The sequence below is a fragment of the Pseudomonas sp. 2995-3 genome, assembly GCF_002742565.1.
GTDB classification, from domain to species: domain Bacteria; phylum Pseudomonadota; class Gammaproteobacteria; order Pseudomonadales; family Pseudomonadaceae; genus Aquipseudomonas; species Aquipseudomonas edaphica.
Window position 1 is genome coordinate 1 of the sequence record NZ_LJSB01000194.1, and the last position, 216,510, is coordinate 216,510.

The 216,510-nt window shown below is 61.2% G+C and carries 153 protein-coding genes and 1 pseudogene; 82 read left to right on the plus strand and 72 right to left on the minus strand.

Features of this window, described 5'->3' with window-relative positions; translation table 11 throughout:
- Positions 1–463: 463 nt before the first annotated feature.
- The gene (locus tag AOA62_RS17120; protein WP_017139660.1) at positions 464–1,075 is read right to left on the minus strand and encodes a prepilin-type N-terminal cleavage/methylation domain-containing protein; all 612 of its coding nucleotides are present in this window, start codon (positions 1,073–1,075) and stop codon (positions 464–466) included.
- The gene (gene gspH, locus AOA62_RS17125) at positions 1,072–1,524 is read right to left on the minus strand and encodes a type II secretion system minor pseudopilin GspH (protein WP_026013888.1); all 453 of its coding nucleotides are present in this window, start codon (positions 1,522–1,524) and stop codon (positions 1,072–1,074) included. Before gspH ends, AOA62_RS17120 begins: the two co-directional genes overlap by 4 nt.
- A gap of 93 nt (positions 1,525–1,617) precedes the next feature.
- Here gspH and AOA62_RS17130 point away from each other — a divergent pair, with 93 nt between their 5' ends.
- A complete protein-coding gene (locus tag AOA62_RS17130; protein ID WP_099549243.1) occupies positions 1,618–2,049 on the plus strand; it encodes a type II secretion system protein N in 432 nt (143 codons plus the stop codon).
- On the opposite strand, the gene gspI is transcribed toward AOA62_RS17130, so the two are convergent.
- Complete coding sequence (gspI, locus tag AOA62_RS17135) at positions 2,036–2,401, minus strand: type II secretion system minor pseudopilin GspI (protein WP_099549244.1); 366 nt, start codon at positions 2,399–2,401, stop codon at positions 2,036–2,038. The two genes, AOA62_RS17130 and gspI, sit on opposite strands and share 14 nt — an antisense overlap.
- Before the next feature lie 148 nt (positions 2,402–2,549).
- Here gspI and gspG point away from each other — a divergent pair, with 148 nt between their 5' ends.
- The 22 genes from gspG (at position 2,550) to AOA62_RS17250 (ending at position 38,045) form a co-directional block, all read left to right on the plus strand.
- On the plus strand, positions 2,550–2,999 hold the full coding sequence (gspG, locus tag AOA62_RS17140) for a type II secretion system major pseudopilin GspG (RefSeq protein ID WP_017139656.1): 450 nt from the start codon (positions 2,550–2,552) through the stop codon (positions 2,997–2,999).
- Positions 3,000–3,007: 8 nt separating this feature from the next.
- A complete protein-coding gene (gene gspK / locus AOA62_RS17145) occupies positions 3,008–3,913 on the plus strand; it encodes a type II secretion system minor pseudopilin GspK (protein ID WP_158235129.1) in 906 nt (301 codons plus the stop codon).
- Positions 3,910–4,995 (plus strand): type II secretion system protein GspL, encoded by a 1,086-nt coding sequence (gene gspL / locus AOA62_RS17150; RefSeq protein WP_099549246.1) that lies wholly within the window; start codon positions 3,910–3,912, stop codon positions 4,993–4,995. Before gspK ends, gspL begins: the two co-directional genes overlap by 4 nt.
- Complete coding sequence (gene gspM / locus AOA62_RS17155) at positions 4,988–5,500, plus strand: type II secretion system protein GspM (protein ID WP_099549247.1); 513 nt, start codon at positions 4,988–4,990, stop codon at positions 5,498–5,500. Before gspL ends, gspM begins: the two co-directional genes overlap by 8 nt.
- Complete coding sequence (gspD, locus tag AOA62_RS17160; protein ID WP_099549248.1) at positions 5,497–7,824, plus strand: type II secretion system secretin GspD; 2,328 nt, start codon at positions 5,497–5,499, stop codon at positions 7,822–7,824. Before gspM ends, gspD begins: the two co-directional genes overlap by 4 nt.
- Before the next feature lie 121 nt (positions 7,825–7,945).
- Positions 7,946–9,364 (plus strand): type II secretion system ATPase GspE, encoded by a 1,419-nt coding sequence (gene gspE / locus AOA62_RS17165; RefSeq protein ID WP_099549249.1) that lies wholly within the window; start codon positions 7,946–7,948, stop codon positions 9,362–9,364.
- A complete protein-coding gene (gspF, locus tag AOA62_RS17170; protein ID WP_099549250.1) occupies positions 9,364–10,575 on the plus strand; it encodes a type II secretion system inner membrane protein GspF in 1,212 nt (403 codons plus the stop codon). The genes gspE and gspF overlap by 1 nt, the downstream gene beginning before the upstream one ends.
- Positions 10,576–11,046: 471 nt before the next feature.
- Positions 11,047–12,219, plus strand: coding sequence for a substrate-binding domain-containing protein (locus AOA62_RS17175; protein ID WP_017139649.1), 1,173 nt, complete (start codon positions 11,047–11,049; stop codon positions 12,217–12,219).
- Positions 12,220–12,446: 227 nt separating this feature from the next.
- The gene (locus tag AOA62_RS17180; protein ID WP_099549251.1) at positions 12,447–25,064 is read left to right on the plus strand and encodes a filamentous haemagglutinin family protein; all 12,618 of its coding nucleotides are present in this window, start codon (positions 12,447–12,449) and stop codon (positions 25,062–25,064) included.
- A gap of 725 nt (positions 25,065–25,789) precedes the next feature.
- Entirely contained in the window at positions 25,790–26,383 is a 594-nt protein-coding gene (locus AOA62_RS17190) for a transposase (protein WP_017139647.1), read from the plus strand.
- A 62-nt stretch (positions 26,384–26,445) separates the two neighbouring features.
- The gene (locus AOA62_RS17195) at positions 26,446–28,026 is read left to right on the plus strand and encodes a ShlB/FhaC/HecB family hemolysin secretion/activation protein (RefSeq protein WP_017139646.1); all 1,581 of its coding nucleotides are present in this window, start codon (positions 26,446–26,448) and stop codon (positions 28,024–28,026) included.
- A 23-nt stretch (positions 28,027–28,049) separates the two neighbouring features.
- Positions 28,050–29,849, plus strand: coding sequence for a DUF2341 domain-containing protein (locus AOA62_RS17200; protein WP_099549253.1), 1,800 nt, complete (start codon positions 28,050–28,052; stop codon positions 29,847–29,849).
- Positions 29,850–29,860: 11 nt separating this feature from the next.
- A complete protein-coding gene (locus AOA62_RS17205) occupies positions 29,861–30,286 on the plus strand; it encodes a biopolymer transporter ExbD (protein ID WP_017139644.1) in 426 nt (141 codons plus the stop codon).
- A 3-nt stretch (positions 30,287–30,289) separates the two neighbouring features.
- The gene (locus AOA62_RS17210; RefSeq protein WP_099549254.1) at positions 30,290–30,991 is read left to right on the plus strand and encodes an energy transducer TonB; all 702 of its coding nucleotides are present in this window, start codon (positions 30,290–30,292) and stop codon (positions 30,989–30,991) included.
- 42 nt (positions 30,992–31,033) lie between these two features.
- The gene (locus AOA62_RS17215; RefSeq protein WP_099549255.1) at positions 31,034–32,734 is read left to right on the plus strand and encodes a putative porin; all 1,701 of its coding nucleotides are present in this window, start codon (positions 31,034–31,036) and stop codon (positions 32,732–32,734) included.
- 18 nt (positions 32,735–32,752) lie between these two features.
- On the plus strand, positions 32,753–33,382 hold the full coding sequence (locus AOA62_RS17220; protein WP_017139641.1) for a hypothetical protein: 630 nt from the start codon (positions 32,753–32,755) through the stop codon (positions 33,380–33,382).
- A gap of 19 nt (positions 33,383–33,401) precedes the next feature.
- On the plus strand, positions 33,402–33,881 hold the full coding sequence (locus AOA62_RS17225; RefSeq protein WP_099549256.1) for a YbjN domain-containing protein: 480 nt from the start codon (positions 33,402–33,404) through the stop codon (positions 33,879–33,881).
- The gene (locus tag AOA62_RS17230) at positions 33,878–34,819 is read left to right on the plus strand and encodes a peptidylprolyl isomerase (RefSeq protein WP_017139639.1); all 942 of its coding nucleotides are present in this window, start codon (positions 33,878–33,880) and stop codon (positions 34,817–34,819) included. Before AOA62_RS17225 ends, AOA62_RS17230 begins: the two co-directional genes overlap by 4 nt.
- A 53-nt stretch (positions 34,820–34,872) precedes the next feature.
- Positions 34,873–35,853 carry a LysR family transcriptional regulator gene (locus tag AOA62_RS17235; protein ID WP_017139638.1) on the plus strand — a complete coding sequence of 327 codons (981 nt, stop codon included), beginning with the start codon at positions 34,873–34,875 and terminating at the stop codon, positions 35,851–35,853.
- Between the two features lie 105 nt (positions 35,854–35,958).
- The gene (locus AOA62_RS17240) at positions 35,959–36,549 is read left to right on the plus strand and encodes a histidine phosphatase family protein (protein WP_099549257.1); all 591 of its coding nucleotides are present in this window, start codon (positions 35,959–35,961) and stop codon (positions 36,547–36,549) included.
- Between the two features lie 9 nt (positions 36,550–36,558).
- Positions 36,559–37,314, plus strand: coding sequence for a precorrin-6A synthase (deacetylating) (cobF, locus tag AOA62_RS17245; RefSeq protein WP_099549258.1), 756 nt, complete (start codon positions 36,559–36,561; stop codon positions 37,312–37,314).
- Between the two features lie 11 nt (positions 37,315–37,325).
- Positions 37,326–38,045 (plus strand): alpha/beta hydrolase, encoded by a 720-nt coding sequence (locus AOA62_RS17250; protein WP_099549259.1) that lies wholly within the window; start codon positions 37,326–37,328, stop codon positions 38,043–38,045.
- A 72-nt stretch (positions 38,046–38,117) separates the two neighbouring features.
- Here AOA62_RS17250 and AOA62_RS17255 read toward each other — a convergent pair whose 3' ends face one another.
- Together AOA62_RS17255 and AOA62_RS17260 are read right to left on the minus strand one after the other, a co-directional pair.
- Positions 38,118–38,675, minus strand: coding sequence for a hypothetical protein (locus AOA62_RS17255; RefSeq protein ID WP_017139634.1), 558 nt, complete (start codon positions 38,673–38,675; stop codon positions 38,118–38,120).
- Between the two features lie 72 nt (positions 38,676–38,747).
- Positions 38,748–40,556, minus strand: coding sequence for a monovalent cation:proton antiporter-2 (CPA2) family protein (locus AOA62_RS17260; RefSeq protein WP_099549260.1), 1,809 nt, complete (start codon positions 40,554–40,556; stop codon positions 38,748–38,750).
- A 302-nt stretch (positions 40,557–40,858) separates the two neighbouring features.
- Between AOA62_RS17260 and AOA62_RS17265 the strand changes: the two genes are divergently transcribed.
- From AOA62_RS17265 to AOA62_RS17280, 4 genes are all read left to right on the plus strand, one after another.
- Positions 40,859–52,237 (plus strand): autotransporter-associated beta strand repeat-containing protein, encoded by an 11,379-nt coding sequence (locus AOA62_RS17265; RefSeq protein WP_099549261.1) that lies wholly within the window; start codon positions 40,859–40,861, stop codon positions 52,235–52,237.
- A 215-nt stretch (positions 52,238–52,452) separates the two neighbouring features.
- Positions 52,453–52,818 (plus strand): type II toxin-antitoxin system RelE/ParE family toxin, encoded by a 366-nt coding sequence (locus tag AOA62_RS17270; protein WP_080593813.1) that lies wholly within the window; start codon positions 52,453–52,455, stop codon positions 52,816–52,818.
- Positions 52,811–53,116 carry an XRE family transcriptional regulator gene (locus AOA62_RS17275; RefSeq protein WP_017139630.1) on the plus strand — a complete coding sequence of 102 codons (306 nt, stop codon included), beginning with the start codon at positions 52,811–52,813 and terminating at the stop codon, positions 53,114–53,116. Before AOA62_RS17270 ends, AOA62_RS17275 begins: the two co-directional genes overlap by 8 nt.
- Positions 53,117–53,135: 19 nt before the next feature.
- On the plus strand, positions 53,136–54,032 hold the full coding sequence (locus AOA62_RS17280; RefSeq protein WP_099549262.1) for a LysR family transcriptional regulator: 897 nt from the start codon (positions 53,136–53,138) through the stop codon (positions 54,030–54,032).
- Here AOA62_RS17280 and AOA62_RS17285 read toward each other — a convergent pair.
- The gene (locus AOA62_RS17285; RefSeq protein WP_017139628.1) at positions 54,022–54,423 is read right to left on the minus strand and encodes a RidA family protein; all 402 of its coding nucleotides are present in this window, start codon (positions 54,421–54,423) and stop codon (positions 54,022–54,024) included. The genes AOA62_RS17280 and AOA62_RS17285 overlap by 11 nt on opposite strands.
- An 81-nt stretch (positions 54,424–54,504) precedes the next feature.
- Positions 54,505–55,377, minus strand: coding sequence for an EamA family transporter (locus tag AOA62_RS17290; protein ID WP_099549263.1), 873 nt, complete (start codon positions 55,375–55,377; stop codon positions 54,505–54,507).
- Between the two features lie 99 nt (positions 55,378–55,476).
- Here AOA62_RS17290 and AOA62_RS17295 point away from each other — a divergent pair, with 99 nt between their 5' ends.
- The 3 genes from AOA62_RS17295 (at position 55,477) to AOA62_RS17305 (ending at position 59,261) form a co-directional block, all read left to right on the plus strand.
- Positions 55,477–56,259 carry a helix-turn-helix domain-containing protein gene (locus AOA62_RS17295; RefSeq protein ID WP_099549264.1) on the plus strand — a complete coding sequence of 261 codons (783 nt, stop codon included), beginning with the start codon at positions 55,477–55,479 and terminating at the stop codon, positions 56,257–56,259.
- An 87-nt stretch (positions 56,260–56,346) separates the two neighbouring features.
- Positions 56,347–57,900 carry a DUF726 domain-containing protein gene (locus AOA62_RS17300; RefSeq protein ID WP_099549265.1) on the plus strand — a complete coding sequence of 518 codons (1,554 nt, stop codon included), beginning with the start codon at positions 56,347–56,349 and terminating at the stop codon, positions 57,898–57,900.
- Positions 57,901–57,941: 41 nt separating this feature from the next.
- Positions 57,942–59,261, plus strand: a complete 1,320-nt coding sequence (locus AOA62_RS17305) for an Nramp family divalent metal transporter (protein ID WP_017139624.1) — start codon at positions 57,942–57,944, stop codon at positions 59,259–59,261.
- Between the two features lie 28 nt (positions 59,262–59,289).
- Here AOA62_RS17305 and AOA62_RS17310 read toward each other — a convergent pair whose 3' ends face one another.
- The 3 genes from AOA62_RS17310 to AOA62_RS17320 all read right to left on the minus strand — a co-directional run bounded on the left by AOA62_RS17310 (position 59,290) and on the right by AOA62_RS17320 (position 61,099).
- On the minus strand, positions 59,290–59,667 hold the full coding sequence (locus AOA62_RS17310) for a type II toxin-antitoxin system VapC family toxin (RefSeq protein WP_099549266.1): 378 nt from the start codon (positions 59,665–59,667) through the stop codon (positions 59,290–59,292).
- Complete coding sequence (locus AOA62_RS17315; RefSeq protein ID WP_099549267.1) at positions 59,664–60,023, minus strand: type II toxin-antitoxin system Phd/YefM family antitoxin; 360 nt, start codon at positions 60,021–60,023, stop codon at positions 59,664–59,666. Before AOA62_RS17315 ends, AOA62_RS17310 begins: the two co-directional genes overlap by 4 nt.
- A 143-nt stretch (positions 60,024–60,166) precedes the next feature.
- A complete protein-coding gene (locus tag AOA62_RS17320; protein ID WP_017139621.1) occupies positions 60,167–61,099 on the minus strand; it encodes a LysR family transcriptional regulator in 933 nt (310 codons plus the stop codon).
- A 117-nt stretch (positions 61,100–61,216) separates the two neighbouring features.
- Between AOA62_RS17320 and AOA62_RS17325 the strand changes: the two genes are divergently transcribed.
- The 7 genes from AOA62_RS17325 (at position 61,217) to AOA62_RS17355 (ending at position 65,290) form a co-directional block, all read left to right on the plus strand.
- Positions 61,217–61,705 carry a DMT family transporter gene (locus AOA62_RS17325; protein ID WP_099549268.1) on the plus strand — a complete coding sequence of 163 codons (489 nt, stop codon included), beginning with the start codon at positions 61,217–61,219 and terminating at the stop codon, positions 61,703–61,705.
- A 4-nt stretch (positions 61,706–61,709) separates the two neighbouring features.
- On the plus strand, positions 61,710–62,165 hold the full coding sequence (locus AOA62_RS17330; protein WP_017139619.1) for a DMT family transporter: 456 nt from the start codon (positions 61,710–61,712) through the stop codon (positions 62,163–62,165).
- Positions 62,166–62,254: 89 nt separating this feature from the next.
- Positions 62,255–62,425 carry a metallothionein gene (locus AOA62_RS17335; protein WP_017139618.1) on the plus strand — a complete coding sequence of 57 codons (171 nt, stop codon included), beginning with the start codon at positions 62,255–62,257 and terminating at the stop codon, positions 62,423–62,425.
- Between the two features lie 67 nt (positions 62,426–62,492).
- The gene (locus tag AOA62_RS17340) at positions 62,493–63,257 is read left to right on the plus strand and encodes a helix-turn-helix transcriptional regulator (RefSeq protein ID WP_017139617.1); all 765 of its coding nucleotides are present in this window, start codon (positions 62,493–62,495) and stop codon (positions 63,255–63,257) included.
- Positions 63,258–63,360: 103 nt separating this feature from the next.
- Positions 63,361–63,534, plus strand: a complete 174-nt coding sequence (locus AOA62_RS17345; RefSeq protein WP_099549269.1) for a DUF1427 family protein — start codon at positions 63,361–63,363, stop codon at positions 63,532–63,534.
- 30 nt (positions 63,535–63,564) lie between these two features.
- Complete coding sequence (locus AOA62_RS17350; RefSeq protein WP_099549270.1) at positions 63,565–64,524, plus strand: zinc-binding alcohol dehydrogenase family protein; 960 nt, start codon at positions 63,565–63,567, stop codon at positions 64,522–64,524.
- A 430-nt stretch (positions 64,525–64,954) separates the two neighbouring features.
- Positions 64,955–65,290 (plus strand): DUF6124 family protein, encoded by a 336-nt coding sequence (locus AOA62_RS17355; protein WP_099549271.1) that lies wholly within the window; start codon positions 64,955–64,957, stop codon positions 65,288–65,290.
- Positions 65,291–65,619: 329 nt separating this feature from the next.
- On the opposite strand, the gene AOA62_RS17365 is transcribed toward AOA62_RS17355, so the two are convergent.
- The 3 genes from AOA62_RS17365 to AOA62_RS17375 all read right to left on the minus strand — a co-directional run bounded on the left by AOA62_RS17365 (position 65,620) and on the right by AOA62_RS17375 (position 68,719).
- Positions 65,620–66,648: a purine nucleoside permease gene (locus AOA62_RS17365; protein WP_017139613.1), complete on the minus strand. Its 1,029-nt coding sequence runs from the start codon at positions 66,646–66,648 to the stop codon at positions 65,620–65,622.
- 14 nt (positions 66,649–66,662) lie between these two features.
- Entirely contained in the window at positions 66,663–67,625 is a 963-nt protein-coding gene (locus AOA62_RS17370) for a nucleoside-specific channel-forming protein Tsx (RefSeq protein ID WP_017139612.1), read from the minus strand.
- 155 nt (positions 67,626–67,780) lie between these two features.
- Positions 67,781–68,719 (minus strand): AraC family transcriptional regulator, encoded by a 939-nt coding sequence (locus AOA62_RS17375; protein ID WP_017139611.1) that lies wholly within the window; start codon positions 68,717–68,719, stop codon positions 67,781–67,783.
- Between the two features lie 208 nt (positions 68,720–68,927).
- Here AOA62_RS17375 and AOA62_RS17380 point away from each other — a divergent pair, with 208 nt between their 5' ends.
- From AOA62_RS17380 to AOA62_RS17395, 4 genes are all read left to right on the plus strand, one after another.
- Complete coding sequence (locus AOA62_RS17380) at positions 68,928–70,238, plus strand: sugar ABC transporter substrate-binding protein (protein WP_099549273.1); 1,311 nt, start codon at positions 68,928–68,930, stop codon at positions 70,236–70,238.
- Between the two features lie 13 nt (positions 70,239–70,251).
- Positions 70,252–71,025, plus strand: coding sequence for an L-iditol 2-dehydrogenase (locus AOA62_RS17385; protein ID WP_099549274.1), 774 nt, complete (start codon positions 70,252–70,254; stop codon positions 71,023–71,025).
- Positions 71,026–71,234: 209 nt separating this feature from the next.
- Positions 71,235–71,882: a nicotinamidase gene (locus AOA62_RS17390; protein WP_099549275.1), complete on the plus strand. Its 648-nt coding sequence runs from the start codon at positions 71,235–71,237 to the stop codon at positions 71,880–71,882.
- A 212-nt stretch (positions 71,883–72,094) separates the two neighbouring features.
- Positions 72,095–72,451, plus strand: coding sequence for a hypothetical protein (locus tag AOA62_RS17395; RefSeq protein ID WP_017139607.1), 357 nt, complete (start codon positions 72,095–72,097; stop codon positions 72,449–72,451).
- A 39-nt stretch (positions 72,452–72,490) separates the two neighbouring features.
- On the opposite strand, the gene AOA62_RS17400 is transcribed toward AOA62_RS17395, so the two are convergent.
- The 7 genes from AOA62_RS17400 to AOA62_RS17430 are packed head-to-tail and all read right to left on the minus strand — an operon-like array spanning position 72,491 to position 78,928.
- Positions 72,491–73,522, minus strand: a complete 1,032-nt coding sequence (locus AOA62_RS17400) for an ABC transporter substrate-binding protein (protein ID WP_017139606.1) — start codon at positions 73,520–73,522, stop codon at positions 72,491–72,493.
- Between the two features lie 12 nt (positions 73,523–73,534).
- The gene (locus AOA62_RS17405; RefSeq protein WP_099549276.1) at positions 73,535–74,632 is read right to left on the minus strand and encodes an FAD-binding oxidoreductase; all 1,098 of its coding nucleotides are present in this window, start codon (positions 74,630–74,632) and stop codon (positions 73,535–73,537) included.
- On the minus strand, positions 74,629–75,972 hold the full coding sequence (locus AOA62_RS17410; RefSeq protein ID WP_099549277.1) for an NAD(P)/FAD-dependent oxidoreductase: 1,344 nt from the start codon (positions 75,970–75,972) through the stop codon (positions 74,629–74,631). Before AOA62_RS17410 ends, AOA62_RS17405 begins: the two co-directional genes overlap by 4 nt.
- Positions 75,969–76,259, minus strand: a complete 291-nt coding sequence (locus AOA62_RS17415) for a (2Fe-2S)-binding protein (RefSeq protein WP_017139603.1) — start codon at positions 76,257–76,259, stop codon at positions 75,969–75,971. Before AOA62_RS17415 ends, AOA62_RS17410 begins: the two co-directional genes overlap by 4 nt.
- Positions 76,259–77,053 carry an ABC transporter permease gene (locus AOA62_RS17420; RefSeq protein ID WP_099549278.1) on the minus strand — a complete coding sequence of 265 codons (795 nt, stop codon included), beginning with the start codon at positions 77,051–77,053 and terminating at the stop codon, positions 76,259–76,261. The genes AOA62_RS17415 and AOA62_RS17420 overlap by 1 nt, the downstream gene beginning before the upstream one ends.
- 4 nt (positions 77,054–77,057) lie before the next feature.
- The gene (locus AOA62_RS17425; protein ID WP_099549279.1) at positions 77,058–77,903 is read right to left on the minus strand and encodes an ABC transporter permease; all 846 of its coding nucleotides are present in this window, start codon (positions 77,901–77,903) and stop codon (positions 77,058–77,060) included.
- Positions 77,900–78,928, minus strand: a complete 1,029-nt coding sequence (locus AOA62_RS17430) for an ABC transporter ATP-binding protein (protein WP_017139600.1) — start codon at positions 78,926–78,928, stop codon at positions 77,900–77,902. Before AOA62_RS17430 ends, AOA62_RS17425 begins: the two co-directional genes overlap by 4 nt.
- Positions 78,929–79,170: 242 nt before the next feature.
- Between AOA62_RS17430 and AOA62_RS17435 the strand changes: the two genes are divergently transcribed.
- From AOA62_RS17435 to AOA62_RS17445, 3 genes are all read left to right on the plus strand, one after another.
- Positions 79,171–80,001: an IclR family transcriptional regulator gene (locus AOA62_RS17435; protein ID WP_017139599.1), complete on the plus strand. Its 831-nt coding sequence runs from the start codon at positions 79,171–79,173 to the stop codon at positions 79,999–80,001.
- A gap of 248 nt (positions 80,002–80,249) precedes the next feature.
- Entirely contained in the window at positions 80,250–80,822 is a 573-nt protein-coding gene (locus AOA62_RS17440) for a DUF2239 family protein (RefSeq protein ID WP_099549280.1), read from the plus strand.
- A 25-nt stretch (positions 80,823–80,847) separates the two neighbouring features.
- Entirely contained in the window at positions 80,848–82,203 is a 1,356-nt protein-coding gene (locus tag AOA62_RS17445) for an MATE family efflux transporter (RefSeq protein ID WP_017139597.1), read from the plus strand.
- Here the strand turns inward: AOA62_RS17445 and AOA62_RS17450 are convergent.
- Positions 82,187–82,780: a TetR/AcrR family transcriptional regulator gene (locus AOA62_RS17450; RefSeq protein WP_017139596.1), complete on the minus strand. Its 594-nt coding sequence runs from the start codon at positions 82,778–82,780 to the stop codon at positions 82,187–82,189. The two genes, AOA62_RS17445 and AOA62_RS17450, sit on opposite strands and share 17 nt — an antisense overlap.
- A 141-nt stretch (positions 82,781–82,921) precedes the next feature.
- Here AOA62_RS17450 and AOA62_RS17455 point away from each other — a divergent pair, with 141 nt between their 5' ends.
- Positions 82,922–84,127: an MFS transporter gene (locus AOA62_RS17455; protein ID WP_099549281.1), complete on the plus strand. Its 1,206-nt coding sequence runs from the start codon at positions 82,922–82,924 to the stop codon at positions 84,125–84,127.
- On the opposite strand, the gene AOA62_RS17460 is transcribed toward AOA62_RS17455, so the two are convergent.
- Together AOA62_RS17460 and AOA62_RS17465 are read right to left on the minus strand one after the other, a co-directional pair.
- The gene (locus AOA62_RS17460; protein WP_099549282.1) at positions 84,094–84,459 is read right to left on the minus strand and encodes a type II toxin-antitoxin system HicB family antitoxin; all 366 of its coding nucleotides are present in this window, start codon (positions 84,457–84,459) and stop codon (positions 84,094–84,096) included. The two genes, AOA62_RS17455 and AOA62_RS17460, sit on opposite strands and share 34 nt — an antisense overlap.
- On the minus strand, positions 84,444–84,707 hold the full coding sequence (locus AOA62_RS17465; RefSeq protein ID WP_099549283.1) for a type II toxin-antitoxin system HicA family toxin: 264 nt from the start codon (positions 84,705–84,707) through the stop codon (positions 84,444–84,446). The genes AOA62_RS17460 and AOA62_RS17465 overlap by 16 nt, the downstream gene beginning before the upstream one ends.
- Positions 84,708–84,916: 209 nt before the next feature.
- On the opposite strand from AOA62_RS17465, the gene AOA62_RS17470 reads away from it, so the two are divergent.
- From AOA62_RS17470 to AOA62_RS17480, 3 genes are all read left to right on the plus strand, one after another.
- Positions 84,917–95,932: a non-ribosomal peptide synthetase gene (locus tag AOA62_RS17470; RefSeq protein WP_099549284.1), complete on the plus strand. Its 11,016-nt coding sequence runs from the start codon at positions 84,917–84,919 to the stop codon at positions 95,930–95,932.
- A 3-nt stretch (positions 95,933–95,935) separates the two neighbouring features.
- Positions 95,936–103,717 (plus strand): non-ribosomal peptide synthetase, encoded by a 7,782-nt coding sequence (locus AOA62_RS17475; RefSeq protein WP_099549285.1) that lies wholly within the window; start codon positions 95,936–95,938, stop codon positions 103,715–103,717.
- A gap of 73 nt (positions 103,718–103,790) precedes the next feature.
- On the plus strand, positions 103,791–114,134 hold the full coding sequence (locus AOA62_RS17480; protein ID WP_099549286.1) for a non-ribosomal peptide synthetase: 10,344 nt from the start codon (positions 103,791–103,793) through the stop codon (positions 114,132–114,134).
- Positions 114,135–114,269: 135 nt separating this feature from the next.
- Here the strand turns inward: AOA62_RS17480 and AOA62_RS17485 are convergent, their stop codons facing one another.
- Positions 114,270–116,648 (minus strand): TonB-dependent siderophore receptor, encoded by a 2,379-nt coding sequence (locus AOA62_RS17485; protein ID WP_017138098.1) that lies wholly within the window; start codon positions 116,646–116,648, stop codon positions 114,270–114,272.
- Positions 116,649–116,802: 154 nt separating this feature from the next.
- Entirely contained in the window at positions 116,803–118,455 is a 1,653-nt protein-coding gene (locus AOA62_RS17490) for a cyclic peptide export ABC transporter (RefSeq protein ID WP_099549287.1), read from the minus strand.
- Positions 118,456–118,656: 201 nt separating this feature from the next.
- On the opposite strand from AOA62_RS17490, the gene AOA62_RS17495 reads away from it, so the two are divergent.
- A complete protein-coding gene (locus AOA62_RS17495; protein ID WP_099549288.1) occupies positions 118,657–119,484 on the plus strand; it encodes a formyltransferase family protein in 828 nt (275 codons plus the stop codon).
- 116 nt (positions 119,485–119,600) lie between these two features.
- Here the strand turns inward: AOA62_RS17495 and AOA62_RS17505 are convergent, their stop codons facing one another.
- The 3 genes from AOA62_RS17505 to pvdM are packed head-to-tail and all read right to left on the minus strand — an operon-like array spanning position 119,601 to position 123,155.
- Positions 119,601–120,473, minus strand: a complete 873-nt coding sequence (locus AOA62_RS17505; RefSeq protein ID WP_099549289.1) for a formylglycine-generating enzyme family protein — start codon at positions 120,471–120,473, stop codon at positions 119,601–119,603.
- Between the two features lie 33 nt (positions 120,474–120,506).
- On the minus strand, positions 120,507–121,787 hold the full coding sequence (locus tag AOA62_RS17510) for an aminotransferase class V-fold PLP-dependent enzyme (RefSeq protein WP_099549290.1): 1,281 nt from the start codon (positions 121,785–121,787) through the stop codon (positions 120,507–120,509).
- 18 nt (positions 121,788–121,805) lie between these two features.
- Positions 121,806–123,155 carry a pyoverdine-tailoring dipeptidase-like protein PvdM gene (gene pvdM / locus AOA62_RS17515; RefSeq protein ID WP_099549291.1) on the minus strand — a complete coding sequence of 450 codons (1,350 nt, stop codon included), beginning with the start codon at positions 123,153–123,155 and terminating at the stop codon, positions 121,806–121,808.
- A gap of 142 nt (positions 123,156–123,297) precedes the next feature.
- On the opposite strand from pvdM, the gene AOA62_RS17520 reads away from it, so the two are divergent.
- Positions 123,298–124,911 (plus strand): PvdJ/PvdD/PvdP-like protein, encoded by a 1,614-nt coding sequence (locus AOA62_RS17520; protein ID WP_099549292.1) that lies wholly within the window; start codon positions 123,298–123,300, stop codon positions 124,909–124,911.
- On the opposite strand, the gene AOA62_RS17525 is transcribed toward AOA62_RS17520, so the two are convergent.
- Entirely contained in the window at positions 124,904–125,851 is a 948-nt protein-coding gene (locus tag AOA62_RS17525; protein ID WP_017138105.1) for a DUF1853 family protein, read from the minus strand. The two genes, AOA62_RS17520 and AOA62_RS17525, sit on opposite strands and share 8 nt — an antisense overlap.
- A 144-nt stretch (positions 125,852–125,995) precedes the next feature.
- Between AOA62_RS17525 and AOA62_RS17530 the strand changes: the two genes are divergently transcribed.
- From AOA62_RS17530 to pepN, 8 genes are all read left to right on the plus strand, one after another.
- Positions 125,996–126,886 (plus strand): NAD(+) kinase, encoded by an 891-nt coding sequence (locus AOA62_RS17530; protein WP_010210870.1) that lies wholly within the window; start codon positions 125,996–125,998, stop codon positions 126,884–126,886.
- Positions 126,886–127,857 (plus strand): metallophosphoesterase, encoded by a 972-nt coding sequence (locus tag AOA62_RS17535; protein ID WP_099549293.1) that lies wholly within the window; start codon positions 126,886–126,888, stop codon positions 127,855–127,857. Before AOA62_RS17530 ends, AOA62_RS17535 begins: the two co-directional genes overlap by 1 nt.
- 38 nt (positions 127,858–127,895) lie before the next feature.
- Positions 127,896–129,245 (plus strand): ATP-binding protein, encoded by a 1,350-nt coding sequence (locus AOA62_RS17540; protein WP_099549294.1) that lies wholly within the window; start codon positions 127,896–127,898, stop codon positions 129,243–129,245.
- A complete protein-coding gene (locus AOA62_RS17545) occupies positions 129,245–129,730 on the plus strand; it encodes a hypothetical protein (protein WP_099549295.1) in 486 nt (161 codons plus the stop codon). The genes AOA62_RS17540 and AOA62_RS17545 overlap by 1 nt, the downstream gene beginning before the upstream one ends.
- Positions 129,730–130,653 carry a lipopolysaccharide assembly protein LapB gene (locus AOA62_RS17550; protein ID WP_099549296.1) on the plus strand — a complete coding sequence of 308 codons (924 nt, stop codon included), beginning with the start codon at positions 129,730–129,732 and terminating at the stop codon, positions 130,651–130,653. The genes AOA62_RS17545 and AOA62_RS17550 overlap by 1 nt, the downstream gene beginning before the upstream one ends.
- 80 nt (positions 130,654–130,733) lie before the next feature.
- Positions 130,734–130,994 (plus strand): YeaC family protein, encoded by a 261-nt coding sequence (locus tag AOA62_RS17555; RefSeq protein ID WP_017138108.1) that lies wholly within the window; start codon positions 130,734–130,736, stop codon positions 130,992–130,994.
- Complete coding sequence (locus AOA62_RS17560; protein ID WP_017138109.1) at positions 130,991–131,821, plus strand: DUF2797 domain-containing protein; 831 nt, start codon at positions 130,991–130,993, stop codon at positions 131,819–131,821. Before AOA62_RS17555 ends, AOA62_RS17560 begins: the two co-directional genes overlap by 4 nt.
- 14 nt (positions 131,822–131,835) lie before the next feature.
- Positions 131,836–134,493 carry an aminopeptidase N gene (gene pepN / locus AOA62_RS17565; RefSeq protein ID WP_099549297.1) on the plus strand — a complete coding sequence of 886 codons (2,658 nt, stop codon included), beginning with the start codon at positions 131,836–131,838 and terminating at the stop codon, positions 134,491–134,493.
- 256 nt (positions 134,494–134,749) lie between these two features.
- Here pepN and AOA62_RS17570 read toward each other — a convergent pair.
- Positions 134,750–135,415 (minus strand): annotated as a pseudogene (locus AOA62_RS17570) (aldo/keto reductase); the annotation flags it as partial.
- 92 nt (positions 135,416–135,507) lie between these two features.
- Between AOA62_RS17570 and AOA62_RS17575 the strand changes: the two are divergent.
- The 4 genes from AOA62_RS17575 to AOA62_RS17590 all read left to right on the plus strand — a co-directional run bounded on the left by AOA62_RS17575 (position 135,508) and on the right by AOA62_RS17590 (position 138,382).
- Positions 135,508–136,224 carry a YafY family protein gene (locus AOA62_RS17575; RefSeq protein ID WP_099549298.1) on the plus strand — a complete coding sequence of 239 codons (717 nt, stop codon included), beginning with the start codon at positions 135,508–135,510 and terminating at the stop codon, positions 136,222–136,224.
- Positions 136,225–136,275: 51 nt separating this feature from the next.
- A complete protein-coding gene (locus AOA62_RS17580) occupies positions 136,276–136,611 on the plus strand; it encodes a nuclear transport factor 2 family protein (protein ID WP_017138114.1) in 336 nt (111 codons plus the stop codon).
- Between the two features lie 15 nt (positions 136,612–136,626).
- Positions 136,627–137,733 carry a cell division protein ZapE gene (gene zapE, locus AOA62_RS17585; protein ID WP_099549299.1) on the plus strand — a complete coding sequence of 369 codons (1,107 nt, stop codon included), beginning with the start codon at positions 136,627–136,629 and terminating at the stop codon, positions 137,731–137,733.
- A gap of 157 nt (positions 137,734–137,890) precedes the next feature.
- Positions 137,891–138,382, plus strand: a complete 492-nt coding sequence (locus AOA62_RS17590; RefSeq protein ID WP_017138116.1) for a GNAT family N-acetyltransferase — start codon at positions 137,891–137,893, stop codon at positions 138,380–138,382.
- Between the two features lie 112 nt (positions 138,383–138,494).
- Here the strand turns inward: AOA62_RS17590 and AOA62_RS17595 are convergent, their stop codons facing one another.
- The 4 genes from AOA62_RS17595 to AOA62_RS32040 all read right to left on the minus strand — a co-directional run bounded on the left by AOA62_RS17595 (position 138,495) and on the right by AOA62_RS32040 (position 143,287).
- Entirely contained in the window at positions 138,495–138,707 is a 213-nt protein-coding gene (locus AOA62_RS17595) for a hypothetical protein (protein WP_017138117.1), read from the minus strand.
- Between the two features lie 142 nt (positions 138,708–138,849).
- Positions 138,850–141,087, minus strand: coding sequence for a TonB-dependent siderophore receptor (locus tag AOA62_RS17600; protein WP_099549300.1), 2,238 nt, complete (start codon positions 141,085–141,087; stop codon positions 138,850–138,852).
- Between the two features lie 128 nt (positions 141,088–141,215).
- A complete protein-coding gene (locus tag AOA62_RS17605; protein ID WP_099549301.1) occupies positions 141,216–142,958 on the minus strand; it encodes a phosphoethanolamine transferase CptA in 1,743 nt (580 codons plus the stop codon).
- A 152-nt stretch (positions 142,959–143,110) separates the two neighbouring features.
- The gene (locus tag AOA62_RS32040; protein ID WP_256349299.1) at positions 143,111–143,287 is read right to left on the minus strand and encodes a DUF6026 family protein; all 177 of its coding nucleotides are present in this window, start codon (positions 143,285–143,287) and stop codon (positions 143,111–143,113) included.
- A gap of 269 nt (positions 143,288–143,556) precedes the next feature.
- Here AOA62_RS32040 and gnd point away from each other — a divergent pair, with 269 nt between their 5' ends.
- The 3 genes from gnd to AOA62_RS17620 are packed head-to-tail and all read left to right on the plus strand — an operon-like array spanning position 143,557 to position 146,881.
- On the plus strand, positions 143,557–144,540 hold the full coding sequence (gene gnd / locus AOA62_RS17610; RefSeq protein WP_017138121.1) for a phosphogluconate dehydrogenase (NAD(+)-dependent, decarboxylating): 984 nt from the start codon (positions 143,557–143,559) through the stop codon (positions 144,538–144,540).
- Positions 144,537–146,060 carry a glucose-6-phosphate dehydrogenase gene (zwf, locus tag AOA62_RS17615; RefSeq protein WP_017138122.1) on the plus strand — a complete coding sequence of 508 codons (1,524 nt, stop codon included), beginning with the start codon at positions 144,537–144,539 and terminating at the stop codon, positions 146,058–146,060. The genes gnd and zwf overlap by 4 nt, the downstream gene beginning before the upstream one ends.
- On the plus strand, positions 146,057–146,881 hold the full coding sequence (locus tag AOA62_RS17620) for an HAD family hydrolase (protein WP_099549302.1): 825 nt from the start codon (positions 146,057–146,059) through the stop codon (positions 146,879–146,881). The genes zwf and AOA62_RS17620 overlap by 4 nt, the downstream gene beginning before the upstream one ends.
- 67 nt (positions 146,882–146,948) lie before the next feature.
- Here the strand turns inward: AOA62_RS17620 and AOA62_RS17625 are convergent, their stop codons facing one another.
- Positions 146,949–147,209 carry a hypothetical protein gene (locus AOA62_RS17625; RefSeq protein WP_017138124.1) on the minus strand — a complete coding sequence of 87 codons (261 nt, stop codon included), beginning with the start codon at positions 147,207–147,209 and terminating at the stop codon, positions 146,949–146,951.
- 344 nt (positions 147,210–147,553) lie between these two features.
- Here AOA62_RS17625 and AOA62_RS17630 point away from each other — a divergent pair, with 344 nt between their 5' ends.
- Positions 147,554–148,879: a sigma-54 dependent transcriptional regulator gene (locus AOA62_RS17630; RefSeq protein WP_099549303.1), complete on the plus strand. Its 1,326-nt coding sequence runs from the start codon at positions 147,554–147,556 to the stop codon at positions 148,877–148,879.
- Between the two features lie 86 nt (positions 148,880–148,965).
- On the opposite strand, the gene AOA62_RS17635 is transcribed toward AOA62_RS17630, so the two are convergent.
- The 7 genes from AOA62_RS17635 to AOA62_RS17665 form a co-directional block, all read right to left on the minus strand.
- On the minus strand, positions 148,966–150,264 hold the full coding sequence (locus AOA62_RS17635) for a transporter (RefSeq protein ID WP_099549304.1): 1,299 nt from the start codon (positions 150,262–150,264) through the stop codon (positions 148,966–148,968).
- A 49-nt stretch (positions 150,265–150,313) separates the two neighbouring features.
- Positions 150,314–151,063, minus strand: coding sequence for a hypothetical protein (locus AOA62_RS17640; protein WP_099549305.1), 750 nt, complete (start codon positions 151,061–151,063; stop codon positions 150,314–150,316).
- A 37-nt stretch (positions 151,064–151,100) separates the two neighbouring features.
- Positions 151,101–151,778 carry a C39 family peptidase gene (locus AOA62_RS17645; RefSeq protein WP_017138128.1) on the minus strand — a complete coding sequence of 226 codons (678 nt, stop codon included), beginning with the start codon at positions 151,776–151,778 and terminating at the stop codon, positions 151,101–151,103.
- A gap of 62 nt (positions 151,779–151,840) precedes the next feature.
- Positions 151,841–152,524, minus strand: a complete 684-nt coding sequence (locus tag AOA62_RS17650) for a hypothetical protein (protein WP_017138129.1) — start codon at positions 152,522–152,524, stop codon at positions 151,841–151,843.
- 67 nt (positions 152,525–152,591) lie between these two features.
- Positions 152,592–153,155, minus strand: a complete 564-nt coding sequence (locus AOA62_RS17655) for a hypothetical protein (RefSeq protein ID WP_017138130.1) — start codon at positions 153,153–153,155, stop codon at positions 152,592–152,594.
- Positions 153,152–153,610 carry a hypothetical protein gene (locus AOA62_RS17660; protein WP_017138131.1) on the minus strand — a complete coding sequence of 153 codons (459 nt, stop codon included), beginning with the start codon at positions 153,608–153,610 and terminating at the stop codon, positions 153,152–153,154. Before AOA62_RS17660 ends, AOA62_RS17655 begins: the two co-directional genes overlap by 4 nt.
- 318 nt (positions 153,611–153,928) lie before the next feature.
- Positions 153,929–154,924 (minus strand): FecR family protein, encoded by a 996-nt coding sequence (locus AOA62_RS17665; RefSeq protein WP_017138133.1) that lies wholly within the window; start codon positions 154,922–154,924, stop codon positions 153,929–153,931.
- Positions 154,925–155,076: 152 nt separating this feature from the next.
- Here AOA62_RS17665 and AOA62_RS17670 point away from each other — a divergent pair, with 152 nt between their 5' ends.
- A complete protein-coding gene (locus tag AOA62_RS17670; protein ID WP_017138134.1) occupies positions 155,077–155,346 on the plus strand; it encodes a PepSY domain-containing protein in 270 nt (89 codons plus the stop codon).
- 19 nt (positions 155,347–155,365) lie between these two features.
- Here the strand turns inward: AOA62_RS17670 and AOA62_RS17675 are convergent, their stop codons facing one another.
- The gene (locus AOA62_RS17675) at positions 155,366–160,510 is read right to left on the minus strand and encodes a DUF6543 domain-containing protein (protein WP_099549306.1); all 5,145 of its coding nucleotides are present in this window, start codon (positions 160,508–160,510) and stop codon (positions 155,366–155,368) included.
- 183 nt (positions 160,511–160,693) lie between these two features.
- On the opposite strand from AOA62_RS17675, the gene AOA62_RS17680 reads away from it, so the two are divergent.
- Entirely contained in the window at positions 160,694–161,731 is a 1,038-nt protein-coding gene (locus AOA62_RS17680) for an Ldh family oxidoreductase (protein ID WP_099549307.1), read from the plus strand.
- 33 nt (positions 161,732–161,764) lie between these two features.
- Here AOA62_RS17680 and AOA62_RS17685 read toward each other — a convergent pair whose 3' ends face one another.
- Positions 161,765–162,085 carry a YqjD family protein gene (locus AOA62_RS17685; protein ID WP_017138137.1) on the minus strand — a complete coding sequence of 107 codons (321 nt, stop codon included), beginning with the start codon at positions 162,083–162,085 and terminating at the stop codon, positions 161,765–161,767.
- Positions 162,086–162,248: 163 nt separating this feature from the next.
- On the opposite strand from AOA62_RS17685, the gene AOA62_RS17690 reads away from it, so the two are divergent.
- Complete coding sequence (locus tag AOA62_RS17690; protein WP_003190904.1) at positions 162,249–162,503, plus strand: hypothetical protein; 255 nt, start codon at positions 162,249–162,251, stop codon at positions 162,501–162,503.
- Here the strand turns inward: AOA62_RS17690 and AOA62_RS17695 are convergent.
- On the minus strand, positions 162,496–163,404 hold the full coding sequence (locus AOA62_RS17695) for a LysR family transcriptional regulator (RefSeq protein ID WP_099549308.1): 909 nt from the start codon (positions 163,402–163,404) through the stop codon (positions 162,496–162,498). The genes AOA62_RS17690 and AOA62_RS17695 overlap by 8 nt on opposite strands.
- Positions 163,405–163,485: 81 nt before the next feature.
- Here AOA62_RS17695 and AOA62_RS17700 point away from each other — a divergent pair, with 81 nt between their 5' ends.
- Complete coding sequence (locus tag AOA62_RS17700) at positions 163,486–164,412, plus strand: carbon-nitrogen hydrolase family protein (RefSeq protein WP_099549309.1); 927 nt, start codon at positions 163,486–163,488, stop codon at positions 164,410–164,412.
- 107 nt (positions 164,413–164,519) lie between these two features.
- Here AOA62_RS17700 and AOA62_RS17705 read toward each other — a convergent pair whose 3' ends face one another.
- Genes AOA62_RS17705 through AOA62_RS17715 form a run of 3 tightly spaced genes read right to left on the minus strand, consistent with a single transcriptional unit; the run spans position 164,520 to position 166,979 of the window.
- Complete coding sequence (locus AOA62_RS17705; protein ID WP_017138140.1) at positions 164,520–165,071, minus strand: GNAT family N-acetyltransferase; 552 nt, start codon at positions 165,069–165,071, stop codon at positions 164,520–164,522.
- A 5-nt stretch (positions 165,072–165,076) separates the two neighbouring features.
- The gene (locus AOA62_RS17710) at positions 165,077–165,538 is read right to left on the minus strand and encodes an LEA type 2 family protein (protein ID WP_017138141.1); all 462 of its coding nucleotides are present in this window, start codon (positions 165,536–165,538) and stop codon (positions 165,077–165,079) included.
- 13 nt (positions 165,539–165,551) lie between these two features.
- Positions 165,552–166,979, minus strand: a complete 1,428-nt coding sequence (locus AOA62_RS17715) for a nucleobase:cation symporter-2 family protein (RefSeq protein ID WP_017138142.1) — start codon at positions 166,977–166,979, stop codon at positions 165,552–165,554.
- A gap of 234 nt (positions 166,980–167,213) precedes the next feature.
- Between AOA62_RS17715 and AOA62_RS17720 the strand changes: the two genes are divergently transcribed.
- Positions 167,214–168,839 carry a methyl-accepting chemotaxis protein gene (locus AOA62_RS17720; RefSeq protein ID WP_099549310.1) on the plus strand — a complete coding sequence of 542 codons (1,626 nt, stop codon included), beginning with the start codon at positions 167,214–167,216 and terminating at the stop codon, positions 168,837–168,839.
- 35 nt (positions 168,840–168,874) lie between these two features.
- On the opposite strand, the gene AOA62_RS17725 is transcribed toward AOA62_RS17720, so the two are convergent.
- The gene (locus tag AOA62_RS17725; protein ID WP_099549311.1) at positions 168,875–169,990 is read right to left on the minus strand and encodes a Gfo/Idh/MocA family protein; all 1,116 of its coding nucleotides are present in this window, start codon (positions 169,988–169,990) and stop codon (positions 168,875–168,877) included.
- Positions 169,991–170,290: 300 nt separating this feature from the next.
- On the opposite strand from AOA62_RS17725, the gene AOA62_RS17730 reads away from it, so the two are divergent.
- Positions 170,291–171,328, plus strand: a complete 1,038-nt coding sequence (locus AOA62_RS17730; RefSeq protein WP_178075643.1) for a YCF48-related protein — start codon at positions 170,291–170,293, stop codon at positions 171,326–171,328.
- 15 nt (positions 171,329–171,343) lie between these two features.
- Positions 171,344–173,719: an RND family transporter gene (locus AOA62_RS17735; RefSeq protein WP_099549313.1), complete on the plus strand. Its 2,376-nt coding sequence runs from the start codon at positions 171,344–171,346 to the stop codon at positions 173,717–173,719.
- Between the two features lie 102 nt (positions 173,720–173,821).
- Here the strand turns inward: AOA62_RS17735 and AOA62_RS17740 are convergent, their stop codons facing one another.
- Positions 173,822–176,788 (minus strand): DUF6543 domain-containing protein, encoded by a 2,967-nt coding sequence (locus AOA62_RS17740; protein WP_099549314.1) that lies wholly within the window; start codon positions 176,786–176,788, stop codon positions 173,822–173,824.
- 186 nt (positions 176,789–176,974) lie between these two features.
- On the opposite strand from AOA62_RS17740, the gene AOA62_RS17745 reads away from it, so the two are divergent.
- The 3 genes from AOA62_RS17745 (at position 176,975) to AOA62_RS17755 (ending at position 178,769) form a co-directional block, all read left to right on the plus strand.
- Positions 176,975–177,271 (plus strand): DUF5629 family protein, encoded by a 297-nt coding sequence (locus AOA62_RS17745; RefSeq protein WP_099549315.1) that lies wholly within the window; start codon positions 176,975–176,977, stop codon positions 177,269–177,271.
- On the plus strand, positions 177,258–178,433 hold the full coding sequence (locus AOA62_RS17750; RefSeq protein WP_099549316.1) for a lactonase family protein: 1,176 nt from the start codon (positions 177,258–177,260) through the stop codon (positions 178,431–178,433). Before AOA62_RS17745 ends, AOA62_RS17750 begins: the two co-directional genes overlap by 14 nt.
- Before the next feature lie 156 nt (positions 178,434–178,589).
- Entirely contained in the window at positions 178,590–178,769 is a 180-nt protein-coding gene (locus AOA62_RS17755) for a hypothetical protein (protein ID WP_017138150.1), read from the plus strand.
- 126 nt (positions 178,770–178,895) lie between these two features.
- Here the strand turns inward: AOA62_RS17755 and AOA62_RS17760 are convergent, their stop codons facing one another.
- Genes AOA62_RS17760 through AOA62_RS17770 form a run of 3 tightly spaced genes read right to left on the minus strand, consistent with a single transcriptional unit; the run spans position 178,896 to position 184,362 of the window.
- Positions 178,896–179,489 carry a glutathione S-transferase gene (locus tag AOA62_RS17760; protein WP_099549317.1) on the minus strand — a complete coding sequence of 198 codons (594 nt, stop codon included), beginning with the start codon at positions 179,487–179,489 and terminating at the stop codon, positions 178,896–178,898.
- Entirely contained in the window at positions 179,486–183,124 is a 3,639-nt protein-coding gene (locus AOA62_RS17765; protein ID WP_099549318.1) for an AAA family ATPase, read from the minus strand. The genes AOA62_RS17760 and AOA62_RS17765 overlap by 4 nt, the downstream gene beginning before the upstream one ends.
- Positions 183,121–184,362, minus strand: coding sequence for an exonuclease SbcCD subunit D C-terminal domain-containing protein (locus AOA62_RS17770; RefSeq protein ID WP_099549319.1), 1,242 nt, complete (start codon positions 184,360–184,362; stop codon positions 183,121–183,123). The genes AOA62_RS17765 and AOA62_RS17770 overlap by 4 nt, the downstream gene beginning before the upstream one ends.
- Positions 184,363–184,633: 271 nt before the next feature.
- Between AOA62_RS17770 and AOA62_RS32045 the strand changes: the two genes are divergently transcribed.
- Positions 184,634–185,554, plus strand: coding sequence for a hypothetical protein (locus tag AOA62_RS32045; protein ID WP_169986332.1), 921 nt, complete (start codon positions 184,634–184,636; stop codon positions 185,552–185,554).
- 71 nt (positions 185,555–185,625) lie between these two features.
- Here AOA62_RS32045 and AOA62_RS17780 read toward each other — a convergent pair whose 3' ends face one another.
- The 9 genes from AOA62_RS17780 to AOA62_RS17820 all read right to left on the minus strand — a co-directional run bounded on the left by AOA62_RS17780 (position 185,626) and on the right by AOA62_RS17820 (position 195,871).
- A complete protein-coding gene (locus tag AOA62_RS17780) occupies positions 185,626–185,925 on the minus strand; it encodes a hypothetical protein (protein ID WP_099549320.1) in 300 nt (99 codons plus the stop codon).
- A 628-nt stretch (positions 185,926–186,553) separates the two neighbouring features.
- Positions 186,554–188,194 (minus strand): BatD family protein, encoded by a 1,641-nt coding sequence (locus AOA62_RS17785; RefSeq protein WP_099549321.1) that lies wholly within the window; start codon positions 188,192–188,194, stop codon positions 186,554–186,556.
- The gene (locus AOA62_RS17790) at positions 188,191–189,930 is read right to left on the minus strand and encodes a tetratricopeptide repeat protein (protein WP_099549322.1); all 1,740 of its coding nucleotides are present in this window, start codon (positions 189,928–189,930) and stop codon (positions 188,191–188,193) included. The genes AOA62_RS17785 and AOA62_RS17790 overlap by 4 nt, the downstream gene beginning before the upstream one ends.
- Complete coding sequence (locus AOA62_RS17795; RefSeq protein WP_017136651.1) at positions 189,927–191,015, minus strand: VWA domain-containing protein; 1,089 nt, start codon at positions 191,013–191,015, stop codon at positions 189,927–189,929. Before AOA62_RS17795 ends, AOA62_RS17790 begins: the two co-directional genes overlap by 4 nt.
- On the minus strand, positions 191,008–191,502 hold the full coding sequence (locus AOA62_RS17800; protein WP_017136650.1) for a DUF4381 domain-containing protein: 495 nt from the start codon (positions 191,500–191,502) through the stop codon (positions 191,008–191,010). The genes AOA62_RS17795 and AOA62_RS17800 overlap by 8 nt, the downstream gene beginning before the upstream one ends.
- Positions 191,499–192,431, minus strand: a complete 933-nt coding sequence (locus AOA62_RS17805; protein ID WP_017136649.1) for a DUF58 domain-containing protein — start codon at positions 192,429–192,431, stop codon at positions 191,499–191,501. The genes AOA62_RS17800 and AOA62_RS17805 overlap by 4 nt, the downstream gene beginning before the upstream one ends.
- 5 nt (positions 192,432–192,436) lie before the next feature.
- Entirely contained in the window at positions 192,437–193,396 is a 960-nt protein-coding gene (locus tag AOA62_RS17810) for a MoxR family ATPase (protein ID WP_003174327.1), read from the minus strand.
- 279 nt (positions 193,397–193,675) lie between these two features.
- Positions 193,676–194,026 carry a hypothetical protein gene (locus AOA62_RS17815; protein ID WP_099549323.1) on the minus strand — a complete coding sequence of 117 codons (351 nt, stop codon included), beginning with the start codon at positions 194,024–194,026 and terminating at the stop codon, positions 193,676–193,678.
- A 126-nt stretch (positions 194,027–194,152) separates the two neighbouring features.
- The gene (locus tag AOA62_RS17820) at positions 194,153–195,871 is read right to left on the minus strand and encodes a DUF6543 domain-containing protein (protein WP_143521850.1); all 1,719 of its coding nucleotides are present in this window, start codon (positions 195,869–195,871) and stop codon (positions 194,153–194,155) included.
- Between the two features lie 470 nt (positions 195,872–196,341).
- Between AOA62_RS17820 and AOA62_RS17825 the strand changes: the two genes are divergently transcribed.
- Complete coding sequence (locus AOA62_RS17825) at positions 196,342–201,210, plus strand: NAD-glutamate dehydrogenase (RefSeq protein ID WP_099549325.1); 4,869 nt, start codon at positions 196,342–196,344, stop codon at positions 201,208–201,210.
- A gap of 195 nt (positions 201,211–201,405) precedes the next feature.
- On the opposite strand, the gene AOA62_RS17830 is transcribed toward AOA62_RS17825, so the two are convergent.
- The 3 genes from AOA62_RS17830 to AOA62_RS17840 all read right to left on the minus strand — a co-directional run bounded on the left by AOA62_RS17830 (position 201,406) and on the right by AOA62_RS17840 (position 204,220).
- Positions 201,406–202,092, minus strand: a complete 687-nt coding sequence (locus AOA62_RS17830) for a GntR family transcriptional regulator (RefSeq protein ID WP_099549326.1) — start codon at positions 202,090–202,092, stop codon at positions 201,406–201,408.
- Positions 202,093–202,109: 17 nt separating this feature from the next.
- Positions 202,110–202,811, minus strand: coding sequence for a FadR/GntR family transcriptional regulator (locus tag AOA62_RS17835; RefSeq protein WP_099549327.1), 702 nt, complete (start codon positions 202,809–202,811; stop codon positions 202,110–202,112).
- 83 nt (positions 202,812–202,894) lie between these two features.
- A complete protein-coding gene (locus AOA62_RS17840) occupies positions 202,895–204,220 on the minus strand; it encodes a C4-dicarboxylate transporter DctA (protein ID WP_169986452.1) in 1,326 nt (441 codons plus the stop codon).
- A gap of 217 nt (positions 204,221–204,437) precedes the next feature.
- On the opposite strand from AOA62_RS17840, the gene AOA62_RS17845 reads away from it, so the two are divergent.
- Positions 204,438–205,067, plus strand: coding sequence for a DNA-3-methyladenine glycosylase I (locus AOA62_RS17845; protein ID WP_099549328.1), 630 nt, complete (start codon positions 204,438–204,440; stop codon positions 205,065–205,067).
- A 143-nt stretch (positions 205,068–205,210) separates the two neighbouring features.
- On the opposite strand, the gene AOA62_RS17850 is transcribed toward AOA62_RS17845, so the two are convergent.
- The 7 genes from AOA62_RS17850 to AOA62_RS17880 form a co-directional block, all read right to left on the minus strand.
- A complete protein-coding gene (locus AOA62_RS17850) occupies positions 205,211–205,978 on the minus strand; it encodes an SDR family oxidoreductase (protein WP_017136641.1) in 768 nt (255 codons plus the stop codon).
- 22 nt (positions 205,979–206,000) lie between these two features.
- Positions 206,001–207,068 (minus strand): phosphotransferase family protein, encoded by a 1,068-nt coding sequence (locus AOA62_RS17855; protein WP_099549329.1) that lies wholly within the window; start codon positions 207,066–207,068, stop codon positions 206,001–206,003.
- Between the two features lie 130 nt (positions 207,069–207,198).
- A complete protein-coding gene (locus AOA62_RS17860) occupies positions 207,199–209,091 on the minus strand; it encodes a pilus assembly protein TadG-related protein (protein WP_099549330.1) in 1,893 nt (630 codons plus the stop codon).
- A 90-nt stretch (positions 209,092–209,181) separates the two neighbouring features.
- The gene (locus AOA62_RS17865; RefSeq protein WP_099549331.1) at positions 209,182–210,132 is read right to left on the minus strand and encodes a 2-hydroxyacid dehydrogenase; all 951 of its coding nucleotides are present in this window, start codon (positions 210,130–210,132) and stop codon (positions 209,182–209,184) included.
- A gap of 96 nt (positions 210,133–210,228) precedes the next feature.
- Complete coding sequence (locus AOA62_RS17870; RefSeq protein WP_017136637.1) at positions 210,229–210,753, minus strand: cysteine hydrolase family protein; 525 nt, start codon at positions 210,751–210,753, stop codon at positions 210,229–210,231.
- Between the two features lie 255 nt (positions 210,754–211,008).
- Positions 211,009–211,455, minus strand: a complete 447-nt coding sequence (locus AOA62_RS17875; RefSeq protein ID WP_017136636.1) for a hypothetical protein — start codon at positions 211,453–211,455, stop codon at positions 211,009–211,011.
- Positions 211,456–211,512: 57 nt separating this feature from the next.
- Positions 211,513–212,013 carry a DUF4822 domain-containing protein gene (locus AOA62_RS17880; protein ID WP_099549332.1) on the minus strand — a complete coding sequence of 167 codons (501 nt, stop codon included), beginning with the start codon at positions 212,011–212,013 and terminating at the stop codon, positions 211,513–211,515.
- 415 nt (positions 212,014–212,428) lie between these two features.
- Here AOA62_RS17880 and AOA62_RS17885 point away from each other — a divergent pair, with 415 nt between their 5' ends.
- From AOA62_RS17885 to AOA62_RS17895, 3 genes are all read left to right on the plus strand, one after another.
- Positions 212,429–213,706 (plus strand): serine/threonine transporter, encoded by a 1,278-nt coding sequence (locus tag AOA62_RS17885; protein WP_017136634.1) that lies wholly within the window; start codon positions 212,429–212,431, stop codon positions 213,704–213,706.
- A gap of 125 nt (positions 213,707–213,831) precedes the next feature.
- The gene (locus AOA62_RS17890; protein WP_017136633.1) at positions 213,832–214,449 is read left to right on the plus strand and encodes a ParB-like protein; all 618 of its coding nucleotides are present in this window, start codon (positions 213,832–213,834) and stop codon (positions 214,447–214,449) included.
- The gene (locus AOA62_RS17895) at positions 214,439–216,085 is read left to right on the plus strand and encodes a SulP family inorganic anion transporter (RefSeq protein ID WP_099549333.1); all 1,647 of its coding nucleotides are present in this window, start codon (positions 214,439–214,441) and stop codon (positions 216,083–216,085) included. Before AOA62_RS17890 ends, AOA62_RS17895 begins: the two co-directional genes overlap by 11 nt.
- Positions 216,086–216,510: the final 425 nt, after the last annotated feature.

Here is a 216,510-nt window from a genome sequence, read left to right on the forward strand (position 1 = left end):
TTGCTGTTGCTGTTGCTGTTGCTGTTGCTGTTGCTGTTGCTGTTGCTGTTGCTGTTGCTGTTGCTGTTGCTGTTGCTGTTGCTCTGGCTCTTACATCCTTTTCGATGACGAAGTCAGCGGTCTTTTGATCTGCGCTTTTGATCTTGATCTGAAATCGCCCCGTTAAACACGATGGCCGGAATCTGACAGGGATTTGGGGGGTAAACCGGCAGGGATGCCGGTTTAGCCGCGCTGGGCCAAGGATGGCCCATCGCGGCGGCCCCCCAAATCACTGTCGGATTGCGGGCATGCCGAGCCTCAGCGAGGCACCGAGTGTTGGGGCGAAGACTTTTTGGTTACTTTTGTGTCTTTACAAAAGTGACCCGCTGTAAGAGCGGAACCATAGGCCGCCGTTACCGCAGCAACGGATATGTACACCGCCCACCGCCCACCGTCCACCGCCCACCGCGCCAAGGCAGTAAAGCTAACGCAACGGCCCCAACACCTGCCGATACCGCTCCACCCCCTGGGGCGTCTGCCTGACCAGGCTGATCTCCATGCCCAACGGATCCTCCCGCCGATTGCCACTCAACTGCCGCCAACCCTTGTCCGCCTCCCACACCCGCACCTGCACATCACTGACCCCACTCAACACCACAACCCCGCCTTTGGCCGCCGGCAACGGAAAGCGCTCCCGCGCAGGCGCCGCCGCACGGTACAGGCTGTCGCCCTTGAGCCACCAGCGCACGCGTTGCAATCCATCTCCGGCCACCGGTGCACTGCGAATCACCTCCAGCGTAAAACCCTTGCTGTCGGAGCTGCGCACCGTCACGGCGGCCAACCCGGCAGGTTTGGCGGTGTCGTCTTCGGTTGGGCCAGGCGCGCTCAGTTCCACGCTGGCGCGCAGGCTGACATCGCGTTGCAGCTGGTTCAACGCCCGCAACAGCGCTTCTGTCTGCTCCGTGCTGGCCTGCAGGTGCTGGTCGGCGCGGGTCACGCTGTCGAGCCCACGCCAGGCGATCAGGCTGACCACCGCCATCAGCATGATCGCCACCATTACTTCGATCAGGGTGAAGCCTTGCTGGGATGGGTTCATGGTTGAGTCACCACACGCATCAGCCCGGCCGCATCGCGCTGCAGGCTGAGGCTGTATTGGCCATCGGACAGCACCACGCGCACCGGCGGGCTGATCCATTCGGCGTCGAGTACGAGCACCCGCCCGGGTTCGATTGAGACCTGCATCGGCGTGTGTTCCCACGGGCGCGGGCGCAGTTGGCTGTCGCCCTTGAAGGTCTCGATACCTGAACCGTCATCACTGCGGCGGTTGAAGCCAAAGCCCTTGGCGTCGGCGCGCCAGGTGATGGGGCGCCCGTCCGCACGGGCTTCAGCCTGGGCCACTTGCAGCAGTTGGCTCAGGCGTTCGGCATCCTTGCGTAGCAGGTGCAGCGGGTCGGGCTTGATGGTCAGGCTGATGGCGGCACTGGCAATGCCGATGATCACCAGCACCACCATCAACTCGATCAGAGTAAAGCCTTGCTGTTTCATCGCCCGACTCCTGAACAACTGGTGAGCTTGTGAAATAAAAACGTGCGAATTGGCCTGTAGGCTGAAAGCACGCACAGACAGGAGGTTCCGCTCATGGCATTTGCTCTTCGATTTTCGCCCGCCCACGGTGTGCAGGCGCTGGCCTTGTTGGCGGCCCTGGCCGGGGTGGCGGTGTGGACGCCGTTGCTGCTGACATCCGCCGAGTCCCACACGCCCCAGGCCGCGCCCCAGACGCTGGCGGCGCGCAGTGACAACCCGGCGTTGCAGTGGTTTGCCAGCGCGCCCTCGGCGTTGCAGGTCAAAGTCTCGGGCGTGCTCGCCGGCGCGCGTGGCGCGGTGGCGATCCTCAGCCTTAACGATGGGCCGCCGCGCAGCTTCCTGCTCGGCGAGCGTTTGGGCCCCGGTGTGCGGCTGACGGCCATTGAAGGTGATGGCGTGGAGATCGAGCGCGGCGGCGAGAAGCTGCGCGTCAACCTCGACAAGTTGCCGGACGCGCCCGCATTACCGTCACTCACTCGGCCATGACCTGGGTCGCCAGACGCGCCAGCGGCGGCGCTTCGCGGCTGGCATCGAGCACCAGCAGGCTGACCTGAAACAGGCGGCCATCGGCGTTGATGGTCTGCTCACAGCGCAGCTTCAGTCGGCCCTGGTCACAGTCGAAGGTCTTTTTGCCGCTGCGTAGCTGTCCGCCCAACCGCAGCTCCGCCAACCGACTTTGTCCGGCCAGCAACGCGATGGATTTGTCGCGCAGCAGGCCGTTGCTCTGGGTCATCAACCCGGCCACGCGCACGGCGGCCGCCATGGCCACAGCAATGATCGCCAGCGCCACCAGCACTTCAATCAGGGTAAAGCCTTGCTCCTTGCGGCGGCTGTACATGGCGCTCTCAAAGCCGGGAAACAGGCCCGCAGACTAGCGCCGGCAGTTGACCGATTAGCGACCAAACCTCCCGAGGATTTTCAATACGACTGACATGTGTTCTTGCAACACTGCGCCACGAAATGCACCCAAGCCAAGGAATGTCGAGATGGAAATCGCGCCCCTAACGTCCCCATTGCCAGGCCCGCGCGGCCAACGTGGCTTCACCTTGATCGAGATCATGGTGGTGGTGGTCATCCTCGGGATTCTGGCGGCGATGGTGGTGCCCAAAGTGCTCGATCGGCCCGACCAGGCACGGGCCACGGCGGCCAAGCAGGATATCGGTGGGTTGATGCAGGCGCTGAAACTCTATCGCCTCGACCACGGCAGCTACCCAAGCATGAACCAGGGCTTGAAAGTGCTGGTAGAACGCCCGGCCGACGCCAAGAACAGTAACTGGCGCGCCTACCTGGAGCGCCTGCCCAACGACCCGTGGGGCAACCCTTATCACTACCTCAACCCCGGCGCCAATGGTGAGGTCGATGTGTTCTCCCTGGGTGCCGACGGCAAACCGGATGGCGACGGCGTGAATGCCGATATCGGCTCCTGGCAGTTGTAAGGCCCGCCATGAACAGGCATTCGCCCGCAGCGGCGAAGCAGCGCGGCATGGCGATTATCAGCGCGCTGCTGATCGCGGCGGTGGTGGCGGTGATCGCCGGCGCCATGCTCACACGCCAGACCGTCTTCACCCGTAGCCTTGAGGCCGAGCAGCAGCGCGTGCAGGGCCAGTGGCTGTTGCTGGGCGCGCTGGAACAGAGCCGCCTGTTGCTGTGGGACGCGCGTAAAAAGGATGTGTTGACCCGCCTCGACCAGCCATGGGCACGCGCCCAGGGCGGTGTGTTTGAAGGGCGGCTGGAGGATGAACAGGGCAAGTTCAACCTGCGCAACCTAGTCAATCGCCAGCAACAAGATGACGAGCAATTGCAGCACTTCGAACGCTTGTGTCGGCTGATCGGCGTCGACCCGGCCGTGAGCCGTCGCATCAGCCAGCGGGTGATCGGCTCCTATGACCAGCGCGTTGTACACAAAGGCGCGTCGGATGAGCGGCTGCCGGCCAAATACCCGATGCTGCGCAGCCTCGATGACCTCAGTGGTATTGAAGGCATCGACCCACAGGTGCTGCGGCGCCTGCACGCTTTTGTCAGCGTGCTGCCCGGCAACACCTGGGTCAACGGCAATACCGCCAGCGCCGAAGTGCTCAGCGCGGTGGTGCCGCTGCTCAGCCTGGCCCAGGCCCAGGCGCTGGTGGCCGAGCGCGACAGCGGGCGCTGGTTTATCAACCGTGGCGACTTTGTTAACCGTCTGCGCATGCCCCAAGTGGCGATGGATTCGGTGCAGGTGGGTATTACCAGCGAGTGGTTCCGTTTGCAGGGCCAGGCCCGTCGCGAGCAACGCCGAGTGACGATCGAGGCGTTGTTGCACCGGCCCGAAGACCGCCAGCCGCAGGTGATCTGGTCGCGGGTGGGTGTATGAAGCGTTTGCGCATTGGCTTGCCGCCACTTGATCAACTGACGGTCGACAGCCCGGTGAACTTTGCCTGGCTGGACGCTGGCAGGGTGATCGCCGAGGGCCGCGAAAGCCTGAAGCAATTGGGCAAGCCCCGCCAGCCAGTGGACTGCTTCCTGCACCCGCGTGACAGCCTGTTGACCAGCCTGGAGTTGCCGCCATTACCCGCCGCCAAAACCGCTGCCGCCGTGGCCTGCGCCGCGCAGGCATTGATTCTTGGGCCAATCGATCAGATGCAGGTGGCTCACGGCCCGCGTGGCAGCGACGGTCTTGTGCAGGTGGCCTGGGTGCCCAAGGCCGGGCTGGCGCAACTGAGCCAGGTACTGGCGCAGGTGCCGCTCAAGCTACGCGGCCTGTACCCGGCGCCGTATGCCTTGCCGGTGGCCACGGCGGCGCTGGACGATGGGCATTTGCTCACGCGACATAGCCTGCAACAAGCCACCGTGCATCCACTGGGGCAACACGCCCTGGATCAAACCCTTGATGTGCAGTTGGTCGAGGCCGCGCAGCGCTGGAGCGGCGCAGTGCCCGCCTGGGGTTTGCAGGGGCAGTTCAATCAACGTGCTACCGGCGGCTGGGGCAGGGCGCTGGCCTGTGCGGCGCTGGCCGTCGTTATCTGGACCGTTGGCCTGAACCTGTACGCCGCCCGCCAGGCCGAAGAAGGCCAGCGGCTGAAGGCGCTGATGAGCCAACAGGTGCGCCAGGCCTTTCCCGAGCTGCCGGTGATCCTCAACCCTCTGCAGCAGGTGCGCCAACAGTTGGCGGCGCGGCAAAGCGGGGCGGCGGCTGATCCCGGCCAACGCTTTACCAGCCTGCTGCAACTGGCGGGCAGCCACTTGCCGTTTATGGTCGGCAGTGTCGACAGCCTGAGCTTTGAGCAGGGCCGTTTGCACCTGGGCCTGTTGGCCGACAGCCATAGCCCGGCGGCGCAAGGCGACTGGCAGGCGGCGTTGGCGGAAGCCGGTTTTGCCGCGACCCGTGATGAGCAAGGTTGGACCCTGGGGCCGGCAGACAACACCGTCACCCCGGAGGAGGACGACGATGAATAAGTGGCAGCAGGTGCGCAGTCAGTCCCATGTGTTCTGGACTGGCCTGGCCGTGCGTGAAAGACGCATGTTGGCCGGTGCCGGGCTGATCCTGGCGAGCCTGCTGACCTGGCTGGTGCTGGTTCAGCCGGCGCTAAAAAAAATCGACTATTGGCAGGTCGAAACCCCGAAGCTGCGTTCCCAGGCCGAAGCCTTGCAGGTGCTGTTGCAGGGCGTCGCGGCGCCGCGTCAGGCGGATGAAACCGCGCTGCGCCAAGCCCTCGACGGCGCCGGCCTGCAAGGTCATTACCAACTGCAGGCGCTGGCTCCTGGTGGCTGGCGGCTGATCTTCGAGAAGGCCCCGGCCGACCTTGTGGTGGACTGGCTGCTGGGTAACCCCCGTTCGTTTTCTTTGGAAGTGTCCGAGGCACGCTTGCAACGCGCCCCGGATACCGTCGACAACTCGGCCGGCACTGTGTCCGGGACCGTTCGCATGGATCAGGCGCTTGGCGCTAAGGAAGCTTCATGAAGTGGTCAGTCCCCAACTCCGCGCCTTTTCGCAAAGTCGCGCCGCTGCTATTGCTGGCCCTGAGCGCGTGCAGTAACCCGCAGTCACCCAAGCCTTTGCTGGTGGACAGCGAGCTGGGCCAGCCATTGGCCGACACGCGGCGCGGCGGCGAAACCGTGCTGGACCGCCAGCGCGAACCCGCGCCGGCCCCCCGCGTGCAGCACCCGGTGACCAACAGCGCCCGTGGCCATGCCCCGGCGGTGCTCAAGGCGCGCAACCCGCTGGGTGACCAGCCGGTACAGCTGAATTTTGTGGACGCCGATATCCAGGCGGTGGTGCGTGCCTTGTCCCGCGCCACCGGCCAGCAATTTCTGGTGGACCCGCGTGTAAAGGGCAACCTCACGTTGGTCAGCGAAGGCCAGGTGCCGGCGCATCAGGCCTACGAGATGTTGCTGGCGGCGCTGCGCATGCAGGGCTTCAGCGTGGTGGATGTGGGCGGCGTCGCCCAGGTGGTGCCCGAGGCCGATGCCAAGTTGCTCGGCGGGCCGATCTACAGCGCCGGCAGCAGCGGCATGCAGACGCGTACCTTTCGGCTGCAATATGAAAATGCGGTCAACCTGATTCCGGTGCTGCGTCCCATTGTGTCGCCGAATAACCCGATCAACGCCTACCCCGGCAACAACAGCATCGTCATCACTGACTATGCTGAAAACCTGGCGCGGGTGGCGCAGATTATCGACGGCATCGACACACCCAGCGCCATCGACACCGATGTGGTGAAGATCCAGAACGGCATCGCCGTCGATATCGCGGCCATGGTCGCTGAATTGCTGGAAACCCAGGGTGCCGACCAGACGCAAAAGATCAACGTGGTGGGCGACCCGCGTTCCAACTCGATCATCATTCGTTCCGGCAGCCCCGAGCGCACAGAGCTGGCGCGTAACCTGATCTACAAACTCGACAATGCCCAGAGCAACCCGAGCAATATGCACGTGGTGTACCTGCGCAACGCCCAGGCGGGCAAGCTGGCGCAGTCGTTGCGCGGGCTGTTGACCGGTGAGAGCGAGTCCGGGGTCAGCGATGAGGCCCGTGGCAAACTCAGCTCGATGGGCGGCGGCTCCCAGAACAACCAGGGCAGTAATACTCAGAACAGCAGCGGCACGCCCACCGGCAGTGGTGTGCAGTCGTCGGGCTACGGCCAGTCGAGCAGTTCGGGCAGCAGCGCCAACAGCAGCACCCCCAGCGATCAGAACACTGCGTTCAGCGCCGGTGGTGTGACGATCCAGGCGGACGCTACCACCAACACCTTGCTGATCTCCGCGCCCGACCCGCTGTACCGCAACCTGCGCGAAGTGATCGACATGCTCGACCAGCGCCGCGCCCAGGTGGTTATCGAAAGCCTGATCGTTGAAGTCAGCGAAGACGACGCCAGTGAGTTCGGCGTGCAATGGCAGGCTGGCAACCTGGGCGGCAAGGGCGGTTTTGGCGGCGTTAACCTGGGCGGCAGTGGGCTGGTCACCACCGGCAAGACCAGCATTGATGTGTTGCCCAAAGGGCTGAATATCGGCTTGGTCAACGGCAGCGTGGATATTCCGGGGATCGGCAAGGTGCTCGACCTCAAGGTGCTGGCCCGCGCCCTCAAGAGCAAAGGCGGCACCAACGTGCTGTCCACGCCGAACCTGCTGACCCTGGACAACGAAGCAGCGAGCATTTTTGTCGGCCAGACCATTCCGTTTGTCACCGGCAGTTATGTCACCGGTGGCGGCGGCACCAGCAACAACCCGTTCCAGACCGTACAGCGCGAAGAGGTGGGGCTGAAGCTGAACGTGCGGCCGCAGATTTCCGAAGGCGGCACGGTGAAGCTGGATATTTACCAGGAGGTCAGCAGCGTCGACACGCGCGCCTCGGTGGAGGCGGGCACGGTGACCCAAAAACGCGCGATCGACACCAGTATTTTGCTGGATGACGGGCAAATCATGGTGCTCGGCGGGTTGCTGCAGGACGGCTATAGCCAGAGCAATGACGCGGTACCGTGGCTGGCGGATATCCCTGGGTTGGGGGCGCTGTTTCGCAATGAAAAGCGCAGCGTCACCAAGACCAATCTGATGGTGTTTTTACGCCCCTACATTATTCGCGACAGTGGCGCTGGGCGCAGTATCACCTTGAACCGCTATGAATTCATGCGCCGCGCCCAGGGCGGGTTGCAGCCGGAGCACAGTTGGGCGCTGCCGGATGTGCAGGCGCCGCAGTTGCCTTCGGTGGAGAAGGCGATTCCCGGGGCGCAGCAGCAGGGGCCAAGGGCGGTGATTCGGGCAGTGCCGGTTTCTGGAAATTCGCAGCCATGAGTTCAGACAAAGATCAAACTGTGGGAGCTGGCTTGCCTGCGATAGCGGTGGGTCAGTTGAACATTTTTCAGCTGAAAGTCCGCTATCGCAGGCAAGCCAGCTCCCACATGTACGGTGGTGTATGAGTTTGCTCCCCTACGTCTGGGCCAAATCCCAGCGCATCCTCCTGCGCCCCACCGACACGGGCACTGTGTTGACCGTCTGCTCCTCAACCCCCGGCTGGTCGATCAGCGAGGTCCAGCGCCAATTCGGCCAATCACGCCTGGAGCATGTGCGCGACGACGAACTCGACGGCCTGCTCACCAGCGCCTACGCCGACACCGGCAGTGCCGCCGCCGTGGTTGGCGCGGCTGAGAACGAAGTCGACCTCGACCGCCTGATGCAGGACATGCCCGAAATCACCGACCTGCTCGACACCCAGGACGGCGCGCCGGTGATCCGCATGATCAACGCCTTGCTCACCCAGGCTGCGCGCGATGAAGCCAGCGATATTCACATCGAACCCTACGAAACCCATTCCGTGGTGCGCTATCGCGTCGATGGCACCCTGCGTGATGTGGTGTCGCCGCGCAAGGCGCTGCATGGCGCGCTGGTGTCGCGGATCAAGATCATGGCCCAGCTCGACATCGCCGAAAAACGCTTGCCCCAGGACGGTCGTATTGCCCTGCGGGTGGCGGGGCGGCCGATTGATATTCGCGTGTCCACCGTGCCGACGGGGCATGGCGAAAGGGTCGTGATGCGCCTGCTGGACAAACAGGCCGGGCGCTTGCAGCTGGAAACCCTGGGCATGCAGCCGCAACTGCTGGCGCGCCTGGATACCTTGATCCGCCAGCCCCACGGCATCGTGCTGGTCACCGGGCCGACCGGCAGCGGCAAGACCACCAGCCTGTACGCTGCCCTGGCGCGGCTGGATGCGAGCACCAGCAATATTCTCACCGTCGAAGACCCGGTGGAATACGACTTACCCGGTATCAGCCAGATTCAGGTCAACGCCAAGATCGACATGACCTTCGGCCTGGCACTGCGGGCGATTCTACGCCAGGACCCGGACATCATCATGATTGGTGAGATCCGCGACCTGGAGACCGCGCAAATCGCCGTGCAGGCTTCGTTGACCGGGCATTTGGTGCTCGCCACCTTGCACACCAATGACGCGGTGTCGGCGGTCAACCGCTTGATCGATATGGGCGTCGAGCCGTTCCTGTTGGCCTCGTCATTGTTGGGCGTATTGGCCCAGCGCCTGGTGCGGCGCCTGTGCCCGCATTGCAAGCAGGAAGACCCGGCGGTGCCTGGCACCTGGCGGCCGGTGGGGTGTGCGCAGTGCAACCAGATCGGTTACAGCGGGCGTACCGGCATCCATGAATTGTTCTGCGTTGATGACGATGTGCGCAGCCTGATCCACCAAGGCGCCGGCGAGCAGGATTTGCGCCTGGCTGCACGTCGCGCCGGCATGTTCAGCATGCGCGAGGATGGCGAGCGCTGGGTACGCAGCGGCGCCACCGCAGTCGAAGAAATCCTGCGCGTGACACGGGACGCCTGATGAATCGCTATCGTTACGAAGCCGCCGATGCCAGCGGCAAAATCGAAGCCGGGCACGTGGAAGCCGACAGCCAGAGCGCGGCGTTTGCCCAGTTGCGCAGCCGTGGCTTGACCGCGTTGCAGGTACAGATTGAGGGTAATCAAGCGGCGGCCGGCGGCGGCAGCCTGTTCACGCCCAAACTGTCAGACAACGATCTGGCCTGGGCCACGCGGCAACTCGCGAGTTTGCTGGGCGCCAGCCTGCCGTTGGAGGCGGCGCTGAGTGCCACGGTGGAGCAGGCCGAGAAAAAACACATCGCCCAGACCCTGGCCGCCGTGCGCGGCGATGTACGCGGCGGCATGCGTTTGGCCGACGCCTTGGCGGCGCGGCCACGGGACTTTCCATCGATTTACCGTGCCTTGATTGCGGCGGGGGAGGAGTCCGGTGACCTGGCCCAGGTGATGGAGCGCCTGGCCGATTACATTGAGGAGCGTAACAACCTGCGCGGCAAGATCATGACGTCGTTCATCTACCCCGGCGTGGTCGGGTTGGTGTCCATTGGCATTGTGATTTTCCTGTTGAGCTATGTGGTGCCGCAGGTGGTCAGCGCGTTTTCCCAGGCGCGCCAGGACCTGCCGGGGCTGACCCTGGCGATGCTCAATGCCAGCGACTTTATCCGCGCCTGGGGCTGGTTGTGTTTTGCCTTGATTGTCGGTGGGTTTTGGGGCTGGCGCCTGTACCTGCGCAACCCGCTGGCGCGGCTCAATTGGCATAGCCGGGTGCTGCGCTTGCCGCTGATCGGGCGGTTTGTGTTGGGGCTCAATACTGCGCGGTTTGCTTCGACCCTGGCGATTCTCGGCGGCGCTGGCGTGCCCCTGTTGCGCGCCCTGGAAGCGGCGCGCCAGACCTTGTCCAATGACCGCCTCAGCCAGTGCGTCAACGATGCCACTGCCAAGGTTCGCGAAGGCGTTAACCTGGCGCCTGCATTGGCGGTGGAAAAGGTCTTCCCGCCGGTGTTGATTCACCTGATTGCCAGCGGCGAAAAAACCGGTTCACTGCCGCCGATGCTGGAGCGTGCGGCGCAGACCTTGTCCCGCGATATCGAACGCCGGGCGATGGGCATGACGGCATTGCTGGAGCCGCTGATGATCGTGGTGATGGGCGCGGTGGTGTTGGTGATTGTGATGGCGGTGTTGTTGCCGATCATCGAGATCAACCAACTGGTGACCTGATTGCACCCGGTCAAATGTGGGAGCTGGCTTGCCTGCGATGGCATCAACTCGGTGTGCCTGATGTACCGAGGTATCTGCATCGCAGGCAAGCCAGCTCCCACATCTGGGTCGGTTTTATTCAGTTGATTCTGCTCGCTCCCTATATGCATCACTGCAACCTCGGGTTCCTCATTCCGTCACATCCAACCCACCGCGACACAGCCCACACCGCATCCAGCAAAACCCCGCTGAAACCCCGCTGTCACTTGCCCCCAAACCGCTCAAAAGCATGACCGAAACACCCGAGAATCTTTCGTAAAATCAAGCGCTTCCTCCCGAGGTTTTTTCCTTTTGCTGTCATCGGATGCTGCGAAATTGCCTACCCATGGCCTCAACCCCAGCCACCCCCGGAACACGGCTTGGGACCGAAGCCATAGCGTCATGCAAGAGCCCTCTACCCAAACGTACAAACACGACGAAAGGAGATTCTTCATGTTTAAGCGCACTATGATCGCAGCCTCTTTGGTAGTTGCAGCACTGGCTTCCGCACAATCCATGGCCGCAGTGGTCGGTGGCGGTGCCACCCTGCCGGAAAAACTCTACGGCAGCACGGCCACTTCGACCACGGCTACCGGCATCCTCTCTGCCACCGTCCCTGGTTTTAACCCTTATATCGGTGTAGGCAGCGGCGACGGCAAAAAGGCCTTCTTCGGTAATGATTCGACCAAGCTGAAACTGGCTGCCGGCATCACCGTTGACTATGCGGGCAGTGACTCGATCGTTAGCGTTGCGGAACTGGCGGCTTATAATGCTGACGCCGTGAACGGCCGTGCCGCCTACGGCCCGTTGATTCAAATCCCGGCCGAGGCCACGTCGGTGACAGTGCCTTACCACATCGACGGCAAGACATCGCTGCAGCTCAGCAGTGGCCAGTTGGCTGATATCTTTGCCGGCAAAATCACTAACTGGAACCAGGTGCTATTCAACGGGGCTGCGGGTCCAAACCTGCAGATCAAAGTGGTCTATCGCCAGGAAACCAGCGGCACTACCGAGATCTTGACCAACCACCTCAAGGCGGTAAAACCTGCTTCGGTGCCGGCTGTCAGCAACAGCTTCGTCACCGCCATCGGTTTTGACCCAGCCACCAGCGCTCCGGCCGGCTCAAGCTACATCGCGGTCACCGGCAGTCAAGGTGTTGCCACTGCCATTACCAACAACAACGGTGCCATCGGTTACGTCAGCCCTGACTATGCACAGTTCAACAGCGCTGCCGCTGTTGCTTCGGTCAACGGTTTCCTGCCGACTGAAGTCAACGTTCAAGCCAGCCTTGACGGTGTTGTACCTCCGGTTCTTGGCAGCGACGAAGCCAAAAATCCTCTGAACTGGGTCCCTACGTTTCCTAACCCTACCGCAGGCTACCCCATTGTGGGCTACACCAACCTGGTCTTCAGCCAGTGCTACAAAGACACCACTGACACCGCGCGTATCCGTGTGTTCTTGAACCGTCACTACACCGGTTTGAACAACGCAACCACCAGCAGCCACTCGTTCATCCCGTTGTCCGCTACTTGGCAGAAAGCTGTCCACGACAACTTCTACGCCACCACCAGCGCCCTGCGCCTGGGCGACACCAACACCTGCAACGGTATTGGCCGTCCGCAGTAAGCCCCGTCTCGACAGGGTTTGCCCCACAACCGGCAATGACTTCGCGTCATTGCCGGTTTTGTCGTTTCCTCGCCCAACCAGCCAGTTGAACCGCACTGCGTGAACATTGTGTGACAACAGTTCGGTCGCGCCCCCCGGCAACTGCCTTAAGCAATAACCCCGACACGTGGCCGCGCAGTGTTTGCGTGCCCGTCGTTCGCCTGACCCGTCAAAAGGACCTGTAAGTGATGCGTTCCCGACTGAAGCTGCCTGCTACCCGTGCCGACAAGGTGCCTGCCACCTCAGGTCAAGTGTTGCTGCTCAAACCCCTGGCCCAGGTCATTGCGCTGCTGGTGTTTGCCGGTGGTGCCCACGCGGCGCAGCCTCAGGCGTTCAGTTCGGGCTGGTTTTCGGCCAAGGGCGCAGCGCAAACGGCCGGCAGCGCACGACCGGGTGTGGTGATGCCGGGAACGCCGCCGCCGTTGTCCCAGCAACAGCGCGGCAACGAGCAGTTGCAGCGCTCCTTGCAGAACCTCAATACCAGCGTCGCCGCGATTGCCGCGCAACAGGCCGTGCAGGCCGCTGCCAGAAGCAGCGCGGGCGCGGCGCCGCAGAGCATCCACAACGGCCTGGGTGGTAATGGCTTGAATGTGGTGATTGGCGCAGATGGCAAGCCGCTGTTCGTCAACGCCGAAGGGCCGGTGCAGACCGATGCCAACGGCAAGACGCTGGTGTCGATCAAGCAGACGGCCGACAAGGCGATCCTCAATTGGCAAACCTTCAACGTGGGCCGCGACACCACCGTGCAGTTCCAGCAGAACAGCGATTGGGCGGTGCTCAACAAGATCAATAACAGCACCGCGCCTAGCCAGATCCAGGGGGCGATCAAGGCCGACGGCACGGTGATGATCGTCAACGGCAACGGCGTGGTGTTCAGCGGCAGCAGCCAGGTCAATGTGCGCAACCTGGTGGCGGCAGCCACCGGGTTCAGCGATGAGCAATTCACCGCCAGGGGCCTGTACAGCGCCAGCAACAGCGCGCCGAGTTTTGCCCAGGCCGCCGGCAATGTGACCGTCGAACGCGGCGCGCAGATCCAGACCCAGGTGCCCGCGACATCGACGGCGGGTGGCGGTTATGTGCTGTTGCTGGGCAAAGAGGTGGCAAACGCCGGGAGCATTTCCACTGCACGCGGCCAGACTGTGCTGGCGGCGGGCGACAGTTTTGTGATTAAGAAGGGCTACAGCACCGACGGCAATGTCACCTCCACTACACGCGGCAACGAAGTCAGCGTCACCGGCAGTGGCAAGGCCAGCAACACGGGGTTGATCCAGGCCTCTACGGGGGACATCACCCTGACCGGCCAGCAGGTGCTGCAAAACGGCGTGGTGCTTTCAAGCTCCTCGGTGGAAGCACGTGGCACCGTGCATTTGAAGGGCACCGGCAGCAACGTCAGCGTAAGCCTGGGCGAGGGCAGCCTCAGCGCCATTGTGCTCGACAGCAGCAACGCCCTCGACAGCCAGCGCGCCGGGTTGATTACCCCGGCGGCTGACCAGGCCGGTAACGTCGTGCCGGCTGACGTGTACCGGCGCGACCAATCCCTGGTGGAAATCACCAGTGACGGCACGGTGGACTTTCGCAGCGGCTCCCTGACGCTGGCAACGGGTGGTCAGGTCGGCGTGAAGGCGGCACAGCGCAGCTTGCTGCGTGACGGCGCAGTGATCGACGTGTCCGGCGCCATCGGCGTCAAGTTGGCGATGGAGTCCAACAGCGTCAAGGTCAATATCCAGGGTAACGAGCAGCGCGATGCGGCGGTCAACCGTGACGGCAAAACGCTGAACAACAACGATGTGTGGGTGGATGTCCGCGACCTGATTTTTGTCCCGGCCGGCACCAATGGCTATGCCACCGACCGCTGGTACACCGCGGGCGGCCTGCTGGAAGTGGGCGGCTATCTGGGCACGCGCAACCACGGCATTGGCGAATGGATGGCCCAGGGTGGCACCGTGACGTTCAGCGGCAAGGACGTGGTGACCCGGCAGGGTTCGCAGATCAACCTGTCGGGCGGCACCCTTGATGTGCAGGCCGGCAAGATCCAGCAAACCTGGCTCAAAGGCCCTGATGGACGCTTGTACGAGCTGTCCAGTGCGCCGGGGGATTTGCTTTATACCGGGATCTACAAGGGTTACGAAGACCACAGCCAGCGCTGGGGCGTGACCGACTATTACTACAACCCGCTGATCGCCCCGCGCGAGCGCAGCGAAGCCGGCTATACCGTCGGGCGCGATGCCGGGCGCCTGGTCGTCAGTACTGCCGGCGCCGTGCTGGAAGGGCAAATTGTCGGCGACACCTACCAGGGTGAGCGCCAGACCCAGGCTGCGCAAAAAGGCCTGGACGGTTACCTGCAATCGCAAAAAGCCGTGGCCCGTGGCGCCGCCCTGGTGGTGGGCAGCTATGTGCCGTACTACGTCAAGGACAGTGCCCAGTTGCAGTATGCCTTGGGCGCGGACGCCAACACGGCGAAGAACGTGGTGCTGGGGCCAAGGGCCGCTGCCGTCGCGGCCGGGTTGGACTTGAACAGCGCACTGCCGGCTGATCGAGTGTCGACGTTGTATCTGGACAGTGAGGCGTTGAGCGCGACGAAACTGGGATCGATCAAGGTCGCCAGCACCGGCTCGATTCTGGTCAATGGCGCACTGGAGGTGGAGCCCGCCGGTGACATCACCTTGTTTGGTCCCAAGATCGAGGTCAATGCCAACCTCACCGCGCATTCCGGCAGCCTGCAGCTGGGCAACGTGCAGGCGCAGATTACGCCGACCGGCAAGAACGACGTGACCCTTGGTGGTCGCGGCAGCTTGGTTGTCAATGCTGGCGTGTCGCTGGATACCAGCGGTCTGTGGAGCAACCAGTTGCTCAGTGTGAGCGACAGCAGCCGGTTGCCTTACCTCAACGGCGGCAACGTGGCCTTGCGCAGCAGTGGCGATGTGAGCCTGGCAGCCGGCAGCCGGGTGGACGTGTCTTCCGGCGCGGCCCTGGATGCCAGGAACCAGCTGATCGGTGGCAAGGGCGGCGACGTCACGCTTGCGGCCAACGCCAACAGTGCAGACAGCCGCGGCAACCTGGCCCTCAACGGCGAGTTGCTCGGCTATGGCGTCAGTGGCGGCGGGCGCTTGAGTGTGCAGGCCGGCAAGGTGCTGATCAGTGATCAGCCGGCCGCGCCCCAGGCGGGCACGCTGCAACTCGACAGCGGGTTCTTCAACAAAGGCTTTGGTGCCTACGACATCACCGGCAACGAAGGTTTGTTAGTGGCCGACGGTACTCAGGTCGACGTGACTGCGCCGGTTTACCGCCTCAATGACACCGCGCAAAACCTGGTGAGCGGCGCCGACCCGCGCAGCGCATTGCAAATCTGGACGCCGCCGCAATACCGCGAAACCCCCACCAAGGGCCAGTTGACCCTGCGCAAAGGCGCGAGCCTGAGCTTGCAAGCAGGTACCGCATTGTCCACTGCGGCGCAGATGGCTGCGGTGCAGGCGCGCATTGGCCAGGGTGCGGTGATCAACGTGGATCCGGGCCAGTCCATCGGCGTGCGCAGCATTGGCCAGTTGACCGTGGACGGCACGTTGAATGCCTGGGGCGGCACTATCACCCTGGGTGGCGTCAGCGTGCAGCCCACGGTGGCCGATGGTGTTGAGGCCAAAGGTCACGACCGTTCGATCTGGGTCGGCGAACACGCCGTGCTGGACGTGGCCGCACGCGCAGCCACGGCCGTCGACAGCCTGGGTCGACGCTACGGTGTGGTGGGCCAGGGCGGCACTATCGTGATTGGTGGGCTGATCGACCCGGCCACCGGAATCGCCAGCGCGGCCAACCTGTTTGTGGTGGTGCGCAAAGGCGCACGCCTGGACGCCTCTGGTAGCCAGGCGCTACTGGACCTGTCCGGTGCTGGCCCCACGGTGGTCGCCAGCCGTGGCGGCAACATCTCCCTGGCTTCCAGCAACGGCCTTTATCTGGACGGCACGTTTAGCGCCAACAGTGGCGGCGCCGGTGCGGCGGGTGGCAGCCTGAACGTGGCCCTAGAAGCGCCGTTGTACCTCGATACCGCCGTTGCCCGTGTGCGCCAGGCGCGTGAATTGATCTTCAGTGCCGCCGATTCAGGCGCGCCTTTACCGATCGGCAGTACGCCCGAAGCTGTGGCGGGCGGCTTGACCTACGGGTACGGACGGCTGACGGCCAACCAGGTCAGCGCCGGCGGTTTCGACAACCTGTCGCTGCTGAGCAACGGCCTGATCAGCTTTGACGGTGATGTGTCCTTGCGTCTGGGGCAGAGCCTGAGCCTGTATTCAGGGGCCATGGCTTTGACCGATAGCGCCGCGAAGCCGTCTCAGGTGTTTTTGACCGCACCCTATGTGCGCCTTGCCGGGGTGGGCAACAACAACAGCGCCACCGACAGCCTGGTGCGCCCGACGGTCCAGGGCGGCGTTTCCACTCAAGGTACGGCTGGCCTGTTGAGCGTCGAAGCGTCGAACGTGCTGGATGTGCGTGATAGCGTCAATTTCGGCGCCCATGCCGAGCGCTCCAAAGCGTTGGCCAACGGTATTGACCGGCGTGCCTTTGACCAGGCTCATTTGGTCAGCCAGGGGGATATGCGCTTTCTGGCCCGAAGCGCCGACAAAACCCAAACCGCCCTGACCACCCAAGCCGACCTGAACCTGATCGCCGCGCAGATTTACCCGGCGACCGGGGCCGTTGCCGAGGTGACGGCAGGTAACACCGGCGGTGAATTTGACCCGGCGCGTACGTTGCGCATTGGCCGGGTGCGCAGTACGGACCCGGCGCTGCCTTACTCAGTGTTCGGCAGCCTATCGCTGAACGCCTCGACCATCGAGCAAGGCGGTGTGCTTCGCGCGCCTATGGGCAGTCTCAGCTTGGGTGTGGACGGTGGTATTACGCGCGCTACCAAAGTGATCAATCTGTTGCCGGGCAGCCTGACCTCTGTCAGCGCAGGTGGCCTGGTGCTGCCTTATGGTGGAACAGTCGACGGCGTGACGTGGCGCTACGACGGCAAGCAGGTAGAGTTGTTGGGCGTTGGCGGCACCCGCAGTACAGGTAATGCGGCGGTGGGTGTGCAACTGGCGGGCGGTTCGCTGAATGTGCAACGGGACGCAGTGCTGGACCTTTCCGGTGGCGGCCAATTGCTTGGCGCGGCATTCGTTTCCGGGCGCGGCGGTTCCACGGATGCGCGCTACAACCCCTTGGTGCAAATCGGAGCGGACGGACGCTTTTCCTTACCGGGCCTGGCCACCAACCCCATCTATGCGATTGTCCCCGGCAGCCAGCCCTGGGTAGCGCCGAGCGGCGGCGAAGCGGGCGCGACCCAGCCTCTGGTCGGCCAGCAAATCAATATCGGTGCGGGTGTGCCTGGCCTGCCACAGGGGACCTACACCTTGCTGCCGTCCACTTACGCCCTGTTGCCAGGGGCGTTTCGGTTGGAGATCAACGGCTTGGCCGCGCCGTTCGCCAGCGGCGCGATGCACAGCGCCGCGGCCATGAATAACGGTTCCTGGTCAACCGAAGGCTTACTGTCGGTTGCCGGTACTCACATTCGTGACAGTTTATCGAGCCAGTTGATTGTCACTCCGGCTGAGGTATTGCGCCGTTATTCCCAGTACAACGAAACCGCTTACGCAGACTTTATTCGCGCGGATGCGGCACGCCTGGGTGTGCCACGTGCTGCGCTTGAAGCCGATGCCAAAACCCTGAGATTGCGACTGGTGGGCGGTCAAAAAGACCTGGGGTTCAGCTTTGATGGTGAGGGGCGCTTCAAACCCGCACAGGGCGGTTTTGGTGCCACTATTGCGGTGCTGTCCAGTGGCGACATAGAAGTGGTTTCTGACACCGCAACGGCCAGTAGCGCTGCATTGATGGCGTCGGTGCGGGCCAGCGACTTGAATGCCTTGGGGGCTGCCCGTTTGGTGGTGGGCGGTGAACTGACGGTGGTGTATGGCCAAGGTGGCAACTTCGTCAGGTCCGACCTGGCAGCCATCACCGCGAGCTCGGTGGTTGTGCGCCAGGACGCGACCCTGGCGGCGCCGGAAGTGTTCCTGGTGTCGGGCAGGTCATCGGGCGCGATTGAAATCGAGCAAGGTGCGTCGATCAATACCTTGGGGCGCGGCAAGGCCGCCTATGACTCCGATGATGGTTTTATCTACCGGCCGGGCACCCGCAGCGTGTTGGCAGTCTCCAATGGACGTTTGCAGATGCTGGCGCCGGTAAACGGTGACGGCCCCAGTGGGCCGGGCAGCATTCTTATCGGCCAATGCAGCCTGAGTGCCTGCAGCGGCGACGCATCACTCTATTCCGAAGGCTCGATAGCCTTTGCCACCACCAACCGGTTTGCCTTGAGTGACAGCGTGCGCTATGGCACCCGCCATCTGGCCCTGGCGGTGGGTGGGATCAACGTCGGCAGTGCCCAAGCGCTGGCCGACGCCGCTGCGCGGGGTGTGCTGCCGTCGGGCCTGACCCTCAACCAGCAGGTGCTGGACCGCCTGCTGCGCGGCGATGCTTCCAGCGGTGCACCGGCCTTGCAAAGCCTGGCGCTGACCGCCGGGCAATCGTTGAATTTTTATGGCAACACCACGCTGAGCACCCTCGACAGTTCGGGCAAGTCGCTGCTCGATGAGTTGCTGCTGACCACGCCTGCGATCTATGGGTACGGCAGCGCCAGTGATGTGGCGCTGATCCAGACCGGCACCCTGGTATGGGGTGGCGCCACCAGCACACCGCCAGCCGTGATCAGCAATGGGGCGGGTACCGGCAGCGGCACCCTGGAGTTGCAGGCCCGGCGCATCGCGTTCGGTTATGGCCGCGATGCCCAGCCCGACAGCCTGGCCAACAATGGCCGCATGACGCTGGGCTTTGCCACGGTCAACCTCAACGCCAGCGAACGTATCACGGCCAACCACAAAGGCAGCCTGACGGTACATCAGGCCCAGGGTGCGTACGAGGCCGGCAAAGGCTTCGCCTACAGTGGCGGCAACCTGAACATCAGCACGCCGTTGTTGACTGGCGAAGCCGGCTCGGTCAATCGCATCACTGTCGGTGGCGCGTTGACTGTGCAGGCCCCGGCCAGCGGCACAGCGCCGGTAGAGGCGGCGGCCATCGACGCCTTGGGCGCCGAGCTGCTGCTGTCCGGTCGCAGCGTGGCGCTGGATACCTCGGTGGTGCTGCCGAGCGGCAAGCTCACCCTCAGCGCCGATGAAGAACTGACCCTTGGCGCAGCTTCACGCCTGGACCTCAGTGGTCGCAAAGTGCAAATCAGCGATGTGAGTAAATACAGCTGGGGCGGTGATGTCAGCCTGGAAAGCCGTCATGGCAACATTCGCCAGGCGACAGGCGCGTTGATCGACGTGTCTGCGCAATTCAATCAGGGCGGCTTGCTCAAGGCTGTGGCGGTGGACGCCGGTGCCGGGCAGGTCGACTTGCAAGGGCAGGTTCGCGCCGGCAGCAGCGGTTATTACGATGCCGGTGGCACCCTGGTGCCGTACAAAGCCGGTGGGGTGGATATCCGCGCGCAGCAGGTAGGGGACTTTGCCGCCTTGAACCAGCGCTTGAACCAGGGCCAGGTCGTTGGCTCGCGCAGCTTCCAGCTCAAGCAGGGCAACCTGGTGATTGGCGATGAACTCAAGGCCAATCAAGTCAATGTCTCGGTGGATAACGGCAGCCTGACGGTGCTGGGCACCATCGATGCCAGCGGCGAGCGGGTCGGCAGTATTCGCCTGGCCGGCAAGCAGGGCTTGACCCTTGCCGGCAGCGCGCTGCTGGATGCGCACGGCAGCGTATTGCGGGTCGACAGCTACGGCAAGATCATCGATGCGCCGAACCGGGCGATGGTGGAACTCAACAGCGGCGATGGTCAATTGACCTTGGCCGATGGCGCGCGTATCGACCTGCGCCACGGCACCGCTGCGGCCCCGGGCAGTGGTCCGGGACACTCTGACGGCGTGGCCCGGGGCACGCTGGAATTGAACGCACCGCGGCTCAATGCCAATGACGTGGCCATCGACGCCAGCGGGCAGGTCAACATCCAGGGCGCCCGCTCCATTGCAGTCAACGCGGTGGCCCGTTACAGCGATGCGCCGGTGGGCACAGAACCGTCGGCCAGTGGCCGACCGTATCAGGTGATTGACCAGAACTACCTCACGCAAAAGCACGCGCTTGCCGAGGCTTTCATCAACAACGCCCTTAACAACGCCGGGCTGATGCAGGGCAAGCTCGCGGGCTTGAATAACAGCCGTTATACCGAGGCGTTCCACTTGCGCCCAGGTGTGGAGATCGTCACCCAGGGCGACCTGGTGGTGAGCGGCGACCTGGACCTTTCCGGCTACCGTTACGCCAGCGTCAACCCCAACACGCCGAAGACTTCGGTGTACGGCTCGGGCGAGGTGGGCAGCCTGGTGGTGCGTGCCGGTGGCAACCTGGATGTCTACGGCAGTATCAACGATGGCTTTGCGCCGCCTCCGAAGACGCCGGACGATAACGGCTGGGTGCTGACGCCGGGGCTGCAAGGGTTCGGTGCCGATGTGATTGTGCCCGGCCCTGGCGTGGTACTCGCCAACGGCAGCGCATTCCCCACGGGCAAGACCCTCAATTACCCGTTACCGATCCAGGCCACTGCATTGGCCCAAGGCACTGTGCTGCCGACCCGAGGCACACTCGACGCGCCACTGACCCTGCCGGCCAACACGGTGTTGAGCGCGACGGTGCGCGACAGTGGCGGCAACCTGTTGTACGCCGCGGGCACCTTATTGCAGCAGCCTGTGGTGCTGGCGGCCGGAACACAACTGGAGGCGGGCACGGTCTTGGCCGGCGCGGCTTCGCTGCGCGCCATGACCTGGCCGGCGGGCGTGCCACTGCCCAGCCGTGGGGGCGTGACGGGCAGTGCAACGGACGGTGTGTTGCTGGCCGGTGACATGGCCCTCAAGGTCGGGGCGCTGATTCCGTATGGTACAGACGTCAAGTTGCCCAATGGTGCGGTGTCGGTACCGTTGCGCACCGTGACCGGCGCCACGGCGCGCCAGAACTGGGCCGTGGCACCGATGCTGGCCGAGGGCTCGCAGTCGTGGTCATTGCGCCTGGTGTCCGGTGCCGATACCCAGGCGGCTGATACCCGTGCGATCCAGCCAGCCTACGCCGGCGACCTGACCCTGGCCGACACGCACTACGGAATCTATGAGACCCACGACAAAATCATCATCCCGGCGCAACCGGCGCGGCCGGGTGGGGCATGGTACTGGAGTGATTTGGCCGCCGAGCTGTTCGGTTACGAGGCAGGGACTCCAGTGTCGCAGTCCGAGTCGGGATTGTGTGATGAACCCGACATGTGTATTCGCGTCAAGTACGTATGGAGCGACCTCGGGGAACTCTTCGGCTTTGTACCGGGCCAGCCGGTATCGCCTCAGGACGAAGGCACCTGCGACCCTGATTTGTGCGTTTCCCTGGGCGAACCGATTCCAGCAATACCTGAGCAGGTCACCATCGGGCCGGTGAAACGGGTCTCACCCGTGAGCCAGCACTTTAGCGTGCTGCGCACCGGCACCGGGGATCTGGACTTGATAGCCGCGGGCAATGTGGCGATGAAGTCGCCCTATGGTATTTATACCGCCGGCGCCTCCAGTGCTTCTCGTGCAGGCAGTGCCGCCGCTGAGTTTGATCGCGCTCGCGCCACCTCAGCGGATGGAACGGTGCTGGGCAGCGCGGCCAAGGCGTATGAAACGCTTGTCGATAAAAGCAGCCCCTATGCCGCTTGGTATCCCGATGGGGGCGGCAATTTGTTGTTGCGCACGGGTGGTAGCCTGACAGGCGATGTTTGGACGCCGCTCACCGACGCGATCATGCCCAATGACGGTCGCACTCAACTCAACAGTGCGAACCTGGGCAATTGGTTGTGGCGCCAAGGTACCGGAAACACTGCGGGTGTGACCCCGACACCTGCCAGTTGGTGGATCAATTTTGGTACTTACGTTAAAAGCGACAGTGGTGCCAACATCGAACTCGAAGACCGCGCACAGATAAACCTGCTTCCACGCCTGGTGGGGTTCACAGGTGTAGGCACCCTGGGCGGTGGCAACCTGACCCTGGACTTGGGCAGCGATGCCGGCATGCTCGTTCGTCGCGGCGATCCCGGTGCAGTCAGAGCACCGCGCAGCGAAGGGTTGGTGCTGGCTGTTGGCAGCACTGGCCGGGTGGTCGACGGGCAATTGCTGCTCACCGGTGGCGGTGATCTGGATGTGCGCATGGGCGGTGATTTGAACCCCGGGCTGGATGCCCGCGCGAGCCGTGATAAATCCGCTACGTTGTCAGCCGATTATAAAGCGCAGGTGCTCAGCCTCAACGGCGTACTGACCAACCTGCGTGGTGCATTGAACCTGCAAGCAGGCAGCCTGGGGGGCATTGCCTTGAACTACGGTGAAGTGCCCGGATCTCAGGATGCCAAGGACAGCCGTGCTTACTCACCGTACACCGCCAGCCTGGGCACGGCCACGGGCGGTATCACGTTGATGTTGGGGGACGCCACGGCCAACCTGTCGACCCGAGGTGACTTGGTGCTGGCGGGGACAGGCGATCCAGGACGTGTTTCTACCGAAAATACCCAGGCATTCAGTTACAACGGCACAGACTATGGCAATGGGACCACCTGGTTCTCGCTGTGGACCGATCGCACGGCCATTGACCTTTTTTCCGCAGGTGGCAGTTTGACGCCTAGCATGCAGAGCATGTCGCTTGCCAGGTCAGGCATCCTTGCGCCTTTGCAAGGGCAGAACTACTCAAGCTCCGATGGGCGTTTTATCTTCCCTTCCAAACTGGGCGTGGTGGCAGCCAATGGCAGCATCTATCTCGGTGCGTCCGCGTTGGGCGTTGGCCCGCTGCCCAATAATCCCGTTTACTCGTTATTGCTGGCGCCATCGAGCCAGGGGCGGCTGGCGATGTTGGCCGGCGATTCCATCTACGCCAGTGGCTATGCAGTCAACCAGTCGGGTGACAGCCTGAGTTCCATAGCGACGCCTTTGGCGCCAGCCTTTGTTGGCAGGAACGGGTTCAATCGCGTCATCGACAACCTGGGCGGTGACGCGATACAGGCTGATCTTTCCTTGTTTGCCTTGCGCAGCCCAACCGATCTTGCGCGCCCGCCAGCCCAGACACAGCCGGCCAGGTTTTATGCCAATCAAGGCGATATCGTCGGCTTGCGCAGTGGTGAAATCATCACGTTCAGCAGCGGTCGGCAAGGGCAGGTCCGCTATGAATCCGCAGGTCCGGTGTGGATGCGAGCGGGGCGCGATATTGTCGGCTCAGGCACGTATCTGGGCACATCCACGGTGTTTCCGGCGTTGCTTGCTGACAACGGCGACTACATAGGCGAAAGCCGCGGCAACCTGTTCGTGCATAACCGTCCCGAGGATGTCTCGGTGGTGTCTGCCGGGCGCGACATTACCTACAGCAGCTTCAACGTCGCCGGCCCCGGCACCCTGGAAGTCAGTGCCGGGCGTAATCTATTGATGGAAGACAAAGCCTCCATCACCAGCCTGGGCCCGGTGGCGGTGGGGGATTCCCGGCCAGGTGCGTCTATCGTGCTGGAAGCCGGGGTAGGGCCTAACGGCCTGGATTACCTGAAGTTCGTCACGCCTTACCTGGACCGCGCCAACCAAGCGCTCGACGGTGTGCCCCTGGCCGGGCAGACGGGCAAGGTGGTGAAAACCTACGAGGCCGAGCTGTTGCAGTGGCTCAAGGAACGCTATGCCTTCAGTGGTGATGCCGAACAGGCGCGGGCGTACTTCGCTGGCCTGGGGCCTGAGCAGCAACGCATTTTTGCGCGCTCGGTGTATTTCGCTGAAGTGCGCGCGGGCGGTCGTGAATTTAACCTGAGCGCAGGCCCGCGTTCCGGCAGCTTTTTGCGCAGCCGCGCGGCTATCGACGGGTTGTTGCCGAGCAAGGACGTGGCGGGCAACCCGATCGTGTATGACGGCGATATCACCCTGTATGGCGGTGCCGGGGTGCATACCCGGTTTGGCGGCGATATCCAGATGCTCAGCCCTGGCGGGCAGCAGGTGTTCGGGATCGAAGGCACAGCGCCGCCGGCGACTGCGGGGGTGCTGACCCAAGGTGCCGGGGATATTCAGTTGTACGCCCAGGGCAGCATCCTGTTGGGCCAGAGCCGCATCATGACCACCTTTGGCGGCTCGATTCTGGCGTGGTCCGATGCCGGTGATATCAACGCCGGTCGGGGTTCGAAAACCACCGTGCTCTATACCCCGCCGAAGCGGGTGTATGACAACTGGGGCAATGTGACCTTGTCGCCGAACGTGCCGAGCGCGGGGGCGGGTATTGCGACGTTGGCGCCGATTGCCGAAGTGCCGGCCGGTGATATCGACCTGTTGGCGCCGGCGGGCACCATTGATGCGGGCGAGGCGGGGGTTCGTGTTTCGGGCAACGTCAACATTGCGGCGTTGCGCGTGGTGAACGCGGCCAATATCCAGACCCAGGGCAAGTCGTCCGGGGTGCCGGTGACGGCGGCGGTCAACACTGGGGCGATGACCTCGGCGAGTGCGGCGGGGGCGGCGGCTTCCCAGGCAGCGGAGGACGCGGCGCGCAGTCAGCAGGCGGCGGCGAAGCAGGGTAGGGCTTCGATCGTGACGGTGGAGGTGTTGGGTTTTGGCGCTGAGCCGGTGGAGCGTGAACCGCAGCCTGCGGGCCAGCAAAAGACCTCGGGGTATAACCCCGGCAGTCCGGTGCAGGTGTTGGGCGCGGGGCCGTTGAGTGAACAGGCGCGGGCGCGGTTGACTGACGAGGAGCGTAGGCAGATTAGTTTGTAAGGGTTTTTGCGGGACCTCTCGTTGTAAGGTTTGGGGCGATCGGTGATTGCCCCTTTTTTTTGCGTGTATATCCGTTATTTGGGTGATGGCGACCTATGGTTCCGCTCTTACAGCGGGTCACTTTTGGCAAACGCCCGGAATGCCGGCCCAGCCAAAAGTAACCAATCTGAATACACTGAAGAACTGCTTTTCTGTGGGAGCTGGCTTGCCTGCGATGCAGACACCTCGGTACATCAGGTTCACAGAGTTGATGCCATCGCAGGCAAGCCAGCTCCCACCTTTGATCGAGTGTGGCTCTGCTGTTGCTGTTGCTCTTACATCCTTTTCGCTGACGAAGTCAGCGGTCTTTTGATCTGCGCTTTTGATCTTGATCTGAAATCGCCCCCCAAATCACTGGCGGATTGCGGGCATGCCGAGCCATAGCGAGGCACCGAGTGTTGGGGCGAGGACCTTTTGGTTACTTTTGACTTGGCCGGCATTCCGGTCCTTGCAAAAGTGACCCGCTGTTAGAGCGCAACCAATAGCCGCCGTTACCTGAATAACGGATATACACCCCTACAATCTCTCAGCAAAAATTGCCCCCGAACCAATCCCAAATGAAGCTTTCATGACAAAAGTTCGGTAGCCCCCACCCACTCCCGTCTTGCCTATGTAACGCGCTGCAGGCGATCAAAAGTCGCCTCCAAAGCCGTCAGCAGGACGCCAGGAGTGGGGCAATGGGAACTATGGAACGTTATTCGAAAGTCGGCATGCAGGAGCTCGATCAGCGCCTGTCGAAGATCGTCGAAGCCGCGCGCAAGAAGCCGGTTTCGGTATACCGCTACGGCGCGCCGTGGGTGTGGATCGTCTCCCAGGACGATTGGCAAGGCGCCTTGAAGGAAGTCTCCAGCTACATTCCGGCGGGCCACTCGCTGGTGTTGTTGCGCCCGCAGATCGACGACGTGCTCGAACAGTACCGCGACTGGCTCCAGCCCGAGCCGGGCATGTTGATCGCGCCGCACACCGTGGTGCACATCCTGTTGCTGCAACTGCTGTATTCGGTGCCCAGCGAACAGCAACTGCACGAGCAGCTCAATTACAACCTGCTGTTTCGCTGGTTTGTCGGCCTCGACCTGACCCAGAAGGTGTGGAGCCTGCACGCCCTGCAGCGTGACATCGCCAGCCTGCTGAACAACCCGCAGGCGGTGCAATTGATCCAGAAAATCATCGGTGAAGTGTTTTGTGGCGCCTTGCTGCACATGCCGGAGTTCTCACTGAACTTCGCCTTGTTGCACACCTGGCTGGCCCGGCACAGCCATCTTTCGACCACCAGCAATTGAGCAGGCCGAACGCCGTGCAATCGGTGAAGGCGCGCCACTTTTTTAGACAACCAGGGGGCAGTGTGGAGCATCTGTTCAAGTCAACGCTGGCGCTGTGCCTGACGCTGGGGGCCTTGGCCCAACCCGCGCTGGCCGAGGAGGAGGGCGCAGCGCGGCGGGTCGACGTCAACGAATATTTCGTGCGCGGCAATACCGTGCTGGATGCGGCGGCCATCGAGGAAGCGGTGTACCCGTTCCTGGGCCCGCAAAAGACCCTCGGTGATATCGAAGGCGCTCGCGATGCGCTGCAAAAGATCTACCAGGCGCGTGGCTATCAGTCGGTGTTTGTGGAGCTGCCGGAGCAGAAGGTCGATGACGGCATCGTCTACCTGCAAGTCAGCGAAACCAAGGTCGGCCGCGTGCGCGTGGTCGGCGCCAAACACTATTCGCCGGTGGAAATTCGCGAAGACGTGCCGGCGCTCAAGGAAGGCGCGGTGCCGGATTTTGCCAGTGTGCAAACCCAGCTCGCCGGGCTTAACCGGGGCGTCGGGCGCCAGGTCACGCCGCTGGTACGCGAAGGCGCGCGGCCAGGCACCATGGACGTGGACCTGCAAGTGGAAGACCAGAACCCCTGGCACGCCAGCATCGGCCTGAACAACGACTACAGCGCCGACACCGAGAAGCTGCGCACGGTGGCGACCCTGGGCTACGACAATCTCTGGCAACTGGGCCACAGCATCTCGCTGACCTACTTCACCGCGCCCCAGGACAGCAGCAATGCCAAGGTCTGGTCGGGTTCCTACAGCGCGCCGCTGGATGAGCGCTGGACCTTGCAGTTCTCCGGCTACCAGTCCGACAGCAACATCGCCACCATCGGCGGCAGCAATGTCTTGGGCAAAGGCCATTCCTACGGTGTGTCGGCGATCTACAACCTGCCGGCCAGTGATAACTGGGCCAATTCGTTCTCCTTCGGCGTGGACTTCAAGGACTTCGACGAGCAGCTCAAATTGGGCAGCAATGCCGACAAGGTGCCGCTCAAATATGCGCCGTTCACCTTCGGCTATAACGGCTATCGCTACAGCGAGCAATCGGCCCTCAGCCTGGGCCTGAACCTGGTGGTCGGCACCCGTGCGTTCTTCGGCTACGGCAGCGATGCCCAGGAATTCGAATACAAGCGCTACAAGGCCAGCCCGAGTTTTGCGGTGCTTAAAGGCGACACGACGTACACCTACACCTTCGCCAGTGATTGGCAATCGGCAACCAAGGGCGGTTTCCAACTGGCCTCCGGGCCGCTGGTGTCCAACGAGCAGTATTCCGCCGGTGGCGCCACTTCGGTGCGCGGCTACCTGGCGGCAGAGCGCACGGGGGACGAGGGCCTCCTGTTCTCCCAGGAAATGCGCACGCCCTCATTGGCCAAGTTTCTTGGCAGCTACGTGCAGGAATGGCGCTTCTACGCGTTCGCCGAAGGCGCGCGCCTGCGCCTGCAAAAGCCGTTGGCCGAGCAAGAAGACGAATACAGCCTGGCCAGTGTCGGCCTCGGCACCCGCGCCAGTTTGAGCAAATGGTTATCCGGCAGCCTGGACTGGGGCTACCCGCTGCTCGATGGACCGAACACCCAGAAGCAGGACTCGCGACTGCACTTCAGTGTGCAGGCGACTTTCTGACCTTTTCTCCCGGAGACTTCACCATGCAACGCCTATTTCTGAGCCTGTTGATCTGCCTGGGCTTCGCGCTTCCGGCCACCGCCCATGCCTGGTGGCAGGACGATTGGCACTACCGCAAACAGATTACCGTGGACACTACCGCCCAAGGCGCGGCCATCAATCAAGCCCTGGGCCGCACCGCGCTGCTGGTGCGTCTGCACACCGGCAACTTCACCTTCGATGGGGTGAAGGAGGATGGCAGTGATCTGCGCTTTGTCAGCGCCGATGACAAGACCGTGTTCAATCACCAGGTCGAAAGCTTCGACCCGCTGATGGGCATGGCGCTGATCTGGGTCGACGTGCCCAAGGTCGAAGGCGGCCAGCGCCAGGAAATCTGGATGTACTACGGCAATCAGAAAGCCCCGGCCATCGCCAACGGCCAACTGACCTTCGACCCGAACTACACCGGCGTCTACCATTTTGACGGGGCCAACGGCACCCCGGCCCGGGACACCACGGCCTACAGCAACACCGCGCTGAACGCCACCGGCGCCAGCATTGATGGCGTGATCGGCCGCGCCCTGCAGTTTGGCGGCCAGCCGCTGATGCTGCCGGCCAGCCCATCCCTGCAACACGCCGCCGGCAGTGCATTGACCTTCAGTGCCTGGCTGCGCCTGGACCAGGCCAGTGGCGAGCAAATCGTCCTGGCCCGTCGCGATGGCCCCCACAGCCTGTTGCTGGGCTTGAACCAAGGCACGCCGTTTGTGGAAATCGACGGCCAGCGCGCGGTCTCCACCCAACCGTTGAACCCGGGCCAGTGGCAACACCTGGCGTTCACCGCCGAGGGCGAAAAAGTCGCGCTGTACGTCAATGGCCGTGAAACCGCGAACCTGGCCGTGGCCGTGCCGGCCTTCACTACACAGACGGCGATCGGTGCCGATGTGCCGGAGGCGGGCAGTACGCACCTGCCGTTTGCTGGCGCCATGGATGAGTTGCGCCTGTCGAAAGTGTCGCGTCCGGCCGCGTTGCTGCTGGCCGATGCGAGCGCCCAGGGCACCGAATCCAAGCTGGTGGCGTATGGCGTGGATGAAGAACAGTCGGGCTTCGGTTTCGGCAGCCTGGGCTTTTTGCTCAAGGCCGTGCCGATTGACGCCTGGGTGATCATCCTGGTGCTGGTGGCGATGATGGTTCAGTCGTGGTTCATCATGCTGCGCAAGAACCGTCAGGTCGGCCGCGTGAGCAGTGCCAACGAGATCTTCCGTGAGCACTTTGCGCAGATCGGCACCCGCCTGGAAATGTATGCCGATGACGCCCAACTGGCCGAGCGCCTGGGCCACTCTTCGCTCTGGCGCCTGTACCTGGTGGCGGTCAAGGAGATCCGCACCCGCCGTGCCCAGGGCGCAGATACCTCATCGGTTTCGGCGGCCACCATCGAAGCAATCCGCTGCTCCATGGACGGCGTGCGTACTCGCGAAAACCAGGCCCTGAGCTCGAAATTGTCGACCCTTTCCAATGCCATCGCCGGCGGCCCTTACATCGGTCTGCTGGGTACGGTGCTGGGGATCATGGTGGTGTTCCTCGGCACGGCCATGGCCGGTGACGTGAACATCAATGCCATCGCCCCCGGCATGGCGGCCGCCTTGCTGGCCACGGCCATGGGCCTGTTCGTGGCGATCCCGGCGCTGTTTGGCTACAACCGCCTGATCACGCGCAACAAGGAAGTCAGCGCCGATATGCGCGTATTTGTCGATGAGTTCATCACCCGCCTGGCGGAAATGCACGGCGAGAGCCAGTTCAGTGAAGCCGCCCACTCGCGCGGCCACCACGCCTCCGTTCCGGCCTGAGGAGAATCAGCATGGCTTCCGTAAATGCCGCCCACGACGATGACGATGACGCCGCCGTCGACACTATTAACATCACGCCCCTGGTGGACGTGCTGATGGTGGTGCTGGTGATGTTTATCCTCACCGCCACCGCCCAGGTGTCGGGTATCCAGATCCACTTGCCCAAGGCGAGTGCTTCGGTGTCGCTGTCCGAGGCCAAGACCAAGGCCATCTCCGTCAACGACGGCGGCCAGGTGTTTCTCGACGCCTACCCGGTGACGCTGGGCGAGCTGGAGGAGCGCCTGCGCATCGAGAAGGCGCAGAACCCGGACTTCCCGGTGATTGTGCGCGGCGACGCCATGGTGCAGTACCAGAAGGTGATCGAGGTGCTCGACTTGCTGCGCCGGCTGGAGCTGTCCCAGGTCGGGCTGGTCACCGGCAAGCCGAGCCAGGGTTGAACCATGACCGCACAGATGCCGATCCCGCCCATGCCCGTGAAGAACAAGCTGCTGCGCCCGCTGAAGTGGGGCGCTGGCCTGCTGCTGGCCGCCCTGGCGGCCTGGTTCCTGTGGCAGTGGGCCAATGACATGAGTGGCGTGCGCCGCGAAGCGCCGAAGGTGCCGACCATTATCCCGTTGCCGCCACCGCCGCCACCACCACCGGAAAAACCCAAGGAGCCCGAGCCCAAGGTTGAAGAAAAAATCCCGGAGCCGGTGCCCACGCCTGAGCCCGAAGAGGTCAAGCCGGCGGAAGAAGCCCCGCCTTCGCCCGCCGATGACTTGGCCAACCCGATGCAGATCGATGGCGATGCGCAGTCCGGCAACGACGCGTTCAACATCGGCGCCGGCAAGGGCGGCGGCATGGCCGGTTCCGGTGGCGGCGGCTTGGGCACCGGCACCTACAAACAGTACCTGGCGGGGCTGTTTCAACGGCTGCTGAGGGATGACCCCGAGTTACGCAAAAAGGCGTATGCGGTGCAGGCCGATTTGTGGCTGAGCGCCGCAGGCGAGGTTGTGCGTGCAGAGCTGGTGAAGTCCAGCGGCGATGCCGAGACCGACGCGCAAGTGCTCGCCGCCTTGCGTGCAACCCATGCCACACAACGCGTTCCAGCAGCCGTGACGATGCCGGTGCGCCTGTCGCTCAAGGGCCGACGCCCGGATTGATCACACCCATTTCTTGCAGGTTTTTACAGGAGTTGCGTATACATGATTTCCCCCGTGAATCGACTGACCCTGGCGGTCGGCATGGTCATCGCGACCCTGGTTGGCCAGGCGACGGCCGCCCCGGTTGCACCGTCGGAAAACGTCACGATCAACCTGATCCGCCTGCTGGTGCAGCAAGGTGTGCTGACCCAGGACGCCGCCAACGGGCTGATCGCCCAGGCCGAACAACAAGCCCAGCAGGCCCGGCAAGCCGCTGCTGCGCCGGTGGTTGCCAGCGGCCCGACGGCGGCGCCTGGTGATGTGCGCGTGCAGTACGTGCCGCAAGCGGTGCGTGACCAGATCCGTGACCAGGTCAAGGCCGAAGTCATGGCCACCGCCAAGCAGGAAAACTGGGCGCAGCCCAATACTTTCCCGGACTGGGTGTCGCGTGTCAGCTTCGACGGCGATATTCGCCTGCGTGACGAGTCGCGCTACTTCTCGGGCAACAACAGCAACGAAATCGTCGACTACGCCAAGCTCAATGAAAGCGGCCCGTATGACGTCAACAAAGACACCAACACCAAGTTGCCGCCATTACTTAACGCCAATAAAGACCGCGAAAACCTGTTTCGCCTGCGCGCTCGCCTGGGCATGAAAGCGCTGATTACGCCGGAGTGGACCGCCGGTATCCGCATCGGCACCGGCTCGGACAATAACCCGGTGTCCACCACCCAGACCCTGGGCGGCGGCTTCGGTAAAAAGGACATCTGGCTCGACCAGGGTTACCTGAGCTGGAAAGCCACCCCGGACGTGACCCTCACCGCCGGGCGTTTCGCCAACCCGTTCTATTCCACCGACATTTTGTACTCGCCGGACCTGAACTTCGATGGTATTGCGGCCAACTTCAACCATGCGCTGAACAGCGAGTGGGGCGTATTCGGCACCCTCGGCGTATTCCCCGTGGAGTACACCTCCGACGCGTCCAGCAGCAACGGTTTCGACAAGGAAGACAGCGACACCAAATGGCTGTTCGGCGGCCAGGTTGGCGCCAACTGGAAGATCAACCGCAGCAACAGCCTCAAGGGTGCGATGGCGTACTACCACTTCGACGATATCGAAGGCCAACGCTCCAGCCCGTGCAGGCCGTGGGCCGGCCAACCCGCCTGCGACAGCGACGGCTCGCGCCTGGCCTTTATGCAAAAGGGCAACAGCGTGTTCCTGCTGCGCGATATCACCCCCAACCCGGCCACACCTGGGTTGACCCCGCAGCCGCAGTTTGTGGGCCTGGCCTCCAAGTTCGACGTGCTCGACCTGAACCTGGCCTGGGACGCCGAGCTGCCCAGCGACTTCAAGTTGCGCACCCAAGGCAACTACATCCACAACCTGGCCTACGACAAGGGCGAGATGCTCAAGCGCAGCGAAGGCCAGATCGTCAACAACATCAACAGCAAGGGCCAGTTTGAAAGCGGCGGCAATGCGGCGATGGTGCAGTTCACCCTCGGCAACGCGTTCGAGATGCGCAAGCGCGGCGACTGGAACCTGTTGGCCGGCTACAAATACATCCAGCCCGACGCCTTGCCGGATGGCTTCAATGATTCCTCGTTTCACCTGGGCGGCACCAACGCCAAGGGCTATTTCGTGGGCGGCAACTACGGCATCGATAAGAACATCTACGCCAGCGCCCGTTGGTTGAGCGCCTCCGAAGTGTATGGCGCGCCGTTTGAAGTGGATGTGATGCAACTGGAACTCAACACGCGCTTTTGATGCGCAGGGAGATGCCACATGAACACGCGAATCTTAGGCGGGCTGTTGCTGGTGCTGGTGGCCACGGGCGCTTCGGCCGAAGGCATGGAGGAGCGCCTGCGCACTCAACTGCGTAGCACCACCCAACAGTTGCAGGCGTTGCAAAGCGAGCAGGCCCAGGCCAGTGCCGCGCGTATCGCCGCCGAAGCACAGGCCAAGCAGGCCCAGGCGCAGATCAAGCAATTGACGGCCGAGCTGGAAAAGGCCCGGGGTGCGGCCGAGCAATTGGCCGGCCAGCAACAGAGCCTGCACAGCCAGGCGCAAGCCCAGGTGACGGCGAGCAATGAACAGATCGGCAAGTTCAAGAAGGCCTATGACGAGCTCCTGGTTTTGGCCAAGGGCAAGGAAACCGAACGTGCCCGCCTGCAGGCGCAACTGAGCGAACGTGACACACAAGTGCAGCAATGTTCAGCCAAGAATCAACAGATGTACGGCGTGGCCCGGCAACTGCTGGCGGCTTACGAAAAAATCGACGTGGCCGAGGTGATGAGCATCCGCCAGCCGTTCGCCAGCAGCGCGCGGGTCAAGTTCGAGGAACTGGCCCAGGGTTTTGGAGATGAGCTATACCTTAATCGGTTTGATGCTCCGCACACCGCCCTTAATCAATGATCAACAAGGAAGAGACACTATGAGCGATGTTCAACTGATCTCCAGCGTCACCCCGCAAAGCCTCACCGAGTTGCTGCAGGAAGCCGGCTACCGGGTCAACCAGACCGAACAGAACGGCATCGTGCAACTGCTCAGCGCCAGCCAGGGCATCGGTTTTGCCGTGCGTTTTGGTAACGCGGCGGCCGAGCAGGGCAGCTACGTGGACTTCACCTACAGCTGCGCGCTGCGAGTACAAGGTGAACTGCCCAAGGGGCTGGCCGAGGTGTGGAACGCCTCGCGGCGCTTTGCCCGCCTGTCGTTGCAGGGTGAATTTTTGCTGATGGAAATGGACGTGGTGGTGGCCGGCGTGGGCGCCGCGCACCTGCGCAGCCAACTGGAATTGTGGGACCGACTGCTGCAGGAGTTTATCGTGTACCTGCGCGATTACAGCCAGCAAGCCGCGCAATTGCAGGCCCAGGCGGCCGCAGCACCGGTGGATGAAGAGGCGCCTGTCCTGTGAAAAAACCAACCCTGCTGGTCGGCGCCGGTGCGCTGACATTGCTGGTCGTGGCGGTAGGGTTGAGTCTGCGACCGGGTGCTGACCCGGTCGCCGCTCAGCAGCCGGCGCCGGGCGTGAACACCGAAGGCGCAGGCCCGGCGGTGGCGCGCCTGGGTAACCAGCAGATCGACCTGCCTGAACTGCAACGCGTATTGGCCGGCTTGCCGGCTGAAACCCGCGAACAACTGCGCGGCAACCGTGGCGCACTGGAAGCCTGGATTCGTTCACGCCTGGCGCAAAAAGCCGTGCTCGAACAGGCGGATGCCCAGGGCTGGCGTCAGCGCCCGGAGGTGGAGCAGCAGACCCGCGCCGCCACTGAGCAGATAGTGTTCCGTGACTACATGCTGTCGGTCAGCCAAGTGCCGGCCGACTACCCCAGCGCAGCTGAATTGCAGCAGGCCTACGACAGCGGCAAGGCCCAATGGATGACGCCGCCGTTGTACCGGGTCAGCCAGATTTTCCTCGCCGTCAATGACCCGCAAAACCTCGACAGCGTGCGCCGCCAGGCCCAGGAACTGAGCCGCAAGGCCCAGGCTGCACCGGCTGAATTTGCCGCCCTGGCCACGCAATATTCCCAGGACCCTGGCACCGCTCAACAAGGCGGTGACTCCGGGTTGCAACCGTTGCAGCAACTGGTGCCGGAAGTACGTGGCGTGGTTTCGCGCCTCAAAGTCGGCGCGGTGTCGGATGCGCTGCAAAGCGCGGCCGGTTTTCATGTGCTCAAACTGACCGGCCAGCAACCGGCACGCACCGCCAGCCTTGATGAGCTGCGCGAACGCCTCACCCAAGCCTTGCGCGCCCAACGCCAGGAACAGATCGCCAAGGCCTACCTGGAAGGCATGCTCAATACCGCGACCTTGAGCATTGACGGTGCCGAGCTGAACAAGGTGCTGGAATAACACCGGCCTGGCTTGGCACTGGATGTATCGACCGACACGACAGGGAGTCTCCCATGGCATATTTAGAACCGTCCGGCCCCCAGGGGGCTGCAGCCTATCGCGCGCCAAACGAGCCGCGCAGCGCCTGGCTGGCCCTGGCAGAGGAGATCGAGCCGGAGGTGGTGCGCTACTTTTTGGTCAGCGCGCGGTGTGGCTGTTTTATGCAAGCCGCGCGCAGTTTGAATATCAAGGCCACGCTGTTGCGCAAGCGCCTGGCGCAGTTGGAAGAGCAACTGCGCCGTTCACTGTTCAGCTATCAAGGCAATGGCTTGGCGCTGAGCCGCGACGGCTTGCAACTGCAAGCGCAACTGGTGAGCCTGGCTCGCGAGCGGCGCCTGCCGGTGATGGTGCAACAGCCGCTGATACGCCTGGCCGTTGCTGAGCCGATCCTGCATGACATCCTCGGCCGCGACCTGATCGCGTTGTTGCGCCGCAATGCCAGTGTGCGTCTGGAGATCATCTCCATCGACAGCCAATTGTCGTTGCAGGCGGTGGATGTGGACGTGGTGTTATGGCTGTCGGATGCCGACGGGCCGGTACCTGGGCCGAGTTTTGCCACCGAGCCGCCGCGGCGCCTGGCGCTTTTGCAGTATTTGCCGCATATCGCCAAGCGCTATTCGCGGTTGACCACGCGCCCGGACAGTGTGGAAGACCTGGATGACTACATGCTGGTGCAGTGGCAGCCGGATGTGCAGGTCGAGGCCTTGCAACCCTGGAACAGCGTGGTCGAACAGCGCTTGGCGGCGGTGGTGAAAGTGCAGGCCTATTCACTGATGCTGGAGATGATTCGTTGCGGCGCGTGCATTGGCCTGCTGCCGCACTACATGGGCAGCTTCGACCGTGGGTTGGTGGCGTTGCCCGGGTTGATGGGCGAGACCATGCAGCGTCAGGTGTGGCTGGCGGTGAATGCCCAGGCGCATGATGCTGAGGCGGTGCGGATGGTGGTGGAGCTGATTGTGGGGACGTTTGAAGGGCGGCGGGAGTGGTTTGATTGACGGGCTGCTGAGTACCGAGAGGCATCCTGTTTCATGTGTGTTGTAATATATCGAGACAACCTCGCCAGTCTCTGCGGACTGCGCCATGAAACAGAGTGAAGAGTGATGCAGGCCACCCGGTTGACCTTGATTTGCCATGCCGTCACGCCGCTGCAAAAGCGCGGGCGTTTTCCCGATGACGAGTCTGTCGCGATGGATTGGCAAGGAGCGGCGTTATCCCTGGCCGGGCGTTTCAAGAAAACCACGCGGTTAGTCAGCGCGCCCGAGGCCAGAAGCCGTCAGACGGCGGGCCTGTTCGGTGCCGACGCGCAGATCGAAAATGCTTTGCGTGATGTTGATTTCGGCGCCTGGAAAGGCCAGGCCATCGATCAATTGGCCCCCGATGCGTTGGCGGCCTGGATGACCGACAGCGCCGCCGCACCCCATGGCGGTGAATCGGTAGAGCAGCTCTGCACGCGGGTTGGGCGCTGGATCAAATCCCTCGAAAGCCACCCCGGCCACGTCGTGGCCGTCACCCACCCCTTCGTGATCCGTGCCGCCCTGCTGTACGTCATGCAATTTCCCCTCTCGAAGTTCTACTTGATCGACGTCGAGCCGCTGTCCGCCACCGAGCTGCGCTTCAACACTGTATGGCGCCTGCGCCTGGAAACTCACGCCGAGTGCCATGAACATGGCAAAATCCACGCCCCGCAATGAGAGCACCCCATGAAACGCATCCTGATCATCGGCATTGGCGCCGGCAACCCTGACTACATCACGATGCAGGCCGTAAAGGCGCTGAACCGCACCGACGTGTTTTTTTTGATGGACAAGGGCCAGAGCAAAGACAAGTTGATCGACCTGCGCCGTGAGATCTGCGAAACCTACATCACCGAGCCCGGTTACCGTTTCGTCGAGGCCGACTGCCCCGAGCGCGTGCGCGGTAATATCGACTACACCACCGCCGTGCAGGACCTGAACCGCGACAAGCAGCTGACCTTCGAGCGCATGATCAACGAGCAAATGGCCGACGGTGAAGTGGGCGCTTTCCTGGCGTGGGGCGACCCTGCGCTGTACGACAGCACCATCCGCATCCTGCAGGCGATTCTGGCCAGCGGCCGTTGTGAGTTTGAGTTCGAAGTGATCCCCGGCATCACCAGCGTGCAGGCCCTGGCGGCTCAGCATAAGGTGGCGCTCAACCGTATCGGCCGCTCCATCGAGATCACCACCGGGCGCCGGCTGGCGGCGGGGCAGGCAAGTGATGCCGATACCTTGGTGGTGATGCTTGATGCCGAGGACTCCTACCGCACTGTGGCCGACCAGGATATGGATATTTACTGGGGAGCCTACCTGGGCACGCCGGATGAAATACTGATCAGCGGCAAAGTCAGTGAAGTGGCCGACGAAATCCAACGGGTGCGCAAGGCTGCGCGCCTGGAGAATGGCTGGATCATGGACACGTATCTGTTGCGCAAACCCTGAGGTTGATGCCCATGTTCAAACTGTTCGCCCTGGCGCTGGCGTTAGTCGCCGGTGCCGCCCACGCCGATGATGCCTTGCACACGGACTTGCCGTTGGCCTACCTGGAGCAGACGCAGAGTGATGCGCGCAACCAACCCCTGGTGATCTTCCTGCACGGGTTTGGCAGCAACGAAGAAGACTTGTTTGGCATCAAGGACGCGTTGCCGTCCACCTGGACCTATTTGTCGGCCCGCGCGCCGATGCCGGTGGATCCCAATGGTTTTCGCTGGTTTGCCAAGAAGCCCGGCGAGGGTGATTACGACGGTGAGACGGCGGATTTGCAGCGCAGCGCCCAGCTGATTGAAAGCTTTGTCAGCAAGGCCACGGCCAAGTACCACACACAAAGCGATCGGGTGTTCCTGGTGGGGTTCAGCCAGGGCGCGATCATGGCGTATGAGGTGGGCTTGCGAAAGCCTGCCATGGTGCGCGGGATTGCGGCGCTGAGTGGCAGCGTGTTGCCGGTGCTCAAGGCTGAGCTCAAGCCTGATGAGTCATTGAATAAGCTGGCGATTTTTATCGGCCATGGCACCTTGGACCAGGCGCTGCCGTATGCGTCGGCCACCCGCGCCAATGAGGTGTTGCTGGGGCTGGGGCTGAAGCCTGAGTTTCATGGGTATATGGGCATGCCGCATACCGTGAGCGCGGCTGAAATACAGGACCTCAAAGCCTGGCTGGAAAATAGTTTGAAGTAAAAACGCGGTTAAACAATGTGGGAGCAGGCAAGCCAGCTCCCACAGTTGATGTGTGTTGTTTGTTAAACCAGGTTACTTGCCGCCGGTAATCTGCTTCACCAGCTCAGCATGCCCCTTCACGTCATCCGCCCGCGAAATCGCCTGGATCACCAGCAGATGGTTGCCCGAACCGCCGAGGAACGTGGAGTTCAGGGTCTTGCCACCGCCTTGGGTCGCCGTACTGTCCACCTGGCGCAGGCCCAGGCCTTTGAAGGTCAGCTTCTTCTCGTTTTGCTTCTTGAAGTCGGGCAGGGCAGCGCTCTGGTCCTTGACGAAGTCCGCCACGGCACCATCGAGAAACTGCGGGTCATTATCCTTGATGGTTGCCCCATCGTTGCGCACGGTTTCGGCGACGATCACGACACTTTTCGTGGTCGAGTTCGCGTACAGCGTGCCTTGGGTATCGGCGGTGCCATCCTCGACCTTGCCAGTCGGCAACGTGTCAGCGACGAAAGCCTTGGGCAGGTTGAAGGTGAACTTGCCGCCCAAGGTCGAGATGGTCTGGGTGGCAGGGGACTTGCTGGCGGCGAACACGCTACCGGCGGTAAGCGCAAGGGCCAGCAGGACGGCGGTCTTGGTGAAAGTGGCCATGAAACGCTCCAGGGATGAACGAAATTGCGGCGTATTCTGTCAGAAATTTCGCAATATCGTTCATCCCTAAGTTCACACCTTGTCGGACTCCTCTTGAAGCCGGTCCATCTCGAACAGCCGCGCCAGTTCCGTGCGGGCTTCCTGGGCCGATTGCAATACTTTGGCCGCGTCGTCATACACCGCGTGTTGAGCGGCGAGTAACTGGTGGTCGTGGTTTTTGAATCGATCAATGCGTGCATCGGCCTGGGCCTGGCTCAAGCCGAGGCCGACCAGGGTGCGACGGCTCATTTCCAGGCTGGAGTAGAAGGTCTCGCGCACCGGCGAGGCGTCCAGGTCGACCAGGCGGTGAACGTGCTGGCGGTTACGTGCGCGGGCGATGATTTTCATGTGCGGATAAAGGCTGCGCACCAGGGCGGCGGTCTTGATATTTATTTCCGGGTCGTCCATGGCGATCACAAAAAACTCGGCTTGGTCGACCTTGGCTGCATGCAGGATTTCCGGGCGCTGCGGGTCGCCGTAGAACACCGGCATGCCGCCGAAGCTGCGGGTCAGCTCGATGGTTTCCACCGAGGTGTCGAGGGCAATGAACGAGATGTTTTGCGCGCGCAGGATCCGCGCGACGATCTGGCCCATACGGCCCATGCCGGCGATCACCACGCGGGGCGCATCGCTTTCGATGGTGCGGTATTCCTCCGGCACCTCCACGGTCTTGGCCTTGTGTTTGAACAGCTTGGGGCACACCAGCAACAGCAGCGGCGTCACCGCCATCGACAAGGTGATGGTCAGCACCAGCACATCGTAAAGGTGCGGCTCGAACAGGCCCTGGTCGCGGCCGATCTTGAACACCACAAAGGCGAACTCACCGCCCGCCGCCAGCACGATACCGAGGCGCAAGGCGCTTTCGCGGTTGAGATCACCCACCAGCCGGCCCACGGTGTACAGCAGCGGCAGTTTCAGGCCGATCAGCAGCAAGGTCAGCCCGATCACCATCAACGGCGTGCTGAGCAGCAGGCTGAGGTTGGCGCCCATGCCCACGCTGATAAAAAACAGGCCCAGCAGCAGGCCCTTGAACGGCTCGATCTGGGATTCCAGCTCGTGGCGATATTCCGAATCGGCCAGCAGCAGCCCGGCGAGGAAGGCACCGAGGGCCATGGACACACCCACCAGTTCCATCAGCCACGCGGTGCCGATAACGACCAGCAGCGCGGTGGCGGTGGACACTTCGCGCAGGCCGGTCTTGGCGACGATGCGAAACACCGGGCGCAACAGGTAGCGCCCACCGATGATCACCACGGCGATGCTGCCCAGAATCTGCAGCACGTGTTGCACGCCCTGGGCTTCGGTCGTCGGGTGATCGCTGCCGGCCAGCAGCGGCACCATGGCGATCAGCGGGATCGCCGCGATGTCCTGGAACAGCAGGATGGCAAAGGCCAGGCGCCCGTGGGGCTGGTTGAGTTCCTTGCGTTCGGCCAGGCTTTGCAGGCCAAAGGCAGTGGAGGACAGCGCCAGGCCCAGGCCCAGCACGATTGCACTGTTCCACGGCTGACCAAATAGCCACAGCGCCGCCACGCCCATCACCACGCCGGTGAGCACCACCTGGGCCAGGCCGACGCCGAACACCGCCTTGCGCATCACCCATAAACGTTTGGGCGACAGCTCCAGGCCGATGATAAACAGCAGCAACACCACGCCCAGTTCAGAAAATTGCGCCACGCTCTGCGGGTTGCCCACCAGGCCCAGCACCGACGGGCCGATGATCACACCCGCAAACAGATAGCCCAGCACGGCGCCCAATTGCAGGCGCTTGGCCAAAGGCACGGTCAACACAGCGGCGAGCAGGAACACCACGGCTGCTTGTAACAGGTTGCCTTCATGGGGCATTGAGATCTCCCAGATCTTTAAAGCGAATCAACAGGGCGTTATTAGCGCCTTTTTTACATTTGGAAACTTGTATTTATGTCGCGACAGTCAATGGATGCTGGCTGTAATCCCATTCTGACAGGGAGTTTACGAAAGTATTAATACCATTTAATTCAATGACTTTTCTGTAGGTCTACTACCGTTTCGACAAATTGGATCAATTGTCACCACGGTCAGGTATCTCGAATTCGATGCGTGTGGGTCAATAAAGTTGAGCTTCTACGCACCCATGGATGAAAGGCTTGGACCACAAGGAGTTAAGCGTGGATAAAAGACTTGCTACTGCCGTTGTACCTCGTATTTCTGCGCTTTCTCTTGCTATTCGCCTCGGCGTAGCGGGGCTGGTGATGGGCCTTGCAAGCCCCGAAGCGATGGCGGCCTGCTCGCCCGCAAGCCCCACGGCGGGTGCCACGGTGACGTGTACGGGGGTGCCGTCGTTACCGCTGTTTCTGAACACCTTCTCGAGTGCGGTGAATGACCTGACGGTCAACGTCAACCCTGGCGCGCAGCTCAACGCAACGTTGGGCGGCATTGCGTTGAACCTGACCGGTAACAACACCACACTGAACAACTCCGGCACCATCGACCCGGCGCTGCTCGGGTTTGTATCCGTGCTCAGTGGCGGTGTGGTGGTGGGTAATACCGCGGCCAGTACGGTGAATATCACCAACACGGCCACCGGGATCATCCGCGGTACCGGCGCACTGCTGGGGCTCAATCTGACTTCGTTGGGTGGTGCGGCGCTGAACGTCACGAATGGCGTCGGTGGCACCACCACCCTCACCAACGCCGGCACCCTCGGCTCCAGTTCGTTGCTGGGTCTTACGTTGTTTGCCTCTGACACGCCAGTGGTCGCCGTGCAAGGTGGCGGCCAGGTCAACATGACCAACAGTGGCACGCTCACCGGGCGGGTTGCCTTCGAGGCGTCCACTTTGGGTAATACCTTCGTCAACAGCGGGACCATTTCCGGCGGCGTGTCGATGGGAGCAAACAGCACCAACACCTTTACGGCGGTGACCGGGTCGAGCGTGTCCTCGGGTGGCGGTATCGGCTTGAGCCTCGGCGGCCTGTTGGGCGTAAACCTGACGTTTGCCCCCACCGGCCAGGTGGATGGCGGCGCAAACGGCAGCAACACCTTGATCCTGCAAAACCCCGGCGCCACCGGCAGCAGCGGCACTGGCACGGCGTCCAGCGCCACCTATGTCAACTTCAACAACCTGACCATCAACGGCGGCACCTGGACGTTGCAGGGGCCGTTGGTCAGCGGCAGCACAACGCTCAATGGTGGCATTTCGCAGTTCGATAACAGTGCGACGTTCGGTACTGGGGCAATCACCGCCAATGGCGGGGTTATCGAGGCAACGGCCAATAACCTGACGCTGGCTAACCTGCTCACGTTGGGCACCGGCGGGTTGACCGTCCAGGGCGCCAATACCGGGCTGACCCTGGGCGGCGTGCTCTCGGGCACCGGCGGCTTGACCAAGACGGGCACGGGTCAACTGATCCTCAATGCCGCTAACACTTACACCGGCGCCACCACGCTGTCCGGCGGTTCGGTGCAGTTGGGCAATGACCTGGCGCTGAGCAGCGGCGCTGTCACCGTCACGGCCGCATCGACTTTGCAGGCGCCTGGCACAGTCAGCCTTGCCAACACGTTCACGCTTAACGACAACCTGACGACCGATGTGGCCGGTACGCTGAGCCTGAACGGCGCCATTACCGGCAACGGCGGGCTTACCCAGAGCGGCGCGGGCAGCCTGACGCTCAATGGCGTCAACACCGGCTTCAGCGGCGCCACCAACCTGGGCGCCGGCACCCTGGTGCTGGGCAATAACAATGCCCTGGGCAGCGGCAACCTGAATGTGACAGGTACTGCCAACCTGGACACCAGTGGCGCCTCATTACTGAACAACAATGTCGTCTTGACCGGCGATCTCAGCCTGCTCAACGCCAACCCACTGACCCTGAGCGGCGTGATGTCCGGCGTCGGCGGCCTGACCAAAACCGGCGCGGGCCTGCTGACCCTGGCCGGTAACAACACCCGCAGCGGTGTAACGTCGCTGAATGCCGGCGGTTTGTTGCTCAGCACCAACACCGCCCTGGGGACGGGCGCGCTGAATACGGCTGCGGGCACTTCGCTGGATGCCACGACGGCGGTGACCCTCGCCAACGCGGTCAACCTGGCCGGCAACCTGGGCATTGGCGGCACCGCCGACCTGACGCTGGCCGGTACGATCAATGGCGCTGGCAGCCTGACCAAAAACGGCGCCGCCAATCTAGTGCTCAACGGCGTCAACAACTTCCTGGGCGGCACCACGCTCAATGCGGGCACCCTGACGGCGGGCTCCAACTCAGCCCTGGGTCTGGGTAACTTGACCGTTGGCGGCGCGTCGACGCTGGACAGCAGCGGGGCATTCAGCCTGGGCAACAACGTTGTGCTCAACGCCGGGTTGACGGCCGGCGGTACCAATAACCTGACCCTGGCGGGTGTGCTCAGTGGGGCAGGGCCGCTGACCAAAAGTGGCCTGGCCAACCTGACCCTCAACGGCAACAACACCTTCAGCGGCGGCACCAACCTCAATGCAGGGACCTTGACCCTGGGCAACGCCAATGGCCTGGGCAGCGGCGCCTTGACCGTCGGCGGTGCGGCGACCCTGGACACCAGCGCGTCCTTTGGCATCGGCAATGCCATTGCGCTGAATGCTGACCTTACGGTCGCCGGCAACAACGACCTGAGCCTGAACGGCGTGGTCAGCGGCGCTGGCAACCTGATCAAAAATGGCTTGTCCGACCTGACCCTGGCCGGCAACAACACCTTCACCGGCGCCGTGAACGTGGTCTCCGGCAGCCTGACGTTGCTCAATGCCAATGCCTTGGGCAGCACTTCCGGGGTTAACGTGAGTGCGGGCGCCGGGGTCAACCTGGCCACTGACGTCAGCCTGGCCGGCTTGAGCGGCAGCGGTAGCGTGCAACTGAGTGGCGCCAACAGCTTGACCGTTGGCGGGGTCAACACCACCAGTACGTTTGATGGTGATTTGAGTGGCGCTGGCGGGCTGATCAAGGTTGGCACCGGCACTCTCAACCTTACCGGCATCAATGGCGTCACTGGCAACACGGCGATCAATGCAGGCACCTTGAACCTCAGTGGTTCCCTGGCCAGCGCCCAGGTCAATGTCAACAACGGCGGTACGCTGACCGGTACCGGTTCGTTATTGGGTGCGCTGAACGTCAATAACGGCGGCCATTTGGCCTTGAGCAGCGGCAATACCTTGTCAGCCGGTGCACTGAACATGGTCGCGGGTGGCAACCTGGATGTTGCCCTCGGTGCGCCATCCCTCACTTCCTTGCTCAATGTCGGCGGTAACGTGGCGCTCGCCGGCAACCTGAACGTCACCGATGCCGGTGGTTTTGGCGCGGGCACTTATCGCCTGATCAACTACACCGGCGGCCTGACCGGTGGCCTGACGGTAGCCGGTGTTCCCGTGGGTTATGGCCTCGGCGATCTGCTGGTACAAACCTCGGTCGGCAACCAGGTCAACCTGGTGGTGTCGGCGCCCAATATCCGCTTCTGGGACGGCAGCCAAGCTATCGCCAACGGCGTGGTGGATGGCGGCACGGGCGCCTGGACCGCCGGTGGTACCAACTGGACGTCCGCCGATGGCTTGACCAACTCTCCTTGGTCCAGTGGCTTTGCGGTGTTCACCGGTGCTGCCGGTACGGTCACCGTGCAAGGCCCGCAAGCCTTTACCGGCCTGCAGTTTGTCACCGACGGCTACAGCCTGGTCAGCGGCGCAGGCGGGCAATTGACTGCGATCAATGGCGGCAGTGGCAATGTATCGATGCGTGTAGATCCGGGCGCAACCGCGACCGTCGGGGTCAATATCGATGGCGCCGGCACCTTGAACAAGCTCGACACCGGCACCCTGGTGCTCAACGGCGCCAACACCTATACCGGTGGCACCTTGCTCAATGGCGGCGCGCTTATCGTCGGTAGCAACACTGCACTGGGCGGCGGCCTGTTGACGACAGCGGCCGGGACGACACTGGACAGCAATGCTGCCATCACCTTGGGCAACACAGTGCTCTTGAACGGCGACACCACTGTCGCGGGCGGCAACGCGCTGACCCTTAATGGCGGGATCAGCGGCGTTGGCGGCCTGATCAAAAACGGCGCGGCCACTTTGACCCTGGGCGCAAGTAACACTTTCCTCGGGCCTGTGGCCTTGAACGCGGGTGGGCTGATCCTGGCCGCCAACAATGCCTTGGGCGCTGGCGCGTTGAATGCGGCTGGCGGCACGACACTGGATGCCAGTGCGGCGGTCACTGCCAATAACGCGATCAACCTGGCAGGCAACCTGGGTATAGGCGGCACGGCTGACCTGACCTTGGGCGGTGCAATCAATGGTGCTGGCAGCCTGACGAAAAATGGCGCAGCCAACCTGATCCTCAATGGTGCTAATACCTACCTCGGCGGCATGACGCTGAACGCGGGCACATTGACCCTGGGCAATAACCTCGCGCTGGGCCTGGGCAACCTGACGGTGGGGGGTGCTTCGACGCTCGATAACAGCAGCGCGCTGAGCATCGGCAATGGTGCTGTGCTGAACGCTGCGTTGACGGTGGCTGGCAACAATGACCTGACCCTGGGTGGCCTGCTCACGGGCACCGGCGCGCTGGTCAAGGATGGCGCGGCCAACCTGACCCTTAATGGCCTCAATGCCTACAGCGGCGGAACGACCCTCAATGCGGGTACCTTGACCCTGGGCACCGCGACAGCCCTCGGGACGGGCGCCTTGACGGTGGGCGGCGCGGCCAACCTAAACAATGGCACGCCACTGGTGCTGGCCAATGCGGTCAACGTCAACGCCAACCTCACGGTGGGCAGCCTGAATAACAACCTGACGCTGGCGGGTGTGGTGGGGGGGAGCGCCAATCTGATCAAAACCGGCACTGGCGACCTGGCCCTGACTGGCAACAACACCTTCTCCGGCCTGTTCGATGTGCAAGCAGGCAGCCTTACCACCGTGGGTAATGGCGCGCTGGGCGCAGGCGCCGGGGTCAACCTGGGGAGTGGTACGCAATTGAACCTGGGTGGCTCGGCCAGCCTGGGTGAACTCACCGGCACCGGCGTGGCCGTTGTTGGCACCGGCAGCACCTTGAGTGTCGGCAGCAATAACCTCGACAGCACGTTCGGCGGCGTACTCGCCGGGTTGGGCGGTCTCAACAAAATCGGCAGCGGTGCCTTGACCCTCGGCGGCCTCAGCGTGTTGACCGGTGACACCCAGGTCAACGCCGGCAGCCTGCTGGTCAACGGCGCGCTGGCCAGTACCAACGTGAACGTGGCTAATGGCGCCACCCTCGGCGGCACCGGCACCCTGGTGGGGGCCGTCAACATTGCCGACGGTGGCCACCTGGCCGTCAACTCGGGCAACACCCTGACAGTCGGCTCGCTGGTGCTCAATACCAACTCCAACCTCGATGCCGGGCTCGGCGCCCCGTCTACCGGCGGCACGGCGCTGATTCATGTGGGCGGTAACCTGACCCTGGACGGCACGCTGAATGTCAGCGATATCGGTGGCTTCGGCCCCGGTATCTACCGGTTGATCGACTACACCGGCGGCCTGACCAATAACGGCCTGCAGCTGGGCAGCTTGCCGGTGAATATCCCGGCCACCGACCTGGACCTGCAAACAGCGATCGGCAACCAGATCAACCTGCTGGTCAACGGCAACACCACCGTGCAGTTCTGGGACGGTAGCCAGACCACCGGTAACGGCAGCATCGAGGGCGGCAGCGGTACCTGGACAAGTGGCGCCACCAACTGGACAGGCGTCAACGGTTCGTTCAACGCTGCCTGGGCGCCAAACAGCTTTGCGGTCTTCCAGGGCGCGGCGGGTACTGTCAGCGTGGACGGCGCCCAAGCGATTACCGGCCTGCAATTTGTCACCGACGGCTACAACGTGGTCGGCGGCACGGCGGGGGCCTTGACCTTGTTCAACGGCACCGGCGGCAACACCGCCGTGCGCGTTGATCCGAATGCCACCGCGACCCTGGGCGTCACCCTCAATGGCGGCGGTACTCTGGCCAAGCTGGATGCGGGCACCTTGGTGCTCAATGGCGCCAACACCTACACCGGCGGCACCGCGCTCAATGGCGGTACGTTGGTGGTCGGCAATAACAGTGCGTTGGGCAGCGGTGCGTTGACCGCGTCCAATGGCACCACCCTGGACAGCAATGCCGCTGTCAGCCTGGCCAATGATGTGAACGTCAACGGCACGCTGACAGTCGGCGGCAGCAACGCGCTGACCCTGGCCGGCAGCGTGGCCGGCACCGGTAGCCTGATCAAAAACGGCATCGCCAGCCTGACCTTGAGTGGCAACAACACCTATGCAGGGCCGACGGCATTGAACGCCGGCGGGTTGATCCTGGCCTCTAACACTGCGCTGGGCACCGGCGCGCTGAATGCGGCGGCAGGCACCACGCTCGATACCAGCAGTGCAGTCACCCTGGCAAATGCCGTGAACCTGGCGGGCAACCTGGGCATTCTCGGCAGCGCCGACCTGACCCTTGATGGGTTGGTCACCGGGGCTGGCAGCCTGGTTAAAAGTGGGGCGGGCAACCTGACACTCAACGGCAACAATGCTTACCTCGGCGGTACGCAGTTGAACGCAGGTGGCTTGGTACTGGGCAATGGTTCGGCACTTGGCACCGGCAGCCTGGCCGTCAACGGCGCAGCGACGCTGGATACCAGTGCCGCAGTGGCGCTGGCCAATAACACCACGCTCAATGCTGCGCTGACCGTGGTTGGCAGCAACGACCTGGCGCTTGGCGGTGTGGTTGATGGCACCGGATCGCTGATCAAGAACGGCACTGCCAACCTGACCCTCAACGGCGCCAATACCTACAGCGGCGGCACCACCCTCGCGGCCGGTACGCTGACTGTCGGCAATGCCACGGGCTTGGGTTCCGGCGCCTTGACCGTCAATGGAGCAAGTACGTTGGATAACAGCGTGCCGCTGGTATTGGCGAACGCCGTCAACTTGAATGCCGACCTCAGTGTGGCCGGTAACAACAACCTGACCCTGGCGGGTGTGTTGGCCGGCAATGCAGCGTTGATCAAAAATGGCGCGGCGGACTTGCTGCTCAGTGGTAACAACACCTTCACCGGTCCACTCAATGTGCTCGGCGGCAGTGTGACCACTACAGGTAACGCGGCCTTGGGCAACACCACCGGCGTCAACGTCGGCAGCGGTGCCAGCCTCAACCTGGGTGGCAATGCCAGCCTCAATACCCTGACCGGTACCGGCGCGATTCAAGTGGCGGGCGGCAGCACGCTGGCGGTGGGTGGCAGCAACCTCGACAACACCTTTGCAGGCACGCTCAACGGTGCCGGTAACCTGGATAAAAACGGCACCGGCGTGCTCAACCTGAGCGGCACCAATGGGATCAGCGGCGCGGCCAACGTCAATGGCGGCACTTTAAATGTGAGCGGCTCACTGGCCAGTGGCACGGTGGTGGTGAACAACGGCGCGACGCTGGCCGGTACTGGCTCATTAGCGGGTGCGGTGACGGTGGCTGATGGCGGGCACATCGGCCTGAACGCCGGCAGCACGCTGTCGGTGGGCTCGTTGGTGCTGGGTAATAACGCCAACCTGGACGTCGGCCTCGGCGTGCCGGTGGTGGGCGGTGGCAGCGGGCTGCTGAATGTCGGCGGCGATCTGACCTTGGGCGGCAAACTCAACGTCACCGATATCGGCGGCTTTGGCAGCGGCGTCTACAACATCATCAACTACGGCGGGGCACTCACCAATAATGGCCTGGCCCTTGGCAGTTTGCCGGACAGTGTGATTCCGGGCGATGTGCAAGTGCAGACGGCCATCAGCAACAAGGTCAACCTGCTGGTGACTGCGCCCAATACCACCGTGCAGTTCTGGGACGGCGCCAACCTGATCGGCAACGGCGCCATCGACGGCGGCAACGGCACCTGGGGCACTGGCACCACCAACTGGACCAACGTTGACGGCACCCTCAACCAGAACTGGAACAACAGCTTTGCAGTGTTCCAGGGCGCGGCGGGTAACGTGACCGTGGAGGGCACGCAAAACCTCACCGGCATGCAGTTCGTCACCGATGGCTACAACCTGGCCTCCGGCACGGCGGGCGTGCTCAACCTGGTGAATGGCGGCACCGGCAACACGGCGATCCGTGTCGACCCGAACGCCACCGCAACGTTGGGCGTCACGCTCGGTGGTGCTGGCACCCTGGCCAAACTCGACACTGGCACCTTGGTGCTTAACGGCACCAATACCTACACCGGCGGCACTGCGCTCAATGGCGGCACGCTGGTGGTCGGCAATAACAGCGCGCTGGGCAGTGGCGCACTGACGGCGGCCGACGGCACCACCTTGGACAGCAACGCGGCCGTCACACTCGGCAACGCTGCGGTACTCAATGGTGCACTGGCCATCGGCGGCAGCAATGCGCTGACGCTTAACGGCAGTATCAGCGGCAATGGCAGCCTGCTGAAAAAAGGCGCGGCAACCCTGACGCTCAACGGCGCCAACACCTACAGTGGCGGCACCGGCCTGAACGCCGGGCAACTGACCCTGGGCAATAACGCCGCATTGGGCAGCGGCGCGCTCACCGTCGGCGGCGCTGCGGCGCTGGATGGCAGCACCGACCTGCAACTGGCCAACGCCATCAGCCTGAGTGGGCCGCTGACCCTGGTCGGCAGCAATGCACTAGCGCTTAACGGCGTGGTCAGCGGCACCGGCAGCCTGGTGAAAAACGGCAACGGTGCGCTGCTGTTGACCGGCGCCAACACCTACAGCGGCGGCACCACCCTTAACGGTGGCACCACCACCGGCAACACCAACAGCTTGCAAGGCGCGATTGCCAACAATGCGGCCCTGACCTTCGAGCAAGGCACCGATGGCACCTACACCGGCAACCTTACCGGCGCAGGCGTGCTGAATAAAACCGGCACCGGCGCGTTGCTGTTGACTGGCAACAACACCTTGACCGGCAACACCAACGTCAACGCCGGCAGCTTGCTGGTCAACGGCACCTTGAACAGCGCAGCGGTGCAGGTAGCCAGCGGCGCGACCCTTGGCGGCAGCGGCAGCCTGGGTGGTGCTGTGACGATGGCCGATGGCTCGACCCTCAAGGCCGGGGCGGCGACGCCGCTGTCGGTGGGTTCGCTGGCGTTGTCGTCGGGCACTGCCCTGGACTTCGCCCTCGGCGCGCCTGGCGCATCCACCACGGCGGTGAATGTGGCGGGCAACCTGACCCTTGATGGCACGCTCAACGTTACCGATGCCGGGGGCTTCGGCCTCGGCGTTTATCAACTGTTCCGCTACGGCGGCGCGTTGACCGACAACGGCCTGACCCTCGGCTCGCTGCCGGTCGGCGTGGGTAATCTGAGCCTGCAAACGGCGCTGGCCAACCAACTGAACCTGCTGGTGCAAACCACGCCGGGGCAAATCCAGTTCTGGAACGGCGGCACCACCAACCCTGACGGCACTATCACCGGCGGCAGTGGTACCTGGGGCCCAGGCACCAACTGGACCGATCCAACCGGTACCCAGGGCCAGGCGTCAAATAACCAGTTTGCCGTGTTCGGCGGGCAGGGCGGTACTGTCACTGTGGTCGGCAACCAAGGCTTCACTGGCCTGCAATTCCTTGACCCTGGTTACACGCTGACGGCAGGCGCAGGTGGGACCTTGTCGCCAACCGGTGCCGCAGTGGTGCGTGTCAATTCGGGCGTCACTACCGAAGTGGCTGCGCCAATCGTGGGGGCCGGGTCGATCAACAAACTTGACGCCGGCACCTTGCTGTTGACCGGCGCCAACACCTATTCCGGTGGCACGACCGTCAGTGGCGGTACGCTGGCCGGTAACACGCTGGGCTTGCAGGGTCGCATCCTCAACAATGCGCAACTGTTGTTTGTCCAACCCACTAACGGCACCTTTAATGGTGTATTGAGCGGAACCGGCAGCATTACCAAACAAGGCGCCGGCGCGCTGTTGCTGACCGGCAACCAGCCATTCAGCGGCACGGTGGCGGTGGACCAGGGCGTACTGCAAGTCGGCAACGCGGCCAACCCAGGCGCGGTGTTTGGTGGGCAGGTGATCGTCGCCAACGGTGCAGGCCTGACCGGCAACGGCAGCGTCGGCGCGTTGGTCAACAACGGCAGCGTCACACCTGATAACGGTAAGCTGACGGTGGCCGGTAACTTCACTAATGGCAGTACCGGCGCGTTGAACCTGCTCATCACCCCATCGTCGACCGGCTCCCTGGCCGTTGGGGGTACTGCGAACCTGGGCGGCACGTTGAATGTGGTCAACCTGGCGCCGTACGCCGGCCCGGCCACCTACACGCTGCTCACGGCGGGTGCAGTGAACGGCACCTTCGGCACCACCAATCTGGAGAACCTGGCATTCCTCAATACCGCGTTGAACTACAGCCCTACTCAGGTGGCGCTGGCGGTTAGCCGCAACAACGTCAGCTACGCCAGCGTGGCAGCCACTGGTAACCAACGTGGCGTGGCCGCCGCGTTGGACAGCGGTGCCGCGGTGGGTGGCGCAACGGTGCAGAACGCGCTGCTCAACTCCAATGTTGCCGGGGCGCGCGCCGCGTTCGACAGCTTGTCCGGGGAGATTCATGCCAGCACCGCCAGCGCCATGCTCGAAGATTCGCGTTACGTGCGTGACGCAGTCAACGAGCGCCTGCGTCAGCCCGGCTGCTACCGCGAAGATGACCCACGCAACAGCCTGGCACCCAGCGAAAACCGCCTGAGCAGCGCCGGTTGCCACGGCGAGATGGTCGGCTGGATGCGTGTGTTGGGCACCTGGGGCCACATGGGCGGCGACAGCAACACCGCCAAGCTGGACCGCAACCTCGGCGGCTTCCTGCTCGGCACCGACAAACAAGTGGATGACGCCTGGCGCGTCGGTGTGGCCGCCGGCTACACCCGCAGCGACCTGGACGCCAAGCGCCGCAGCTCCAGCGCCGACGTCGACAGCTACCACTTGATGGCCTACACCGCGTACCAGCAGGAAGCCTTCGCCGCTCGCATGGGCGTGGCATACAGCTGGCACGACATCGAAAGCAAACGCGATGTGGCCGTAGGCGGCGTGGGGCAACGCCTCAAAGCCGACTACAAAGCGCGCAGCGCGCAAGTGTTCGGTGAAGTGGGCTACACCATTGAAACCGGCAAAGTGGTAGTAGAACCGTTCGCCGGCCTGGCTTACGTCAACTACGACAGCGACACGATCAAGGAGAAAGGCGGTTCGGCGGCCCTGCGCGGTGATGCCGATCAGGACGTGACCTTCTCGACCCTGGGCGTGCGCATCGGCCAGACCATCACCTTGGGTAACGGCTCGAAAATCACCCCACGGGGCAGCATCGGCTGGCGTCATGCCTTTGGCGACACCAAGCCGGATGCCGACCTGAGCTTTATCAACGGCGGTGCATCGTTCAGCACCCAAGGTGTGCCGATCGCCAAGGACAGCGCGGTGGTGGAGGCGGGCGTGGACTACCAGATCAGTCAGAATGGCAAGTTGGGCCTGGGCTATTCCGGCCAACTGTCGCGCAACGATAAAGACCATGCGATGACGATCAGCTTCTCCCTCGGTTTCTGATCAAAGCCGAGTATTTTTAACCGCCCGAAAGGGCGGTTTTTTTTTGGAAATATTTCTTAACGCTATTCGATGGTTTGCCAATAGGGCAGGGTTGTTGCTCAGCGTCTGGTCAGAAGGATGTACAAACAATTTCCCCTGGAACCCGGCTGGTAATGCAGTCTTTTCTGAATCTAAAGTATGCTCTTGAGTTTATATTCCTTAGGTGGCATATTCGCATGGATTGGGACGTTGAATACACGGATGAATTCGCAGAATGGTGGGATGAACTGGGCGCAAAGGAGCAAGTCTCCGTGTCCGCCAGCGTAGATCTGCTGGGGCTTTTCGGGCCTGGCCTGGGCTTCCCCCATACCAGTGATATCAAGGGTTCCCGGCATGGCAACCTGCGGGAACTGCGGGTCCGGCACGCCGGCCGGCCCTATCGAGTGCTGTATGCATTTGATCCCCGGCGCTGCGCTGTCCTGCTGATCGGCGGCGATAAAGCCGCACACCCCAGGTGGTACGAGGTGCATGTGCCCTTGGCCGAAAATGTGTACGACATCCATTTGCAAACATTGCGTAAAGAGGCCCGTCACCATGGCTAAAAAATTCGCTGAACTTCAAGCGCGCATGACCCCGCAGTCGCGTGCCGAAGCCGAGCAGCTGTTCCGCCAGCACCTCAAGGAAATGCCCCTGCATGAGCTGCGCAAGGCCCAGCAACTGAGCCAGGAAAGCCTGGCCAAGGCGTTGAATATCAACCAGGCAGCGGTTTCCAAGATGGAGCGGCGTACCGACATGTACATCAGCACGCTGCGTGACTACATCCGGGCAATGGGCGGCGAGTTGGAAATCATCGCGACCTTCCCGGATGGCCAGGTCAAGATCGACAACTTCGCTCACTAAGTCACAGTGGACCACCCCGATGAATCAGCTCCTGGCCATGCGCGCCTTCGTCCGTGTTGTCGATACCGGTTCATTCAGCCGTGCATCCGACCAGTTGGCGCTGCCACGCTCTACCGTCAGCAAACTCATCACTGACCTGGAAAGACACCTGGGTACCCAGCTGATGCACCGAACCACCCGCGCCCTGGCGCCCACGCTTGAAGGGCTGGAGTATTACCGCCATGCGCGACGGCTGGTGGCTGAGCTGGATGAAGTGGACAGCGCCGCACGCGGGCAGATCCTCAAGCCCGGCGGGCACCTGCGCGTGGATGCACCGGCCTCGTTTGCCAATTGCCTGTTGATTCCGGCGTTGGTGGACTTTCATCGTGAGTACCCCGATATCACCATCGCCTTGGGCATCAGCGACCGTGCGGTGAATATTGTCGGGGAGGGCGCCGATTGCGTGATCCGTGCTGGCAAGCTGGAAGACATGGCGATGATCGGGCGCAAGGTGGCGGACCTTGAATACCTGACCTGTGCGGCACCCAGTTACGTGGCGCGCCGGGGTTTGCCGGTTTCGCCCGAAGACCTTTTAAACAACCACCTCAGGGCCGGGTATTTTTTTGCTGGGTCGGGCAAGCCGGAGCCGCTGATTTTTGAGCAGGGCCAGCAACGTATCGAGGTCAACGACTGCGCTTTTTCGACTAACGAAGGCAACGGCCTCAAGGAAATGCTGCTCGCGGGCCTTGGTGTGGGGCAGCACTTCAAGTCGATCGTGCAGCACTACCTCGATACCGGCCAGTTGGTTGAGGTGCTGCCGGGTTGGTCGCGCCCGGCCACGCCATTGCATATCCTCTACCCACCTAACCGTCATCAGAGTGCGCGGCTCAAGGTCTTTACCGAGTGGGTGATCCGCACGTTTGGGGTCAGGGAATAATCGCGGTTACGCGTATCTCCACGCGCATGGTTGGCAGTCCCAGGGCCTCGACGCCGACTTGCGTCCAGATCGGCGCATGGTGGGGCATGTAGCGCCGGTATTGCTGGACCATCGCTTCGTTGACCTCAGGTGCAAACCCACCGACGTGGTAGGAGTTTATGTGAATCACATGCTCCCAACCCGCGCCGGCGGTGGCCAGGGTTCGGTCCAGGTTGTGAAACGCCTGGGCGATTTCTTCACTGAGGTCGGCGGGGATCTGGAACTCATCGTCCCAGCCGCCCTGGCCTGACGTTTCCACGCGGTTACCGATTTTCACTGCTTGGGAATAGTGCAGGTGTTCGCGCATGGTATCGCCATAGCCTGGGGTGACAAAAAATTCGGGCATGCTCATGGTATTTCCTCGGTTGAATACACGACCCGACGAATGCTAATAGAGCGAATGCGCGAACAATATCCCAAGTTTCTGTCATGACTATCTACTGGTATGCACAATCGGTTTGCGATAAAGCCCGACTGCCAAGCCGCTGATAATCACTGCGATAAAGACCAGATTGGCTGTGGAAACACTCTCGCCCAGTATCAACATCGAACTGGCAATCCCGAACACCGGGATCAATAGCGACAGCGGCGCTACCGTGGACACGGGGTACGCCTTGAGCAACGTGTTCCAGCCCCAGTAAGCAAAGTGCGTGGCCAGGTAAACCTGAAACAGCAGCGACCACACGGCGGTGAGGTCTAGGTTGGCGGGGAGGCTTACGAACGCACCGTCGCCGTGCACCCACCAGGCCATCAGGAACAGCGGGATTGGCGGAAACAGGCTGGCCCAGACCATGAACGAAAAGATTTCTTTAACCCCCGACGTCTTGATGATGACGTTGCCGATGCTCCACGCCAGTGCGCTGAACACGATCATCAGCACGCCGAGCGCAGCGTGTTCGCCTTGCTGGTTGGCGATGATCCCGGTTAATCCGATCAAGGCCAGAAAAGCCCCGGCCCACTGCGCGCCGCGAATTTTCTCCTTGAATAGCACGCAGCCCCAACCCAGGGTGAAAAACACGCTGAGCTGGATGAGCAATGAGGCAATCCCCGGGCTCACCCCAAGCTGGATGCCATAGTTGATCACACCCCACATGCCCAGCCCGAAGATCACGCCATAGGCCGCTACATAACCGAATGGCACGGCGGGGCGCTTGATGACGAACACCAGGGGCAAGGCGGCGAGGGCGAAGCGCAGGCCGGTGAGTAAAAAAGGGTCGATGGCCCGCAGGCCCAGTTTGGTGATGGGGAAATTCAGCCCCCAGGCCAGCGTGACCAACAGGGCAAGTGCCAGGTGTTTCTTGTGCATGGACGTTCCTTCGAACCGGTTGCTTCAAAGGGTTGAAGGTTAGAGCTCGGGCGTATGGCCCGCTTGCCATGTCAGGTCATACTTTGACAAGATCGGGCCATGATTCCGACCTTTAACGACAACGACCCCGAAGCGCTTGTGACCCTGCGTGAATACCCATGCGGCAGTGTGTTTGCCCGGCATACGCACCCGCGCGGCCAGTTTGCCTATGCTTCCACCGGTGCCTTAAGAATGTTCACCGACCTGGGCAACTGGGTGGTGCCGCCGCAGCGGGCCGTCTGGGTGCCCGGTGGCATTGCCCATGAAATGCACATGCGCGGCGATGTGGTGATGCTCAATACCTACCTCGATGCTCAAGCCGCCGAGCGCGCAGGGCTGCAGGGGTACTGCCAGGTTTTCGAGGTGTCGCCGCTGCTCAGGCATCTTTTGGAAGCTGCGTTGGCGGTGGGTTCATCGGCAACGTCCAAGGTGCGGCGGCACTGTGTATTGACGCTGCTGATCGACGAAATCAGTACGCTATCGGCCTTGCCCCTCAGTGCGCCGCTGCCCTCTGAACCGCGTTTGGCGAGGGCTTGCCAGCGCTTTCTGGACGCGCCTGCGCAAACCGTGTCCCTCGATCAAATGGCGAGTTGGTCGAGCATGAGCCGGCGGACCTTTACTCGTCACTTCCTGGAAAGCACCGGCATGACCTTCGTGGCGTGGCGCCAGCAAGTCTGCCTGCTGGAGGCCACCGCGCAACTCAGCCACGGCGCCTCGATCACCGAGGTCGCATTTGCATTGGGCTTCAGCAGCCCCAGCGCCTTCACCGCGCTGTTCCGCCGTCACCTGGGCGATTCCCCGGCGCGCTACCTGGCCAAGTCCAAGGCCGTGTCGTTGTTCTAAAAAGCTCACACGCTGGTCAGGATTCACCTTGCAGGCGGTCCTGCTTTGTTACTATCGCCGCCCACCGTCATCAGGAGTCACCGGCCCATGCAACACCAGTGGGATGAAATGCACCGCACCCGCAAGCCCACGTTTCTGTTGTGTGGCGAGCCTCAGGGGGATGTGCTCAATCTCTATGTTCACGGTTATTCGGCGTTCTTCAACCGCCAGCAACTGGGCAATTTCACGCAACAACTGGCAAGCATCGAAGGCTCGACCAACCTGATGCTGTTCTGGCCGGCGGGTCACTTTCTGGAAAACCTTTTTGCTCCCTTTAAAGATGTGATTACCGCAATGCTTGGCGGTGGCGGCCTGGGCGCGGCAACCGTGGGTGTGGGCCGTGCGATTGCCTACTTTCTTGACCATTACAAAAGTGTCGAGGCGCGTGTCGATGAAGTGGCCAAGACGCTATTGCCTGAGCTTGCCCATTACCTGCACGGCGAAGCGCTGCCCGTGCGGCGCATCAACCTGATCGGGCATTCCCTGGGCGCGCGTATCCTGGTCAAGAGTCTGCTGGCCAGCCCCGAGGTCGCCCGCCAGTTGCCGCTTAACAATGTGTTGCTGATGGGTGGCGCGATCAGTACGTCCAGCCCCTGGGATGAAGTGTCGGCGCCGCTCAAAGGGCGCGTGATCAACTGCTACTCCAGCAAGGACTGGGCGCTTGCCATCAAGCCGGACACCGAGCGCTGCATAGGCCGGTATGCGATCGACGTCACGCCCTCGCTCAAGGCCAAGGTCACCAATGTTCACCTGGCCACCTTCGACCATGCTGCCTACTGGCCGCAGCTGAAAACGGTGGTGCAGTACACCGACCTGCTGCAGGAACGGCGTGGCCTGATCCGCGCTGACCTGCGCAGCAGCGAAGTGCGTTTTGCCGAGGAGGACGTGGAACTGTTCCCCGCGCTGGTGCAGGCGCGGCCGGAGGAGCTTAAGTTTCTGGCTGAGTTGATGGCACAAAAACGCAGTGCCTCGATCGATGCCGATGTACGTGAACCGCTGAAACTGGCCATCGAGCTGCAACGCATGGGCGGTGACAGCTTTATGAACATCGCCCGTGGCCATGGCGTGAGTTATCGCCAGATCGCCGAAGATGTCGCACAGCGGCTGGGCATCAAGTTCGATGGGCCGCTTGAAACCGTGGTGCTGGCAGATATCGAGGCACAGGTCGCGGAAAAACTCATCGAGCAGTACAAGGACAAACTCAGTCGCGCCGACCGCCAGGCCTTCGACGCCGAGCTTAAGGCGGCCGCGCAAAAAGAGCAGGGCCTGTTCAATCGTATCGATATCGGCCGCTCGGCCACCACCGCCCTGAGCGGCACGGCGTTGGCGGGGCTCACCGGGTTTATCTTGCGGCGCGGCGCGGCCACCGCAATTCCGGTGGTGGGCCAGGCGCTGGCGGCGGCGATGTTGTTGGTAACGGGCGTGCGAGCGCTTTCCGGCCCGGCCTATTCGATCACCACCTTGGCGGTCTTGGTGATTGGCGTGATTCGCCAGCGCATGGAGCGCGAAGCGTTGAACCAGGAGATGGACCTGGTGGTGCAAGTCGTCGAAGCGTTCGACTTGCCCCGGGAGACGGTGATGCGCACGGTCGCGTCGGACTGATAAGCTGCGGCCCTGACTTGTGTGTTTGCCTGGGATACCGCGTGAAATTCAGCCTGCCGAAAATCGCCACTGCTCCGTTCTGCCCGCCGGAAGTGGCCGGCTCCGTTATCGTCGACCCCAAGGCCTCGTTTTTCAAACGGGCGCTGATGTTTGCCGGCCCCGGCCTGCTGATCTCCATCGGCTACATGGACCCCGGCAATTGGGCTACCGCCATCGAAGCCGGTTCTCGTTACGGCTACAGCCTGCTATTCGTGGTGCTGCTGGCCAGCCTGGCCGGGATGGCGGTGCAGTGCCTGTGTTCGCGCCTGGGCATCGCCACCGGCAAAGACCTCGCGCAACTGTGCCGTGAGCGCTACAGCAAACGCTCCGCGCGCACGCAATGGGTGTTGGCGGAAATCTCCATTATCGCTACCGACCTGGCTGAAGTCCTCGGTTGCGCCTTGGCGTTTCACTTGTTGCTCGGCGTATCGCTGACGACCGGTATCGTGATCACCGCGTTCGACACACTATTGATCCTGGCCCTGCAAAATCGCGGTTTCCGCCGCCTGGAAGCGATCATGCTGGCGCTGGTTGCAACCATTGGCGTGTGTTTCTTTATCGAACTGGTGCTGATCAAACCTTACTGGCCGGACGTACTCAGTGGCTTTACCCCGTCACTGGCGGCCATCAGCGATGCAGCGCCGTTGTATTTGGCTATCGGTATCCTTGGCGCCACGGTGATGCCGCATAACCTCTATTTGCACACCTCGATTGTGCAGACCCGCCTGATTGGCAAAGACCTCGCCAGCAAACAGGACGCGGTCAAGCTGGCGCGTATCGACACCATCGGCTCCCTGGCCCTGGCGTTGCTGGTCAACGCCGCGATCCTGGTGTTGGCCGCCGCCGCGTTTTACAAGACCGGCCACACCGAAGTGGTCGAGATCCAGGACGCCTATCACCTGCTTGACCCATTGGTGGGAGGCGCCTTCGCCAGCATCCTGTTCGGCATCGCCTTGTTGGCTTCGGGGCAGAGTTCGACCTTTACCGGCACCATCGCCGGGCAAGTGATCATGGAGGGTTACCTCAACCTGCGCATCCCGTGCTGGCAGCGGCGCCTGATCACGCGCGGGCTGGCGCTGATCCCAGCGTTCCTGGGGGTGTGGCTGATGGGCGACGATGCCATCGGCAAACTGCTGATTCTGAGCCAGGTGGTGCTCAGCCTGCAGCTGCCTTTCGCGTTGTACCCGCTGATCCGCATGACTGACGACAAGCAACTGATGGGGCCCTTCGTTAACCGCTTGCCCACGCGGTTACTGGCGTGGTTTCTGTTTGCGCTGATCAGTGGGGCGAATGCGTGGTTGATTGGGCAGTGGTTGTTTTGACTTAAACGTGTGATCGCTCCAACGCGGTCTACACCAGAATTGCCAAGGATGTGTACTGGGCAACCTGCGGATCGGCCGTCAGCAGTTTCATCGGCTCGCTCATGGCTGCCGCAATGATAAGCCGGTCGAACGGGTCTTTATGGTGGTGCTCAAGATCCTTCACTGCAATCGCGTGTTCTGGGGTGATCGGCAATTCGGTGAAACCGCTCTCCAGGCAGTATTCACGAATTTCATCCAGCTGCACCTCGAGCTTTCCCAAGCCTACCTTGATCGCCATTTCCCAGAAGGTTGCAGCGCTGACGTAAATCTCAGCAGCGTCTTCAATCAATTTTTTGGCTTTATTGGATAGCCTGGGGTCATCACTCAGTGTCCACAGCAGAATATGGGTATCCAATAGCACCCTCATAAAGGGTTGACCTCAAACGCATCCAGCAGGTCATCGGGTAAAGGCGCATCAAAGTCTTCGGGGATAATGAGCTTGCCTTTCATTGCGCCAATCCGGCGGCCTTTGGCCTTTCCTACGGGGACGAGCTGTGCCATCGCACGCCCATGCTTGGCGATGGTGATCACTTTGCCAGCAGCAGCCTCATCGACCAGCTTTGACAGATTATTTTTTGCTTCACCCAGCGGTACGGTAATCATGTGGCGATCTCCATATTTTGGCCAAATATAGCCAAAATCAGCTGAGCTATCAAAGACGGCATGACGACCGGCTTTAGCCGCGCGTTCAGATCGCGATTGTTTTTGATAAACGAAACCCATGGCACCTCTCCAAAAAAAGATTGAGCCAAAGTCTGCCTGCCATATGCCGTGTCTGAAATAGTGGCCCGAAAAATCAGAACGAGCCTACTTTTCCCACGAGGAATTTTTACCTTCCAATGCTTTTCCAGTGAGAGGGAGGAGCCTCACCGATCCCAATACGGCACCGCTCCAAAACACTCCACAAAATAATCAATCACCGTGCGCACCTTCAGCGACAGCCGCCGGCTGCCTGGCCACAGCGCGGCAATCTGTTGCGGTTCAAGGGTGGTGGCCACGTCGTACTCCGTGAGTACCGCCTGCAAGGTGCCGGCGCGCAAGCCTTCGCCGATCAGCCAGGACGGAAACACCACCAGCCCAAGGCCTTGTTCCGCCGCGTGGGTGAGGGTGTCGGCGTGGTTGCCGGTGATCGGGCCTTTGACGCTGTAAGGCGTCCAGTCGCCCTGGCCGCGGCGGAAGAACCAGCGCTGCTGGCCGGTGATGCCTTTGTAGGCCAGGCATTGATGGTTGGCCAGTTCTTCGGGGTGGCGCGGAGTGCCATGCCGGGCCAGGTAGGCGGGGCTGGCGGCGAGGCGAAAACGCTGGGGCGCGAAGATGCGCGCCTGCATGCTGGAGTCGTTCAGCACGCCGATGCGAAACAGCAGGTCGGTGCCGTCTTGCAGCGGGTCGACGTAGGTGTCGGTTTGCTGGATATCCAACTGTAGCTTGGGGTAGCGACGGCACAACTCGCCCAGCCACGGTGACAGGTGGCGTTGGCCGAATACCATCGGCGCGTTGATGCGCACCAGCCCGCTGGGTTCGCTTTCCTGCTCTTGCAGGGCCTGGCCGGCGGCCTCCAACTGTTCCAGCATCAGGCGCGCATGACGCCCCAGTAGCCGCCCGGCTTCGGTGGGGCTGACCGCACGCGTATGGCGGTAGAGCAATTGCTGGCCGAGCGCCTGTTCCATCAATTGGATTTGCCGTGAGATGGAGGAGGGCGCCAGCCCTTCGCGACGTGCCACTTCGGAAAAGCTGCCGTGATCCAGCACGGCTACAAACAGGCGCAATGCCTTGAAACTCAGTTCATTCAAACCCTGCATCGTGGCTCCGTGCTGTGCGTAATGCGCAAAGGTGTTATTTGCATGCTCCTATTTATCGCACAAGACGGCCACCGGATAATGCGCGCCATGTTTCCTTTTTTGATACGCAGGTGATGTATGCAGGCAAGTTCCATCGAAGGCGTGGCGCAGGCCAGGCCGAAAAAAAACCTATTGCGATTGCTGCTGTTGCCGCTGGTGATTCTGGCGGGCATGGGCCTGTCGGTTGAGGCCGGCTTGCTCGGGCCATTGGGTGTACAGGTCGGGCATTTGTGGGCGACGTTGAGCATCTTTGGCGTCGGTACGGCGATTCTGTTTTTGCTGCTGCTGTTCAGCGGCCCGCAAAAAGGCCCGGCACTCACCGACCTGCCGCGCTGGCAGTTGATCGGCGGCTTTTTGGGGCCGATGTACGTGGTGGTGCTGACTTTGGCTACGCCGCATATCGGCATCGCCATGACCATGGTCGCGATCCTCTCGGGCCAGGTCGGCAAGAGCGTGCTGATCGACCATTTCGGCTGGTTCGGCACCGCGCGTAAACGGGTCAATGGCGAACGCTGGATTGCCCTGGCGTTGATTGTGGCGGCACTTGTTCTGATTGCACGGGGTTAAAGCGATGAATCTGATTCTGTTGTTGGTACTGGTGATTGCCGCCGGTGCGGTGCTGAGTGTGCAAGCCGCGATCAACGGCCGGCTGGGCCAGACGGTCGGCGTGTTGCGCAGCAGTTTATTGACCTTTGCGGTGGGCGCAATCAGCACGGCGTTGTTGATTTTCTTCTTCGAACCCGCACAGGCCGTGAGCTTGCTGGACGTGCCCAAATGGCAGTTGACCGGCGCGTTGTTTGGCGTGGTGTACATGATGGTCATGGTCGGCGCAGTGCCCGTGGTGGGGACGGCAGTGGCCACGGTGGCGGTGATCGTCGGGCAGTTGGGCATGGGCATGCTGATCGATAACTTCGGCTGGCTGGGCAACCCGGCCATCGAGCTGTCGGGCAGCCGTATCGTGGCAATGCTGCTGTTGGCAGTGGCGCTGGTGTTCATGTACCGCAGCAACAGCCGACTGGCCGATTAACGGCGGTGAACCTTGAAACCTTGCCGGTAGTCACTGCTTAAGGTGCAGCGCCCGTTGCACCTGGACGACCATGCAAAAGGAGTCTGAACATGGCTGATAAAACCTGTGCCTGCCCACACTGCAAATGCGTACTGGGCACCAACGCGGTGATGAAAGACGGCAAGGGCTACTGCTGCCAAGGCTGCGCCGAGCACCATGCGCATGGCGAACCGTGTGCCTCGTCGACCGGTTGCGAGTGCGCCAAGTCTGCCCACGGCTAAAAATCCGCTCGGCTTATCGGGTGGCGGTCATTACCATGGCCGCTCACCCTTGATTGATGTGTGCTTCATGGCCCTGGCCGCGCCTCCCGACCTCACTGATCATGCCGTCCCCGTGCAACCACTGGCGCGCACCTACCCCCGTGGGTTGTATGTGGAGCCACACAGCCACGACTGGGGCCAGTTGCTCTACGCCATGAGCGGGGTGATGTGGGTTGAAACACCGCGCGAAGCCCTGGTAGTACCGCCGCAGCGCGCCGTGTGGTTGCCACCGGGTGTGGAGCACGGGATTCGCGTGGTCTCGGACTTGCAGATGCGCAATATCTACCTGCGCCCAGCCTTGGCGGCGACGCTGGACAGCCAGGTGCAGGTGATTGAAGTCGGCGGGCTGCTGCGTGAGCTGATCGTCACGCTGGTTGATCAAGGCGATTACGGTGATACAGCCTATTACGACGCCGTAGTCGGTCTGGCGCTGTTAGAGTTGCAACGCGCGCGGCGCTCGCAGATCCGCATTGCCATGCCACTGGGGGCGGACCGCCGTTTGATAAATGCCTGCCAGGCAGTGATGGCGGCGCCCTCGCTGGAAATCCCCTTTGAGCAACATGCCGAAGCGGCGGGTGCCAGCGTGCGTACCCTGGCGCGGTTGTTCCAGAACAACCTCGGTATGGGCTTTGCCGAATGGCGCCGTCAGGTGCAGCTAGCCACGGCGGTGGCGGAACTGATCCAGGGCCAGTCGGTGAGCGGCATTGCCCGCTCTTTGGGCTATTCGCCGAGCAGCTTCAGCGACATGTTCCGCCGTGAACTGGGTGTGGCACCGTCGCAATACGTCGGTTGAGGCTTTGGCCGAAATCCTGAAGCACTTGGCCGATGCTTCGGGGGTGTGCTCACTACACTGAGCGCATCAACCCACCCGGCGTAAACCCTATGAACTATCCCCTATGAACTATCTCATTTCCCTCGCCATCGGCCTGTTTGTCGGCGTGATCTATGGTGCCCTGGACTTTCGCTCACCCGCGCCGCCTGCCATTGCCCTGGTGGGGCTGATGGGGATGTTGATCGGCGAGAAGCTCTGGCCCATGCGCCGTGAGCTGGTCAGCGGTTGGTTGTCCTGATTTCTTTTTTCACTTCGATGGATATTGGCCATGAAAGCACTGCAATTTTCCGCCACCGGCGACCTCGCCGCCCTCAGTTTCGTTGAAGTCGACAAGCCGCTGCCGGCTGCCGGTGAAGTGTTGGTCCAGGTTAAAGCGGCGGGTTTGAACCCCAGCGACGTTAAAAACGTACTTGGCCGGTTTCCCTACACGACGTTGCCGCGTATTCCCGGCCGGGACTTTGCCGGTGTGGTGGTGGAAGGCCCGCAGCAATTGGTTGGCCAGGCAGTGTGGGGCACCGGCCGTGACCTCGGTTTTTTTGCCGACGGCTCCCACGCGCAGTACCTCACGGTGTCGGCGAAAGGCGTGGCGCATAAACCGACGCATCTAAGCTTTGCCCAAGCCGCCAGCCTCGGCGTGCCGTACACCACCGCCTGGGATGCGCTGGAGCGCAGCGGTGTCGGCAAAGGCACGCGGCTGCTGGTGATTGGCGCCAATGGTGCTGTAGGCAGCGCGGCGTTGGCGCTGGCGAAAATTCGCGGTGCGCAGGTGCTGGCGGCGGTGCGCAAAGCGGATCAGGTCGAGGCGTTGCAGGCGCAGGGCTTCGACGCGATTGCCCTGGGCCAACCGGACGCATTGGGCGGGCAGGTGAATGCGGTGTTCAAGGGCGGCGCCGATGTGATCTTCGACACCACCGGTTTCTGGCTGCCGGCGGCTGTCGCCGGTTTGGCCCCGTTCGGTCGCATAGCGATCATCGCGGCGCCGGTTGATGGGCATGTGCAGCTGCCGGCGCTGGCGTTGTACCGCAAGGGCGGCTCGGTGGTGGGCATCAATTCATTGCTCTACAACTGCGAGCAATGTGCGGTGATGCTGGAGCAGTTTGGGCGGTTTTTTGATGAGGGTTCGCTGCCGTTGCCGACAGGGTTGCGTGAGGTGGCGTTGGCAGATGGGGTGCAGTGCTACGAGGAAGTCAACAAAGGCAGCGCGGACAAGGTCATCTTCCTGCCTTAATGCGGTTAAAAAGTGTGGGAGCTGGCTTGCCTGCGATGGCGGTCTGTCAGTCAGAGAGTTATTGACTGATCCACCGCTATCGCAGGCAAGCCAGCTCCCACATTTTGATCTTCACCAGGCTTGAGGGTGTGTTCTCGATCGGATGTTTCCCACAAAGGTTTCAGGTTGTCGCTCGGAAGCGGGCTGACTAACCTCACTGGCGTCGCTGACAATTCAGCGATCGGATTTGACCGTCTGCCCCCCAAATGTATGTACCGCATCGAATCAGGCGTTTTTTTTACGTCTGCTGTATCGTGTCGCGGCAGCTGTACGCGGGATACCTTAGGGTATGCCGGGCTACTTTGGGACCGGTCGGTCAACCCGCGTATAGCTGCCACCCTATTTCGCTTGACCGCGAAACGTGGCGGCTCCACTCCCGAAGGATTCCACCATGATCAAAGACAGCCCCAACCCCCCAGTCCATCAAGACTACGACACCAGCACCCTGCACGAAGTCGCCTACCGCGCGATCAATCACTATCTCAACCCCGGCAAACCCATTCCTGAATCCAGCGAAGGCATCTTCACCGTGCGCGCAGACTTGGGTACGGAAACCTTGCTGGTCAATGCTTCCCAGGATCTGGCTTCCATCAGTGATATCGCCAACCACCTGGCGTTTGAAATCGAGGGTTCGCAACGCAATGTCGCGTTGGGTATCTGCCGAATGCTGGAAGGTGTGCAACTGCTGGTCGACAAGGCGCTGAATGTAGCCCACCCCGTAGCTTGAATGGGGGGCTAAGATCGTTCCCACGCTCTGCGTGGGAATGCATCCAGTGACGCTCCGCGTCACCTTGCATCCTCTATGGCGGGACGCGGAGCGTCCGGGGCGGCATTCCCACGCGGAGCGTGGGAACGATCTCAACATAAGGTCGCGCTGGGTATCTGTCGGATGCTGGAAGGTTTGCAACTGCTGGTCGACAAGGCGCTGAATGTAGCCCACCCCGTGACTTAAAAGTGTGGGAGCTGGCTTGCCTGCGATGGCGGTCTGTCAGTCAGAGAATGATTGACTGATCCACTGCTATCGCAGGCAAGCCAGCTCCCACATTTTGATTTTTACTAGGCTTCAGGGACGCCTTTTTCCCAGGCCGACCAGTTCTTCAGGATCGCCTGTACCAGCGGATTGCCCGTGCGGTACAGGTTCTCCAACGCCGGTACAAACCCACCCTGGTCGGCATACTTCAGCAAGTTGTCCACCTCGCTGTAGCCCGGATACGGCCGGTCGAAATCGGAACCGGCACGCACCACCGCCAAGCGCTGAATATCCACCAACCCTTCACGGCTGGCGCGCAGCAAGGCTTCATAGGTGGAGTTATCTTCCTGCTGGGTGGTGCAGTACTCGCCTTTATTGTCGGTGAGCAACTTGGTCCAGACCTCGGCGCGTTCGCTCAGGCGTGTGCCGGAGAACCAGGTGTTGCCCGCCAAAGTGTCGCAGCGCGTGACTTGCGGCGGCTGGTTGGCCGGTGCGGCCGGGTAGTGTTTACGCCAGGCGCTGGATTCCTTGCTTTCGCTCAGCTCTACCTTTTGCGACAGGGCAAACGCCTTGGCCTGCAACTTCGGGTTCAGCTCGAATACTTCGGTCTTGTAGTCCAACGGTGGTTTTTCGTTGGGGCCTTTGGTGTTGATGCCGATGTAACCGGTTGGCCAGTCTTTAGGCGCATCGCGCGAATCCAGCTCCCATTGGGTGCCGAACTCCACCAGGTAATGCGCCCAGGCGGCGGTGCCGATGGTTCCGTGTTTAGGGCTGATGCCGGCGATCCCGGCAATCAGGAAGTAGCTCTGGCGCAGGTCGAACTTGGGCGACAACGCCAGGGCCAGTGTGGACGCGGCGGCGTTGGTCTGGCCCATGCCGGTCACCAGCAGGCACACGTCCTGGGTGTTGCAGCGGATCACCGGGTATTCGGCCGACAGGCCTGGCACACGGACTTCCTGCTTGAGTTCCAGGCGGTCGATCCAGGTTTGCGCCTCGGGGGCGAACATGGTGATCAGCATCACTTTGGGTTTGATCGGCGCCGCAGCATCGGCCAGCACCACGTGGGGCAAAAAGGCCAGGCCGATGGCCATCGAGAGACGGGTAAGCATGTTCATCTATAGCTCCTTGATCAGAATTGGTAACCGACACCGGCGTAGTAGCCCCAGCCATCCGAGCGGGCGCGGAAGTTGCCTTCGCCAAAATTCAGCTCGCTGCCATCCTCCCAGTTGCCGCCGTTGTGGAAGTAACGACCGACCAGGGTGAAGCGCAGGTGGGTGAACGAATACAACAGCACGTTGGTGGCCACCAATGAATTGGCGGTGCGCGCCGGGTTGTCCTTGTGCAAGTCCGAGCCGAAATCGTAGTTGGTAAAGCCGATGTAGGTCAGCGAGGCACCGTTATCGAAGCTGCTGATGGGCACGATGTATTTCATTTGCGCACGATAGCCGTCCCACGAGTATTCGTTGCTCGCGCCATAGTTTTCCCACTGGTAGCGCCCATAGAAGTTGGCCGACAGGTTGACCCGCGAATGGGTGTCGATGTCGGTGCCCAGGCCGCTGTACAAGGTGTTGGCGCGGTTGGACTTGTTACTGCCGTGGTCGTAGATCCAGTCAAAGGCTACATACCATTCCTTGAACGGACCGATGGCCAAACTGCGGCCGGCCAGGTAGTCGATGGAGATACGCGGCTCATGTTCCATGAACACCGGCGAGCCATGGTCCCACGCGCCTTTGTCATTACTGTTACCGATGCCGAGGATTTTCGGCACGTCGATATAGCCATACAGCTCGAACGGGCCTTTGCGGCCGAAATACTCGTATTCCAGGTACACATCATCCTGCGGCTTGGGGCCGAAGCTGATGTCTTTGCTGCCGATCAGGGTCAGGTCCTGGTTGAACCAGTCCGACATGTACACGCCTTTTTTTACCGGGCTGGCTTCCGGGCTTTTGGTTTCAGGGCTGAGGGTTTCGCCCTGTGCTGAGTCATCGGTGGGTTTTTGCTGCGCCAAAATGGGTGCGCTGAGTACTCCCGTAACGGCGGCCAGTAGCAAGGAAACACCAAAACAAGCGGGACGCCTTGAGGTGAGGTGCATTGAAAATCCCTATTCTTACGCGGTTGGAACCCGTTTCTGCGGGTAGTGGTGAACTTGGCGGCCAAGTTCGTTCCGCAAACGTTTGCACGTGGCGTACCAACTTTGCTCAAAGGGTTGAGCAGTATGGAAAAAACAGGGATTAGTCGACCTTTTGGTCAAAATTGGCTGGGTGTCAATTTCTCGATTCGGTTGAATAAATGCATCGCGGTTTCGCGTCGATACTCGCTCGGCGTCTGGTGCATCTCGATGCGAAAGTGCCGGTTGAAGTTGGACAGGTTGGCGTAGCCCACTTCAAAGCAGATGTCCGCCACTGACATGTCGCTTTGCAGCAACAGGCGGCAGGCGCGTTGCACGCGGAACTTGCGCATCAGGTCTATAAACCCGTGACCGGTGTTGCGTTTGAAGAAGCGTGAGAAGCCGGGCTCGCTCATCTGCAGTTGCTGGGCGATGACCGAGAGGCGCAAGTCGCCGGTCAGCTCGCGCATCAGGTAATCGAAGGCTTTGTTGATGCGTTCGGCGCTGCGCGCATCCAGGGTTGGCGCGTAGCAGGGGCTGGCCAGCGCCTTTACCTGCGGCTGGGGTGCATTCTTTAGCGTGTCGAGCAGTTGCAGGAACAGGATCAACCGTTGCAGGCCTTGGGCGTTGCCGATGGCTTCCATCAACCCGGCTGCCTGTACAGCGGTCTCGCCAGTAAATTCAAGGCCGCGCCGGGCCTGTTCGAACAGCGGTTGCAAGTCGCCGAGTTCCGGCAGGGTTTTGCGCAGCGCGAGCAGGGCGGCGCCGTCGAATTGCAGCACCACGTCGCGGCCAGTCAGGTATTCGCCAGGGGCCAGGTCGCCGATCCAGTCGTGGGGCAGGTCGGGGCCGATCAGCGCCACATGCCCGGCGCTGAACGCACCGATATAGTCGCCCGCTACCAACTTGCCACTGCCTTGGCGGATCAGGTGGATCTCAAACTCGGGGTGGTGGTTCCAGCGCGCCAGGTCATACGGGTAGTCATGTTCGAACCAGCGAAAACAGTGGTCCGGCTCGGGCAGGATCACTTCGAGTTCGGCGGGGCGATGTTCGAATAGTTTGTCGCGGCTGACGGGCACGGTAATGCCTCTTATACATTGGATAACGCCAAAATACGCGTACCGGCAATCAGTACGCTACCCCAGGTTTTGCCCGGCACTGATACTTTTTTGACTTTCAAGTGCGGGTTAAAAAAGTATCAGCAGCGCATTCGCCATTCGTTTGTGAGGCCTTGACCAAGCTGCTGTAATCGCAACTCAACAACAAAAACAACAGGTGGATACCGCCATGCTCAAGCTTCCACACGCACTGTTCCTGCTGACTGGCCTGGCGCTGGCCATGCCCAGCTACGCCGCCGACACCGTGACCATCGCCACAGTCAACAACAGTGACATGATCCGCATGCAGCGCCTGTCCAAGGTGTTCGAGCAGCAGCACCCGGACATCAAGCTCAATTGGGTGGTGCTCGAAGAAAACGTGCTGCGCCAACGCCTCACCACCGATATCGCCACCCAGGGCGGGCAATTCGATGTGCTGACCATCGGCACCTACGAGACGCCATTGTGGGGCGCCAAACACTGGCTGGAACCGCTGACCGAACTGCCTGCCAACTATGACGCCGAGGATATTTTCCCTTCGGTGCGCCAAGGCTTGTCGGTCAACAACACCCTGTATGCGTTGCCGTTTTATGGCGAAAGCACCGTTACCTACTACCGCACCGACTTGTTCAAGCAAGCGGGGCTGAGCATGCCTGCGCACCCGACCTGGACTCAGCTCGGTGAGTTTGCCGCCAAACTCACGGTAAAAGATAAAGACCAATACGGCATGTGCCTGCGTGGCAAAGCGGGTTGGGGCGAGAACATCGCCTTGTTGAGCACCATGGCCAACGCTTTTGGCGCACGCTGGTTCGACGAACAGTGGAAGCCGCAGCTGACCAGCCCTGAATGGACGGCCGCCGCCAACTATTACGTAAACACCCTGAAAAACTACGGCCCGCCAGGCGTCTCCAGCAACGGCTTCAACGAAACCCTGGCGCTGTTCAACAGCGGCAAGTGCGCGATCTGGGTGGATGCCAGCGTCGCCGGCTCGTTCACCACCGACAAAACCCAGAGCAAAGTGGCCGACAGTGTAGGGTTTGCCGCCGCGCCGACCGAAGTCACCGACAAAGGCTCTTCCTGGCTCTATGCCTGGTCCCTGGCCATCCCGGCCACGTCCAAACACAAGGACGCCGCCAAGGCCTTTATTGCCTGGGCCACCTCCAAGGACTACATCCAACTGGTCGCCGACAAAGAAGGCATCACCAACGTACCACCGGGCACTCGCCAGTCCACCTACAGCGAGGCTTACCTGAAGGCCGCGCCGTTTGCCCAGGTGACGCTGGAAATGATGAAACACGCCGACCCTGCGCACCCGTCGGCCCAGCCGGTGCCGTATGTGGGCGTTCAGTACGTGACCATCCCGGAGTTCCAGGCCATCGGCACCTCGGTGGGCAAGCTGTTCTCGGCGGCGCTTACCGGCGGCATGACGGTTGACCAGGCGCTGCTTGAGGCTCAGTCCACCACCGAACGCGAAATGAAACGCGCCGGTTACCCTAAGTAAACAGGACTTCCTTATGAAACGACTCGAAGGTAAAAGCGCGCTGATCACCGGATCGGCGCGCGGTATTGGCCGCGTCTTTGCCCAGGCTTATATCGCTGAAGGCGCAACGGTTGCCATTGCCGATATCAACCTGCAACGCGCGCAGGCCACAGCCGCCGAACTGGGGCCACTGGCTTACGCGGTCGCGATGGACGTCACGGATCAAGCCTCCATCGACGGCGCGATTGCCACCGTGGTGGCCCATGCCGGCAAACTCGATATCCTGATCAACAACGCCGCACTGTTCGACTTGGCGCCCATCGTCGATATCACTCGCGACAGCTTTGACCGGCTGTTTTCGATCAACGTCGCCGGCACGTTGTTCACCTTGCAGGCCGCGGCCCGCCAGATGATCAGCCAGGGCCACGGCGGCAAGATCATCAACATGGCCAGCCAGGCGGGGCGGCGCGGCGAGGCATTGGTGGCGGTGTATTGTGCGACCAAGGCGGCGGTGATCAGCCTCACGCAGTCGGCGGGTTTGAACCTGATCAAGCAGGGTATCAACGTCAATGCCATCGCGCCGGGCGTGGTGGATGGCGAGCACTGGGATGGCGTGGATGCGCTGTTTGCCAGGCATGAAGGGCTGGCGCCTGGCGAGAAGAAACAACGGGTTGGGGCCGACGTGCCGTTCGGGCGCATGGGCACGGCTGAGGATTTGACCGGCATGGCGATCTTCCTGGCCTCCAAAGATGCCGATTACATCGTGGCCCAGACCTACAACGTCGACGGCGGTAACTGGATGAACTAGGTCAAGTGTGGGCCTGGCTTGCCTGCGATGGCGGTCTATCAGTTGCAGTCTTGCTGCCTGACCCACCGCTTTCACAGGCAAGCCAGCTCCCACCTTTGATCTTTGAGCTTCTTGGACGGCAACACTGTGCTCAAAAAAGTAAACAAAGTGTTTGTGGAGGCAGCCGTCCCTCATGTCTACTTTTACCTGCACCTCACAGGAGTGCCGCCATGCCCCTTGCGATAACTGCCATTGCCTCATTCGACGTCGACCCTCAAAAGAGTTTCACGCCGCTGTGCCCCAATGAACTGCCGGTGGCCGGTGGCGACCAGATCGGTGCCGAACTCAACTACATGGCCAGTCTTGCCGGTTACCGTGTCGGCAGCAAAGACGCCCATACCCCGCAAGCACCGTGGGTGGTCACGCAACCTGGCGACATGCTCAAACCCACCGGCCTTGAGCATGCCGACCTTACCTGGCTCAGTCATTGTGTGCCGGGCACTGAAGGCTTCACCTTGCTCGACGAATTACCCACCCCGTATGACTACGACTACTTCATCTGGAAGGGCGTTGAACCCGACCTGCATCCCTATGGCGCCTGTTACCACGACCTGCACGACAAGCTGTCCACGGGGGTTATCGAGTACCTCAAGGCCCAGGGCGTGCGTCGCGTGATCGTGGGTGGCCTGGCCCTGGACTTCTGCGTCAAGACCACCGCCTTGCAACTGCTCAAGGCTGGCTTGGAAGTGGTTCTGCACCTGCCGGCGTGCCGAGGCATCAGCGAGGCGGGTGGTGCGGCGGCGGTAGAGGAGTTGCTCAATGCCGGTGCAGTCATCAGCCGTAGTCGCGAAGAGCTGAGCGCGATGGCCACGCGCTAACTGCAGGCCCGGTAACGTGCTGTGCCGGTGTTTCGCGGCTAGAGCGGTAGTTCTGCGCGTTAAAAAATGAGACGCGTCCTACATCACTCGCTGGGAGTTACTGATTACCCTCTACGCTTTTGCACAAGCGGCCTTGTCTGGCCGGGGGGCGCTATCGCGTGAGGGAGTCAACTGCAAACCGTGTTGCCCGGTTCCTGCCGGAATTTATGCTTATGGTCGTTGTAAGCCTGCTTTCAGGCGGGGCCGCTACCTTTCTGGCGAGCACCACCTATTTGCGCCGCCTTGGCCCGGCGATGCAAACCGGATGTACCGTTGCGCTGTTGCTGGGCTTGATGATTTTATCTGGCCTTGGCCATTGGATGCTGGCACGCGGGCGCGTTGCTTCCACTGGATGGCATACCGGCTATTTTGTCCTCTGCTTGATAGTGGTGACCCCGACCATTCAATACCGGCCCCACGCGCTGGCTTATCTGTTGGGGGTTGTGTTTCCACTGCTGGGAATACTTCTGCTAAACACTTACCGCTATCACGACATGCGACTGAAACTGGCAAACATTCGCTGCCCGTAGCTCCCGCGCAGTCACGCGGGAGCACACCAGGCCTGCCCGCTACCGCTCGATCGAGCGGCTCCACCGCGCATTCCACTCCGGCCGCGCCTGGTTCACCTGGTCCCAATCAATCGAAATCGCTGTCTGCAAGTAACCTTGCATGGCCTCCACCCGCGCGCGGGTTTTGTCGGTGGTTGGCGTAGTCGGATTCGACGGGATCTGGTCACCTTCTTCCAGCGCCGGCGCCTGGGCTTGGGCGGTCAGCAAGAAGGCCGCAAGTTTCTGTGCCAGTTCCGGCTGGTCATTACGCGCAATGACACACTCGGCCACGTTGAGCACCACTGCGCCTTCCTTGGGCTGGGCGTATTCCATCGGGATGCCGAGCAATTGCTGCGTGGTGACCTGGGTTGGGGTGAGCGGGAAGATCGCCGCTTCGTCGGTCTGTACCATCTCGGAAATCTTCGCGGAACTGGCGATGTATTCCAGCACGTTGGGGCCGATGGTTTTTGGCCAGGCCTTGAAACCTGGCTCCACGTTGGTTTCGGAGCCGCCCTGGATGCGGTTGAACATCAAGAAACCGTGCAGGCCGAAGGTGGAGGAGGCCAGCGATTGGAACACCACTTTGTCCTTGAATCGCGGATCGGCCAGGTCCATCCATGAGGTGGGCGCGGCCCAGCCTTTTTCCTTGAACATCTTGGCGTTGTAGCCCAGGCCCGTGACGCCCAGGGTCACGGCAACCGCTTCATCCTTGATTTTGGCCTTGGCCGGGATCTGGTCCAGGGTCGGGTTGGGTGTGAGTTTGTCGCACAGGCCCATGGAAATGGCGCGGTACATGATGCCGTCGTCGAGGAACATCACGTGCATCTGCGGGTTGTCTTTGTTGGCCTGGACCTTGGCGAGGATGTCCGACGAGGTGCCGGGCACAATCACCACCTTGACGTTATTGGCCTTCTCGAACGCGGGCAGCACCTTGTCGGCGTACACCCGTTCCATGGTGCCGCCGTTCATGCCCAGGTATAGCGTTGGCGCGGCATGGGCGGTGGCGGTGAGCAAGGCGAGGGGCAAGCAGGACAGCGCGATACGTGGGTTCATGGGTTTTTCCTCTCAGGCTTGGAAACGACGAATGGAAAACGCTTCGATGGGTTGGCGGCTGGCGCCTGTGCAGACGATCTCTGCCAGGGCTTCACCGACGGCGGGGCCGAGCTGGAACCCGGCGCCGGCAAAGCCGAAACCGTGGAGCAGGCCAGGTTGGGTGCTGCTGGGGCCGATCACCGGTTCATGATCGGGTAAGTAACCTTCGGTGCCGCTCCAGGTACGAATCGCCTGGGCACCCTTGAGAAACGGGTACAGTTCGCCGGCATTGCGCAGAATCTCCAAAACTGCCGCTTGCCCAGGGCGCGCCGTCAGCGGGCCAAGGGCAAAACCACGGCCGCCGCCGAGGATGCAATTGCCACGGGCGACCTGCCGTGCATAAATCCCGCCGCCTTCAACGCCGGTGCTCACGTTCATCACCACTGGCAGCGGCTCGGTCACCAGCATCGCCGGGTGTGCCGAGGTAATCGGCACCGGCTCGCCAAATTGCGCGGCAACCGTACCGGCCCAGGCGCCCGCGCAGTTCAGCAACCACGGCGCGTGCAGGTGCAGGCCATTGGCGCAGCGCACCTGGAAGCACTGGCCGTCATGTTCGATCTGAGTCACTTCGGCCTGCTCGTGCACCGCCGCGCCAAGGCGCTGCGCCGCACGGGCGAAAGCGGGCGACACCAGGCGCGGGTTGGCATGCCCGTCTTCAGGGCACAGCGAGGCGCCCACCGCGATATCCCCGACCCAAGGGAAGCGAGCGCGCAGTTCGGTGTAATCCAACAACTGCAAGCCCAGGCCAAAGCCACGGGTCTGTTCGGCATAGGCTTGCAGCGCGGCGAAATCCCCATGGCTGCGCGCCAGTTTCAAATGCCCGGACCGCACATACTCGCCGTCGATGCCGATCAACCCCGGCAGGTCGGCCCACAGTTCATGGGCGCGTTGTGACAGTGGCAGTTGATGCAAGGGGCGGCCCTGGCGGCGCACACCGCCGTAATTCACGCCGCTGGAGTGCGAGCCACAAAAGTCTCGCTCCACCAAGGCCACACGCTGGCCTTTTTGCGCGAGCATCAACGCCGCCGAGGCGCCGACGATGCCGCCACCCAACACGATCACGTCGATCATGGCTGCACCTGCACACCAAACGGCAGCGGCTTGATCGGCGCCTGACCGCGCAGGCGGCCAACGTCTTGTATGGCGCGACCGCTGCGTTCGGCCACAACCTCTGCTGCCGCCAGCCCACACATGCGGCCCTGGCAGCGGCCCATGCCGACCCGGCAATGGGCTTTGACCCGGTTGATTTCCCAGTGGCCTTCATCGACGACGGCGCGTACGTCGCCGACGCTGACTTCTTCGCAGCGGCACAGGATTAACTCATCCGGCGCCTGTGCAGCCCATTGCTCGGGGAAAGGGAACGCGGTTTCCAGCCCACGGCGAAAGCGCTGGATACCCGCCAGTTGCTGCTCAAGCAGCGTTGGGCGAAGCGGATCGATGGCAATGCCTGAATCTTCCAGGACCGCCAACGCCGCACGTTCACCGGCCATCTGCGCGGCATCGGCGCCCATGATCCCGGCCCCGTCACCGGCCAGGTACACGCTGCTGACGCTGCTGCGCCCGGCACTGTCGCGCTGTGGCAGCCAGGCGCGATTCAAGCTGTTCCAGGCAAATTCACAGCCGAGCAAATCCGCCAGTTGCGTCTCGCTGCGCAGCGCATGGGCGAACGCCACGGCATCGCATTCCACTACGTGCTTATCCCAGCGGATGCCACGCACCCGTTGCTCGCCGTCGATTTGCTGGAGCGTCGCGCCCTGATACACGGGAACCCCATGGGCAGTGAGCCAGGCACGGTAATAAATGCCTTTGGCCAGGGTCGCCGGTTGCCCCAGCAGCGCCGGCAAAGCACGGCACTGGGCACTGAACGGCGCGCTGTCGAGCACCGCCACCACCTTGGTCCCGGCCTTGGCGTATTGGTACGCGACCAGATACAGCAACGGCCCGCTGCCACACAAGGCCACGCGTTCTCCGATGGCGCAGCCCTGGTATTTCAACGCGATTTGCGCAGCGCCAAGGCTGTAGACACCAGGCAAGGTCCAGCCGGGCACCGGCAGAATGCGGTCGGTGGCGCCGGTGGCGACGATAATCTGCGCGTACTCCACGCTTTCGGCGTAGCCGTTAGTCAACATATCCAGGCGACCGTCCTCGGCATTCCACACCAGGGTTTCGGGCCGGTAGTCGATCAGCGGCGCCAACTCATCCAGTGTGCGGTGTACGGCCGTAGCCTTGCCCGCCTCAAAGCCATACAGTTGCTTGGCCGAGCGCTGAAAATTAGCCGGTTGGCGCCGGTAAATCTGCCCGCCGCCGCGCAGGCTTTCATCCACCAGGCAAGGCTTGACGCCATGGTCGAGTAAGGTGCGCGCCGCGCTGATGCCCGCCGGGCCTGCGCCGACAATCACGATCGGTTTCATGCCTGACGCCCCGGATCGCGGCTGATCGCCTGGCCCTCTTGCAGCAGCGTCGAGCAAGCCCGCACACGGCGCCCATCCTCCAGCCGCACCCAGCAGTCCTGGCACGCGCCCATCAGGCAGAAACCGGCGCGGCGTTCGGCGCTGAAATCGCTGCCGCGCAGGTGCTCGGCGCAGGTCAATATGGCGGTGAGCAACGTGTCGCCCAGCAAACCGGTGGCCGGTTGCCCGTCGAGGGTGAAGGCCAGGGCAGGGCGCCGGGTTTCGGCCAAGCGTTTGAACAAGGCCATCAATGTTTCCCCACCAGTACGCGGTCCAGGCCATACACCCGGTCGAGCAGGACCATGGTGGCTGCGGTGAGTGCAATGACCAGCGCCGAGACCGCCGCCATCATCGGGTCGATGGACTCGGTGGCGTACACGTACATGCGCACCGGCAGGGTTTGCGTGGCTGGCGAGCTGACAAAAATAGACAGCGTCACTTCATCGAAACTGTTGATGAACGCCAGCAACCAGCCGCCGGCCACGCCCGGCAGAATCATCGGTAAGGTGATTTGACGGAACAGCGTGAAGCGCCCGGCACCCAGCGATTCGGCGGCTTGCTCGGCACTGCGATCAATCCCGATGGCCGCCGCCAGCACCAGGCGCAGCACATACGGCGTGATGATCACCACGTGCGCCAGCATTAGCCAGGTGAAGCTGCCATTGACGCCCATCAGCGCAAAAAGACGCAGCATCGCCACGCCCAGCACCAGGTGCGGGATGATGATCGGCGAGAGGAACAACGCGCTGAAAAAGTTGCGCCCCGGGAACTGATAGCGGCTGATCGCCAAGGCGGCGGGCACTGCAATCAACGTGGCCAATGTGGCGGCGGTAAACGCCAGGATCAGGCTGTTGTAGAACGCCTGGATAAAGTCGGCACGCTCGAACACCGCGCGAAACCAGCGCAGCGAAAAGCCCGAGGTGGGCAGGCTCAAGGTGTTTTCCGGGGTGAAGGCCACCAGGCACACCACCACCAGCGGCGCCATCATGAACAGCACCACCACACCATGAAAACCGAGGGCCAAAGGACCGTTTCTGGACATGCGCTTAAACCCCCAGGGACTTTTTGTAGCGGCCTTCGACCATGCGGTTCCAGCTCAGCATGATCAGCAAATTGACCAGCAGCAGCACCACCGCAATGGTCGCGCCCATGGGCCAGTTGAGTTCCGAGAGGTACTGGTCGTACACCACGGTGGCGACCATTTTCAGGCGGCGTCCGCCGAGCAGGCCGGGGATCGCAAACGAACTGGCGGCCAAGCCGAACACGATCAAGGTGCCGGACAGCACGCCCGGCATCACTTGCGGCAATACGATCTTGCGCATCACCGTGGCCTGGCTTGCGCCCAGCGACAACGCCGCCTGTTCCGCCGACGGGTCGAGCTTTTGCAGCGAGGTCCATACCGGGATGATCATGAACGGCAGCATCACGTGCACCAAGGCGATCACCACGGCGAACGGCGTGTACAGCAGCTTCACCGGGCGCCCGCCGAGGAATTGGATGACTTGGTTGACCAGCCCATCGGCGCCGAGCAACAAGCTCCAGCCGAAGGCGCGCACCACCACCGAAATCAGCAGCGGCGTGAGGATCAAAATCAAAAAGATTGAGCGCCACGGCGTGCCCATACGGCTGAGGATGTAGGCTTCGGGTACGCCGATCACCACGCACAGCAGGGTCACCAGGGCGCTGATCCAGAAGGTGCGCCAGAAGATCTCGTAGAAGTACGCATCGCTGAACAGCGACAGGTAGTGGGCAAAGGTCCACTCACCAGCCTTCACGCCCACCTGGTAGTCGAACACGTTGAACGACAGCACCAGGGTCATGAGCAGCGGCAGGATCAGCAGGCCGCTGAACAGCAGCAGCGCCGGCAGCGATAACAGATAACCGCGGCTCATGCGCGCACCTCATCGGCCGCCAGCACACGCAGCAATTCGGCGTGCCAGTCCAGGCCCACCGGCGCGCCGCAGCCGAGCGGCGCGCTGCCGTCATTGCTGCGTACCACGGTAATTTCGCCCAGAGACGTTTGGATGCGGTAGAGCCACTGGCTGCCGAAGAAATAACTGTCGAGAACCTTGCCCTGCAGGCGGCCTGCGCCGGCATCCACCAGCTGGATTTTTTCCGGGCGCAGGCTCAGTACCAGTTCGCCTTTGCCGCCGACAAGACGCACTTGCGCAGTGCCGAATTCGTCATAGTCACCGGCCAGCAGGTTGGCCTTGCCGACAAAGTCCGAGATAAACCGCGTACGTGGGTGTTCGTAGAGCTTGTAGGGCGCGTCGATCTGGGTCACGCGCCCAGCCTGCATCACCACCACGCGGTCGCTGATCGACAGCGCTTCGGCCTGATCGTGGGTGACCATCAAGGTGGTGATGCCCACGGCGCACTGGATGCGGCGGATTTCAAACTGCATTTCTTCGCGCAGGTTGGCATCGAGGTTGGACAGTGGCTCATCGAGCAGCAGCACGGGCGGCTCGATCACCAGCGCACGCGCCAGGGCCACACGTTGGCGCTGGCCGCCGGACAATTCACGCGGGTAGCGCTCGGCGTGCGGGGCCAGGCGTACCAGTTCCAACACGGTTTTGACTTTGCTGGCGATTTCGGCGGCCGGCACTTTGCGCATCTTCAGGCCGAAGGCCACGTTGTCACGCACGCTCATGTGCGGGAACAACGCATAGCTCTGGAATACCACGCCCAAGCCACGGCTGGCGGGTTTGGCGTGGGTGATGTCGCGGCCGTCGAGCAGGATCTGCCCGCCGCTCACGTCCACAAAACCGGCGATCATTTGCAGCGTGGTGGTTTTGCCGCAGCCCGAAGGGCCGAGCAGGGAAACGAACTCGCCTTTTTCCACCGCAAGGTCGGTTGCGACCACAGCGTCGACGGCGCCGTAGCGTTTGCTCAAGGCGTTGAGTTGGAGAAAAGCCATGTCTGCGTTCCACCTTTTTTGAGACGCGTCGAAACGCGCTTTTTTGTTTTGGGCAGATGCGAAAAGAGTGTTGCGGGTGCGTTGGCGCTCGATCTCACGTCGGCTGCTCGTTGTTGTTCATTTCGCCCCTGTGGACGCAGATTAGGACGAAGACTAGGATGGGCGGAAGATGGAATTTCACTGAACGGACTATTATTTTCAATTTTATTCATTCACCAGAATGTATACCGAGATTAAGTGTTATGAATTCCACTGAGCGGAATGAAAACGGTAAGGAAGTCGGCGCTGGGAGCGTCTCTCGGCTGTTTGCGTTATTGCGCACGTTGGGCGAAGTGCCCGAAGGCGGTGAGCGCGTGACTCAGCTCGCGCAGCAAGTCGGGCTGTCGCAACCCACCACGCACCGGCTGCTACGCAGCCTGATGGAGGAGGGCATGGTTGAGCAGGATGCGCGCAGTAAGCGCTATCGCCTGAGCCTGGAGTTCTTCGCCCTGGCGGCCAACGCGGGTAAGACCGGTAATTTGCGCGATCTGGTGCGCCCGAGCATGTTGCGCCTGAGTGCTTCATTGGGCGATTCGCTGTTTTTGCTGGCGCGCAGCGGCTTTGATGCGATCTGCCTGGACCGCAGCGAAGGGCCGTATCCGATTCGCACCTTCACTGGCGATATCGGCGGGCGCGTGGCGCTCGGCGTGGGGCAGGGCAGCCTGGCGATTCTGGCGTTCTTGCCGGAGGAGGAGCGTGAGACGGTGATTCGCTACAACCTGCCACGCCTCAAGGATTTTCACCTGTATGACGAGGTGTTGTTGCGCTCCGAGGTCGAGAATGTGCGGCGTCTGGGTTATGCGGCGCGTAACACCGGCGTGCTCGAAGGCATGGCCGGGTTGGCGGTGCCGATTCTGAATCGCGACGGGCACGCGGTGGCGGCGCTGAGTGTGGCGACCATCAGTGACCGCTTGGGGCCGAGCCGGTTGCCGATGGTGGTGGAGTTGCTCAAGCGCGAAGCGGCGGCGATCGGGCCACGGATCAACCCGTTTGATCCGACGTTGCGTCGGCCGTCGCAGACCTTTGGTGGCTAGCTCATCTCAACGCAATGAAGATCCGCTTTTGTGTGGGAGCTGGCTTGCCTGCGATAGCGGTAAACCAGTCGCCTAAGATGCAAGCTGCCAAATCGCAATCGCAGGCAAGCCAGCTCCCACAGGTTCAGGTTGCAGCTAACGCGACAAGTGTGTGGCCGCGCCGACGGTTTTTACCGCATCGGTTTGCGGATTATTGAAATATAGTTAATATAATCCGGGTAAAATAAATATCGCCCGGGTAATAATCAATGCCTATTCAAAATACAGCAGTCTGCACTGCCTTTGTCCGTCACCAACGCGTGGCAGCCGGCGCCTATTCCCAGGTGGCCGAAGCGCTGGCGGGCCTTGACCTGCCCACCGGCAGTTTCCTGGTCTTCGACGATGCCACCGGCACCCAGGTCGATTATCCGTGGCCTGCGGATTATGCGCCTGTCCAAGCGGCACCGGCCCAAGTCGATGAAGCCCCTCCCGCGACGCCTTCGGTCGGGCGTCCCAAGCTGGGCGTGGTTGCGCGGGAAGTCACTCTGCTGCCGCGCCACTGGGAATGGCTGGGCCAACAACGTGGCGGCGCGTCGGCAGCGTTACGCCGGTTGGTGGATGAAGCGCGCACTGTTCACGCAGCCCATGATCAAATGCGCCAGGCTAAAGAAGCCAGCTATCGTTTCATGAGCGCCCTCGGCGGTGACCTGCCAGGGTTTGAAGACGCGTCACGGGCGCTGTTTGCCCATGATGGTGCTGACTTTTCCCATAAGATCGCGCATTGGCCGGTAGACGTGCAGACGTACCTGGCCTGGCTATCACGCAATGCCTTTACCGCATAACAATAATTCAAGGATTCAAACCAGCATGGACGTCACCCCAAAGCGGCCGTTGTGGCAGATCTACCTGATGTTTTTGGCACCCATGGTGCTGTCCAACTTCCTGCAAAGCTTTTCCGGCACCCTCAACGGCATCTATGTCGGGCAGATGCTCGGCACCCAGGCGCTGGCGGCGGTGTCGGGGATGTTCCCCATCGTATTTTTCTTTATTGCGTTGGTGATCGGCCTGGGGGCGGGCGCTTCAGTGTTGATAGGGCAAGCCTGGGGCGCCCAGGAAACTGCGATGGTCAAGGTGATTACCGGCGCCACCCTGACACTTGGCGCGCTGGTGGGCTTGATCGCGGCAGTGCTGGGCAGCCTGTTCGCGCGCCCGGCGTTGCAGGCGTTGGGTACGCCAATCGATGTGCTCGACGACGCAGTGGGTTATGCCCAGATGATGATGTTGATCATGCCGCTGCTGCTGGTGTTTATCCTCTACACCCAGCTGTTACGGGGTGTGAGCGATACGGTTTCGCCGTTGCTGGCGTTGATGGTCTCGACCCTGGTCGGCCTGCTGCTGACCCCGGCGCTGATCCGTGGCTGGATCGGCTTGCCACCCATGGGGATTCAGAGTGCGGTGTATGCAGGCTTGGTGGGCAACGCGGCGGCCATGCTGTTTCTGATTTTGCGCCTGCGGCATAAAAACCATGTGATGGCGCCGGACCGTGAACTGCTCGCGGCCTTGCGCCTGGACCGGGCCATCCTCGGCAAGGTCCTGCGCATCGGCTTGCCAACCGGCTTGCAGATGGTGGTGTTGTCGCTGTCGGAGCTGGTGATTCTGGCGCTGGTCAACGGTCACGGCTCACAAGCTACGGCGGCCTATGGCGCGGTGACGCAGATCGTCAACTATGTGCAGTTCCCGGCGCTGTCGATTGCGATCACGGCCTCGATCCTCGGTGCCCAGGCAATTGGTGCCGGGCGCCTGGAGCGTATCGGGCCGATCCTGCGCACCGGGCTTGTGATCAATCTGTGTCTCACCGGTGGCTTGATCCTGTTGGGTTACTTGTTGTCCCACTGGTTGCTGGGTTTGTTCATCACGGACGACGCGGCGCGGCTCAATGCCGAGCACCTGCTGCATATCATGCTGTGGAGCATCCTGGTGTTCGGGTTCCAGGCGGTGATCGGCGGGATCATGCGCGCCAGCGGCGTGGTGTTGATGCCGGTGGCGATTTCGATCTTCTGTGTGCTGTGTGTCGAGTTGCCAATGGCGTATCTGTTCAACGCGCACTTCGGCCTGGAAGGCGTGTGGATGGCGTTTCCGGTGACCTACCTGGCGATGCTGGTGTTGCAGACCGCCTATTACCGCTTGGTGTGGCGCCACAAGCAGATCAAACGGCTGGTGTGACAGGTTGCTTCAGGCCTTGCAGTAACAGCTCTAGGCCCTGCAAACCTTCTTGCAGGCGCACGTGTGGGTGTTCGTCACGGGCGATCCACAGGGCCGTGTTGACCAGGCTGCCATTGATCAACTGGGCCAGCGCGACGCTGGAGGCTTGCGCGATGACACCGGCCTGCATCATCGCCTCCAGCAACTGGCGCAGGGATTCCACGCATTGTTGCTGGGAGCCGGTATCACCGAGTACGGCAGGCGCATCCTGCAACACGATGCGTTGGATCTCGCCATCCTGGGCCATGCGCAAATAGGCGCGGCAGCGCTCACAAAAGCCGCTCCAGGGCTCCTGCGCCTGGTCGCTGATGCCTTGCAGGCGCGCGTCCATCTCCGCGTCGATCTCGGCGACCACCGCCGCCAATAAACCTTTCTTGTCGCCGAAGTGATGGTACAACGCACCGCGTGTGAGGCCGGCGCGCGCGGTAAAATCATCCATCGAAGTGTTGGCGTAGCCTTGGGTAGCGAAGGCTTGGCGAGCGCTGGCGATCAGCCGGGCACGGGTGGCGTCGATCATTTCGGTACGGACTCGGCTCATGGGTAAGGCTCGCGTTATCTCAGTGAGTGATTGACATACGCTGCGTATGTTACGCATGATTTGTCACATACGCACCGTATGTATTTTGCCTTGCTACCTGCAAATCGCAAGTTTCAAAGGTTGAGGAAGAGGTTAAGCAGGATGGCAAATCCCTACGCCGAGTTATTCCAGGCCCCAGGCAGCCGGGCGTTTGTACTGGCGGGCATGCTGGCGCGTATGCCGATTTCGATGACCGGCATCGGCCTGATCACCATGCTCTCGCAAGTGAATGGCGGCTATGGCCTGGCAGGCTCGGTGGCGGCAGTGTTTGCCCTGGCGACGGCATTCTGCGCGCCGCAGGTGTCCCGCCTGGTGGACCGCTATGGCCAGGGTCGGGTGCTGCCGGTTGCGGCGCTGATCGGCGGCGGAGCGTTGTTGCTGCTGTTGCTGTGCACACGCTTGCAGGCGCCAGCCTGGACGCTGTTTGTGTTCGCCGCACTGGCTGGTTGCATGCCGAACATGTCGGCCATGGTACGGGCGCGCTGGACCGAGCTGTACCGCGGCCAGCCCAGGCTGAAAACCGCGTTTGCCCTGGAATCAGTGCTTGATGAGGTGTGTTTTATTATTGGCCCGCCGATTTCTGTGGGGCTGTGCGTGGTGCTGTTCCCGGAAGCGGGTCCATTGGTGGCAGCGGTGCTGTTGGCGGTTGGCGTCACCACGTTTGTGCTGCAGCGCGCGACAGAACCGCCGGTGCACGCGCAACAAGACCACCACGGCCGCTGGTTGATCGCCTCACCGTCGGTATTGATCCTGATGATCCTGCTGCTCGCCATGGGCGTGATCGTGGGTGTGGTGGACGTGGTCAGCGTAGCCTTTGCCCAACACCAGGGCCAACCGGCGGCGGCCAGTATCGTGCTGTCGGTGTATGCCATCGGCTCGTGCCTGGCGGGCTTGGCCTTTGGCATGCTCAAGCTCAAGGCGCCGTTGCCTCGGCAGTTCCTGTTTTGCGGCGTGGCCACGGCATTGACCACGTTACCTTTATTGTTGGTGACTGATATTCCCGGTCTGGCGGCGGCGATTTTTATCTCCGGGCTGTTCTTTGCCCCAACGTTGATCGTCTCCATGGCCCTGGTGGAGCAGGTGGTGCCGCCCGGCCGCCTGACTGAAGGCATGACCTGGCTGATCACCGGCCTGAGCATCGGCGTGGCCATTGGTGCAGCCAGCTCCGGTTGGATGATCGACCACTTTGGCGCTGCCAGCGGGTTCTGGGTGGCATTGGCGGCGGGGGCGGTGGTGTTGGGTTCGGCCGCGTTTGGGTATCGGCGGTTGGGGCGTCAGCCTAACGCCGGGAGTGGTTCTACGCAGTGATGTTGCAGAAACTCATTCAGCGCCTGCCGCGTCAGGTCATTGAGCGTCACTTTCTTGCGGGTCGCTGCCAGGGCCGCCGCCAAATGCAGGTCGTGGCCGACGCGTACGTTGAATGAACCCTTGCAAGGTTTCTCCGGGGTTTGCCCCAGCGCCTGGCAGGTTACGAGGTAGTCATCCACGGCCTCACGGAACGCCGCGTCCAGCTCGGCGACGGTTTTGCCTTCGTAGCTCACCAGTGCCTTGATGAACAGCACTTTGCCGAACAGGCAGTTGTCTTCGAGGCTGGCTTCGATAGAGCCGATGTAGCCTTGGTGTTTCAGTTGGTTGTCCACTGAATCAGTTCTCCTGATTTCAATTGTTCGATGATCTGGCGCCGAATGTAGTGTTTCAGTTCGTTGCCAGGGTGAGGCCTGTGCAAGGTGATCATTGCACTGGGGTCGCCGATGTCGAACTTGACGCGGCTTCCAGCCCCTTCAATTTGTCTGTAGCCAAGCTGACGCATCAGCGTTACCAGCTCAGGCCAGGTAAATGCCATGTGCTCATTGAGCAGTTTGGCGAGCAGCTTTTCATTTTTGGACACGGCGTTCCCTGCGTGTAACTAAATGTAGTTGCAAAAAGTGGTGTTCGTCAATGCTAGCCTGAGTTTGCGAGCCTTGGCTGAGATTGATGTAACCCTTGATGACACCGCGCTTCACGCCGCTTACGCCCCGCTAATTTTTCCTTGTCCGGTTCGTTTTATAGGGACGACGTGCCTTTGTGCTTCCTGCCTATTGTTCCGGACTCCAAGAAATGAATGCTGAAGACTCCTTGAAACTTGCTCGCCGGTTTATCGGGTTGCCCCTGGAAAAGCGCCAGGTATTCCTGCAAGCCCTGCAGAAAGAAGGCGTGGATTTTTCCCGGTTTCCGATTCCGGCGGGCGTGGACGTGGAGGATCGCCAGGCGCTGTCCTACGCGCAGCAGCGCATGTGGTTTCTGTGGCAACTGGACCCGGCCAGTGGTGCCTATAACCTACCCGGCGCGGTGCGGTTAAAAGGCGCCCTCAGCCTGCGCGCACTGGAGCAGGCATTCGCAAGCCTGGTGGCACGTCATGAAACCCTGCGCACGGTGTTCCGGCGCCAGTCCGACGATCGTTTGCTGCAAGTTGCCATCGAGCCGTCGGTTGCCGTCGAGCCTCTGGACTTCAGTGCGCTGGGCTTTGACGAACGCGAGCAGGCCGTCAATCAGGCGGCGACCCGTCAATCACTGCTGCCGTTCGATCTGGAAAACGGCCCACTGCTGCGCGTGCAATTGCTCAAGCTCGATGCGCAAGAGCATGTGCTGCTGCTGACCCTGCACCACATCGTCTCCGATGGCTGGTCGATGAATGTGCTGATCGACGAGTTCATTCGCTGCTACGACGCCCACGAACGCCACGAGACGCCGCAATTGCCGGCGCTGCCGATCCAGTACAGCGACTACGCCCTGTGGCAGCGCCGTTGGCTGGAAGCGGGGGAGCAGGCACGCCAGCTTGAATACTGGCAGGCACGTCTGGGTGATGAGCATCCGGTGCTGGAACTGCCCACCGATCGCCCGCGTCCGGCCATGCCCAGCTACCAGGGCACCCGGCATAATTTCGCCATCGATTCAGGCCTCGCCGCGCAGCTGCGTAGTTGCGCGCAAAAGCACAACGTCACCCTGTTCATGTTGCTGCTGGGCGCTTTCAACGTGTTGTTGCATCGCTACACGGGGCAGGGCGATATCCGCGTCGGTGTGCCGATCGCCAATCGTAATCGCAGTGAGGTCGAAGGGCTGATCGGTTTTTTCGTCAACACTCAGGTTCTGCGTACCGAGTTAACCGGGCAAACCCGTGTCGCCGAACTGTTGCAGGGCATCAAGGAGCACGCCCTCGGCGCCCAGGCCCATCAGGAGCTGCCGTTCGAGCGTCTGGTGGAAGCCCTCAAGGTCGAGCGCAGCCTGAGCCATACGCCGCTGTTTCAGGTGATGTACAACCACCAGCCGGTGGTAGCGGACATTGCCTCGGTGAGCACCGCCTCCGGCCTGGAACTGGCGCTGGTGGAGTGGCAAGGCCGTACCACCCAGTTCGACCTGACCCTGGATACCTATGAAAAGTCCGGCACCTTGCAGGCTGCGTTGACCTACGCCAACGACCTGTTTGACGCGCCTTCTATTACGCGTATGGCCCAGCACTGGATCAGCCTGCTGCAGGCCATGGTTTCCGGCGACGAACACCGCATCGGTGAGTTGCCGATGCTGGCCGCCGATGAGCAGCAGGTGCTGGTCCAGGCATGGAACCAGACGGCCCAGGCGTACCCGACCGCGCAAGGAGTGCATCGGCTCATTGAAGAGCAGGTACAGCGCACCCCGGATGCTCCGGCGCTGGTGTTTGGTGCGACCACGTTGAGCTATGCCCAGCTCGACGCCCGCGCCAACCAGTTGGCCCATGCCTTGCGCGAGCAGGGCGTCGGCCCTGACGTGCTGGTGGGTATCTGTGTGGAGCGCTCGGTCGAGATGGTGGTGGGCCTGTTGGCGATCCTCAAGGCCGGCGGTGCCTATGTGCCGTTGGACCCCGAATACCCCCAGGAACGCCTCTCCTACATGATCGAAGACAGCGGCATCAAGCTGTTGCTCAGCCAGCAGAGCCTGCAGGCTTCGTTGCCGATTAATGGCGTGCAAGTGATCGTTCTGGACCAGGCGCCGGGTTGGCTTGACGGCTATAGCCGCGAATCACCGGCCGTGGCCATCCAGGCGCTCAACCTGGCCTACGTGATTTACACCTCCGGTTCCACCGGCAAACCCAAGGGCGCCGGCAACAGCCATCGCGCGCTGGTCAACCGCTTGTGCTGGATGCAGCAGGCTTACGGCCTGGACGCCAGCGATGCGGTCTTGCAGAAAACCCCGTTCAGCTTTGATGTGTCGGTGTGGGAATTTTTCTGGCCATTGATGACCGGCGCTCGGCTGGTGGTCGCCGCTCCTGGCGAACATCGCGAGCCGGCGCGACTGATCCAGACCATCGGCCGTCACGCCATTACCACCTTGCACTTCGTGCCGTCGATGCTCCAGGCGTTTATCCATGAGGCGGGCGTGCAGGCTTGTACGAGCCTCAAACGCATCGTGTGCAGCGGCGAAGCCTTGCCGTTGGACGCGCAGTTGCAGGTGTTCGCCAAACTGCCAGCGACGGGTTTGTTCAACCTCTACGGCCCCACCGAAGCCGCCATCGACGTCACCCACTGGACATGCGTCGACGAAGGCGCCGACAGCGTGCCCATCGGTCGTCCGATTGCCAACCTGGCCACCTATGTCCTCGACGCCCAGCTCAACCCGGTGCCCGCCGGTGTCTCTGGCGAGTTGTACCTGGGCGGCGTCGGCCTGGCGCGCAGCTATCACCGCCGCCCGGGCTTGACCGCCGAACGCTTTGTGCCGAGCCCTTTTGTTGACGGAGAGCGCCTCTATCGCACCGGCGACCGCGTGCGCCAGCGTGCCGATGGCGTGATCGAGTACCTCGGCCGCCTCGACCATCAGGTCAAGCTGCGCGGCTTGCGTATCGAGCTGGGCGAAATCGAAACCCGCCTGATCCAACACCCGCAGGTGCGAGAAGCGGTGGTGCTGGTGCAGGGCGGCAAACAGCTGGTTGCCTACCTGGTTAACGAGGGTGAAGCGCCGAGCGACCTCAAGGCCTGGTTGCTCAGCAGCCTGCCGGAATACATGGTGCCCACGCACTTCGTCACCCTGGCCAAACTGCCGGTCACTGCCAACGGCAAGCTCGACCGCAAGGCGCTGCCGTTGCCGGATGCTGCGCCGCAGCAAGCCTTTATCGCGCCTGAAAACGCCCTGCAAAAAGCCCTGGCGGCAATCTGGAGTGATGTGCTCGGCGCCGCGCAAGTCGGTCTGGACGACAACTTCTTCGAGCTGGGTGGCGACTCGATTATCTCCATCCAAGTGGTCAGCCGCGCCCGTCAGGCGGGGATTCGCCTCAGCCCGCGTGACCTGTTCCAGTACCAGAGCGTGCGCAGCCTGGCGCTGGTGGCGAGCTTTGAACAGGCGACGGTTATCAATCAGGAGCCAGTCAGCGGCGAGGTGATCCTCACGCCCGTGCAACACAGCTTTTTCGAGCAGGTGATCCCGGCGCGCCAGCGTTGGAACCAGTCGCTGCTGTTGGCCCCGCGTGAAGCCCTGGAGCCCGCGCGCATTGACGCGGCCTTGACCCGATTGATTAACCACCATGACGCACTGCGCCTGCGTTTTGTGCGCCAGGCAGACGGTTGGCAGCAGGCCCACGCCGAGCCGGTTGCAAGTGCTTCAGTGTGGCAGGCCCAAGTCGCTGACGAGGCTGAGCTGGCCGCACTTTGCGACAAGGCACACGGCAGCCTCAACCTTGAACAGGGTCCGCTGCTGCGCGCGGTACTGGTCTCGATGGCAGACGGCGCCCAGCGCCTGCTGCTGGTGGTGCATCACCTGGTGGTCGATGGCGTGTCGTGGCGCATCCTGCTCGAAGACCTGCAGCAGGCTTACCGCAACGCTGCGCTGCCGGCCAAGACCAGTGCCTACCAAGACTGGGCGCAGCAGTTGCAGGCCCATGCGCTGACGCTGGATAACCAACTGCCGTATTGGCAGGCCCAGACCGCGAGCGCCGATCTGCCCTGCGACAACCCCCAGGGCGGCCTGCAGAATCGCCTGGGCAGCAAGCTCGAAATCCGCTTGAGCGCCGAACACACCCGTCAACTGCTGCAAGACGCCCCGGCGGCCTACCGCACCCAGGTCAATGACTTGCTGCTAACCGCGCTGGCGCGAGTGGTCAGCCGCTGGAGCGAGCAGCCTGCCGCGCTGATCCAGCTGGAAGGCCATGGCCGTGAAGACCTGTTCGACACGCTTGACTTGAGCCGCACCGTGGGCTGGTTCACCAGCCTGTTCCCGGTGCGCCTGCAAGCTGATGGCGAGCTGTCGGCGGCGATCAAATCGGTGAAGGAACAACTGCGCGCCGTGCCGCACAAAGGCATTGGCTACGGCCTGCTGCGCTACCTCGGCACGCCTGACGCCCGTGAAGCGCTCTCGAACCTGGCCGCGCCACGCATCACGTTCAACTACCTGGGGCAGTTCGACCGCCAGTTCAACGAGTCGGCGCTGTTCGTTCCCGCCACCCAGGGCAGTGGGCAGGCTCAAGACCCGGAGGCGCCGCTGGCTAACTGGCTGACGGTGGAGGGGCAGGTGTACGGCGGTGAATTGGCCCTGCAGTGGGGGTTCAGCCGTGAAATGTTCGAGGTCGCGACTGTCCAGCAGCTGGCGGATGATTACCAGCAGGAACTGCTGGCACTGATCGCGCATTGCGTCGACCCTAAACAGGGCGGCCTGACACCGGCCGACGTGACCCTGGCGCAATTGACCCAACCCCAGCTCGACGAGTTGGCACTGCCGGCAAGGGACGTGCAGGACCTGTACCCGCTGTCGCCGATGCAACAGGGCATGCTGTTTCACAGCCTCTACCAACAGGGCGAGGATGACATTTACGTCAGCCAGCTGCGCGCCGATGTGCACGGCCTGGACGTGGCAGTCTTCCAGCGTGCCTGGGCGCAAGTGCTGGCACGGCATGACATGTTGCGCACCGGCTTTGTCTGGCAGGACGACCAGGGCCAGGCCCTGCAAGTGGTGCATCGCCAGGTCAGCTTGCCGTTCACCGAATTCGACTGGCGTGGCCGTCAGGACCTTCCCGCCGCCCTGGGTAGCCTGGCCGCCGAGCACCACCGCGAGGGCTTCGAGCTGGCGCGTCCGCCGTTGCTGCGGGTGGCGTTGGTACGTACGGCTGAAGACCGCTGGCACTTGATCTACACCAGCCATCACATCCTGATGGATGGCTGGAGCAATGCACTGGTGCTCAATGAAGTGCTGCAGGCCTGCAAGGGCCAGGCATTGGCGCCGGTGGGCGCGGGGTTTTCCCAGCACATCGCCTGGTTGCAGCAGCAGGATCCGGCGTTGGGCGAAGCCTTTTGGCGCCAGCGACTGGCGCAGTTGGACGAGCCGACGCACTTGGCGCGCAGTGTGGCCAAGAGCCCAGCGCAGAGTGCGGGTGAATACGGTGAAGTGCTTTGTGAGTGGGATGCTATCCAGACGCAGCGCCTGGCGGTCTTCGCCCGTGCACACCAAGTGACCCTCAATACCCTGGTGCAATCGGCGTGGCTGTTGCTGCTGCAACGCTACACCGGCCAGTCCAGCGTCGCCTGTGGGGTGACGGTTTCCGGGCGCCCGGCGCAATTGGCGGATGTCGAGCAGCAAGTCGGCCTGTTCATCAACACCTTGCCGCTGATTGCCGCCGCCAGCCCGGCGCAAAGCGTCAGCGATTGGGTGCGATGCGTACAGGCACTGAACCTGGAAATGCGCGAGCATGAACACACGCCGCTGTTTGATATCCAGCGCTGGGCCGGTTCGGCCGGTGAGGCATTATTCGACACGCTGGTGGTTTTCGAAAACTTCCCGGTGGCCAAGACGCTGGAACAGTCGGGCGAGGGCGGTTTGCGTTTCAGTGGCGTCAGTCATCAGGAGCGCACCAACTACCCGTTGACACTGACCGTGCACGGCGGCGAGCGCCTGAGCCTGCACCTGGAATACCTGCGTGCGCAGTTTGCCACCGACACCGTGCAGCACATTGGCAACTACTTGCAGGGCTTGCTGCAGCAATTTATTCAGGCGCCGGAGCAAGCCGTGGGCGCCATCCCCTTGCTGTTGGACCCTGAATACACCCGCGTACTGCAAGACTGGAACCCGCGCAGTGTTGCTCAAACGGCCAAGGCAAGCGTATTGCAGCGCTTCGAACAACAAGCCGCGCTGCACCCGCAAAACATCGCGCTGATCCTGGACCAGCAGCGTATGACCTACGCCGACCTCAACCTGCGCGCCAATCGCCTGGCCCATCGTCTGATCGCGTTGGGCGTCAGCGCCGACACCCTGGTGGGCGTGGCGGTGGACCGTTCCCTGGAAATGATCGTTGGCTTGCTGGCGGTGCTCAAGTCCGGTGGCGCTTATGTGCCGCTGGACCCGAAATACCCGGCCGAACGCCTGCAATGCATGATCGAGGACAGCGGTCTGCAATTACTGCTGACTCAGCAGCCGTTGGTGGCGCATCTGCCGATCAGCGCGAACCTGACGCTTGTGTGCCTGGAGTCCGGCGCAGACTGGTTGGCCGATTACAGTGCTGAAAACCCCGTGTCGAGGGCGCAGCCGGCCAACCTGGCCTACGTGATGTTCACTTCCGGCTCGACCGGCAGGCCAAAAGGCGTGGGCATCGACCTGGCGTCCCTGGCCCGGCATGTGGAGGTGTTCACCGAACTGTTTGCGCTGCAGGCCCATGACCGCGTGCTGCAATTTGGCACCTTCAACTTCGACGGTTTTGTCGAGCAGCTCTACCCGGCGCTGTGCTGCGGTGCGGCGGTGGTGGTACGCGGTGGCGAACTGTGGGACAGCGACACCTTCTACCAGCAACTGATTGAACACGATATTTCCGTGGTCGACCTGACCACGGCCTATTGGCTGTCTCTGGTGCGCGACTTTGCAGACCTAGGCCCACGTGATTATGGGCGCCTGCGCCAACTGCACATTGGCGGCGAAGCCATGCCGCCTGAAGGGCTGAATGCCTGGCGCGCAGCAGGCTTGCAGCATGTGCGGCTGCTCAATACCTACGGGCCTACCGAAGCCACCGTGACCGCCACTGCCCTGGACTGCGCCGCGTATGTCGAGGGCCGTGAAGCCTTGCCGTCGATGATGCCGATTGGCCGCGTGCTGGATGGCCGTGCCATTTACCTGCTGGATGCCAACCTCAACCCGGTGCCGGTAGGTGTCGCCGGGGAGTTGGTGATCGGCGGGCCGCTGCTGGCGCGGGGTTATTTCAAGCGTGCGGACCTGACGGCCCACCGCTTCATTCCCGATCCTTTCTGTGCTGACGGCGTCGGCCGTTTGTACCGCACCGGTGACCTGGCGCGCTATCGCGCCGATGGGATGATCGAGTACGTGGGGCGAATCGACCATCAGGTCAAGGTGCGAGGTTTCCGTATCGAGTTGGGTGAAATCGAAGCGCGCCTGCTGGTCCAGGCCAGTGTGCGCGAGGCGCTGGTGATCGCGGCGGACAACCAGTTGGTCGGCTATATCGTGGCCAGCCAGTCATTGTCCGACGCCGAGCAGGCCCAGTTGCGCACGCAGCTCAAGGCCGCGTTGCGCCAAGAGCTGCCGGACTACATGGTGCCGGCGCATCTGCTGGTGCTGGAGCGCCTGCCGCTGAGCCCCAACGGCAAGCTCGACCGTGCCGCGCTGCCCAAGCCGGATACCAGCCAAGCTCTGGTCGATTGGGTTGCACCGGTCACCGAGACCGAGCAACGCGTCGCGGCCATCTGGGCCCAGGTGCTGGGCGCCGTACGGGTAGGGCTTAACGATCACTTCTTCGAGATGGGCGGGCATTCGTTGCTCGCAACTCAGGTGGTGTCCCGGTTGCGTCATGGCCTGGGTCTCGAAGTTGCACTGCGCACGCTGTTTGAGCAGCCCGTGCTGGGCGATTTTGTCAACACTCTGGCTGGGGTCAACAATCTCGCCGCGGTCAGCGCTTCGGCGCCGGCGATGGTGGCGGCGGACAGCGATCAGCCATTGTTGCTGTCCTACGCCCAGGAACGGCAGTGGTTCCTCTGGCAACTGGACCCGCACAGTTCGGCCTATCACGTGCCGAGTGCGCTGCGCTTGAAAGGTCCGCTGGACCGCTGCGCCCTGCAACGTGCCTTCGATACCCTGGTGGCGCGTCACGACAGCCTGCGCACGCATTTTCAGCAAGAAACCGACCGCACGGTGCAAGTGGTCAGCCCACAGGCGCGGATCGAACTCGCATTCGCGCTCACCGACCAAGCGCAGCTCAAATCCAGGGTGCAAGCGCTGGTGGCGCAACCGTTCGATCTGCGCCAGGGGCCGCTGATGCGTGTGAGCCTCTTGCGCCTGGCTGAAGACGAGCATGTGCTGGTCCTGGTGCAACATCACATCATCTCCGACGGCTGGTCGATGCAAGTGATGGTCGACGAACTGGTGCAGTTGTATACGGCCTACAGCCAAGACCAGGCCCTGCAATTGCCGGCGATGCCGATCCAATACGCCGACTACGCAAAATGGCAGCGCGATTGGATGGAAGCCGGTGAAAAGGCGCGCCAGCTCGACTACTGGCGTGAACTGCTCGGCGGCGAGCAACCGGTGCTGGAGTTGCCTTTTGATCACCAGCGCCCTGCGGTACCGTCCCATCGCGGCGCGCGTTTGTATATGGCGCTGCCGACCCCGTTGCTCGATGGCCTCAAGTCGTTGGCCCAGCGCGAAGGTGTGACGCTGTTCATGCTGTTGCTGGCCTCCTACCACGCGCTGTTGCATCGCTACAGCGGCCAGCAGGACATCCGTGTCGGCGTGCCGATTGCCAATCGCAACCGCGTTGAAACCGAACGGCTGATCGGCTTCTTCGTCAACACCCAAGTGCTCAAGGCCGAAATAGACGCGCAAACCACCGTTGCCCAGTTGCTGCAGCAGGTCAAACAGCGCGCCCTGGAAGCCCAGGCCCATCAGGACCTGCCGTTCGAGCAACTGGTCGAGGCCCTGCAACCTGAGCGCAGCCTGAGTTTGAGCCCGTTGTTCCAGGTGGCGTTCAACCACCACATCAGCCAGGCCAGCGAGCATTTACAGCGCCTGGCGCAGTTGGACATGAGCCCGGTGAGCTGGGATGAAACGGCCGCGCATTTCGACCTTACCCTGGATATCGAGGAGTCCCGTGACCAGTTGAGTGCGTCCCTGAGCTATGCGACCGACCTGTTCGAAGCGTCGACCATTGAACGCATGGCACGCCACTGGCAGAACCTGTTGCAGGCGATGATTGCCGACCAGCAGCAGCCCATCAGCCAGTTGAACCTGCTCAGCCAGGATGAGCAACAGCACATCCTGCAGCTGTGGAACCAGGCCGACGCCGGTTTCCCGGCCGAGCGCCTGGTACACGAACTGTTCGCCGATCGCGCCCGGGAAACCCCGGATGCGGTGGCGGTCAAGTTCGATGCACAAACCCTGACTTATGACGAGCTGGACCGCCAGGCCAACCGCCTGGCCCATGCGCTGATCGCTCGTGGCGTCGGCCCGGAAGTGCGGGTGGCGATTGCCATGCCGCGCAGTGCGGAAATCATGGTGGCGTTCCTCGCAGTGATGAAAGCCGGTGGCGTGTATGTGCCGCTGGACATCGAATACCCGCGTGATCGTTTGCTGTACATGATGCAAGACAGCCGCGCCAAGTTGCTGCTGAGCCACACCAGCGCCTTGCCGCAATTGCCGCTCGCCGAGGGTCTGGACACACTGGCCATTGACCGCACCGAAGACTGGACCGGCTACAGCGATACCGCGCCGCAGGTAAATCTGGATGGCGATAACCTCGCCTACGTGATCTACACCTCCGGCTCCACCGGCATGCCCAAGGGCGTGGCCGTTTCCCACGGGCCACTGGTGGCGCACATCATCGCCACCGGGGAACGCTACGAAACCAGCCCGGCCGATTGCGAATTGCATTTCATGTCATTTGCCTTTGACGGCTCCCACGAAGGCTGGATGCACCCGCTGATCAATGGCGCCAGCGTGCTGATTCGCGACGACAGCCTGTGGCTGCCCGAATACACCTACGCGCAAATGCACCGTCACAACGTGACCATGGCCGTGTTCCCGCCGGTGTACCTGCAACAATTGGCCGAGCATGCCGAGCGCGATGGCAACCCGCCCAATGTGCGCGTGTACTGCTTCGGCGGTGATGCGGTGGCGCAGGCCAGTTACGACCTGGCTTGGCGCGCACTGAAACCAACATACCTGTTCAACGGCTACGGCCCGACCGAAACCGTGGTCACGCCATTGCTGTGGAAAGCCCGCCGAGGCGATCCCTGCGGCGCCGTCTACGCGCCGATCGGCACACTGTTGGGCAACCGCAGCGGCTACGTGCTGGACTCACAACTCAACCTGCAACCCATCGGCGTGGCTGGTGAGCTGTACCTCGGCGGCGAAGGCGTGGCCCGTGGTTATCTGGAGCGCCCGGCACTCACCGCCGAACGCTTTGTGCCGGACCCGTTCGGCAAGCCCGGCAGCCGCGTTTACCGCAGCGGCGACCTGACCCGTGGCCGTGCGGACGGCGTGGTGGATTACCTCGGGCGTGTCGACCATCAGGTGAAAATTCGTGGTTTCCGTATTGAGTTGGGCGAGATCGAAGCACGCCTGCGCGAGCAGGACAGCGTCGGCGAAACCGTCGTCGTGGCCCAGGAAGGCCAGGCCGGTAAGCAATTGGTCGCCTATGTAGTGCCTGCCACCGTGCAGCTCGACCACACCGCGTTCCGCGACAGCCTGCGCCGGGCCCTGAAAACCCGGCTACCGGATTACATGGTGCCGACGCACTTCATGTTCCTGGACCAAATGCCATTGACCCCCAACGGCAAACTCGACCGCAAGGGCCTGCCCGAGCCGGATGCGAGCCTGATGCAGCAGCACTACGTCGCCCCGCAAACCGAGCTGGAGCAGCAAATCGCCGCGATCTGGGCCGAGATTCTGCACTTGCCTCGCGTGGGCCTGGACGACAACTTCTTCGAAGTGGGCGGCCACTCCTTGCTGGCAATCCAGATCACCTCGCGGGTGCAGGCCGAACTGGGGCTGGAAGTGCCGCTGGTGGAAGTGTTCCAGACCGAAACGTTGCGCGCCTATGCCCAGGCCGCTGCCACCTTCCGCGCCGGCAGCGCGGAAGACTTTGATGATCTTCGTGACTTTTTGAGCGAACTAGAGGCGATTTGAACCATGCTTTCCAACCCTAATATCGATCTGGTTTCGCGCTTTCTTCGCCTGCCTCTGGAACAGCGTCAACAGTTCTACCAACGCCTGCAAAGCCGTGGCATGAGTTTCGCGCAACTGCCGATCGCCTCGATTCGCGAGGACGGCCAGCACGCACCGCTGTCTTATGCCCAGGAGCGCCAGTGGTTTCTCTGGCAACTGGACCCGGACAGTGCGGCCTATCACGTCCCCGGCGCCTTGCGCCTGAGCGGGCGCCTGGACAAGGCCGCGCTGCAGCGCAGCTTCGACACGCTGGTGACACGCCATGAAAGCCTGCGCACCCGTTTGCACCTGGAGGGCGAGCAGCGTGCCCAGCAAGTATTGGCCCAGGCTGTGATCGAGATCGCTGAACACTCAGCCGACGAGGCCGGGCTAAAAGCAAGCGTCGAAGCTGAAATCGCCCGACCTTTCGATTTGCAGCAAGGTCCGTTATTGCGGGTCAGCTTGTTCGGCCTAAGCGAAGAAGAGCATGTGCTGGTGCTGGTTCAGCACCATATCGTCTCTGACGGTTGGTCGATGGGCGTGACGGTGCAAGAGCTGATGCAGCTTTATGCCGCCTACAGCCAGGGCCAGGCGTGCACGTTGGCACCGCTGCCGATCCAGTATGCCGATTACGCGTTGTGGCAACGCCGCTGGATGGAGGCGGGGGAGAAGGCCCGTCAACTGGATTACTGGCGTGAGCTGCTCAGTGGCACGCAGCCGGTGCTGGAACTGCCGCTCGATCACCCGCGCCCGGCACAGCAGAGTTTCCTTGGCGCACGCCAGGACATTGCCCTGGAACCCGCCCTGGTCGCCGGTCTCAAGGCCTTGGCTCAGCGCGAAGGGGTGACGCTATTCATGCTGCTGTTGGCGTCGTTTCAGGTATTTCTGTATCGCTACAGCGGGCAGTCGGACATTCGCGTCGGCGTGCCGATCGCCAATCGCAACCGCGTCGAGATCGAATCGCTGATCGGCTTTTTCGTCAACACGCAGGTGCTCAAGGCCGATCTCGACGGCCAGATGACCTTCGCCCAGCTGCTGCAACACACCAAGCGCCGCGCGTTGGAAGCCCAGGCCCATCAGGATTTGCCCTTCGAGCAACTGGTCGAAGCGCTGCAACCCGAACGCAGCCTTAGCCATAACCCGCTGTTTCAGGTGATGTTCAATCACCAGGCCAAGACCCCATCCGCAGAGCAGCAACTGCCGGGCCTGCGTGTGGCCAGCCTCGAACTGGAAACCCAAAGCGCCCAGTTTGACCTGAGCCTGGATACCCAGGAAACCGGCGACGGCCTCTGGGCCTCCCTGACCTATGCCACCGACTTGTTCAACACGGCGACCGCCTCGCGCATGCTGGGCCATTGGCTGAACCTGTTACGCGCCGCCGTGGCCAACCCTGCAATGGCCTTGCAGGACCTGGCGACGCTGGACGCCACGGAGCGCCAACAACTCCTCTACCAGTGGAATGCCACCGAGCGCGCCTACCCGCAAGGCCAGTGGGTGCATCAGTTGATTGAAGCGCAGGTGCTGGCGCAACAGGATGCACCGGCATTGCGTTTTGGTGACGTTTCGCTGAGTTACGCCGAACTGAACCGCCGCGCCAATCGCCTGGCCCATCGTTTGATCGAGGCCGGCGTTGGCCCGGATGCGCTGGTGGGGCTGGCGGTGGAGCGCTCCATCGAGATGGTGGTGGGGCTATTGGCGGTGCTCAAGGCCGGTGGCGCGTATGTGCCGCTGGACCCGGAATACCCGCGTGAGCGCCTGGCCTACATGCTTGAAGACAGCGGCGTGAAGCTGCTGCTGACTCAGGCGCATTTGCTCGAACAGTTGCCGATCCCACAAGGATTGGAAACCCTGGTGCTGGGTGAGTCCGGCTTCGACAGCTACAGCGACGCAAACCCGGATATCGCGCTGGACGGCGAAAACCTCGCCTACGTGATCTACACCTCCGGCTCCACCGGCCAACCCAAAGGCGCCGGCAACCGCCATTCAGCGCTGCTCAATCGCCTGCAATGGATGCAGGAGGCCTATGGCCTGGGCGCCAGCGACAGCGTGCTGCAAAAGACCCCGTTCAGCTTCGACGTGTCGGTGTGGGAGTTCTTCTGGCCACTGATAACCGGCGCGCGCCTGGTCGTTGCAGCACCGGGCGATCACCGTGATCCGGCCCGGTTGGTCAGCCTGATCACTGCCGAACAGATCACCACGCTGCACTTTGTACCCTCGATGTTGCAGGCGTTCCTGCAAGACCCGGCGGTTTCGACCTGCCACAGCGTGCAGCGCATCGTGTGCAGCGGCGAGGCGCTGCCGGTGGATGCGCAACAGCAAGTCATGGCCAAACTGCCGCAAGCCGGGCTCTATAACCTCTACGGTCCAACCGAAGCCGCCATCGACGTGACCCACTGGACCTGTGTCGATGAAGGGCGTGACGCCGTGCCGATTGGTCGCCCGATTGCCAATCTGGGCTGCTACATCCTCGACAGCCATTTCGAACCGGTACCGATTGGCGTGCTGGGCGAGCTTTACCTGGGCGGTCTCGGCCTGGCCCGTGGTTATCACCGACGTCCGGCATTGACCGCCGAGCGTTTTATCGCCCATCCCTTTGTCAGCGGTGAGCGTCTGTACCGCAGCGGCGACCTGGCGCGGTATCGCGCAGACGGCGTGATTGAATATGCCGGGCGTGCCGATCATCAGGTCAAGTTGCGTGGCCTACGTATCGAATTGGGCGAAATCGAAGCGCGTTTACTGGAACACGATTACGTCCGCGAAGCGGCCGTGTTGGCACCGGACAGTCAATACCTGGTGGGCTACCTGGTGCTGCAAAACGCAGCGGATGATTGGCGCGATGTGCTCGGCGCTCATCTTGCCGAAACACTGCCGGATTACATGGTGCCCGCACAATGGATGCTGCTGGAGCAGATGCCGCTGAGCCCCAACGGCAAGCTTGACCGTAAGGCGCTGCCAAAGCCCGAAGCCACGCAGCAATATGAAGCCCCGCAAAGCGCGCTGGAGCAGCAGATCGCCGCCATCTGGGCCGACGTGCTGGGCATCGAGCAGGTGGGGTTGAATGACAATTTCTTTGAGCGCGGCGGTGACTCGATCATCTCGATTCAGGTGGTCAGTCGCGCACGTGCCGCCGGTATTCATTTCACCGCCAAGGCGTTGTTCCAGCATCAAACCGTGCGCAGCCTCGCGCGGGTGGCGCAGTTGCAAACCGCGCGGGTGATCGACCAAGGTTCGGTGCAGGGTGAGACGCCGTTGCTGCCGTTCCAGCAGTTGTTCTTCGAGATGCAGCTGCCGGACCCGCATCACTGGAACCAGTCCTTCTTGCTGACGCCACGCCAAGCGCTTCAGGGCGATCGTCTGGAAGCCGCGTTGCAGGGCCTGATTGCTCACCACGATGTGCTGCGTTTGCGCTTCAGCCAGCACCTTGAGGGTTGGCAAGCCGAGCATGCTGCGGCTGGCACACAGGTACTGTGGCAAGCCAAGGTGGCAGATGCCAGCGAGTTGACCGCGCTCTGCGAAAAAGCCCAGCGCAGCCTCGACCTGCAACAGGGGCCATTGCTGCGTGCGGTACTGGTCGAGCTGGCAGACGGTTCCCAGCGCCTGTTGCTGGTAATGCACCACTTGGTGGTGGACGGCGTGTCCTGGCGGGTGTTCCTTGAAGACCTGCAAGCGCTGTATCGCGAACAAAAATTGCCGGCCAAGACCTCTTCATTCAAAGCCTGGGCCGAGCGCTTGCAAGCCCACGCCCGTAGCGCTGCGATGGCGTCCGAGCAAGCCTTTTGGCAGCAACAGCTGCAAGGTGCGGCCACCGACTTGCCGTGCCGTGACCCGCAAGGCGCGCGTCCCGGGCGACTGGCCGAGACTGTGGTCAGCCAACTGGATGCCGAACGCACCCGGCAATTGCTGCAACAGGCGCCGACGGCCTACCGCACTCAGATCAACGACCTGCTGCTCACGGCCCTGGCTCGGGTGATCTGCCAGTGGACGGGTCACGCCTCGAGCCTGATCCAGCTGGAGGGCCATGGCCGTGAAGACCTGTTTGACGACATTGACCTGACGCGCACCCTGGGCTGGTTCACCAGCCTGTTTCCGGTGCGCCTGACCCCCGACGTGTCCCTGGCGGTTTCGATCAAACAGATCAAGGAGCAATTGCGCAGCGTGCCGCATAAAGGCTTGGGTTTTGGCGCTTTGCGTTACCTGGGCGATGACGCCACACGTGAGGCGTTCAGTGCTTTGCCAGCGCCGCGCATCACCTTCAACTACCTGGGCCAGGTTGACGGCAGTTTCGACCAACCGGACACCCTGTTCGCGCCCGCCGCAGAAAGTGCCGGTGCCGAACAAAGCCCGGATGCGCCGCTGGGTAACTGGCTGACGCTCAACGGCCAAGTCTATGGCGGCGAACTGCAACTGGGCTGGACGTTCAGCCCGCTGATGTTCGACCCCGCGGTGATCGAAACGCTGAGCGCGGCTTACACCCGCGAACTCAACGCGCTGATAGAACATTGCTGCACGCCCGGCAATGGCGGTGTGACCGCCTCGGATTTCCCGTTATCGCGCTTGAACCAATCGCAGCTGGAGTCGTTGCCGCTGGCGTTCGATGCCGTAGAAGACATCTACACCTTGTCGCCCATGCAGCAAGGCATGCTCTTTCACACCCTCTATGAGCAGACGGCGGGCGACTACATCAACCAGATTCGCGTGACGGCGCAAGGCCTGGACGTGGCGCGCTTCCAGCACGCCTGGGATGCCACGGTGCAGGCTCATGACGTGCTGCGCAGCGGGTTCTTCTGGGAAGGCCAGCTGGAATGGCCATGCCAGGTGGTATACCGCGAAGCGCGGCTGCCGATTCAGGTTCTGGACTGGCGCGCCATGCCGGAGCGCGAACTGGAACTGCGCAACCTGCAACAGGCCCAGCGCCGCGAGGGTTTTGACCTGGCCAAGGCGCCACTGGTGCGGCTGGTACTGGTGCGCACCGATGAGCAGTGCTACGAATTGATTTACACCCACCACCACATCTTGATGGACGGCTGGAGCAATTCGCGGCTGTTCGGCGAAGTGCTGCAACGCTATGCCGGTGTGGCAGTGCCGGAAGCGGCCGGGCGCTATCGCGATTACATCGGTTGGCTGCAACAGCGTGATGCCGCTGCGACCGAAGCCTTCTGGCGCGAACAATTGAGTGCATTGCAAACCCCGACACGGCTGGACAGCAGCCAACCGATGGCGGTGCAAGGGCATGGCGAGTATCAACTGGCGCTTGATCGCACACTCACGACTCAACTTGAGTCGTTCGCCCGAAGCCACAAAGTCACGCTCAATACTTTGATCCAGGCGGCGTGGCTGATTCTGTTGCAGCGTCACAGTGGCCAGGCGGTAGTGGCCTTCGGTGCTACCGTGGCCGGTCGCCCGGCGGAGCTTGCGGGCGTTGAGCAGCAGATCGGTCTGTTCATCAACACCTTGCCGGTGATCTGCGCGGTCGAGGGGCAGGTGTCAGTGGCCGACTGGTTGCAAGCCGTGCAGGCGCAAAACCTGGCCTTGCGTGAGCATGAACACACTGGCCTGTATGACATTCAGCGCTGGGCCGGGCAGGGCGGTGAAGCCTTGTTCGACAATATCCTGGTGTTTGAAAACTACCCGGTGTCCAAAGCCCTGGCGCAAAGCGGCGACAGCGGCATTCGGTTTGGCGAGCCCCACGCCCATGAGCAAACCAACTTCCCGCTGACGGTGCTGGTGGATCTGGGCGAAACGCTGTCGGTGCAGTTCAGCTTTGCCCGCGCGCATTTCCACGAAAATACGGTGCAAGGTTACGGCCGGCATCTGGTCAACCTGCTGCAAGCGATGCTTGAGGGCGGGCAGCAACGCCTGGGTGAGCTGGCGATGCTCGACGCCACTGAGCGCCAACAGGTGATTGAGGACTGGAACGCCACATCCCGCGATTACCCGTTGCAGCAAACGGTGCATCAACTGATTGAAGCGCAGGTTGCGCTCACGCCAGCGGCACCGGCGATAGTGTTTGCCGAGCAGCGCTTGAATTACGCTGAGCTGAACCGCCGCGCCAATCGCCTGGCCCATCGTCTGATCGAGGCGGGCGTGGGGCCGGACACGCTGGTGGGGCTGGCGGTGGAGCGTTCCATCGAGATGGTGATCGGCCTGCTGGCGGTGCTCAAGGCTGGTGGCGCATACGTGCCGCTGGACCCGGAGTATCCGCGTGAGCGCCTGGCCTACATGCTTGAAGACAGTGGCGTGAAGCTGCTGCTCACTCAGGCGCATCTAATCGGTCAGTTGCCGATTCCACACGGCCTGGAAACGCTGGTACTTGGCGAGACTGGATTCGAAGACTTTAACGAAGAGAATCCGGGTATTGCTCTGGACGGCGAAAACCTCGCCTACGTGATCTACACCTCCGGTTCCACCGGCCAGCCAAAAGGCGCCGGCAACCGTCATGCGGCCCTGACCAACCGCCTGCAATGGATGCAGGAAGCCTACGGCCTGGATGTCAGCGACAGCGTGCTGCAAAAGACCCCGTTCAGCTTTGATGTGTCGGTGTGGGAGTTCTTCTGGCCACTGATGACCGGCGCACGCCTAGTCGTTGCTGCGCCCGGCGATCACCGTGATCCGGCCAGGCTGGTCAGCCTGATCAATGCCGAACAGGTCACCACGCTGCACTTTGTACCCTCGATGTTGCAGGCATTCCTGCAAGACCCGACCGTCGCGACCTGCCACACCTTGCACCGCATTGTGTGCAGCGGCGAGGCGTTGCCGGTGGATGCGCAACAGCAGGTCTTCGCCAAACTACCGCAAGCCGGGTTGTATAACCTTTACGGTCCGACCGAGGCCGCCATCGACGTGACCCACTGGACCTGCATCAATGAAGGTCGCGATGCGGTGCCGATTGGTCGCCCGATTGCCAACCTGGGCTGCTACATCCTCGACGGCAACTTTGAGCCGGCGCCGGTGGGCGTGTTGGGCGAGCTGTACCTGGGAGGTGTCGGCCTGGCCCGGGGTTACCATCGCCGCCCGGCATTGACCGCCGAGCGCTTTATTGCCAACCCCTTTGTCAACGGTGAGCGCCTGTATCGCACCGGCGACCTGGCGCGCTATCGCGACGACGGCGTGATCGAGTACGCCGGGCGTATCGACCATCAAGTCAAGTTGCGTGGCTTGCGTATCGAGTTGGGTGAAATCGAAGCGCGCCTGCTCGAACACGAGTGGGTGCGTGAAGCCGCGGTGTTGGCCGTCGACGGCAAATACCTGGTGGGCTACCTGGTGTTGCAAAACGCCGCCGACGACTGGCGCGACGTGTTGAGCGCGCACTTGGCCCAACACCTGCCGGACTACATGGTGCCCGCGCTATGGATGCTGCTGGAACAGATGCCCCTGAGCCCCAACGGCAAGCTCGACCGCAAGGCGCTGCCGAAGGTGGACGCCAACCTGCAGGCGCGCGAATACGCGGCGCCGCGCAGCGACCTGGAACAACAGATCGCCGCGATCTGGGCCGAAGTGCTCGACGTGCAACGGGTGGGCTTGAACGACAACTTCTTCGAATTGGGCGGGCATTCCCTGTTGGCCACCCAAGTGGTGGTGCGCCTGCGCGAGCAGTTGCACGCCGAATTCGACGTCAAATCGATCTTCACCACCCCGACCCTGGCGGATTTCAGTGCCTATGTCGCCACCCGGCAAACAAATAATTCACCGGTGCAGGACGCATTGGCTAAATCCTTGGAGGCCCTCAAACGTCTATCAGCAGAAGATTTGGATAAATTGATTTCCTGAGGGGCGTGGCGTGCAAGCATTAATCGAGTCGGTAGGTTCACTTTCTGCGCAACAAAAGAAAGCGTTGGCGGTAATGCTCAAGCAGCAAGGCATCAACCTGTTTGAGATTGCCCCGGTTTTCAAGCGTCAGGAAGGCGAGCCGCTGCGACTCTCTTATGCCCAGGAGCGGCAGTGGTTTTTGTGGCAGTTGGAGCCGCAGAGCCCTGCCTACCATTTGCCACGTGCGTTGCGGTTGAAAGGTCGACTTGATCGATCGGCCTTGCAGCGCAGCTTTGATGCCTTGATTGCCCGTCACGAAAGTTTGCGCACCTGCCTGCATCAAGACGTCGATCAGGTATTACAGGTGGTGAAGCCTGAGCTGCACCTTGAGATCGCTGAGGGTGTGGGTGAGCGCACGCAACTCGAAGCTCAAGTGCAAGCCGAAGTCGCCGAACCCTTCGATCTGCAACAAGGCCCGCTGTTGCGGGTGAAGTTACTGCAGCTGGCACCGGATGAGCATGTGCTGGTGCTGGTGCTGCACCACATTGTCTCCGACGGCTGGTCGATGCAGGTCATGGTCGATGAGCTGGTGCAGTTGTACGTGGGCTACAGCCAGGGCCAGGATGTGCGTTTGCCTGAGTTGCCGGTTCAATACCCCGACTACGCCTTGTGGCAGCGCAGTTGGATGGAAGCCGGCGAAAAAGAGCGCCAGTTGGGTTATTGGGTTGAGCGGTTGGGCGGTGAGCAACCGGTATTGGAGTTGCCCCTGGATCATCCGCGCCCGCCGGTGCAAAGCTATCGCGGCGCGCGCCTGGACATGGACCTGGACGCGGTGTTGGTCAGCCGTCTCAAGGCGCTGGCTCAACGCGAAGGTGTGACGTTGTTCATGCTGTTGCTGGCGTCCTTCCAGACGCTGTTGTATCGCTACAGCGGGCAGTCGGATATCCGCGTCGGAGTGCCGATCGCCAACCGTAATCGCGCAGAAACCGAGCGTCTTATCGGCTTCTTCGTCAATACCCAGGTGTTCAAGGCTGATATCGACGGGCAGATGCCCTTTAGTCAGTTGCTGGCCCAGGTCAAGCAGCGCGCACTCGAAGCCCAGAGCCATCAGGATCTGCCATTCGAGCAGCTTGTCGAGGCGCTGCAACCGGAGCGCAGCCTGAGCCATAACCCGTTGTTTCAGGTGATGTTCAACCACCAGACCGAAGCCCATAAGTCGCGGGGCGAGCTGCAATTGCCGGGCCTGGCACTTGAGGCGCTGGAGTGGGGCAGCCAGAGCGCACAGTTTGACCTTAGCCTGGATACTCAAGAATCTCCGCAAGGTATCCGGGCTTCGCTGACCTACGCCACGGACCTGTTTGAGGCGCCCACTGTGCAGCGCATGGCCGAGCATTGGCAGCGTTTGCTGCGCGCTATTGTCGGGCGTGCGGACACCCGTGTGGCGCAGTTGGCCATGCTGATCGATGCAGAACAGCGTGATTTGCTGTACGCCTGGAACCAGGGTGGCCCCGTGTTCGAGGCGGCGACAGGCGTTCACGGGTTGTTCGAGGTCCAGGTGCAGCAGCGCCCGGAGGCAGTTGCGCTGTGCCTGGACGAACACACCATCAGCTATGCCGAGTTGAATCGCCAAGCCAATCGCCTGGCGCATGCGCTGATTGAGCGCGGTGTCGGCCCGGAAGTGCGGGTGGGTGTGGCAGTCGAGCGCTCGTTCGAGATGGTGGTTGGCTTGTTGGCCGTGCTTAAGGCGGGCGGCGCCTATGTGCCGCTGGACCCGCAATACCCGCGTGAACGCCTGCTGCACATGCTTGAGGACAGCGGCGTGCGTGTGGTGCTGACGCAACCCCATGTGCCGATGCCGCTGCCCGAAGGCATGGCGACGTTGGATGTGGCGGATTCGGGGCTGGCCCACTACGGCGAGAGCAACCCGCTGGTCAAGGTCGACAAACACAACCTGGCTTACGTGATCTACACCTCCGGTTCCACCGGCAAGCCCAAAGGTGTGGCGATCAATCATGCGGCGCTGACTGAGTTTTCCCGGATGGCCGCCGATTACTCGCGCCTGACCCAGGATGACCGCGTACTGCAATTCGCTACCTTGAATTTCGACGGTTTCGTCGAGCAGCTCTACCCGGCGCTGACCCACGGCGCGACGGTGGTCCTGCGCGGGCCGCAGCTGTGGGACAGCGCTCGGCTGTACGACGAAATCATCGCCCAAGGCATCACCCTGGCCGACTTGCCCACCGCTTACTGGAACCTGTTCCTGCTCGATTGCCTGGCGGCGGGGCCTCGATCCTATGGCGCGCTTCGCCAGGTGCACATCGGTGGCGAAGCCATGCCACTGGACGGCCCGGCGCAGTGGGTGAAAGCCGGTCTTGGCCATGTACGCTTGCTCAATACCTATGGCCCCACAGAAGCGACCGTGGTGTCGAGTGTGCTGGACTGCTCAGCGGCTGCTGAAATCGTCGGTGCCACCGCCAGCCCGATTGGCCGTTCCTTGCCAGGGCGCGCCCTTTACGTGCTGGACCGTGACTTGAACCTGACGCCGTTGGGGGCGGTGGGCGAGTTGTACATCGGCAGCCGCTGCGGTTTGGCGCGCGCCTATTTGAACCGCGCGCTGCTCACGGCTGAGCGCTTTGTGCCGGACCCGTTCGGCGAAATCGGCGAGCGCCTGTATCGCACCGGTGACCTGGCACGCTATCGCGCCGATGGCGTCATCGAGTATGTCGGGCGGGTCGATCATCAAGTCAAGATCCGCGGTTTTCGTATCGAGCTGGGTGAAATCGAGGCGCTGTTGTTGGCTCAGCCCTGCGTGCGCGAAACACTGGTGCTGGCCGTCGACAATCAATTGGTCGCCTATCTGGTTGCCGAGCAGCAAGACGCCGCAACCCTCAAGCTGACGCTGCGCGAACAACTGCCGGATTATATGGTGCCGACCCACATCATCTTCCTTGACCGCATGCCGCTGAACCCCAACGGCAAGCTGGATCGTCACGCGCTGCCCAAACCCGACGCCAACCAATCGCAGCAGGCATGGGTGGCACCGGTGACTGAGCTGGAGCAGCAGGTCGCTGCCGTATGGGCGCAAATCCTGGGTGCCGAGCGGGTAGGGTTGACCGACCACTTCTTTGAGATGGGCGGGCATTCGCTGTTGGCCATGCAGGTGGTATCACGCTTGCGTCATACGCTGGGGCGCGAAGTACCGCTCAAGCTGGTGTTCGAGCAGCCTCGCCTGGAAGGATTTGCTGGCGCTTTGCACGCGCTGGATGGTGGCCTGGGTGAGCAGGCGCCGGCACTGGTGGCGGTCGGTCGTGACCAGCCGTTGCCACTGTCCTATGCCCAGGAGCGCCAGTGGTTCCTTTGGCAACTGGCCCCGGACAGCGCCGCCTACCATATTCCCAGTGCCTTGCGCCTCAGGGGGCGGCTGGACACGGCGGCGTTGCAGCGCAGTTTCGATGAGTTGGTCGCTCGCCATGAAAGCCTGCGCACCTGCGTCGAACAGCACGCGGAGGGGGCGCGGCAAGTTATCCGTGCACAGGTGGTGTTGCCTGTCCAGTGCGTTGACGTGCAAGAAGCTGATCTGCAAGCGCAAGTCGAAGCCGAAATCGCCCGCCCGTTCAATCTGCAACGCGGGCCGTTGCTGCGCGTGACCTTAATGCGTGTGGCGCAGGACGATCATGTGTTGGTGCTGGTGCAGCATCACATCGTTTCTGACGGTTGGTCGATGCAAGTCATGATCGACGAACTGGTGCAGCTCTATGCCGCGTTCAGCCAGGGCCAGGCTGTGCAGTTGCCGGTGATGCCGATCCAGTACGCCGACTTTGCCGTGTGGCAGCGTACGTGGATGGAGGCGGGTGAAAAGTCCCGCCAGCTGGATTACTGGCGTGACTTGCTCGGTGGCGAGCAGCCCGTGCTGGAGTTGCCATTCGACCATCAGCGCCCGGCGCAGCAAAGCCATCGTGGCGCGCGCCTGGATGTGCCGTTACCTGCCGAGCTGGCGCGAGGTCTTAAAACCCTGGCCCAGGCGCAGGGCGTGACGATGTTCATGTTACTGCTGGCCTCGTTCCAGACGTTGCTGCACCGCTACAGCGGCCAGCAAGACATTCGCGTAGGCGTGCCGATCGCCAATCGCAACCGTGTGGAAACCGAGCGTCTGATCGGCTTTTTCGTCAACACTCAGGTACTCAAGGCCGATATCGACGGGCACATGACGGTTGCCGAGTTGTTGGCCCAGGTCAAGCAGCGTGCGCTGGAGGCCCAGGCCCATCAGGACCTGCCGTTCGAGCAATTGGTCGAAGCCCTGCAACCCGAGCGTAGCCTGAGCCTGAACCCGCTGTTCCAGGTGATGTTCAACTATCAGAGTGAGGGTCACCTGGGGGCGCAAGCACTGACGGATTTGCGCATCGAAGGCCTGGAGTGGGAACGCCGTACCGCGCATTTTGATCTCGACATGGATGTGCATGAAAGTACAGAAGGGCTGTGGGCCTCGCTGGGCTATGCCACCGACCTGTTTGAAGCCGTCACCATTGAGCGGATGGCCCGCCACTGGCAGAACCTGTTGCAGGCGATGGTGGCCGATCAACAACAGAATATCGGCCAGTTGCACTTGTTGGACAGCGACGAGCAGCAGCACATCCTGCAACTGTGGAACCAGACCGACGCCGGCTTCTCGGCCGAGCGTCTGGTGCATGAGCTGTTTGCTGATCGCGTGCGGGAAAACCCGGATGCGGTGGCGGTCAAATTCGATACGCAAACCCTGACTTATGGCGAGCTGGACCGCCAGGCCAACCGCCTGGCCCATGCGCTGATCGCCCGTGGCGTCGGCCCGGAAGTGCGGGTGGCGATTGCCATGCCGCGCAGCGCGCAAATCATGGTGGCGTTCCTCGCGGTGATGAAAGCCGGTGGCGTGTATGTGCCGCTGGACATCGAATACCCGCGTGATCGTTTGCTGTACATGATGCAAGACAGCCGCGCGAAATTGCTGCTGAGCCACAGCAGTGCCTTGGCGCAATTGCCGGTAGCGGAAGGGCTCGAAACCCTGGCCATTGACCGCACCGAAGACTGGACCGGCTACAGCGATACCGCGCCGCAGGTAAATCTGGATGGCGACAACCTCGCCTACGTGATCTACACCTCCGGCTCCACCGGCATGCCCAAAGGCGTGGCGGTTTCCCACGGGCCGTTGGTGGCGCACATCATCGCCACCGGGGAGCGTTATGAAACCGGCCCGGCCGATTGCGAACTGCATTTCATGTCCTTCGCCTTCGATGGTTCCCATGAAGGCTGGATGCACCCGCTGATCAACGGCGCCAGCGTACTGATCCGCGACGACAGCCTGTGGCTGCCGGAATACACCTACGCGCAAATGCACCGTCACCACGTGACCATGGCCGTGTTCCCGCCGGTGTACCTGCAACAGTTGGCCGAGCATGCCGAGCGCGATGGCAACCCGCCCAATGTGCGCGTGTACTGCTTCGGCGGCGATGCGGTGGCGCAGGCCAGTTACGACCTGGCGTGGCGCGCACTGAAACCGACCTACTTGTTCAACGGCTACGGCCCGACCGAAACCGTGGTCACGCCGCTGCTGTGGAAAGCCCGTCGCGGCGATCCGTGCGGCGCGGTCTATGCGCCGATCGGCACACTGTTGGGCAACCGCAGCGGCTACGTGCTGGACTCACAACTCAACCTGCAACCCATCGGCGTGGCTGGTGAGCTGTACCTGGGCGGCGAAGGCGTGGCCCGTGGTTATCTGGAGCGCCCGGCACTCACCGCCGAGCGTTTTGTGCCGGACCCGTTCGGCAAGCCCGGCAGCCGCGTTTACCGCAGCGGCGACCTGACCCGTGGCCGTGCGGACGGCGTGGTGGATTACCTAGGGCGTGTCGACCATCAGGTGAAAATTCGTGGTTTCCGTATTGAGTTGGGTGAAATCGAGGCGCGCCTGCGTGAGCAGGATGCGGTTGGTGAAACGGTCGTCGTGGCCCAGGAAAGTCCGAGCGGCAAGCAGTTGGTGGCGTACGTCGTGCCCGCTGAACCCGTGGCCGACCCGGTCGCATTCCGCGAAGCCTTGCGTCGTGCCCTGAAAACCCGTCTGCCTGACTATATGGTGCCTGCGCACTTCATGTTCCTGGACCAGATGCCGTTGACGCCCAACGGCAAGCTCGACCGTAAGGGCTTGCCCCAGCCGGACGCGGCGCAGTCGCAAGGTGTGTGGGTTGAGCCGGTTACGCCATTGCAACAGCAGGTCGCGGCGATTTGGGCCCAAGTGCTGGGCGCTGTGCGCATTGGCCTGACGGACCACTTCTTCGAGTTGGGCGGGCACTCGTTGCTGGCCATGCAGGTGATTTCCCGTGTGCGCCAGTTACTTGAGCGTGACGTGCCACTGCGCACCTTGTTTGAGCAGCCGCAACTGCAGGGTTTTGTGCTGGCACTGCACGCCGCTGAAGAGGACTTGGCGCCGCCAATGCGGGCGATAGGACGGGATCAGCCGTTAGTGCTGTCCTTTGCCCAGGAGCGACAGTGGTTTCTTTGGCAGCTGGACCCGCAAAGCGCCGCTTACCACATCCCGAGCATTCTGCGCCTGAGCGGCCGCCTTGATCTGCATGCCTTGCAGTGCAGCTTTGATCGCTTGGTGGCGCGACATGAAAGCTTGCGCACTCGCATCAATCAGCAGGATGAGCGCACGGTGCAGGTGGTTTTGCCTGCCGAACCGTTGTCAATCATGCGAGGCGATGCCACTGAGCAGACACTGCAGCAGCAGGTAGAAGCCGAAATTGCCAAGCCTTTCGACCTGCAGCAAGGGCCGCTGCTGCGCGTCACCTTGTTGCGCCTGGCCGAAGATGAGCACGTGCTGGTGCTGGTGCAGCACCATATCGTTTCCGATGGCTGGTCGATGCAGGTGATGGTCGACGAACTGGTGCAGTTGTATAGCGCCTACCGCCAGGGCGAGGTCGCGCAGTTGCCGGCGCTGGCGTTGCAATATGCCGATTACGCACACTGGCAACGCGAGTGGATGGCGGCAGGTGAGCGCGAGCGTCAGTTGGCTTACTGGTGCGAACTGCTGGGCGGTGAGCAACCGGTGTTGGAACTTCCGACCGCGCACGCGCGCCCGGCGCAGCAAAGCTATCGCGGTGCCAGCCTGGAGCTTGAGTTGCCGACGCAACTGGCCGAGGGGCTCAACGCATTGGCGCAGCGCGAGGGCGTGACGCTGTTCATGCTGTTGCTGGCGTCTTTTCAGGGTTTGTTGTACCGCTACAGTGGCCAGCACGACATCCGTGTCGGGGTGCCGATCGCCAACCGAAACCGGGTTGAGGTCGAGCGGTTGGTCGGCTTCTTTGTCAACACGCAGGTACTCAAGGCCGACGTGGACGAGCAGATCACCGTTACCCAACTGTTGCAGCAGGCCAAACACCGCAGCCTGGATGCGCAGAGCCATCAGGACCTGCCCTTCGAGCAACTGGTCGAAGCCCTGCAGCCGGAGCGCAGCCTGAGCCATAACCCGTTGTTCCAGGTGTTGTTCAACCATCAGAGCGAGGCGGGGTTGGCCACCCGCGGCCGTCAGTTGCCCGATTTGCGGGTAGAGGGCCTGGATTGGGGTAGCCAGACCGCGCAGTTCGACCTGAGCCTGGACACCCAGGCCACCGCGCAGGGTATCTGGGCCACCCTGACCTATGCGACCGACCTGTTCGAACCAGCCATGCTCACGCGCATGCTGGGGCACTGGCAAAATCTGTTGCAAGGCATGCTCGACGACCCGCAACAGCGCGTCAGCCAGTTGCCGCTGTTGGAGGGCACCGAGCAACGTATTGCGCTGCAAAACTGGAACGCCACTGCTCGCGACTACACGCAGCAGCCTGTGCATCAGTTGATCGAAGCCCAGGTCGAACTCACGCCGGATGCCGAGGCGCTGGTATTTGCCGGGCAGCGCTTGACGTACACCCAACTTAATCGGCGGGCCAACCGCCTGGCCCATCGCCTGATGGACGCCGGTGTCGGCCCCGACGTGTTGGTGGGGCTGGCCGTGGAGCGTTCGATAGACATGGTCGTCGGCCTGTTGGCGGTACTCAAGGCCGGTGGCGCTTATGTGCCGCTCGATCCGGAATACCCACGCGAGCGACTGGCCTACATGCTGGAAGACAGCGGCGTGAGTATGTTGCTGACCCAGGCCCATCTGTTGAGTCAATTGCCGATTCCACAGGGTGTGGACACGCTGGTGTTGGGCGAGGCCGATGTCGACAGTTACAGCGAAGCCAATCCCATTAGCGTGCTGAGCGGCGAAAACCTCGCCTATGTGATCTACACCTCCGGCTCCACCGGCCAGCCCAAAGGGGGGGGCAACCGCCATTGTGCGTTGACCAACCGCCTGTGCTGGATGCAGGAAGCCTACGGGTTGAACGTCCGTGACACGGTGCTGCAAAAGACCCCGTTCAGCTTCGACGTGTCGGTGTGGGAGTTCTTCTGGCCGCTGATGACAGGCGCACGCCTGGTAGTGGCTGCGCCGGGTGATCACCGCGACCCGGCCAGGCTGGTAGAGCTGATCAATACCGAAGAGGTCACCACGCTGCACTTTGTGCCGTCGATGCTGCAGGCTTTCCTGCAAGACCTGGCCGTTGCTTCCTGCCACTCCTTGCAACGCATTGTGTGCAGCGGCGAAGCGCTGCCGGTGGATGCGCAACAGCAGGTATTGCGCAAGTTGCCGCAAGCCGCGTTGTACAACCTGTATGGCCCGACCGAAGCCGCCATCGACGTGACCCACTGGACCTGCATCGACGAAGGGCGTGACACGGTGCCCATTGGCCAGCCGATCGCCAACCTGTGCACCTATGTGCTGGACGCACAACTGCAAGCGACCGCTGTGGGTGTGGCCGGTGAGTTGTACCTGGGCGGTATCGGCTTGGCACGCGGTTATCATCGACGCCCGGGGCTCACCGCCGAACGGTTTGTCGCTTCGCCGTTCGAGCCCGGAGCGCGCCTGTATCGTACCGGCGACCGCGTGCGTCAGCGTGCCGACGGGGTTATCGAATACCTTGGGCGCCTGGATCATCAGGTCAAATTGCGTGGCCTGCGCATTGAATTGGGTGAGATTGAAGCGCGCGTTCTTGAACATCCGCAGGTGCAGGAAGCCTCGGTCCAGGTGGTTGATGGCAAGCACCTGGTGGGCTATCTGGTATTGCTGGCGCCGAGCGAAACCTGGCGTGAATCCCTGGGCGCACACCTGTTGGCGCACTTGCCGGACTATATGGTGCCGGCGCAATGGGTGCTGCTGGCGCAAATGCCCCTGAGCCCGAATGGCAAGCTGGACCGCAAGGCGTTGCCCAAGCCTGATGCGCACGCGCAAGAACGCGTCTATCAGGCGCCGCAGACGCAGCTGGAGCAGCGCCTCGCGACGATTTGGGCCGAGGTCCTGGAGGTTGAACGCGTCGGGTTAAATGACAATTTCTTTGAGCTGGGTGGCCATTCGCTGTTGGTGTTGAGGCTCAAGGAGCGCATCCGCAAGGCGACCGGCACAGCGCTGTCGGTCAGCCAACTGATGCTTAACCCGACCATTGCGGGGCAGGTGGCCTGCCTGGGTGGCGAAACCCGCCACTCGCTGATCGTCAAACTCAACAGCCAGACCCAAGGCACGCCACTGTTCCTTTTCCACCCAAGCTTTGGTTCGGTGCATTGCTACAAGGCCATCGGCCTGGCACTGCGTGAACAACGGCCGGTGCTGGGGGTGATCAGTCGGGCGTTGGTCGAGGAGGGTAGTGACGTGCCCAACTGGCAATCAATGGTCGATGACTACACCGCGCAACTGCTCGATGCCGTACCCGAAGGCCCTTATCGCCTGGCCGGTTGGTCCCTGGGTGGCAACCTGGCCATGGAGGTCGCGTATGCGTTGGAACAGGCGGGGCGTGTGGTAGAGGTTGTGGGGTGGATCGACGCATCGCCGCCGTACTGGCTCAAGGACTATTGGGACACAGCAGTGATGACCGATGACAGTGAAGCGCCGGTTAATCAACGGCGGGTCGAGTTATTGCAGGTGATGTTTGCGCAGTCGAGCCAGCTGATCCAAGACGCATGGTTGCAAAGCCAGGCGGTTGCCGACGACGAGGTTCAGCAATGGCAGGTGTTCAGCACGTGGGCCGAAAATGCACTCGGTGAAACCTATCTTGAAGTAAAGGCCAGCTTGCTTGAAGGTGACGAAGCGCAGATCTCCTGGGAACTCGACCGTGCTCTTGGCCAGAGTCTCAAGGACGCCGACTTCAAGCCGATCCAGGCACCGATCAATTGCTGGTGGGCCGCTGCGAGCCGGGCAGGGCAGCATCGTCAGTTAATTGAGGCAAGCATGGCGCAGGTTATGGGCCGTCCATGTATTGAGCAGTCAGTACTGATCGACTCTACCCATGATCGAATCATCGATAACGCCGCGTTCGTGCAGAGCTTTGCTGATGCGATGAAGTAACCCCCGGTGTAAAAGAAACGCCCCTGGACCGATGGCCAGGGGCGTTTTTTTATCGGTGTTATTCGCCAAACGCCACGATTCAGCGGGCAACAAAAAGCCCCTGGTCATCAGCGATGACCAGGGGCTTGGGCCGGATCAGAAGTTCCAGCGGGTGCTGAGCATGACGTTACGCGGGTCGCCGTAGTAAGCCGAGTTGTAGAAGCCGATGTTGGTGTAGTACTTCTTGTCGAAGATGTTGTTGACGTTGAGGGTCGCCGATACGTTCTCGGTCACCTGGTAACGGGCCATCGCGTCGACGATCCACAGTGGGTCCTGGGAGAAGTTTTCCTCGGTGCCTTTGGCATAGTTGTTCAGCAGTTTCCAGCCAGTGCCCTGCCAGCGCACGCCGGTGCCCAGGGTCAGCTTGTCGAGTGGGCCGGTCAGCTTGTAGCTGGTGTAGATATTGACCTGATCTTCCGGCTCCCAGGTGGAGAGCTTCTCACCCTGTTTGTCGCGCATGATCTTATGGGTATAGCCCGCCTGCAACTGCCAGCCTGGCGCCAGCTCGCCGGAAATTTCCGCTTCGTAGCCTTTGGTCTTGGCTTCGGTGCCCCTGGAGGCGTAATCCAGCCCTGGGTGGCTGTTGGGGATGTAATCCGTGTCGTCGACGGCGCGGTTTTTCTCGTGAACCTCGAAGTAGGCCAGGCTCGAATTCAGGCGACCGTCGAAGAACTCGCCCTTAAGGCCGATCTCGTAGTTCTTGCCTTCATCTGGTTCCAGCGGTTTGTCGTTGCGGTCTCGGTAATCGTCCTGGGGCAGGTAGATTTCGGTGAAGCTGGCGTAGGCCGAGAAGTTGTCGTTGAGGTCATAGGTGATGCCGGCATAAGGCACTACCTTGCCGGTGTCCTTGACCTGGCTGGTGCCGCTTACTTCGTAGTTGTTGACCCGAGTGCCGAGGATCAGGTGCAAGTCATCCGCGAGGCTGAAGCGCCCGGTGATGTAGCTGGCGCTCTGGCGGGTCAGCTCGTCGTTCTTTTTGGTTCGAGGACCACGGTCCGGCTTGGGGGCGTCGCCGTCCCAGTTGAAGTAGTCGTGGCTGTTGTCGTAGTTGGTGGCGTTGGTGTAGTCGCTGCCCAGCCAGTGCGAGCGCGAGACCGACGTGCCGACCACCAGTTCGTGCTCACGCCCGAACAGGCTGAACGGCCCAGTGGCGTAGAGATCACCCGTGTCGCTGGTGGTTTCACCATTGTAGGTACGGGTCAGCAGCGATGCCTTGCCCGTTTCGGCATTGGGTGACAGCAGGGCCGACAACGGGGCTTTGTAGCCGTTGATCTGGTGGTTGTACTGCGCCTTGCCGACCCAGCCGTTGTCGAACGTGTGTTCCAGGGTGGCGAAGGCGGTACGAGTGTACTGTTTCCACTTGCTGTACTTGGCGCCGTTGTTGAAGGAGCGCGGGGTGCTGATGTGGTTGCCGGCCGAGTCAAAGAGCGAGGCCGCACCGGACCAGCTGGAGCCCTGCGGGTCACTGTCCTGGTAGTCGCCACCGATGGTCAGCAACGTATCCGGTGCCAGGTCGAACTCGAGAATGCCGTAGTAGACGTTGGTCTGGCGTTGGTAGTGATCGAGGAACGTGTGTTTGTCCTGGTACGCCGCAACAGCACGACCACGCACGTTGCCGGTCTCGGTAAGCGGGCCGCTGACGTCGATTTCCGAGCGGTAGTTGTCCCAGGAGCCCGCGCCCAGGTCCACATAGCCCTTGAATTCCGAGGTGGGCTTTTTACGCACCATATTGATGGTGCCGCCCGGGCCGCCGGCGCCGGTCAGCAGGCCGGTGGCGCCCTTGAGAATTTCGACGCGGTCGTAGATCACGGTGTCGGTCAAGGTGTGGCCCGACGAGTACTGGGCATCCTGCAGGATCGGAATACCGTCGTACTGGAAGTTCTGAATGGCGAAACCGCGAGAGAAATAGCTGGTGCGCTCGCTGTCGTAGGTGGCAACGGTGATGCCCGGTGTGTGGCGCATCACGTCGTCGATCGACTTGAGGCTGAAGTCGTCCATAGCCTGGCGGGTCACCACGGAAATCGATTGCGGCGTCTCACGTGGGCTTAACACCATGCGCGTCGCGGTGGCGATGGTGCCAGGGGTGTAGGAGCCGGAGCCTTCGGTGATGGTCCCCAACTGGTTGGCGGTTACCTGGGTAGCACCCAGTTCCAGTGCCGACGTTTTCGCCGCGCTGATGGTGAACGAGCTGCCCTGCAGGTCATAGCTGATGCCCGTCCCGGACAGCAAGGTGGTCATGGCCTGGCCAGGTTGCAACTTGCCTTTGATCGCGTGGCTGCGCTTGCCTTCTACATCGGTAGGGCTGTAGAGCACCTGCAAGTTGGTCTGGCGACCGAACTCCTGAAGCGCGCTCCCCAGCGGCTGTGCGGGCACATTCAGCTCGACTTCCTGCGCCTGCACATAACCTGCCACCGGCAGTGCCAGTGCCAGGGCAATCGCGCTTGGCAGCAGAGGGGTATTCAAGAGGCGGCGCATGGAGAGTGCCTTGCTCAAGGGACTCAGACCGAACGTTGCTGGCATGGATGCATTCTCTTCTATGTTTTAAGTGGGCAGCTTTTAGTGTTTATTGAGGTCAATTCTCATTACCACTAGTGAGACGTTCCTATCCGGAAAAACCGGAAAATAAATTTCAAGCCGGCTCCATCTCGTGCACCACCTTGCCCGCTCGCAGGCGCACCAGTTGGTCGGCGATGTCGAAGTAGCGGTCGTCGTGGCTGATCACGATGATGGTTTTGCCCAGGCGCTTGAGGTCGGGCAGCAGCTCGGTGTAGAACACGCGGCGGAAGGCCGGGTCCTGGTCGGCGGCCCATTCGTCGAACACCAGCACCGGGCGCTCTTCGAGCCAGGCATTGACCAGCGCCAGGCGCTTGCGCTGCCCGGTGGAGAGGTCGGTGGTGCTGAATACGCCGTCCTTGACGCTGACTTTGTGCGCGATTTCCAGGCGCTCCAGGTACTTGGCAGCACTGTCCAGCGATTGCGTGGCGCTGCCCTGGACCAGGTCGTCGAACAGGTAATAGTCGGCGAACACCGTGGTGAACAATTGGCGATAGTCATCGCGCACCGGGTCGGTCACGGTTTCGCCGTTCAGGCGGATTTCGCCGGCGTCGGGTTGATACAGGCCCAGCAACAGTTTGATCAGTGTGGTCTTGCCGCAGCCGTTCTCGCCGACGATAAACACGATATCGCCCTGCTGGATGCTCAGGTTGATCGGCCCCAGGTGAAACGGCTCGCTGCCCTCTACCGGCGGTGGGCTGTAGGTGACGCCACGCAGTTCAAGGCTGTTGACCACCGGCGTGGGGGCTTCGCTGCCGTCCATCAACAGATGCGGCTCGGGGGACGAGAAGCGATCAGACAGCTCGGTGATACGCGCAAAGGCAATGCCGGCCTTGCCGATGATCGGCAGGTAACCGATCACGTGTTCGAGCGGGCCTTTCATGTACAGCAGTACCAACACAAAACCGGTGATCACCGCCGGGTCCGGGTTGGGGCTGTAGGCTTGCATGGCCAGGGCCAGGCCGATGACCACAAAGAACAGCATCGAGCCAAAGGTTTTGGCCACGATGTAGATGTTTACCGAGCGCACCTGGATGTCGCTGATCCGGTCGGCGGTTTCCTGGATACGGTGGGTGTTCATCCGGTAGCGCCGTGGCCGGTGGATGCGCAACTCCTTGGCGCCGGAGGCGATCGCCGAATAGTAGCGCTGCAGTTCGTCTTCCAGGTCACGGGCTGCATCGAAGCCGCGTATGCCTTTGTGGCCGGCGATGAACTGCACGCTGCTGCCGATCACAATGGCGACGATCATCATCAGGAACATTGGCACAGACAAGTAGGCCAGGTAACCCAGGCAACCCAGGGTTACCGTGCTGGCGATGGCCAGCGGGGTGAACGCGAAGGAGAAATCGCTGATGGTATCGACGTCGTGGGTGAGCACCGGGATCAGGCGGTGCGAGCGGTAGCGTTCGATCTGCTCGATGGGCGCCGACAGCACTTTCTCACCGAGATCCTTGCGCAGGGCGGCAATGATCCGCTGGCCCACATAGTTGGTGCCGATATCCGAGACGATCGAACTGGTCAGCGCCAACAGGCATAGCGCCGCAAAGGTCAGGACCACGCCCTGGGTCATGCCGGTTGTAGAGTGCAGGGCGTTATTGATAGTCGCCAGCAGCAACGTGATGGCCAGGCCGCCGGCCATGCCCAGCGCGACAGAGACTGTCACGATGGTGCGAAAAGGCCTGAGCAATGCGAGCAAACCGTTAAAGGCGCCGCGCTTGGGGTCGGTCATAAATACTTCCCGGAAAGTGAAAAAAGAGGGGGCTGGGCACACAGACCCTTACCCATGACAAACGAAGTGTCGGGGCGACTATTTAGCGCGGCGCGCCGGGCGGTGGCCTGGGTCGATAAATTGCCTGCAGGCTGGTTCGTTCTTGTTGTGTAGGCGCACGCGTATTGGCGCGTGCCTGATCTATCCAGCGAGAGCGAAACAATGACGAAAAAGAATCTGGTGTATGTCTGGTCCCTGAGAAACGCTGCCGCCGACAAGGCCGGGCAGCCGGTGGCCTACAAGGACCACGAGCGCTATATGAAGTCGGTGCTGGAGTTTCTGGTGGGGTCGCTGAACGACACACCGTTGGGCCAGGCCTACAACCTGGTCGGCGTGGTGTACGACGATGACGAGCAGAACCCGCGGGACCAGCAGTTGGTGGCCGACTATGGTTTTGCCTATCAGCCGGGTCGCCAGTGGCTGTACCCGGCGGACCTGCGCGTGCAGGGCAAGCTGGTCAATGACTTGTTGCTAAGCGTGCCGTCCACCTACCGCCGCCTGCCGCGTGGCAGCGCCGAACACATCGCCGGCAAGCAGGATTTTGAACGTCGCTTGCACGACACCCTGGTGGAGTTGAAGGCCGATATCGTGGTGCTGGACGGCCTGCTGGTGATCCTCGATGAGCTGGTGCGGCCCGGCGCGCCGTTTGCGCGGCGGATCATGAACATCCACCCAGGCATTACCCGTATTGAATCGCCTTACGAGCGCCGTGGCGCCTATGCCACCTGGAATGCCTTGTACGGCGCGCGCGGGCAGACGGTGGTGGATTGGGCGACCAAAGCCACCAAGGCCAGCGAACCGCTGTACCTCACCGGCGCTTCGTTCCATTACGTGGACAACGGCATTGATTCGGGCGAAGTGTTCCACGACGTGCTGAAAACCGAGATTTCGCCTGAGGACACCATCCTCGAATTGCGCTGGAACAACTTCAACAACAGCCTGTTCCCGGCGTTGCATGAAGGGTTGGAGTTGTTGGCCAAGCAGGCCTAAGGCGATCCAAGTGTGGGAGCTGGCTTGCCTGCGATGGCATCAACTCGGTGTACCTGATGTACCGAGGTGTCTGCATCGCAGGCAAGCCAGCTCCCACCTTCTGCTCGGTGTGCTGCTTAAAGGTCGCGCACTACCCGAAACCCAATCCAGTCCCCGCGGGTTTGCGGGTAGATGGTGTTGCGGTTGCCCGAGCGTGAGAACACCGGCGCTTCGCCCCAGTCATTGCCGCGGATCTGGTAGCCCTCGCAGTTGGGCTCCATCCAGGCGCTGCCGTCGGTAGGGGCGCCGATATAGTTGGGGTGCTCGCAGTCGGCAACCCGCTCATACACATTGCCGTGCATGTCGTACATGCCGAATGCATTCGGCGGGTAGCTGCCCACCGGCGAGGAATAGCTGTAGCCATCTGCCGGGCCGTAGGTGTTGGCGTGCTGGGCGATGCTGTAGCCCTTGCCCTCGTCGAACGGGAAGGGGAACGGCCCGGTGGAGCCGGCGCGGGCGGCGTATTCACGTTGGGCTTCGCTGACCATGTGGTACTTGTGGCCGGTTTTTTCCGATAGCCAGGCGACGTACTGCTTGATGTCGTCCATGTCCATGCACACTGCCGGCTGGCGTGGCCCTTGCGGGTAGCGGGGCTTGCTGGCGATGCATTCGCGGCCGGGGCGGGTGTCGCCGTCGGCGATCTTGACGCCGGTCTGGCGGATATAGCTGTCCCATTCGGCGGCAGTGACGTGGAAGCGGCTCATGGCAAACGGTTTGGCGAAGGTCACGTCGTGCATCGGGCCTTCATCGGGCTCGCGGCCGACTTCGTCTTCCGGCGTGCCCATGGTGAAGGTGCCGGCGGGCAGCACCACCATTTCCGGGCAGTCCTTGCAGTCCTTGAACACTTTGCCGGGTTGCGGCGTGGCGGCCTGCGCCAGGTTGGGCAGCCATGCCGCGCAAAGAGCAGTCAGCGCCAGGGCGGTCAGGGGTTTGAGTCGGGATGGATTCATGTGGGCATCTCGTTCAAAGGAAAAAAGGGCGCATCACAGGCGTTGGCTCAGCAGGGCCGTAAACTGCTGGATTTCGTCGGAGCTGTTGAGCAGGCCGGGGGAGGTACGGATTACCGGGCCGACATCACGGTCGACGGCGTCGATCACCACGCGGTTTTTCATCATGTGGGCGACCACGGCTTCGCTGTCCTGACCCTTGATGCGGAAGAACGTAAAACCTGCCGACAGGTCGGTGCTGCGCGGTGTCACCAACTCGATCTGCGGATACGCCAGCAACTGGGTTTTGAGTTCGCTGTTGAGTATGTGGATGCGCGCCTCAACCTGTGCCTTGCCCAGTTGCAGGTGCAGCTTGAACGCTTCATCCGCCGCCCAGCGATGCTCAAAGGCGTGGTAGCCGCCGGGCGTCATGGTGGTGGCAAAGTTGGTGTCTTCGGAGAAGGTCGGCACCATGGGTGTGACGTATTTGTTTTCGGCGTCGCGGGCGCAGACCAGCCCGGTGCCGCGTGGGCCGAACATCCATTTATGCGTGCCGGCGATAAAGAAGTCGCAGTGCATGGCCGGGAAGTCGAGGTTCTCCACGCCAAAACCATGTACGCCATCGACCACATACAGGATGCGGTCGTTGTCGTCGCGGTTGCGATTGAGTTCCTCCACCAGCTTGCCGATTTCGCCGATCGGCAGCTTCACGCCACTGCCGGACTGCACCCAGGTCATGCCCAGCACGCGGGTAGTGGGGCGAATGGCGCGCTTGATGTTGCCCAGCACTTCGTCACTGGAGACCTGGCTGGCGCGCTCGAACAAGCGGATGCGCCGCACCTGCGTGCCTTGGCGGGCGACGCGAAAATCCAGCACGTTCTGGGTGGCGTAGTGTTCGTGTTCGGTGGTGAGAATCTCTTGGTCGGGGCGCAGCTTGATCCCGCCGTAGATCATCGCCAGGCCTTCCGACGTGCTGCCGGTGAGGGCGATCTGCGCCGGCTTGGCGTTCAGGTAACGACCGGCCCATTCGCGCACCTGGCCTTCACGTTTCCAGGTTTCTTCCAGGCCCCAGTCCATGGCCAGGCCGGGGTTGCGGTCGATCTGCTGGCGGTAGCGCTCAATGGCTTCGCGCACGGGGCGTGGGTGGGAGGTGACCAGGAAGTTGGAAAAGTGCAGGTAGTCCGGGTCTTGGGTGAACAGCTGTTTGAAACCCGTCCATGGGTCGTTTGTGGCAGGCGACTGGGTGGCTGCCTGGGCGTGCGCGAGCAATGTGCTGCCCAATGGCAGGCTGGCGGCGAGTACGCCAGCCTGCTTGAGGAATGTACGGCGGTCGGTCATGGACTGGCTTCTGAGTAATTAGCGGTTGGCCAACGGCTTGGCGGCTTTTTGTACCTGGTCCCACACCCGCAGGAAGTTGCCTCCCCACAGCTTGGCGATGTCGGCCTCGGAGTAGCCGCGCTGGATCAGTTCGGCGGTGACATTGCGCACTTCGCCGACGTTCTCCCAGCCCTGGATGCCGCCGCCGTCGTTGAAGTCCGAGGCGATGCCGACGTGGTCGATGCCGATCTTGCGCACGGTGTAGTCAATGGCATCGCCCCAGTCCTTGAGGGTGGCCTTGGGTTCTTCCTCAAGAATGGCGTACAGCCCTTGGGCGTACTGGCCGAACTTCTGCTCGGGCCAGGCGGCGATGATGGCGTCACCGGGCATCAAGGCCATGGCCAGGTTGGGCAGCGGCGGCAAATCAAAGCGCGCACGCAAAGTGTTGAGCTTGTCCTGAGTGGGTTGGCTCAATGGGCGCAAATAGGCCGGGAAGCCCACCACCTGCACCACGCCACCGCTGTTTTTGATCAGTTGCAGTTCTTTGTCGCTGAGGTTGCGCGGGATATCCACCGAGGCACGCGGCGCCGAATGCGAGGCAATCATGGGGGTACGGCTCAATTGCGCGACTTGCTCCAGCGCCTTGGTCGACATCTGCGACACATCGATGATCACGCCCAGGTCGTTGAGGCGGTGCACGGCTTGTTGGCCGATGGGTGACAGCCCTTCAAGCGCGTCGGTGGTGTCATTGAAAAACGGCAGCGGGCGTGACGAGTCGGACCAGGCGTTGTTGCCGATATAGCTGAAGCCGAACATGCGCATGCCGCGTGCCGCCCACAGGTCCAGCTGGTTGAGGTCGTCGCCCAGCGGGTAGGCGTTGAGCATGCTGATAAAGATCGCAAACTTGCCCTCGCCATGCAGGCGCCGCATATCGTCCGGGGTGTAGGCGATGCCGACCTGGTTGGGGAAGTCGCGCACCATGCCGGAGATGATCTTGTAGCGCACCTCCTGCTCGTGACGGGCCTCCTCGACAAAACCGTCGGTGGGTTTGTGCGGCGCGTTGGGGCCGTTCCAGATTTCCGGCCAGCCGAAAATCGTCAGGGCCGCGCCCGACAAGCGCCCGCGTGCCGCCTTGGCGAGGTCAAACTGGCCGCTGCCATCCTTGTCGGCTTCGTTGCCGGCGGTGCCGAAATCCATGGGCACGGTGATATGGCTGTCGAACGACAACAAGCGGTCCTGCATTTCGTTGGCCTGCTTGATCACCTCCAGCGGGTAGCCGGCATTGCCTTTGAACCAGTGATCCCAGGCCAGGAAACCGACCCCGGCGCCGATGGCCAGTGCCAGCGGCAGGCCGATATACAGCGCCTTTTTCGAACGTGATTTTGTCATTGCCATCTCAGTCAGTTGAGGCCTTTGCTATCAGGGAAGAACGAGCCATGGCCGGGGAAATTTAGGCGCGGGCGCTGGGCCGGTAAATTTCTCGCGGCCGTCAACGTTCTAGCTCTGATCAAGCTGTTTCCTAAGGTAGACAATGACCCTCTCTCGACGTGGCTTCATCGCCGGCCTGGCGCTGACCGGCGCTGCCGTGCCAGCGGCCCTTTATGCCCACCGCGAGCTGACGCGTGAAGAATTCCCGATCACGCCGGGCGAGGCCACGGTGGACCTGGCCGACACCGCCGGCCAACACCTGGCCAATACCCTGCGCGGTGTGTGGAGCCTGCGCCTGGAGGGCCGCGATGCGGGCCTTAAAGGCTTGCCGCTGCAAGGCCTGGAGCTGTTGCTCGACATCGCCCCGCGCGGCCGTGGCTTGCGTGGCTATCTGGACACCGCTGCAAACCTGCGTGCCGAGGGCGAGCCGCGTTACCGCGTGCTCGGTGATCTGCTGACGGGCGAGGGCGCCGTGCTCTACTGGCGCCTGATCGACCGCGACGCCGCGGATGGCGCACCGGCCTATGAGTTCAAGATGACCCTCGACGAAGTCTGGGCCGACTTCGCCAATGCCGGCAGCAGCACGCTGAGCGGGCAGGTTCTCGACCTTGAGCGCCCCCTGGCCCTGACCGAGTGCGACAACCGCTTTATCGCCCACAAGCAACTGTTCCCCGAGGCGCGCCAGCGTATCGGCCTTAACCCGACCTTGCTGGCCTGGCTGATCGCGCCTGAGCACCGGCTGTTCCACCAGCTCTGGCACGCCACCCGTGACCAGTGGCACAAGCTGTCCGAGGAAAAACGCGATGCCCTGCGCGGTATCGGTTGGCAACCCGGGCCACGCGGCCAGGAGCGCGACGCGCGCGGCAAACGCAAAGACCGCAACGGTTCGGGTATCGACTTCTTTTTCATGCACCGGCATATGCTTGGCACTGCGCGCTCCATGCAAGACCTGCCTTCCTGGCCGCAATTCCCTGAACCCCAACCGGCGCTGGAACGCGATCGCCTGGGGTTTTTGCGTTATTTCGATAACCACGACGGCTTTGCGCTGCCACCCTGTTGGTCAGCACCTGATGACAGCGACTACACCCAATGGGTCAGCGATATCAAGGCGGCCGAGACCTACCACAGCAACTTCCAGGTGTGGGAGTCGCAGTACCGTGACCCGCGTTACCTGGCCAAACTGACCTTGGGCCAGTTAGGTTCGGAGATGGAGCTGGGCCTGCACGACTGGCTGCACATGCGTTGGGCCTCGGTGCCCCGTGACCCGTCCAACGGCGCGCCGGTGCCGTTCGCCCGTGACCCGGCGGACTTTGCCGCGCGTTGGTACGCGCCGCAGAACGACTTCCTGGGCGACCCGTTCTCATCGCACGTAAACCCGGTGTTCTGGCACTTTCACGGCTGGATCGATGATCGCATCGAGGACTGGTTTCGCGCCCATGAGCGGTTCAATCCAGGCGAGGTCAGCCGGCTGGAGGTCAACGGGGTCAAGTGGTTTGCCCAAGGCCGCTGGGTGGAAGTCGCTGACCCATGGCTGGGGCCGGACACCCACGGTTGCAGCACCACGCCGGGGCTGCAGATGGGGCGGTCGATGGAGATGGACCCGGAGACCATGAAGCTGGCGCTGCGCATCACTTTCGCCGAAGAAGACGGATTGCAGGCCTTGTTCAAGCGCGTGCCGAAACGGCCCTGGTATGCGCGCCACTTGAAACTCAAGTAATGCCCGGGACGTTTGGCCACAGGTCTGCAACAAGGAACAAACGTTCGGCTTCTTCCCAATCTGCGCCTTGCTGAACCAGCCGCACCAGTAATTGGGCCGGTGCCATCGGGTCGAGGTCTGCCAGCCAGGCTTGCATCTGGTCAGCACGCCACACCTGATCCTCCGAGTAATGCGCCGGCGCCAGCCAGGCGTGCCGAGGCAGGGGTTGCCAGCGCCCCGGCGGGCTCTGGCTGACGAAGTCGCGCCAATCACGCTGATGCAGCCAGCGCCCGCGCAGGTGCTGTGGTTCAACGCCCAGCGGGGATTCGGCGGTGCCGGGCCACGGATAGAGCAAATACCCGCCCAGCCACAAATGTGCATCGAACTGCGCAATATCCAGCGCCGCCAGGGCTTCGCGGCTTTCCGGGCGGGCCGAAATCGGTAGTTGATGCTGGGCCAGGTGCGCGAGCTTGCGGTCCAGCCGGTCATGACAGCCGGGGCCGAGCCATTGCGCGGGGTCCTGGCCGTTGCCGTCCTGCGGCCCCAGATACAGTTTGATCGCCAGTTCCAGGTGGTGCACGCCATCGCGGTCGCGCACCAGCATATCCAGCTCGCCCAGCGTATGCCCGGCGCGGCGGATCGGCAGGTTGGCGGCCAGTAACTCCACCCCCGGCGCATGTTGCACCGCGAATTGCCACAGGCGCTCGTAGTACAGGCCCAGGCGCCGCGTGCGCGACAGGCTTAGCCAATGCTGCAAGGCGCTGCTGTCCTGGTCGAGGGTGCGTAACCACTGTTCGAGCCGGTGCGGCGCCTGCACCCAGTCGCTGCCGGCCAGTGGATGGCGCTGCGGCCAGGGCGTTTGCGCAAGCATCGGCGGGGCGAGCACCACCCACGCCAGGTCGCGCACCTCGGGGTGGCGCAATTGGCGGGGCAGGTTGAGCAGGTCGGGGAACACAGTCATGGTCCGAGCATAGCCTTTTAGAGCCGTTAAGGGTGGCTGAGAACCATTGTCATCAAGGCCCTGCGGCGACAAAGGGTTTTGCCTGACGCGGCCTTTCGCCCATAATCGTTCTTTTTGCCAGACCCCAAATCCCGCAGGAGCCCCATGGAGCAATTTCGCAATATCGGCATTATCGGTCGCCTGGGCAGTACCCAGGTGCTGGACACCGTCCGCCGGCTGAAAAAATTCCTGCTGGAACGCCACCTGCATGTGATCCTCGAAGACACCATCGCCGAAATCCTGCCCGGCCACGGCCTGCAAACCTCGTCGCGCAAGATGCTCGGCGAAGTCTGTGACATGGTTATTGTGGTCGGCGGCGACGGCAGCCTGCTGGGTGCCGCCCGTGCACTGGCGCGGCACAACGTGCCGGTGCTGGGGATCAACCGTGGCAGTTTGGGGTTCCTCACGGATATCCGCCCGGATGACCTCGAAGTCGAAGTGGCCAAGGTGCTCGACGGCCATTACCTGGTGGAAAACCGCTTCCTGCTGCAAGCCGAAGTACGCCGCCACGGTGAGGCCATCGGCCAGGGGGATGCGCTCAACGATGTGGTGCTGCACCCTGGCAAATCCACGCGCATGATCGAGTTCGAGCTGTATATCGACGGCCAGTTCGTGTGCAGCCAAAAGGCTGACGGCCTGATCGTCGCCACGCCGACCGGTTCTACCGCGTACGCACTGTCGGCTGGCGGTCCGATCATGCACCCCAAACTCGATGCCATTGTGATCGTGCCGATGTACCCCCATATGTTGTCCAGTCGGCCAATTGTGGTTGATGGCAACAGTGAGCTGAAAATCGTGGTGTCCAAAGACATGCAGATCTACCCGCAAGTCTCCTGCGACGGGCAGAACCATTTCACCTGCGCCCCCGGTGACACCATCACCGTGAGCAAAAAGGCACAGAAGTTGCGGTTGATCCACCCGCTGGACCACAACTACTACGAAGTGTGCCGCACCAAGCTGGGCTGGGGCAGCCGCTTGGGGGGTGGAGGCGACTGATGCTCGATCCCGCGCGTAGCTACGACCTGATTGGTGACGTGCACGGTTGCGCTCATACCCTTGAGCACTTGCTCGACCGGCTGGGCTACCATAAACAGGCTGGAACCTGGCGCCATCCGACGCGTATGGCGGTGTTCCTCGGCGATATCATCGACCGTGGGCCACGCATCCGCGAGGCGCTGCATATCGTCCACGATATGACCGAGGCCGGCCAGGCGCTGTGCATCATGGGCAACCACGAGTTCAACGCGCTGGGCTGGAGCACGCCGGCGCCGCCGGGCAGTGGCAAGCAGTTCGTGCGCGAGCACAACCCACGCCATGCGCGGTTGATCCACGAAACTCTGACCCAGTTCGAGCACCACCCGGCCGACTGGCACGACTTCCTCGGCTGGTTCTACGACATGCCGCTGTTTGTCGACGCCGGGCGGTTTCGCGTGGTGCATGCGTGTTGGGACGAAGGCTTTATCCAGCCGCTGCGCGCCACCTTCCCGGATGGCTGCATCGACCAGCACTTTTTGCAGGCCGCCGCCGTGCCGGGCAGCTTTGCCTGCAACGCCTTCGACCGCCTGCTGCGCGGCACCGACATGCGCCTGCCGGACGGCCTGACGCTGACCGGTGGCGATGGCCTGACGCGCTCATTTTTCCGCACCAAATTCTGGGAAGACGACCCCAAAACCTACGGCGACATCGTGTTCCAGCCCGATGCACTGCCGGAACCGGTGGCGCGAACGCCGCTTTCGTCTACGGAAAAAAATTCCCTGCTGCGTTATGGCGTCGACGAACCGTTGTTGTTCGTCGGCCATTACTGGCGCAGCGGCAAGCCGGCGCCGATCCGCGACAACCTGGCCTGCCTGGACTACAGCGCGGTGCTTTACGGCAAGCTGGTGGCGTACCGACTGGACCAGGAAACCCGCCTGGATCCGCGTAAATTTGTATGGGTCGACGTTGAGCGGCCTGAGGTGATCACATGATCCTGTGTGTACCGCCACTGAACTTTTAAGGAAGCACCATGGATGATTCGACGTTCGACCAGCTGAAAGCCGCGCTGTCTGCGGCGCCCGGCAATGTCGCGCTGCTGACGATGCTGGTCGGCGCCAGCCTTGAGCGCGGCGAGCTTGAGCGCGGGCTTGACCTGCTGCCGGCCGACCTTGAACAATGGCCCAACGCCGCAGCCCTTAAGCTGGCCGCCGCGCAGCTGTGTCTTGCCGCCGGCCAGGCACCACGTGCCTTGCAACTGATAGAGGGCAACGACCCTGCCGCACGCCTGCTCAAGGCCCGCGTGCTGGCGTCGCTGGAACGCCTCAAGGAAGCCCAGGTGGAATACCGCGCGGCAGTCGATGCCAACCCGGCGCTGGAAGACATGGCGCTGTGGCGTCGGTTGAATGTGTCGGTGCTGGATTTTCCTGCGGCCGAAGGGCGCCCGCGCCTGCGCGTGATTTCCAACGACGACACCGACAAGAGCGAAGTGGTGCGCCTGCTGGTGCCGGAAAAGGAAACCCTGACTTTTGACGATATCGGTGGCCTGGACGAGCTGAAAAAGACTATCCACAAAAAGATCATCCTGCCGTATCAAAAACCTGGGCTATTCCAGCGTTTTCGCAAGAAGGTCGGCGGCGGCGTGCTGCTGTACGGCCCGCCAGGGTGTGGCAAGACCCTGTTAGCCCGCGCGACGGCCGGGGAGTGCAAGGCGACGTTTTTCAATGTGGCGATTTCTGATGTGCTGGACATGTATATCGGTGAGTCCGAGCGCAAGTTGCACGCGTTGTTCGAACAGGCACGGGCCCAGGCGCCTGCGGTGATGTTCTTCGATGAAGTCGAGGCGTTGGGCGGCAAACGTTCGAATACCCGTGAATCGACCTCCTCAAAGTTGGTTAGCCAGTTCCTGTCCGAGATGGACGGGTTTACCAATGACAACCACGGGGTGTTGATCCTTGCCGCGACCAACGTGCCATGGTCGGTGGACTCGGCCTTCCGTCGCCCTGGGCGCTTTGACCGCGTGCTGTTCGTGCCGCCGCCGGATCGTCCTGCGCGCGAAAGCATGCTCAAGGCGATGATGAAAGGCCGGCCCATGGCCGATGACATCGACTTTGCCTTCCTGGCCAAGAACACCTCGGGTTTCTCAGGCGCGGACCTCAGCGAGTTGGTGGAAACCGCTGCCGATGAGGCGATTGAAGCCTCGATCGAGAGTGGTACCGAACAGTTGATCTGCGACCGGCATTTCAAGGCCGCGTTGAAAGACGTACGTGCGACCACCCTGGAGTGGTTGACCACCGCGCGTAACTACGCGCGATACGCCAATGAAGGCAATCAATACGACGAGGTGCTGGCCTTCCTCGACAAACACGGGAAGGGTCGCTGATGGCGCAGTACGGTGGGTACCGCATTGAAGATGAGCCGCGCCCGGGCGCCTTGGCCAAATGGGCGGTGTCACCGCTGTGGCCCTTGTTGGGCTTGATGCTGGGTGGCGCCTGGCTCGGCTTGCCCTGGTTTGTGTTCAACTCGATTGCCGTGGGCAGCCCGACGCGGGTGCGCGAGTGGGTGTTGGCCGGCGTGGCGCTGGTGGGCAGCGTGGTCATTGGGTTCGGGCTGCTGCAACTGGTGGGCTTTGGCTATATCCAGTCCCAGGCCGGGGTCCAATATGCCTTGCTGGTATTGGTGGTGTGGAAATTGAGCATTGGTTACCTGTTGTATATGCAGCAAAACGCGACCATCGAGATTTACCAATACTACGGCGGTGTCCTCAGCCGTTTTGGTCTCCCATTGGCGTTGATCGGTGGCTTTGTTCTTAAAGGCATGGTCGTCAAATGGGTGCCCAGCACCCTTTGGTATCTGGTGGTGAGCTGATGAATACCGACTACCTGTTGCAACTGGCTTATCAGCGCCTGCAGGCTGACCACAATGACGGTGCCATTGATGCGTTGCGCCAACTGCTGGCCAGCGACCCGCACTCCGGCGAAGCCCATGCGCTGCTGGCGATCTGTTTGATGAACATGCGCCGCGTGCATGCGGCCAAGCGTGAAGTGCAGCTCGCCCTGGCGTCGGATGCGCAGTTGCCGTTGGCTCACTACGCGGCCGCCCAGGTGGCGATGGCCTTGCGCAAGTTCAGCCTGGCCCAAGAACATTTGACCCAGTTACTGGATATGGAACCGCTCAACCCCATCAATTACCGCTGCCTGGCCGAGCTGTATCAATTGACCGGCCGCCTGGCGCAGAGCCGCGAGCCGCTGGAAAAAGCCCTGGAGCTGGCCCCCGATGACGCTTCCAACTTGGTCGCCATGGCGCAGTTCCATCGCGCCAGTGGCCATTGGGATCAGGCGCATCAGTTTGCGCGTCAAGCGTTGCAGGCCGATCCGGGCAATGCCGGCGCGGTGGTGGTGCTGGGGCATTTGCTGCTGCGCGAGGGCGACGTCAAGGGCGCCCGCGAGAATGCGATCTGGGCTTTGCAGGAAAATGCCACGAATGTCGCGGCGCTGCACCTGCTGACGGCAGTAAAAGCCCGCAGTAATTTGTTTTTGGGCGCTTGGTGGCGCTTCAATAGCTGGATGAACGAGCGCAGCGCCACTCGCGCCATTGTCCTACTGCTGTTTATGTTCGTGGCCTACCGTGTGGTGGTCATCACCCTGACGGCCCAGGGTTACCCGCAAGTGGCGCAGATGATTGACTGGGTGTGGCTGGCGTTTGCCGCCTATACCTTCGCGGCGCCGCAGATCTTCCGGCGCTTGCTGGAAAAGGAGCTGGTCCAGGTCAAGCTGTCCAAGGAATTCTGACGCGTCGGTGTCGAGCCCTGCGTTCAATTGTCAATCACGGTATTCGCCGAACCAGCGACCGTTATCAAGAGGTTGTGTACATGTCGTCTTTTGCTGAAATGATCGAAAACATCACCCCGGACATCTACGAGAGCCTCAAGCTGGCCGTGGAAATCGGCAAGTGGTCCGATGGCCGCAAGCTCACTGCGGAGCAGCGCGAGCTGTCGCTGCAAGCGGTGATCGCCTGGGAAATCCAGAACCTGCCCGAAGAGCAGCGTACCGGCTACATGGGCCCGCAGGAATGCGCGTCCAAGTCGGCGCCGGTGCCGAACATTCTGTTCAAGTCGGATGCGATCCATTGATTGAAATTGGTCGCGGTGCAGTCAGCAAAATGTCGGCGCAACTCGGTGAGCCGACCGTTCAATACGCGTTTCGCCTGGGCGACACCGAGGTGCCGGTCAACCCGTTGATCGGTAGCCACGTGCGCCTGGAGTATCTCGGTGCCATCCATTGCAGCCATTGCGGCCGCAAGACCAAGACCAGTTTCAGCCAGGGTTACTGCTACCCGTGCATGACCAAACTGGCCCAGTGTGACCTGTGCATCATGAGCCCCGAGCGTTGCCATTACGACGCCGGCACCTGCCGTGATCCGGGCTGGGGCGAACAATTCTGCATGACCGACCACGTGGTGTACCTGGCCAACTCGTCGGGCATCAAGGTCGGCATCACCCGTGCCACCCAGTTGCCGACCCGCTGGCTCGACCAGGGCGCCAGCCAGGCGCTGCCGATCATGCGCGTGGCGACCCGTCAGCAATCCGGTTTCGTTGAAGACCTGTTTCGCAGCCAAGTGGCCGATAAAACCAACTGGCGTGCTTTACTCAAGGGCGATGCGCAATCGGTGGATCTCAAGCAGGTACGCGATGAGCTGTTCGCCACCTGCGCCGACGGCCTGCTGGGGTTGCAGGAACGCTTTGGCTTGCAGGCCATCCAACCGGTAACCGACATCGAGCCGATCGAAATTCGTTACCCGGTCGAGCAATACCCGGCCAAGATCGTCAGCTTCAACCTGGACAAGAACCCGATTGCCGAAGGCACGTTGCTGGGGATCAAGGGCCAGTACCTGATCTTCGACACCGGCGTTATCAACATTCGTAAGTACACGGCCTACCAGCTCGCCGTGCATCAGTAAAAAGGATGCTATCCATGCGCACCGAACAACCGAAGATGATTTACCTGAAGGACTATCAGGCGCCGGATTACCTGATCGAAGAAACGCACCTGACCTTCGAGTTGTTCGAGGACCATAGCCTGGTCCATGCGCAGCTGGTGATGCGCCGCAACCCCGAGCGCGGCACCGGCTTGCCGCCGCTGGTGCTCGATGGCCAGCAGTTGGAGCTGTTGACCGTCAACCTGGGTGACAAGGAACTGACCGAGGCCGACTACCAGTTGACCGACAGCCACCTGACCCTGCACCCGACCTGCGAAACCTTCACGGTCGACACCAGCGTGCGTATCCACCCGGAAACCAACACTGCCCTGGAAGGCCTGTACAAATCCAGCGGCATGTTCTGCACCCAGTGCGAGGCCGAAGGTTTCCGCAAGATCACTTACTACCTCGACCGCCCGGACGTGATGAGCACCTTCACCACCACGGTGATCGCCGAACAACACAGCTACCCGGTGCTGCTCTCCAACGGCAATCCGATTGCCAGTGGCCCCGGCGAAGACGGCCGTCATTGGGCGACCTGGGAAGACCCGTTCAAGAAACCTGCCTACCTGTTTGCATTGGTGGCCGGTGACTTGTGGTGCGTTGAAGACACTTTCACCACCATGACCAATCGTGAAGTGGCGCTGCGCATCTATGTCGAGCCGGAAAACATCGACAAGTGCCAGCACGCCATGACCAGCCTGAAAAAATCCATGCGCTGGGACGAAGAAACCTACGGTCGCGAGTACGACCTCGACATCTTCATGATCGTGGCCGTGAATGACTTCAACATGGGCGCCATGGAGAACAAGGGCCTCAATATTTTCAACTCCAGCGCCGTGCTGGCCCGCGCCGAAACCGCCACCGACGCTGCGCACCAGCGCGTCGAAGCGATTGTTGCCCACGAATACTTTCACAACTGGTCGGGCAACCGCGTGACCTGCCGTGACTGGTTTCAGCTGTCGCTCAAGGAAGGCTTCACCGTGTTCCGTGACTCGGGCTTCTCCGCCGACATGAACTCGGCCACGGTCAAGCGTATTCAGGATGTGGCGTACCTGCGCACCCATCAGTTTGCTGAAGACGCCGGCCCGATGGCCCACGCGGTACGCCCGGACAGCTTTATCGAGATCTCCAACTTCTACACCCTGACCGTGTACGAAAAGGGCTCGGAAGTGGTCGGCATGATCCACACCTTGCTCGGCGCTGAAGGCTTCCGTAAAGGCAGCGACCTGTACTTCGAGCGCCATGACGGCCAGGCCGTGACCTGTGATGACTTTATCAAGGCCATGGAAGACGCCAACGGCGCCGACCTCAGCCAGTTCAAGCGCTGGTACAGCCAGGCCGGTACGCCGCGTCTGGCGGTAAGCGAGTCGTTTGATGCCGCAGCCAAAACCTACAGCCTGACGTTCCGTCAAAGCTGCCCGCAAACGCCGGACAAGGTTGAGAAACTGCCGTTCGTGATTCCGGTGGAATTGGGCCTGCTGGACGGGCAGGGCGCCGCTATCGCCTTGCGCCTGGCGGGTGAAGCAGCGGCTGGCGGCACGTCGCGGGTGATTTCGGTGACGCAAGCGGAGCAGACCTTCACCTTCGTCGACATCGCAGAAAAGCCGTTGCCTTCGCTGCTGCGCGGCTTCTCGGCGCCGGTGAAACTGAGCTTCCCGTACAACCGCGACCAACTGATGTTCCTGATGCAGCACGACAGCGATGGCTTCAACCGCTGGGATGCCGGCCAGCAATTGTCGGTGCAGGTGTTGCAGGAGCTGATCGCCCAGCATCAGCAAGGCCAGGCCTTGAAGTTGGACCAGCGTTTGATCGACGCACTGCGCACGGTGCTCAGCGATGAAAGCCTGGACCAGGCCATGGTCGCCGAAATGCTCTCGCTGCCAAGCGAGGCCTACCTCACGGAAATCAGCGAAGTGGCGGATGTGGAGGCCATCCACGCCGCCCGTGAGTACGCCCGCAAGCAACTGGCTGACAACCTGTTCGAAGCGCTGTGGCTGCGTTACCAGGCCAATCGCGAGCTGTCCAAGCAGACGCCTTATGTGGCGGCGGCCGAGCACTTCGCGCGGCGCGCCTTGCAGAACATCGCGCTGTCGTACCTGATGCTCAGCGGCAAGCCTGAAGTGTTGGCCGCAACGCTGGACCAGTTCGACACCAGCGATAACATGACCGAGCGTCTCACGGCATTGGCGGTGCTGGTGAACTCGCCGTTCGAAGCGGAAAAAGCCCAGGCGTTGGCGGGGTTTGCCGAGAACTTCAAGGACAACCCGTTGGTGATGGACCAGTGGTTCAGCGTGCAGGCGGGCAGCACGTTGCCGGGTGGTTTGGCGCGGGTCAAGGCGTTGATGGAGCACTCGGCGTTCAACATCAAGAACCCGAACAAGGTGCGCGCACTGGTGGGTGCATTTGCCGGGCAGAACCTGATCAACTTCCATGCTGCAGACGGCTCGGGTTATCGCTTCCTGGCGGACCTGGTGATCCAGCTCAATGGCTTCAACCCACAGATTGCTTCGCGCCAGTTGGCGCCGTTGACCCGCTGGCGTAAATACGACAGCGCCCGTCAAGCGCTGATGAAGGCGGAACTTGAGCGCATTCGTGCCTCCGGCGAGCTGTCGAGCGATGTATTCGAGGTGGTCAGCAAGAGCCTTGCGTAAACCGCGCGCATAAAAAAAACGGCCTGAACAGGCTAATGCCAGTCAATTAAGACATAGCCGGTAATTGTGGCGAGGGAGCTTGCTCCCGTTGGACGGCGTAGCAGTCCCATGCTTTTAAAGCAAAGAGCAGGGGCCGCTTCGCGCTGGAGCGCCAGCCCGGCCCAGCGGGAGCAAGCTCCCTCGCCACAGGTTACTGGTTGTCAGTTCTAGCGCTTAACTGGCTGGCATTAGCCTGAACAGGCCGTTTTTTTTCGTCTCAAATAACCGGTGGGCGCGGTGTGTCTGCGCCGTGGTCGAGCGCGAAGCGCTCCGAGATAATCCCGTGGGGAACGCCCAATGGAATTGCGCCGGCAGTGTCCAGGCGGGCCACTTGCTCGTTCGACAGCTGCACCTTGAGCGCGCCTAACGTGGCATCCAATTGTGCGTGGGGCTTTCCTCCAATTCGCTGGCAATCGCCAGCAAGGTATCGAGCACGGCCGTTTCGCGCGCGCTTTGTTCGGAGTGGATCAACATACCCAGTTTGTTGGCGCGATTGTGGTCCAGGCTTTCACGGTATTTGCCGGTAAGGAAGCCACCGCCCAACGGCGACCACAGCGTGGCGGCCAGGCCCAGAGCCTCGGCCATCGGCAGCACTTCACGTTCGGCGCTGCGTTCGACCAGGCTGTATTTCACCTGCACCCCAATAATCGGCGCGAAATTGCGCACTTCGGCCAACAGGTCGGCGCGGGCGATGCGCCAGGCCGGCATAGTGGATCTTGCCGGCGCGAACCAAGACATCGAAGCTGCGCAGTATCTCTTCCATCGGCGTGACGTTGTCGCTCATGTGCGCCCAGAGCAGGTCGATGTGATCGGTGTTCAAGCGTTTGAGGCTTTCTTCGACCGCCCGCACCATGTTCTTGCGGTTGTTGCCGAGTTTTGTAATTTATTCGGTCAAGGGTCTTTTTTGCTGCTGACATTTTCGGACAGGGCGCTCTGCTAAGCTGCGGCACTTTTTCCTTTTTCGGCGGGGTCCAAGTGTCGCGTACCACTCGTTTACTCACCTTGTTGCAGGCCCTGCGGGGCAAGAAGCGCCCGGTGACCGCGGCCGTACTGGCTGCGCAGTTGGAAGTCTCCGAGCGCACGCTGTACCGCGATATCGCTGAGCTGACGGCACTCGGCGCGCCGATTTTTGGTGAGGCGGGGGTGGGTTATGTGTTGCGCAGCGGGCTGTTTTTGCCGCCATTGATGCTCAACGCCGAGGAAACTGAAGCCATCGTGCTGGGGTTACGCTATGTGGACCAGCGCGGCGACGACGTGCTCAGTCGTGCGGCGGCTAATGCCTTGGCAAAAATTGCCGATGTGCTCGACCCGGTTGCGCAGGAAGCCTTGCGTAACCCCACGCTGCTGTCGGGGCCGCCGGGGTTTGGCTACCCGGAAAATCGCGTACCGCTGAATGTGTTTCGTGAGGCGATTCGCAACCAGGCCAAGCTGCATATCGATTACGCAGACGCCAGCCAAACCCAGAGCCAGCGGTTGATCTGGCCGTTGGCATTGGGGTTTCTCAATGAGGTCCGTGTGATCGTGGCCTGGTGCGAGTTGCGTGGCGCTTACCGTACGTTTCGCACCGACCGGGTGGCCGCAGCTGACGCCCGAGGTGAGCGTTACCCTGGCCGGCGCAGCGACCTGCTGCGCGGCTGGCGCAAGTTGATGGAACACAATGATTCAGGACCGTTCACTCCTGACAAAAACTGACACAGGGCTGGCTTAGCATGGCGCCATAAATCACTAAAAAGGAGCTGTGCCATGTCTTTTCCAGCGTTAGCCCCCGCCATTGCAGCCTACATAACCGCGACCAATACCGGCGACACCTCAGCGATTGCCCAGTGCTTTGCCGATGATGCCAACGTATTCGATGAAGGCGATCATCAAGTTGGTCCGACAGCCATTGCCCGCTGGGTTGAAGACACCGGGCGTCGCTATCAGCCTCGTGTTGAAGTGATCAACGTGCAGCATCGCACCGGTAAGGTATTGGTCAGCAACAGGGTCTCCGGCAATTTCCCCGGTAGCCCTTTGGAGCTGCGGTATACCTTCCGCCTGAACGAGCAGGGCAAGATTTCACGGCTGGATATCTCGCTGTAAGTCATACTGGCACGCATGACTTTCAACTCGCCGCTTGCCGCCTACCAGTACGCCATCGCCCAGCAAGGCTTCGTGCCCGACGACGCCCAGTGCCGGGCGGTGCAAGCCCTGCAAACCTGCTTTGAGGCCTTGCACCACGGCCGCTCGCCGATTCCCGGGGTTTACCTATGGGGGCCAGTGGGCCGGGGCAAGACCTGGCTGATGGACCAGTTCTATCACAGCTTGCGTGTACCTGCGCGGCGCCAGCATTTTCATCACTTCATGGGCTGGGTGCATCAGCGATCTTTCCAGCTCAGTGGCATCCATGACCCCTTGCAGGCTTTGGCGCGCGAACTCAGCCAGGACGTGCGCGTGTTGTGTTTCGACGAACTGTTCGTCAGCGACATCGGTGATGCGATCATTCTCGGCCGGCTGTTCCAGGTGATGTTCGAGGAGGGCGTGGTCATGGTCTGCACCTCCAACCAACCACCGGACGAGCTGTACGCAGGCGGTTTCAACCGCGAGCGATTCTTGCCGGGTATTGAGGCGCTCAAGCAACATATGCACGTGGTGGCAGTGGACGGTGGTGAAGATCACCGTTTGCATCCAGGTGTGGGGCTGCAGCGCTATTGGGTCAATCAGCCACAAGCGCTCGCCACACTGTTCAAACAGTTAAGCGAAGGCCGGGTGACCGGCAGCGGCGTGGTCAGCGTCGGGTACCGTTCGATAGTGGCGGTGCAGTCCAGCGACACGGTGCTCTGGTGCCGGTACGCCGATTTGTGCGAGCAACCCTTGGCAGCGATGGACTTTATGCTGCTGTGCGATCGCTACAAGGCGATCCTGCTGGGTGAAGTGCCCAACCTGAGCGCACAAAAACGTCCGGGACGGATTGCCCGTGGCACCGAAGATGGTGTTCAGCGAGTAATGGCCGGTGACCGTGAGTTGCCTGAATTGTCGGTACACGATGACAGTGTGCGGCGCTTCATCGCGCTGGTGGATGAGTGCTACGACCGCAAGGTGCCACTGTTTATCGAGGCCCAGGTGCCGTTGGCAAGTCTTTACACCGAGGGTTATCTGGAGTTTGCGTTCCGGCGCACCTTGAGTCGTTTGCAAGAGATGCAACTGCAGCGGTTCGGCGCCTAGGACAAATCCCAGGCCAGTGGTGCTTGTTGGTGGGCGCAACCTTCGTCATTTCCGTCAGGTATTTGTAGCTAATCTCCTTCATCTGCGACGGGCTCCCCGCTTACAATTGTCTCCTCAAAGGGAACCGATTCCCTTGTTGTCGTGATTGAGGAAGGAAATGGACACCCCAGACATCCTGGTGCTGCAAGCCAGCTACACCAACCCCGTGCATGCCGAAGCCATTGGCCTGGTGCTTAACCATTACGCTGAAGACCCGATGGGTGGCGGTCACACCTTGCCGGCCGATCTGTTGCAGCAACTGCCAGCCGAACTGGCCAAGCGCCCCCACGCGTTCAGCGTACTGGCGTTTGTCGGCGGGGAGCCGGCGGGTCTGATCAATTGCTTTGAAGGTTTTTCGACGTTTGCCTGCCGCCCGCTGATCAACGTGCACGATGTGGTGGTGATGAATCAGTTTCGTGGCCTGGGGCTTAGCCAGAAAATGCTGCTCAAGGTCGAGGAAATTGCCCGCCAGCGCGGTTGCTGCAAGATCACCCTGGAAGTGCTCGAAGGCAATGACGTGGCGCAAGCGGCCTATCGCAAGTTTGGTTTTGATGATTCGATATTTGACCCCGCCCACGGCCGTATGCTGTTCTGGAGCAAACCGCTTTAATCACTGCGCTTAATATAGGCAACATAAAAAAGGCGCCATTAAATGGCGCCAAATTAACCTTTGCCAAAGGAGCGGATTGGCATAGGGGCATGCAGATTAACTAAAGATTAAATCAGCTGTTAGGCTGTTGTTCAGCGCTGTTTTGTTCGGGCTTTACAGACTTGCCGTCGGCCAGTGCTGTTTTGTCCGTGGTGCCGTGAATTTGCTGCTGGGTGAAGGCGAAGTTGTTGTAAAACTCCTTCGAGCGCTCTGAACCGCCCTCTGCGAAGGCGGCTACGGAGGTCAGGCTCATCAGGCCGGCAAGCATCAAGGTCGAAAGTTTCATGGCAGTATTCCCATTAAGAGTGAGTGGTGTTCGATCGCTCCGTGATCCGATTCATGGAGCGACTATGGGGCTGTCTTATTAAGTGGGAATTAACATGGAACGGCCCCGAAGTTAACGTTTTTGTTAACTTTGGGGATGCAGTTTATAGCCGCCAATCCAGTGCCAGTGTGATGGAGCGTGGGTCTCCCCAATATACGCCATTATAAAAACCGACGCGTTCGTAATATTTTTTATCAAATAGATTGTTGACGTTAACTGACGCCGAAACGTGTTCGTCGAATTGATAGCGCGACATCAGGTTGACCACGGTGTAGGCCTGCTGGGTGATCTTGGTGCTTTCGGTGATCAGCCGGCCGTCACTGTCCCGGCCACCGGTAGGGCGTGGGGCAAATTTGTAGAAATCGCTCTGCCAGTTAACCGCGCCACCTACGGTCAACCCGCGCCATTGGCCCGGCAGGCGATAGGCCGTCGATAGTTTCAACAGGTTGAGTGGCTGGTCGGTGTTGTTGCGCTGTTTATCACCATTGACCGAGTGGGTGTAGGTGTAGCCGGCTGTCAGGTTCCAGTCCGGCATGACCTCGCCCGATGCTTCCACCTCAAAGCCCTGGACCTTGTTGCCTTTGCCGCCCGACTTGTAGAACTGCTCGCGCGTGACGGGATCCGGCGGTGCGCTGTTATCGAGTTCGGCGACGTTATCCTGGGTGCTCCAAAAGTACGCGGTGGCCAGGTTCAGGCGCTCATTGAGCAGGCTGCCCTTGAGCCCGACTTCGTAGTTGCTGCCCACCACCGGCTCCAGGTACTTCTTGCTGGAATCGCGCTCATCCTGAGGGTTGAAGATATCGGTGTAGCTGGCATACACGGTGTACTCGGGGGTGATGTCGTAGAGCAGCCCCGCATACGGCGTCCACATATCGTTGTGGGTCTGGCGAGTTTTGCTCGATTGAGTCAGTTGGTTATTGTCGTTGTACTGCGGCAAGACGCTTTCGATTTCCCAACTGCCATAGCGGCCGCCGAGTACAGCGTGCAGTTGGTCGGTGAGGCTCAGGCGCGTTGCCAGGTAACCGGCTTTCTGTTTTTTGCTGCTGTGTTCGCCTTTGAGGCCGGTGGTGCGGTCGGGGAACTTGGGGATACCGCCCATGTGCCGCCAGTCCTGAATGTCTTCATAACCTTCGGGTGTGCTGTAACGCTGAAACGGCGATGAGTCTCGCTGCTCGGATTCGCCATAACCTGCCATCAGCTCATGTTCACGGCCAAACAATGAATAGGTCCCGGCAAGGTTGAAGTCCACCACGTCCATTTTCGATGTACCGACCATCTGGTTGGTCCAGGCGTTCATGCCGCTGCCATCCGGGTTGGGGTAGCCGGCGCCGCCGTAGTACACCTTGCCATCAGTATCACTCTGGCGATGGGTGTAGGCCGCCTTGAGGCGCCAGTCAGCGGACAGTTTATGGTCGATAGAGGCGAAGGTGGTCTTGTCTTTGAGTGGCCAGGAACTCCAGTCGGCAGCCATGTTGGCCGAGCGTGACAGTCGCGCCTTGCTGCCATCGCTGTTCCAGTAGGGCAGGGTGCCCCAAGAGGTGCCTTGCACATGTTTGTTCTGATAGTCCAAGCCTACGGCGACCACCGTGTCGTCGGTCAGGTCGCCTTCGAGGATGCCGTAGCCGACCTCCCGTTGCATGGCGTAATTGTCGCGATAGGACTGGCTGTCGCGATAGGCAAGTACCGTGCGTCCACGCAGTCGCCCATCAAACGCCAGGGGGCCGCCCACATCAACGTAGTTGTAGTAGTTGTCATGGCTGGCGCCGCTGACGCCGGCCCTGGCTTGCCAGTCTGCGGTCGGGCGCTTGCGGATCATGTTGACCGTGGCCGAGGGGTCACCCGCGCCGGTAGTCAGTCCGGTGGCACCGCGCACCACCTCGATGCGGTCGTAGATGATGGTGTCGGCATCCGGCTTCATGCGCCCGTAGGTGCTGAGCATGCCGTCGACCTGGTAGTTGCTGATCGAGTAGCCGCGGGAAGAGTAGCCGACCCGATCCGAGTCCAGGTGTTGCACCGTTATGCCTGTGGTCTGGCGCAGCACGTCAGTCAGGGTATTGAGGTTGAAGTCATCCATCTGCTGACGGGTGATCACCGAAACCGATTGCGGGGTTTCCTTGATCGACAGGTTCAGCTTGGTGGCGGTGTTCATCGAACCGGTGGTGTAGGCCTCGGTGTGTTCGGTGGTCGCGCCCAGGCCTTCGGCGGTGATGCTGGTGGCACCCAGCTCAAGGGCGCGTGGCGGGGCAGGCTCGGGGTCGGTTTCAGCCAGCAGGTCCGGGCTCAGCGCGACGCTGAACAGGCCAAGGGTGAGGGTCATGGAACGGGTAAAGGGCGCGAACATCGCGGCAGACTCCTTGTCGTCTTTGCGGCCTTCTCAGTAAGAGAAGGCCTTGGCTCAAAGACGAAAGGGCGCGCGGAACTTTAGGCTTAAACGAGAATGATTGTTATCTTTCTGTTGCAAGGCTCACGCTATTTAGCAACCACTTCGGAGGCGTCTGACTTCTTCGGTTTGATCAGACTGAAATCAATCAAACCCTTTTTCTGGCCGATGTAAGGGTCACCAATCAGCAACGGGCGTGGCTTGAAGCTGTCGTTCACCAGGCTCTTGCTGCGGTCCCATTCATCGAAGCTCAGCCCGGCCAGGTCGGCCCAGGTGTGGATCAACTGCGAGCTGCTGTAAGGCCGCTGCAAATCGCTGGCAAAGCTCCAGTCATGGGTTTCGCGCCATTTCGGCGAGGCGTAGGCCATGAACGGGATGGTGTACATCGGCGCCGTCGGTTTGCCTTCGTTACGGCCCAGGGTACTGTGGCCGGCCGAGTCGAACACATCTTCGCCGTGGTCCGAGAGGTACAGCAGGAAGCCGTTCGGGTCGGTCTTGGCGTAATCCTTGATCAGGCTCGACACCACGAAATCGTTGTACAGCACCGCATTGTCGTAGCTGTTGTAGGTCGGCAACTGATCATCGCTGATGCCGGCCGGTACGCCCTGGCGATCGGTGAACTTGTCGAAGGTTGGCGGGTAACGGTACTGGTAGCTCATGTGAGTGCCCAGCAGGTGCACCACGATGAACTTGCGCTCGGCGGGGTCGGCCAGGGCCTTGGCGAACGGTGCCAGCACGTCGCCGTCGTATTGGCGGGCGTTCTGGTTGCGGTTGTTGTTGAGGTACACCTGCTCGTCAGCCTGCTCGGAAAAGGTGGTGAGCATGGTGTTGCGCTTGGTCATGGTCTGCTGGTTGGTGATCCAGTAGGTCTTGTAGCCGGCCTGTTTCATCACGCTGACGATCGAGGGCGTCTTCAGGTACAGGTCCGGGTTCTCTTCGTCGGCAAACGTCAGCACCTGCTGCAGTGCTTCGATGGTGTAGGGCCGCGGAGTAATGACGTTGTCGAACACCGCCAATTGGTCGCGCAGCTTGTCCAGTTCCGGCGTGGTGTTGCGCGGGTAGCCATAGAGGCTCATGCGCTGACGGTTGGTGGATTCGCCGATTACCAGCACCAGGGTCGACGGCTGGTCGGCCATGGTGTCCTTGAGGTTCTTCAAGGGCGGGATCTTGCTGGCGCTGGTGAGCATGCCCTGCATGCTGTTGAGCTGTTCGGTGTAGCGGCGGTAGGCAACGATCATCTGCCATGGCACGGCCGGTTCGACGCGGCTTTCGAAACCGTCGATGGCCAGTTCCATGGTCGGGTTGGTTGCAATCTGCTTGACCAGCGGGTAACCGATCACGGCCAGCACAATGGCGGTGGCTGCCAGCAGCGCCTGGCCACGCGGCAGGTAAACCGGGCGCAGGCGGGTCCACAGGAATACGGCTACTGCGGTATGGGCGATGAATGCCAGCACGATCCACCAGGCGAAGTACTGGGTCGCGTATTCGCCGGCTTCAGAGATGTTCGACTCGAACATGATGAAGATGACGCTTTGCGAGAATTCCTGCTGGTAAATGAAGAAATAACCCAGGCTGGCCATCGAGCACGCCCACAGCACCACGCCGATCAAGGCCGCGAGCAAGCGCGTGCGCTTTGGGAACAGCAGCATCGGCGCGAGCCAGAACGCGCTCAGGAAGAAGGCTTGGCGAAAACCACTGAAACCGGAGGTGCCGGTCAGCTGGATCAGGAGTTGGGTAATACCCGAGAAATACCAGAAAAACAGGAACAACCAGCCAAGACCGGCCCAATCAAAGCCTTTCGCAGACTTGGTGCTGCGTTTGAACATCGCCATCCAGTACTCCAACCCGATAATTGCTCAGTCGCTGCGCAGGAATGCACGCGACAGTGGGCCGCCGCGTGTGCGTGGCCCTATTCGGCGGGAGTATCGGGAGGAGGATGTGAAAACTTCGTGAGTTATTTCTGAAGGCTTTGTTCAGCTCAGGTTCAGCAAAGCGCAGGCTGGGTGCCGGATGCCTGATTGACCTGTGCTTGAAGGTGTGCGCGCAGACGCAGAACCTCCTGCTGCAGTTGATCGCGTTCTTCTTTTAATTGGCGCAATTCATCGCGACGCACGCTCACGTAGAGGGTCTGTGGCGGTCGGGTCATCTGTGCTGTGCTCATTGCTTACCTCGCAAATAGCCGGTAGATCGCGGTGCCGGAACGCGTCAATCGAGGTTCTGGCAACAGTCGGAAGCAATTCTGAATTCTTTTTCGGGGCAATGGAACTTTTTTATTTTTGGTGGTCGCTGTGACTTTTTCAGCGGTGATGCTGAAACGATGGCGTTTTTTTGTCATGAAACTACACCGATCCGCTCTGGACTAACCCTCATTAGCCTCATTGCGCTATAAACTATGTCACACATTTATTTAGTAGTTAGGAGCATCAGCACATGCAACTGGGGATTATCGGACTAGGCCGCATGGGCGGTAACATTGCGCGGCGCCTGATGCTCAATGGGCATACCACCGTTGTTTACGACCGTAACGAAGCATTCGTCAAAGGCTTGAGCGAGGAGGGCGCCACCGGCGTCGCCGACCTGAAGGCCCTGGTAGCCGGGCTGCAAAAGCCGCGCGCTGTGTGGGTGATGTTGCCGGCAGGCGCGCCCACCGAAGACACCATTAATACGCTCAGTGAGTTGCTCGAAGACGGTGACGTGATCATCGATGGCGGCAACACCATGTACAAAGATGACATTCGCCGAGCCAAGGCCTTGTCGGAAAAAGGCCTGCATTACGTTGACGTCGGCACCTCCGGCGGCGTCTGGGGCCTGGAGCGCGGTTACTGCATGATGATCGGCGGCGACGTCGAGACCGTGCAGCGCCTCGACCCGATTTTCGCCAGCCTGGCACCGGGCCTGGGCAGCATCCCGCGCACCAAGGACCGTTCGGCCTCTGCCGACAGCCGTGCCGAACACGGTTACATCCATGCAGGCCCAGCCGGTTCCGGGCACTTCGTGAAGATGATCCACAACGGCATCGAGTACGGGATGATGCAGGCCTTTGCTGAAGGCTTCGACATCCTCAAGACCAAAAACTCGGAGAACCTGCCGGAGCACGAGCGCTTCGACCTCAATGTTGCCGATATCGCCGAAGTCTGGCGCCGTGGCAGCGTGGTCTCGTCCTGGTTGCTGGACCTGACCGCCGACGCATTGGCCACCGACCCGAAACTCGATGGCTACTCCGGTTCCGTGGCCGACAGTGGCGAAGGCCGCTGGACCATCGAAGCCGCCATGGAGCAAGCCGTGCCGGTACCGGTGCTGTCCACCTCGTTGTTCGCCCGTTTCCGTTCCCGTCAGCAGAGCACCTACGGTGACAAAATGCTGTCTGCCATGCGCTTCGGCTTTGGTGGCCATGTGGAGACTTCCAAAAAATGACCGCTAACGGCAAGAAACCCAAGGCCGAACCCGCTCCACCCACTACCTTGTTTCTGTTTGGCGCCCATGGCGACCTGGTCAAGCGCCTGCTCATGCCGGCGCTGTACAACCTGAGTCGCGACGGGTTGCTGGGCGACGGCCTGCGCATTGTCGGCGTTGATCACAACGCCATCAGTGACGCCGACTTCGCCAAGAAACTCGAGGACTTCATTCGCACCGAGGCCGCGAGCAAAGTCCGGGGCAATGCCGAAAACGCCCTGGACCCCGCGTTGTGGGCGCAGTTGGCCAAAGGCATCAGCTACGTCGAGGGCGATTTCCTCGACGACAGCACCTACGCCGACATCGGCAAGAAGATCGCCGACAGCGGCACCGGTAACGCGGTGTTCTACCTGGCGACTGCACCGCGCTTCTTCGGTGAAGTGGCGCAGCGCCTGGGCAGTGCCGGCTTGCTCAACGAAACCGATGATGGTTTCCGTCGTGTGGTGATCGAAAAACCCTTCGGGTCGGACCTTGCCACCGCCGAAGCGCTGAACGCGTGCCTGCTCAAGGTGATGAGCGAGAAGCAGATCTATCGCATCGACCATTACCTGGGCAAGGAGACGGTGCAGAACATCCTGATCAGCCGTTTCTCCAACGTGCTGTTCGAAGCGTTCTGGAACAACCATTACATCGACCACGTGCAAATCACTGCGGCGGAAACCGTGGGCGTCGAAACGCGGGGTAACTTCTTCGAGAAAACCGGCACCCTGCGCGACATGGTCCCCAACCACCTGTTCCAGCTCCTGGCGATGGTCGCCATGGAGCCGCCGGCGGCGTTTGGCGCTGATGCGGTGCGCGGTGAAAAGGCCAAGGTAGTGGGTGCGATCCGCCCGTGGTCGTTGGAAGATGCGCGCGCCAACTCGGTACGCGGCCAATACAGCGCTGGCGAAATCGGCGGCAAGTCGTTGCCCGGTTATCGTGAAGAAGCCAACGTTGCGCCTGATAGCAGCACTGAGACGTTTGTCGCCCTCAAGGTGATGATCGACAACTGGCGTTGGGTCGGCGTGCCGTTCTACCTGCGTACTGGCAAGCGCATGAGCATCCGTGACACCGAAATCGTGATCTGCTTCAAGCACGCGCCGTATGCGCAGTTCCGCGACACGGATGTGGATGAGCTTAAGCCCACCTACCTTAAAATCCAGATCCAGCCAAACGAAGGTATGTGGTTCGACCTGTTGGCCAAAAAACCCGGGCCGGCCCTGGAAATGGCCAATATCGAGTTGGGTTTCGACTACAAGGACTTCTTCGAAATGCAGCCGTCGACCGGGTATGAAACCCTGATCTACGACTGCATGACCGGCGACCAGACCTTGTTCCAGCGCGCCGACAACATCGAAAATGGCTGGCGTGCGGTGCAGCCGTTCCTGGATGCCTGGAAGCAGGATGACGCGATTCAGGCTTACAAGGCCGGAGAAGACGGCCCCGCGGCCGCCGACGAGTTGCTGGCCCGCGATGGTCGCACCTGGCATAGCCTGGGATGAGTGATGCAGCGATTCATCCCATCCAGTTGGTGCTCAGTGATGTAGACGGGACCTTGTTGCATCCTGACCATAGCCTTAGCCAGCGCACTGCCGATACTGTCCGCGCGTTGCGTGACGCGGGGGTATTTTTCAGCCTGGCCAGTGGGCGGCCGCCCAAGGCCATGCTGCACCTTATCGAAACGTTCGGTATTGATGTGCCGGTCGCGGGTTTTAATGGCGGCACGTTGATCAACCCGGATGGCAGCATCCTGGTTGCCCATCATCTGCCGGCAGAGGCGGCGTTGGTGACACTGGCGCTGTTTTCGGCCGAACCGGATGTGGAAGTCTGGGTGTTCGCTGACGGCGATTGGCTGCGCCGTGATCCGCCTGGGCCGATGATGCAGCGTGAAGCCGATGGCTTGGGCTACGGGCCGGTGGTGGTGGAGAGTTTTGAGCCGTACCTGGACCGGGTCGACAAGATCGTTGCTGCCAGCAACAACACGCAGTTATTGGTGGAGCTGGAAGCGCAGTTGCAGCCCAAGGTGCAGGGCCTGGCGCAGGTATCACGCTCGCAGCCGGTGTACCTGGATGTTACGGCCATGCTCGCCAACAAGGGCGAGGCCTTGAAAACCTTGGCCGCGCACCTGGGTGTGCGCATGGAACAAACGGCAGCTATCGGCGACGGCGGCAATGACCCGGCGATGTTTGCAGTGGCGGGTTTGTCGATTGCGATGGGGCAGGCGGAAGAAACGGTCAAGCGCCAAGCCAGTGTTGTGACCGGCAGCAATGTCGAGGACGGCGCAGCTGAAGCGATCGAGCGCTTTATTCTCGTACCGCGATAAGCCGCTTACGTTGTGATACTCAACTTCCGATCATTGTTATGCAATGATCGGAAGTTACTGCCGCGTCTTACTTCTGCATAACCCATGACTGTAACTGGTAGCCGTTTTTGTCGAGCTCGGCACGTGCCTGCAACAACAATTCTTCCAACTGAGCCGGGTCGGTATAAGTACTCGAAGACAGCTGTTTGCTGCCGATGCGGGTATTGGTACGGTCGATGACGCTCAGGCTGAGGGCGCCGTTGCCATCGTGCCAGGCCACGCACTGAAAGGGCTGGAAGGCACGGTCTGCGATCAAAAGAGCTTCGTTGATGCGGAGCGGGGCGTTCATGTGGGTCTTCTCTCTAAATGCCCAGTCATTTAAGTACCGTCGGTTGGGCGAGCCAGACGGTGAGTTACTTGTACTGATGCACGATGGCAGGGTACGGGTCACATCTTAGATCAAGAAATTTCAACTTTTCGTGATTGGCGTCATGTAAGCGGCTGTTTTGAAAGCGCATTGAGTGTGGCGGTCGCGCCTGATTTTTTGGCCCCAGCGACGCCGAGATGGCTTTGTGCCCAGACTTATAGCGAAATAATACAAAGGCTGTGTCAATAACTTGCTAGTGTTAGCGCCAGGCCGCACAAACCGTTGTTTATAAATAACTTTAACAATTTTGGCGCCAAGGAATAGTCATGGTTGTTACACCTGTCCAACGACGCTTGCTTGTAGTCGACCCGTGCGACGACTGCCACCAGCTATTGCCTGGTTTGCACAGTGCGGGGTGGGAAGTGGACAGCTGCACGCTCGGCGCCGTAGGCGACAGGTCGTGCGATGTGGGGCTGTTGCGCCTGCAGCCCTATCACCTGGAGCGCCCGGAGGCCGTCAAGGAATTGATCAGCCGCAGCGGCACCGAATGGATCGCGGTGCTCAGCCAGGATGTACTACGCCTGCAAAATGTCGGTGATTTTGTCTGTGAATGGTTTTTTGACTTCCACACTTTGCCGTTTGATGTGGCACGCGTGCAGGTCACGCTAGGGCGTGCATTCGGCATGGCCCGCTTGCGCGGCAAGGGCCACACACTGATCGACGCGCAGGAACACGAGCTGCTGGGCGACAGCCGGCCCATTCGTGAGCTGCGCAAATTACTCGCCAAGCTGGCACCTACAGAGTCGCCGGTGCTGATTCGCGGCGACAGCGGCACCGGCAAAGAGCTGGTGGCCAAGACCCTGCATCGCCAATCCCAGCGTCATGCCAAGCCCTTTGTCGCGATCAACTGCGGTGCCATTCCCGAGCACCTGATCCAGTCCGAACTGTTCGGCCATGAAAAAGGTGCGTTCACCGGCGCGCATCAGCGCAAGGTCGGGCGTATCGAAGCGGCCCACGGTGGCACGTTGTTTCTCGATGAGATCGGCGACTTGCCAATGGAACTGCAAGCCAACTTGCTGCGTTTCCTGCAGGAAAAGCAGATCGAGCGCGTCGGTGGCAGCCAGCCCATCCCGGTGGATGTGCGGGTGCTGGCGGCGACCCACGTGGACCTGGAAGCGGCGGTTGAGAAGGGCACCTTTCGCGAAGACTTGTATTACCGGCTTAATGTCTTGCAGGTGGTAACCGCGCCGCTGCGCGAGCGGCACGGCGACGTTGCGATGCTGGCCAACCATTTCTCACGTTTCTACAGCCAGGAAACCGGGCGCAGGCCGCGCAGTTTCAGCGAGGATGCTCTGGTTGCTCTGGGCCAACACCCGTGGCCGGGCAACGTGCGCGAATTGGCGAACCGCGTGCGCCGTGGCCTGGTATTGGCAGAAGGGCGTCAGATCGAAGCCGGTGACCTGGGGTTGCAGTGCGAGCAGGCAATTGCGCCACCGATGGCTACACTGGAAGATTACAAGCACCGCGCTGAACGCCAGGCGTTGTGCGATGTGCTCAACCGGCACAGCGATAACATGAGTATCGCGGCCCGCGTGCTGGGCGTGTCCCGGCCGACGTTCTACCGGTTGCTGCACAAACACCAGATCCGCTAGGGCGGGTAAACCGAAAAGCCTCGCAACGACCCTTATCGTTGCGGGGCTTTTCCTTGCTGCCTGGGACGCTCCGCGTCCCACTACTGCTAAAAGTAATACGGGAATTTCAGGCTGAACGTAAAGTCCGGCGCATCATCGGTCATCCCAATCGACAGGTTCGGTACGATCGTCAGGTTATCCGACGCCGCAATCGTCATGCCCACGTTGAAATACCCGGCGTTGGCATCGCTGGACACCACCGATTGCCAGTCCTGGCCGCTCTGCTTGACCTTGCTTTTACGTTGCACCAGGTCAGACACCGAGAACGACATGCTCATCTTCTCATTGAGCGCGAAGGCCACCCCGACACCGAGTTGGAAGCTGTCACCCAGGCTGACTTTGCCAGGGATCTTCTGATTGAGATTGGGGCTGATATCGCTGAACGAGTCTTCGAAGTTATGGGTGTAGGAAAGCGAGCCGAACAGCACGGCGGGGTCGAACGTCTTGACCAGCGAAATACCTGGCGTGACCGACCACACCCCGTTGCCGGTCGGCAGGCTTTCCGGCACGGCGAGGTTGTTATTGCTGGCTTGCTCGATCAGCTTGATGCCATAGGGTTCCTTGCCGGTCGGTGCCTTGACCCGCAGCGACACCACCGCATCCGGCAGGCTGGCGCTCTCATCGAGGAATTTATAGGCGATGCCGAAGTTGACATCACCAATGGTTGGGTCGCGGCTGACTGAGGCTTCCGACGTATTCTTGGCATCGCCGCCGGCGCCACCGGACTGGTAGGTCGCTTCGCGATACACCACCGGCACGTTCAGGTCGAACTGCCAACGGTTGTCCAGGTTGTAGCGGCCGGTGAGGTCCAGGGTCCAGCTGTCCGACTTGATCCGGTCCAGGTTGATATTGCCCAGGAAGATCGAGTCCAACGCCAGAAAGCCGTTGAGTGACAATTGGCGCGCGTCGTAGCGGGCATAGGTGAGTCCGGTTTCAAAGCTGAACTTGCCATTGCCAAAAAAGCCGCTGGCCTCGTTGTACAAGTTGCTCACACTTTGTGCCGGGGCGGAATCGTCCTTCAGGCTTTGCCCGTACGAGCTGTTACCGGCTGCACCGCCGGACGCTGCGCCCGCGCCGACGCCGGCCACTGTCGTACCGCCTTTCTGGAAGTCGGCAGGCGACTTGGCCAGGCGTTTGGGCGTAGGTGTTGCCGGCTGATCTTCCACTTGCCTTACGCGTTGCTCCAATACGGCCAGTGCTTTTTGCTGCACTTCATAACGCTGCTTGAGCTCCAGCAGTTCCTGCTTCAGTGTTTCGATATCGGTATCCGGCGCGGCGTACAGCACCGAAGCGGGTAGGAGCGTACTCAAACAAATCACGGCACGTAACGATAAAGATCGATGCATGAAATAAGCCGTCCCTTTCTAATGCGTAAGTGTCGAGGCTCAGCGTAGTTCAATAACCGGAGGGGCGTAGGCCTTTGAGTTGATCCAGGTTCAGGTTCTGCGTGATGTTGTTCAAACCGTTGTTGCCCATGACCACATTAAGTTGGGTCATATTGTTCACGAAGTTGCTGTTGCCCTGAATAACCGTGCCTTGCAGCACATTACCGGCACCGATTTGCTGCACCACATTGCCCTGATTGTTATTGGCCTGGAGCGCCATTTGCAGGCCACCGTTTTTAGCCGTGACCGTCACTTGGCCGGCGGCTGTGCCTCCGGTGATCGGCTGGCCGGCAATCAATGCCTGACCCGACTGCACGTAGTTGGCGGGCGCCAGGCCGTTTTTCGTCACGTTGATATCCACGCCGTTGTTGGCCGTGTTGCCATCGCCCGCTGCGCGCACGCTTTGCGTGACACCCTGGCCGGTGCCGAGGCCGGCACCGCCGACGACGGTGCCCTTGCCGTCAGGCTGTTTGATCACGCCGGTGCCGTCGTTACCGGTGATTTGCACGTAGAATTGCGGGGTGACGGTGGAAGCGTTGACTTGCATGTCGGCGGTGCCGGTCACGGTCGCGCCGGCGGCATTGGTCCAGGTGCTGCTCATCACAATGCCAAAGCTGATAATCCGCCCGGGCATCACATAGCGCCCGCGCAACTCGGCCATTTCCGCGTCCTTGAGCTCGATCGGCTTAAATGCCGAAGAAGCATAGGCAGGTGCTGCGGCTGCCAGGCACATGACTGTCAGCCAGCGTCGAGTGTTCATCGTTTGCTCCTGGAGCGTCCTGCTCCTTATTGCGCTTCTAGAAGAAGTCGCTCTGGATAAAACCGAAGTCCATCAATTCACTGTCGCGTACCGGGCTGAACTCGTTGAACTGGTTCTTGGCCGTCAGCGGCGCACGGGGTGTGAGCAAGGCGTTGGCCTTGTCGTAACCCTCACCGATCACCGCGAACACGATGCCGTTCCAGCCCTTGACGAAATCGTTCTTGGCATAGCGCTTGTTGCCCAGCACGGGGTCGCCGATATACACCCAGTCTTTGTCGGCCCGTTGCAGCACGACAAAGTGCTTGTAGCCACGAATGTCCAGCAACACCACCACCGGCACTTTCACGGTGACGAGTACCTCAGGCGTAATCCGGTAGCCCTTGGCGCGCATGTGGATGCTTTCCAGGTAGCGCTTCATGTCGAGCATCGAGAAGCCTTGGGTGCGCACCAGGTTCTGGTCGGCATTGACCAGCATGCCCTTGATCACGTGGTCTTCATCCACGTCCATCCAATAGGCTTGGCGCAGGATGGTTGCCAGCGCGGCGGCGCCGCAGCTGAAATCGGTTTTTTGTTCCACCAGGTTGGCGAATTTGCGCTCGCGGATGCTTTCGACCTTCTTGTACACCACCGCGCCGTTTGGCATGACAACGGCCATTTGCGCCGCCCAGGTCGGGCCGGTGAGTGCGAACAAGAGGAGGGCAGCTGTGAGGCGCATGATCGTATGACCTGCTGGACACTGGAAATAAAAAGGGCCTTGTTGCCAAGGCCCGATCTGAATCAGAAGCGAGTGATTGCTACGTTGTTCTGACCTTGGTTGTTGCTGCCCGACAGAACGTTGGAGTTCGACACCCCAGAGCTGTAGTTCATCGAGTTGTTCACGCTGGCGTTGTTGACCACCGGTTTGGTGCTGCCCCAGCCGTGGCCGCTGGCCAGGTTGAGGGTCAGGTTGCCCGACACATCCTGCACGCCAGTGACGGCTGCAGCACCGCTGTCGCCATTACCCGAGGCAATTGCAACGCTGTTGCTGCCTTGGTTGGAGGTGCCCGATGCGGCGTTCAGCTGAATCACGCCTGAAGCGTGGTTGCCACTGTCGTTAAGGGAAGCGTTGTTTCTAGTGCCGCTGTTGGCCACAAAGTTACCGGTGTTCGATTGAGCGGTACCGGTGGCGGCGAATACGAAATCCGCATCCCCGGAAACGATGGCAACGTCGTTTTTGCCTTGGTTGTTGTCGCCGCTCAGCACGTTGCCGTTGGCCACGCCACTGATGTTGTTGTAGGAATCATTGGCCGAGGCGTTGTTTTTGGTTTTGTCATTAAGTACCACGTTGCCATGGTTGCTCTGACCGTCCTGTGTGGTCGCAGCAGCCGTGGTAGGCGCGTGATAACCGCCCGCTTGAGCAGCAACAGCCATGAGCGCAGCGAGAGCAAAAGCCAGTGGTTTAAGAGCCATTGAAGTTTTCATGGTGTATCTCCTTGCTTCTAATTAGTTGGTTAAGTGTTGGTACGGTCTAGCTATGGACTCAGCTCCATCAGTTGAGTCGTAAGTTCAGGGTGTTAGCCACTCGGTTCCCCACCCCGGCGCTCTGGTTGACCTGAACCACTCCACGGCTGCCGGTGAAGGCCTGGTCGCTGGTAACGACCTGGCGGCTGCCAGTGGTAGGGGTCAACCCTGAGTCGGTTGCAAGCGCAACGTTTTGTTGCGACATGACGCTGTCGTCGATGCTTTGCGGGCCAGCACTCACGCTGATGCGCACGGCATTGATCATCTGGTTCTGGGCCCCGGCGGACTGGTTGACACTCAGTGCACCGTTGCCATTACTGAAGGAGTTGCCCTGGATCGCAGCATTGGCGTTCAGGGAGCGGTCGGTGGGCGCGCCGCTGATTTTTTGCGTGACGGCGATGTTCGCCCGGGCATTGTGGCCCACCGCAATAGCGACGTTGTTGCTCAGTTGTTGCTGGTCACCCGCGGCCTGGTTGATCGTCACCACACCGTTGTACTGCTGGCCCGAGTTATCAATGGTTGCGTTGTTATTGCTGTCGGCCATCGCCGCTGTGCAACCGAGCGCTGCTAGAAGCATCCAGGAGTGGTTCATTTCATTGCTCCTCCCACCATGCCGCTGATGTTGTTCAGAGGGGCGAGCCCACTGGATATCGCACCGTTGACCGTGCCTGCAATACCGCTGCCGCTACTGCCGTGGCCGGCTGCTCCCGCTGCGCCGAGGTTGTTGGCGCCACCGAGAGAGTTCAAACCGGTAATGTCACCGTTTGGCATGATGCTGCGCGTAATGCTGGAACCGCTGCTGATACCGGCAATGTCGTTATCGCTGAGCTCATGGTTCATGGCGCGATTGACTTGGGCCGAGGGGTTGGCATTCACGGTATTGGGGTAGGGGTCTTGGCCGCGTGAGCGACCGATTGCATAAGGTTGAACCTGGCGTTCAACCACGATCACACCATCACCGGCCGCAAGCACTGGAACGCTCACGCTGGCACTCAGTGCACAGCTGATCAGCAGGAGGCTCAGTGAGCCCTTATTGTGTGTGTCCATGGCAGTGTTCCTTGTTCTTCACGCTGACCCTAAACAGCGTTATCAGGAACAGAGCAGAACGCGTGCCGCTTTTTATTTATTGTTTATATTCAGAGGGTTGGAGATAAAACGAGGCAAAGTGATGGCGGTGCTGTTTCAGGGTTGAAACAGTGTCGCCGTCAAGGGGCATGCCCGGCCCCGCCTCAAGGGTGTCTCAGCGATGTAACACTGCACGTGACAAAGCCATGAATGCGCACCGGGCGGGCGATTCAAGCGAGGGAGGTGTTTCAAAAATGGACACTTGGGCGCGAGCAAACTCGCCGTTGCCGGCTGGCAGACTCAGCCCTTGGGGGCTTTACGCGGTATGGAATTGAGGACCGTGTTGCCGTCCTGGTTCTGGGTCAGGTAGACCGGCAGTACCTTGGGCAGGGAAGGCACGAGGTTGTTGACCTCGTTGATGTTGTAGATGCCGCCGATGCGAATCGCCCCGGTACTGGCATCTGCCAGCATCACCGGTTTGTTCAGGTAGCGGTTGATCAGCGGCAACGCGTCCGTCAGGGCCAGGTTGTCGAGTACCAGTTTGCCCTGGCGCCAGGCCAGGGTTGAATCATTGGGGTTAATCGCAGCGATTTGCGGGGTGGCATCGCCCAGGTTGTAAGTGGCCTGCATGCCTGGGGTAAGGGGCACGCTGGCGTGCTGCTTGTCACTGGAAATCTGCACCGAGCCTTCAAGCAACATCACCCGCACCTGGTCTTCATATTTCCAGACGTTGAACTGAGTGCCGGTCACCCGAACCTGGCCTTCGCCCGCTTTGACGATAAACGGGTGAAGGCGGTCATGGGTGACTTTGAAAAACGCTTCGCCCTTGTTCAAGGTTACGCGGCGTTCATCCTTGTAATGGCTGTAGACCAGTTCGGTGCCCAGGTTCAATTCAACCAGGCTGCCGTCGCCGAGGGTGACTTTGCGCAAGCCCGTGTCGGCTTCGAAATGCTCATAGGAACTGGGCAACCAGCCCGCTTCCCAGCCGGTAAAGGCGGCCAGCGGCAGGGCGGCGAGGCATATCGCGGCGGCCACCGCGTAAGTGCGCAAGCGGCTGCGCGGTTTTAACGGCAGCACAACCGCAGCAGGTTCGCTGCGTGGCAGGTGGTCAGCCACGTCCCAGATTTCCAGCATGGCCGCATACTCAAAGGCATGCAGCGGATGGGCGTCGTGCCATTGTTCAAAAGCCCGACGCTCGCCCGCCGAGCAATCACTGGCATGCAGGCGCATGCACCAATGCGCGGCGGCATCGGTGATCGCGTCATAGTCGTCTTCTGAAAGGGGCTGTTGAGTCATTAAACCGTCCTGATTTCCCACATTCTAACCTCCCAAGGCGGATGGCGAGAACAGCCGTCATGGCGATTGCACATCAATTGGAACTTATTCTCGTTTGGAAACATCAGAAAACACAGGACACGAGTCCGTCATTCCCACAATGGAGAACGAATATGCTGAAGAAAACCTTAGTCGCCCTGTGTGCAACCACCGCACTGCTCAGCGCCGGCGCCGCCCTGGCCGATAAGCCGGGCGCGGGCTGGATCACCATCGAAAAAGCCATTGAAACCGCCAAGACCAAGGCCGGCTATGTCGAGGTCTACAAAGCCGAAGCCGATGACAACGGTTACTGGGAAGTCAAAGGGCGCAAGTCCGATGGCATCGTGTATGAAGCGCGTATCGATGGCGCCTCCGGCAACGTTCTGCGCGATCAGAAAGACTGACGCGACTGGCGGGGGCTGCTCAAGCCCCCGGATCCAAAACACGACCCAAGTGCGTAATCAAGTAAGTCACTGAGTCGGCATTGGCCAAAATCGTGTCAATGCGTTTGTCGGCGTTACTCATGAAGACGTCGCGGGCATCCTTGAGGTCCTTGGTGCCGGTGGTGTTCAGGACTTTTTGTCTAACGTGAGCCGTTGCAGTGTCAGGCCCATAGTCTTCCCATTGCGCCGAGTAATCATCCCAGGTCTTGAACAGCATCGTCGCGGGCGTCATGGTGGAGAGCGCGGTTCTTTGCAGGTCCTCCAGGGTTGTTTTGAGTATCTGGGCGCCCGGTTTGGCCGCGTTGATCAAGTCGGTGAACGGCCGCATCGAGTCAAGATAGGCGATGTCTTCAGTCTCGAGCTTCAAGTGCGTCAGTTCGTGAATCAGGGTACTCGCCCTGGCGTGGGCGCAGAGGTCAAAAGGTGAATTCAAACGGTTCTGGTAACTGTCCATACCTGGATCAAAGAACCGATTGAGCAGGTACAGCTTGCGCTCCCTGTCTTCAGGAATGACAAACGCGTATTGGTGCGCTGCACTGACACGGCTGGTCCCACTGACAAAACGCTTGGAGTCGGCGCTGGTCAGGGTCGGATCGCTCAGTTCATCCAATATCAGGTCGACTATTTTCTCGACTCTGCTCAACTGGTCAGGTGTCAGGCTGACGACACCGAATAATTCACCTAAAAAGCGGCCTGCCCGGCTATCGGGCGCACGCTGTTTTGCAAACTGAACGATGTTGCGTTTGCAATTGACGGTGTAATAGATCGCAACGTTTAACCCTTCTGTGATGACTTGGGCTTTCCAACTCGAGAGTGCGGCAATTTCGCGCATGCCCGTCGCCTCGATATTGATCGCTGCCCGTTCGCCGGCCCGCGTGTGCATGCGCGACATGACTTTGCCATATCGCGGGTTATGCAGGCTGAGGTCCAGCACCCATTTACCTTGTGAATTACGGCCCACATACGCGCCCACATGCTTATCCTTGGACAGGCGCCAGCGCTCGGCGGTTTTCTTCACCGCGTACACCTTGCCTGCCAGTGGCACATAGTCTTTCAAGCTCGCCTTGTCCATGTACACATGGCTGGAAGCACTCTGTTCCAGGTCCTTCAATGCGACATCGTGAGCTTCGAAAGGCTGCAACCCGGTACGCGCGGGTGCGGTGATATCCAGGGTCGTCAGGTGGGGGGCCGCGGGCAGGGTTTCGTCTGACAGGTTGGCTTGTGATACTTCCGTTTCGGTAGGCGGCGGGGCTTCGGTGCCCTCAAGCTCATTGTGCAGGGCGGCCAAATGAGCCACGCCGATGATGAAATCCTTCAGGCCGGCCTTCCACTGATGCAACTGCAATGCATCGGCTGAACGTTTGAACATTTTGTAGCTTCGCCACACCGCCAGCGGATACGCGAGTTTTCCTGCCATGAACTGAGCGGCTGCGGGGATGCCCTCGCGCAGCAGGTAGATGACCCTGTCCCAGAGCGATTTCGCGCCTTTCTCGAATTGGCAGGCGAGCATTTTGAGCAATATCTGCGTGTTGTCGTCGAACAGGTAGTGAAGGGCATTGCCGGTGACGACGGTCGAGGCCAGGCGGATATCGAGGGGGCGATGACGGTTGTTTTGCAGCAAATTGCGGTAGGTTGCCTGATGCGTCGCCTCCAGGTGCAGCACCACCCAGTCCTGAAGCTCTCCAGGCTTGGTCAATTCATCCAGCAGCGCTTGCTCGTTCGCATACTCCTTGAGTGTATGGTTTTCGCTGTAGGGCGCGTACAGCACCAGCGGCCCAGCGCTGCGGGTTGTGGGACCAATCAAGTACATCCCCAGCACCTTGGCCAGGGAAGCACCTTCGGTGGCAATCAACTCCAAGGGTCTGAACATTGCCGTTGCCCCGTCGAGCTCAGCCCGCGCCAGTGCGTCCGGCATGTCGAATACCTGCTGAACATGGCTCAGTGCCTGCGCCGTCAGCCGCTCCTGCAGCCTTTGCTCATGGGCGTATTGCAGGGTTTGCCAGGGTAACTGTCGGCAATACAGGCCTCGGCGTTTACGGCCTTCATCCGTGTTAGCGTCCAGGTGGCTTTGCAACAACTTCTGGTAAGCGCTGTTCAGGTCCAGTTGGCGCACCATTTGCACCACGGCACTGGCATCCAATGTGGCCGGCAAGGCAGTCGCGTTGCGTGAGCGTGGGCGGATGTTTTCGGCGTCCAGGTCGGGCCAATGCCGCAAAGCAAAGTCGGTCAGGCTGCAGACATTCACGTCGAGCGCCTGATGCAACGGGATCATTACATCATCGGGGTTCAGTGGCTGTTCGGGATAGCGTGCCTTGAGCAACGCCAGAAGTGCCGTGTGCGCATGCTTGCCGATAGCGGTGATGCCATTGAGGTAGTCTTTTTCGTCAGGCGCACTGTTGTGATACTGCTCAAGCAGCTCGGCTTGATGAAGCTGATCCTGAGGGGGTGCCAAACCCAGCCAGACGGGCAGAGCCTGTTGATGGGTCATGGCACTCGCCACCGCCCTGGCCCGTGCAAGGTTGGTCGGCGCGGCGTGTTCCAAGGCCGTTTCAATGTGGTTTTGCAAGGCGCGAGCGGCCCATTTGCTCGCAAGCAATTGGTCGATACCGTCCATGACGAAATCGCTGTAGGTTTTCAGACGATTATCCAGCAAGTTGTCGTCAATGCGTTGCAGTGGCCCCAGACCATATGCCTGATGCGGCGCACGCAAGGAAATAGCCAGGTTTTCCAACAGGGGCAAGCGCTTGATCGGGTGCTCCAGGCGCTGACTCATCTCCTCGCGCAAGGCTTGCACCGAGGCGAATACCTCATACCCGCGCCGAGGCGTCCAGAGCACCGCCTGGCCCGAACGCTGCGGGTCGATGCCTCCGCGTTCAGTCAGCACAAACAGGTTGGCAAGCGCATGGGCGGTGTCGGATGTGCCAATGTTCAGTGTCAAGGTGTAGGCGTCCGGAAGAAAGCCGTTCAGGCCGTGGCGGGTCAAGCGTGCAAGGCTGTCGGTGCGTAGGACGGTGTCAATCACTGCCTGGCTGTTGGGCGGCAGTGTTTTGCCCAACAGTCTCAGTTCGGCTTCACTGCGCAACCCAAGCAGCATCGAGTGCGCCTGTTTTTTGCTCATGTTGCTGAGGAACAGCAATGGAAGCTGGCGCATCTCGTGGTTGGCAAACACCTTCAAGACTTGATCATTGATCATGTTGAAAGTACTCAGGGTCATGCTGGGTAACTTCTGCGCCAGATGCGGCTCGAGCTTGCTGTAAAACCCGGTTGTGACACTGTTGGGAACGCGCGAGGCTTCATCGCTCAGGCGTTCAATGAAGTGGTCAACCATGCTCACCGACGTCAACGAAGGACGCTCCTCGCGCTCTTGGGCACGGGTGGGATAAGTGTTGATATAGACCTCGTCGGCCTTGAGCGCCAGGCGCTGTGATTGCAGTTCTGCATTCAGGGCGAGGGTGACCATTGAGCGTAATGTCGGCTGATGTTTGCGCTCCGTGGCCAGTGCATCTTCAGTGGCACTGAGGCGCCGTAGCTGCACCTTGGCGTGCTCTGCCCGCACGGTGGATGGCCGGTCGTTGCCGCTGGTGACCGGGTGCGCCGTCCAGCGCCCTGCGGTTTCCAGCGTTGCGAGGCGGCTGTCCAGCATCGTGCGTATGTCCAGTGCGCAATCGAGCAGCGCATCCAGATTTATCTGGCCATCACTGCGTCGGTAAAGGTCCAGTGCGTGGTTCATATTACTGATCTGCTTGCCCGCAATGTCTTCGACCATGCCGGCAAAAACGTCACCCGCAATGGGTTGGGCGGCGATGTTAATCTGATCCAGGCCAATAAAGGTGTCGCGCTCATCCAGCGACAGGAAATTGAGCAGTTCATCTTCGTGGCCAGCGGCCTTGAGCATGCTCAATAGCGTGACTTTGAGATCTTCCATGTCTTTGAGTACTTGTACCCCACGCGACTGCGTGTACAGGTAGGCGTGGCTCTCGCTGATCAATAGCGTGCTGGCCAGTTCCACATAGTGCTGGTAGGGCGCATGCAGGCGTACTTTTTCCACGCTTAGTTCGTTGGCGTGAGCGTTGCGGGCGCCTTGGTCTGGTAGAAACAATGCCTGAAGGGTGTGGCTTTCGTCGGCGTTGAGAATTTGCGCCTGACGCTTGAGCAAGACATCCAGGCGGAATTTATCCGCCATGACCTGGGTGAAGAGTTTCAGGCGTGAGGTTTCGTTGCCGATGTCCTCGTTCCAATAAGTCTTCAGCAGGCTGTCCAGCAGTTTTGACAAGCTGCCGGATGTTTCTTTGATCAGGGTTTCCCAGTACTGCTGATCTTGTTCGCGTTCTACCGGGGTGAAGGCGCTGGTGACGTGTTTCGGGTTGAAATATTCACGGATCTGGTCCTGGGGCCAAGCATGTCTCACATAAAACTGCAGGAACGCTTCGCTCAATGGCAGGGAATTGACCCAGCGTCGCTGACCGCCTGCCGGGTCCTGGATAAAAAAATCGACCCGTGTATCGCGTTGATCCAGGTTGGGGAAGTACGAGCGCGCCATGATGCTGAGCAGCGTGTCGAGCATGCCGTACAGCGTGGGCGTCGTCTGCAGCTGCTCCAGTACGACGCGCACGTTGTCTTGCTGGCAGGCCTCCAGGACTTGCTCCTGGTCTTGCATGACGGCGCCTTCGACAAGGGTGGCGGTCAGCGTTATCGGCGTACTGGCGGGCAAGGCGTTGCGCTGTGCAATCGACAGAAAGCTCAACAATTGGACACGCTGCACCGCATCCGCCAGTTGCTCGGCGACGTCGACCAGCAGGCTGGCGTGGTCGTCAAACACCTGAATACCACCATAAGGCGTGTAAAGCAGTGCTTTGCCGTCGTCCGGGGCAGGGCTCATCAGAAAGGCGCCGGCAAGTGGAAAAGGCGGCTGGCCCGATACATTGATCAGCAGTCTTTCGACGCGCATGGGGTAGGTTTGCTGTTCGGGATCGTTACGTGCTGCATCGCTGGCTTGGTACACCGTGTGCAGCCAATCGAGGTCTTTGACGGTCAGCCCCAGCGCGCGCTCACGGTCGGTCGGCGAGTTTCTTTTAATCGGCAGCAGGAATTCGTCAAAAAAATATGCGGGGGTTACGCCGGTCATGGGCTTGCTCCGTTAAGTAGGGGAGTGACAGGCTAGGGAGGCGTGACCGGAGGGCGGGGGTAACTATTGAGGCCCGTCGCAAGTTGACAGCAGGCACAGTGCGTGGTGTTTAATCGAACACTTGAATGTCCATTCGTTGCCTCTCCTAATCATAAAAACGCCATCATAAAAACGGAGCTTCAAATGTCTGCGCAGTCTCCGACAGTTGCCAAGGCTTCAACCGCAATCGGCTTCACCGAGTTAGTGGCCCTGCTACAACAGGTTTTTGTGCGGCACGGTACGTCACCGCAAGTGGCGGCGATCCTTGCGCACAATTGCGCCAGCGCTGAACGTGACGGCGCGCATAGCCACGGCGTGTTTCGCATTCCAGGGTATGTGTCGACGCTCAACAGCGGCTGGGTCAATGGCAAGGCGGTGCCCGTGGTTGAGGATGTGGCCTCAGGCTTTGTGCGTGTGGATGCCGATAACGGCTTTGCCCAACCAGCACTGGAGGCCGCGCGCTCGCTGTTAGTGCGCAAGGCGCGCAGCGCCGGGATCGCGCTGCTGGCGATTCGAAACTCCCATCACTTTGCGGCTTTATGGCCCGATGTCGAACCTTTTGCCGAAGAAGGTCTGGTAGCGCTCAGCGTGGTCAACAGCATGACCTGCGTGGTGCCCCATGGCGCGGATCGACCGCTGTTCGGCACCAACCCTATTGCTTTTGCCGCGCCGCGCGCCGATGGGCCACCCATTGTGTTTGACCTGGCCACCAGTGCCATTGCCCATGGTGACGTGCAGATCGCAGCACGCAAGGGCGAGCGTTTGCCGCCGGGCATGGGCGTGGACAGCTTGGGCCAACCGACCCAAGATCCCAAAGCCATTCTTGAAGGCGGCGCGCTGTTACCGTTCGGTGGCCACAAGGGGTCAGCGCTGTCGATGATGGTTGAGTTGCTGGCGGCGGCGCTGACGGGCGGCAATTTTTCGTTCGAATTCGATTGGGCCGATCATCCCGGCGCGCGCACACCATGGACCGGCCAATTGCTGATCGTGATTGACCCTGGCAAAACCGCCGGGCAAGGCTTTGCCGAGCGCAGCCAGGAACTGGTGCGACAGATGCATGCGGCGGGGTTGCGGCGGTTGCCGGGGGATCGACGTCATCGCGCACGGGCGAAGTCGCAGGAAACAGGCATCGAGATTGATGCGCAGGAGCTCAAGCAGTTGCAGGCACTGGCAGAAGCATAAAAAGGGCTGCGCTATCAGCGCAGCCCCTGTGGTTTAGCCGCGACGACCCAACAAAAGGCCGACCACCAGGCCAAAGCCTGCGGAAATGGCCACGGTCTGCCATGGATGGCCACCGATATAGTTTTCGGTGGCGTCCACCACCGGCTTGCTGCGTTCACGCACGTTGGACACCGAGTCCAGTGCTTGCTTGAGCTTGATAGCGACCTGCTCACGCAGCGTTTCACCTTCTTCGCCTACCAGCGAAGCGCTGCTTTTGAGCAGCTTGTCCGACTCTTCGATCAAGGCCGTCAGTTCACTGAAAGCTTGATCCTTGATTTGATCTTCGACAGCTTGGGCGGCAGTTTTGCGGGCCATTGTGTGACTCCTTGCGAGTGAATGTGGCAGTGAACAATGGAGTGTCGGGCTTGGCTAAAAGTTGCAGTTTTTTTGCCGTGAGCGGCTTACGGGCAAAATCCGGATCAGGATATTTCGACCTACAGTGTAAGATGTCACCTATTTGTGCAGCAGGTAATTCAACATGAGCTTCAATCTGGCCAACAAAACCCTTGCCGAACGCGCCGAACTGGAAGATGAAAAGTCACGCCTTTACGATCTGTGGCAAACCAACCTGGGTAAGGCCAAGGGCGAAGCTGCGCGTTTGTTCGGCGAGCGTGCCAAGCGTAAGGGCAAGTGGGCCGAATGGGTCCGTGCCGAGCTGGACGGCATGTCGCCGCCGGAGTTTTCCAACATGGTGCGCAGCGAAGTCAACAAGCTGATGGCCGCCGCTAAGTAAAGCTGGCCACAATCGCTTCACGCACTTTGAGTAACAGCGGATCCAACTGCGCCTGGGTACGCCAACCCAGCTCCACCGGGTAGCGTGGCAACGCCAGTGGGCAAGTCAGTACGCGCAAGCCGGTCATCTGCGCAATCGCTTCGGCAGCATGCCCGGGAATCGTCGCCACCGCCGCGCTGCCCTTGAGCAAAAACGGCAGCCCGGCAAAGTGACTGGTGGACGCACACACCTGGCGGCTCAACCCTTTAGCCGCCAACCCTTCATCGGTAATCCCGATAAACCCGCCCGACGACACCAGTACATGTTCGCGTGCCACGAATTCCTCCAGGCTGATGCCGTCTTGGCCCGGCGCCAGGCTGTGTGGGTCGACCAGGCAGCGGTAATCGCCTTCGCCCAGCACGTGCCGGCTCAACCTGCGCTCGGCAAAGCCGCCGGCGGTGATCGCCAGGTCCAGGCTGCGCTCGAGCAGGGCGCCTGCCACGATTTGGCTGTGGGTCTGGCGGAAAATCACCCGCAGATTCGGCGCGCGCCGGGCAATTTCGGCCATCAGCCGCCGGCCATGGGCAATCTCGAAGTCATCGGACATGCCCAACACCACCGAGCGGCCCTGATAGTTCGGGTTGGCCGGGTTGATCATTGCCAGGCTCTGCCGACAACGGTCCAGTGCCTCGCTGATCACCGGTTTCAACTGATTGGCACGCAAGGTCGGCGCCAGCCCACGCCCGGTGCGCACGAACAGTGGGTCGCCGTACACGTCACGTAACCGCCGCAGGCCGGCGCTGATCGCCGATTGCGTGACGCCCAGGCGCAAGGCTGCGCGGCTGGCGCTGGACTCGTCGTGCAAGGCTTCGAAGGTTTTCAGCAGGTTCAAGTCAACTTGGGCGATATTTATTTGGCTCATATCATTTAGCACTGATGGGGGCTTTATTCATGATTGCCCCTCGCCGGAGAATGGGCAACCCCTTTAACTGGAGTGAACCTGATGCCCATTTCTACCGTGGCGGCGTTGCAGATCGGATCCTTGCCGGGTGGCAAGGCTGACACCCTGGCGCAGATCCTCACCTATGAGGACGCGATTGTGCGCAGTGGCGCGCAATTGGTGGTGATGCCCGAAGCGTTGCTCGGCGGTTATCCGAAGGGCGAAACCTTCGGCACGCAGTTGGGCTACCGCTTGCCGGAGGGGCGCGAAGCCTTTGCACGCTATTTTGCCAATGCCATCGATGTGCCGGGCGCCGAGACCGAGGCGCTTGCTGGCTTGTCCGCACGCACCGGCGCCAGCCTGGTACTCGGCGTGATCGAACGCAGTGGCAGCACGCTGTATTGCACCGTGCTGTATTTCGAACCCACCGGCGGCCTGGTGGCCAAGCACCGCAAGTTGATGCCCACAGGCACTGAGCGGCTGATATGGGGCAGGGGCGATGGCTCGGCCTTGCCGGTGATCGACGCGCAAGTTGGGCGTTTGGGCGGCGCGGTGTGCTGGGAAAACATGATGCCGCTGCTGCGCACGGCGATGTACGCCAAAGGCGTGCAAGTGTGGTGCGCGCCGACGGTCGATGAGCGTGAAATGTGGCAAGTGAGCATGCGCCACATCGCCCATGAAGGCCGCTGCTTTGTGGTGAGTGCCTGCCAGGTGCAGGCTTCGCCCGAGGCGCTGGGCACGCAGGTTGCCAACTGGCCGTCAGAGCGTCCGTTGATCGCCGGCGGCAGTGTGATCGTCGGGCCGATGGGTGACATCCTGGCAGGCCCACTGGTGGGTGAAGAGGGCTTGCTGACCGCGCAGATCAACACCGATGATTTGGTGCAGGCGCGCTATGACTACGATGTGGTGGGGCATTACGCGCGGCCGGACATATTCGAGTTGGTGGTGGATGAACGCGCCAAGCCGGGCGTGCGCACACTGACTGATTAAACACGGTAAAAATGTGGGAACTGGCTTGCCTGCGATGGCCTCAACTCGGTGTGCCTGATGTACCGAGGTGTCTGCATCGCAGGCAAGCCAGCTCCCACATCAGATCTTCAGCGTTTGGAAGATCTGAATGCCAACCACTCTTCGCGGGTAATCTCCCAAATGTCGCGTGGCAACGTACCTTCTACAAACTCACCCATCTGCGTGCGGATCAGGCGCATCCCGGTGCGCTCGGAAATCCGCCGCGACGCCAGGTTAGGCGCAGCCTTGGGCACGCGCATCCGCGGGCGTTTAAGCACATCGAACCAGTACTCCGTCACCGCCGCACAGGCTTCAGTCATAAAGCCCTGGCCTTGCCATTGCGGGCCCAGCCAGAACCCTCGGTTGTCGTCTTGCTCGTCCGTCAAGTTGATATTGCCGATCAACTGTTGCGGCGCGTGTTTGAGGCGGATCGACCAGTGCCATTGGTCGCCACGGGCCATGCCCGGCAAGGCCACCTGTTCCAGGTAGCGGCGAGCGCCGTCCGCCGGGTACGGCCAGGGCACCTCGGCAGACAGGTAACGCACCACGTCCCAGTGCGCGAATTGCGCCTGGGTGTCCTCGGCATCCTCCAGGGTCAATGGGTGCAGGATCAGTCTTTGAGTAAACAACGTCGGTTGCATGGCCGTTACCAGGTCGCAGTGTTGGGCAGGTCCAGGGTGCCGCGTTCCACAAAGCGCATGGTACCGAACAGGCCACCTGCGAGTTTGCCGCGCAGTGTGTAAGGCAGGTTGTTCAGGCTTTGGGTCTGGCTGAGACCCAAGGTCTGACGCAGCACAGAAAACGCCGAAACGCTCACCGGCACCATCAGCACTGTCTCGGAAAAGCGTGGGATGCTTCCGGCCTGATCGCTCACGCCGGACGCCAATGGGCGCCCATTCACGTCCAGGTCCAGGGCCACACCACTGTAGTCGATCGCCGTTTCATTGGGGTTTTGCACCCGCAGCTTCACGGCGAAACGCACTTCCAGGTCCTGGCTTTGCAGCGGCTCGATACCCACCACACTGATATTGACCGGGTCGCGATTGGGGAACAGCGCACAGGCGCTCAAGGTCAGCAGCAGTAACGATAGAACCATGAGCTTGCGCATAACAAAGGTGCTCCTATTTCGTGACGTCCGGATCCTGCATGACCTTGAGGGTAGAGGACTCCGGATCAAATTCATCCTCTTCCAGCTCTAAGAACTCCTCCGGCAAGAAAATGTTCAGCAGGATTGCACAGAACGCGCCCACCGTGATCGGCGATTCAAAGATGTTGTGCAGCGCCTTGGGCAGGTCGCGCAGCACTTGCGGTACAGCAGCCACACCCAGGCCCATCCCCAGGGAGATCGCCACGATCAGCACATTGCGCCGGTGCAGCCCGGCTTCGGCGAGGATCTTGATCCCGGCCACGGCCACGGTGCCGAACATGATCAGCGTGGCACCGCCCAATACCGGTTTGGGCATCAGTTGCAGCACCGCGCCGATCATCGGGAACAGCCCCAGCAGCACCAGCAGGCCGGCGATAAAGTACGCGACATAGCGGCTGGCCACGCCGGTAAGCTGGATCACGCCGTTGTTCTGGGCGAAGGTCACCATTGGCAGGCTGTTGAACGTGGCTGCCATCGCCGAGTTGAGGCCGTCGGCCAACAGGCCGGACTTGATGCGCTTGATGTACAGCGGGCCTTTGACCGGCTGCTGGGAAATCATCGAGTTGGCGGTCAGGTCTCCGGCAGCCTCCAGCGGCGAAATCAAAAAGATCACCGCCACCGGGATAAACGCCACCCAATCGAACGAGAACCCGTACTTGAACGGCACCGGCACGCTGATCAACGGCACCTGGGGCAGGGCGGCCAAATCCACACGGCCCATCATCCAGGCAACGACAAAACCCAGGGTCAAGCCGATCACGATCGAGCCCAGGCGCAGGAACGGGTTGCTGAAGCGGTTGAGGACCACGATGGTCAACAGCACCAGAGCTGCCAGCCCCATGTTGCCCGCTGCACCCAGGTCGCTTGCCCCAAAGCCGCCGGCCATGTCGGTGACGGCTACCTTGATCAGCGACAAACCCATCAAGGTAATGATGGTGCCGGTGACCACTGGAGTAATCAGCTTGCGCAGCTTGCCGATGAACTGGCTGAGCACCACCTCGATAAACGCGGCGAAAAAACAGATGCCAAAAATCGTCGAGAGAATCTCGTCGGTGCCACCGCCCCGCGCCTTGACCATGAACCCGGCGCTGAGGATCACGCTGATAAACGAAAAACTGGTGCCTTGCAGGCACAACAGGCCGGAACCCACCGGGCCGAATGTGCGCGCCTGCACAAAGGTGCCAAGCCCGGACACGAACAGCGCCATGCTCACCAGGTAGGGCACCTCGCTTTCCAGGCCGAGTACGCCGCCGACGATCAGCGTGGGCGTAATGATGCCGACGAAGCTGGCCAGCACATGTTGCAGCGCGGCAAAAATCGCCGCGGTGAAGTGCGGGCGGTCTTCCAGGCCGTAGATCAGGTCGGATTTATAGCGGGGGCGGGGAGCTTGAGCGTCAGACAAAGTGCAGGCTCGGGTCAGAAAATGGAGGCGCAGGATGCCAGAAAGTGTCGGCTGTCAGAAGTGTGAAAAAATATTTCGAAATGTACCGATTAATTTCTCAAGCCTGCCGATAGCCTGAATAGGCCCACACACCAATTAAAACAGTGGCGCCTGACGGTCCGAGACGCGCGTTGCCGCTAACGGATCGTGTCGCGGCAGGGATGCGCGCCAACACTACTTCTTGAGAGCACCGCTATGTCCCTTCGTAATCTGAATATTGCACCTCGCGCTTTTCTCGGTTTTGCGTTCATTGCATTGCTCGTTGTGATTCTTGGCGTGTTTGCGGTCAACCGCATGGGTACGATCCGCCAGGCCTCAGTAGATATGGGGACCAACCAGTTACCCAGCGTGAAGTTACTCGGCAACATGACCGAGAACGTACTGCGCTTGCGCATTCTCTCGTTCCGCATCTTGATCAACCGCGAGCCGGCCGCGCTCGAAGAGGCCAAAACCCGCGTGGCCGTGCTGGTCGACAAGGTCAAGCAGGCCCAGAGCGCCTATGCCGTTTTGCCGGCGGGTGCTGATGAGGCTGCTTTATACAAGTCTTTCACCGCCACGCTCGACAGCTATCTGGCCGCCCAGGCTGAAATGATGTCGTTGTCCCAGCAGAATAAAGTCGAGGACATGCGCACCCTCATCAATACGCGCATCAAGGACGGCACCGACCTGATGGGCGAGCAACTGAACAAACTGATCGCCATCAACAGTGCCGATGCCGACACGGCCGGCCGGGAAGCTGAAGGCAGCTACCAGCAGGCGGTGACGGGCATCGTCATTGTGGCCGTCGCGGCGGCGCTCATGACGGTACTGCTCGCCTGGCTGCTGACCCGCAGCATCGTCACGCCGCTGCGCAAAGCGTTGGAAGTGGCCGAAACCATTGCCGGTGGCAACCTCACCAAAGTTATCGAAGATGCCGGCAAGGACGAGCCTGCGCGCCTGCTGGGCGCCTTGTCGGCGATGCAAACCAACCTGCGCCAGACCATCCAGCACATCGCCGGCTCGGCCACGCAACTGGCGTCTGCCGCCGAAGAGCTCAGTGCGGTCACCGAAGAAGCCTCCAAAGGCCTGCAACAGCAAAACAACGAAATCGACCAGGCCGCCACGGCCGTCAACGAGATGACCGCCGCTGTCGAAGAAGTGGCGCGCAATGCGGTGTCCACCTCCGAAGCTTCCAGCCAGTCCAACCAGGCGGCGCGGGAAGGGCGTGACCGCGTGGTGGAAACCGTCGGTGCAATCCAGACCATGACCCAGGACGTGCAAAACACTGCGTTGATGATTGAAGGCCTGGCAACCCAGGGCCGTGATATCGGCAAGGTGCTCGACGTGATCCGCGCGATTGCCGAACAGACCAACCTGCTGGCGCTGAACGCAGCGATTGAAGCCGCGCGCGCCGGTGAAGCCGGGCGTGGGTTTGCGGTGGTGGCCGACGAAGTCCGCGCCTTGGCGCACCGCACGGCGCAATCGACTCAGGAAATTGAAAAGATGGTCGCCGGCATCCAGAGCGGTACCGGTGAAGCCGTGCAATCAATGCAACAGAGCAACCAACGCACCCAGACCACCCTGGAGCTGGCCCGCGCGGCCGGTGTGGCCCTGGAGCAGATCACCCAGTCGATCAGCTTGATCAACGAGCGCAACCTGGTCATCGCCAGCGCCTCGGAAGAGCAGGCCCAAGTGTCCCGTGAAGTGGATCGCAACCTCGTCAACATCCGCGACTTGGCAACTCAGTCGGCGGCGGGTGCCAACCAGACCAGCGCGGCCAGCCATGAACTGTCGCGCCTGGCGGTGGATCTGAATGGGATGGTCGCGCGGTTCGTTATCTGAATTGAGCACACGGGGGAGCACGCCGCTCCCCTTGATCAGACCTCACCTACGTCGACCCAGCGCTCCTCACGGGCGGCCAGGCGAATCGCCGTTGCCAGCCGCTCGACCGCCCAGGCGGCTTCAAAGTCAGTGCCCGCTGCACCTTGCCCCGCCAGCGCCATGACCAGCTCCTGCACTTCCAGGGTCTTCAGCTCGTTGTAACCCAGCTGATGCCCGGCAGCCGGGCTGAATGCGGCATAGCCGGGCAGGGCGGGGCCGGCGAGCACACGCTGGAAACCGTCCTGGCCGGCGCGGCATACGCGCAGTTCATTCAAGCGTTCCTGATCGAACGCCAACGTGCCTTGAGTGCCGCTGATTTCAAAACTCAGGTGGTTCTTGTAGCCCTGCTTGAGCCAACTGCTGCTCACGGTGCCACGGGCGCCATTGGCGAAACGCAGCAGTGCATGCACTTGGTCATCCACTGCAATGGGTTTGAGCGCGTTGCTGCCTTTGACGGCAGGGCGTTGGGCATGCACGGTGTGTGTGTCGGCACACACGCTCACCACGTCGCCCACCAGATAGCGCGCCATCGACAGCAGATGGCTGCCCAGATCCGCCAGCGCGCCACCGGCATGTTCCACTTCACAGCGCCATGACCACGGCGAGGCCGGGTCGGCCATGAAGTCTTCGCTGAACTCGCCCTGGAAGCTGATGATCTCGCCCAGTTCGCCGTCGACAATCATCTGCCTGGCCAGGCCAATCATCGGGTTGTGCTGGTAGTTGTAACCGACCCGGGTGACCACGCCGGCAGCACTTGCGGCACGGCGCATGGCGTCGGCCTGTTCCAGGCTGACCGCCAGGGGTTTTTCGCAATACACCGCCTTGCCCGCCGCAATGGCCGCCATGGCCATGGGGTAGTGCAAGTGATTGGGCGTGGTGATGGCCACCACATCAACATTAGGGTCGTTGACCAGCGCCTGCCAGTCACCGTGGGCCTGGGCAAAGCCCCAGGCCGTGGCGCAACGTTGGGCGCGTTCGGTGTCGGCATCGGCCAGCGCCGCCAGCTTGAGGTGTACCGGCAGTTCGAATACCGCGCGGGCATTGTTGAACGCCAGCGCATGGGCGCGCCCCATAAAGCCTGTACCGATCAAGCCGATTCCGAGTTCACGCATCGCCGTGGTCCTTTGGATTATTGTTGTCAGGAAGGCTATTAATGGAATAAAAATTCCCATAATTCAATAGATGGAATAAAAATTCATTAATCAGCCTGGGTAATGCAGGCATATTCAGGCCAGCGCCAAAACCCGTCAGTTAACAAAAGATAACGTAGCGCCGATTGTCAGACGATTCCAAAGCCCGATAGGATGGCCCCTGCTTCCTCCAGGCGCTCTAGATTGCAGGTTTCAGAGCCCGGGAAGGCGAGACCACCTAACAATAATAAATGGGGAGAAAGGTCTATGAGTGAGCCTGTCATGGGTTGGGCTGTTTGCCGCCCGCGCGCCGCACGCAGGGCTGCGATGCTGGCCACAGCGCTCTCGCTGCTTGGGGCGTTGTCGACACCCGCGCTGGCAACCGGCGACACCAGCAGCGCACAGCCGGTATTTGCAATTGAGTCTCCCAAGGCCGCCAAAGGCCTGATGATCGATGTCGTGCATGCCGGCAAGCGCCTGGTGGCGGTCGGCGATCGCGGGCACATCCTTTATTCCGATGACCAGGGCAACACCTGGACCCAAGCCAAAGTGCCGACCCGGCAACTGCTCACGGCGGTGTATTTCGTTGACGACAAACACGGTTGGGCGGTGGGCCATGACGCGCAGATCCTGGCCAGCACCGACGGTGGCGCCACCTGGGCTCAGCAATACCAGGACCTCAAGCGCGAAGCGCCATTGCTCGACGTGTGGTTCAAGGATGCCGAGCATGGCCTGGCCGTGGGCGCCTACGGTGCGCTGATCGAAACCACCGACGGCGGCAAAACCTGGGACGACGTGAGTGATCGCCTCGACAACGAAGACCAGTTCCACCTCAATGCCATCGCCGCTATCAAGGGTGCCGGGCTGTTTATCGTCGGCGAGCAGGGCAGCATGTTCCGCTCCAGCGACGACGGCCAGACCTGGGAAAAACTCGAAGGCCCCTATGAGGGCTCGCTGTTCGGAGTGATCGGCACCGCCCAGCCGCAGACCCTGTTGGCGTATGGCCTGCGCGGCAATCTCTACCGCTCCACCGATTTTGGCAGCACGTGGGAGCCAGTGGCGTTGAATGCGGCGCGTGGTGCCCTGGAGTTTGGCTTGTCGGGGGCGACGTTGCTCGATGACGGTGCCATCGTGGTGGTCGGCAACGGCGGCAGCGTGGTGATCAGCCACGACGACGGCCAGACCTTCAGCGTATTCAACCGCCCGGACCGCATTTCGCTCTCCTCGGTCACGGCGGCGGGCAATGGCAACTTGATTCTGGCGGGGCAGGGCGGCGTTCGTGTTGCCAAGCCAACCGGCGCTGAACTCGAAAAACAATAAGAAGGCGGGGAAAGAATGAGCAGTCATCACAACGATAAAGCGACCTTTCTTGAGCGCCTGATCTTCAACAACCGCCCGGCAGTGATCGTTATCTGCCTGCTGGTGAGTATTTTCCTGTTCTGGCAGGCGACCTTGATCCGCCCGTCCACCAGCTTTGAAAAGATGATCCCCCTCAAGCACCCCTTCATCGAAAAGATGATGGAGCACCGTAACGACCTGGCGAACCTGGGCAACACCGTGCGCATCTCGGTGGAGGCCAAGGATGGCGACATCTTCTCGAAGGAGTACATGGAGACGCTGAGGCAGATCAACGACGAGGTGTTCTACATCTCCGGCGTTGACCGCTCGGGCCTCAAGTCGCTGTGGAGCCCCAGCGTGCGCTGGACCGAAGTCACCGAAGAGGGTTTTGCCGGCGGTGAAGTGATCCCGCAAAGCTACAACGGCTCGCCGCAAAGCCTCGACCAACTGCGCAACAACGTGCTCAAGTCCGGCCAGGTCGGGCGTCTGGTGGCCAACGATTTCAAGTCGAGTATCGTCGATATTCCTTTGCTGGAGTCCTACCCGGACCCGCAGGACCAAGGCAAGTTGCTGGCCCTGGACTACCGCAAGTTTTCCCATGAACTCGAAGACAAGATCCGCGACAAATTCGAAGCGCAAAACCCCAACGTCAAGATCCATATCGTCGGTTTCGCCAAGAAGGTCGGTGACCTGATCGACGGCCTGGTAATGGTGGTGATGTTCTTCGGCATCGCGTTTGTGATCACCTTGATTCTGCTGTTGTGGTTCACCAACTGCCTGCGCAGTACTGTCGCGGTGTTGAGTACCACGCTGGTGGCGGTGATCTGGCAATTGGGGCTGATGCACTTTTTCGGCTTCGGCCTGGATCCCTATTCGATGCTGGTGCCGTTCCTGATCTTTGCCATCGGTATTTCCCATGGCGTGCAGAAGATCAACGGCATCGCCCTGCAATCCAGCGAGGCAGATAACGCCCTGACCGCGGCACGGCGCACGTTCCGGCAACTGTTCCTGCCCGGCATGATTGCGATCCTCGCCGACGCCGTGGGCTTTATCACGCTGCTGATCATCGACATCGGCGTGATCCGTGAACTGGCCATCGGCGCGTCCATCGGCGTGGCGGTGATTGTGTTCACCAACCTGATCCTGCTGCCGGTGGCGATCTCCTATGTCGGTATCAGCAAGCGCGCGATCGCCAAGAGCAAGAAAGACGCGCACCGCGAACACCCGTTCTGGCGCCTGCTGTCCAAATTCGCCAGCGCGAAAGTTGCGCCAGTCTCGATCCTGCTCGCGCTGGTCGCCTTCGGCGGCGGCCTCTGGTACAGCCAGAACCTCAAGATCGGCGACCTCGACCAGGGCGCGCCGGAACTGCGCCCGGACTCGCGCTACAACAAAGACAACAACTTCATCATCAGTAACTACTCCACCAGCTCCGATGTGCTGGTGGTGATGGTCAAGACCAAGGCCGAAGGCTGCTCGCGTTATGAAGCCATGGCGCCCATCGACCAGTTGATGTGGAAGATGCAGAACACCGAGGGCGTGCAGTCGGCGATCTCGCTGGTGACCGTGTCCAAGCAGATGATCAAGGGCATGAACGAGGGCAACCTCAAATGGGAAACCCTGTCGCGTAACCCCGACGTACTGAACAACTCCATTGCCCGCGCCGACGGCCTGTACAACAACAATTGCTCACTGGCGCCGGTGCTGGTGTTCCTCAACGACCACAAGGCCGAAACCCTCGACCGCGCCGTGCATGCGGTGCAGGACTTCGCCAGGGAAAACAACAAGGACGGCCTGGAATTTATCCTCGCCGCCGGTAACGCCGGGATCGAAGCTGCCACTAACGAGGTGATCAAGCAGTCGGAGCTGACCATCCTGATTCTGGTGTACCTGTGCGTGGCCACCATGTGCATGATCACCTTCCGCTCCTGGGCGGCGACCCTGTGCATCGTGTTGCCGCTGGTGCTGACCTCAGTGCTGGGCAACGCCCTGATGGCGTTCATGGGCATCGGGGTCAAGGTCGCAACCTTGCCGGTGGTGGCGCTGGGCGTGGGGATTGGCGTGGACTACGGCATTTACATCTACAGCCGCCTGGAAAGCTTCCTGCGCGCGGGCCTGCCGTTGCAAGAGGCCTACTACCAGACGCTCAAGTCCACCGGTAAAGCCGTGCTGTTCACCGGCCTGTGCCTGGCCATCGGTGTGTGCACCTGGATCTTCTCGGCTATCAAGTTCCAGGCCGACATGGGCCTGATGCTGACCTTCATGCTGCTCTGGAACATGTTCGGTGCGCTGTGGCTGTTGCCGGCACTGGCGCGGTTCCTGATCAAACCCGAGAAGCTGGCGGGGCAGAAGGGCAACTCGCTGTTTGCGCACTGAGCGTGCTTGACCACAGGCAATTTGGAAACAAACGCCCGACCTGACCCGTCGGGCGTTTTACTGTGTGCCTACCGATGGCGAAGCCGTGCCTTGTTTTGCACGCTACAGGCCTGCCACGGCTGGCGGGATTTGGGTCCTGCGGGTGCGTTCGGTGGCCAGGCGCTTGAGCACGCTACCGCCTTTTACGCGTAGGCTCATATCGAACGACCAATTGCCTTGCTCGTCGACTTTTAAGCGAGGTCCGCGGGTGCCTGAACTCGCGCGAACGATCGACACACGCTCGTCGTCGAGCATGATGACCTTGAAAAGAATCCCATAGACGTTCAAGTGCCAGGCGTTGTCGATCCGGTATAGCCCTCGGTACGGGCCGTCAGACGAAGCTTCAGGCAGCGCTTCAAAACAGGCAAAGCCGAAAAAGCTGGTGACGTTCGCCCAATGCCCATACGGCATTCTGTTTTGGAAAAAGGTGTATCCAAATTCCAGTGCTGAATCTAGCTTTTTGTTGGCTCCGTAGTAGTAGCCAATGACGTTTTCCGTCAGTACCACGTTGCTGGAGAGCTGCCGTCCCTCTTGGGATTGACGCGGCGCGGGCGGGCGTAACGCCTGGTCTTTGAGCGTGGCGTCCACAGGCTCGGTGGTCGAGGCAACCGGCATGCTTTCAGCGAGCAGGATAGCCAGGTTGAGTGTCATGTCGGCTATGGCCACTTCGCGTGTGATGGGGTCATTGCTATTGAGTGCAGGCAGGTCAGGCGTCAATTGATTCACCAGTGTGCCTAGCCAGGCGGTCAGCAAAACCGGTGCTCGATGTTGCGGCTGCAGTAACGCATCAAACGGGCCGCCGCCCATTTCCAGCAATGCTGCCCAGCGTTTTGTTTTATTCAGCGGCGCGCCATCACCTCCCACATTGGTCAGCGCCTCTACGATGTAGAAGTAGAGGAAGGACTGGGCGCTGGAGAAGTTCATGCTTGTCAGCGATTTGTCGACCTCGCGTTGATCGGCCAGTTGTGCCGTGGGTAGGGGTGAATCGGGTACAGACTCGGCATTCAGGCCAACATCCAGGGGATGGGGTGCCAGGAGGCCACCGTTGTCATAGACAGCCCGGGCTTCATCGGACATCCAGGCCAGCACACTGTCGTGCAGTTCTCCTGGCTGCGAGATAGCATTCAACAGCGCGTCGCGTGTGGCGAACTCACATAAGGCGTGTGCATAAAAGGGGCGGTAAAGCAGATGGGGGCCTTTGCTCTTGTCCTGCGCTTCGATGATGAACATAGCGCTGACGACGTCAGGTTCCGCTTGCGCTGCGCGCAACAGTGCCAACGGTTGAATGATCACCGATGGGGTGTCGACGAAGCCTTTGCTGCCAATGGAGGCTTCGTTGGCGTTGTGCTGCAGCAGCGTGGCAACGTATCCGGCGGCCAGTGCGCTGACACTGCTCGGTTGTTTCAGATGCAACTCCAGCGCCTGCAACGGTAGTTGATAACATAGCTGGGCGACGAGCTGGCGCTTGCGCGCGAAAGACTCTGGCGTGTGATTCAATAACTGTGTTTCGAGGTAGTCGGAATAAGCCTTGCCGATGTCGAGTCTCTCAATTAGCCCGCCGTTGCGGGTGATGAAGTCCGCCGTCAACCATCCAGGCAGGGGCAGGCCGTCACGGTGCGCCAGGGTAAAGGTGCCAGCAGGGCGGCCTTTCAGGCAGGTGATCACCAGGTCTGTCAGGCTCATCGACTCAGTGGAAATGCCCTGTGCGGTGTCTTCAGCGTCAGCAGCAGGGGTCACCGTGACAAGCACTTTGTCGGGCGCATAGGTCTCGGGTAGCGCAGCCTCTTCGTCGCTCGCGGGCAGGCTTTGCTGCTCGGCGTCGAGCGCCTTTGACAAGGCTGCGGTGGTGAAGGCGTTGATGTCCGTAATGCCGCTGAAAAAGGTATGGCCCCTGCTGAGCCGCTTACTGTTCGCCAACCCCAAACTGTAGCGGGAGTAGTTTTTTTTGGGGATGTGCGAGGCGTTTTGGAGCCAGTCTGGCAGTTGCGGGCTCAGCACGTTCTGAAACTGTGCCTGGACTTGGGTCGTGTTGGCAAAGCAGGGCGTCGGGTCACTGAGCTCATGGTAAAGCGCTTGCAGCTTAGCCTTCCCGAAGGAGCAGGGCAGTTTCACGGCTTCAATGTTGAGTAATTGTTGATTCAGGATCAGTTCGGCTTGATGCCCGAACGCATCGCCATAAACCTCGTAACGTTTGCAGCTCAGCGAATCGACGCTGTATTGAGCGGTGAGGGCGCTGCCCCAATGCTGGTTAAAGGCATCCATTGAGCTAAATGTTTCGATTTTTCCACCCGGATGGCATAACAGAACGACCGTATGCGTATTGACGGTACGCTCCAGCAACAGCTCGGGGGCGAATAAAACCGAGTTGCCGCTGGCGCTGTTCAGGTAGGTTTCCAGTTCGTAGACAAGGGTGTTGCTGTCGTTATTTTGCTGACGCGGATAACTGTCAGGGAAGTCAATGACCTGTTGTACCGTCTCGCGCTCAATATCGCTCAAGCCTGGCTGGGTCAGCACTGAAATCTGCAGCGCTTGTACCAAGCTCTCACTGAGTAAACTCCAACGGCTGGGTAGCTCGCCGGCCGGGTTCCAATAGGCCGTCAAGGCATCTTGCAGGCCGATCGGCAGCGACCAGGCCAGTTCGCCAATCAGTGCCTCGACCTGCATCATGTCCAGCGCGTCACCGGCGGGGGTGGTGATGGGCGTGGGTGCCTGCTCAGTGAGGAAAAAGGCGTGCGAGCCTACCGCGCTAAAGTCCAAGGCGGCCCCATCGGCCAGATAGTCCAGCGCTTTTGTCGTGAGTCGCTCGAAGGTATAGCGCCCATCGGCCTGGGGCGTCGCCAGTTGGGTGCGGGAAAGGTCCAGCGCCATCCCCGGGTATTTTTGCGTAAGGGTTGTCGCCAACATTTGCTCAACGACGGCTTCAAGCCTGGGACGGTCTGCGAACTGCGCGCTGACGGTAGCGCCCATGCTTGGGCATTGCGCGAGCATCACATCGCTGGTAGGCGGCTCGTTGATGGACGGTGGTAGCATTTTTTGAGGTCTCCACGATTGGTTAATCGAACATCACAGGTGTCATGGCGAGTTAACGTCGATCTCGTGGTAAAGGAGCGGTATCTGGGTACTGCATGATGCGCGTTGGTGTGTTTGAGGCAGGGTTTTAGGCTGATGCAGTAATTTGCCCTATCATGAGCGCTTTCCCCTTGATGATTGATGTCTATGACTGCCGACACCGCTACCTTGCTGCATGCTTTTGAAGACTGCCAGATGGTTGAAATCGATGGGCTGCACACCTTTGATTTCAGCCTGGATGACCAGAAACTGTTGGTCATTTGCATGGACGGTCGCGCCGAAAAGCGCTGGAGCTTCAGCCTGGAGCAAGTCAAAGCAGCAGTGTTTGATCCCACCTTGCAAAGCTGGACCCTTACCGGTGACTCGGGCGAGCATCGCCTGGTCTGCATGAGCGGCGTCACCGGCAACAATAACGACGAGGACGAAGCGGATGATGATGCGTAAATTCTGGCCCCTGTTGATGGCGGGCAGTGTCGGTGCGATGTCGGTGCAAGCCGCGCCGGCCGACACCTATGAACTGTTGGTCGGCAGCTACACCGCCGGCACCAGCGAAGGTATTTACCGCCTGCAATTTGACAGCCGCACCGGCCAATTCAGCGGCAAACCCGTGCTGGCGGTTAAAGCGGCCAACCCCTCGTGGCTGACGATTTCCAAAGACCGCAAGCACCTGTTTGTGGTCAACGAGAACGGCCCAGGGCAAAAAGATCCGGTCGGCCGCGTCAGCAGCTACAGCATCGACCCGCAGAATCATCAGCTCAGCCTGATCAACCAGGTGCAGAGCCTGGGCAACGAACCGACCCATTCCAGCCTGGCCGCTGATGGCCGTTACCTGTTCGTCGCCAACTATTCGGTGCTGGAAGACCCGGGCGGCAGCCTGGCCGTGCTGCCGGTTGACGCCAACGGCAAGCTGTCGGCGCCGGTGCAGTTGAGCGGGCACCCGGCCAGCCGCGTGAACCCAGAGCGTCAGGCCTCCAACCACGTGCACTCGGTGGTGTCGTCGCCGGATGGCAAGTATGTGTTTGTACAGGACCTTGGCGCCGACAAGGTGTTTGCCTACCACTACGATCCCAAGGCCAACCACGAACTGCCCTTGACCCCGGCCGACCCCGCCTTTGTGCAATTGCCACCGGGCAGCGGCCCGCGTCACCTGTTGTTCAGCGCCGATGGCAAGCATGCCTGGCTGACCACTGAAATGAGCGCTCAGGTGGCTGTGTTCGATTACAACGACGGCAAGCTCAGCCAGACCCAGTTGGTCGATTTTGCCGCCGGGCAGCCGGTTTCCGACAAGGCCGGTGCGGCCGTACACGCCTCAAGCGACGGCAAATTCCTGTACGTGAGCAACCGTGGCACGGCCAACCAGGTGCTGGTGTTCAGCATCGACCCGGCCACCGCGCACCTCAAGGAACTGCAGCGCCGTTCGGTAGAAGGTGACCACCCGCGCGAGTTCAGCCTGGACCCGAGCGGCAAGTTTTTGCTGATCGCCAACCAGAAAAGCAATGAAATCGTGGTGGTCGAACGCGACCCCAAGACCGGCCTGCTGGGTAAAACCGTGCAGAAACAGTCGATCGATGCGCCCAGCGACCTCAAGTTCCTGGTGCGTCAATAAGCCACAGGCCCCGCAGTGCGGGGCCTGACCCTTTGTATTAATTCTATTAATAGCGGCTACTGTTTCAAAGCATTTCTAAGGTTTAACCCTCGGGCGTAAGTTTGGTTCCAAGGCCTTCCCTGGCCACCTAACCAAACGAATACAAGGGTTACCGCCATGAACTTGAACCTCTTCTCCATCATCGCTGCTTCCGCTGTTTCCGCCACCGTGGCATTGCCTGCGGCCGCCAGCGTGGAAGTCACCGGCAAAAAATCCACCACCACCGCCTACACCCAGAAATACCTGCAACAAAGCGCCAACTTCTATGCCGCACTGGATCACAAAGCCCAGCACTGAGCTTGAGCCAAGCGACGGTCAAATGTGGGAGCTAGCTTGCCTGCGATGAAATCGATGCGGTGGATCAGTTACACCGAGTCGTCGGCATCGCAGGCAAGCCAGCTCCCACATTTGATTGTGTGGACCTCAGGGTTTTGCCATGACCGCCACAAACAGCGGCGATTCCAGAAAGCGCTGTAGCCAGGTCTGTAACCGGTGATACGGGGTACAAGCAAACCACTCGCGGTCGACATGCGCAAACTGACGCACAAACGGCGCCAGTGCCATATCGGCCAGGCTCAAATGCTCGGCCAGCAAGTAATCATTCCCCGCCAGCAACGCTTCCAGCTTCTGCAAAAACACCTCGCCCTCGGCCCGATAATGTTCCATCGGCTGCTCGGGGTAGCGCTCGGCGTACTTGTATCGATTCAAATGATATTTGAACACCTGGTCGTTCTCAGCGATCAGTTCCTGAACCCTCGGGTCGCCCTGTAGCAACCAATCATCAGGATCGTGCTGCGCCAGCGCCCAATGCATGATGTCCAGGCTTTCCTCGATCACCTGGCCGCCCACGCAAAGCACCGGCACCGTGCCCTTGGGCGACAGTGCCAGCATCTCGGCCGGCTTGGCCTTGAGGCTCACTTCGATGATCTGCACGGGCAGGCCCGAATAGCGCACGGCCAGGCGCGCCCGCATCGCGTAGGGGCAGCGCCGAAACGAATACAGCAGCGCCTCGCTCACTTGACCTCCAGCGTGCTCAAACCATTGCCCTGGCGCTTGACCTGGATCTGCACCGGGATGCGCTCATGCATTTCCTGTACGTGGGAGATCACTGCCACCTTGCGGCCCTGGGCTTGCAAGCCGTCCAGCGCGTCCATCGCCAATTGCAGCGATTCGGGGTCCAGGCTGCCAAAACCTTCGTCGATAAACAGCGACTCGATCTTCAAGGTGCTGGACGCCATCGACGCCAGCCCCAACGCCAACGCCAGCGACACCAGGAACGTCTCGCCACCCGACAGCGAATGCACCGAGCGCAATTCGTCGCCCATCTCTGTGTCCATCACCAACAGCCCCAACATGCTGCCGCCGCGCTTGAGGCGATAGCGGCGCACCAGTTGGCGCAACTGCACGTTGGCGTGGTGTACCAGCAAGTCGAGGTTGTAGGCCTGGGCGATCTTGCGGAACGTGTCGCCGGTGGCCGAGCCGATCAGCGCATTCAGGCGTGCCCAGCGCTGCCACTCGTCATAAGCCTTGGCGATATGCTCGCCCAGGACATGGTTGGCGTCCTGGCGACGTTGGTCTTCGGACTGACGCGCACGCAATTCGGCGCAGCGGCTGTCGCCCTCGGCCAATTGCTGATTAAGCGCGGCGAGACTGCTGTCCAGCTGTTCGGCGTCCAGGTTGCCATTGTGCAAGGCCTGGTGTTCGGCCAGGCGCTGTTCGCGCTCCTGCAACAACACCTTGGCTTGCTCGACGGCTTTTTCGCTGTGCTGCAACTGCTGGCGCAAGGCGCTGACTTGGCTGTCATCAAAGGCCAGCAAACGCGTAAGACCGTCGTTATCCAGTTGCGGGTGCAGCGCGCGCCATTCGCCCAGGCGCGCATCGAGGGTCTGCTGCTCGGCGGTCAGCGCCTGTACGCGTTCCTGCTGGGCCTTGAGGTCGGCAGCCAATTGGATCAGGGCATCGCGCAGCTCTTGCAGCTGTTGGTTGGCGTCTGTCTCGCTTCGGCGAGCTTGCGCCACGGCCTCATCCAGCCGGTGTTGCCACTGTTGGGCACTGGTGTGCTCGCCGAGCAAGGCGGTGAGTATTGCCTGGGCGGCCTGTTGCTGGGTGGTCAGCTCGGTGACTTGCTGTTGCAAGGCTTCCACCTGCTGCTGGCGATGCTGCTGATGGGTCTGCTCTTTTTCGATGGCCTGCTGGCGTTCTTGCTGTTCAGCCAACTCATCACGCTGATGGCCCAGCTGTTCCAGGCGCTGGCTGACGTGCTGGTCCAGCTGCATAAAGGTCGCTGCCGGTTCACGGCGCAAACCGTCGAGGGTGTCGGCCGGTAGCAGGCCGGCGAAGGCCTGCAGTTCTTCGTCCAGGCGCTCACGGTCATTGGACAGTTCGCGTTGCTGGTCCACCAGCAGCTGGCGGGCTTGCTGGCTGGCGTCCTGGGCCGCTTGCAGTTGTTGCTGCAAGCGCCCGGCATTTTGTTGCAGGTTGAGCAGGGCGCCTTGGCGTTGCTCATCCTGGGCGATGCTTTGCGTGAGTTGCGCCAACTGCTGGGCCAGCCAGGCGCTGCGCTGGGTGGCGTCCTGATTAAACAGCGAGGCCGACAATGGATGTGCTTGCAAGCTGGGGGCCAGGCCCTGTTGTTGTGTCGCCAACAGCTCTTGCTGTTGCAGGAACTCCTTTTGCTGGGCGATCAAGCCGCCCACTTCGCCACGCAGCTCGGTGAGTTTTTCCTTCAGCGTATCGACGGCCTTCTGCGCCGTGGCTTCTTCGGTTTCATCATGGCGGCCAAGGCTTTGCAGCAAGGCTTCGGGCTGATGGTACGGATGCTCATGGCTGCCGCACACAGGGCACGGCTGGTCGTCCTGCAACTGCTCGCGCAACTCTTCGACACTGGCACTGCGCGCCAACCGCTGGCGTTCCAGCAGTTGCTTGGTCACCGACAGGGTTTGCTCGGCCACCGTGAGTTCGGCCTTGGTTTGCAGGCCGGTGTGGTTCAACTGTTCGCGCTGTTGCTGGGCGTCTGCGAGTTTTTGCGTCAGCGCGGCGCTCTGTATATCCAGCTGCTGCTGGCTGTCCCACAAGCGCGTAAGGTCTTCGAAGGCGCGTTGCTGCTTGCGATTGTCCTGCAGCAGGCTTGCGAGCAATTGGACCTGCTCGGCGACGGCGTGCGGTTCGGCGCCGGCTTCCTGGTACAGCAGGTCCAACGCCTCGCGCTGCTGGGTGAATTTTTCGGCAGCGGTGGCGGCTTTGTGTTCAAGCTGCGGCAGTTCGGCCTGGCCCTTGTTCAGGCGGTTGCCGATCAGCATCAGTTGTTGCAGGCGGTCGCGATAGGCGGTCCAAGCGTCGCTGAGCGGTGCAAAGGCAGCGCTGCGCTCAAGCTCAGCGGCCAGGCGTTGCAGGCGTCCGGCAACCTGGGCCTGTTTCTCCAGCAAGCCATTGAGCAACGACTGCCCTTCGGCGCAGGCGGTTTCCTGTTGTTGCTTGTCGTCACTGCGTTTGGCCAGGTCTTTGCTCAGATGGGTGAGGGTGCTCTGCTGTTCGAACGCCTGGCGCAGCAAGGGCACGGCGTCGGCCTGGTGTTTCAAGGCGTCAGCCAAGGCGACCTGGGCGGCGGCCTGCTGTTGTTGCGCCTGCTCCTGGCGTGCTTGCAGCGCGGTTTGCTGCTCGATGTGCTGTTGAATCTGCGCCGCCAGCGGGGTGAGCAGGGTGTCGAGTTCAGCCAGCCGCGCGAACTGATGGCGTTGTGGCGCTAACTGCTCCAGGCGGCTCAGGTCCTGACGCTGTTGGCCTTGGCTGTCCCAGAGCTGTTGGGCTTGCTGCAATTGTTCGGTGGCACTGAGCTGGCGCTCCTGCCACTCACGTAGCTCCTTGAGCCAGGTGTGTTGCAGCTCCAACTGCTTGAGTTGCGCCTGCTGGGTCTTGAGGTGCTGCTGCGCCTCGGCCAACTGCTGGTCAAGTTCGGCGCGGGCCTCAGGCGCCAGCGGCACCAGGCCGGTGGCCTGGTCTTGCAGCTGTTTATGCGCGTCCCTGGCATCCTTGGCCTTGTCGAAAGCGCGGCGGCCGAGCTGGGTATACAGCGCGGTGTCGGTGAGCTTTTCCAGCAGTTCGCTGCGCTCATTGTCGTTGGCCTTGAGGAACGCGCTGAACTCACTTTGCGCCAGCAATACGGCACGGGTGAACTGCTCGAAATTCAAGCCCAGGGCCAGTTCCAGCTGGGTCTTGTATTCGGTTTTCTGGCTGGCCAGCAGTTGGTCGCTGTCCAGGTCAATCAGGCTTTGGCGGCTGTTCTGCAACTTGCCACTGGCCTTGTCGCGGGCGCGGTTGGCTTCCCAGCGGGCGCGGTAACGGCGGCCGTTGACGCCGACAAAATCCACCTCGGCATACCCGCCGCCGGTGCCGCGGCGAATCAGCGTGCGTGGGTCGCCGATGGAGATATCGCTGTCGGCATCCGGCATTTTGGCCTGGCCGGTATCGCCCAAACGTGGCACGGCGCCAAACAGTGCCAGGCACAAGGCATCGAGCAGGGTACTTTTACCCGCGCCGGTTGGGCCGGTAATCGCGAACAGCCCGGCGCTGGCCAGGGGCTCGGCAGTAAAGTCGATCTCGAACGGGCCAGCCAGGGAGGCGAGGTTTTTCAGGCGGATGGCGAGGATCTTCATGGCTGTTCGCCCTCCTGTTGCACTTCTTGAAGCAGCACGGCGAAATCCTTCATGGTCTGTTCATCCACCTCACTGCCGTAGTTGTCGTGCCAGGCGCGGCTGAACAGTTCCTGGGGCGTGAGCTGGTCAAGTTCGACCAGACCGGCTTCGTCCGTGTCGTCGCTGCCGCGTTTGCCTGCGTATTCGGCGGCGATGCGCACCAGGCGCACGGCCTTGCCTTGCAGGGCAGTCTCGATTTGCTGGCGCAGGTCCGGCTGCGGCTCGTCGAGGCGCACGCGTACCTCCAGCCAGGGGTGGCGCTGGGTTTCGGCGAGCAGGTCGATGTCGGGCAGGTCGGCGAGCTGTGCGAGGATATCCGCCAGCGGCGCAGCGTCCAGGCGTTGCAGGTTGACCGAGCGTGGGATCAGGCGTGGCTCGACGCCCACCAGGCGTTGGCCCTGGAAGGTCACATCGAGAATCTGGTGCTTGTAGCCGATTTCGGAAAACGACAAGGGAATGGGCGAGCCGCTGTAGCGAATGCGCTCTTCGCCGTTGACCTGCTGCGGCTTGTGCAAATGGCCCAGCGCCGCATAACTCACACTGGCATCGAACAGGCTGGCAGGCAGTGCTTCGGCATTACCAATGATCAGGCTGCGTTCGGAGTCTTCCGACACCGAACCACCGGCCATGTGCGCATGGCTGATGGCAATCAGCGCCTGGCCTTTCTTGCGTTTGGCATTGGCGGCGGCGATCAGCCATTCATGCACCTGGCCAATGCCCCGCAGATAGTCGTCGCCCAAGTGCGCACCCGTGACTTCCGCCGGTCGCAAAAACGGCAGCGCCAGGCACCAGGCGGCGATCTTGCCTTTGGCGTCGGGCAGCGGGATCAGCAGGCGCTCGGCGTCCAATTGGCCGTCGTCCAGCCACAGCACGCGGCCCAATGCATGGGTGCGCAAACGGCGCATCAACGGCGCGGGCAGCTCGATCCGCGAGCCGGAATCGTGGTTGCCGGCGATCATCACAATGGTCAGCTTGGGGTTTTGTTCGTGGGCGCTGATGATGAAGTCGTACAGGCGCTCCTGTGCCTTGAGCGGCGGGTTGACCGTGTCGAAGATATCGCCGGCGATCAGCAGCGCATCCGGCTGCTCGGCTTTTAATTGGCCCAGCAGCCAGTCGAGAAAACAGGCGTGTTCGAAGTCGCGTTCCTGGCCGTGCAGGTTTTGGCCAAGGTGCCAGTCGGAGGTGTGGAACAGACGCAAGGCGAACTCCGTTAAATACAAGAGGTGAATGGCCGCCGTGAACAGAGAAGGGCGGTGAAAAAGAAGGGAGTTTACCTGTAAAAACCGCTGGTATGCGGGCTTGTCGGGGGGAGACCGGGGAATCTACGCAACACCACAGTGGAAACATTTGCCGACGAATGCAGCCCCATTCGGTGATCCCTGTAAGGGAACCAGAGTTCTGACATGCGTTAATTAAGAATGACCTCCCGAATTCTGCGAGGCATCTTTTTCCTTTTGGAGTCACTACACAATGTCTCTGGGTAATATTGATCAGCACGAACATGAACGACGGGGCTTTAGCGCAGGGGAACTCTTTCCAATCTATGTGCCAACGCCTGTGCGCGGCCCCATCGACCCGCTGCGCGGCGAGAAAAATCAGCATGTTGTCCCGAAGGAAAATCTCCAGCGCCCCCAGGGCGATACTCGATCCGCTGAGCAAATCATTAATGACAACCCCATACTCAAATGGCTGGACAGCCAACGAGGAATACGTCGTGACTGGGTCGGTAAAGTGAACGGCAAAATAGTGGTGAGACAACCCGTGCGTGAAAATAATATTTACTTTGAAATGGCCTATAGGCAATTGGGCGATTGGACCTCCAGTAACCCTTACCCCCAGTCTAGAGCGGATGCGGCCTACAACGCGGCCAGAGTACTTAACTGGATTGATGCGTCTCTGAGTGCAGCAGGCAAAACTCGCGGTGAGGATGCAAACAACGGTGTACTCGAAGGGTTCACCGGCAGCGGCTATGCGGTGGCCGAAACACCGGCAAGCATGTGGCAAGCCTTCACCCAGGAGGGGTATGGCGCTCTCAGCGATAAGCAATGGCTGGCTTCCCGCGAAGATGCGCCGCATAAGGTCGGCCCACAGCCGTTCTGGAGCAACGAATACTTATTGCGGCACATCGCCTATCACTTGCGCGAGTTTGCCGCCGGTAAAAACGACCGTTTTGTGAATATTCATGAGTTGAAAGAAGCCGCCGGCATGGTGCCCAGCACCCGGACTTTTTCGGCACAGGCACAAGAGAGCGCTTTGGAACTTCTGGCCCGCCCGGAGTTGCTGCTGGCGCTGGATATCGGGATTGGCGACGATGGGCCAGGTAAGCAGGACGGCCGGTTCGATATTGAAAACATCGCCTATGTCTACAAGCGCAGTCGCGCAAAGACCTGACGTTCACGCGTAGACGCTGACCAGTGGGAGCAGGCAAGCCAGCTCCCACACAAGCCAGTTCCGGCAGAGGGTTACGCGGCGTTCATGCACTCCAGCGCGCGGTCGGCAAGGGTTTTGGCCTGGTTGACCAAGTGCTCGGTGGCGCCGGCCATGTGCTGTTCATCACCGCTCAGCGCCTGGCGGGTGGCCGCTGCGGTGGCGGCTGCACAGCGCAGCAAGTCGCAGATTTGGGCGAGCGCGTCTTCGAAGCTGAGGTCCTGATGCACGGCGAAGGATGGCGGTAGGGTGGGTTGCAGGTAGTGGCTCAGGGCGCGTTCGAAGATTTTACGGTCGGGGGTGAAACGGGGTGGGTCTGGGACGATTTTGGTCATGAATGAAACTCCTAAAAGGTTGGGAGCCATTCTTTTGCAGATCTCACTCGACAAAAGGTGGCAGCTATGTGCGGGGTGAGATAACCGGTCAGGAGCACCCGGCCAGACCTAGGTCTGCCCGCACACAGCCGCCATAGAGCATGTTGCTCGCGGTTGTGGCACTTGGCACTCCGTTCACAGGATCTCACTCCCGATCGCTGATATGCAGCGACGGAGCGAAGGCTAGCCAGTGAAGTGAGCAGGCGCAAGGCCAAAGGATTGTCTAGGAAACTTCCCGCAAATTAAAGGGATATGGACTGCTGGCCTTTAACAATGCATGTCACCCAGGCAACACCCATCATCTGTGGGAGCTGGCTTGCCTGCGATGCAGACACCTCGGTATTTCAGCAACACGAAGCCTGTGGCAAGTGTGCTGTTGTGGCGAGCAGGCTTGCCCTGCGTTGGGCCGCGAAGCAGCCCCAAACCCAGACACTGAGTTCTTTCAGGAAAATTGCAGTGCCTTTACTGGGGCCGCTTCGCGGCCCAACGCAGGACAAGCCTGCTCGCCACAGGAGAAAGCGGCATACCTATGGCCATCGCAGGCAAGCCAGCTCCCACATGGGTTTTGTGCTGTCAGGTAGAGAGAGATTTACTTGGGATACAACGGCGGCAAGCTGGTGGTGTCCGTTGCCGGGTCTTGCGCACGCTCGACCATCGGAATTGCTTTGACCGCACGCCATAAATCTTCACCCAGCCAGTATTGGCCGCTCTCGCTGTACAGCGCGCCGTTCAACCCATCCAAGGCATCCGACAGCGGCACGAACCGCGCCGCCATGTCGGCCAGGGTTTCCGGTTGTTGCCGCGCCCAGGCGTCGAGTGCCTGGCGCGTGGCTTGCGGGTCGTTGGCCTGGGTGGCGCGCTTGAGGTCGTCCAACAGCGAGCGCGGGCTCGGGCCGGTTTGTACGGCGCGTTGCACGGCGGGTTGGCGACGTGCGCGCCACCACAGGCCAAAACCCAACAGCGTGGTGCAGGCAAGTATCAAGGTGCTCAGTTGCCACAGCCACAGGCGGCTATCGTCCGGTGCGGTAATGACCGTTGGTGTGGCGGGCGTGTCCACCACCAGGCTTGGGTTGGTCGCCACTTGCAGCGTGCGCGCGGGCAGGCTGGTGCGTTCCAGGTGATCTTCGTGGGTGTTCCACCACACCACTTCCACGGCGGGCAACTCCACGGCACCGGCGCGGGTTGGCACCAGGGCTTCGCGGTCCTCACGGCTGCCGATCAGGCCACGGTCGCTGTTTTGGTTGCCGAGCACCGGCTGGTCCGGGTAGCGGCGCAGGCCATTGATGTCGCTGCTGGGCAGGGCCGGCAATTGGGCGCTGGACAGGCCTTCGGCCTTGACCGTGAGGCTGCGGGTCAGGGAGTCGCCCACTTGAACGTGATCAGGCTCGGGGTTCCAGACTTCGCTCAGGGTCAGGCTGCGCGCGGGCAGCCAGGCGGCGTCGGCGGGGTAGAACTCCGGCTTGGGCTTGACGGTCAGCGGCAATTGGGCAGAGCTTACGTGAATCAACTTGCCCGGTTTGGTGCCCTGCAGCGTGTTCTCTTGGGGCGGGCGCGATTCCACCAAGGTGGCGCTGAAAGTCTGCGCCGGAATCACCAAGGCACCGCTGTGCTGCGGGTAAATCGCATAGCGGGTTTCGATTACGCCGTGGCGAATGCTGTTGATGACCTTCTCGTAAGTGCGCGACTCGCCCAATTGTTCAATGCGCGCATCGGGGATTTGCAACGGCGTGAGGCTGCTGTCGTCATACAGCGACACCGAGTGGTACACGCGCACGGTCAACAGCACCTGGGCCTGAACGTACACACTGCTCTGGTCCAGATTGGCTTCGATAAACACCGGGGCCAGTTCGGCACTGGTGTTCTGGCTGGCGGTTTCCAGCACTTGCAGGCTGATCGGCTGGGTCTTGAGTTCGCCCACTTGCAGCGGCGGAATCACCACGGTGCCGTTTTCCTTGGGCAGCAACGTGATGATCCAGCGCGTGGTGGCGTGGTTATCGCCGCCCAAGGTAGTCAGTTGGTTGATCTGGCGCGTGCCGCTGACTTCAAACTGCGCATCCAGGGGTGACAAGTCGGGTTTGCCGAACTGGGTGACGTCGCTGGATTCCACTGTCAACTCCACCGTTTCCCCGGAATTGACGCGGCTGCGGTCGACACTCGCCACCAGGTTGGCCGCCTGGGCGTGGCTTGCCGACAGGGCGAGCAGGAGCAGAAGGGTGGTGCGGCGGCTCATCGAGTCTTGTCCTGATGTTGTTGCTGTTCGTACCAGAATTTACGTCGCAGCAGTTCGCCGGGGTTGTCCGGGATCTGCTGCAGCCATTGCTCCAGCGCCTGGCGGTGCTCGCCATCGAGGCTGGCATCGGCGGGGCGCAAGGGCGGGGTGGTGGTGTGTTCGTCCCCTAGCTCGCTGCCCGGTACGTCGTTGCCGCCGGCTTTGGGCGTGGCGCCCGTCTGGTTATCGCCGGCACTGGCCTGGCCTTGGCCTTGGGGTGATTGCTCGCCCCCCGTGGCACTTTGGCCGCTGCTGCCCGGTTGCGCAGTTTGGCCGGGTTGGGTGGTTTCGTCATCCTCATTTTTGACAGGCTTGGCCGGCTCGGGCTGGGCTTTTTCCTGGATCAGGGTTTCGACCAGCGCTTTGTTTTTCAGCGCCGGTTGCAGGTCGGGCTGGGCTTCGAGTGCTTGCTCATAAGCGTCGATGGCGGCTTCCAGTTCGCCGGATTTGGCCAGCGCATTCCCGCGATTGTAGTGGGAATACGCGTCATTGCCTTGGGCAAAACGCTTGATCGCCTCGGCGTAGTTGCCCGCCTCATACAGTGCCACGCCTTGCCATTGCGGGTCTTCGAAGTGTTTGGCGGCCTCGTTGGGGCGTTGTTTCTTCAGCAGATATTGGCCTTGCTGGTCGGGTCGCAGCCACAGGTCCTGAAGTTCAAAGGCATAGCTGGGCTGCGGCGCACCAAGTAACAGTAACGGCACGCAGAACAGCCAGCCGCGACGCCCGGCGCAGGCGGCGAGCAACAATAACGGTAGCAGCAGCCAGTAACCCTGGTCGGCCCAGGTGTCGAGGTGCAGCAGTTGGCCGTCGTTGCGCAGGGCCTGCGGGCCATCGAGCAGGTTGAGCTGGCGCAGGTCTTTGTCATCCAGGCGCGCGGCGCGGTAGCGGCCACCCATTTCACTGGCAAACGCCTTGAGCGTCGGGCCGTCCAGGCGCGGCACCAGAATGGCGCCCTGGTCATCCTTAAGGAACTCACCGCTTTCCTGAGTCACCGGCGTGCCTTCGCGGCTGCCGATGCCGAGGATCGACAAGCTGGGGGCCTGGGCGCTCTGCAACTGCAGGCGAATGCCTTGACGCTCCTGTTTCGACAGCGACGAGCCGACCAGCAACAGGCGCCCCTGGCCGAGACCGGCTTGCTTGAGCAAACCCAGGGCTTTTTCCACCGCCAGATCGGCGCGATGGCCGGGCTCGGGCATGATCGAGGGACGCAGGGCTTCGAGCAGGTTGCGGCTGGTGGCCAGATCATCCGACAGCGGCACCAGCGTATGGGCGCTGCCGGCATACACGACGATGGCGGTGGGCGCGTTGTCGCGTGCCTGCAGCAAGTCATAGAGCTTGCGCCGCGCCTGCTCTAAACGATTGGGCGGGCTGTCGGTGGCGAGCATTTCCGGGGTCAGCTCCAACAGCACCACCACCGGGTCGGCCGGTTTCTGGCTGTTCTGTTCAACCCTTTGCCAACTGGGGCCAAGCAATGCCAGCACGGCCAGCAGCCAGGCGATGCCCAACACCACCCAGGGCGATTTACTTTCGCGGCCATTGCCGCCACTGAGCAGCACCGCATGAAACGCCGGCGGCAAAATCATTTGCCAGCGCCCGGCGCGCTTTTGTCGGTGCCACAGCTGCCACAGCAGCCAGCCGAGCAACGGCAGCAGCAGCAACCACCAAGGGCGAAACCAGTGTGGCCACAGGTCGATCATCGACGCCTCCGCAAGCGCAGGCGTTTAAGGCGTTGGCGCCATTGCGGGTGCTGTTGCAGGAAAATGCCCTTGGTCGAGAGTTTGTTGAAGGTGCGTTGCAAGGGGTTATTGGGCCAGCGTTCTTGAACCACCAGCAACATGCTCAGGATCAACGCCAGCGCCAGCGGTGCGCTGTACAGCGCCTGGGCCGGGCGTGCCTGGGTCGGCTGTTGCGCGACGGGCTCAAGCTGGTCCAGGGTTTGTTTGATTTTTTGCAGCTCGTCGCCGTCGCGGGCGCGGAAGTAGCGGCCACCGGTGGCGTCCGCGATGGCCTTCAAGGCCGGTTCATCCAGGTCCAGGCTCGGGTTGACGCCCAGGATGCCCAACGAACCGGTTTGCTCGGGGTCGGCGCCGATGCCGATCGGGTAGATTTTCACGCCTTCTTCGGCCGCCAGGCGCGCGGCGGTCAGCGGGTCGATCTGCCCGGCATTGTTGGCGCCATCGGTGACCAGGATCAGCACACGGCTTTGCGCCGGGCGCTGGCGCAGGCGTTTCAAGGCCAGGCCAATCGCATCGCCGATGGCGGTGTTTTTGCCGGCGATGCCGATACGTGCTTCATCCAGCCAGGTGCGCACGGTGCGCCGGTCGAAGGTCAGCGGGGCTTGCAGGTAAGCCTGGCTGCCAAACAGGATCAGGCCCACGCGGTCGCCTTCACGGCTTTCCAGGAAGTCGCCGAGCAAATGCTGCACCAGGCTCAGGCGGCTGACGTCATCGTCCTGCCAGTGCATGTCAGGGAAATCCATGGAGCCGGACACATCCACGGCCACCAGCAAGTCACGGCCGCTGGCGGCAATGGGCAGCGGTTCGCCAAGCCATTCCGGGCGCGCGGCGGCGGTCAGCAGCAGCAGCCACAGCACCACGAACGGCGCTTGCTGGCGCCAGCCGGGCAGGTTGACCCGCGCACGGCGGCGCGCCAGGCCCTCAAGGTCGGCCAGGTAGCTGACCTTCAGCGCGGGTTCGCCGCTGTCGGCCACTGGCAGGATGAAGCGCATCAACCACGGCAAGGGCAACAGGGCGAAGATCCACGGCCAGGCGAACTCAAACATGTTTGCGAATCCAGGTATCGACCGCTTGGGTCAGGCCGGCGATGGCCTTGTCGTCGAGTTTGCATTCGGGTTTGTAGGCGCCTTCGACCAGCACCATCCAGCGTGTAAGCCCGGCGGCGGGGCAACGGTTGTCGAGGAACGCCAGCCATTTGCGCCCGTTTAATGTGTGGCTCTGGCTGTAGGGGTAGTCGTTGCGGCACAGGCGCTTGAGCAGGCCATTGAGCTGCTGCAGCCAGGCACCGGCGGGCGCGCCGTCGTAGGGTTTGGGCATCAGCGCAAGTTCGGCCAGGGCGGCGATGCGCAGCGGGTCCAACGGTTGTTCGGCGCGGGCCACGGGGCGTCGGGTGGGCAGGAAACGGCGCAACCACCATAGGCCCCAGCCCAGCAGCGGGATCACCAGCAGCAGCAGCCACCAACCCGGCGCAGGCGGCCAGAACCCGATGGCCGGCGGGGCGATCAGTGGCTGCAGTTGGTCGAGGCTGCTCATTGCTTTTTAACCGGGCGTTGCGGGTTGAGGTATTCGCGCAATTGCTCGACCATCTCGCTTTGGGTGCTCAGGGGCATCAATAGAATGCGCAGCTTCTGTGCCAGCAGTTCCCAGCGCGCAATGCGTTCCTCAGCCTGGGCTTTATAGGCCTGGCGCAAATCGAAATTCAGCGTGTCCAGTTCCAATTGCGCGCCACGTTCAGCGAAACGCAGCAGCCCGGCGGCGGGCAGGGCGTGGTCCAGTGGGTCGGAGATCGGCAACAATAACAGGTCGCAATGGCGTGACAGCAGGCTCAGCTGTTGCTCGGCGCCTTCGGTCAACGCGCGTTCATCGCAGATCACAATCACCAGGCTGCCCGGGCGCAACACTTCGCGGCCACGGCGCAGCGCCATGCCCAACGCGTCGGCTTCGGGGCGGCTTTCGGTATTCAGGCTCTGGTTCACGCGCACCAGGCGGTTAAGCAATTGCAGCAGGCTTTGTTTACTGCGCCGGGGCTTGATTTCGTAGTGCTCGCTGTCGCCGAAGACCAACCCGCCGACGCGGTCGTTGTGCCCCAGCGCTGCCCAGCCGATCAAGCTGGCGGCTTGGGCGGCGAGTACCGATTTGAACATTTGCCCGGAGCCGAAGAACAGCCGACAGCTTTGCTCAACCATGATGAAAATCGGCCGTTCACGTTCTTCATGGAACAGCTTGGTGTGCGGCTCCTGGGTGCGGGCCGTCACGCGCCAGTCGATGGTGCGCACATCGTCGCCAGCCTGGTACACGCGAACTTGGTCGAAGTCGACACCGCGCCCACGCAGTTTGGAGTGGTGCAGGCCAATCAGCGGGCTGCGCTGGCTTGGCGTGGAAAACAGCTGCACTTCGCGCACGCGGTGGCGCATCTCAATCAATTCGCTGAGCGTGACGCGGATTCCATCGCCGGCATTCATGGGGTTCAAGCGACGGCAACGACGTCGAGAATGCGTTGCACCACGCGGTCCTGGTCAATGCCGGCCGCTTCGGCCTCGAACGACAGGATGATGCGGTGACGCAGCACATCAAACAGTACTGCCTGGATATCTTCCGGGCTGACAAAGTCGCGCCCGGCCAGCCACGCATGGGCGCGGGCGCAGCGGTCGAGGGCGATGGAGCCGCGCGGGCTGGCGCCATAGGCGATCCACTCGGCCATTTCAGGATCGAACTTGGCCGGGGTGCGCGTGGCCATGACCAGTTGCACCAGGTATTCCTCCACCGCATCGGCCATGTACAGGCCGAGGATTTCCTTGCGCGCGGCAAAAATCGCCTGCTGGCTCACGCGGCGCTCGGGCTTGGTTTCGCCATTGAGCGCCTCGCCACGGGCTTGCTGCAGGATGCGTCGTTCGACCGCCGCGTCCGGGAAACCGATTTTGACGTGCATCAAGAAGCGATCTAGCTGGGCCTCGGGCAGTGGGTAAGTGCCTTCCTGCTCAATGGGGTTTTGCGTGGCCATGACCAAAAACAGCGGCGACAGGTCGTAGGTGCTGCGACCCACACTGACCTGGCGCTCGGCCATGGCTTCGAGCAATGCCGACTGCACCTTGGCTGGCGCGCGGTTGATTTCGTCCGCCAGTACCAGGTTGTGAAAGATCGGGCCTTGCTGGAACACGAAGCTGCCGGTTTCCGGGCGATAGATCTCGGTGCCGGTGATGTCGGCCGGCAACAGGTCGGGGGTGAACTGGATACGATGGAACTGCGCTTCAATGCCTTCGGCCAGCTCTTTGATGGCCTTGGTCTTGGCCAGGCCCGGTGCGCCTTCTACCAGCATATGGCCGTCGGCGAGCAGGGCGATCAGCAGGCGATCGATGAGTTTTTCCTGGCCGAGAATCTGCGTAGAAAGAAAGGTTCGCAGCGCAAGCAGCGCTTCACGATGTTCCATCGATGACGGTTCCTGGAGAGATGAGCCCCAACGTCGAAAAAAACCGCCGGGCCTGGGGCGTCTACTTTAATGCATCGCAGGGTGTAGCGACTAACGGCGCGGCGGGTATTTTTAGCAAAACTTGTAGGATTTTTGTGTGGAAAGCACAAATTCCACTGAGGGTCGCTCGGCCCCTGTGGGAGCTGGCTTGCCTGCGATGGCATCAACTGGAGTGACCTGATACACCGAGGTGCCTGCATCGCAGGCAAGCCAGCTTCCACATTTGATCCTTGGAACAGCCTAAATCCGGCTAAAGGTGCCGGTGCCCTTGAGGATGTTCTGCAAGGTTTCTTCCACTTCAGCCATATCCGACGCGGCGGTGGTGTGGTTGATCCGCAAGTGGTCCTTGCCGCCCAGTGCATCGGCATCACCCGCCGCCAGTTCAATCACCAGCGTGGTGTCACTCAAGGTCACTTTCAGCCCATCCAGGGTTGACGGTTCGTAATCCCAGGTCAGCTCAACCTCATCTTCGTCCGGGTAACGGCTGAGCATGAACATTTCGCCATTATTGCCGTGGCAGCACAGCATGGCCATGTTGTCTTCTTCTTCGTCACAGGGTGTGGCGATCAGGTGGGGAGTGGTCAGTTGCATGGGCAGTCCTCTAAAAGCAGCGTACTTGAACGACGGGCGGCTAATTTTGCCATCGTACAAACGTTTACGCTGCTCTTAAGTGGATGGGACTGCCCCTGCCACTACGGGTATCGCACTTGCAGTGGGTTATTTCGCCAAAATAGTGGCCTTTAACACTGTTTTGATCGGCCCGGTGATGGGCTCTGAAGCCTTGCCAGCCCCCGCAGTCAGTATTGGCTTGAGCGCATTGAATACACCGAACGTAATCCTGTCATCGGCGTTTGCGCGGTCGTTGGCGTTGTCGTGAATGCCCACGCCCACTTCCAGCAATCCGGAGCCCACACTCAGCGCCGTCAGCAAGATGCCCACGGGGGGCAGTGCCAAGCCAATGGGGGTTGCAAGCAGAAGCGCTCCATCCAACCATTTTTTTGCCTTAAGAATTGTTTGCTTGTTGTGGTCTGTGTTCAGCACGAACTCCTGGCTGGTACTGGCTTTCATGCTTTTTTCTGTGCGCTCTTGAACCTCGCTGAAGGGGTCGCCCGTGATCTTTTTGCCATCAAATACGCCACCCTCTTCCCAAAAGCCTTGCCGTTCCAGGAAGTCCACAGCGCCTGGCTCTTTGATGTGCTGTCGAATCAGCTCCAATCGCGCATCGAAGCCTTTTTTAAATAATGAAGACGAAGCATCTTTTGGGGAGAAATGTTTTTTGAAAGCGGCGGCTTTATCTTCGTCAATCAATTGGGTAGCCAGCCATTTATTCATTGCTTGGGGCGAATCGAACGAGTGGATGGGGGACGAATTGCCTGGAATGTATAGAAGCGTTTTCTGAGTAGTGACGTCTCTGGTATAGAAAATGTCAGTGGAGTGGAAGCCATTGAAACTCAGAAATTTGGTCTCCAGGCTTGCGTCTGGCGTGTGCGGTTTAACCAGTGTTTCCAGCCCTGCATCCAGATAAGTCTGGTTGGCGGGTACACCGACGAGGCTCATGGCGATCTTTCGGCCTTCCTCGTCCAGCGAGCGCTCATGATGTTGGGCGTGCGCTGCATTCAGGTAGCTAATTTTGGCAAGTGCGGTATAGGACTCACGGGTTTCAGGCGACCACTTGAAGTTCAGGTACTGGTCGTAGGGTTTTTTATAGGCATGGTCCCAGACCATTTTTTTGAAGTCGGCCGGGGGGATCTGAACATGCTGGCCCGCACCGTAAGTAGTGGGTGCGTCGGGCGAGGGCTCAGTCACAATACCGTGATAATAAGTATTGAAATTGCCCACGAGTGGACGTGGGAAAGTGCCGTCCCAATTGGGCTTTTCCGTGTGGCAGGAATTAGGCTGTATGTCGAAGGGTTCGGTAGGTTGCCCTTTGGGAGCCTCTTGTTTTCCAGTCATCCCCTTGGGCCGTGGCGTGTGTTGAATATTCAGGCATGCCGCATCCGCCAGGGAGATTTTTTGTGTAATGACCGCCTTGTGAGGCGTGGTGTTTTTGTCATAGGCAAAGGTGACCAGAAAGGTTTTTTCCGGATCGACGTCGATCCCCCACTTTTGTTTAATCTGGGCTGCTACATGTTCTGAGGTATGTTGAGTGGCGGACATGAAGGGTTTGTACTTGTCGGCTGCATACCTGTCGAGCGCGTTGTTTCTTTTTAATGGCTCGGAAAAATAAGAGGCTGGCCAGCTATCGTGTTGCACGGCAGGTTGTTCTGGCCGTACGGTCTGCTCGCCCCACTTCAACTCCGGGCGATCCCAGTTTAATTCAGGGAGGGGAGGCTTATTATGGGCTTGGCGCGGTGTTGGGTAAGTGGGAACGCCATTCGGTACATTCGTCGAGGCACTGATAGTACCCTGACTTACAGTTGCAGTTATGCTGGTCATACTAAACGCTCACTTCAATTAATCAGTGGGCCGTCCGTGGTGTGTTTGCGCAATCGATGCTGTGTGCATCGAGTCAGTTCTAATTGGTCGAATGAGCTGTATTCACTCCATTCGAAATGCCTATGGCCTACACAGAAAAAAACTATCGTCTTACTCGCCCAGGTGCAGGGCGCTAGAGAATGTTCAGCGCTGCCTGCGCTTGACCGAATATGTCGCCGTACGGAAAGCAACCGTCTTCCTACACTCGTTAAGCTGCGCAGTGGATGCGCCACCGTCAGGCCGTTGACCTGCCCGTCGTACCGTCACCTGCCAAACGGCGCATCCGATGTGACCTGATCGCCTTGCGCAGCTTCACCCACCTGTCACCTCGATTCGTTATAAGGTTATTGACGAACAGAGCTGACGGTCTCCCCGCAAGGGGATAACACGCGACGCTTCCATCAATAACAAGCCCAAGCGGAGTACCACAGATGGCGTTCTTCACCGCAGCCAGCAAGTCCGACTTCCAGCATCAACTGCAAGCGGCACTGGCGCAGCACATCAGTGAACAGGCACTGCCACAAGTGGCGCTGTTCGCTGAGCAATTCTTCGGCATTATTTCCCTGGACGAACTGACCCAACGTCGCCTTTCCGACCTGGCCGGTTGCACCCTGTCTGCCTGGCGCCTGCTTGAGCGCTTTGATCACACCCAACCGCAAGTGCGGGTCTACAACCCCGATTACGAACGTCATGGCTGGCAGTCGACCCACACCGCGGTCGAAGTACTGCACCATGACCTGCCATTTCTGGTCGACTCGGTACGCACCGAGCTGAATCGCCGTGGCTACAGCATCCACACCCTGCAAACCACCGTGCTCAGCGTGCGTCGCGGCAAAAAAGGCGAGTTGCTGGAAATCCTGCCAAAAGGCACCCAGGGCGAAGGCATTCTGCAAGAATCGCTGATGTACCTGGAAATCGACCGTTGCGCCAATGCCGCCGAACTCAACGTGCTGAGCAAAGAGCTTGAGCAAGTGCTGGGCGAAGTGCGCGTGGCCGTGGCCGATTTCGAACCGATGAAAGCCAAGGTCCAGGACCTGCTGGCCGGTATCGACGCGAGTCAGTTCAGCATCGACGGCGAAGAAAAAGCCGAGATCAAGAGCTTCCTGGAATGGCTGGTGGGCAACCACTTCACCTTCCTTGGCTATGAAGAGTTTGTGGTACGTGACGAGGCGGACGGCGGTCATATCGAATATGACACCGGCTCCTTCCTCGGTCTGACCAAATTGCTGCGTGCCGGCCTCACCGCCGAAGACACGCGCATCGAAGACTACGCCGTGGCTTACCTGCGTGAACCGACCGTGCTGTCGTTCGCCAAGGCCGCGCACCCAAGCCGCGTGCACCGTCCGGCGTACCCGGACTATGTGTCGATCCGTGAGATCAGCGCCGACGGCAAGGTGATCAAGGAACACCGCTTCATGGGCCTCTACACCTCGTCGGTGTACGGCGAAAGCGTGCGAGTGATCCCTTATATCCGCCGTAAAGTCGCGGAAATCGAGCGCCGCTCGGGCTTCCAGGCCAAGGCACACCTGGGCAAAGAGCTGGCCCAGGTGGTTGAAGTCTTGCCGCGTGATGACCTGTTCCAGACCCCGGTCGACGAGCTGTTCAACACCGTGATGTCGATCGTGCAGATCCAGGAGCGCAACAAGATTCGCGTGTTCCTGCGCAAAGACCCGTACGGTCGTTTCTGCTACTGCCTGGCCTACGTGCCGCGCGACATCTATTCCACCGAAGTGCGCCAGAAGATCCAGCAAGTGCTGATGGATCGCCTGAAAGCCTCGGACTGCGAATTCTGGACCTTCTTCTCCGAGTCCGTCCTGGCCCGTGTGCAGCTGATTCTGCGGGTTGACCCGAAGAACCGCCTGGACATCGACCCGCTTCAACTGGAAAAAGAAGTGGTGCAGGCCTGCCGCAGCTGGCAGGACGACTACGCCAGCCTGGTGGTGGAAAGCTTCGGCGAAGCCCAGGGCACCAACGTGCTGGCGGATTTCCCGAAAGGCTTCCCGGCAGGTTACCGCGAGCGTTTTGCTGCGCATTCGGCTGTGGTCGATATGCAGCACCTCAACAGCCTGACCGAAGCCAACCCGTTGGTCATGAGCTTCTATCAGCCGCTGGGCCAGGTCTCCGGCCAGCGAGAGCTGCATTGCAAGCTCTACCACGCCGACACGCCACTGGCGCTGTCCGACGTGCTGCCGATCCTGGAAAACCTCGGCCTGCGCGTGCTGGGCGAGTTCCCGTACCGCCTGCGTCACGCCAATGGCCGTGAGTTCTGGATCCATGATTTTGCGTTCATTGCCGCCGAAGGCGTGAACCTGGATATCCAGCAGCTCAACGACACCCTGCAGGACGCGTTCGTGCACATCGTGCATGGCGATGCCGAAAACGATGCGTTCAACCGTCTGGTACTTACCGCCGGCCTGCCTTGGCGCGACGTGGCGCTGCTGCGTGCTTACGCGCGTTACCTCAAGCAGATCCGCCTGGGCTTCGACCTGGGTTACATCGCCAGCACCCTGAACAACCACACCGACATCGCTCGTGAGTTGACCCGGTTGTTCAAGACCCGCTTCTACCTGGCGCGCAAGCTCACCGCCGATGACCTCGAAGACAAGCAGCAACGCCTGGAACAAGCGATTCTCTCGGCCCTGGACGATGTTCAGGTGCTTAACGAAGACCGCATCCTGCGTCGCTACCTGGACCTGATCAAGGCTACCCTGCGCACCAACTTCTACCAGACCGACGCCAACGGCCAGAACAAGTCGTACTTCAGCTTCAAGTTCGACCCGCGTGCGATTCCTGAGCTGCCCAAGCCGGTGCCGAAGTTTGAAATCTTCGTGTACTCGCCGCGCGTTGAAGGCGTGCACCTGCGCTTTGGTAACGTTGCGCGCGGCGGCCTGCGCTGGTCCGACCGTGAAGAAGACTTCCGTACCGAAGTGCTCGGCCTGGTAAAAGCCCAGCAGGTCAAGAACTCGGTCATCGTGCCAGTGGGTGCGAAGGGCGGCTTCCTGCCGCGTCGCCTGCCATTGGGCGGCACCCGTGACGAGATCGCGGCCGAGGGCATCGCCTGCTACCGCATCTTCATTTCCGGCCTGTTGGACATTACCGACAACCTCAAGGACGGCGCCCTGGTGCCACCGGTCAACGTCGTGCGTCATGACGACGATGACCCGTACCTGGTCGTCGCGGCGGACAAGGGCACTGCGACCTTCTCCGACATCGCCAACGGCATTGCCATCGACTACGGCTTCTGGCTGGGCGACGCGTTCGCTTCCGGTGGTTCGGCAGGTTACGACCACAAGAAAATGGGCATCACCGCCAAGGGCGCGTGGGTCGGTGTGCAGCGTCACTTCCGTGAGCGCGGCATCAACGTGCAGGAAGACAGCATCACCGTGGTGGGCGTCGGCGATATGGCCGGTGACGTGTTCGGTAACGGCTTGCTGATGTCCGACAAGCTGCAACTGGTCGCGGCCTTCAACCACCTGCATATCTTCATCGACCCGAACCCGAACCCGGCGACCAGCTTCGTCGAGCGCCAGCGCATGTTTGAGCTGCCGCGTTCGGCGTGGACCGACTACGACACCAGCATCATGTCCGAAGGCGGCGGGATCTTCTCGCGCAGTGCCAAAAGCATCGCTATTTCGCCACAGATGAAAGAACGCTTCGACATCCAGGCCGACAAGCTGACCCCGACCGAACTGCTCAACGCCTTGCTCAAGGCGCCGGTGGACCTGTTGTGGAACGGCGGTATCGGCACTTACGTCAAGGCCAGCACTGAAAGCCACGCCGACGTGGGCGACAAGGCCAACGACGCGTTGCGCGTCAATGGCAATGAGCTGCGCTGCAAAGTAGTGGGCGAGGGCGGTAACCTCGGCATGACCCAATTGGGCCGTGTGGAATTCGGCCTCAATGGCGGCGGCTCCAACACTGACTTCATCGACAACGCCGGTGGTGTGGACTGCTCCGACCACGAAGTGAACATCAAGATCCTGCTCAACGAAGTGGTGCAGGCCGGTGACATGACCGACAAGCAGCGAAACCAGCTGCTGGCGAGCATGACCGACGAAGTCGGCAACCTGGTGTTGGGCAACAACTACAAGCAGACCCAGGCGTTGTCCCTGGCCGCGCGCAAGGCTTACGAGCGTGCTGCCGAGTACAAGCGCCTGATGAGCGACCTGGAAGGCCGTGGCAAGCTGGACCGCGCCATCGAGTACCTGCCGACCGAAGAGCAGCTTGTGGAGCGTGCCTCCACCGGTAAGGGTTTGACCCGTCCAGAGCTGTCGGTGTTGATCTCCTACAGCAAGATCGACCTCAAGGAAGCCCTGCTCAAGTCGCTGGTGCCGGATGACGACTACCTGACCCGTGACATGGAGACCGCGTTCCCACCGAGCCTGGTGGCCAAGTTCGGCGAAGCCATGCGCCGTCACCGCCTCAAGCGCGAAATCGTCAGCACCCAGATCGCCAACGACCTGGTCAACCACATGGGCATTACCTTCGTTCAACGACTCAAAGAGTCGACCGGCATGAGCCCGGCGAACGTGGCCGGTGCTTACGTGATCGTGCGTGACATCTTCCACCTCCCGCACTGGTTCCGTCAGATCGAAGCCCTGGACCACCAGGTGTCCGCCGACGTGCAACTGGAGCTGATGGATGAGCTGATGCGCCTGGGCCGTCGTGCCACGCGCTGGTTCCTGCGCAGCCGTCGCAACGAGCAGGACGCTGGCCGCGACACCGCGCACTTCGGTCCGCACCTGGCGGCGTTGGGCCTCAAGCTCGACGAATTGCTGGAAGGCCCGACCCGCGAAGGCTGGCAGAACCGCTACCAGGCCTACACCGAAGCCGGCGTACCGGAATTGTTGGCGCGCATGGTTGCAGGCACGACCCACCTGTACACCTTGCTGCCGATTATCGAAGCCGCCGACGTGACCGGGCATGACGCCGCCGAAGTGGCCAAGGCCTACTTCGCCGTCGGCAGCGCGCTGGACCTGCCGTGGTACCTGCAGCAGATCAGCGATCTGCCGGTGGCCAACAACTGGCAGGCCCAGGCCCGCGAAGCGTTCCGCGACGATGTGGACTGGCAGCAACGGGCGATCACCATCTCGGTACTGCAAATGGCCGACGCGCCACAAGACATGGAAGCCCGCGTGGCCCTGTGGCTTGAGCAGCACCAGGACATGGCCGATCGCTGGCGCGCAATGATGGTCGAAATCCGTGCAGCAGTCGGCACGGACTACGCCATGTATGCGGTCGCCAACCGTGAGTTGCTCGACCTGGCGTTGAGCGGTCAGTCGGTGCTGCAACCGGCTTGATCCCTCGGTAAAACAAAAGCCCCCGTATCGTAAGATGCGGGGGCTTTTTGTTGGCGCCACATTCATCAAACCCCACACACCCAATGTGGGAGCTGGCTTGCCTGCGATAGCGGTCTTTCGGTAACAGGAAGGCTGCTGACCCACCGCTATCGCAGGCAAGCCAGCTCCCACAGTTTGATGTTCATCCACTTGGACTCAGTGGTGTTTGAGTAATTTGCTTTCCAGATGATCCAGGTGCTGAGTCATCAGGGTCACGGCGCCACTTGAATCGCGTTGCTCCACCGCATCGACAATTCCCACATGCTCCTGCCACGCGCAGTAGGTGCAGGCTTTCGCCTCATATTGCGCAATGATCAACGACGTCAGTGGCACCAGGCTGTTGAGGAATTGCGCCAACGGTGCGTTGCCTGCCATCTGCGCCAATTGCAGATGAAACTCCCCCGATAATCGAATCGCTGGCCCACGCTGGTCGCGTTCGATGCAGTCGCGCTCCCGTGCAATCAACTCGCGCAGCTGGCGTATCTGCGGGGTGGTCGCTTGGGCGCAGGCCAACTGCACCACGGTGATCTCGGTCATCCGCCGCGCCTCCAGAATCTGACGCGCCTGCTGCGCATCCGGCGCCGCCACCTGGGCACGCTGGTTGGGGCGCAGGATGATCACTTGCTGATGGGACAGCTTGGCCAGCACACGGCGAATCACACTGCGGCTCACACCAAAGGTTTCGCCCAGGCTCTCTTCGGTAAAACGGCTGGCCGGGGCGATGCGTTGTTCGAGGATGGCATCGAACAGGCGTGGGTAGATGTCATCCACCGAAAGTTTTTTACCGCCAACCAGGCGCAGGGCAGGGAGGACGGCATTGCGTTGCAGGGCGGGGGCGCTCATGGTCGGTCTCCAAAAAATCAGCTGCCCAGATGGTCGTCCGGGATATTCAAACGAATGCCCATGCGCAGGCCTTCCTGGAGGATATGTCGGCGCATTTCGGCGCTGGCCAGGGCGCTGTTCTTGTTGCGGATGGCGCGCACCACGGCGTCGTTTTCCTGCAGGCGTTCGGCCAAGTGCTCGGGTGAATTGCGCAGTACCTGGGCGCTTTGCTTTAGGGCGTTGCTGGTTTGTTGCACCACGTTCTGGAAGATCGGGTTGGACGTCAGGGCGAACAGCTCTTCGTGAAAGCCGATGTAGGCGTTCATGCCCGCTTCGGCGTCGCTGGCATCCAGGGCTTCGCGCATGTCCATCAAGGTCAGGCGCAATTGGCCGACTTCCTTGCTGCTGATGGACTGGGCCACCAGGCCGACAATGAAGGGTTCGAGGGTGTAGCGCAGTTGCAGGATATCTTCGAGGCTGGCGTCGGCCACGGCGTCGCTGGACTGTGGCTCGCTGACACTGGTTTCCAGCACGACCACGCCTTTGCCGGGCATCGAGCGCACCAGGCCCAGGGTTTCCAGCACGATCACGGCTTCGCGCAGGCTCGGGCGGCTGATGCCCATCTGCTCGGCCAGTTCACGCTGGCCGGGGAGCATGTCGCCCTGGCGCCACTGGCCCCGCTTGAGTGCGGCGCGCAGTTTTTCTACGACTGAGTTGACGACGGTTGAAGTGCTGATCACGTCTACGTCTCCTTGATGTTGCCAATAGGGTCGCGATTCCATGTGGGACCCGACAAGCCAGCTCCCACAGTTGGATCGCGTTGCTAGAATTCCTGATGCGCCGGCAGCACCGGCTTCTTGGCCTGGAAGGCATACCCTTGCTCGCCATCGAGCACCTTGTTGGCGCGCTGGATATCAATGTCTTTTTCCCAACGGGCAATGGCCACGGTAGCGACACAGTTGCCGATCAGGTTAGTCAGCGCGCGGCCGATGCCCATGAACCAGTCCACCGCCAACACCAGCACCAGCCCCACCACCGGAATCGCCGGGATCGCGGTCAGCGTGGCCGCCAAAATCACCAGCGCCGAGCCCGGAATGCCGTGGGCACCTTTGGAGGTGATCAACGACACCAGCAGGATGGTCAGCAAATCAGTCATCGACAGCGGTGTGCCGGTGGCATTGGCGATAAATACGATGGCCAGGGTCAGGTAGATCGAGAAACCGTCGAGGTTGAACGAATAACCGGTCGGAATCACCAGGCCGACGGTGGAGCTGCCAATGCCCAAGTGCTCGAGTTTACGCATGATCTGCGGCAATACCGCGTCGGAGGAGGCGGTGCCCATCACGATCAGCAGCTCTTCGCGCAGGTACTTGAGCAGCGGCAGCATGCGCAGGCCGGACAAACGCATCACCAGGCCCAGCACCAGCCCGACAAAAGCAAAGCAGGTCAGGTAGAACAAACCCACCAGGCTGCCCAGGTGCTGCAGCGAATCCAGGCCGTAGGTACTGGTGGTAAAGGCGATGGCGCCGAATACACCGATCGGCGCCAGACGCACAATCATGCCCATGATGCGAAAGATCACGTGGCTAAGCTCGTTGATCAGCCGTGAGATACCGGAAGCGGCTTCGCCCACCAGGTTCAGCGCGCTGCCGAACAGCACCGAAAACAGCAGCACTTGCAGCACATTGTTGTCGGCAAAGGCGCCGATCACCGAATTGGGGATCAGGTCCATCAGGAACTGGCTGGTGCCGCGAATGTGCTGGCCCTTGTCGGCCAGCTCATTGAGACCGGCGGATGACAGTTGCTCCAAGTGAATATTGGCGCCTTGGCCAATACCCGTGCTGAAGGCCATGATCAGGCCGATCACCAGGGCGACGGTGGTCAGCACTTCGAAGTAGATCACTGACTTCAAGCCAATGCGTCCGACCTTCTTCAGGTCGCCGGCGCCGGAGATCCCGCTGACCACCACGCAGAATACGATCAGGCCAATCAGCATTTTGATCAGCTTGATAAAGCCGTCACCCAGGGGTTTGAGTTGTGAGGAGAATTCGGGAAGGGCCAGGCCGCAGATAACGCCTAACATCAGGCCAATCACGACTTGCAGGAAAATCGAACGCGAGCACCATCTGAGCATGGGAGGGATCTCTATTCGGTGCCCTGGTGGTTCCAGGGCTTAATTGTTGTGGTCTTACCGGTATGTCCAGTGCGCGGCCAGTCTACGCTGGGTTTTTTTCAAATCACAAGTAAATATTCGACGGTTGTCAGGTCCCGGTCTGACCAGTTGGTCGGTAAGGGTGATGCTTGAGCGGTTGGCGGGCGGTAAATTTTTTCGCTTATGATCCGCGCCTTGATTGGCGAGGTAGTCGATGGACAAACCAGGGTTGACCACGGATTCAGCAGGCCAGACTCACTGCACCTGGCGCACGGCCGCGCCGGAGTACCCGCGTTACCACGACGCCGAGTGGGGCGTGCCGGTCGCAGACGATATCCAACTGTACGAGAAGATCTGCCTGGAAGGTTTCCAGGCGGGCATGGCGTGGATCACCATTTTGCGCAAGCGCGAGCAGTTTCGGGCGGCGTTCGAAGGGTTTGATTTTCGCCGTGTCGCCCACTACACCGAGGCCGATATCGAGCGGCTGATGAACGACCCAGGCATCGTGCGCAACCGCGCGAAGGTCGTCTCGACCATCAATAACGCACGCCGGGCCTGTGAGTTGGTGGACGAAACCGGTTCGCTGGCGCGCTGGTTGTGGGCGTTTGAACCCACGCCCGAGGAACGCCCGGCGGTGGTGGACATGGCGTACTGGACCGGCAACCCGACGTCACCGGCGTCGGTGCGTTTGTCCAAAGCCTTGAAGAAGCGCGGCTGGACCTTTGTTGGCCCCACCACGATGTACGCGCTGATGCAGGCGATGGGGATGGTCAATGATCACTTGGAGGGCTGCGTTTGCCGCCCGCGCATAGAGGCGATACGCCAACAGTTCAAGCGCCCTTGAGTGTGTGGCGAGGGAGCTTGCTCCCGTTGGACTGTGCAGCAGTCTCCCGATTTTTGGGGGCGCTTCGCACCCCAGCGCAAGCAAGCTTGCTCGCCACAGTAAGCTTGCTACCCCAGGGATTTTGCGGTGCCTGGAAGGTCAGGTCAGGACAGGAAGCCACCGTCCACATTCAGCGACACACCGGTGGTGTAGCTGGACGCATCACTGGCCAGGAACAGCACCGCACCGGCCATCTCGCTCGGGTCGGCTACGCGCTTGAGCGGGATCTGCGCCAGGGCCACCTTCAGGATCGCGTCGTTCTTGACCAGCGCCGAGGCGAACTTGGTGTCGGTCAGGCCCGGCAGCAAGGCGTTGCAACGGATGCCGAACGCCGCGCATTCCTTGGCAAACACTTTGGTCATGTTGATCACGGCGGCCTTGGTCACCGAGTAGATGCCTTGGAACACGCCCGGGGAGATGCCGTTGATCGAGGCCACGTTGATGATGCTGCCGCCGCCGTTGTCGCGCATCAGCTTGCCGGCTTCCACCGACATGAAGAAGTAACCGCGGATGTTCACGTCAACGGTCTTCTGGAAGGCGCCCAAGTCGGTGTCCAGTACGTTGCAGAATTGCGGGTTGGTTGCAGCGTTGTTAACCAGGATATCCAGGCGCCCAAACTGTTCGCGGATACCGGCGAACACTTGGGTAATCTGCTCCATTTCGCCGATATGACAGGCCACGGCGGTGGCTTTGCCGCCCGCGGCGATGATCGCGTCGGCCACGTGCTGGCAGCCTTCGAGCTTGCGGCTGGAGACGATCACATGGGCGCCTTGCTGGGCCAGGAGCTTGGCGATGGCTTCACCGATGCCACGGCTGGCGCCGGAAACGAAAGCGATCTTGCCGTCGAGGTCGAACAGGTGGGTCTTGGACATGCTGGGTTCCTTGCTCTTGTAGTCAGAGGGCTGATTTAGCGATGACATTCAGGCTCATTTGCTCCAGCAGCTTGTTCATATGGATGAACTGCGCAAAGCGTTTGTCCTGGGTCTGGCCGTGAAAAAAGCGGTAGTAGATCTGCTGCACAATGCCGGCCAGGCGGAACAGGCCGTAGGTGTAGTAGAAGTCGAAATTATCGATCTGGATGCCGGAGCGCTCGGCGTAATAGTCGACGAATTGGCGACGAGTCAGCATGCCCGGCGCGTTACTGGGCTGGCGGCGCATCAGTTGCACGGGCGCAGGGTCAGCGGCTTCGATCCAGTAGGCGAGGGTGTTGCCCAAGTCCATCAGCGGGTCGCCCAACGTGGTGAGTTCCCAGTCCAGCACGCCGATGATCTGCATCGGGTTGTGCGGGTCGAGGATCACGTTGTCGAAGCGGTAGTCGTTGTGCACGATGCTGGAGGTCGGGTGGTCGGCCGGCATCTTGTCGTTGAGCCACGCGCGCACGGTTTCCCAGCTGGGTGCGTCGGGCGTCAGGGCTTTTTCGTAGCGGTCGCTCCAACCGCGGATCTGGCGTTCTACATAACCTTCGGGCTTGCCCAGGTCGGCCAGGCCGCAGGCAGCGTAGTCGACCTGGTGCAGTTCGACGAATTTATCGATAAAGCTCTTGCACAGCGCCTCGGTCTTGGCCGCGTCCAGGCCCAGTTCGGCCGGCAGGTCAGAGCGCAGGATGATGCCGTTGACGCGCTCCATCACATAGAACTCGGCGCCGATCACCGACTCGTCAAGGCAGTGCACATAGGCTTTGGGGCAATACGGGAAGCCGTCCTTGAGCTGGTTGAGAATGCGGTATTCGCGGCCCATGTCGTGGGCGGACTTGGCTTTGTGGCCAAATGGCGGGCGGCGCAGCACGAATTCCTGGCCAGGGTATTCCAGCAGGTAAGTCAGGTTGGATGCGCCACCGGGGAACTGGCTGATCTTGACCGTGCCGGCAAGGCCCGGAATATGCGCCTTGAGGTAGGGATCGATGAGGCTGGCATCAAGTTCTTCGCCGGGGCGAATATGGGTCGATTGGTCGTTAAGCGCCATGCTTATCCCTTCTGCTTATTCTAAAGGCCTTGGACTATTGGCTAATCTAATGCGCACCGCCGCCCAGCGACAAGGTCGGGGCGGCTTAATAGGTTAGCGTGTTGGACGATGATCAGCGGGCCTGATGTGCTCAAATCACCAGCATGGCCCGGCCACCGGGGTTGCACGACAAATTGGCACCGATTTCGACTTTTGCCAGGTCGATGCCCAGGCCGGCGAGCAGGTTGTTGACGATGGGGTCGAGCAGCGGGCCGAGCAGCCCGGCAATCAAGCCGCCCAGGGTGGTGAGCAAGCCGTTGACCACGCCCGTGACCAGGCCCAACACGGCGCCCAACAGGCTGGCCATTTTGGGCGGGTGGTTGATCAGTTGGATGCCGGTGAGTGTTTGCTTGAGGCTGCTGACTGCGTTCGAGCTGGCGAATGCGTAATAGAGCGGTTGCTGGTTGATAGCGGGCGGCTCGGTGTAGGTGTGCGCACGCTGGGTTTTCAACACGTCGCTGTCGATTCGGATGCCCAGGCCGCCCGCCGCAAAGGCCTGCCTGTCGCTACACACGCCGGTGCCGCGCTTGCAGGTTTTAGTGCCGATATCCACCACCGGGTACTCGTCTACCTTGAGTTTTTCTGTGGACGAGTACAGATTCTTGGGGTCAACCTGGCCAATCATCGCGCGCAATGCCGAGGTTTCGCCGAGTACCGACAACGACTTTTTGCCGCTGTCGCAACTGTAGCCAGTGACCATAGCGCTGCCGCCAGCGGCTTCCAGGGCGATGTCGAGGGTGTCGCCGATTTCCAGGCTGGCGACCAGGCAACAATTGGGATCGAGTAAGCCAAACAGGCCGCCCAGCAGGTCACTGAGCGCTTGCACCGTGCCACCCAGCAGGTTATTCACCAGCGTGACGATCGGCAGTTTTACCGAAATCAAAGTGCGCACCTGGGCGGTGCGCACATAAATGGGCTGCTTGGCGATATCCTTGGGGTTGCCGATGCTGGAAACCTGCCCGGGCTCGATCACTTTGGTCGACACGGTCACGCCGAGCAGGCCCAGCACATCCACCGGCAGCTCAACGGCAACTGCGCTGGCCTTGTTCGACAGCTGCACAAAGCCCTGGATCAGGTTGAACAGTTGCAGGTTCACATCCAGCGCACTTTTGTCGGTGCCGTTCTGGATATTGATCAGGTCGCCCAGGTGCAGGATCTGCGTGCCCGGCGCAATCAGCTTGATGGCTTCCAGGTTGTTGATCACCACTTTGACCGCGTCACCGCCCAGCTTGAGCACATCAATGGCCGCCTGGATCAGTTGGCCTACAGTGGCGTCGGTCTTGAGCAGTTGGTCGTAGTTACCGGCGCTGACTTTCAATTGGATGGCCAGCGCATCCAGGTACTTGAGCAAGCTGATATCGGTATTGAGCAGCCCATTCCAGCCGACTGCGTCCAACTGCAACTTGCCGCCCAGCAGGCCGCCGATCAAGGCGTTGAGGGCGACAGACTGGGTGCTGTCCACCGTTAACAAGGTGCTGCGAACCGTGAGCTGGGCAACCGTTGGGGTTGGTGCGGCGGCGACGGCGGTGGCGCTGAGCAGCGTTGTCAGGTTGACGGGCTGGCCCGAGAACAGCGTGAGCAAGCCATGGGCAAGGCTGGTGTGCACGCGATGGGTGGCAATCACCCGGATGGCATCGGTTTTGCTCGGGTCGGCGCTGAACGTGCGCATAAAATCTGCGCCGGTGGCCAGGGTGCCGCAGGCGGTCGCCAGCGTGCGATTGTCGTCAAGGCTAAAGTTGTTGCGTGCCGCGCTTTCGGTCGCAAATTGTGCGGCATTGTTAGCGGGCGCCGCGCATGTGCCGCTGCGGCTCACCGCTTCCAGCGCAGCCGTATCGGCCACACGCTGCAATTTGCGTTTCTCCAGGTACAGGCGACCGCTGTCGACCACCAGCAGCAGAAACAGCAGCGCAATACCAAGGGTTACCGCGCCTATCAGGCCGATGGCGCCGCGTTGGCGGGCCGGGCCGAGTCCATGGCCAATCATTGTGCGTTCCTTCGCCGGTCCTGCACCGACGTCCTGAGCATCCCCGCAAGCAGTGTAGTCAGGTTTTGCGTCGGCGCTGGCTAATCGCTACTAGTTGCGCGGCGGCAGGGTAACCGGTGTCAGCACTGGGCGGCCGGCGAAGTATTCCACCAGGTTATCGGTCACGCGCTGCACGGTGTCGTGTGCCGCTTCCGGCGACAGGCCGGCGACATGGGAGGTGAGCACGGTATTGCTCAGCCGCTTGAGGGCGTCGGGCACTTTCGGTTCATCGTCGAACACATCCAGCGCGGCACCGCCGATACGCCGTTGCTCCAGCGCAGCCACCAAGTCCGCAGTCACCACCACGCTGCCGCGTCCGATGTTCACCAGGTAACCGTTCGGCCCCAGCGCATCCAGGGCATGGCGATCAATCAGGTGGCGGGTGCTGGCTCCGCCCGGCGTGGCCAGGATCAGGAAGTCCGAGGTGCGCGCCAGCTCCACGGCGGTTGCGCAATAGGTGTAGTCCACATCGTCGCGGGGCTGGCGGTTGTGGTAACTCACTTCCATGCCAAAGCCGAGGGCGGCACGTTTGGCAATCTCCATGCCCACTGCGCCGAGACCGAGAATGCCCAGTTGCTTGCCGCCCAGGGAAGGGCGCATCACTTTCGGCCATTCGCTGCGCCGCACCGCCGCGTCAGTCTGGGGAATGCCACGCACCAGCGCCAACAGCAACGCCATGGCGTGGTCAGCCACTGACGGCGCGTTTACGCCGGCGCCGTTGGTTACCACGATCCCGCGATTGCTCGCCGCTTGCAGGTCCACGTGCTCATAGCCGGCGCCGATCACGCAGATAATCTCGAGCAACGGCAGCGCCGCGATTTCCTCGGCATACAGCCCCAGCGGGCCACGGGTGAGTACCGCCTTGATCTGCGCGCCGTGGGCCTTGATCGCCTGGGCACGCTCGGCCGGTGTCGGCGCCAGAATCACATGGAAGTCGTTACTCTCGATGATTTGCAGGTATTCGTTGATGGTTTCAACCAGGACCAGAACAGTGGTGGACATCGGAAGGCTCTTCCTGAAGGGTTTGATAGGAGGAGTATGCGGGATTTGTAAGACGGAACGATTTGTTCGGTCAGAAAAAATCCCGCACAGGCAGTTCTAGAACTCAACATCCTGAGCTTTCACCCGCTTCACAAACGCCCCCGCCAAGGTCGCATTGTGATGCTCGATGATCGCCTTGGCCGGCAAGGTCGGGGTGTCCATGCAAGTATGAGCGTCCTCGGGCAGCATCACCGAAAACCCAAGCTCGGCCGCTACTCGGCACGTGGTGTCGATGCAAAACTGGGTTTTCATGCCGACCACCACCAATTCATCGACCTGTGCCGCCGCCAGTTGTTGCGCCAGGTCAGTGCCCAGGAAGCAGCTGGGGCGGGTTTTGTTGAACAGGTGATCGTGAGCGTCGTCGACGTCGAGGCCATGCCACAGTTGCCATAACGGGCTGCCAGCTTCGATCGGCGAACCTGCCGGGCCGGTGTGGCGAGCGACGAAGATAGCCACGTTGGCCCTGCGGGCGCGCTGGATAAGCTGGTTGATGGTGCCCAGCACGCGCTCGCGCTCGAAGGGCTGTTGCGGCCCGTCGTATAAACCGGTTTGCATATCGATGATCAACAGGGCGTTAGCCATGGTCTTGCTCCTTGCAGTGGCCAGCGGGCGGGGCAATAAAAAGGCCCCGTCCATTGCTGGCGGGGCCTTGGGGTGTTTCGGGGGGTTTTTAGCTTTCGCACCCACAGCCACCGCCCGACCCGCCATAAGCGGTCGTGGTGGTGGTGCGGGTGAGGCGGCGCTGAATGAGATTCATGGCTCGATCATGCTGGGGCGGGCGCGTGGTTGTCAACGGCGCTGCCATAGCTTCCTCAAAGGGCTGCCGCCACACTGCCATTATTGGGCAGAATCCGCCTGCTGCGCCTGGATTTGCTCTGCTTGCGCGATCGGCCTGAAATCGTAGGTAGGATAGAATTCCGTTGTGTAGGCGCCCCAGGCAGTGCGCTCTATCGCCAGATTGACCTCTACCAGGCGCGAAGCCGGCAGGCGTAGCACGACGATCTGTCCGATGCCCATGGTGACATTCCAACTGACCACTTCAACCCCGGCAGGAGGAAATACCTTGTGAAAGGCTTGCTTCGCCAATTGTGCCTTCAACTCGCTCAAGGGCCGCGACTGATCATGTTTGAGAAACACCGTTAACATGACGGCGTTATCAGCTGTAGCCGCCACAGTGCTTACGCTGGAGGGAGCGGCGGTGTTGGCAGTGGCTGTTGCGGGCAACAGAGCAACAGTCAACAGCACAGGTATTAACAATGATGTGAGGGCGTTACATGGCTTCATTTTGGGCACCTTGCAGTCTATTAATTCAAGCGGCGTAGCATCAGGCGTGAGGGCTGACTAGTTCGACAGCGCAGTTTTTATCGGGCCGATATAAGGCGCATGGACGACATAGATTCGAACAGGAGGGTTGTTGGCAATCATGTCGCGAGGTACTTCGCGCGAGTAGGTGAACTCGTTCTTATCCAGTTTTTCCAGTCGCCTGACCACGGTTTTGACCGGTCCCACATCGGGCACCAGAATATGGGTATTTTGGTCGCCTGTGACAAGGAAGTAGCCGCCACCGCCATCGGCGTATTTTGAAAGCCCGGTGTCAGCATAGAAGAACTCATAACGGTTGCGCTGTGGGTCCCACATTGAAATGCCCACCACACCGGGGTAGTTGGCCTTGACATCCTTATCCGGGGCACCCTCGATATAGACTTTGGTGGTCAACCATTGTGGGGAAGAGGCCAGCGCCTGGATATCCCGTTCAGGCGCGGTTGGCGTTGCGTAACTTTCGCTGGATTTAAATAGGCCGATAAGACACAGACCAGTTAATACAATACTGAGTGTTTTCATTCTTGAATTCCTGAGGCTGCTGGCTAAGAGCGCGGCATGATGTTTGTGCGAGGGACGCGGCGATCTTAGTGTGTGCTCTGGCGGCGGCTCAATGGTTATGTATGGTCTTGTAATAGTTAATGGTCTATCTCAGTGGAAATATTATTTAGATGTAGGCTGTGTCTGCTTTAAATGTCGGATACTTCTTGGAAGTTGCTTCGTTTAACGGATTTTTGGCAAGGCCATAACCTTTCGCAGCCCACGAAAGCTGCCGTCCGCCACCCTCCTTGAATTGCTGCGCCGCTCAACCATTCCTCAGCTAAGTCTTTGCTTATTCGAGAGAATCCCGGACAATCCGGCCCCTTCTATGGTCGAGGCGCTGCCTGTCAGGTTTTTCTGACTCGCCCCGGCCGTGTAAATGCGGAGATCCGACCGGATGAATGATCAGGCCAATAGCGTCGACGAACGCTATGCAACGACACCTGCAACCCTCACAAGCTGGAGCCGCCAGGACACCACCTGGATGCTCGGCCTGTTCGGCACCGCTATTGGCGCCGGTACTTTGTTTTTGCCGATCAACGCCGGCCTGGGCGGCTTCTGGCCCCTGGTGATCCTGGCATTGCTGGCGTTCCCGATGACGTTCTTCGCTCACCGTGGCCTGACGCGCTTCGTGCTGTCCGGCCGTGCCGGCTCTGACATCACCGACGTGGTTGAAGAGCATTTCGGCCTCAAGGCCGGTGCACTGATCACCTTGCTGTACTTCTTCGCCATCTTCCCGATCCTGCTGATCTACAGTGTGGCCCTGACCAACACCGTCAGCAGTTTCATGGAACACCAACTGCACATCATGCCGCCGCCACGGGCGATCCTGGCCTTTGTGCTGATCCTCGGCTTGCTGGCCGTGGTGCGTTGCGGCGAGCAAGTGATCGTCAAGGCCATGAGCCTGATGGTGTATCCGTTTATCGTTGCCTTGCTGTTCCTGGCGGTGTACCTGGTCCCGCACTGGACCGGTGGCATTCTCAGCACTGCCAACGAAGTCCCGGCGCCGTCTGCGCTGCTCAATACCTTGTGGCTGGCGATTCCGGTGATGGTGTTCTCGTTCAACCATTCGCCGATCATCTCGGCCTTCGCGGTTGATCAGAAGCGCCAGTACGGCGCCAATGCCGATGAACGCAGCTCGCAGATCCTGTGCCGCGCGCACCTGTTGATGGTGGTGATGGTGCTGTTCTTCGTGTTCAGCTGCGTGCTGACGCTGTCGCCGGCGCAGTTGGCCGAAGCGAAAGCGCAGAACCTGTCGATCCTGTCGTACCTGGCCAACCACTTCGACAACCCGACCATCGCCTTCGCCGCACCGTTGATTGCATTCGTGGCGATTGCCAAGTCGTTCCTGGGCCACTACATCGGCGCCAGTGAAGGCCTCAAGGGGCTGGTATTGAAAACCGGGCGTCGTCCGGCTGCCAAATCCCTGGACCGCATGACCGCCGCGTTCATGCTGGTGGTGTGCTGGCTGGTCGCCACGCTCAACCCGAGCATTCTCGGCATGATCGAAACCCTCGGTGGCCCGATCATCGCGTCGATCCTGTTCCTGATGCCGATGTACGCGATCCGCAAGGTGCCGGCCATGGCCAAGTACCGTGGGCAAGCATCCAATGTGTTTGTCACCGCGGTGGGCCTGGTCGCGATTACTGCGTTGGTTTACTCGCTGTTGTCCTGATGACAGACGCCGGGTAGCAAAGCCGATTCGCGCACTGCGTGAATCGGCTTTTTTTTGTGTCCGAAAAAATCCCCATGCCAATGAGGGCTAAGCTGTCGACGTGTTGGTTCCCTTTGGAGATACCCATGGCTCGGCCCCGCCCGCAATTGGTCACAGGCAAGCTGGAAAAACTGCACCCTACACAATTGACGGTCGGTATGGCGGAAGTCGCTGCCAAGCGCGACGCCTGGACCAAACTCAAGCGCAAGGAGCGCGCCGCCGCCCTCGACAAGCACTGGTTCCCTTGTGTGCTGGGGCCGGACGAGCGCTACTACATCACCGACCATCATCACTTCGGTATGGCTTTGATTCTGGAAGAGGTCAAGAGTGTGTCGCTGCTGATGCTCAAGGACCTGTCATTCGTGGAGCGCAGCACCTTCTGGAATGTCATGGCATTCAATCAATGGGTCCACCCCTACGACGCGCGCGGTTTGCGGCGTACCTATGAGGCCATTCCCCGCAAGATTACCGACCTGCAGGACGACCCTTACCGCAGCCTTGCCGGCCTGCTGCGTACCGCCGGTGGTTACGCCAAGGACGCAACGCCGTTCAGCGAGTTTTTGTGGGCGGACTTCTTTCGCAGCCGTATCGGCAGCGATGTTGTCAGCCAGCCAAATGCCAAATTGTTGGGCAAGGCCATGACTCTGGCGCGCAGCCAGGAAGCTCGTTATTTGCCAGGATGGGTTGGGCCGATTGAAAACTGAAACCGTTACGCCCGTTGCCGTACCCCCCAATCGTACCCAGGACATCCTGGCCGGGTTGTCCATCGCCGGGTTACTGCTGCCGGAGGCTGTGGCGTATTCCAGCATCGCTGCGTTGCCGCCGCAGGCCGGTGTGATCGCCTTGTTTGCCGGGCTGGTGTGCTACGGCCTGTTGGGCACCAGCCGTTTTGCAATTGTCTCGGCCACTTCCTCTTCTGCGGCGGTATTGGCGGCTGCCACCGCCAGCCTGGCCGGGGATGATCCAGCGCTGAGGCTGTCCCTGGCCTTCGGGCTGGTGCTGATCACCGGCGTGCTGTTTGTGTTGGCCGGTTTGTTCAAGCTGGGCGGTGTGACGTCGTTTATCGCCAAGCCGGTGCTACGCGGTTTTGCCTTCGGCCTGGCGCTGACCATCATCCTCAAGCAACTGGCCAGTGTGGTGGGCGTACACCTGACCGATAACAACCTGATCCGCTTTCTGCCGCAGTTACTGGAGCAATTAGCGCACTGGAATTGGCCGGCGGCACTGGTGGCAGCGGCAGCATTGGCGGTGTTATGGCTGTGCGCGCGAATCCCGCGCCTGCCGGGCGGCTTGCTGGTGGTGGTCGTGGGGATTGTTGCCGGGCAGTACCTGGGCTTGCAGGCCCATGGCGTGGCCTTGATCGGCATGATTGATCTGCGCCTGGAGCTGGGGCACTTTCCCGTGCTGCCGTTCGCGGATTGGTTGCGCCTGGGCGAGTTGGCGTTTGCCTTGGTCATGATCCTGTATGCGGAGTCCTACGGCTCTATCAGTTCGTTCGCACTTAAACATGGCGACCGGGTGTCATCCAATCGCGATCTGTTGGCGCTGGGCGCGGCGAACCTGGTGTCCGGGTTGTTCCACGGCATGCCCGCCGGCGCGGGCTATTCGGCGACGTCGGCGAATGAGGCTGCCGGCGCCGGTTCGCGCCTGGCGGGCATCGTTGCGGCGCTGGTGGTGCTGGTGATCGTGTTGACGGTGCTGCCGCATGTGGCGTTAACGCCGGAGCCGGTGCTCGCAGCCATCGTCATCTATGCGCTGGGCCGTGGCTTGAGCCTGCAACCCCTGGGCCGTTACTTCCTGTGGCGCCGCGACCGGTTGCTGGTGATCTGCGCGGTGGCGGCAGTGCTTGTGCTGGGCGTGCTGGATGGCTTGCTGGTGGCGGTGGCGATCAGCGTAGTGTTGATGCTGCGCCAGATGTCTTCGGCGGATATTCAAGTGCTGGGGCGCCTGGGCGACAGTCATGACTTTGTTGACCGTCAACACCATGCGGATGCGGTGCAGGTGCCTGGCTTGCTGATTGTGCGGCCCAGTGAGGCGCTGTTTTTCGCCAATGCCGAACGCATCCTGGGCGCGGCGTTGCGCTTGATGCGTCAGTCGCCGGTCGAGGCGGTGGTGTTGAGCCTGGAAGAATCGCCCGACCTTGACGGCACCAGTATCGAGGCGCTGGCGGCGTTTTTTGCGCAGGTGCACGGGGAGGGCAAGCGGCTGGTACTGGCGCGGGTGCGGCATGCGGCGATGGAAGTGCTGCAAGCCTTGCCCGAAGCCGTTGCGCCACAGGTTTTGCTGAGTGCCTTGAGTGTTGATGGTGCAGTGCAGTTGGCGTTGCACGCCAGGTCTTGAGTGCAAGTGATCAAAAAATGTGGGAGCTGGCTTGCCTGCGATGGCGGGTTGTTGGTGGTGTACATATCCGTTGCTGCGGTAACGGCTTCTATTGGTTCCGCTCTTACAGCGGGTCACTTTTGTAAAGACACAAAAGTAACCAAAAAGTCTTCGCCCCAACACTCGGTGCCTCGCTATGGCTCGGCATGCCCGCAATCCGACAGTGATTTGGGGGGCCGCCGCGATGGGCCATCCTTGGCCCAGCGCGGCTAAACCGGCATCCCTGCCGGTTTACCCCCCAAATCACTGTCAGATTCCGGCCATCGTGTTTAACGGGGCGATTTCAGATCAAGATCAAGATCAAAAGCGCAGATCAAAAGACCGCTGACTTCGTCATCGAAAAGGATGTAAGAGCCGGAGCAACAGCAACAGCAACAGCAACAGCA

Coding starts and splice junctions, on each gene's coding strand:
- AOA62_RS17120 (WP_017139660.1), bottom strand. CDS start 1,075: ATGAACCCATCCCAGCAAGGCTTCACCCTGATCGAAGTAATGGTGGCG.
- gspH (WP_026013888.1), bottom strand. CDS start 1,524: ATGAAACAGCAAGGCTTTACTCTGATCGAGTTGATGGTGGTGCTGGTG.
- AOA62_RS17130 (WP_099549243.1), top strand. CDS start 1,618: ATGGCATTTGCTCTTCGATTTTCGCCCGCCCACGGTGTGCAGGCGCTG.
- gspI (WP_099549244.1), bottom strand. CDS start 2,401: ATGTACAGCCGCCGCAAGGAGCAAGGCTTTACCCTGATTGAAGTGCTG.
- gspG (WP_017139656.1), top strand. CDS start 2,550: ATGGAAATCGCGCCCCTAACGTCCCCATTGCCAGGCCCGCGCGGCCAA.
- gspK (WP_158235129.1), top strand. CDS start 3,008: ATGAACAGGCATTCGCCCGCAGCGGCGAAGCAGCGCGGCATGGCGATT.
- gspL (WP_099549246.1), top strand. CDS start 3,910: ATGAAGCGTTTGCGCATTGGCTTGCCGCCACTTGATCAACTGACGGTC.
- gspM (WP_099549247.1), top strand. CDS start 4,988: ATGAATAAGTGGCAGCAGGTGCGCAGTCAGTCCCATGTGTTCTGGACT.
- gspD (WP_099549248.1), top strand. CDS start 5,497: ATGAAGTGGTCAGTCCCCAACTCCGCGCCTTTTCGCAAAGTCGCGCCG.
- gspE (WP_099549249.1), top strand. CDS start 7,946: ATGAGTTTGCTCCCCTACGTCTGGGCCAAATCCCAGCGCATCCTCCTG.
- gspF (WP_099549250.1), top strand. CDS start 9,364: ATGAATCGCTATCGTTACGAAGCCGCCGATGCCAGCGGCAAAATCGAA.
- AOA62_RS17175 (WP_017139649.1), top strand. CDS start 11,047: ATGTTTAAGCGCACTATGATCGCAGCCTCTTTGGTAGTTGCAGCACTG.
- AOA62_RS17180 (WP_099549251.1), top strand. CDS start 12,447: ATGCGTTCCCGACTGAAGCTGCCTGCTACCCGTGCCGACAAGGTGCCT.
- AOA62_RS17190 (WP_017139647.1), top strand. CDS start 25,790: ATGGAACGTTATTCGAAAGTCGGCATGCAGGAGCTCGATCAGCGCCTG.
- AOA62_RS17200 (WP_099549253.1), top strand. CDS start 28,050: ATGCAACGCCTATTTCTGAGCCTGTTGATCTGCCTGGGCTTCGCGCTT.
- AOA62_RS17205 (WP_017139644.1), top strand. CDS start 29,861: ATGGCTTCCGTAAATGCCGCCCACGACGATGACGATGACGCCGCCGTC.
- AOA62_RS17210 (WP_099549254.1), top strand. CDS start 30,290: ATGACCGCACAGATGCCGATCCCGCCCATGCCCGTGAAGAACAAGCTG.
- AOA62_RS17215 (WP_099549255.1), top strand. CDS start 31,034: ATGATTTCCCCCGTGAATCGACTGACCCTGGCGGTCGGCATGGTCATC.
- AOA62_RS17220 (WP_017139641.1), top strand. CDS start 32,753: ATGAACACGCGAATCTTAGGCGGGCTGTTGCTGGTGCTGGTGGCCACG.
- AOA62_RS17225 (WP_099549256.1), top strand. CDS start 33,402: ATGAGCGATGTTCAACTGATCTCCAGCGTCACCCCGCAAAGCCTCACC.
- AOA62_RS17235 (WP_017139638.1), top strand. CDS start 34,873: ATGGCATATTTAGAACCGTCCGGCCCCCAGGGGGCTGCAGCCTATCGC.
- AOA62_RS17240 (WP_099549257.1), top strand. CDS start 35,959: ATGCAGGCCACCCGGTTGACCTTGATTTGCCATGCCGTCACGCCGCTG.
- cobF (WP_099549258.1), top strand. CDS start 36,559: ATGAAACGCATCCTGATCATCGGCATTGGCGCCGGCAACCCTGACTAC.
- AOA62_RS17250 (WP_099549259.1), top strand. CDS start 37,326: ATGTTCAAACTGTTCGCCCTGGCGCTGGCGTTAGTCGCCGGTGCCGCC.
- AOA62_RS17255 (WP_017139634.1), bottom strand. CDS start 38,675: ATGGCCACTTTCACCAAGACCGCCGTCCTGCTGGCCCTTGCGCTTACC.
- AOA62_RS17260 (WP_099549260.1), bottom strand. CDS start 40,556: ATGCCCCATGAAGGCAACCTGTTACAAGCAGCCGTGGTGTTCCTGCTC.
- AOA62_RS17270 (WP_080593813.1), top strand. CDS start 52,453: ATGGATTGGGACGTTGAATACACGGATGAATTCGCAGAATGGTGGGAT.
- AOA62_RS17275 (WP_017139630.1), top strand. CDS start 52,811: ATGGCTAAAAAATTCGCTGAACTTCAAGCGCGCATGACCCCGCAGTCG.
- AOA62_RS17280 (WP_099549262.1), top strand. CDS start 53,136: ATGAATCAGCTCCTGGCCATGCGCGCCTTCGTCCGTGTTGTCGATACC.
- AOA62_RS17285 (WP_017139628.1), bottom strand. CDS start 54,423: ATGAGCATGCCCGAATTTTTTGTCACCCCAGGCTATGGCGATACCATG.
- AOA62_RS17290 (WP_099549263.1), bottom strand. CDS start 55,377: ATGCACAAGAAACACCTGGCACTTGCCCTGTTGGTCACGCTGGCCTGG.
- AOA62_RS17295 (WP_099549264.1), top strand. CDS start 55,477: ATGATTCCGACCTTTAACGACAACGACCCCGAAGCGCTTGTGACCCTG.
- AOA62_RS17300 (WP_099549265.1), top strand. CDS start 56,347: ATGCAACACCAGTGGGATGAAATGCACCGCACCCGCAAGCCCACGTTT.
- AOA62_RS17310 (WP_099549266.1), bottom strand. CDS start 59,667: ATGAGGGTGCTATTGGATACCCATATTCTGCTGTGGACACTGAGTGAT.
- AOA62_RS17315 (WP_099549267.1), bottom strand. CDS start 60,023: ATGGGTTTCGTTTATCAAAAACAATCGCGATCTGAACGCGCGGCTAAA.
- AOA62_RS17320 (WP_017139621.1), bottom strand. CDS start 61,099: ATGCAGGGTTTGAATGAACTGAGTTTCAAGGCATTGCGCCTGTTTGTA.
- AOA62_RS17325 (WP_099549268.1), top strand. CDS start 61,217: ATGCAGGCAAGTTCCATCGAAGGCGTGGCGCAGGCCAGGCCGAAAAAA.
- AOA62_RS17330 (WP_017139619.1), top strand. CDS start 61,710: ATGAATCTGATTCTGTTGTTGGTACTGGTGATTGCCGCCGGTGCGGTG.
- AOA62_RS17335 (WP_017139618.1), top strand. CDS start 62,255: ATGGCTGATAAAACCTGTGCCTGCCCACACTGCAAATGCGTACTGGGC.
- AOA62_RS17340 (WP_017139617.1), top strand. CDS start 62,493: ATGGCCCTGGCCGCGCCTCCCGACCTCACTGATCATGCCGTCCCCGTG.
- AOA62_RS17345 (WP_099549269.1), top strand. CDS start 63,361: ATGAACTATCTCATTTCCCTCGCCATCGGCCTGTTTGTCGGCGTGATC.
- AOA62_RS17350 (WP_099549270.1), top strand. CDS start 63,565: ATGAAAGCACTGCAATTTTCCGCCACCGGCGACCTCGCCGCCCTCAGT.
- AOA62_RS17355 (WP_099549271.1), top strand. CDS start 64,955: ATGATCAAAGACAGCCCCAACCCCCCAGTCCATCAAGACTACGACACC.
- AOA62_RS17365 (WP_017139613.1), bottom strand. CDS start 66,648: ATGAACATGCTTACCCGTCTCTCGATGGCCATCGGCCTGGCCTTTTTG.
- AOA62_RS17370 (WP_017139612.1), bottom strand. CDS start 67,625: ATGCACCTCACCTCAAGGCGTCCCGCTTGTTTTGGTGTTTCCTTGCTA.
- AOA62_RS17380 (WP_099549273.1), top strand. CDS start 68,928: ATGCTCAAGCTTCCACACGCACTGTTCCTGCTGACTGGCCTGGCGCTG.
- AOA62_RS17385 (WP_099549274.1), top strand. CDS start 70,252: ATGAAACGACTCGAAGGTAAAAGCGCGCTGATCACCGGATCGGCGCGC.
- AOA62_RS17390 (WP_099549275.1), top strand. CDS start 71,235: ATGCCCCTTGCGATAACTGCCATTGCCTCATTCGACGTCGACCCTCAA.
- AOA62_RS17395 (WP_017139607.1), top strand. CDS start 72,095: ATGGTCGTTGTAAGCCTGCTTTCAGGCGGGGCCGCTACCTTTCTGGCG.
- AOA62_RS17400 (WP_017139606.1), bottom strand. CDS start 73,522: ATGAACCCACGTATCGCGCTGTCCTGCTTGCCCCTCGCCTTGCTCACC.
- AOA62_RS17405 (WP_099549276.1), bottom strand. CDS start 74,632: ATGATCGACGTGATCGTGTTGGGTGGCGGCATCGTCGGCGCCTCGGCG.
- AOA62_RS17410 (WP_099549277.1), bottom strand. CDS start 75,972: ATGAAACCGATCGTGATTGTCGGCGCAGGCCCGGCGGGCATCAGCGCG.
- AOA62_RS17415 (WP_017139603.1), bottom strand. CDS start 76,259: ATGGCCTTGTTCAAACGCTTGGCCGAAACCCGGCGCCCTGCCCTGGCC.
- AOA62_RS17420 (WP_099549278.1), bottom strand. CDS start 77,053: ATGTCCAGAAACGGTCCTTTGGCCCTCGGTTTTCATGGTGTGGTGGTG.
- AOA62_RS17425 (WP_099549279.1), bottom strand. CDS start 77,903: ATGAGCCGCGGTTATCTGTTATCGCTGCCGGCGCTGCTGCTGTTCAGC.
- AOA62_RS17430 (WP_017139600.1), bottom strand. CDS start 78,928: ATGGCTTTTCTCCAACTCAACGCCTTGAGCAAACGCTACGGCGCCGTC.
- AOA62_RS17435 (WP_017139599.1), top strand. CDS start 79,171: ATGAATTCCACTGAGCGGAATGAAAACGGTAAGGAAGTCGGCGCTGGG.
- AOA62_RS17440 (WP_099549280.1), top strand. CDS start 80,250: ATGCCTATTCAAAATACAGCAGTCTGCACTGCCTTTGTCCGTCACCAA.
- AOA62_RS17445 (WP_017139597.1), top strand. CDS start 80,848: ATGGACGTCACCCCAAAGCGGCCGTTGTGGCAGATCTACCTGATGTTT.
- AOA62_RS17450 (WP_017139596.1), bottom strand. CDS start 82,780: ATGAGCCGAGTCCGTACCGAAATGATCGACGCCACCCGTGCCCGGCTG.
- AOA62_RS17455 (WP_099549281.1), top strand. CDS start 82,922: ATGGCAAATCCCTACGCCGAGTTATTCCAGGCCCCAGGCAGCCGGGCG.
- AOA62_RS17470 (WP_099549284.1), top strand. CDS start 84,917: ATGAATGCTGAAGACTCCTTGAAACTTGCTCGCCGGTTTATCGGGTTG.
- AOA62_RS17475 (WP_099549285.1), top strand. CDS start 95,936: ATGCTTTCCAACCCTAATATCGATCTGGTTTCGCGCTTTCTTCGCCTG.
- AOA62_RS17480 (WP_099549286.1), top strand. CDS start 103,791: ATGCTCAAGCAGCAAGGCATCAACCTGTTTGAGATTGCCCCGGTTTTC.
- AOA62_RS17485 (WP_017138098.1), bottom strand. CDS start 116,648: ATGCGCCGCCTCTTGAATACCCCTCTGCTGCCAAGCGCGATTGCCCTG.
- AOA62_RS17490 (WP_099549287.1), bottom strand. CDS start 118,455: ATGACCGACCCCAAGCGCGGCGCCTTTAACGGTTTGCTCGCATTGCTC.
- AOA62_RS17495 (WP_099549288.1), top strand. CDS start 118,657: ATGACGAAAAAGAATCTGGTGTATGTCTGGTCCCTGAGAAACGCTGCC.
- AOA62_RS17505 (WP_099549289.1), bottom strand. CDS start 120,473: ATGAATCCATCCCGACTCAAACCCCTGACCGCCCTGGCGCTGACTGCT.
- AOA62_RS17510 (WP_099549290.1), bottom strand. CDS start 121,787: ATGACCGACCGCCGTACATTCCTCAAGCAGGCTGGCGTACTCGCCGCC.
- pvdM (WP_099549291.1), bottom strand. CDS start 123,155: ATGACAAAATCACGTTCGAAAAAGGCGCTGTATATCGGCCTGCCGCTG.
- AOA62_RS17520 (WP_099549292.1), top strand. CDS start 123,298: ATGACCCTCTCTCGACGTGGCTTCATCGCCGGCCTGGCGCTGACCGGC.
- AOA62_RS17525 (WP_017138105.1), bottom strand. CDS start 125,851: ATGACTGTGTTCCCCGACCTGCTCAACCTGCCCCGCCAATTGCGCCAC.
- AOA62_RS17530 (WP_010210870.1), top strand. CDS start 125,996: ATGGAGCAATTTCGCAATATCGGCATTATCGGTCGCCTGGGCAGTACC.
- AOA62_RS17535 (WP_099549293.1), top strand. CDS start 126,886: ATGCTCGATCCCGCGCGTAGCTACGACCTGATTGGTGACGTGCACGGT.
- AOA62_RS17540 (WP_099549294.1), top strand. CDS start 127,896: ATGGATGATTCGACGTTCGACCAGCTGAAAGCCGCGCTGTCTGCGGCG.
- AOA62_RS17545 (WP_099549295.1), top strand. CDS start 129,245: ATGGCGCAGTACGGTGGGTACCGCATTGAAGATGAGCCGCGCCCGGGC.
- AOA62_RS17550 (WP_099549296.1), top strand. CDS start 129,730: ATGAATACCGACTACCTGTTGCAACTGGCTTATCAGCGCCTGCAGGCT.
- AOA62_RS17555 (WP_017138108.1), top strand. CDS start 130,734: ATGTCGTCTTTTGCTGAAATGATCGAAAACATCACCCCGGACATCTAC.
- pepN (WP_099549297.1), top strand. CDS start 131,836: ATGCGCACCGAACAACCGAAGATGATTTACCTGAAGGACTATCAGGCG.
- AOA62_RS17580 (WP_017138114.1), top strand. CDS start 136,276: ATGTCTTTTCCAGCGTTAGCCCCCGCCATTGCAGCCTACATAACCGCG.
- zapE (WP_099549299.1), top strand. CDS start 136,627: ATGACTTTCAACTCGCCGCTTGCCGCCTACCAGTACGCCATCGCCCAG.
- AOA62_RS17590 (WP_017138116.1), top strand. CDS start 137,891: ATGGACACCCCAGACATCCTGGTGCTGCAAGCCAGCTACACCAACCCC.
- AOA62_RS17595 (WP_017138117.1), bottom strand. CDS start 138,707: ATGAAACTTTCGACCTTGATGCTTGCCGGCCTGATGAGCCTGACCTCC.
- AOA62_RS17600 (WP_099549300.1), bottom strand. CDS start 141,087: ATGTTCGCGCCCTTTACCCGTTCCATGACCCTCACCCTTGGCCTGTTC.
- AOA62_RS17605 (WP_099549301.1), bottom strand. CDS start 142,958: ATGGCGATGTTCAAACGCAGCACCAAGTCTGCGAAAGGCTTTGATTGG.
- AOA62_RS32040 (WP_256349299.1), bottom strand. CDS start 143,287: ATGAGCACAGCACAGATGACCCGACCGCCACAGACCCTCTACGTGAGC.
- gnd (WP_017138121.1), top strand. CDS start 143,557: ATGCAACTGGGGATTATCGGACTAGGCCGCATGGGCGGTAACATTGCG.
- zwf (WP_017138122.1), top strand. CDS start 144,537: ATGACCGCTAACGGCAAGAAACCCAAGGCCGAACCCGCTCCACCCACT.
- AOA62_RS17620 (WP_099549302.1), top strand. CDS start 146,057: ATGAGTGATGCAGCGATTCATCCCATCCAGTTGGTGCTCAGTGATGTA.
- AOA62_RS17625 (WP_017138124.1), bottom strand. CDS start 147,209: ATGAACGCCCCGCTCCGCATCAACGAAGCTCTTTTGATCGCAGACCGT.
- AOA62_RS17630 (WP_099549303.1), top strand. CDS start 147,554: ATGGTTGTTACACCTGTCCAACGACGCTTGCTTGTAGTCGACCCGTGC.
- AOA62_RS17635 (WP_099549304.1), bottom strand. CDS start 150,264: ATGCATCGATCTTTATCGTTACGTGCCGTGATTTGTTTGAGTACGCTC.
- AOA62_RS17640 (WP_099549305.1), bottom strand. CDS start 151,063: ATGAACACTCGACGCTGGCTGACAGTCATGTGCCTGGCAGCCGCAGCA.
- AOA62_RS17645 (WP_017138128.1), bottom strand. CDS start 151,778: ATGCGCCTCACAGCTGCCCTCCTCTTGTTCGCACTCACCGGCCCGACC.
- AOA62_RS17650 (WP_017138129.1), bottom strand. CDS start 152,524: ATGAAAACTTCAATGGCTCTTAAACCACTGGCTTTTGCTCTCGCTGCG.
- AOA62_RS17655 (WP_017138130.1), bottom strand. CDS start 153,155: ATGAACCACTCCTGGATGCTTCTAGCAGCGCTCGGTTGCACAGCGGCG.
- AOA62_RS17660 (WP_017138131.1), bottom strand. CDS start 153,610: ATGGACACACACAATAAGGGCTCACTGAGCCTCCTGCTGATCAGCTGT.
- AOA62_RS17665 (WP_017138133.1), bottom strand. CDS start 154,924: ATGACTCAACAGCCCCTTTCAGAAGACGACTATGACGCGATCACCGAT.
- AOA62_RS17670 (WP_017138134.1), top strand. CDS start 155,077: ATGCTGAAGAAAACCTTAGTCGCCCTGTGTGCAACCACCGCACTGCTC.
- AOA62_RS17675 (WP_099549306.1), bottom strand. CDS start 160,510: ATGACCGGCGTAACCCCCGCATATTTTTTTGACGAATTCCTGCTGCCG.
- AOA62_RS17680 (WP_099549307.1), top strand. CDS start 160,694: ATGTCTGCGCAGTCTCCGACAGTTGCCAAGGCTTCAACCGCAATCGGC.
- AOA62_RS17685 (WP_017138137.1), bottom strand. CDS start 162,085: ATGGCCCGCAAAACTGCCGCCCAAGCTGTCGAAGATCAAATCAAGGAT.
- AOA62_RS17690 (WP_003190904.1), top strand. CDS start 162,249: ATGAGCTTCAATCTGGCCAACAAAACCCTTGCCGAACGCGCCGAACTG.
- AOA62_RS17695 (WP_099549308.1), bottom strand. CDS start 163,404: ATGAGCCAAATAAATATCGCCCAAGTTGACTTGAACCTGCTGAAAACC.
- AOA62_RS17700 (WP_099549309.1), top strand. CDS start 163,486: ATGCCCATTTCTACCGTGGCGGCGTTGCAGATCGGATCCTTGCCGGGT.
- AOA62_RS17705 (WP_017138140.1), bottom strand. CDS start 165,071: ATGCAACCGACGTTGTTTACTCAAAGACTGATCCTGCACCCATTGACC.
- AOA62_RS17710 (WP_017138141.1), bottom strand. CDS start 165,538: ATGCGCAAGCTCATGGTTCTATCGTTACTGCTGCTGACCTTGAGCGCC.
- AOA62_RS17720 (WP_099549310.1), top strand. CDS start 167,214: ATGTCCCTTCGTAATCTGAATATTGCACCTCGCGCTTTTCTCGGTTTT.
- AOA62_RS17725 (WP_099549311.1), bottom strand. CDS start 169,990: ATGCGTGAACTCGGAATCGGCTTGATCGGTACAGGCTTTATGGGGCGC.
- AOA62_RS17730 (WP_178075643.1), top strand. CDS start 170,291: ATGGGTTGGGCTGTTTGCCGCCCGCGCGCCGCACGCAGGGCTGCGATG.
- AOA62_RS17735 (WP_099549313.1), top strand. CDS start 171,344: ATGAGCAGTCATCACAACGATAAAGCGACCTTTCTTGAGCGCCTGATC.
- AOA62_RS17740 (WP_099549314.1), bottom strand. CDS start 176,788: ATGCTACCACCGTCCATCAACGAGCCGCCTACCAGCGATGTGATGCTC.
- AOA62_RS17745 (WP_099549315.1), top strand. CDS start 176,975: ATGACTGCCGACACCGCTACCTTGCTGCATGCTTTTGAAGACTGCCAG.
- AOA62_RS17750 (WP_099549316.1), top strand. CDS start 177,258: ATGATGATGCGTAAATTCTGGCCCCTGTTGATGGCGGGCAGTGTCGGT.
- AOA62_RS17755 (WP_017138150.1), top strand. CDS start 178,590: ATGAACTTGAACCTCTTCTCCATCATCGCTGCTTCCGCTGTTTCCGCC.
- AOA62_RS17765 (WP_099549318.1), bottom strand. CDS start 183,124: ATGAAGATCCTCGCCATCCGCCTGAAAAACCTCGCCTCCCTGGCTGGC.
- AOA62_RS32045 (WP_169986332.1), top strand. CDS start 184,634: ATGTCTCTGGGTAATATTGATCAGCACGAACATGAACGACGGGGCTTT.
- AOA62_RS17780 (WP_099549320.1), bottom strand. CDS start 185,925: ATGACCAAAATCGTCCCAGACCCACCCCGTTTCACCCCCGACCGTAAA.
- AOA62_RS17785 (WP_099549321.1), bottom strand. CDS start 188,194: ATGAGCCGCCGCACCACCCTTCTGCTCCTGCTCGCCCTGTCGGCAAGC.
- AOA62_RS17790 (WP_099549322.1), bottom strand. CDS start 189,930: ATGATCGACCTGTGGCCACACTGGTTTCGCCCTTGGTGGTTGCTGCTG.
- AOA62_RS17795 (WP_017136651.1), bottom strand. CDS start 191,015: ATGTTTGAGTTCGCCTGGCCGTGGATCTTCGCCCTGTTGCCCTTGCCG.
- AOA62_RS17800 (WP_017136650.1), bottom strand. CDS start 191,502: ATGAGCAGCCTCGACCAACTGCAGCCACTGATCGCCCCGCCGGCCATC.
- AOA62_RS17805 (WP_017136649.1), bottom strand. CDS start 192,431: ATGAATGCCGGCGATGGAATCCGCGTCACGCTCAGCGAATTGATTGAG.
- AOA62_RS17810 (WP_003174327.1), bottom strand. CDS start 193,396: ATGGAACATCGTGAAGCGCTGCTTGCGCTGCGAACCTTTCTTTCTACG.
- AOA62_RS17815 (WP_099549323.1), bottom strand. CDS start 194,026: ATGCAACTGACCACTCCCCACCTGATCGCCACACCCTGTGACGAAGAA.
- AOA62_RS17820 (WP_143521850.1), bottom strand. CDS start 195,871: ATGACCAGCATAACTGCAACTGTAAGTCAGGGTACTATCAGTGCCTCG.
- AOA62_RS17825 (WP_099549325.1), top strand. CDS start 196,342: ATGGCGTTCTTCACCGCAGCCAGCAAGTCCGACTTCCAGCATCAACTG.
- AOA62_RS17830 (WP_099549326.1), bottom strand. CDS start 202,092: ATGAGCGCCCCCGCCCTGCAACGCAATGCCGTCCTCCCTGCCCTGCGC.
- AOA62_RS17845 (WP_099549328.1), top strand. CDS start 204,438: ATGGACAAACCAGGGTTGACCACGGATTCAGCAGGCCAGACTCACTGC.
- AOA62_RS17850 (WP_017136641.1), bottom strand. CDS start 205,978: ATGTCCAAGACCCACCTGTTCGACCTCGACGGCAAGATCGCTTTCGTT.
- AOA62_RS17855 (WP_099549329.1), bottom strand. CDS start 207,068: ATGGCGCTTAACGACCAATCGACCCATATTCGCCCCGGCGAAGAACTT.
- AOA62_RS17860 (WP_099549330.1), bottom strand. CDS start 209,091: ATGATTGGCCATGGACTCGGCCCGGCCCGCCAACGCGGCGCCATCGGC.
- AOA62_RS17865 (WP_099549331.1), bottom strand. CDS start 210,132: ATGTCCACCACTGTTCTGGTCCTGGTTGAAACCATCAACGAATACCTG.
- AOA62_RS17870 (WP_017136637.1), bottom strand. CDS start 210,753: ATGGCTAACGCCCTGTTGATCATCGATATGCAAACCGGTTTATACGAC.
- AOA62_RS17875 (WP_017136636.1), bottom strand. CDS start 211,455: ATGAAGCCATGTAACGCCCTCACATCATTGTTAATACCTGTGCTGTTG.
- AOA62_RS17880 (WP_099549332.1), bottom strand. CDS start 212,013: ATGAAAACACTCAGTATTGTATTAACTGGTCTGTGTCTTATCGGCCTA.
- AOA62_RS17885 (WP_017136634.1), top strand. CDS start 212,429: ATGAATGATCAGGCCAATAGCGTCGACGAACGCTATGCAACGACACCT.
- AOA62_RS17890 (WP_017136633.1), top strand. CDS start 213,832: ATGGCTCGGCCCCGCCCGCAATTGGTCACAGGCAAGCTGGAAAAACTG.